The 165,707-nt window shown below is 67.5% G+C and carries 149 protein-coding genes and 1 tRNA gene (1 of these 150 only partly in view); 75 read left to right on the top strand and 75 right to left on the bottom strand.

Annotated features, from left to right (window positions below; translation table 11 throughout):
• Positions 1-113: 113 nt before the first annotated feature.
• Genes ASD05_RS20935 through ASD05_RS20915 form a run of 5 tightly spaced genes read right to left on the bottom strand, consistent with a single transcriptional unit; the run spans position 114 to position 3,838 of the window.
• Entirely contained in the window at positions 114-944 is an 831-nt protein-coding gene (locus ASD05_RS20935; RefSeq protein ID WP_056596541.1) for a LytR/AlgR family response regulator transcription factor, read from the bottom strand.
• Positions 945-971: 27 nt separating this feature from the next.
• Positions 972-1,985: a sensor histidine kinase gene (locus tag ASD05_RS20930; RefSeq protein WP_056596538.1), complete on the bottom strand. Its 1,014-nt coding sequence runs from the start codon at positions 1,983-1,985 to the stop codon at positions 972-974.
• A gap of 53 nt (positions 1,986-2,038) precedes the next feature.
• Complete coding sequence (locus ASD05_RS20925) at positions 2,039-2,332, bottom strand: 2TM domain-containing protein (protein WP_056596535.1); 294 nt, start codon at positions 2,330-2,332, stop codon at positions 2,039-2,041.
• Positions 2,329-3,282: a sterol desaturase family protein gene (locus tag ASD05_RS20920; RefSeq protein WP_056596532.1), complete on the bottom strand. Its 954-nt coding sequence runs from the start codon at positions 3,280-3,282 to the stop codon at positions 2,329-2,331. Before ASD05_RS20920 ends, ASD05_RS20925 begins: the two co-directional genes overlap by 4 nt.
• A 34-nt stretch (positions 3,283-3,316) precedes the next feature.
• Positions 3,317-3,838 carry a DUF6622 family protein gene (locus ASD05_RS20915; RefSeq protein ID WP_056596529.1) on the bottom strand — a complete coding sequence of 174 codons (522 nt, stop codon included), beginning with the start codon at positions 3,836-3,838 and terminating at the stop codon, positions 3,317-3,319.
• 258 nt (positions 3,839-4,096) lie between these two features.
• On the opposite strand from ASD05_RS20915, the gene ASD05_RS20910 reads away from it, so the two are divergent.
• The 4 genes from ASD05_RS20910 (at position 4,097) to ASD05_RS20895 (ending at position 14,064) form a co-directional block, all read left to right on the top strand.
• Positions 4,097-5,731 (top strand): efflux RND transporter periplasmic adaptor subunit, encoded by a 1,635-nt coding sequence (locus tag ASD05_RS20910; RefSeq protein ID WP_056596526.1) that lies wholly within the window; start codon positions 4,097-4,099, stop codon positions 5,729-5,731.
• 34 nt (positions 5,732-5,765) lie between these two features.
• Positions 5,766-8,882, top strand: a complete 3,117-nt coding sequence (locus ASD05_RS20905; protein ID WP_056596523.1) for an efflux RND transporter permease subunit — start codon at positions 5,766-5,768, stop codon at positions 8,880-8,882.
• Between the two features lie 414 nt (positions 8,883-9,296).
• Positions 9,297-12,569 carry an efflux RND transporter permease subunit gene (locus ASD05_RS20900; protein ID WP_056596520.1) on the top strand — a complete coding sequence of 1,091 codons (3,273 nt, stop codon included), beginning with the start codon at positions 9,297-9,299 and terminating at the stop codon, positions 12,567-12,569.
• A 13-nt stretch (positions 12,570-12,582) separates the two neighbouring features.
• A complete protein-coding gene (locus ASD05_RS20895; RefSeq protein ID WP_056596517.1) occupies positions 12,583-14,064 on the top strand; it encodes an efflux transporter outer membrane subunit in 1,482 nt (493 codons plus the stop codon).
• Positions 14,065-14,164: 100 nt separating this feature from the next.
• Here the strand turns inward: ASD05_RS20895 and ASD05_RS20890 are convergent, their stop codons facing one another.
• Positions 14,165-14,530: an SPW repeat protein gene (locus ASD05_RS20890; protein ID WP_007833805.1), complete on the bottom strand. Its 366-nt coding sequence runs from the start codon at positions 14,528-14,530 to the stop codon at positions 14,165-14,167.
• A gap of 78 nt (positions 14,531-14,608) precedes the next feature.
• A complete protein-coding gene (locus ASD05_RS20885) occupies positions 14,609-15,475 on the bottom strand; it encodes a MurR/RpiR family transcriptional regulator (RefSeq protein ID WP_056596514.1) in 867 nt (288 codons plus the stop codon).
• 137 nt (positions 15,476-15,612) lie between these two features.
• Here ASD05_RS20885 and ASD05_RS20880 point away from each other — a divergent pair, with 137 nt between their 5' ends.
• From ASD05_RS20880 to ASD05_RS20870, 3 genes are read left to right on the top strand one after another with little or no spacing between them, the layout of a single operon-like run.
• A complete protein-coding gene (locus ASD05_RS20880) occupies positions 15,613-16,956 on the top strand; it encodes an aspartate aminotransferase family protein (RefSeq protein WP_056596511.1) in 1,344 nt (447 codons plus the stop codon).
• A 54-nt stretch (positions 16,957-17,010) separates the two neighbouring features.
• Complete coding sequence (locus ASD05_RS20875; RefSeq protein ID WP_056596508.1) at positions 17,011-17,913, top strand: transporter substrate-binding domain-containing protein; 903 nt, start codon at positions 17,011-17,013, stop codon at positions 17,911-17,913.
• A 13-nt stretch (positions 17,914-17,926) separates the two neighbouring features.
• Positions 17,927-18,583 (top strand): aspartate/glutamate racemase family protein, encoded by a 657-nt coding sequence (locus ASD05_RS20870; RefSeq protein ID WP_056596506.1) that lies wholly within the window; start codon positions 17,927-17,929, stop codon positions 18,581-18,583.
• Here ASD05_RS20870 and ASD05_RS20865 read toward each other — a convergent pair.
• Positions 18,575-19,456 carry a hypothetical protein gene (locus ASD05_RS20865; protein WP_056596504.1) on the bottom strand — a complete coding sequence of 294 codons (882 nt, stop codon included), beginning with the start codon at positions 19,454-19,456 and terminating at the stop codon, positions 18,575-18,577. The genes ASD05_RS20870 and ASD05_RS20865 overlap by 9 nt on opposite strands.
• A gap of 147 nt (positions 19,457-19,603) precedes the next feature.
• Here ASD05_RS20865 and ASD05_RS20860 point away from each other — a divergent pair, with 147 nt between their 5' ends.
• Positions 19,604-20,428, top strand: a complete 825-nt coding sequence (locus ASD05_RS20860) for an undecaprenyl-diphosphate phosphatase (RefSeq protein WP_007833779.1) — start codon at positions 19,604-19,606, stop codon at positions 20,426-20,428.
• Positions 20,429-20,441: 13 nt separating this feature from the next.
• Here the strand turns inward: ASD05_RS20860 and ASD05_RS20855 are convergent, their stop codons facing one another.
• The gene (locus tag ASD05_RS20855) at positions 20,442-22,328 is read right to left on the bottom strand and encodes an ATP-binding protein (RefSeq protein WP_056596503.1); all 1,887 of its coding nucleotides are present in this window, start codon (positions 22,326-22,328) and stop codon (positions 20,442-20,444) included.
• Positions 22,329-22,432: 104 nt separating this feature from the next.
• Here ASD05_RS20855 and ASD05_RS20850 point away from each other — a divergent pair, with 104 nt between their 5' ends.
• On the top strand, positions 22,433-24,406 hold the full coding sequence (locus tag ASD05_RS20850) for a YadA family autotransporter adhesin (RefSeq protein ID WP_056596501.1): 1,974 nt from the start codon (positions 22,433-22,435) through the stop codon (positions 24,404-24,406).
• 33 nt (positions 24,407-24,439) lie between these two features.
• Here the strand turns inward: ASD05_RS20850 and ASD05_RS20845 are convergent, their stop codons facing one another.
• From ASD05_RS20845 to ASD05_RS20825, 5 genes are all read right to left on the bottom strand, one after another.
• On the bottom strand, positions 24,440-25,144 hold the full coding sequence (locus tag ASD05_RS20845; protein ID WP_056596499.1) for a response regulator transcription factor: 705 nt from the start codon (positions 25,142-25,144) through the stop codon (positions 24,440-24,442).
• Between the two features lie 44 nt (positions 25,145-25,188).
• Complete coding sequence (locus tag ASD05_RS20840) at positions 25,189-25,812, bottom strand: GNAT family N-acetyltransferase (RefSeq protein WP_056596497.1); 624 nt, start codon at positions 25,810-25,812, stop codon at positions 25,189-25,191.
• A gap of 61 nt (positions 25,813-25,873) precedes the next feature.
• Positions 25,874-26,677, bottom strand: coding sequence for an SDR family NAD(P)-dependent oxidoreductase (locus tag ASD05_RS20835; protein WP_056596493.1), 804 nt, complete (start codon positions 26,675-26,677; stop codon positions 25,874-25,876).
• Positions 26,678-26,770: 93 nt separating this feature from the next.
• The gene (locus ASD05_RS20830; RefSeq protein WP_056596490.1) at positions 26,771-27,151 is read right to left on the bottom strand and encodes a YciI family protein; all 381 of its coding nucleotides are present in this window, start codon (positions 27,149-27,151) and stop codon (positions 26,771-26,773) included.
• A 44-nt stretch (positions 27,152-27,195) separates the two neighbouring features.
• Positions 27,196-28,449, bottom strand: a complete 1,254-nt coding sequence (locus tag ASD05_RS20825; protein WP_056596488.1) for an RNA polymerase sigma factor — start codon at positions 28,447-28,449, stop codon at positions 27,196-27,198.
• Positions 28,450-28,583: 134 nt separating this feature from the next.
• Here ASD05_RS20825 and ASD05_RS20820 point away from each other — a divergent pair, with 134 nt between their 5' ends.
• On the top strand, positions 28,584-30,056 hold the full coding sequence (locus ASD05_RS20820) for an amidase (protein WP_056596591.1): 1,473 nt from the start codon (positions 28,584-28,586) through the stop codon (positions 30,054-30,056).
• A 15-nt stretch (positions 30,057-30,071) separates the two neighbouring features.
• On the opposite strand, the gene ASD05_RS20815 is transcribed toward ASD05_RS20820, so the two are convergent.
• The 3 genes from ASD05_RS20815 to mutS are packed head-to-tail and all read right to left on the bottom strand — an operon-like array spanning position 30,072 to position 34,358.
• Complete coding sequence (locus ASD05_RS20815) at positions 30,072-30,872, bottom strand: alpha/beta fold hydrolase (protein WP_056596485.1); 801 nt, start codon at positions 30,870-30,872, stop codon at positions 30,072-30,074.
• A gap of 20 nt (positions 30,873-30,892) precedes the next feature.
• Positions 30,893-31,732: a proteasome-type protease gene (locus tag ASD05_RS20810; protein ID WP_042673444.1), complete on the bottom strand. Its 840-nt coding sequence runs from the start codon at positions 31,730-31,732 to the stop codon at positions 30,893-30,895.
• A gap of 28 nt (positions 31,733-31,760) precedes the next feature.
• Complete coding sequence (mutS, locus tag ASD05_RS20805) at positions 31,761-34,358, bottom strand: DNA mismatch repair protein MutS (RefSeq protein WP_235508047.1); 2,598 nt, start codon at positions 34,356-34,358, stop codon at positions 31,761-31,763.
• A gap of 211 nt (positions 34,359-34,569) precedes the next feature.
• Here mutS and ASD05_RS20800 point away from each other — a divergent pair, with 211 nt between their 5' ends.
• Positions 34,570-35,184, top strand: a complete 615-nt coding sequence (locus tag ASD05_RS20800) for a hypothetical protein (RefSeq protein ID WP_056596588.1) — start codon at positions 34,570-34,572, stop codon at positions 35,182-35,184.
• 16 nt (positions 35,185-35,200) lie between these two features.
• Entirely contained in the window at positions 35,201-36,178 is a 978-nt protein-coding gene (locus ASD05_RS20795; protein ID WP_056596481.1) for a magnesium and cobalt transport protein CorA, read from the top strand.
• Between the two features lie 145 nt (positions 36,179-36,323).
• On the opposite strand, the gene ASD05_RS20790 is transcribed toward ASD05_RS20795, so the two are convergent.
• The 6 genes from ASD05_RS20790 to ASD05_RS20765 all read right to left on the bottom strand — a co-directional run bounded on the left by ASD05_RS20790 (position 36,324) and on the right by ASD05_RS20765 (position 43,173).
• Positions 36,324-37,157 (bottom strand): siderophore-interacting protein, encoded by an 834-nt coding sequence (locus ASD05_RS20790; protein ID WP_056596478.1) that lies wholly within the window; start codon positions 37,155-37,157, stop codon positions 36,324-36,326.
• Positions 37,158-37,211: 54 nt separating this feature from the next.
• Entirely contained in the window at positions 37,212-37,787 is a 576-nt protein-coding gene (locus tag ASD05_RS20785) for a PadR family transcriptional regulator (protein ID WP_056596585.1), read from the bottom strand.
• A 107-nt stretch (positions 37,788-37,894) separates the two neighbouring features.
• Positions 37,895-38,785, bottom strand: coding sequence for a 2OG-Fe(II) oxygenase (locus tag ASD05_RS20780; protein WP_056596475.1), 891 nt, complete (start codon positions 38,783-38,785; stop codon positions 37,895-37,897).
• A gap of 4 nt (positions 38,786-38,789) precedes the next feature.
• Positions 38,790-39,413, bottom strand: a complete 624-nt coding sequence (locus tag ASD05_RS20775) for a hypothetical protein (protein ID WP_056596472.1) — start codon at positions 39,411-39,413, stop codon at positions 38,790-38,792.
• Positions 39,414-39,424: 11 nt separating this feature from the next.
• The gene (locus ASD05_RS20770; protein WP_056596469.1) at positions 39,425-40,861 is read right to left on the bottom strand and encodes a cytochrome-c peroxidase; all 1,437 of its coding nucleotides are present in this window, start codon (positions 40,859-40,861) and stop codon (positions 39,425-39,427) included.
• Positions 40,858-43,173: a phosphoesterase gene (locus tag ASD05_RS20765; RefSeq protein ID WP_056596467.1), complete on the bottom strand. Its 2,316-nt coding sequence runs from the start codon at positions 43,171-43,173 to the stop codon at positions 40,858-40,860. The genes ASD05_RS20770 and ASD05_RS20765 overlap by 4 nt, the downstream gene beginning before the upstream one ends.
• Before the next feature lie 270 nt (positions 43,174-43,443).
• On the opposite strand from ASD05_RS20765, the gene ASD05_RS20760 reads away from it, so the two are divergent.
• Entirely contained in the window at positions 43,444-43,818 is a 375-nt protein-coding gene (locus ASD05_RS20760; protein WP_056596464.1) for an iron chaperone, read from the top strand.
• Positions 43,819-43,827: 9 nt separating this feature from the next.
• Here ASD05_RS20760 and ASD05_RS20755 read toward each other — a convergent pair whose 3' ends face one another.
• The 3 genes from ASD05_RS20755 to ASD05_RS20745 are packed head-to-tail and all read right to left on the bottom strand — an operon-like array spanning position 43,828 to position 45,985.
• Positions 43,828-44,244, bottom strand: a complete 417-nt coding sequence (locus tag ASD05_RS20755; RefSeq protein ID WP_056596462.1) for a DUF1801 domain-containing protein — start codon at positions 44,242-44,244, stop codon at positions 43,828-43,830.
• Positions 44,241-45,428: a PrsW family intramembrane metalloprotease gene (locus ASD05_RS20750; protein ID WP_056596459.1), complete on the bottom strand. Its 1,188-nt coding sequence runs from the start codon at positions 45,426-45,428 to the stop codon at positions 44,241-44,243. Before ASD05_RS20750 ends, ASD05_RS20755 begins: the two co-directional genes overlap by 4 nt.
• Positions 45,425-45,985 carry a hypothetical protein gene (locus tag ASD05_RS20745; RefSeq protein ID WP_007833740.1) on the bottom strand — a complete coding sequence of 187 codons (561 nt, stop codon included), beginning with the start codon at positions 45,983-45,985 and terminating at the stop codon, positions 45,425-45,427. Before ASD05_RS20745 ends, ASD05_RS20750 begins: the two co-directional genes overlap by 4 nt.
• Positions 45,986-46,080: 95 nt before the next feature.
• On the opposite strand from ASD05_RS20745, the gene ASD05_RS20740 reads away from it, so the two are divergent.
• From ASD05_RS20740 to ASD05_RS20720, 5 genes are all read left to right on the top strand, one after another.
• Positions 46,081-47,007, top strand: a complete 927-nt coding sequence (locus ASD05_RS20740) for a protein NO VEIN domain-containing protein (RefSeq protein WP_056596457.1) — start codon at positions 46,081-46,083, stop codon at positions 47,005-47,007.
• Positions 47,008-47,058: 51 nt separating this feature from the next.
• Entirely contained in the window at positions 47,059-47,481 is a 423-nt protein-coding gene (locus tag ASD05_RS20735) for a hypothetical protein (protein WP_056596454.1), read from the top strand.
• Positions 47,482-47,827: 346 nt separating this feature from the next.
• Positions 47,828-48,106, top strand: coding sequence for a hypothetical protein (locus ASD05_RS20730; RefSeq protein ID WP_082572202.1), 279 nt, complete (start codon positions 47,828-47,830; stop codon positions 48,104-48,106).
• Between the two features lie 114 nt (positions 48,107-48,220).
• Complete coding sequence (locus ASD05_RS20725; protein WP_056596452.1) at positions 48,221-48,958, top strand: type IV toxin-antitoxin system AbiEi family antitoxin domain-containing protein; 738 nt, start codon at positions 48,221-48,223, stop codon at positions 48,956-48,958.
• Positions 48,955-49,875, top strand: coding sequence for a nucleotidyl transferase AbiEii/AbiGii toxin family protein (locus ASD05_RS20720; RefSeq protein WP_056596449.1), 921 nt, complete (start codon positions 48,955-48,957; stop codon positions 49,873-49,875). The genes ASD05_RS20725 and ASD05_RS20720 overlap by 4 nt, the downstream gene beginning before the upstream one ends.
• Positions 49,876-49,900: 25 nt before the next feature.
• On the opposite strand, the gene ASD05_RS20715 is transcribed toward ASD05_RS20720, so the two are convergent.
• Together ASD05_RS20715 and ASD05_RS20710 are read right to left on the bottom strand one after the other, a co-directional pair.
• Positions 49,901-51,217 carry a sulfatase gene (locus ASD05_RS20715; protein ID WP_056596446.1) on the bottom strand — a complete coding sequence of 439 codons (1,317 nt, stop codon included), beginning with the start codon at positions 51,215-51,217 and terminating at the stop codon, positions 49,901-49,903.
• 22 nt (positions 51,218-51,239) lie between these two features.
• Positions 51,240-52,265, bottom strand: a complete 1,026-nt coding sequence (locus ASD05_RS20710; RefSeq protein ID WP_157610187.1) for a Bug family tripartite tricarboxylate transporter substrate binding protein — start codon at positions 52,263-52,265, stop codon at positions 51,240-51,242.
• A gap of 230 nt (positions 52,266-52,495) precedes the next feature.
• Between ASD05_RS20710 and ASD05_RS20705 the strand changes: the two genes are divergently transcribed.
• Entirely contained in the window at positions 52,496-53,713 is a 1,218-nt protein-coding gene (locus tag ASD05_RS20705; protein WP_056596576.1) for a DUF418 domain-containing protein, read from the top strand.
• A gap of 16 nt (positions 53,714-53,729) precedes the next feature.
• Here ASD05_RS20705 and ASD05_RS20700 read toward each other — a convergent pair whose 3' ends face one another.
• From ASD05_RS20700 to ASD05_RS20685, 4 genes are read right to left on the bottom strand one after another with little or no spacing between them, the layout of a single operon-like run.
• Positions 53,730-54,152 carry a YbaN family protein gene (locus tag ASD05_RS20700; RefSeq protein WP_056596442.1) on the bottom strand — a complete coding sequence of 141 codons (423 nt, stop codon included), beginning with the start codon at positions 54,150-54,152 and terminating at the stop codon, positions 53,730-53,732.
• Positions 54,153-54,159: 7 nt separating this feature from the next.
• Positions 54,160-55,239, bottom strand: coding sequence for a mechanosensitive ion channel family protein (locus ASD05_RS20695; protein WP_056596440.1), 1,080 nt, complete (start codon positions 55,237-55,239; stop codon positions 54,160-54,162).
• Positions 55,239-57,500, bottom strand: a complete 2,262-nt coding sequence (locus ASD05_RS20690) for an FUSC family protein (protein ID WP_056596438.1) — start codon at positions 57,498-57,500, stop codon at positions 55,239-55,241. The genes ASD05_RS20695 and ASD05_RS20690 overlap by 1 nt, the downstream gene beginning before the upstream one ends.
• A 2-nt stretch (positions 57,501-57,502) precedes the next feature.
• Positions 57,503-58,558 (bottom strand): inositol monophosphatase family protein, encoded by a 1,056-nt coding sequence (locus ASD05_RS20685; protein WP_056596436.1) that lies wholly within the window; start codon positions 58,556-58,558, stop codon positions 57,503-57,505.
• Between the two features lie 109 nt (positions 58,559-58,667).
• Between ASD05_RS20685 and ASD05_RS20680 the strand changes: the two genes are divergently transcribed.
• Together ASD05_RS20680 and cysE are read left to right on the top strand one after the other, a co-directional pair.
• On the top strand, positions 58,668-59,411 hold the full coding sequence (locus tag ASD05_RS20680) for an RNA methyltransferase (RefSeq protein ID WP_056596433.1): 744 nt from the start codon (positions 58,668-58,670) through the stop codon (positions 59,409-59,411).
• 86 nt (positions 59,412-59,497) lie between these two features.
• Positions 59,498-60,268 (top strand): serine O-acetyltransferase, encoded by a 771-nt coding sequence (gene cysE, locus ASD05_RS20675; RefSeq protein ID WP_056596431.1) that lies wholly within the window; start codon positions 59,498-59,500, stop codon positions 60,266-60,268.
• Positions 60,269-60,287: 19 nt separating this feature from the next.
• Here the strand turns inward: cysE and cadR are convergent, their stop codons facing one another.
• Positions 60,288-60,758 (bottom strand): Cd(II)/Pb(II)-responsive transcriptional regulator, encoded by a 471-nt coding sequence (cadR, locus tag ASD05_RS20670; RefSeq protein WP_056596428.1) that lies wholly within the window; start codon positions 60,756-60,758, stop codon positions 60,288-60,290.
• Between the two features lie 70 nt (positions 60,759-60,828).
• Here cadR and ASD05_RS20665 point away from each other — a divergent pair, with 70 nt between their 5' ends.
• The gene (locus ASD05_RS20665; RefSeq protein WP_056596424.1) at positions 60,829-63,117 is read left to right on the top strand and encodes a heavy metal translocating P-type ATPase; all 2,289 of its coding nucleotides are present in this window, start codon (positions 60,829-60,831) and stop codon (positions 63,115-63,117) included.
• A 16-nt stretch (positions 63,118-63,133) separates the two neighbouring features.
• On the opposite strand, the gene ASD05_RS20660 is transcribed toward ASD05_RS20665, so the two are convergent.
• Positions 63,134-63,706 (bottom strand): carboxymuconolactone decarboxylase family protein, encoded by a 573-nt coding sequence (locus ASD05_RS20660; RefSeq protein WP_056596420.1) that lies wholly within the window; start codon positions 63,704-63,706, stop codon positions 63,134-63,136.
• Between the two features lie 131 nt (positions 63,707-63,837).
• On the opposite strand from ASD05_RS20660, the gene ASD05_RS20655 reads away from it, so the two are divergent.
• Entirely contained in the window at positions 63,838-64,155 is a 318-nt protein-coding gene (locus ASD05_RS20655; RefSeq protein WP_056596417.1) for a winged helix-turn-helix transcriptional regulator, read from the top strand.
• Between the two features lie 36 nt (positions 64,156-64,191).
• Complete coding sequence (locus ASD05_RS20650) at positions 64,192-65,445, top strand: cation:proton antiporter (protein ID WP_056596414.1); 1,254 nt, start codon at positions 64,192-64,194, stop codon at positions 65,443-65,445.
• 7 nt (positions 65,446-65,452) lie between these two features.
• Here the strand turns inward: ASD05_RS20650 and ASD05_RS20645 are convergent, their stop codons facing one another.
• Positions 65,453-66,781, bottom strand: coding sequence for a heavy metal sensor histidine kinase (locus ASD05_RS20645; RefSeq protein ID WP_056596411.1), 1,329 nt, complete (start codon positions 66,779-66,781; stop codon positions 65,453-65,455).
• A 46-nt stretch (positions 66,782-66,827) separates the two neighbouring features.
• Entirely contained in the window at positions 66,828-67,505 is a 678-nt protein-coding gene (locus ASD05_RS20640; protein ID WP_056596408.1) for a heavy metal response regulator transcription factor, read from the bottom strand.
• Between the two features lie 6 nt (positions 67,506-67,511).
• Between ASD05_RS20640 and czcI the strand changes: the two genes are divergently transcribed.
• The 5 genes from czcI to ASD05_RS20615 all read left to right on the top strand — a co-directional run bounded on the left by czcI (position 67,512) and on the right by ASD05_RS20615 (position 74,936).
• Positions 67,512-68,039 carry a cation efflux protein, CzcI family gene (gene czcI, locus ASD05_RS20635; RefSeq protein ID WP_321165883.1) on the top strand — a complete coding sequence of 176 codons (528 nt, stop codon included), beginning with the start codon at positions 67,512-67,514 and terminating at the stop codon, positions 68,037-68,039.
• A 95-nt stretch (positions 68,040-68,134) separates the two neighbouring features.
• Positions 68,135-69,472, top strand: a complete 1,338-nt coding sequence (locus ASD05_RS20630) for a TolC family protein (RefSeq protein ID WP_056596403.1) — start codon at positions 68,135-68,137, stop codon at positions 69,470-69,472.
• A 22-nt stretch (positions 69,473-69,494) separates the two neighbouring features.
• Positions 69,495-70,850, top strand: coding sequence for an efflux RND transporter periplasmic adaptor subunit (locus ASD05_RS20625; RefSeq protein WP_056596401.1), 1,356 nt, complete (start codon positions 69,495-69,497; stop codon positions 70,848-70,850).
• 10 nt (positions 70,851-70,860) lie between these two features.
• Complete coding sequence (locus ASD05_RS20620) at positions 70,861-74,052, top strand: CusA/CzcA family heavy metal efflux RND transporter (protein WP_056596397.1); 3,192 nt, start codon at positions 70,861-70,863, stop codon at positions 74,050-74,052.
• A 131-nt stretch (positions 74,053-74,183) separates the two neighbouring features.
• The gene (locus ASD05_RS20615) at positions 74,184-74,936 is read left to right on the top strand and encodes an SDR family oxidoreductase (protein WP_056596573.1); all 753 of its coding nucleotides are present in this window, start codon (positions 74,184-74,186) and stop codon (positions 74,934-74,936) included.
• 27 nt (positions 74,937-74,963) lie between these two features.
• Here ASD05_RS20615 and mog read toward each other — a convergent pair whose 3' ends face one another.
• Entirely contained in the window at positions 74,964-75,551 is a 588-nt protein-coding gene (gene mog, locus ASD05_RS20610; protein WP_056596395.1) for a molybdopterin adenylyltransferase, read from the bottom strand.
• Between the two features lie 121 nt (positions 75,552-75,672).
• The gene (gene yjgA, locus ASD05_RS20605; protein WP_056596392.1) at positions 75,673-76,329 is read right to left on the bottom strand and encodes a ribosome biogenesis factor YjgA; all 657 of its coding nucleotides are present in this window, start codon (positions 76,327-76,329) and stop codon (positions 75,673-75,675) included.
• A 105-nt stretch (positions 76,330-76,434) separates the two neighbouring features.
• Between yjgA and pmbA the strand changes: the two genes are divergently transcribed.
• Positions 76,435-77,805 carry a metalloprotease PmbA gene (gene pmbA, locus ASD05_RS20600; RefSeq protein WP_056596389.1) on the top strand — a complete coding sequence of 457 codons (1,371 nt, stop codon included), beginning with the start codon at positions 76,435-76,437 and terminating at the stop codon, positions 77,803-77,805.
• 26 nt (positions 77,806-77,831) lie between these two features.
• Here the strand turns inward: pmbA and ASD05_RS20595 are convergent, their stop codons facing one another.
• Positions 77,832-78,737 carry a LysR family transcriptional regulator gene (locus tag ASD05_RS20595; RefSeq protein ID WP_056596386.1) on the bottom strand — a complete coding sequence of 302 codons (906 nt, stop codon included), beginning with the start codon at positions 78,735-78,737 and terminating at the stop codon, positions 77,832-77,834.
• Between the two features lie 101 nt (positions 78,738-78,838).
• Between ASD05_RS20595 and ASD05_RS20590 the strand changes: the two genes are divergently transcribed.
• The gene (locus ASD05_RS20590; protein ID WP_056596383.1) at positions 78,839-79,594 is read left to right on the top strand and encodes a sulfite exporter TauE/SafE family protein; all 756 of its coding nucleotides are present in this window, start codon (positions 78,839-78,841) and stop codon (positions 79,592-79,594) included.
• A 6-nt stretch (positions 79,595-79,600) separates the two neighbouring features.
• Here the strand turns inward: ASD05_RS20590 and ASD05_RS20585 are convergent, their stop codons facing one another.
• The 16 genes from ASD05_RS20585 to nirB all read right to left on the bottom strand — a co-directional run bounded on the left by ASD05_RS20585 (position 79,601) and on the right by nirB (position 97,167).
• On the bottom strand, positions 79,601-80,071 hold the full coding sequence (locus ASD05_RS20585) for an NUDIX domain-containing protein (RefSeq protein WP_056596380.1): 471 nt from the start codon (positions 80,069-80,071) through the stop codon (positions 79,601-79,603).
• A complete protein-coding gene (locus ASD05_RS20580) occupies positions 80,071-80,520 on the bottom strand; it encodes a GatB/YqeY domain-containing protein (protein WP_007833692.1) in 450 nt (149 codons plus the stop codon). The genes ASD05_RS20585 and ASD05_RS20580 overlap by 1 nt, the downstream gene beginning before the upstream one ends.
• Before the next feature lie 110 nt (positions 80,521-80,630).
• The gene (gene rpsU / locus ASD05_RS20575; RefSeq protein ID WP_007833691.1) at positions 80,631-80,843 is read right to left on the bottom strand and encodes a 30S ribosomal protein S21; all 213 of its coding nucleotides are present in this window, start codon (positions 80,841-80,843) and stop codon (positions 80,631-80,633) included.
• Between the two features lie 110 nt (positions 80,844-80,953).
• Positions 80,954-82,171 carry an NAD(P)/FAD-dependent oxidoreductase gene (locus ASD05_RS20570; RefSeq protein WP_056596377.1) on the bottom strand — a complete coding sequence of 406 codons (1,218 nt, stop codon included), beginning with the start codon at positions 82,169-82,171 and terminating at the stop codon, positions 80,954-80,956.
• Positions 82,168-82,956 carry a YaeF family permuted papain-like enzyme gene (locus tag ASD05_RS20565; protein ID WP_056596374.1) on the bottom strand — a complete coding sequence of 263 codons (789 nt, stop codon included), beginning with the start codon at positions 82,954-82,956 and terminating at the stop codon, positions 82,168-82,170. The genes ASD05_RS20570 and ASD05_RS20565 overlap by 4 nt, the downstream gene beginning before the upstream one ends.
• On the bottom strand, positions 82,956-84,080 hold the full coding sequence (locus tag ASD05_RS20560) for a sterol desaturase family protein (RefSeq protein WP_056596371.1): 1,125 nt from the start codon (positions 84,078-84,080) through the stop codon (positions 82,956-82,958). Before ASD05_RS20560 ends, ASD05_RS20565 begins: the two co-directional genes overlap by 1 nt.
• A gap of 63 nt (positions 84,081-84,143) precedes the next feature.
• Positions 84,144-85,034, bottom strand: a complete 891-nt coding sequence (locus tag ASD05_RS20555; RefSeq protein ID WP_056596368.1) for an ABC transporter permease — start codon at positions 85,032-85,034, stop codon at positions 84,144-84,146.
• Positions 85,035-85,316: 282 nt separating this feature from the next.
• A complete protein-coding gene (locus ASD05_RS20550) occupies positions 85,317-86,234 on the bottom strand; it encodes an ABC transporter permease (RefSeq protein ID WP_056596366.1) in 918 nt (305 codons plus the stop codon).
• A gap of 4 nt (positions 86,235-86,238) precedes the next feature.
• On the bottom strand, positions 86,239-87,507 hold the full coding sequence (locus tag ASD05_RS20545) for an ABC transporter substrate-binding protein (protein WP_056596363.1): 1,269 nt from the start codon (positions 87,505-87,507) through the stop codon (positions 86,239-86,241).
• Between the two features lie 70 nt (positions 87,508-87,577).
• Positions 87,578-88,693: an ABC transporter ATP-binding protein gene (locus ASD05_RS20540; RefSeq protein WP_056596361.1), complete on the bottom strand. Its 1,116-nt coding sequence runs from the start codon at positions 88,691-88,693 to the stop codon at positions 87,578-87,580.
• Positions 88,694-88,779: 86 nt separating this feature from the next.
• Positions 88,780-89,583, bottom strand: coding sequence for a uroporphyrinogen-III C-methyltransferase (gene cobA, locus ASD05_RS20535; protein WP_056596358.1), 804 nt, complete (start codon positions 89,581-89,583; stop codon positions 88,780-88,782).
• Positions 89,580-90,485, bottom strand: a complete 906-nt coding sequence (gene ybiB, locus ASD05_RS20530) for a DNA-binding protein YbiB (protein WP_056596355.1) — start codon at positions 90,483-90,485, stop codon at positions 89,580-89,582. The genes cobA and ybiB overlap by 4 nt, the downstream gene beginning before the upstream one ends.
• A gap of 176 nt (positions 90,486-90,661) precedes the next feature.
• Positions 90,662-93,457: a nitrate reductase gene (locus ASD05_RS20525; RefSeq protein WP_056596352.1), complete on the bottom strand. Its 2,796-nt coding sequence runs from the start codon at positions 93,455-93,457 to the stop codon at positions 90,662-90,664.
• Positions 93,458-93,532: 75 nt separating this feature from the next.
• On the bottom strand, positions 93,533-93,928 hold the full coding sequence (nirD, locus tag ASD05_RS20520) for a nitrite reductase small subunit NirD (RefSeq protein ID WP_056596349.1): 396 nt from the start codon (positions 93,926-93,928) through the stop codon (positions 93,533-93,535).
• Positions 93,929-93,946: 18 nt separating this feature from the next.
• Positions 93,947-94,738, bottom strand: a complete 792-nt coding sequence (locus ASD05_RS20515) for a type IV pili methyl-accepting chemotaxis transducer N-terminal domain-containing protein (RefSeq protein ID WP_056596346.1) — start codon at positions 94,736-94,738, stop codon at positions 93,947-93,949.
• Entirely contained in the window at positions 94,735-97,167 is a 2,433-nt protein-coding gene (nirB, locus tag ASD05_RS20510) for a nitrite reductase large subunit NirB (protein WP_056596343.1), read from the bottom strand. Before nirB ends, ASD05_RS20515 begins: the two co-directional genes overlap by 4 nt.
• A gap of 63 nt (positions 97,168-97,230) precedes the next feature.
• On the opposite strand from nirB, the gene ASD05_RS20505 reads away from it, so the two are divergent.
• Positions 97,231-98,943, top strand: a complete 1,713-nt coding sequence (locus ASD05_RS20505) for a bifunctional protein-serine/threonine kinase/phosphatase (protein WP_056596570.1) — start codon at positions 97,231-97,233, stop codon at positions 98,941-98,943.
• A 20-nt stretch (positions 98,944-98,963) separates the two neighbouring features.
• Here the strand turns inward: ASD05_RS20505 and ASD05_RS20500 are convergent, their stop codons facing one another.
• Positions 98,964-100,229, bottom strand: coding sequence for an MFS transporter (locus ASD05_RS20500; RefSeq protein ID WP_056596340.1), 1,266 nt, complete (start codon positions 100,227-100,229; stop codon positions 98,964-98,966).
• A 263-nt stretch (positions 100,230-100,492) separates the two neighbouring features.
• Between ASD05_RS20500 and ASD05_RS20495 the strand changes: the two genes are divergently transcribed.
• Positions 100,493-101,770 carry an ANTAR domain-containing protein gene (locus ASD05_RS20495; RefSeq protein ID WP_056596337.1) on the top strand — a complete coding sequence of 426 codons (1,278 nt, stop codon included), beginning with the start codon at positions 100,493-100,495 and terminating at the stop codon, positions 101,768-101,770.
• 148 nt (positions 101,771-101,918) lie between these two features.
• Here the strand turns inward: ASD05_RS20495 and ASD05_RS20490 are convergent, their stop codons facing one another.
• From ASD05_RS20490 to ASD05_RS20475, 4 genes are all read right to left on the bottom strand, one after another.
• Positions 101,919-102,728, bottom strand: coding sequence for an ABC transporter ATP-binding protein (locus tag ASD05_RS20490; protein ID WP_056596334.1), 810 nt, complete (start codon positions 102,726-102,728; stop codon positions 101,919-101,921).
• Positions 102,725-103,663 (bottom strand): nitrate ABC transporter permease, encoded by a 939-nt coding sequence (gene ntrB, locus ASD05_RS20485; protein WP_082572200.1) that lies wholly within the window; start codon positions 103,661-103,663, stop codon positions 102,725-102,727. The genes ASD05_RS20490 and ntrB overlap by 4 nt, the downstream gene beginning before the upstream one ends.
• 10 nt (positions 103,664-103,673) lie before the next feature.
• The gene (locus tag ASD05_RS20480) at positions 103,674-104,918 is read right to left on the bottom strand and encodes a CmpA/NrtA family ABC transporter substrate-binding protein (RefSeq protein ID WP_056596327.1); all 1,245 of its coding nucleotides are present in this window, start codon (positions 104,916-104,918) and stop codon (positions 103,674-103,676) included.
• A gap of 337 nt (positions 104,919-105,255) precedes the next feature.
• Positions 105,256-106,518 carry a nitrate regulatory protein gene (locus ASD05_RS20475; RefSeq protein ID WP_056596323.1) on the bottom strand — a complete coding sequence of 421 codons (1,263 nt, stop codon included), beginning with the start codon at positions 106,516-106,518 and terminating at the stop codon, positions 105,256-105,258.
• Positions 106,519-106,620: 102 nt separating this feature from the next.
• Here ASD05_RS20475 and tsaD point away from each other — a divergent pair, with 102 nt between their 5' ends.
• Positions 106,621-107,682, top strand: a complete 1,062-nt coding sequence (tsaD, locus tag ASD05_RS20470; protein WP_056596320.1) for a tRNA (adenosine(37)-N6)-threonylcarbamoyltransferase complex transferase subunit TsaD — start codon at positions 106,621-106,623, stop codon at positions 107,680-107,682.
• On the opposite strand, the gene ASD05_RS20465 is transcribed toward tsaD, so the two are convergent.
• Together ASD05_RS20465 and ASD05_RS20460 are read right to left on the bottom strand one after the other, a co-directional pair.
• Positions 107,618-108,373, bottom strand: a complete 756-nt coding sequence (locus ASD05_RS20465) for an alpha/beta hydrolase-fold protein (protein ID WP_056596317.1) — start codon at positions 108,371-108,373, stop codon at positions 107,618-107,620. The genes tsaD and ASD05_RS20465 overlap by 65 nt on opposite strands.
• A 188-nt stretch (positions 108,374-108,561) precedes the next feature.
• Positions 108,562-108,933, bottom strand: coding sequence for an Hsp20/alpha crystallin family protein (locus ASD05_RS20460; RefSeq protein WP_056596568.1), 372 nt, complete (start codon positions 108,931-108,933; stop codon positions 108,562-108,564).
• Between the two features lie 124 nt (positions 108,934-109,057).
• Here ASD05_RS20460 and ASD05_RS20455 point away from each other — a divergent pair, with 124 nt between their 5' ends.
• From ASD05_RS20455 to ASD05_RS20330, 26 genes are all read left to right on the top strand, one after another.
• Positions 109,058-110,356 carry a branched-chain amino acid ABC transporter substrate-binding protein gene (locus ASD05_RS20455; RefSeq protein WP_056596314.1) on the top strand — a complete coding sequence of 433 codons (1,299 nt, stop codon included), beginning with the start codon at positions 109,058-109,060 and terminating at the stop codon, positions 110,354-110,356.
• Between the two features lie 18 nt (positions 110,357-110,374).
• Entirely contained in the window at positions 110,375-111,547 is a 1,173-nt protein-coding gene (locus ASD05_RS20450; protein ID WP_056596312.1) for a pyridoxal phosphate-dependent aminotransferase, read from the top strand.
• An 82-nt stretch (positions 111,548-111,629) separates the two neighbouring features.
• Positions 111,630-112,553, top strand: a complete 924-nt coding sequence (locus ASD05_RS20445) for a DMT family transporter (protein WP_056596309.1) — start codon at positions 111,630-111,632, stop codon at positions 112,551-112,553.
• A gap of 186 nt (positions 112,554-112,739) precedes the next feature.
• The gene (rpsO, locus tag ASD05_RS20440) at positions 112,740-113,006 is read left to right on the top strand and encodes a 30S ribosomal protein S15 (protein WP_007837783.1); all 267 of its coding nucleotides are present in this window, start codon (positions 112,740-112,742) and stop codon (positions 113,004-113,006) included.
• A gap of 205 nt (positions 113,007-113,211) precedes the next feature.
• On the top strand, positions 113,212-115,512 hold the full coding sequence (pnp, locus tag ASD05_RS20435) for a polyribonucleotide nucleotidyltransferase (RefSeq protein WP_056596306.1): 2,301 nt from the start codon (positions 113,212-113,214) through the stop codon (positions 115,510-115,512).
• 89 nt (positions 115,513-115,601) lie between these two features.
• Positions 115,602-116,600 (top strand): NAD(P)H-quinone oxidoreductase, encoded by a 999-nt coding sequence (locus ASD05_RS20430; RefSeq protein WP_056596303.1) that lies wholly within the window; start codon positions 115,602-115,604, stop codon positions 116,598-116,600.
• A 13-nt stretch (positions 116,601-116,613) separates the two neighbouring features.
• A complete protein-coding gene (gene tpiA, locus ASD05_RS20425) occupies positions 116,614-117,378 on the top strand; it encodes a triose-phosphate isomerase (RefSeq protein WP_056596300.1) in 765 nt (254 codons plus the stop codon).
• A 36-nt stretch (positions 117,379-117,414) separates the two neighbouring features.
• Positions 117,415-117,816 carry a preprotein translocase subunit SecG gene (gene secG, locus ASD05_RS20420; protein ID WP_056596297.1) on the top strand — a complete coding sequence of 134 codons (402 nt, stop codon included), beginning with the start codon at positions 117,415-117,417 and terminating at the stop codon, positions 117,814-117,816.
• A gap of 119 nt (positions 117,817-117,935) precedes the next feature.
• Positions 117,936-118,020 (top strand) — tRNA-Leu (locus tag ASD05_RS20415).
• 67 nt (positions 118,021-118,087) lie between these two features.
• Entirely contained in the window at positions 118,088-118,447 is a 360-nt protein-coding gene (locus tag ASD05_RS20410; protein ID WP_042674206.1) for an NADH-quinone oxidoreductase subunit A, read from the top strand.
• Positions 118,448-118,462: 15 nt separating this feature from the next.
• Positions 118,463-118,942: a NuoB/complex I 20 kDa subunit family protein gene (locus ASD05_RS20405; RefSeq protein WP_007837763.1), complete on the top strand. Its 480-nt coding sequence runs from the start codon at positions 118,463-118,465 to the stop codon at positions 118,940-118,942.
• Positions 118,943-118,955: 13 nt separating this feature from the next.
• Positions 118,956-119,567: an NADH-quinone oxidoreductase subunit C gene (locus ASD05_RS20400; RefSeq protein WP_056596294.1), complete on the top strand. Its 612-nt coding sequence runs from the start codon at positions 118,956-118,958 to the stop codon at positions 119,565-119,567.
• A gap of 1 nt (position 119,568) precedes the next feature.
• Positions 119,569-120,822, top strand: a complete 1,254-nt coding sequence (locus ASD05_RS20395) for an NADH-quinone oxidoreductase subunit D (RefSeq protein WP_056596291.1) — start codon at positions 119,569-119,571, stop codon at positions 120,820-120,822.
• A 10-nt stretch (positions 120,823-120,832) separates the two neighbouring features.
• Positions 120,833-121,375 (top strand): NADH-quinone oxidoreductase subunit NuoE, encoded by a 543-nt coding sequence (gene nuoE, locus ASD05_RS20390; protein WP_082572198.1) that lies wholly within the window; start codon positions 120,833-120,835, stop codon positions 121,373-121,375.
• Entirely contained in the window at positions 121,375-122,715 is a 1,341-nt protein-coding gene (gene nuoF / locus ASD05_RS20385; protein ID WP_056596285.1) for an NADH-quinone oxidoreductase subunit NuoF, read from the top strand. The genes nuoE and nuoF overlap by 1 nt, the downstream gene beginning before the upstream one ends.
• 76 nt (positions 122,716-122,791) lie before the next feature.
• On the top strand, positions 122,792-124,954 hold the full coding sequence (gene nuoG / locus ASD05_RS20380) for an NADH-quinone oxidoreductase subunit NuoG (protein ID WP_056596282.1): 2,163 nt from the start codon (positions 122,792-122,794) through the stop codon (positions 124,952-124,954).
• Positions 124,951-126,027 carry an NADH-quinone oxidoreductase subunit NuoH gene (gene nuoH / locus ASD05_RS20375; protein ID WP_056596280.1) on the top strand — a complete coding sequence of 359 codons (1,077 nt, stop codon included), beginning with the start codon at positions 124,951-124,953 and terminating at the stop codon, positions 126,025-126,027. The genes nuoG and nuoH overlap by 4 nt, the downstream gene beginning before the upstream one ends.
• Positions 126,028-126,044: 17 nt before the next feature.
• Positions 126,045-126,590 carry an NADH-quinone oxidoreductase subunit NuoI gene (gene nuoI, locus ASD05_RS20370; RefSeq protein ID WP_007837743.1) on the top strand — a complete coding sequence of 182 codons (546 nt, stop codon included), beginning with the start codon at positions 126,045-126,047 and terminating at the stop codon, positions 126,588-126,590.
• Between the two features lie 29 nt (positions 126,591-126,619).
• Positions 126,620-127,273: an NADH-quinone oxidoreductase subunit J gene (locus ASD05_RS20365; protein ID WP_007837742.1), complete on the top strand. Its 654-nt coding sequence runs from the start codon at positions 126,620-126,622 to the stop codon at positions 127,271-127,273.
• The gene (gene nuoK, locus ASD05_RS20360) at positions 127,270-127,578 is read left to right on the top strand and encodes an NADH-quinone oxidoreductase subunit NuoK (RefSeq protein ID WP_007837741.1); all 309 of its coding nucleotides are present in this window, start codon (positions 127,270-127,272) and stop codon (positions 127,576-127,578) included. Before ASD05_RS20365 ends, nuoK begins: the two co-directional genes overlap by 4 nt.
• 7 nt (positions 127,579-127,585) lie before the next feature.
• On the top strand, positions 127,586-129,616 hold the full coding sequence (gene nuoL, locus ASD05_RS20355; RefSeq protein WP_056596277.1) for an NADH-quinone oxidoreductase subunit L: 2,031 nt from the start codon (positions 127,586-127,588) through the stop codon (positions 129,614-129,616).
• Between the two features lie 24 nt (positions 129,617-129,640).
• Complete coding sequence (locus ASD05_RS20350; protein ID WP_056596274.1) at positions 129,641-131,119, top strand: NADH-quinone oxidoreductase subunit M; 1,479 nt, start codon at positions 129,641-129,643, stop codon at positions 131,117-131,119.
• 24 nt (positions 131,120-131,143) lie between these two features.
• Positions 131,144-132,631 carry an NADH-quinone oxidoreductase subunit NuoN gene (gene nuoN / locus ASD05_RS20345; protein ID WP_056596270.1) on the top strand — a complete coding sequence of 496 codons (1,488 nt, stop codon included), beginning with the start codon at positions 131,144-131,146 and terminating at the stop codon, positions 132,629-132,631.
• 15 nt (positions 132,632-132,646) lie between these two features.
• Positions 132,647-132,952, top strand: coding sequence for a DUF2818 family protein (locus tag ASD05_RS20340; RefSeq protein WP_056511131.1), 306 nt, complete (start codon positions 132,647-132,649; stop codon positions 132,950-132,952).
• Positions 132,953-132,956: 4 nt separating this feature from the next.
• Entirely contained in the window at positions 132,957-133,571 is a 615-nt protein-coding gene (locus ASD05_RS20335; RefSeq protein WP_056596267.1) for an NUDIX domain-containing protein, read from the top strand.
• 7 nt (positions 133,572-133,578) lie between these two features.
• Positions 133,579-134,031: a DUF1178 family protein gene (locus ASD05_RS20330; protein WP_056596264.1), complete on the top strand. Its 453-nt coding sequence runs from the start codon at positions 133,579-133,581 to the stop codon at positions 134,029-134,031.
• A gap of 21 nt (positions 134,032-134,052) precedes the next feature.
• On the opposite strand, the gene ASD05_RS20325 is transcribed toward ASD05_RS20330, so the two are convergent.
• Positions 134,053-135,837 carry an ABC transporter transmembrane domain-containing protein gene (locus ASD05_RS20325; RefSeq protein WP_056596261.1) on the bottom strand — a complete coding sequence of 595 codons (1,785 nt, stop codon included), beginning with the start codon at positions 135,835-135,837 and terminating at the stop codon, positions 134,053-134,055.
• A 76-nt stretch (positions 135,838-135,913) separates the two neighbouring features.
• On the opposite strand from ASD05_RS20325, the gene ASD05_RS20320 reads away from it, so the two are divergent.
• The 10 genes from ASD05_RS20320 (at position 135,914) to ASD05_RS20275 (ending at position 146,986) form a co-directional block, all read left to right on the top strand.
• The gene (locus ASD05_RS20320) at positions 135,914-136,453 is read left to right on the top strand and encodes a MarR family winged helix-turn-helix transcriptional regulator (protein WP_042674198.1); all 540 of its coding nucleotides are present in this window, start codon (positions 135,914-135,916) and stop codon (positions 136,451-136,453) included.
• Positions 136,446-137,921, top strand: coding sequence for an efflux transporter outer membrane subunit (locus tag ASD05_RS20315; RefSeq protein WP_056596258.1), 1,476 nt, complete (start codon positions 136,446-136,448; stop codon positions 137,919-137,921). The genes ASD05_RS20320 and ASD05_RS20315 overlap by 8 nt, the downstream gene beginning before the upstream one ends.
• A gap of 48 nt (positions 137,922-137,969) precedes the next feature.
• Positions 137,970-139,292, top strand: coding sequence for an efflux RND transporter periplasmic adaptor subunit (locus ASD05_RS20310; protein ID WP_056596255.1), 1,323 nt, complete (start codon positions 137,970-137,972; stop codon positions 139,290-139,292).
• A 38-nt stretch (positions 139,293-139,330) separates the two neighbouring features.
• Positions 139,331-140,893, top strand: coding sequence for a DHA2 family efflux MFS transporter permease subunit (locus ASD05_RS20305; RefSeq protein WP_056596252.1), 1,563 nt, complete (start codon positions 139,331-139,333; stop codon positions 140,891-140,893).
• Positions 140,894-141,139: 246 nt separating this feature from the next.
• A complete protein-coding gene (locus tag ASD05_RS20300) occupies positions 141,140-141,910 on the top strand; it encodes an ABC transporter ATP-binding protein (protein WP_007837720.1) in 771 nt (256 codons plus the stop codon).
• Positions 141,910-142,617: an ABC transporter ATP-binding protein gene (locus ASD05_RS20295; RefSeq protein WP_056596250.1), complete on the top strand. Its 708-nt coding sequence runs from the start codon at positions 141,910-141,912 to the stop codon at positions 142,615-142,617. Before ASD05_RS20300 ends, ASD05_RS20295 begins: the two co-directional genes overlap by 1 nt.
• A 34-nt stretch (positions 142,618-142,651) precedes the next feature.
• Positions 142,652-143,851, top strand: coding sequence for an ABC transporter substrate-binding protein (locus tag ASD05_RS20290; RefSeq protein ID WP_056596248.1), 1,200 nt, complete (start codon positions 142,652-142,654; stop codon positions 143,849-143,851).
• A 28-nt stretch (positions 143,852-143,879) separates the two neighbouring features.
• Positions 143,880-145,073: an ABC transporter substrate-binding protein gene (locus ASD05_RS20285; RefSeq protein ID WP_056596245.1), complete on the top strand. Its 1,194-nt coding sequence runs from the start codon at positions 143,880-143,882 to the stop codon at positions 145,071-145,073.
• Positions 145,074-145,115: 42 nt separating this feature from the next.
• Positions 145,116-145,991 carry a branched-chain amino acid ABC transporter permease gene (locus ASD05_RS20280; protein WP_056596243.1) on the top strand — a complete coding sequence of 292 codons (876 nt, stop codon included), beginning with the start codon at positions 145,116-145,118 and terminating at the stop codon, positions 145,989-145,991.
• A gap of 8 nt (positions 145,992-145,999) precedes the next feature.
• Positions 146,000-146,986, top strand: coding sequence for a branched-chain amino acid ABC transporter permease (locus ASD05_RS20275; protein ID WP_056596240.1), 987 nt, complete (start codon positions 146,000-146,002; stop codon positions 146,984-146,986).
• A 48-nt stretch (positions 146,987-147,034) separates the two neighbouring features.
• Here the strand turns inward: ASD05_RS20275 and ASD05_RS20270 are convergent, their stop codons facing one another.
• The 3 genes from ASD05_RS20270 to ASD05_RS20260 all read right to left on the bottom strand — a co-directional run bounded on the left by ASD05_RS20270 (position 147,035) and on the right by ASD05_RS20260 (position 149,737).
• Complete coding sequence (locus ASD05_RS20270) at positions 147,035-147,493, bottom strand: YXWGXW repeat-containing protein (protein ID WP_056596237.1); 459 nt, start codon at positions 147,491-147,493, stop codon at positions 147,035-147,037.
• A gap of 91 nt (positions 147,494-147,584) precedes the next feature.
• Entirely contained in the window at positions 147,585-148,664 is a 1,080-nt protein-coding gene (locus ASD05_RS20265; protein ID WP_056596234.1) for a lipocalin-like domain-containing protein, read from the bottom strand.
• A complete protein-coding gene (locus ASD05_RS20260; RefSeq protein ID WP_056596230.1) occupies positions 148,661-149,737 on the bottom strand; it encodes a PLP-dependent cysteine synthase family protein in 1,077 nt (358 codons plus the stop codon). Before ASD05_RS20260 ends, ASD05_RS20265 begins: the two co-directional genes overlap by 4 nt.
• 208 nt (positions 149,738-149,945) lie before the next feature.
• On the opposite strand from ASD05_RS20260, the gene ASD05_RS20255 reads away from it, so the two are divergent.
• The gene (locus ASD05_RS20255; protein WP_056596228.1) at positions 149,946-151,604 is read left to right on the top strand and encodes a carboxypeptidase regulatory-like domain-containing protein; all 1,659 of its coding nucleotides are present in this window, start codon (positions 149,946-149,948) and stop codon (positions 151,602-151,604) included.
• 58 nt (positions 151,605-151,662) lie between these two features.
• Here ASD05_RS20255 and ASD05_RS20250 read toward each other — a convergent pair whose 3' ends face one another.
• The 6 genes from ASD05_RS20250 to ASD05_RS20225 form a co-directional block, all read right to left on the bottom strand.
• A complete protein-coding gene (locus ASD05_RS20250) occupies positions 151,663-154,269 on the bottom strand; it encodes an FtsX-like permease family protein (protein WP_056596225.1) in 2,607 nt (868 codons plus the stop codon).
• A 104-nt stretch (positions 154,270-154,373) separates the two neighbouring features.
• The gene (locus ASD05_RS20245; protein WP_056596222.1) at positions 154,374-155,606 is read right to left on the bottom strand and encodes an RNA polymerase sigma factor; all 1,233 of its coding nucleotides are present in this window, start codon (positions 155,604-155,606) and stop codon (positions 154,374-154,376) included.
• The gene (locus tag ASD05_RS20240; RefSeq protein ID WP_056596219.1) at positions 155,603-155,968 is read right to left on the bottom strand and encodes a YciI family protein; all 366 of its coding nucleotides are present in this window, start codon (positions 155,966-155,968) and stop codon (positions 155,603-155,605) included. The genes ASD05_RS20245 and ASD05_RS20240 overlap by 4 nt, the downstream gene beginning before the upstream one ends.
• A 105-nt stretch (positions 155,969-156,073) precedes the next feature.
• The gene (locus ASD05_RS20235) at positions 156,074-157,447 is read right to left on the bottom strand and encodes an NAD(P)H-dependent oxidoreductase (RefSeq protein WP_056596216.1); all 1,374 of its coding nucleotides are present in this window, start codon (positions 157,445-157,447) and stop codon (positions 156,074-156,076) included.
• 5 nt (positions 157,448-157,452) lie between these two features.
• Positions 157,453-158,328: a phytanoyl-CoA dioxygenase family protein gene (locus ASD05_RS20230; RefSeq protein ID WP_056596213.1), complete on the bottom strand. Its 876-nt coding sequence runs from the start codon at positions 158,326-158,328 to the stop codon at positions 157,453-157,455.
• Positions 158,325-159,029, bottom strand: a complete 705-nt coding sequence (locus ASD05_RS20225) for a GntR family transcriptional regulator (RefSeq protein ID WP_056596210.1) — start codon at positions 159,027-159,029, stop codon at positions 158,325-158,327. Before ASD05_RS20225 ends, ASD05_RS20230 begins: the two co-directional genes overlap by 4 nt.
• A 112-nt stretch (positions 159,030-159,141) precedes the next feature.
• Between ASD05_RS20225 and ASD05_RS20220 the strand changes: the two genes are divergently transcribed.
• The gene (locus ASD05_RS20220) at positions 159,142-160,104 is read left to right on the top strand and encodes a threo-3-hydroxy-L-aspartate ammonia-lyase (protein ID WP_056596207.1); all 963 of its coding nucleotides are present in this window, start codon (positions 159,142-159,144) and stop codon (positions 160,102-160,104) included.
• A gap of 1 nt (position 160,105) precedes the next feature.
• Here ASD05_RS20220 and ASD05_RS20215 read toward each other — a convergent pair whose 3' ends face one another.
• From ASD05_RS20215 to ASD05_RS20205, 3 genes are all read right to left on the bottom strand, one after another.
• Complete coding sequence (locus ASD05_RS20215) at positions 160,106-160,759, bottom strand: ABC transporter ATP-binding protein (protein WP_056596204.1); 654 nt, start codon at positions 160,757-160,759, stop codon at positions 160,106-160,108.
• The gene (miaA, locus tag ASD05_RS20210; protein WP_056596200.1) at positions 160,756-161,781 is read right to left on the bottom strand and encodes a tRNA (adenosine(37)-N6)-dimethylallyltransferase MiaA; all 1,026 of its coding nucleotides are present in this window, start codon (positions 161,779-161,781) and stop codon (positions 160,756-160,758) included. Before miaA ends, ASD05_RS20215 begins: the two co-directional genes overlap by 4 nt.
• Before the next feature lie 66 nt (positions 161,782-161,847).
• Positions 161,848-162,774 (bottom strand): AraC family transcriptional regulator, encoded by a 927-nt coding sequence (locus tag ASD05_RS20205; RefSeq protein ID WP_056596197.1) that lies wholly within the window; start codon positions 162,772-162,774, stop codon positions 161,848-161,850.
• Positions 162,775-163,012: 238 nt separating this feature from the next.
• On the opposite strand from ASD05_RS20205, the gene ASD05_RS20200 reads away from it, so the two are divergent.
• The 3 genes in view from ASD05_RS20200 to ASD05_RS20190 are tightly spaced (at most 34 nt apart) and all read left to right on the top strand, a layout consistent with a single transcriptional unit that may run on beyond the window.
• A complete protein-coding gene (locus ASD05_RS20200) occupies positions 163,013-163,381 on the top strand; it encodes a c-type cytochrome (RefSeq protein WP_157610184.1) in 369 nt (122 codons plus the stop codon).
• Positions 163,382-163,415: 34 nt separating this feature from the next.
• A complete protein-coding gene (locus ASD05_RS20195; protein ID WP_056511219.1) occupies positions 163,416-163,889 on the top strand; it encodes a (2Fe-2S)-binding protein in 474 nt (157 codons plus the stop codon).
• A 10-nt stretch (positions 163,890-163,899) separates the two neighbouring features.
• Positions 163,900-165,707, top strand: partial view of a xanthine dehydrogenase family protein molybdopterin-binding subunit gene (locus ASD05_RS20190; protein ID WP_056596561.1) — the 5' portion only. 439 nt of this gene lie beyond the right edge of the window; 1,808 of the gene's 2,247 nt are visible here — the first part of the coding sequence; it begins with the start codon at positions 163,900-163,902; its stop codon lies off the right edge, out of view.

The following is a 165,707-nucleotide window of genomic DNA, read 5'->3' as shown; positions in this document are numbered from 1 at the left end:
GAAAACGCCCGATGAAGTCCATCGGGCGTCCGTGGCCGGCTTGAACAAGCCCGCTCTGTGTCCCTTATAGGTGTCAACCTATGGCAGGACGGGTCAGCGTGTGCCAGCCGATTTCACATGGCGCGAAAAAGATGGGCGTACAGGCGGCTGACCGGGATCTTCTCGGCCCTGCCACGCAGCATCAGGTGCAGCTTGCCGGCCTCGTCGCGGTGCACCGATTCGATGGCCGAACTGCGCACCACCACCGCCCGGTGCACCTGCCAGAAGGTGTCGGCGTCGAGCTGGGTCAGCAATTGCTTGAGCGGCGTGCGGATCAGGTATTCGTGCGAGGCGGTCAGCACGCGCAGGTATTTGTCGGCGGCTTCGAAGTACAGCACTTCGTCGATGGGCACCATGCGCACGGTGCTGCCGCCGGCGTCGCTGGCGGCGATCATGCGCAGCGGGGCGGGGGGCGTTGTTGCCGCGCCGGCTCCGGCGGCCGTCAGTACCTGGCGCCACTGGGCTAGCGTTCGTTCGAGCGCTTCGTCGGCCACGGCGGATGTGGGCGCAGGTTGCCGCGCGGCCAGTGCCTGCTGCAGCCGGCCCACGGTCTTGCGCAGGCGCCCGGGCTGCACGGGCTTGAGCACGTAGTCGATGGCTTGGGCCTCGAAGGCGCGGGTGGCGTATTCGTCGTAGGCCGTCACGAACACCAGTTGGGGCATCGGCGCCTCGTCGATGGGCCAGCTGTCGGCCAGTTCGGCGGCGGCGCCCAGGCCGTCGAGGCCGGGCATGCGGATGTCGAAGAACAGCACCTGCGGCTGCAGGCGCAACGCCTCGCGCACGGCGCTGCGGCCGTCACCTGCTGTGGCGACGATCTGCAGTTCGGGCCATGCGGCGGCCAGTTCGGCCTTGAGGGCCTGAGCGAGCAGGGGCTCGTCTTCGGCAATGAGGGCGGTCGGGGTCATCTGTTTGTTGTTGTGGGGTGAGGTCGTTCAGACGGGCGTGGGAAAGCTCAGCGTGGCGCAGGTGCCGCCGGCGCGCGAGGGCGCGAGGCTTATGTGGCCTTGGGCGCCGTACACCGTGGCCAGCCGCTCGCGCACCTGCTCGAGCCCGAAGCCGCTGCCTTCAGAAGGCGGTGCGGCATCGAGGCCCACGCCGGTGTCGCTCACCTCGATCTCCAGCAGGCCGGCCTGCCGGCGGGCGCGCACGACGATCTCGCCGCCTTCCACCTTCGGCTCCAGCCCGTGGCGAATGCTGTTTTCCACCAGCGGCTGCAGCAGCAGCGGCGGTACGGGCGCGTCGCGCAGGTCGTCCGGCAGGTCGAGCGTGTAGCGCAGGCGCTCGCCCATGCGCACCGACATCAGTTCGAGGTAGTCGCCCAGCCGCTCGAACTCGGCCGACAGCGGATGCGACAGCGCGCGCGAGCCGCTCAAGGTCATGCGCAGGTAGCTGTTGAGCCGGTCGAGCATGGCCACGGCGCGCGGCGGGTCGACGGTGATCAGCACGCGCAGGTTGGCCAGCGTGTTGAACAGCATGTGCGGCTCGAGCTGCGTCTCGAGCAGCTTCAGCCGTGCCTCCGTGGCGTTGCGCTGCGCCAGCTCGATCTGGCTGCGCATGTGCTTGCTTTTGCCAAGGCTGTAGAAGAAGAAGCACATGCCGACCGTTGCGATGATGGTGATCGTGGCGGCGGTGGCCAGCTTGTGGTCCTTGAATTCGAGGAAGTCGAATCGAGGCGCGCCGAACCAGGCGTCGCCGATGAGATTGCCGACGAAGAAGCCGACGACCATGCCCATGGCGATCAGGAGAAAGCCCGCCGGCCATCCTGGCCAGAGGGTTTCACGGTGTCCGCTGATCAGCAGCCGGCCGATGTCGATGAAGAGCCAGCTCACGGTGCCGATCGCCAGCGAATAGACCAGGTGGCCGGCCCAGTTGCCGCCGCCGGTGAGGGTCATCGCGGTGGCGATGAGGCAGCAGAAGACGGCGGTGATCAGGCCATGCCGCAGCATGCTCCTCAGGTTCTCGGGCGCGAACCTGTTGCTTGCAGCAGGCAGGCCTGCGCTCACCCGTGGTCCCCGGCGCCCAGTGCGCGGCGCTCGCGCTCCACCAGCCTCTCGTAGAAGCCGCCGCCGGCCACGAACCAGACCACGGCGCCATGGATCAGCAGGCCCAGGCCCCAGCCCATGAGCGGGTACATCGCCCAGCTGCGGCCATGGGCGGCAGAGAGCGTCACGAGGCCGAGGTTGACCAGCACGTAGACAAAAGCGTGGATGTACCAGCCCATCTTGGCGCCGGCGCGGCGGCGGGCGCGGCGTTCGATGTCGGAGCGGGCGGGGTTCGATGCAATGTGGTTCATGACAACTCCTTGTATTGGACAGGAATGAAATCCGAGGCGGCCAGCGATGGCGGCGATGTCGCCTGCAAGGCCGCGCGCCGCCGCAGCTCCTCGGTCGTCTCGCCCGGCCCGTCGGGCTTCCAGCCCGGCGGCTTCACAAGGTAGCCGACGAAGGCGCGCACCGAGCGGGCCGAGGCCAGGTCGCGGAACAGCGCGCGCCAGTGCGTGAACTCGATCTCGAAGAGGTTGTACGAGGTGACCGGGTTCACCAGCCCGTAGCGGCAGGGAATGTCGGCGCGCTCGGGAATGTAGGTGCCGAACAGGCGGTCGAACACGATCAGCACGCCGCCGTAGTTGCCGTCCAGGTATTCCAGGTTGGAGGCGTGGTGCACGCGGTGGGCCGATGGGGTGTTCAGCACCCATTCGAGCGGCCCGAGGCGCGGGATCCAGGTTGCGTGGATCCAGAACTGGTACAGCAGGTTCAGCGTGAGCATCAGCAGGATCACCCGCGGCGGCATGCCCAGCAGCGGCGCCAGCATGAAGAAGGCCAGCGTGCCGGTGAGGCGGCCGGTCCAGCCGAAGCGGTAGGCGGCCGACAGGTTCAGCTGGTTCGGCGAATGGTGGATGGCGTGGGTGCACCAGAACCAGCGCACCCGGTGCGCCGCGCGGTGGTACCAGTAGTAGCAGAACTCCTGGCCGATGAAGCAGGCGGCCCAGCCGGTCCAGTGGTCCATCGGCAGGGTGAAGAGGCGGTGGGCGTAGAACCAGTCCATCGCGCCGCTCCAGAAGGCCAGCGGCAGCAGCCAGCGCAGCGGGTATTCGCGCACCAGGAAGTCGACCACCGAGATGCCGGACGCCTTCCAGTCGTAGCTGCGCCAGCCGTTGCGCCAGGACAGCACGAGCGCCTCGGCGATGGAGGCGGCGAGCACCACCGTGACGGAGATCTTGAGGATCAGCAGGAGTACGTTCATGGCGGTGATTTCCTGGGGGCTGCAGCTCGGAATCTTAGGCGGCGCGGACCGTGGCCGTCATGGCGTCAGTACGGATGGCCAGCTTCCACAGGCGCACCGCACGGGCCGCGAAGACACCGCTGAAGGCACCGTACAGCACCGGGATCACGAGACCGAAGGCTGCCTGCTGGCGCAGTTCGGGGTGCATGGCCAGGGCCGCACCCACCACGTACTTGGTCAGGAAGATGCCCATCATGAGCATCAGCGGCACCGGGCTGCCGGCCACGTGAAAGCTGCGCGCTGCCGCGTCGTAGCGGGTGGTGGCGGGCAGCGGGCGCTGCAGCACCAGCGCCAGCATCGCCACCGCCGCGGCGGCCCAGCCGAGCAGGGCGCCGAAGGAATCGCCGAAGACGGAAACCACGCCATAGACCGACAGCGCGCCCATGGCCACGGGCATCAGCGTGACGCGCGTCAGGCTCACATTGTTGGCGAGCAGCTGCCTGGCGCCGAGCCACAGCAGCAGGAAGAACACCGCGAAGACCCACTTGGGCGTGTGAAGGATGATTTGCATCAGCATGGTTGCGCTCCGTTGAAAGTGGAAGGTTGAATCGATGGGGCGGACTGTGCCGACGCCCGCCCGTTCCCGCCACGGGCGTGCGACGGAATGCACACAGGCGGCGCGAACTGCAGCCCGAAGGCGTGGATTGCGCGGGATCGCGGAGGCCAGCGGGCAGCTTTACCGTCGCTTTACGGCGCAGCAAACAGCCGGACTACCATTCGGCGCTGTACTACGCTGGTCCGCACTCCTGCCCTGCATTTCCTGCACGCACCGTCCATGGAACAAGAAAAACCATCCGAGCCCCTGCCTCCCACCGTCTCGCCCACACATCCGACGGTGCGCAGGCGCCGGTGGGTCGGCGGGCTGCTGACGCTGCTGCTGCTCGTGGCACTGGGCGGGGGCGCCTGGTATCTGATCCAGCGGTCGAAGACGCCCGTGCCCGGTCCCGGTGGCGGCCCTGGTGCCGGCCGGCAGGGCGGGCCTGGTGGTCCGGGCGGCCCGGGTGGGCGCGGCGGCGGTGGCGGGGCTTCCAGCACGGTCGGCATCGCCACGGCCCGGCAGGCCGACATTCCGGTGCAGCTCGAAGCGCTGGGCACCGTCACGCCGCTGGCCAACGTGATCGTCCAGCCGCAGGTGTCGGGCGTGCTCACCGCCGTGCTCTTCCAGGAAGGGCAGATGGTCAAGAAGGGCGACGTGCTCGCCACCATCGATCCGCAGCCGTTCCAGAACGCGCTGGCGCAGGCCTCCGGGGCGCGCCAGCGCGACGAGGCGCAGCTGGCGGCGGCGCGCGTCACGCTGCAGCGCTATCAGACCCTGCTGGGGCAGGACTCCATCGCCCGCCAGGACGTGGACACGCAGGCCGCGCTGGTCAAGCAGCTCGAAGGCACCGTGGCCATCGACCGCGCCAACGAGAACACGGCCAAGCTCAACCTCGCCTGGAGCCGCATCACCGCGCCGGCGAGCGGGCGCATCGGCCTGCGGCCGGTGGACGCGGGCAACTACATCTCGACCGGCAGCACCAACGGCGTGGCGACCATCACGCAGATCGCGCCCATCGACGTCGAGTTCGCCATTCCCCAAGACCGCGTGCCCGAAGTGCAGGAGCGCCTCGCGCAGGGCGCCAAGCTCGACGCCACCGCCTTCGACCGCACGCGCACGCGCCGGCTCGCGAGCGGTACCTTCGCCACCCTCGACAACCTGGTCGACACCGCGACCGGCACCGTCAAGGCCAAGGCCCGTTTCTCCAATGCCGACGAGGCGCTGTTCCCGAACCAGTTCGTCAACCTGCGGCTGCTGCTGCGCACCGTGAGCAGCGCGGTGGTGGTGCCGGTCACGGCGCTGCGCCACGGCCCCAACGGCGACTATGTGTATGTGCTGAACGACGACAGCACGGTGTCGCAGCGGCCGGTGACGCGCGGTGAATCGAGCGTGGACAACGTGGCGGTCATGTCGGGCCTGAAGGCCGGCGAGCAGGTCGTGACCGAAGGTGGCGACCGGCTGAAGGATGGCGCGCGGGTGCAGACCCAGGCCGAGCGGCCGGCCGGTGCGGCATCGGCGCCTGCGGGCGGCACGCATCGCGGCCGCCGCCAAGGCGGCCAGGGTGGTGGCGCCGGTGGCGCGGGCGCGCCCAAGGCCGGTGAAGCTGGCACGGGTGCTGCTCCTGCCTCTCCGGCAACCCCCGCGGCTCCCGCGGCATCCCCGGCCCCTGCCGCTCCCGCGACCCCCGCCAAGCTCCCGACCGCCGAGCAGCGCCAGCGCATGCTCGATTCCGCCAAGGACAACCCCGAGCAGCTCGAACGCCGCAAGCGTTTCCTCGAAGCTCTGGACCGCGGCGATCCGGCGGCGCTGGAGCGCTGGCAGCGCATGTCCGAAGGCCGCGGCGAGGGCGGACAGGGCAGGCGCGGCCCATGACCGGCAATAGCCGCTGCAGCGCGGAGGCCTCCCGGTGAGCCCGTCACGTCCGTTCATCCTCCGGCCGGTGGCGACCTCGCTGCTGATGGTCGCCATCGTGCTGGCCGGCCTGGTTGCGTTCCGCTTCCTGCCGCTGTCGGCACTGCCGCAGGTCGACTACCCGACCATCCAGGTGCAGACGCTCTACCCGGGGGGCAGCCCCGAGGTGATGAGCAACACCGTCACCGCGCCGCTGGAGCGCCAGTTCGGCCAGATGTCGGGGCTCGACCGCATGAGCTCGACCAGCGCCGCGGGCGTGTCGATCATCACGCTGCAGTTCTCGCTCGGCCAGACGCTCGACGTCGCCGAGCAGGAAGTGCAGGCCGCCATCAACGCCGGCGGCTCGCTGCTGCCGGCCGACCTGCCCGCGCCGCCGGTGTATGCCAAGGTCAATCCGGCCGATGCGCCGGTGCTCACGCTATCCATCACCTCCGACACGCTGCCGCTCACCGACGTGCAGAACCTCGTCAACACGCGGCTCGCACAGAAGATCAGCCAGGTCTCGGGCGTCGGGCTGGTGTCGCTCAGCGGCGGGCAGCGCCCGGCCGTGCGCATCCAGGCCAATACGCAGGCGCTGGCGGCCAACGGCATCGGTCTGGACACGCTGCGCACCGCCATCTCGGCAGCCAACTCCAACGGCGCCAAGGGCAGCTTCGACGGACCGAAGCGCGCCTACACGATCAATTCGAACGACCAGCTGCTGACGGTCGACGACTACAAGAACCTGATCGTCTCGTACAAGAACGGCGCGCCGATCCGCATGGTCGACGTGGCGCAGGTGGTCAACAGCGCCGAGAACAACCAGCTCGCCGCCTGGGCCGGCAACAAGGCCGACGGCACCAGCAAGCTGTCGCCCGCGATCATCATGAACGTGCAGCGCCAGCCCGGCGCCAACGTGATCGCCACCGTCGACGCCATCAAGAAGCTGCTGCCCGAGCTGCAGGCCGGCTTTCCGGCGGGCCTGAAGATCGAAGTGCTCAGCGACCGCACTGCGGGCATCCGCGCTTCGGTGCAGCACGTGGAGATGGAACTGGTGCTGGCCGTGGTGCTGGTGGTGCTGGTGATCTTCGCCTTTCTCGGCAGCCTGCGCGCCACCGTCATTGCCAGTGTCGCGGTGCCCATCTCGCTCATCGGCACCTTCGGGCTGATGTACATGCTGGGCTACAGCCTGAACAACCTGAGCCTGATGGCGCTGACCATCGCCACCGGCTTCGTGGTGGACGACGCGATCGTGATGATCGAGAACATCGCGCGCTACATCGAGGAGGGCGAGAAGCCTCTGCAGGCCGCCTTCAAGGGCGCGACGCAGATCGGCTTCACCATCATCTCGCTGACGGTGTCGCTCATTGCCGTGCTGATTCCGCTGCTCTTCATGGGCGACGTGGTGGGGCGGCTGTTCCGCGAGTTCGCGGTGACGCTGGCCATCACCATCCTGATATCGGCCGTGGTCTCGCTCACGCTCGTGCCGATGATGTCGGCGCGCTGGCTCAAGCACCAGCCGAAGAAAGAAGGCGGCACGGGCTTCGGCGCGCGCGCCCAGCGCTTCTTCGAAGGCGTGATGCTGCGCTACGACCGCTCGCTGCATTGGGTAATCGATCACCAGCCGCTCACGCTGCTGGTCGCCTTGCTCACCATGGTGCTGACCGTGGTGCTGTACCTCACCATTCCAAAGGGCCTGTTTCCCACGCAGGACACCGGCCAGCTGCAAGGCCGCATCCAGGCGGCGCAGGACGTGTCGTTCGACCGCATGTCGCAGCTGCAGCAGCAGGCGGCCCGCGCGATTCTGGACGACCCCGACGTGGAGAACCTCAGCTCCTTTGTCGGCGTGGACGCCGCCAACAACACCATGCTGCACACGGGCAGCATGCTCATCAACCTGAAGTCCGGCCACGACAACCAGCAGAAAGTGATGGACCGGCTGCGCGAACGCGCGCGGCAGGTGGCCGGCGTCACGCTGTACCTGCAGCCCACGCAAGACCTGACCATCGACGCCGAGACCGGGCCGACCGAATACCGCGTGTCGCTCGAGGGCGTGGACAGCGCGACGATCACCGGGTGGATGAAGAAGCTCGTGGCGAAGCTGCAGGACTCCGACAAGGTGCGCAACGTGGGCAGCGATGCCGGGGCGCAAGGGCTGGCCGCCTTCGTGAACGTGAACCGCGATACGGCCGCCCGGCTGTCGATCACGGCGAGCACGGTGGACGATGCGCTCTACAGCGCCTTCGGCCAGCGCATCGTGTCGACGATCTTCACCGAGACGAACCAGTACCGCGTGATCCTCGAGGCGCAGCCCGGGATGGTGAACACGCCGCAGACGCTCGGGCAGCTGAGCCTGATCGCGGGCTCCGGCACCGCGACGCCGCTGTCCGCCATCGCCGACATCACCGAGCAGCAGGCACCGCTGCAGATCACGCACGTGGCGCAGTACCCGGCGAGCACGCTGAACTTCGATACCGCGCCTGGGGTTTCGCTTGGCGCTTCGGTCGATGCGATTCGCGCAGCCGCCAAGGAGATCGGGCTGCCGAGCAGCGTGACGATGACTTTCCTGGGCGCTTCAGGGGCCTACGAGAGGTCGCTGTCGAACCAGCTGTGGCTGATTCTTGCCGCCGTCGTCTGCGTGTACATCGTGCTGGGGGTGCTGTACGAGAGCTACGTGCATCCGCTGACGATCCTGTCCACGCTGCCTTCTGCCGGGGTCGGTGCTTTGCTCGCGCTGATGATCACCGGCAATGACCTGGGGGTGATCGGGATCATCGGGATCATCCTGCTGATCGGCATCGTGAAGAAGAACGCGATCATGATGATCGACTTCGCTATCGATGCGGAGCGTACCCAGGGCAAGTCTGCGCGCGAAGCCATTCATCAGGCTGCCTTGCTGCGCTTTAGGCCCATCCTGATGACGACGCTGGCTGCCTTGTTTGCTGCCATTCCTTTGATGTTGAGTTTTGGGGAAGGCGCCGAGTTGCGCAGGCCTCTGGGCCTGGCGATCTTCGGCGGGCTGATCGTCAGCCAGTTGCTGACGCTGTTCACTACGCCTGTGATCTATCTGGCGTTCGACCGGCTGGGTGGGGGGAGCTCTCGACGGGGCGTGATCGAGGAGGAGGCGGTTTGAACCGTTTTGCTTCCTGCGGCTTGTTTGTTTCCCGAGGCCGGGAGTTCCGCCCGGCGGCGGACTTACTTTCTTTTGCTTCGCCAAAAGAAAGTAAGCAAAGAAAAGGCGACCCCACTGTCTGCGACCCCTTCGCTGCGCTACGGGGCAACCTGCGGTGCTCGCGCCTGCTGTGGGGTATGTCTGGCTGCGCCGAGGAGCGCAGCGTTTCGCGGATCAGGGCTCGCAGCTGTTTGAGCGAAGCGAGTTCTGCGAGACCCCGCGAAACGCGAGCACCGCAGGTTGCCCGCAGCGAAGCGGAGGGACGCAGACAGTAGGGTCGCCTTTCTTTTGCCTACTTTTCTTTGGCGAAGCAAAGAAAAGTAGGTCGGCCGCCGGGCCGAGACCCGGCCTCCGCCCCGAGCAGGGGAAAGAGCGATGAATCTCTCGCTGCCTTTCGTCCGCCGCCCCATAGGCACAGTCCTGCTGACCATCGGCGTCGCCCTCGCAGGCATAGCTGCGTTCTTCGTCCTCCCGGTCTCTCCGCTCCCCCAGGTCGACTACCCGGTCATCTCGGTAAGAGCATCCATCCCGGGAGCAAGCCCCGAGACGATGGCAACCAGCGTGGCAACCCCGCTGGAGCGCCACCTGGGCACCATCGCTGGCGTCAACGAAATGACGTCCACCAGCTCGGTAGGCTCCTCAAGAGTCACCCTGCAGTTCGACCTGAGCCGCAACATCGACGGCGCGGCCCGCGAAGTGCAGGCCGCCATCAACGCCAGCCGCGTCGACCTTCCCGCCACGCTGCGCAGCAACCCGACCTATCGCAAGGCCAACCCGGCGGCCTCGCCGGTCATCATCCTGGCCCTCACGTCCAAGACCAAGACCCCGGGCCAGATCTACGACGCCGTCTCGAACATCGTGAGCCAGCGCCTGTCGCAGGTGGATGGTGTGGGCGACGTGGAGATCGGCGGCGGTTCGCTTCCCGCGGTGCGCGTGGAACTGCTGCCGTTCGCGCTCAACCGCTACGGCATCAGCACCGAGGACGTGCGCGCCGCCATCCAAGCCTCCAACGCCAACCGCCCCAAGGGCATCGTGCAGGGCGAAGGCCGCAAGCTCCAGATCTACACGCAGACGCCGGCCCTGCGCGCCAGCGACTACGCCTCGATGGTGGTGGCCTGGCGCAACGGCGCGGCGGTGCGGCTGCAGGACGTGGCCGAGGTGCTCGACGGGGTGGAGGACACGCGCACGCTGGGCCTCTTCAACGGCCAGCCGGCGATCGTCATCCTCATCACGCGGCAGCCCTCGGCCAACATCATCGAAACCGTGGACAGCGTGCGCGCGCTGCTGCCCGAACTGCAGGCGCAACTGCCGCCCGACGTCACGCTGCAGGTGGCGTCGGACAGCACCAACTCCATCCGCGCCTCGCTGCGCGAGGTCGAGTTCACGCTGATCGCCGCGGTGCTGCTCGTGGTGTTGGTGGTCAGCCTGTTCCTGCGCAGCGCGCGCGCCACCATCGTGCCGGCGGTGGCCACGGTGGCGGCCCTGCTCGGCACCTTCGGGGTGATGTATCTGCTGGGCTTCAGCCTCAACAACCTGAGCCTGATGGCGCTCACGGTGGCGACGGGCTTCGTGGTGGACGACGCGATCGTGGTGCTCGAGAACACCAGCCGGCACATCGAGTCCGGCATGACGCGCATGAAGGCGGCGCTGCTGGGCGCGAAGGAGGTGGGTTTTACCGTGCTGTCGATCAGCGTGTCGCTGGTGGCGGTGTTCATCCCGCTGCTGTTCATGGGCGGGCAGGTGGGGCGGCTGTTCCGCGAGTTCGCGATCACGCTGTCGGCGGCGGTGATGATCTCGCTGGTCATCTCGCTCACAACCACGCCGATGATGTGCGCATGGCTCCTGAAGCCCGGCGGCGAGCACGACAAGAACAAGCCGCAGGGACGCCTCGGCCGCATGGCGGCGCGCAGCTACGACTGGGTGCTCAAGCGCTACGAGAACAGCCTCGACTGGGCGCTCGACAGCAAGGCACTCGTCATGCTCATTCTGGTGGCGGTGGTCGGGCTCAACGTCTACCTGTTCAGCGCCGCGCCCAAGGGCTTCTTTCCGCAGCAGGACAGCGGCCAGCTCAACGGCGGGCTGCGCGCCGACCAGAGCATTTCGTCGCAGGCGCTGGCCGACAAGCTGCGGCAAGTGATCGATATCGTCCGCAAGGACCCGGCGGTCGACACGGTGATCGGCTTCACCGGCGGATCGCGTGCGGGCGGCGGCTTCATGTTCGTCAACCTGAAGCCGGCCAACCAGCGCACGGAAAGCGGCCTGGCCGTGATCGCGCGGTTGCGGCCGCAGCTCAACGAGGTGACCGGCCTGCGCGTTTTCCTCGGCCCCGTGCAGGACGTGCGCTCGGGCGGCCGCGCCAGCAATTCCACCTATCAGTATTCGCTCAAGAGCGACAGTCTGACCGATCTGCGCACCTGGGCCGTCAAGCTGTCCGACGAACTGAAGCTGCAGCCGGTGCTGACCGACATCGACACCGACCAGGACCAGAACGGCGTGGAGACGGTGGCCAAGGTCGACCCCGACAGCGCGCGCCGGCTCGGCCTGACTTCGACAGCCATCGACAACGCGCTCTACAACGCCTTCGGCCAGCGGCAGGTGGCAACCATCTACACCGAGCTCAACCAGTACCACGTGGTGATGGAGTGGGCGCCGCGCTACACGCGCAGCCCCAATTCGCTGAGCGATGTGTACGTGCCGGCGACCAAGACCTCGGTGATCGGCGGGCAGACGGTGACCACCCAGGTGGCGGCGACGACGGGCACCACGTCGTCCTCCGGCAGTTCGGCGGCATCGGCCACGGCCGCGAGCGCGACGGTGCCGGTCTCGGCCAACGCGGGCCTGCGCGGTGCGTCGACCGGCAACGTGCTCAGCAACACGGCCACTGCCCTGGTGCCGCTGTCGGCGGTGGCGAAGTTCGAGGAGCAATCGGTCGCAACCTCGGTGAGCCATGAAGACGGCGAGTTGGCGACCACGATCTCGTTCAATCTTGCCGAGGGCGCGAACCTCGGCGACGCGCGCGAGGCCATCGCGAAGGCCGAGGCCAACATCGCCATGCCCACCAACGTGCGCGGCGCATTCGCCGGCACGGCAGCCAGTGCGCAGCAGTCGCAGGGCCAGCAGTTGATGCTGATCCTGGCGGCGCTGGTCGTGATCTACATCGTGCTGGGCATCCTCTACGAAAGTCTGGTGCATCCGATCACCGTGCTGTCGACGCTGCCGTCGGCCGGCGTGGGCGCGGTGCTCGCGCTGCTGATGTTCCGCATGGAGTTCTCGATCATTGCGCTGATCGGCGTGTTCCTGCTGATCGGCATCGTGAAGAAGAACGCCATCCTGATCATCGACTTTGCGCTGGAGGCCGAGCGCTCGCGCGGGCTCACGCCGCTCGAGGCGGTGCGCGAGGCCTGCCTGCTGCGCTTCCGACCGATCCTGATGACCACGCTGGCAGCCGCGCTGGGCGCGCTGCCGCTGGCCATCGGCTTCGGGGAGGGCGCCGAGCTGCGCCGGCCGTTGGGCGTGGCCATCATCGGCGGGCTGATCGCGAGCCAGCTGTTGACCCTGTTGACGACGCCAGTGGTCTACCTGTTGCTGGACAAGCTGCGCCGCCGCAGCAAACATGAACACGAATTGAGCCGTGCCACGCCCGTCTGAGAACAACACCGCCATGAACGCACTGCTTTCCACTTCGCGCTTTTCGCTCTCGTCGCTCGCGCTCGCCGCGGCCCTCGCCGGCTGCGCCGTCGGCCCGCGCTACGTGCAGCCCACCACCGCCGCGTCCATCGACTGGAAAGAGCAGAAAACCGCCGAAGGCTGGCTCCCTGCGGCGCCCGCCGATGCGCTCGACCGCGGCGAGTGGTGGAAGCTGTTCGCCGACCCCACGCTCGACGAACTGGCCGGCCGCGTGCAGGTGTCGAACCAGAACATCGCCGCGGCGGTGGCCAACTACACGCAGGCCCAGGCGCTGGTGCGCGGCGAGCGCGCGGCGCTGTTCCCGTCGGTGTCGCTCGACGGTTCGGCCAAGCGCTCCGGCACGGTGGGCGGCAGCAGCACGTCGAGCCCGGCGAACACTTTCTCGGCCACGCTCGGCGCGAGCTGGACGCCCGACGTGTGGGGCCGCCTGCGCGAAGCCGTGAGCAGCGCGCAGGCCAACGCGCAGGCGAGCGAGGCCGATCTTGCGGCCGCGCGGCTCTCGGCCATTGGCAGCCTCGCGACCAACTACTTCTCGCTGCGTGAGGCCGATGCCGAGATCGTGCTGCTCGACGAAACCATCCAGGGCTACCAGCGCGCCTTCGAGATCACGAGCAACCGCTATGCGGCCGGCATCGCCGCACAGACCGACGTGCTGCAGGCGCAGACGCAACTCGTCAACGCCAAGGCCGAGCGCGTGGGCCTGCAGCGCACGCGCTCCACCTACGAGCATGCCATTGCGATGCTGCTGGGCGTGGCGCCGGCCGACTTCAGCCTGCCGGCGGCGCAATGGACGCCCATGGTGCCCGGCGTGCCGCTCGGCGTGCCTTCCACGCTGCTGCAGCGCCGGCCCGACATCGCGGCGGCCGAGCGCTCGGTGGCGGCGGCCAATTCGCAGATCGGCATTGCGCGCGCGGCGTACTTCCCGAACATCGGCCTCACGGCCTCGGTGGGCAGCAACGCAAGCCGCGTGAAGGATCTGTTCGGTTCGGCCAACACCCTGTGGGGGCTCGGACTGTCGGTGGCGCAGGTGATATTCGACGCGGGCGCGATTGCGGCCAATGTCGATTCCGCCAAGGCCGGCTACGAGTCCAGCGTGGCGCGCTATCGCCAGACCGTGCTCACCGCCTTCCAGGCCGTGGAAGACCAGCTCACCGCCAGCGCAACGCTCGCGCAGCAAGAGGGCCTGCGCCGCGAGGCATCCGCGGCGGCCGACAAGACCGAGCAGCAGCTGCTCAACCGCTACCGCGCCGCACAGGTGAGCTACACCGACGTGGTCACGGCACAGGCTGCCGCGCTCAGCGCGCGGCGCACGCTGGTGCAACTGCAGGTCAATCGCCAGAACACCGCCGTCGCGCTGATCCAGGCGATGGGCGGCGGATGGCAGGCCGGGTGGATGGAAGGCAACGCCAAGGCGGATGCGGCAGCACCGCACCCCGCCGCTTCCCGCACGCAGTAAAGCGGCGATGCCGGGGATGGGCGCGAGGCCCATCCGCAAGCCCGAAGGTCAGCGCAGGCGCTTCGCCGGGCCTGATCGCAATGTCACGACGTCCGGGCGGTCAATGCGCCGTACGGTCGATGGTGTGGCCCAGGTAGTCCTTGTCGGTCACCAGCACCCACAGCGCCAGCACCAGGATCACCGCGGCCACGAGCACCGCGTTGACCATGGCCATCTCGATGCCGCGGAAGCCGAGCACCCAGGGCGAAACCGCGAGCCAGGCCGCCAGGCCCACCTCGGTCCATTCTTCCCACTGCCGGGGCACGAAGGTCGCACCGAGCGCCACCGCGCCGAGCAGGATGCCGGTCGCAACCATCGTCCACATGGCGGCCGTCGTGCCCGAAAAGCCCAGAACCCAGGGCGAGACGATCAGCCAGGCGCCGGCGACGGCGTTGACAGGGTCTTGCCAATGCTTCACTTGCTTCATGGTCATTACCTCCTGTCGCGACAAGGCGCCGCGACAACGGTTGGATACACCGTTGCGGGCAGGGTTCCGCTGGACGAGCTAGCTGCCCCGGGCCGCCGGGGCCGTGAGGTAGGCCCCCGATTCGAACAGTTGCGCCTCCGCCTGGTCGATGCGCCGGATCACGGGCTTGCCGGCGCGGCTGGCCAGCAGCTCGACCAGCGCTTCCGTCACCGCCACCCCGGCCGCGACCGAGGGGAAGAACGAGGGGCTGTTGATCGTGAAGAGCAGCGTCTCGTCCGCCAGCAGCGACAGCGGCGAGGCCGCGCTGTCGGTGATGGCAACGATGCGGCAGCCCGCCGCCCGGGCCGCCTGCGCCACCTGCAGTGCCTCGCGCGAGTAGGGCGCAAAGCTCGCCACCACCAGCGCGTCGCCCTTGGCGAAGGCGCGCTGCTGCATCTCCAGCGAGCCGCCCTGGCCGTCGACCAGGTGCACGCTGGCGCGGAAGAGCCGGTACACGTAGACGAATGAAAAGGCGATCGGAAAGCACGCCCTGAAACCCGCGGCGTGCACGGCCGGCGCCTTCTCGATCAGCGCGCAGGCCTTTTGCAGCGCCTGCTCGCTCTGCTGGTGGGTGGCCTCGAGGTTGCGGCGCTGCACCTCGAACATTTCTCCGGTCAACGTCTGGTCCTTCGCGCGGCCGACGAGCTGCTTGGCGCGCCCGCCGTAGGTTTCGGAGCCCAGGCCCATGTCGGCGGCAAAGGCCTCCTTGAGCTGCGGCCAGCCCCCGAAACCCAGATGCTGCGCGAACCGCACGAGCGTGGCGGGCGTGCTCTGCGAACGCGTGCCGACGTTGCGCATCGAGCCCGTGACCACCTCGTTCGGATGGTCGAGCACGTAGCGCGCCACCTGCTGCAGTGCGGGGCTCAGTTCGTTGAAACGCTGGCGGATCTGCTCTCTGGCGCCCATGGCGGTGTCCCTCTTCGGCTGTTGCTGGAACAAATGTACCGGAGGTGGAATGTGCGAACAGTTGACGGAACAAATGTTCCAAACAATAATCCATCGGAAACGTTGGTTCCAACCCCGAGTCCAGCTTCCAGCCCGCCATGACGCACGTCTTCCACCGCCACCTTCGCCAGACCCCGCCCGTAGCCGCCGGCTCCCACGGCATGTTCATCCGTGACGCCGAGGGCCGCGAATACCTCGACGCCTCGGGCGGCGCCGCGGTGTCATCGCTGGGCCATGCGCACCCCGAGGTGCTGGCCGCCATGCACGCCCAGCTCGACAAGCTGGCCTATGCGCACACCAGCTTCTTCACGAGCGAGGTGGCCGAACAGCTGGCCGACGAGATGATCAGCTCCGCCCCCGAGGGCATGAGCCACGTCTACTTGGTGAGCGGCGGTTCGGAGGCGGTGGAGTCGGCGCTGAAGATGGCGCGGCAGTACTTCGTCGAAATCGGCCAGCCGCAGCGCACGCACTTCATCGCGCGCCGCCAGAGCTACCACGGCAACACGCTGGGCGCGCTGGCGGTGGGCGGCAACGCGTGGCGGCGCGAACCCTTCGCGCCGATCCTCGTGCCGGCCACGCATGTGGCGCCGTGCTATCCATACCGCGAGCAGCGCGCCGACGAAAGCGCCGAACAGTACGGCCTGCGCCTCGCGGCCGAACTCGAGGCGGCCATCCTCGCGCAGGGTGCCGACCGGGTGATCGCCTTCGTGGCCGAGACCGTCGGCGGCGCCACGGCCGGCGTGCTCACGCCCGTGCCGGGCTACTTCAAGGCGGTGCGCGCGGTGTGCGACAAGTACGGCGTGCTGCTGATCCTCGACGAGGTGATGTGCGGCATGGGCCGCACCGGCTCGCTGCATGCCTGCGAGCAGGAGGGCGTGGTGCCCGACCTGATGACCGTCGCCAAGGGCCTGGGCGGCGGCTACCAGCCCATCGGCGCGGTGCTGGCGCAGCGCCGCATCGTCGACGCGATGTCGAAAGGCAGCGGCTTCTTCCAGCACGGCCACACCTACCTCGGCCATCCGATGGCTTGTGCCGCTGCGCTCGCGGTGCAGCAGGTGATCCGGCGCGACGGGCTGGTGGCCAAGGTGCGCGAAGACGGCATTGCGTTCGGCGCGATGCTGGCCGAGGCGCTGGGCGCGCACCCGCATGTGGGCGACATCCGCGGCCGCGGCTTCTTCTGGGGCATCGAGTTGGTGGCCGACCGCGCGAGCAAGGCACCCTTCGATCCGGCGCTGAAGCTCAACGCCACCGTCAAGAAGGACGCCATGGCGCGCGGCCTGCTGTGCTACCCCTTCGGCGGCACGGTCGACGGCCGGCAGGGCGACCACGTGCTGCTGGCGCCGCCCTTCATCGCCACGCGGCAGGACCTGCAGGAGATCGCCGCGCGGCTCGCGGCCTCCATCGACGCTGTCACGCGGGCCGCAGCTGCAACGGCGCGCTGAGCGCTCCCCCTTTCCCGTTCGTTTTCCCTCAACCATCGTTCCGAGGAGCGTTCCATGCCCAAGCTTCGTCCGCTGTTTCCCTTCGCCGCCGTGCTTGCGGCTGTGCTCATGCCCTTCGCCGCCGCACAGGCCCAGGACAACGACACGCTCGCCAAGATCAAGGCCAGCGGCGCCATCACCTTCGGCTACCGCGAGTCGTCGTTCGGCTTCTCGTATCTCGACGGCAACCTCAAGCCCGTGGGCTACAGCATCGAGATCTGCAACCGCATTGTCGAGGCGGTGAAGACCGAGCTGAAGATGCCCGCCATCGAGATCAAGTACCAGGCCGTCACCTCGGCCAACCGCATGCCGCTGGTGCAGAACGGCACGGTCGACATCGAGTGCGGCTCCACCACCAACCTGGTCGAGCGCCAGAAGCAGGTGGCGTTCTCGCCGGACATCTTCCGCTACAACGTGCGCATGTTGGTGAAGGCAGATTCGGGCATCAAGGGCATCGCCGACCTGCAGGGCAAGACAGTGGCCACCACCACCGGCACCACCTCGTTCCGCCTGCTGCGCGAGGCTGACCGAGGCCGCAGCCTCGATGTGACCAACCTCGCGGGCAAGGACCACAGCGACTCCTTCCTGCTGGTGGAAAGCGGCCGCGCCCAGGCCTTCGTGCTCGACGACATCCTGCTGGCCGGGCAGATCGCGAATGCGCGCAACCCGAAGGACTTCATCATCACCGGCGAGAGCCTTCGCACCGAGAACCAGTCGCTCATGTTTCGCAAGGACGACCCGGCCTTCAAGGCGCTGGTCGACCGCGTGGTGTCGGGCATGATGAAGTCGGGCGAGATGGAAAAGCTCTATGCCAAGTGGTTCATGTCGCCGATTCCGCCGAAGGGCATCAACATCAACTACCCGCTCAACGCCGAGACGAAGGACGCGTTCGCGAACCCCTCGTCGAAAGGCATCTGAACCCCGTGACCCCATGACTCGCATTGCCCTGATCCACGCCCTGTCGCACTCGGTCGCGCCCATCAACGACGCCTTCGCGCGCGACTGGCCCGAGGCTCGGCGCATGAACCTGCTCGACGACAGCCTGTCGGCCGACCTCGCACGCAACGGCAGCAAGGGGCTCGACGGCGCCATGCACGAGCGCTTCCAGCGGCTCGCGCAGTACGCGGTCGACACGGGCGCGCAGGGCATCCTCTTCACCTGCTCGGCCTTCGGGCCGTGCATCGAGGCGGTGGCGCGGCGGCATGCGGGCATTCCGGTGCTCAAGCCCAACGAGGCCATGATCGACGAGGTGGCGCAAGGGCAGGGGCGGCTCGGGCTGATCGCCACCTTCGCGCCGACGCTGGCTTCGATGCCGTCCGAGTTTCCGCAGGGCACGGCAATCGAATCCGCGCTGGCCGAAGGCGCGCTCGACGCATTGAATGCCGGCGAGACGCAGCGGCACGACGCCCTGATCGCCGCGCAGGCCGCGGCCCTGAGCAAGCGCGGCTGCACGCGCATTGCCTTGGCCCAGTTCAGCATGGCGCGGGCGCGCGCGGCCTGCGAAACGGCCAGCGGCCTGCCGGTGCTGACCACGGTCGACAGCGCAGTGCGCGCACTGCGCCGTCGCATCGGGCCCGGGTCAGCGTGAGCGCGAGCCTTCGATGACCGAGAACAGCGCCGTCATCGCGATCTGCGCCGCGTCGCTGCGCCCCAGGTAGCGGGGGATGCCGGTTTCGCGGTCGGTCGCGTCCAGGCCTTGCGACAGCCGCCGGTAGATGTCCGCCGAGGGCATGCACGCCGAGGTGCCCAGCGCATCGCAATAGGTGTCGATGAGCACGCCCGCGAGCTGCTCGCTCTGCGCGTTCGACAGCTTCATCGAGGTGCCCGCGAACACGGCGGCGATGCAGTGCATCAGGTAGGCCTGCGTTTCGAGCGAGAACGACTGCTGCCGCACATAGCACTCGACGGCTGCCCAGAACAGCGGCTCGGAGGTGCGGCGCCAGCTTTCCAGCACCTTGCGCGCCTTGGCCACCAGGTCGGCGTGCGCATCGCCGGGCTCGGTGGGGCGCAGCGCCAGGCCCTGCAGCGTGAGCGCGGCCTCGGGGCCGGCCGTACCGAGGATGAAGCTCCAGAACTTCCAGCGGGCGTACCACTTCTTGTCGTGCGCCGGGTCCAGCGTTTCGAGCAGCCAGAAATCGATGCTCTGCATGGCGTCGACCTGCTGTTCGGCCATGTTGCCGCCGCCGAGGTCCAGCACCGGCATGCCCGACTGCATGCGGTCGGCCGCGATGTGGCCCTGCGCCACGATGCAGGCGCTCGTGCCCGTGCGGTCGATGTCGAGCAGCCGCTGCATCAGCTGCTGCAGCTCGCCGGCCGATGCGCCGGTGGCCTCGGCCACCCGCCGCATCGAGGCGCGCTGCTCGCGCTCGAGATCCTGCGCGTTCTTCCGGCGGTCTTCGCCGTGGTCGTCGGCGGTAGAGGCGTGTTCTTCGAGCCCGTCGCTGGGCGTGAACGTTCGCATTGATCAAAGCTCCTTCGGGCGCCACACATGCCCGAACATGCCCGACTGTGTGCCAACGCACCGGGTCTGAACATCACCCGAACAGGGGAGCCTGAATGGCGCCTGACTGCTCCCTCGCGATAATGGCCGCTCTTCAAAGGAGTGCGCGTGGACATTGTTTTGCTGGTCAAGGCCGCCGTGATGGGCATCGTCGAAGGGCTGACCGAATTCCTGCCGATCTCGTCGACCGGCCACCTGATTCTTGCGGGCTCGCTGCTCGGTTTCGACGACGACAAGGCCAAGGTCTTCGACATCGCCATCCAGACCGGCGCGATCTTCGCGGTGATCCTGGTCTATTGGCACAAGATCAAGTCGACCGTCGTCGCGCTGCCCCGGCAGCCGAAGGCGCAGCGCCTGGCGCTGAACATCTTCATCGGCTTCCTGCCGGCGGTGGTGCTGGGCCTGCTGTTCGGCAAGGCCATCAAGGCCCACCTGTTCATTCCGACCGTGGTGGCGAGCACCTTCATCATCGGTGGCTTCATCATCCTGTGGGCCGAGAAGCGGCCGCCGGGTTCGGTACGCGTGGAGCATGTCGACGACATGTCGCCATGGGATGCGCTCAAGGTGGGCCTGGTGCAGTGCTTCGCGATGATCCCGGGCACCAGCCGCAGCGGCTCGACCATCATCGGCGGCATGCTGCTGGGGTTGTCACGACAGGCAGCGACCGATTTCTCGTTCTTCCTCGCAATCCCGACGCTGATCGGCGCCGGCGTGTACAGCCTCTACAAGGAGCGCGCGCTGCTGTCGGTGGCCGACCTCCCGCTGTTCGCGGTGGGGCTGGTGTTCTCGTTCATCAGCGCATGGTTGTGCGTGCGCTGGCTGCTGAAGTACATCAGCACCCACAACTTCATTCCGTTCGCGTGGTACCGCATCGCCTTCGGCATCGTGGTGCTGGCCACCGCGTGGAGCGGGGCGGTGGTCTGGGCGGAGTAACTTTGCGCGGCGCTCAGCTTGCCTTTGCCGCCAGCGGCACCTGAAGCGTCAGCCGCGTCTCGCCCGGGCGCGACTGCAGCCGCAGTTCGGCCCCGAGGCGCCGCGCCCGGGCGCGCAGGCTGCGCAGTCCGGCACCCGCGCCCTTGTCGGCTCCATCGACCACGAAGCCGCGACCGTCGTCGCGCACGCTGAGCTGCAGACCCGCGCCGGTGCGCGTCACGGCCACGTCCACGCGCCGGCCTGCGCTGTGCTTGAGCGCGTTCGTCAGCGCCTCCTGCAGGAAGCGCAGCAGGTCGAGGCTCTGTGACGGCGGCAGCTCGAGCGTCTCGATGTTCGATACCTGCCAGCGGCAGTCGATGCCGTTCGCATCGAGCAGCTGCGAGGTGCGGTGGCGCAAGGGCGCGAGCAGCTCGCCGAACGCACGCGCACCGTCGTGCTGGCCCGTGGCCTCGATGATCAGCCGCAGGTCGTCGCGCAGGCTCTTGAGCATCGCGAGCAGTGCGGGCGCGGAAAGCTCTTCGGGCCTGCGTTCGAGTGTCGCGATGCTGCCGACCAGCATGCCGCCCAACCCGTCGTGCAGGTCGCTCGCGAGGTTCACGCGCTCGCCGATGCGCGCATGTGCCAGTTCCAGCGCATGCTGCTGCGCGAGCGTGGCGGCCAGCTCGGCCTTGGCGGTGTTCACCTCTTCGATGAGCTCGGTGTTGAAGTTTTCGATGCGCTTCAGGCTGCTCACGAAGCGCCCGGCCTGCGTCAGCGCCATGCCCAGCAACAGCACGTACGACGACATGGTCGTGTAGTAGATGTTGCTGTGGATCACCTGCGTGAACACCAGCAGGTCGTGCATTGCCGTTGCCGCCGACACGGCCATGAAGGGCGCGAGCGAACGCATCGGGCTCGCGCGGTGTCGCAGGGCATGCATGATCGATGCGCTGTTCACCGCAATGACCGTGAGGCCGCCCACCAGCGTCCAGATGGCGCGGTGAACCGGCAGGTCCAGGCCGCTCGCCAGCCACAGATCGAGCACGCCGGCCAGCGCGACCAACAGTGCCGCCGCTTCAAGGCGCGGCATGCGCGATGCGCAGAAGCGCAGCGCAAAGACGATGTAGGACACGCCAAAAACCAAGAGCAGCGAAGTGTTGAGCGCCTGCCACCCGTGGTTGGAGGCAAACGGCCAGGGGCTGGTCGCGATCTGGTTGTAGCCGAACAGCAGCCACAGCACCGACATCAGCGCGAACCATCCGTAGGCCGCCTCGCGCCGCCGCAGCAGCCACAGCGCGGCGAAGAACGCCGAGACCGCCGCGCTCACCGCGAGGCCCAGCACCTGCAGGTCGCGGCGCACGAACCGCTCCCGCTCGTAGGTCGCCTGCACGGCGGCGGGCCTGCCGAGACTGACCGGGCCCAGGCCGGCCTGGTAGGCAGACAGGCCCGAGACGCGGACCGTCAGCATGTTGGTGGCGCCCGGCTTCAGCAGCGGCGGCGCCAGCAGCCAGTAGCGCGGCATGTTCCAGGCGCGGGTCAGCGGTTCGACCAGGTTTTGGTCGCGCGAGATCGGCGTGCCGTTCAGCGAAACCTCGCCGGCCATGTTGAGGTAGTGCAGCAGCAGGCCCGTTTCATTGGTCTGCGCGGGCTGGACCCAGGTCAGCCGGTACCAGACCACGCCGTCGAAGCCGGGCCAGCGTTCGGCCCAGCTGTCGGGCAGCGTGACGCGCGTCCAGCCGTCGGTCGGCGGGCTGGTCTCGGTCCAGCCCGTGCCTCGCACCGCTTCGACGCGGAGTTCGGGAGGAGGAGGCTGCTGCGCCAGCGTCCTCGCGGGGATGAAAACAAGGAGGAAGAAAAGAAAGGCGCCCATCAACGCGGCAAGCAATGCCTGTGCGGGCGACCCGGGCTGCCGGCTCCTCATCGATCCAGATCCTTCATTTACCAGTTCTCGGGGATGGCCTCGATGAAAACGAAAAGACACACTTTGCCATGTTTTGTCTTAGTTGTTCACAGGGGGAGAAGTCCATGTCCATCCGGATCCACGCGCAACTGCTGGCGATTGCCTTGTCTTTCGCGGGAAGCGCATATGCCGCCGGCTATGCCGCCGGTGGTGCGGGCAACGCAGGCGCCCAGCCCGGGTGGTCGTCCAGCGCCGGCGGCGGCGCGGCTACGGTCTCAGGAGACGGTTCCACCGCGATCGGTGCGGGTGGCGATGGCAGCAACGGAACTGCTGGCGGAACCGGTGGAACGGGCGGCGTTGGCGCCAGTGCGACCGCGAATGGTTCGACGGCCATCGGGGGCGGCGGAACCGCGGGGCAAGGTACCGCGGGCGGCACGGGCGGGGCAGGGGGAAGCGGCGCTCAGGCCACGTCCTCCGGCGCCATTGCCGTCGGCGCTGGCGGCACCGGCCTTGACGGTTGCTGCGGCTTCGGCGGCCGGGCCGGCGGCAGCGGCGCGCAGGCGACGGGCAACTCGGCGGTCGCCATCGGAAGCGCCTCGGGCACCAGCCAGGGCGCATTGGCGTCCGGCAACGGCAGCACGGCGATCGGCGGCGCAAACGGCGGTGCTTCGGGCGCGGCGGCGCTTGCGACAGGCGGTGTGGCCATAGGCTCGGGCAGTCGGGTCGAAAGCGGTGCGAGCGGCAGCGCGGCCATTGGCGCGAACTCCGTTGCCACGGCGGCGAATACGGTCTCCTTCGGGTCCACCGGCCAAACGCGTGGCCTGGTCAACGTCAGTGCGGGATCGGTGACCGCCACGAGCACCGACGCCGTCAACGGCAGCCAGCTGTACTCGGTGCGAGAGACCGCCGACACGGCTATGGCAACCGCCAGCGGCGCAACGGCCGTGGCTGCTTTTGCCCAGGGCGCTGCGGCGTCAGCCGAGGGCACGGCGAACACTGCGCTTGCCAATGCAGGCACGGCACAGGCCATGGCGAGCGGAGCCCAGACAGCGGCTGCTGCTGCCCAAGGCACGGCGAACACCGCGCTCGCCAATGCGGGCACGGCCCAGACCACGGCCAACGGTGCCCAAGCTGCGGCAACGGCTGCCCAGGGCACGGCGAACACCGCCCTGGGCGTGGCGAACAACTCGGTCCAGTACGGCCCGGGTGGCGCGACCGTCAGCCTGAATGCCAACGGCGGCGCGGGAACCACGCTCAGCAACGTTCGCGCCGGCACGGCCATGACGGATGCCGCCAACGTCGGGCAGGTCCAGCAGGCCGAGCAAGGCGCCGTGGCGACCTCCAACAGCTTCACGGTGCAGCAGGTGGCCGCATTGCAGAGCGTCATGAATCAGGCCCTTGCCAATGGCCTGTGCAGCTTCAGCGGAGGCAGCGTGACCTGCGGCACGGGCAGCAAGGCCACCGGTGCGGGCGCCACGGCGATGGGCACCAATGCGACGGCCAATGGCGACAGCACCACCGCCGTCGGCAGCGGCGCCGAGGCCCGTTATGCCGGCTCGGTCGCCATCGGTGCAGGCGCCAGGGCGCTGGCCGATCCCACCACCGCCGTAGGCAACAACGCGGTGGCCACCGGCAACAACGCCGTGGCGCTCGGGGCCAACACGCTGGCCTCGGGCAGCAATGCGGTTGCGCTGGGCCAGGGCTCGGTGGCGGATCGCGACAACACCGTGTCGGTGGGCAACGCGGCCACCGGGCAGTTGCGCGGCATTGCGAATGTCGCGCCCGGCATGCTGGGCACCGACGCCGTCAACGTCAACCAGCTGCAGCAGGCGGTGAGCAGCGCGACCAGCCAGGCGAATGCCTTTGCCGCAAAGGGCATTGCAGCGGCGCTCGCCATGCCCTCCATGCCGACGCTCGCAGCAGGCAAGAAGTGGATGGGGGCCGCCGCGGGCAACTACGCCGGCGCATCCGCCATCGGCTTCGCTTTCGGCTACCAGGTCAACGACAACCTGAACCTGGGACTGGGTGTCTCCACCGCCACCAGCAGCGGCAGCAGCAACCGCGTTGCCGCCCGCGTTCAGGCGGGCTACGCATGGTGAAGGCCAGGGGGAAGAAGGCCGCGGCGCGTCAGGTCAGCGCAGCAAGCCGTGTCGCCGGCCCTCGAAGACGGCCTCGGTGCGCGAGCTGACGGCCAGCTTGCGGTAGATGTTCTTGGTGTGGCATTCCACGGTCAGCCTGGAGATCGAGAGTGATTCGGCCATATCGCGGTTGCTCAGGCCTTGCGAGACGAGTTCCAGTATCTCGCGCTCCCGGCGCGTGAGCGCGGCCGGTGCTTCTGTGGATGCCTGCACTGCCGCTTCGGCCGGCGGCGGCTGGTGCGTTGCCAGCCAGGCGAGGATGTGGCGCGCGATGCTCGGGTCGATGGGCGCGCCGCCCTGTTCGATGCTGCGCAGCGCGATGCCCAGCTCGATGTCGTCGCGCTCCTTGAGCAGGTAGCCGATGGCGCCTGCGCGCAGGGCTGCGAAGATGATTTCCTCCGTGCGCCAGGCCGAGATCACCACCGCCGGAACGCCCGGGTGGTGCGTTTGCAGCCAGCCGATGAGCTCGACCCCGCTGCCGTCGGGCAGGCCGATGTCCACCAGCACCAAGCCGTAGCCCTGTTCGCCCAGAAGCTGCCGGGCACCGGCGACGCTGTCGGTCACCGAAATGCGGCTCTCGTCGCAGCCGAGGGTGGACAGCACGTAGCGCAGGCGCTCCTGCATGGCCGGCTCGTCCTCGACGATCAGCGTGGGGCTCAGCGAAACGGGTTCGGCGTGTTCTGTCGGAAGGGGAGACATGCGGCGGATTCTTCGGCCAGGCCGGTGAGCCGGGCGCAAGGTATTTACTTATTTTCCAGACTTGTTGCCAACGATTGCCGGGCAGGCCTGCACATGATCAGGTAAGTCGAGTTCGTGATCGGCTCCAGGTGCTCCGCTTCGCCACGGAAGCCCAGCCGCTCGTAGAAGGCTACGCTGCGCGGCGTGAAGGTTTCCAGGAAGCAGGGCACGCCCGCCGCGTCGGCCTCGGCCAGCGTAGGCGCCAGCAGCTGCGCGCCCAGCCCGCGCCCCTGTGCATCGGGCGAGATGCCGAGGATCGACAGGTACCAGGCATGCGCCGGCACCACGGCCGGCGAGCGCGCGGCCATGAAATCGACGATGCGGCGGTAGTTGCCGTGGCCCCGCGGGCCCAGTGCGTCGGCGAGGTAATCGCTCTTCGCCGCCGACTCGGCCGCGTCGATCGCATCGGCGCGAGGCAGCAGCCAGGCCGCCGCCCCGAGCCGGGCGTCTTCGGCGGCGAGGTAGCGGCCTGTGCGCACGGCCTCGCCCAGCGAGTAGGCGAAGTAGTTGGCGAGCACCGCCTTGCGCCGCGGCATGTCGTGCTCGAAATCGACGGAGATCGCGAGATAGAACGGGTCGACGATCAGTGCGTCGGCCAGCGCAGGCGCTGACGGAAATTCGGGCTGCATGCGGAATCGGCAAGGTTCGGGAATGACCCGGGCGATTCTAGGGAGCCATGGCGGCCGCGCCTCAATCCAGCGTGACACCCCCGCTCAGGTTCAGCACCGCGCCGGTCATCGCGCCCGCGCCATCGGAGGCCGCGAACAGCGCGGCGGCCGCCATCTGGTCGAGCGAGGGCAGACGCTGCACCAGCAGGCCGGGCGGCTTGGCCGCGAGCATCTGCTCGACCGTGAGCCCCATGCTCTCGGCGGCCGGGCGGAACACCTCGCGGGCGTGCGACCCGGCCGTCACCGCCTCGGGAATGGCGTGCGAGCGGATGCACACGGTGCGGATGTTGAAGGCCGCCAGCTCGCCCGCCATGTGGCGCGAAAGCGCCTCCACACCCGCGCAGGCCACCGCGTGGCCCAGGTAGCCCGGCCCCGGCAGGCGCGAGGCTGGCGTGGACACCGAAAGAATCACGCCCCCGCCGCGCTTCGCCATGTGCGGCGCCACGGCCCTGGCCGTGAGAAAGCAGCTGCGGGTGTAGGCCTGCACGGGCAGGAAGAAGTCTTCCAGCGGCAGCGCCGCGAGCGGCGTGCCCTGCACGTGCATCACGCCGATGGCGTTGAGCGCGATGTCGATGCCGCCGGCGCATTCGGCCACTTCGGCGGCGTGGCGGATCATGGCCTGCTCATCGAGCGCATCGACCACGGCCGCCTCGGCGCGCGCGCCCTCGGTTTCGATGGCCCGCACTGCCGCATCGAGCCTGGCGCGGTCGCGCCCCGTGATGAACACCCTGGCGCCTTCACGCGCGAAGGCGCGGGCCGCCGCGCCGCCGATGGCACCGCTGCCACCGTGAACCACCACGCACTTGTTCCTGAACGTCTGCGACATCGTTTCTCCTCGGGTTGCCGCCCGCGACATGCGGGCGTTCCATCCAAGGACGCGGGGCGGTGGTCCGATCCGACATCGCCGGCAGATCTTTTTTCAAACCTGCGGAATTCGCGCCGGAATCACGCCCGGGTCGTACCAGGTGATCGGCCTGATCTCGAAAACCCCGCCCTCGAAGGCCAGCCGGTGCGCCGCGTGGGTCGCTTCCTCGACCGACTCGCACTCCACGATGTAGATGCCCATGAGCTGCTCCTTCGTCTCGGCGAAGGGCCCGTCGGTGACCAGCGGGTGCATGTCGCCCGCCTGGCGCACCGTGGTCGCCACGTTCGGCATCAGCCGCAGCACGGTGCCGAGCTTGCCCTGCGTCTGGAGGTCCTCGCGCAGGTCGGTGTGGCGTTCGAGCATTTCCTCTTCGACGCCCGGTTCCCAGGCGGCCACCGTGGATTCGGAGCCGTAGATGAGGATGGAATAGAGCATGGTCTTCCTTTTCTTTCCGTGGTTCGTGGCGGGGTGAGTCGGTATCAGCCGGGCGTGCCGATGCGGTCGAGCATTGCCCGGATGTGCGCTGCCTCGGCGGCGGTGCGGGCCATGCCGAGTGCGCGCGCGAAGGCGGCGCGGGCCTCGTCGGCGCGCTTCAGCTGCATCAGCAGCGCGCCCTGCAGGCCGTGAAAGTGGAAGTAGCCGTCCAACGCGCCGGCCAGCGGTTCGGTCAGCGCCAGCGCGGTCTGCGGCCCGTGCAGCTTGTGCACCGCCACCGCGCGGTTCAGCGTGACGACCGGCGAGGGCTGCAGGGTTTCGAGCGCGGCGTAGAGGCGGTCGATCTCGGCCCAGTCCGAGTCCCCGGCGTGCGCGGCCTGCGCGTGGGTGGCGGCGATGGCGGCCTGCAGCTGGTAGGGGCCGGGCCTGCGCTGCCGCAGCGCGCCTTCGACCAGCGCCAGCCCCTCGGCGATGAGCGCGCAGTTCCAGCGCGTGCGGTCCTGGTCTTCGAGCAGCACGACCATGCCGCCGTCATCGAGCCGCACATCGGCGCGCGCATGCTGCAGCAGGAGCAGGGCGACCAGGCCCATCAGCTCGGGCTCGCCGGGGAACAGCTCGAGCAGCAGCCGCGCGAGGCGTATGGCTTCCTCGCACAGCGCGGCGCGCACGTGCTCCTCGCCGCCGCTGGCCGAATAGCCTTCGTTGAAAAGCAGATAGACGGTGGTGCACACGGCAGCCAGCCGCTCGTCGCGCTCGCGCCGGCCCGGCGTGTCGAAGGGAATGCCGGCCGAGGCCACGCGCTTCTTGGCGCGGGTGATGCGCTGCTCCATCGCGCTTTCGCCGACCAGGAAGGCGCGTGCGATCTCCCGCACCGACAGGCCCGAGACGATGCGCAGCGCCAGCGCGATCTGCTGCGTCAGCGGCAGCTCGGGGTGGCAGCAGACGAAGAGCAGGCGCAGCACGTCGTCGCGGTAGTGCGTCTGGTCGAGCTGCTCGACCAGGGCGGCTTCGGTGTCGTCGAGGTCGGAAATGAGCGCGTCGTCCTCCGGTAGCGCCTCGTGCTGGTTGCGCCGGCGCACCTCGTCGAGCGCCGCGTTGCGCCCGACGAAGATCAGCCAGGCCAGCGGATCGCGCGGCGGGCCGCTCGCGGGCCAGTGCCGCAGGGCGCGCAGGCTGGCTTCCTGGAAGGCTTCCTCGGCCATGTCGAGCTCGCGGAAGTAGCGCAGCAGCGCGGCCACCGCGCGCGGGCGCGAGGCGGTCAGCGTGGTGGCGATCCAGGCGGTGTCGTCGTCGGTCATGCGGCGCGCTTGCTTGTCTGCTTGCTTGTCCTTCGTTCCTGCTCACCCAAGGACGCATCAGTATGCGTCGCGCCGACACGCTCGGCAAAATCGGACGCACTTTCCTCGACGAACAAGAAATGGAGCACCGCGAAATGACGCTGGCAATGAGCTGGAGCGAATGGGCCGATCACGACGGCATCGGTTTGGCCGAACGAGTCCGCAAGGGTGATGTGACGGCGGCGGAACTGGCTGCGCAGGCGGCGGCCGGCATCGCGAAGGTCAACCCGCAGCTCGACGCGGTCGTCGAAGTGTTCGACGACGTGGTGGCCGACCCGCTGAAGGACGGCATGAACCCCGACGGCGTGTTCGCGGGCCTGCCCTACCTCATGAAGGACCTCGGCCCGACGCTGAAGGGCCGGCTGCAGGAATTCGGCTCGATGATGATGCAGGGCCATCGCCCGGCGGCCGACAGCTTCCTCACGCAGCAGCTGCGCAAGGCGGGGCTCAACATCGTGGGCCGCAGCACCACGCCGGAGTTCGGCGTGTGCAGCTCGGCGGAGAACGCCTTCCACGTCACGCGCAACCCCTGGGACCTCGAATACACCACCTGCGGCTCGTCGGCCGGCACGGCGGCGATCGTGGCGGCCGGCGTGCTGCCGCTGTCGCATGCCACCGACGGCGGCGGCTCCATCCGCATTCCGGCGGGCGTGAACGGCAACATCGGCCTGAAGGTGTCGCGCGGCGTGTTCTCGCTGGCGCCGGGGCTGTCGGATCTTTCCGGGCTGGTGTCGATCCAGGGCTGCCACAGCCGCACCGTGCGCGACACGGCCGCCTTCGTCGACCATTGCCGCGGCGGCGCCCCCGGCGAGTTCATGCCCTTCTGGTCGCCGGCCGAGCCGTACAGCGAACTCATCCGGCGCGACCCGGGCCGCCTGCGCATCGCGCTGTCGCATGAGTGGGGCGACTTCCGCGCCACGCCGCATTTCGTGGCCGAGCTGGAGCGCGTGGGCAGGTTCCTCGAGGGGCTGGGCCATCACGTCGAATGGGTGCTGCCGGCGGTCGACTTCAAGGCCGCCTTCGACGCACAGACCACCTGCTACATCAGCAACTTCGCGCAGGTCATCGACGGCCACCTACACCGGCTGGGGCTGGAGCGCCCGCCGGCCGAGCTGCTGGAGCCGATCAACATCAAGATCTGGGAAGCCGGGCTGCACACCTCATACACCGAGCGCTCGAAGATGCAGGCGGTGTTCAACACCACCTCGCGCGCCTTCGGCGACTTCTTCCAGCGCTGGGACATCATCCTCACACCCATCACCGCGCTGCCCACGCCGAAGGTGGGCACCAGCGAGTACCTCACGACCAGCACGAACCCGTCGGTCTACGACTGGTTCGCCAACCTCTGGCAGAACTTCGCCTACACGCCGCTGGCCAACCTGTGCGGCATGCCGGGCATCTCGCTGCCGATGGCTGCGCAGGAAAACGGGCTGCCGCTGGGCATCCAGGCCCAGGCTGCGCAGGCGAACGACGGGCTGCTGCTGCAACTGGCGGCGCAGATCGAGCGGGCGCTCGGGGGCCAATGGAATTCGGGCAAGCGGCCCGGGGTGCACGTTACCCAAGAGTGAGGGCGCGGCGGCCGCTCAGAGCAGGTTGCGCAGCGCCGCCTCGATGGCAGCGGCGGTGGCCAGCGGCTTTTCCATGGGAAACAGATGGCCGCCGTCGAGCATCGCGATGCGTCCCTTGGTGACTTGCTCGGTCATCGCCATGCCCACCTGCTTCATCTCCACCGACTGGCGCCCGCCGATGAAGGCCACCTTGCACTTGGGCGGGTGGCGGCGCAGCAGGGCGCCGAGGTTGTGGGGCAAGGTGTTGTAGATGGCCGTTTCCACGTTGCGGTCGAAGCTCAGCTCGCGCGTGTCTTCCCCCTCGAAGGTGCCGTGGTCGATGTAGTCGTGCAGCACCTGCTCGTCCCACTTCGCGAAAGCCTTTTTGCTGCGGAAGTGCTCGAACACCGCCTCCCGGTGCGCCCAGCTGTTCCTGCGCCGGTGGCTGATGGCGCCGGGCGAAATGCTCTTCATGAGCGGTGTGCGCTTGACGACATTGAGCGTGTTCGCGCGCCAGCCGCTGAGGATCGGCGAATCGAGCAGCACCACGCCGCAGGCGAGCTCCGGGTGCAGCGCCGCGCACATCAGGCTCAGGATTCCGCCAAGCGAATGGCCGACCAGGAACACCGGTCTGCCGGCGCGGCCCGCGTGCTGCTGCGCAAAGTCGGCCAGCTGCTGCACGAGGTGCGGCCAGTTGTCGGTGACGGGGTACTTCGGGTCGTGCCCGAACTTCTCGATGGCGTCGACCTCGAAGCCGCGGCTGCGCAGGCTGTCGAGAACGACGCGGTAGGTGCTCGCGGGAAAGCTGTTGCCGTGCGAGAAGACGACGGGAGGCATCACCACAGCCGCACCGGGCTTCAGATGAGTTTTTCGTCGGGCGTGGAGATCTTGCGCAGTGCGCTGTGCCGCGTGGCGGGCATCTTCAGCGGATGCTCGGTATGGCTGTCGTCCCACACCGGGTCTTCGATGCTGTCGAACACCTCGCGCAGCTTCTGGCCCCAGCTGTTGTGCATCATGCGGTAGTAGGGGTTGTCGGCGTCGATGCAGATCACGCGATCGGTCTCGAGCTTGTTGGCCTCGTACACCACGAGGTCGAGCGGCAGGCCGACCGACAGGTTCGACTTCATGGTCGAGTCCATCGACACCAGCGCGCACTTGGCGGCCTCGTCGAGTGGGGTCTCTGGCGTGAGCACGCGGTCGAGCACGGGCTTGCCGTATTTCGATTCACCGACCTGGAAGTAGGGCGTCTCGGTGGTCGCTTCGATGAAGTTGCCCGCCGCGTAGACCAGGAACAGGCGCATGCCTTCGCCCTTGACCTGCCCACCGAAGATGAACGACACGTTGAAGTCCAGCCCCGCATGCTTGAGCGCTTCGGCATCGCGGTCGTATACGTGGCGCACCGCCGAGCCCAACACGCGCGCGGCATCGAACATGCTCTTGGCGTTCCAGATGGTGATCGGGTCGCCCTGCGTGCCGTCTTCGCGGGTTTCGCGCAGCTCCTCGATCTGGAGGATTTCGCGCACCGACTGCGAGATGCTCAGGTTGCCCGCCGACAGCAGCACCATGACGCGGTCGCCCGGCTGCTCGTAGACGATCATCTTGCGGAAGGTGCTGATGTGGTCCACGCCCGCATTGGTGCGCGAGTCGGAGAGAAACACCAGGCCGGCGTTGAGTTTGATGCCTACGCAGTAAGTCATGAGTTCATCTTGCATGAACGGTGCCCGGTCATGCGGCGCCGAGTTCACGTTTATTCAGTTTTTGAAGGGCATACAGGGCGTCGAGCGCCTCGCGCGGGCTCATGGTGTCGGGGTCGAGCGCAGCCAGCGCGGATTCTACGGCGCTGGCCAGCGGCGTTTCGGCTACCGGGGGCGGTGCGAACAGGTCGACCTGTGCACGAGTTTGCGCATGCTGCGATTCGAGTGCTTCCAGCGCCTGCCGCGCATGGTTGACCACCGCCGCGGGCATGCCCGCGAGCCGCGCCACCTGGATGCCGTAGCTCTTGCTGGCCGGGCCGGGCTGCATTTCATGCAGGAACACGATGTCGCGGCCCGCCTCGGTGGCGCTCACGTGCATGTTCACCGCACCGTGGTGCGTGGCCGGGAATTCGGTGAGTTCGAAATAGTGCGTGGCGAACAGCGTGAAGGCCTTGCTGCGGTCGTGCAACTGGGCCGCGATGCCCGCGGCCAGCGCCAGCCCGTCGAAGGTGCTGGTGCCGCGGCCAATCTCGTCCATCAGCACCAGCGACTGCGCCGTGGCGCTGTGCAGGATCTGCGCGGCCTCGGTCATCTCGAGCATGAAGGTCGACTGCGCATTGGCAAGGTCGTCGGCCGCGCCGATGCGGGTGTGGATCGCGTCGATCGGCCCGAGCCGGCAGGCGGCCGCCGGTACGTGCGAGCCGATGGAAGCCAGCAGCACGATGATCGCCACCTGCCGCATGTACGTCGACTTGCCGCCCATGTTGGGGCCGGTGATGACCTGCATGCGCTGCTGCGGCCCGAGCTGCGTGTCGTTGGCGATGAAGCCGCCCGACGACTTCTCGGCCAGCCGCGCCTCCACCACCGGGTGGCGGCCCTGCTGGATCTCGATGCACGGGTGCGCCACGAAGCTGGGCGCGCGCCAGTGCAGCGTGTGCGAGCGCTCGGCCAGTGCGCACAGCGCGTCGAGCGTGGCGATGCCGCCGGCCAGCTGCGTGAGCGCAGGCACCGAGGGCTGCAGCGCGTCGAGCAGCTGTTCGTACAACCACTTCTCGCGGGCCAGCGCGCGGTCTTGCGCGCTCAGGGCCTTGTCCTCGAAGGCCTTCAGCTCGGGCGTGATGAAGCGCTCGGCGTTCTTCAGCGTCTGGCGGCGGCGGTAGTTGTCGGGCACCTTCGAGAGCGCACTTTGCGTCACCTCGATGTAGAAGCCGTGCACGCGATTGAACTGCACCCGCAGGTTACTGATGCCGGTGCGCTCGCGCTCGCTGATTTCGAGCTTCAGCAGGAAGTCGTCGCAGTTCTCGCTGATGGCGCGCAGCTCGTCGAGCTCGGCGTCGTGGCCGGTGGCGATCACGCCGCCGTCGCGCACCAGCGCGGAAGGGTCGGGCTTGATCGCACTCGCCAGCAGGTCGGCGCAGCCCGGTGGCGGGGCGAGGCGTTCGGCGATCCGGGCCAGCAGCGCGGCGGCGCCGGGCAGCAGCGGCGCCAGCTGTTCCGCCTTCGACAGCGCCAGGCGCAGCGCCAGCAGTTCGCGCGGGCGCACCTGGCGCAGCGCGATGCGCGCGGCGATGCGTTCCACGTCGCTCGTGTTCTTGAGCTGCTCGCGCAGCGTGCGCCACGGCGCGGCCGTGCCGTCGAGCACGGTGGACTGCAGCGCGCCGATGGCTTCGAGCCGGGCCTGCGCTTCGGAACGGTCGCGGCGGGGCGACAGCAGCCAGCGCTTGAGCAGGCGGCTGCCCATGCCCGTCATGCAGGTGTCGAGCAGCGAGAACATGGTGGGCGAGTCTTCGCCGCGCAGCGTCTGCACCAGTTCGAGGTTGCGGCGCGTGGTGGGCGGCAACTCGATCAGGTCACCATCGCGCTCCACCGACAGGCGCTGGACGTGCGAGAGCGCGCGGCCTTGCGTGTGCTCGGCATAGCCCAGCAGCGCGGCGGCGGCGGCGTGCGCGTTGGTCAGCGATTCGGCGTTCCACGCGGCCAGGCTGTTGCTGCCCATCTGCTCGCTGAGCTTGCGTTCGCCCAGGCCACCGTCGAACTGCCACGCCGGTCGCAGCGACAACGTGAACGGCGTGGTGGCGCGCGCAGCCTTCAAGCGCTGCTCGAAGGCGGGCGTCACTTCGGCGCTGTAGAGCAGCTCGCTCGGCGCGATGCGCGCGATCCAGGCTTCGAGCGCGTCGGCCGGGCATTCGGCCAGCCGCAGTTCGGCACCTGTCACGCTGAGCCAGGCCAGTCCGCAGAAATTGCGCGAGCCCGCATGCACCGCGAGCAGCAGCGATTCGCTCTTGTCGTTGAGCAGTTCGGAGTCGGTCAGCGTGCCGGGCGTGACTACCCGCACCACCTTGCGTTCCACCGGACCCTTGCTGGCCCCGACTTCGCCCACCTGCTCGCAGATGGCAACCGATTCACCCAGCTTGATGAGCCGGCCCAGGTAGGTGTCGACCGCATGGAAGGGCACGCCGCACATCACCACTGGCTGGCCGGCCGACTGGCCGCGCTGAGTGAGCGTGATGTCGAGCAAGCGCGCCGCTTTTTCGGCGTCGGCCCAGAAGAGTTCGTAGAAATCGCCCATCCGGTAGAACAGCAGGGTGTCCGGATGGTTGGCCTTGAGGCCCAGGTACTGGGCCATCATCGGCGTGTGCCCAGAGAGATCGCTGGTCGAGGGGGTGGGGTGGGCAGTCGTCGTTTTCACTCGGGCAATTATCGGGGACAGGCGAAAGTCTCAGCCGAGGGCCAGCTCTCTGGCATTCCGGTCGAGGACATCGGCGACTACGGGATGCTTCGGCCCGCATCCCCCACTCTAAAATCCCCCGGCGCAACCCCGCGTGAAGAACAAGGCGCCCATGGCCCAGCTGGATGAATTCAAAGGCGCTGAAGCGGATGCGCTGCCAGATACCGCCACCTTGCCCGCCGAACTCGCGGCGCTGTACCTCTGCATGTCGCCGGCCCAGCTCGCGGACCTGCGCAAGTCGAAACGGCCCGAAGGGCGCGGAGGCAACGGCCTGTCCGTCATCAGGCCGGTGGAAGGCGGTTCAGCCGGGTCCAAAGACCCGGTGCTCTACACACTCGGTACGCTGCGCGAATTTGCCAAGGCGCACCCCGCCCCTTCGGCCTTCGACACCGCGCTGAACAGCGGCCTGTTGGGTTGGGTGTCCGCCAAGCTGCCTTTCTTCGCCGAGTGCGAACCCCGCATCAAGCGCGGCAAGCGCGTGCTCATCGGCGGTGCCTGGGACCGCTCGGACCCCCTGCGCGAGCAGCGCTTCGTGGCGCTCGCGAAGGGCCGCATCCGCTTCACATCGCTCACATGCGCCGAAGCCGCCGCGAGCCTGTGGGCCGACGTTGCAAGCCACGCTGCTTTTGCCGAGAAGGGGCTCGCCCTGCTCAAGGGCGAGACGCAGGCCATCGAGGCATCGCTGGCTGCCACGGGCCAACTGGCTGCGGCCAGCCCCCAGGACTGAACACGGACGCATACCGATGCTTATCAACTGCGTGGCCTATGAAAACGGCGCCAAGCTCGCCGACATTCCGGTCGAGGACATCAGCGAATACATCACCCGGCCGGGGTGCTTCGTCTGGGTGGCACTGAGCGACGCCACGCCGGAAGAGCTGGCCGAGATGCAGCAGGAATTCGGCCTGCATCCGCTCGCGGTGGAAGACGCGCAGCATGGCCACCAGCGCCCCAAGGTGGAGGAATACGGCGATTCGCTCTTCGTCGTCATGCACCTCGTGGAGCCTTCGCCGGAGGGTGAGCACTGCACGAACGTGGGCGAGGTCGACGTGTTCGTCGGCGCCAACTATGTGCTGTCGGTGCGCAACCGCAGCAAGCAGGGCTTTCTGGGCGTGCGCGAGCGCTGCGAGCGCGAGCCCGAGCTGCTGCGCAACGGTGCGGGCTTCGTGCTGTATGCGCTGATGGACGCAGTGGTCGACCGCTACTTCCCGGTGATCGACGCGCTGGAGGTGGAGCTCGAGGCCATCGAGCAGCAGATCTTCGGCCAGGGCGGCGTGGCGCGCGACAAGATCAAGCAGCTGTACGACCTGAAGCGGCGCAGCATGATCCTGAAGCGCGCGGTGGCGCCGCTGCTGGAGGCGGCCAGCAAGCTGCACGGCGGGCGGGTGCCCCAGATCTGCATGAGTTCACAAGAGTACTTCCGCGACGTGGGCGACCACCTGGGACGCATCAACGGCTCGATCGACGCCATGCGCGACACCATCGGCACGGCGGTCCAGGTGAACCTGTCGATGGTCACCATCGAGGAGAGCGAAGTCACCAAGCGCCTTGCATCCTGGGCCAGCATCTTCGCGGTGTGCACCGCCTACGCCGGCATTTGGGGCATGAACTTCGAGAACATGCCGGAGCTGAAATTCCGCTACGGCTATGCGGTGGCGCTGGGGCTGATCGCCGGCACCTGCGGCTATCTCTACTACCGCTTCAAGCGCGCTGGCTGGCTGTGAGGGCGGGGCTGCCCCGGTTTTTCTCCCTCCCCCGCTGGGGGGAGGGCAGGGGTGGGGGTAAGCGGCGCATCCGCAGCCAGCGGCCTTTCGAGCGCCGCTTGCCCCCATCCCGACCTTCCCCCAGAGGGGGAAGGAGCAAGGCAATTCACTCGTCGTGCGAATCGTGCGTGGCCACCGCGCCGCGGCGCCAGTAGCCCGAGGCCCGCGTCCATTTCGGGTTCGCGCCGCGCTCGCCCACGAGGTGCGCGCGCAGCGCCTTGGCGATGGCCGACTCGCAGCCTACCCATGCATGGAAGTCGCCGGCCGGTAGCTGCATCGCTTTCAGCGCGTCGAGCAGCACAGGGCTCAGGCCCGGCTCGGTGCCGCGGCGGTGCACCCACTTCAGCGTGAGCTCGGCCTGCGTGTCGAACGGAATCTCGTCGGCTTCGCTATCGACTTCAGCCAGCACCACCGCGCGCGCACCGGCCGGCAGTTCGGCCAGGCGCCGGGAGATCGCGGGCAGGGCGGTGTCGTCGCCGATCAGCAGGTGCCAGTCGAATTCGGTCGGCACGATGAACGAGCCGCGCGGGCCGCCTACACCGACGACGTCGCCGGGCCTGGCCTGCTCGGCCCACTGCGTGGCGGGGCCGGCCTCATGCAGCGCAAAGTCGATTTCGAGCGTACCGGCCGCGGCGTCATGGCGGCGCGGCGTGTAGTCGCGCATGGTCGGGCGGCCTTCGGGCCAGATCGGGCCCTCGGGGCCGGCCGTGGGCAGCGTGAGCTTGCCGGTGGCATCGGGAAAGAAGATCTTCGCGTGGTCGTCGAAGCCGGGGCTGGTGAAGCCCGCGAGGTCGTCGCCCGCGAGGGTGATGCGGATCAGGTGCGGCGTCACGCGCTGCGCGGTCTTCACCGTGAGCCGGCGAAAGCGCAGGTCGTGGCGCACCCGGCGCGGCATGCGGTCGGGTGCGGCGAAGGCAGATGAAGTACTGGAGTCGGTCATTGAAGGAATCCTGTGGTGAACAGGATGGGTTGAGATTCGGAGGAGGGCGCGGGTTCAGATCTTTTCGATCTGCTGGGCCGCGGCGTCGAGCACCGCGGCGAATTCATGCGCCTGCTGATCGGTCATCGCGGCGCCCGACAGGCGCATGCGCATTGCGAGCTTGAGGTTCTCGATGGCGCGTGTGACCTGCGGTGGCCGTCCGCCGCGCGGGCCGGCGCCGTCCACGCCGCCGCTCATGCGGGCCATCATGGCGTCGGCCATCTCGCGGTTCGCGGCGAGGAATTCCTGGCCGCTGGCCGTGATGCTGTAGCGCTTGCGGCCGCTGCCGTCGCCGGCTTCCACGCTGAGGTAGCCCATTTCCTCGAGCAGCGTGAGCGTGGGGTAGACCACGCCGGGGCTCGGCGCGTAACTGCCGCCGAGGCGGTCTTCGATGGCCTTGATCAGTTCGTAGCCGTGGGCCGGCTTGTCGGCAATGAGCTGCAGCAGCACGAAGCGCAGGCCGCCGTGGCCGAACACGCGTGCGCCGCCACGGCCACCACCGCGGTGTTGTCCGCGCCCGCCGGAAAGGCCGTCTTCATGTTCGCCGCGGGCGGTGCGGCAGTGGTGATGGCTGGAATGGAAATGTCTCATGGCGAGCATCCTTCATGATGTGTATCGGTATTATTTTAGATATATCTAAAATAAAGTCAAACCGATACCCTAGACCGCACGGGAGGCGGCTCGCCCATCGCCACGAGTCAGCCGTCCGAAGCCTCTCCAGCGGCCACGAAGCGCCGCTGCCGCATCCACTTGGTCGCCACCCATTTCTCGCCGCGCAGCACGGGTCCGCCCGCATGCAGCGATGCATGGTCCACCTGCCCAAGGCTGTTGCAGTACTCGAAATACACCGCACTGCCGCGTCGTGGCGACACCGACCAGCCGCATTCGGGAAATACGGTCTCGCCGCCTTCCTCCACCTCGTTGAGGTAGCTCACGAGCGTGCTCACGCGCTGGCCGCTGCGTGCCAGCGAGGCCTTGTTGGCCGCGTTCGACGGCACCAGGAAATCGAAGTGGGGCATGCTCTGCGCGCCGGCCGGGTAGTACAGCACCTGTATCCCTTCGCCGTTTTCCACCGGCAGGTTCATGAGCTCCGACACGCGCTGATCGAGCCTGGCGATGAACGCGTTTTCGCGCAGCCGGAAGAACATGCCCAGGCTGCTGCGCTGCTCACCGACAAGGTCGCGCCCGGACAGCGGATCGACGGTGGTCGATGGCGCCAGCCGGGGCCTCGCGAGCGCGATCAGCTCTTCGCATTCCTGCGCGTTGAACACGTCGTCGAGCACAGCCATGGCCGGCTGCGCCGCGCGCGCGGCCACGCGCACGAGCCGGTCCGTGGTGCGGATCGACGTGCCCGGCGGCAGCCGCGGCGGCTCGTACTGGTAGAGGGGCGCTACCGTCACCGAATCGACAGGCACCGGGCTTCCGGTGCGCAGCGCGAACACGAAGGCATCGACGATGGCCTTGGCGGCCTCGGGCGGCATGTCTTGCGCGCGCATGGCCTCGATCACGTTCGCGGGGGCGCAGCCCTGGTGCAGGTTGTGCAATACCCAGTCGCTCAGCGCGGGCGAGAAACGCAGCACCGCATCCATCGGCTCAGACTTCCGCCGGAACCCAGCCGTTGTCGGTGCGTTTGAAGTTCTGCTTCAGCTGCATGGTGCCGGCGCCGCGCACCACGCGGTCGACCATCGGAAAGGCCTTTTGCACGTCGGCATTGCCCGTCCAGGGTGCGGCATCGATCCTGTAGGTGTAGGTGACGACGACATCGGCCGAGTCCTTGGCGTCCTTGCGCGCTTCCCAGCCGACGATCTTGTCGAGCGTCAGGTGAGCGGCGCAGAAGTCGCCCTGGCCGCTCTGGCCGCTTTGGTTCTTGCGCACCAGGAAGTACTTCTTTCCTTCGTCGGTCAGCGCGTAGCGGGTGACCTCGATCTCGCCGGCCTCCTTGCCGTCCTCGACCTTCGCCGTGGACGCACTCACCAGCCCGACATGCTCCAGCACCGGCATCTGCACCGCGTTGCGCGCGCGCGTGCCTGCCTCGCGCTGCGGCACGTCGATGGGCCATTGGGTCTTGCCCAGGCACAGGTCGCCTTTCTTCGCAAGGTAGGCGTTCATCGCGGCCGTGAGGTTCGGCAGGTCGGCTTCGGGCTGCTGCGGGCCGCAGCCCGTGAGTGCGGCCAGGGCGGCGGCGGCGATTGCCGCGCAAAGGATCTTGTTGTTCATGTGTAGGCAAATCAATTGACGCACGCCCCCGGCTTCGCGGGCGTGGCCGGTGCCGTGTCCGCATCGCTCAGGGTGTTCAGGAAGCAGAGCAGGTCCGCGATGTCCTGCTCGGACATGGGAGGCGCGGAGCCCGCGGCGCGGCCGTCCATCGGTAGTTGCGTGTCGATGTTGGCTGCGTAGGCAGCCGGCAGGTCGTCGTACTTCTGCACCTTGCCGCCCGTGTACTGCGTCGTGATGAGGCCGTACGCCGGAAAGCCGGGATCGTTCTTCGCCTTGGGCGTTCCGCCGACGGTGGGGTACCACAGCTCGGGCTGCGTGTCGCGCGTGTTGTAGAAGCGCACGACCTGCTCCAGCGAATGCATCACGCCGTTGTGGAAGAAGGCCTGCCGCGTCGCCACGTTGCGCATGGTCGGCGCCTTGAACATGCCGCAGAAGCCGTTCGCGGCATTCGGTGCGGCCGGCGCGTGGTCGGTGCGCAGCGGGCCGCACACGCCCATGTCGAAATACTTCAGGTCGCCGTTGGCCGGGATGCCCGCGTTGCGCGGCACGCTGATCGCCTCGTACGAGAAGTCGGTGAACAGCGCCGAACTGCCGTTCAGGCCCGCGCCCTGGTAGTGGCACGAGGCGCAGTTGCCGGTGGCCGGGTTGGTGAACACCTTCAGCCCGCGCGTTTCCGCGGGCGTGAGCGTGCCGCCGATCTTGTTGGCCGCGTACAGGTCGAACTTGCTGCTGTACGGATGAAAGCTCTTGTCCTCCAGCTGATAGGCCTGCAGGGCCTGCAGCGCGCTGGCGAAGGCGGCGTCGCTGTCGTCGAACACCTTCGCGCCGAAGGCCTTGGCGACCAGCGGCGCGTAGTCGGCCGCTTGCAGTTTCTTCACCACGTCGGCGCTGCTCGCGTTGGCCATCTCCAGCGGATCGAGCAGCGGAAGGCGGGCCTGCGCGGCCAGCGTGCCGGCGCGGCCGTCCCAGGCGAAGCCGCCGCCGGGGCCGGGCACGCTGATGCCGTCGGGGTTGTCTAGCAGGTCGGCGTAAGGCGGCGTGATGTCCTTGTAGCGCAGCGAGGGCACCGCGCGCAGGCCGGCCTTGTCCATGTGCTCGCCGCCGAGCTGCACGGAGAGGGCGTTGGCCGGCGCGTACGCGTGGGCCGGGTCGTGGCAGCTCGCGCACGACATGGCGCCGGAGCCCGAGAGGTTCTTGTCGAAGAACATCTTCTGGCCCACCTGCGCCGCGAGGCTCAGCGTGCTAGCGGCAGCGGGCGCCGCCGCGGGCGAGCTCGCCGCCGTGGTGGGCGCGGAGGCGGCCGGCAGGGCGGCGACCGATCCGCCACCGCCGCCGCAGGAGACGAGCACGACTCCCGCCACGCCTGCCGCAGCCAGCACCGCCAGCCCGATCCAGCCGGCGCGCGTCACCGCCGGCCCTTTCGGGCCCGAACGGCGTTCTTCGCTCATTGCTTCAGCGACCAGACGTTGAACTGGTTGGCATCCGGCCCGACCTGCGCGGCGGTCGACACGTCGCCCGACTGCTTCTGCGTGTAGCCGGCGGGGATCACGAAGGCGTGGTTGATCGGCCGCACGCTGTCGAAGTGCGTGTCCGCGCTGCCCGCGTACTCCGGCAGGTTCATGATGTTCTGGGCGATGAAGGCCTCGGTGTACTTCGAGCGGTTCATGTACGAGCCGTCGACCGCCGGGTCGGCCAGCTGGAACATGTCCTGCAGCGTGCGCACGAACGAGAAGTGGCTGTAGGCATCGCTGTCCGACACGCCCTTGGGCGCGTCGGGCTGGTTGGTCAGGATGCCGAAGATGCTCTCGCCGTGGCCGCGGTTGCCCTTGGTGTAGTTGTTGATCGTGGTATCGACCGACCAGGTGCCATCCGCGTTCTGCTTGATCGGATTGGCGACGGTGCTGTTGGCCACGTTCCAGCCGCAGCAGGAGTTGAAGCCGCTGGTGGCGCTGCCTTCGTCGAACATCAGCACGATCGCCACGCGCTTGTGCGTGTTCTTCCACAGCGGCGAAGCCTGGATGCGCTTGACCGTGAAGTCCACGTAGTTGTCGCCGCGCGTGATGATCGGCGAGACGGCCGTGGTCGACACGTTGTTCGCCACGCTGCTGCAGTCGCTCGCGGTGCCGGTGCCGCCGACGCCCTTCACGCTGATGCCGTGCATGTCGTCGCACTGGTCGGGCACCAGGAAGTTCAGGTTGCCGACGTTGCCGCTGGCCAGGTCGGTGCCGAGCTGATCGTAGTCGTAGCTTGCGGGAATGGCGTAGTCGGTGCTGTTCTTCAGCGCCGCATCCCACTGGCCGCCGCCCATGGTGCGGTTGCTGTACTTCCATTCGGGCGCGCTGCGCACGTTCTGGTAGGCCATGCCCGGGTGGTGCTTGGTCTTGTACAGGCCACCGGGCAGCGGCAGCGTGAGCGTGGCGTCGCCGATGGCCGTGGTGTTGCCGCCGAGCGTGCCGGGCGGGTAGACGTTGTCCTTCGCGGTGACGGCGGTGTCGGCCACGCTGTCGGTGCGGAAGTCCTGGCCCGGGTTCATCGACTCGCTGTAGGTGCGCCAGGTGAGGCCGGCGCTCGTGATCGCGTTGAAGAGGTTCGGCTTGCCGACGATGTTGTGGTTCACCGCGGCGGCCTGCGTGCAGGTGGCCGCGAATGGCGACTTGGCCAGGCCCGGCTGCGTGTTGTCGGGCACGGGCGTGTCCTGCACCGCATTGGCGCCGGTCGCGTCGCAGTTCCATTGGCTGTCGTCGGTGATGCCCCAGTCGTCCGCGCCGCCCAGCGCCGTGTAGTTGGGCTCGCTCGGGTTGCCGGTGGCGTAGTAGCTCACGAGCTGGTTGCCGGCCTTCAGGTAGCCGTTGATCTTGGGTGCGTAGGCCGAGTTCAGGATCGACATCGTGGCCTTGTTCTCCAGCATCACGATGAAGATGTTGTCGTAGCGCGGAATGCCCTCGACGTTGAATGCGGCCTGCTGCGACTGCAGGAAGGTGATGGGCTTGCGGTTGTCCGCGACGCCTGCCGTCGCCACCGTCACGCCCGCCATGCCGCTCAGGCGCGGGTCGCCGCCGGGGTTGGCCAGCGCGTCGGGGTACAGGTCGCCGCGGTCAAGCTTGGTGGTCGCGTAGGCGAAGCGGTTGTTGAGCGCATTGGCCTCGCCGAGCAAGGCGGTCTGCACATTGGCGGCCGCGGCATTGAAGTCGGCGAGCAGGGCGTCGGCCGGCACGCCCAAGCGCGTGGCCAGGTTCTGCTTCTCGGCTGCGTAGCTCGTGCCGTTGGCTTCGATCAGGCGCGCGACTTCGGACGACAGCGGGCTCACCACCACGGCCGTGCCTTGCTCCTTCACCTGGTCGAGCGCCACGCGCAGCACTTCGCGCCTGGGCACGCTGGCGTTGGTGGCGGTGTTCTTCGCGCTGGTGCCGATGTCGGCGATGAGCGCGGACGCGCCCGGCAGCGACAGGCTGAACTTGCCGTTGGCATCGGTCACGGTGGCGGGCTCGCCGCTGTCGCAGCGGCCGTTGTTGTTGCTGTCGACGCAGACGGTGGCGCCTGCGTAGTAGCCGGCGGTGATCACCGGATCGGTGCTGCTGCCGGCCTTGAAGGCGGTGGCGGCGAGCACGCCGCTGAAGGTGGTGTTGCCGGAGCCCGCGGGCTGGCTCGCGGGTTGGTTCGCGGGCGGCGGGAGGAATGCAACCGGCCCCGAGCCGCCGCCTCCGCCTCCGCACGCAGCCAGCAGCGAAGCTGCGAGCACGGTCAGGGTGGGACACAGCAAGCCGGATCTGATTTTTTGAATGGCTTTCAATTTCTTCTTTCGAGCGTGGAGGGGAGCGTGAAGCAGCAGCGCAGCCGATGGCTGCGCCTGCACTGCGGACTGCGGATGAATCTAGAAGCCCTCTGTGTCAGTCAAAAGGCGAATGACTTAGCGCTGAATTAGCAACGTCCGCGACCGAACTTGTGCGACAGCCACCGACGACCCCCTTGCAACATCGGCCGGTTCGCGGCATCGTGCGCACGCACCAGAAGCCGAAGCAGGAGAGATGGCATGGCAAGCAACCCCCCGACCACCATTGCCGAGTACATCCAGGCTGCCCCGGCCGAGGGCCAACCGCATCTGCGCCGAGTGCACGCCATCCTCAAGAGCGTCGCGCCGCAGGCCCGGGAGGCGATCAAGTGGGGCACTCCCTTCTTCGTGGAGCCCCGGTTCCTGTTCGCCTTCTCGGCGCACAAGGCGCACCTGAGTTTCGTGCCGATAGCGGGAGCGTTCGAGTCTTTCCGCAAGGAGCTGGAAAAGCACAAGACCACCAAGGGCACCCTGCGAATTCCCTACGACGACCCCATGCCCGAAGAACTCATTCGCAAGATCGCCGAGCACTGCCTGCGGACCGTGAGTGCCCGCAAGAGCGACGCCTTCTGGTGACGTGGCCTCTCAGGCCTTCGTCTTCTTCGGCTTGCCCGAAGCGTTGAGCGCCACCGCCTCGAGCACGAGCGCCTTGAACGCGGCCGCGTGGACTTCTTCACCTTCATGAATGTCGATGGCGCGGCGCACGTTGCCGTCGAGGCTCGAATTGAAGAGTCGGGCCGGGTCCTTCAGCGACGCGCCCTTGGCGAAGGTCAGCTTCACCACGCTCTTGTACGACTCGCCCGTGCAGATGATGCCGTCGTGCGACCAGACCGGCGTGCCCATCCACTTCCACTCCTCGATCACCTGCGGGTCTGCCTCGGTGATGAGCTTGCGCATCCTGGCGAGTGTTGCGCCGCGCCAGTCGCCGAGTCCGGCGATTTTTTCGGAGATGAGTTCCGAGGCTGGCTGGCCCTGGTCTGCTTTCGTGTCCGACTGCTTCATGTTCGTACCTCGATGAGTGGATCCAGTTCGGCGCGAAGGCGTTTTACCGCCACTTCGTGCCGCAGCGTCTGCGCGCCGCGCCCGTAGGTCGCGGCCTTGCGAATCAGCCGCAACTGCTCGCGCTGCAGCCGTGTCTTCAGGCGCCTTGCGCGCCAGCCGTAGGTCCAGCCCGTTTCCCTGCGGACCTTGTACCGCTGCATGGGCGCGCCCAGCCGCACCCATTCGTCGTCGCGGATCAGCTCGCGCTCCGGCACGAACCAGGCTGCCAGTGCGTGCAGGTACGTGCCGTTCTCGCGCGCGGCAACCTGCCAGAAGAGCCCCGCCACGATGACCGCGGGAAGCCCCTTGATCACCAGCATGATGGCCATTTCACCGTATCCGCCGTCGAAGAGATCCTCGAGGAAAGGTGAGTTCCAAATGAAGTGCATCGCCCACGCGAGCAAGAAGCACAGCAGCGCGCATGCGATGCGCACCGCCATCGGCCGATGCGGATGCAGCAGGAACCACGCCACGCCGAAAGACGCAATCGCCGTGTAGGCCGCGTGGCTCCACAGTCCGCTCAGCAGCCCGCGCGTCAGCAGGTTCAGCAGCACCGGATACACCTGGTTTTCCAGCGGAAAGTGCATGGAGGCGTTGACCGTGTAGCTCAGGTTCTCGACCACCTGAAAACCCAGCCCCGCCATCGCGCCGACGATCAGCACCGAAAGGTAGGTCTGGAACTGGTTGCGCGCCACCAGCACCAGCAGGACGACCCCGGCAAGCTTCAGGAATTCTTCCGTGATCGGCCCCGCAACGGCCGGCCCCCACACCGCGACGAACTCCGGCGACACCAGCTTGGCGCACAGACTCTGAATGGCAATGTTGGCCGGCGCCGCGAAATACACCGCGCCCATGCCGCCCCATGCGAAGGCCAGCACGTAAGCCTCCGGCGGGTGCTGCTCGAGCAGGTCCAGCGTGCGAAAGGCCAGCACGAAAAGCAGTGTGTAGACCCCCCACACCACCAGCCCCAGGAATGCGGTGATGGGCACCACGCGAAACCCCATCGAGAACATCTGGACCGTGTAGAACAGCCCGTTGACGATCAGCGCCGTCAGCAGCCAGAAAGCGGCGCGCCGCGGCTGGAAGAACGAATCGGTGCCGACCGGCCATTGGGCCCGGTCCTGGTCGAAGACGGGCGGTCTCACTGCGCGGCCTCCAGGTCCATCGAGTCCAGCATGCCGCGGGCTTCGGTCAGCGCGTCGTCCATGCCTTCGTTGGCGCCGTAGAAATCGATCTGCACGAGCGATTTGCGCTGCAGGTCGACCACCTGCCAGAACCGGCCCGCCAGCTTCGAGCCGTAGTAGGCGAAGGTCTTGCCCTGCAGCCCCCACGACGTGACGAAGTCGGACACGTCGCCATCGATGCGCAGGCGCTGGCCGCGCTCCATCAGCCGCTGCTGCCGCACCAGCGAGCCATCCGGCCCGCCGGCCCAGGGCTGCGTCGTTACCAGGAACTTGTGGCTGCCCTTGAACAGCATCAGCGACTGGCCTGCCTTCGAGCGGGAAACGTCCATCTCCCATCCCTCGGCGGGGACGAACCTGGCCTGGCCGGCGTCCACCGTCTGCCCCACGGGCAACGGCCGGTTGCCCGGCGTGTGACGGTTCCAGAACGTGAGGCCGCCCACATAGGCGGCAATGGCGAGGAGCACCGCCAGCGCGCCTGGCCAGGTGCGATACGGTATGCGGCGTGACGGCTCATGCATCCTTTGATCGTGCCATACGATCGCATGCGCCTAGCGGCCCCCGCAACCGATGCGGCATACTGCCAGCCCCTAAAAAACTCCCAGAAGCCCGCCGAATGGAAAACGAAGTCGACCCCCAGGTACTCGCAGTCATCAATGAAAAGCGACTGTCCGGACCACGGCTCACGCCGGTCGAAATCGTTGCCAAGATGGGCGTGTTCGACGCGCGCGAGAAGCCGTTCGACCACGCCTGGCTCGCAACCGGCGACAACGTCATCGCCACCATCTGGGCCGAATGGGTGAACGTGGGGAGCGGCGGACGCTGGTTCTGCCTGGAGTCGCTCGACATCCACCACCGCGCGGGCGGCGGCGAGCGCAACGCGCAACAAGTCCAGCGCGGCAAAGACCGCCTGGCCTTGCTCAAGCGCACCTTCGACGCCGGCCAGGGCTTTCGTGCCGTGGTGCAGACCAACCGCCTCGCCATCGTCGAAGTGGAAAGCAACAAGGACGCCAAGGTGTCCACCCGCGTGCGCGACGACGACGAATGGCACGTCGCCAGCTGGGAGCCCGAGCAGAAGCTGGCCGTGCTGGTGCGCGGCCCGCGCGGCTGGGTGCCGACCGAGGCCGAAGTGCAAGCCGCCAGGGCGCGCAGCAACGTGCCGCAGCAGCTGGCCGCAGGCGCCGGTGCAGCCGATGGCGCCGCAAGCAAGGCCTCGCCCGAAGAAGTGCGGGCCGCCGCCATCGCGTACGTCGTCAAGCATTTCACCGGCTACGGCTACAAGGCCGAGAACCTCGCCGACAAGAACATCGGCTACGACCTCGAAGTGTCGAACGCCAAGGGCCAGACGCTGCTGCGCGTCGTGGTCAAGGGCACCGCACCGGGCGTGCCGAGCTTCAAGCTCAGCGCGGAAGAAAGCGCATGCTCCGTGCGCGAGCCGCTCTGGCGTTTGCTGGTGGTGACCGACGCGGGCAGCTCGACCGCGCAGCACAAGATCTACAAGCCCACCGAGATCAGCTCGGCCCCGGGCCACGACCCGTCGTAAGCAGCGCGCCAGGGCCGGCGCATCTCAGGCCCACCGCATGGAGGAATCCAGATGCCTGTCGCCATGTTTGCCGCCCTGGGCTTTACCGTGGCGCTCCTCGTCACGACGGCCTACTTCATCATGGGTTCGATCCCGCTTCTGGTGCTGAAGCACGACACGCCGCTCGACGCCCGCTTTGTGCGCGGCTTCTTCAACATCTACTACAACGCCGCGTTCATTACCGCGACTGCAACAGCCATCAGCTTTGCGCTTGCGGGGCGCGCGGGGCTCGCCGCGGGTGCCGTGGTGCTGGCGCTGATTGCCGTCGCCCTGCGCAGGAAGATCATCCCCAAGATGGACTCGCTCGGAGCGCAGATCCAGGCGAACTACATGGACGCCATTCCGGGATTCCGCCGAACCCACGTCATCGCGATCCTGATCAACATCGCCCAGCTCGTGGCCATCGTGTGGAGCCTCATTTCGCTGGGCCGATAGTTCGGGCCGGGAGCCCAACTGTCAGGGCTCTGTGTCTTGCCGCTGCGCCGCGGCAGATATCTCTTCGATTCGAGAAATCTTCGACGAAATCTTTTTCCTTGTGCGGCTTCGCTTCTCTACAGTGAATGCCCCTGCGACAAGGCGCCCCTCCCTGTGGGCGACGAACACCGTGAAAGGAACGCGCACTCCAGTTGACGAATTAATGAACCGCCTCGCCTCACGGCGGGTGGCCGGTGCCCTCGTGCACTGGCACGAACGTGAGGCACAAAAGGCGACGGCCAGGGTGCATGAACACCCTGACCGTCTGACCACATGACGTGCCAATCTTCTACAAGGAGCACACCACATGGCTGAGCGAATTATGGCCGGGCGTTCCACGCCCCAATCTCCCCGCCGCACACGCGGCTCCACCAAGCCCACTGCGGCTACCCCGATGCCCGACGAGGCAAGGGAACTGCTCGAAATCAAACTGGCGCAGCTGAACTCGCTGCTGTGGTGCTGCTACGGCGACGGCAACGGGTGGTTCGAGGAAGCAGGGGAGAAGCACCGAGATCACATGCTCTGGATTGCAGCGGATCTGGCGCGGGAGGCGGAGATGTTGTTGCAGGTGAGTGGGTGTGGGTAGGCCCCGTTCAAAGGTTCAAGAGTTTCGTATTGTTCGACTTGTCGTAGTTAAATTGCGACAAGTCGATTAAATCGAAGGCTTGCGAGTACTTGAAATTGTCTAAATAATCGTAGTATGGCTACGATAAATCGTTCAAAACTAAATGCATTGCTGGCGCGGGTGCCAAGCGGAACGCCCATAGCCAGTGAAGATCTGGCGCTCGAGGGCATCTCCGCCGACCTGGCCGTCCACTACGTACGCGCGGGGTGGCTCAGGCGCTTGGCGCGAGGCGTGTATTGCCGCCCGGACGCGCCCTTGCAGCGCGACCCCAGCTTGCTGCTGCTCCAGCGCCAGATCCCCGCGCTGCATGTGGGGGGCAAGTCCGCACTGGAATGGCACGGTATCCGCCACTATGTTTCCCAACTGCCCAAGCTCCATCTCTATGGTCTCAAGTCGGCCAAGTTGCCGGAGTGGTTCACCGACGCCTTTCCGTCCGAGTACCACCGCAAGCGGCTCTTCAGCAGCGATGCGACCGGGATGCAGCACACGGGCCCTTTCGAGGGCCGTGCGAATGGGCCAAATGTTTCGGCCCCTGAGCGCGCGTTTCTTGAAATGCTGAGCGAAGTGGGCGTGCGTCAGCCGTTGGCGGAGGCGCGCGAACTGGCGGAGAGCATGTACGGCTTGCGATCCTCGGTCCTCAACGAATTGCTGCGCCAGTGCACCAGCGTGAAAACGGTTCGCCTGTGCCTTCATTTCGGGCGGGAGTTGTCTTTGCCATGGGTGAAGAAACTGGACCCGTCAAACCTGCCCACCGGCGGCGACCGCCCGTGGGTCTCCCGAACCCATGACGGGCTGCTGGTCCTGAAATCGTGAACGACATCTACCTCAAGACTGCGCGCCTGCTGACGCAGGTCGCGCCTTTCGTCTTTGCCGACGAAACCTTCGCGCTCAAGGGCGGCACGGCCATCAACCTTTTCGTGCGGGACATGCCGCGGCTGTCGGTCGATCTGGACCTCGTGCTGCCGGACCACACGCTGTCCCGCGATGCCGCGCTCGACAAGATCAAGGCATCGCTCGGCAGGGCCTCCGACGCGCTCAGGGCAAAGGGGTTTCAGACTCGTCTCTCAGGCGTGCCCGCCGCTGACGAAACCAAACTCTTCGTGAGGCGCGATGACGCCGAGGTCAAGGTAGAAGTTAACTATGTGATGCGCGGCACCGTAAGGCCCGTCACGATAGTGGGACTCGCGCCCAAAGCCGAGGAAGTGCTTCAGGCGGAGTTGGATATTCCGGTGGTGTCGGTCGACGACGTCTACGGCGGGAAACTTGTAGCAGCCATGGACCGGCAGCACCCGCGGGATCTGTTCGACGTGATGCAGTTGCTGGCAAACGAAGGCATCACGAGCGGTATTCGGCGTGCGTTTGTGGTCTACCTCGCAAGCCACAACAGGCCGATCCACGAGGTCTTGTTTCCACCGCTGCGTGATGTGGCCGCCGAGTTCGCGGCCAACTTCCAGGGCATGACTGCCGAGCCTGTCGAGTTGGGCGCGCTGCTCGCAGCGCGAGACCGGATGATTGCCACGCTCCACAAGGAACTTGACATGGACGAGCGCGCATTTCTCGTGACGCTCGCCAACGGCGCTCCAGAGTGGAGCCGCATGGGGCTCGCGCATCTCAGCACGATGCCCGCGATTCAATGGAAGCTGAAGAACCTGGCCAAACTGAAGGAAATGAATCCGGCCAAGTTCGGGGAGCAGTCACGAGTACTGGCCGAAAAACTTTCAGGCTCGTGAAGGAGCCCTCGATCCAGCGCGGAGATCAACGCTGCGGCATGTCCTTGACCGAATACCCCAAGCTCACAGTCGCATCCTCCGGAATAGCCGGCATCGTCGCATTCCAAGCCTGCCAATCCGCCCGCATCGCAGCCAGCCTTTCCGGCTCCTTCTTCGCCAGATTGGCCCGCTCGCGCTCATCGCCAGGAATGTTGAACAGGTACTCGTTCCCGTCCACCTTCAGGTACTTCCAGTCCCCATCGCGCATGGCTTCCTGCCCGCGGTGGTTCATGCGCCAGTGCAGCGGCCTGCGGAAGCTGTGCTTCGCGTCCTTCAGCACGGGCATCAGCGACACGCCGTCCAGCGGATAGTCCGCATGCGCCGCCACGCCGGCCGCGTCGAGCATGGTGGCCGACCAGTCCATCGTCATGCACAACTGCGTGCTCTCGCCGCCCTTGCCGATCACCGCAGGCCAGTGCGCGATCCATGGCACGCGGATGCCGCCTTCGGTCAAATCCATCTTGCCGCCCACCAGCGGCCAGTTGTCCGAGAAGCGCTCGCCGCCGTTGTCGCTGGTGAACACCACGAGTGTGTTGTCGGCCATGCCGTGCTTCTGCAGCGCGGCCATGATCCAGCCGATGCCTTCGTCCATGTGATGGATCATGCGGCGGTACACGTGGATGTTGCCGCCGGCCAGGTCGAACAGGTTGTCCTTCACGGCGGGTGCCTTGGCGGCGTCGTCGCGCGTTTCCCATGGCCAGTGCGGGGCGGTGTAGTGCAGGCTCAGGAAGAAGGGCGCTTCCTGCTTTGCCATGCGGTCCACGTACTCGACCGCGCGCTTCGAGAGGATGTCGGTGAGGTAGCCCTCTTCCTGCTTGTCTTCCTCGCCGAACCACAGGTCGTGGCGGCCGCTGGAGTCGCAGTGGGTGAAGTAGTCGACCCCGCCCGACATCGGGCCGAAGAATTCGTCGTACCCCGAGCGCAGCGGCCCGAAGCTGGGCGGGTAGCCCAGGTGCCACTTGCCGATCAGCGCCGTGCTGTAGCCGCTGGCCTTCAGCAATGAAGGCAGCGTGGGGTGGTCGGTCGGCAGGCCCAGGGTAGTGCTGCCGCGGCTCCTGCTGTTGATGGGCTCCTCGGCCGCGCCGCGCAGGCGGTACTGGTAGCGCCCGGTGATCATGCCGAAGCGGGTAGGCGAGCACACGGGCGAGTTGGCATAGCCCTGCGTGAGCTTCAGGCCGTTGGCGGCCAGTCCGTCGAGCACGGGCGACACGGGGCCGAACACGGCGTCGCGGCCGCCGTAGCAGCCGAGGTCGGCATAGCCGAGGTCGTCGGCGACGATGAAGATGATGTTGGGGCTGGTCATGTCTCTTTGGCGTCGTCGGGGCTCAGGGCTGGTAGCCCGACTTCTGCACCACCGGGGCCCACTGCGCGCGGTAGGACTTCAGCATCGCGGCGGTCTGCGCCTGCGTGCTCACTACCGGGGTCATGCCGGAGTCCTTGAACTTGCGCTGCGTGTCCGGGTCCTGCATCACTTCGCGAATGATGTTGGACAGGCGCTCGACCTTGTCCTTGGGCATGCTGGCCGGCGCGAAGAAGGTGTTCCAGCCGGTGGCGGACAGGTCGAGGCCGGCTTCCTTGAAGGTGGGCACGTTCGGCGCAAAGGGCGAGCGCTTGGCGCCCGACAGCGCCAGGATGCGCAGCTTGCCGGCCGCATGCTGCGGGATCACCACATCTTCGGTGTCGACGGCAATGGGCACCTGCCCGCCGATCAGGTCGTTCAGCAGCGGCGCGGAGCCGCGGTAGCCGATCACCTGGGTCTGCACCTTGGCCTTCTCGCCCACCATGAGGCCGAAGAAGTGCGGCAGGCTGCCCGTGGCCGGCACGCCGACGTTGGCCTGGTTGGGGTTGGCGCGCATCCAGGCGAGCAGGTGGTTGAGCTCGCGTACGGGCAGGGTGGGCGACACGGCCAGCGCGAAGTTGTAGTCATTGACGTAAGACACGGGCACGAAGTCGCGCTCGGGGTCGTAGTTGTTGTCCTTGAAGACCAGCGGCGCCACCACCATCACGGCGGGGTTGGCGAGCATCAGCACGTTCTGGCTGGCTGGCGTGGTCTTCACCTGCTGCGCCGCGAGGCGGCCGCCCGCACCGGGCTTGTTGTCGACCACCACGGGCACGCCGAGGCGCGAGGAGAGCTTGTCGCCCACGATGCGCGCCACGCGGTCGGTGGCACCGCCGGGTGCGTAGCCGACCACGATGTGCACGGGAGTGTCGATCTTCGCCTGCTGCTGTTGCTGGGCAGCCGCGCCGGTGGTGAACGCGGTTGCAAGGCCGGCGACGGCCAGCAGGCCGGCGAGGCGGCGGCGGGTGAGGGTGGGAGTGCGGGAGGCGGGATTGGAAAGGGGCGGCAGCATGATGGGAGAGTCCTTGTCTTCATCGTTCAGGCGATGGCGAGTCAGTATGGCCGCGGTATGCGCAGTTGCAGACGATTCTGAAGACGGCGCGCTCGATTGTTCAAATCAACCATCAGGGGGGGCTTACCCTCGAGCCTTCCGCTGGCCAGCCGACCTTCGGCGAGCCGGGCGGGGGGCGCGGCATCGACAGCAGTTTGACCACCACCTGGCGCACCATGCAGAAGGAGTCCATGTCACCGAGCAATCTTCCGGCGCAGCCAGAGGGCGCGCCTGGCCGTGAACGCCAGCCGCTGGTCGACGCCCTGCGCGGCTTCGCACTGCTGGGCATCCTGGTGGTCAACATCGCGAGCTTCTCCTCGACCTACTACGGTGTGGGCGTGCCCGACCCTATGGCTGTGTCGCTGGCCGAGCGCTGCGCGCTCTTCGTGCGGACCTTCATGTTCGAGACCAAGTTCTACCTGCTGTTCTCGTTCCTGTTCGGCTACAGCTTCACGCTGCAGATGCAGTCGGCCGAGCGCGACGGCAAGCCCTTCGCGCCGCGCATGCTGCGGCGGCTCGCGGGGCTGTGGATGCTGGGGCTGCTGCATGCGGTGCTGCTCTACCACGGCGACATCCTCACCACCTACGCGGTGCTGGGCGCGGTGCTGCTGATGTTGCGGCGGCGCGGCGACGTCCTTCTCGCGCGCTGCGCGGTCGGGCTGGTGCTGGCGACCTCGCTGCTGTGGGCCGGCATCGGCTACTTGCTGACGTTGGCCGGCACGCTGCCGGAGACGATACGCAACGCGTATGCGGAGGCTGCCGTGGCGCTGGCTGCGTATCGCGGAACGCCCGTCACCGTGGTCGTCCAGCATCTGCGCGAGCTGTCGCAGATCTGGTGGATCACGGGGCTGGTGCAGGCGCCCACGGCGCTGGCGATGTTCTTCGCGGGCTTCGTTGCCGGGCGGCGCGGGCTCTTCGAGAACGCCGGGGCGCACCGCGCGCTGTTCCGGCGGACGCTGTACTGGGGGCTGGCGGTCGGGCTGCCGGGGGCCGCGGTGTATGCCTTTCCTTCGATGCGGCTGGACAACGTGGTGCGGGAGTTCTACGGCCTCGCGGCCACGCTGCTGACGGCGCCTTTCCTCGCTGCGGCCTATGCGGTCGGCCTGGTGCTGCTGATGCAGTCGCCGCGCGGCCATGTGCTGGAAAGCGTGTTGGCGCCGGCGGGGCGCATGGCGCTGACCAACTACCTGATGCAGTCGCTGGTCTGCGCATGGCTTTTCCTGGCCTACGGGTTGCGCTGGATCGGCACGGTCGGCCCGCTCGCGGCCACGGCCATCGCCTTCGCGATCTTCGCAGCCCAGCTGATGCTGAGCCGCTGGTGGATGAGCCGCTTCGTCTACGGGCCGGTGGAGTGGTTGCTGCGCGCGTTCACGAATCTCGCGCTGCCGCCGATGCGCCGCAGGCGCTGAGGCTTGGCCCTGGCGCTCAGGGCGGCGGCGGGTCGGCCGCAGGTGGCAAGGGCAGCGGCCGCGACCACAGCCACGCCAGCACCACGGCCATGCATGCGATGGCCAGCATGGCGAGCCATGCGCGGTGCGCCGTGAACGACACGATCACGGCACACACGGCCATCGTGACTGTCGCGCTCCACTTGGCGCGTCGGCTCACGGTGCGGCCGTTGGCCCAGTTGTGCAGCAGCGGTCCGAACAGCCGATGGTTCAGCAGCCAGGCATGCAACCGCGGCGAGCTGCGGGCCGCGGCCCATGCAGCCATCAGGATGAACACCGTCGTTGGCATGCCGGGCACGACGACGCCGATGAGCCCGAGCACCAGGCACAGCACGGCAAAGCCGTACAGCAGGCCCCGCACGAGCGCGGAACGCTGTTCGGGGGCGGGCTCGGGCTTCAACGCCGTATCAGGCCACGGCCCGTTGCTGCTGTTGTCCGTATTCCTGGTCGCCGTCGCTCGCGATACGCATCTTCGGCAGGAACTGCGGGTGCTCGCGCTGCATGAAGTCGATCAGCCCTTCGCGCACACTGCAGCGCAGGTCGAACGCAAGGCCCGATGTTGCCGCGGTGCACAGCACGCGGATCTGCATGGTGCGCTCGGTCGCATCGGTCACTCGCAGGTTGAAGAAGCGGCCGTCCCATTCGGGCGCGGCCTTCACGATGCGCTCGACCTCCGCGCGCAGCGGCGCGAGCGGCATGCCGTAGTCGACGTAGATGAACACGGCGCCCAGCAGCTGCGCCGAGTGCCGCGTCCAGTTCTGGAACGGCTTCTCGATGAAGTAGGTGAGCGGCAGGATCAGCCGGCGCTCGTCCCAGATCTTGAGGACGACGAAGGTGCCGGTGATCTCCTCGACGCGGCCCCATTCGCCCTCGACCACAAGCACGTCGTCGATGCGGATGGGCTGCGCCAGCGCGATCTGCAGGCCTGCAATGAGGTTGCTGAACACCGGCTTGGCCGCGAGGCCGGCCACGATGCCGATGACGCCCGCCGAAGCCAGCAGGCTCGCGCCCACCTGGCGCGCACCCGGAAAGGTCATGAGCATCATCGCGCCGCCGGCCACCAGCACCACCGTCATGGCGGTGCGCGCCAGCACCCGCGTCTGCGTGAGCACGCGGCGCGCCTGCAGGTTGTCGGCAACGTCGTAGGGGTTCTGGGCCAGCACGCCCTCCGCGAACCCGCTGATGGCCTTCACCGCGAGCCAGGTGGTCGCCGCGATCAGCAGCAGGCCCGTGAGATGGCGCACGTTGCCGATGAAGCGAAGGTCGTCGGGCGCGCCCTGCCACACCATGGTGAGGGCCGCCAGCGGAAGGACCAGCCGCGCCGCTGCGTTGCAATTGAGCACCATCGCGTGGATCGCCGGCGCGGGGCGTGTCACCCGCTTCAGGACAAGACCACCGATGCGGTGAGCAAGAAGAGAGAGGGGAACTGCGACGAGGGCGGCAATCCATGGGCCTAGCCAGGGGTGGGCGAGTATCTCTTTGGTCATCAGGCAGTGGTCGTCTTTGCTTGCGTTGCTGCTGTTGTCTCGTTCAGGGGTTGAAGAATGCGCGCCGCGTCGTCGCGCAGCTGCGTGGCGAGTGCCGTGGCCAGGTCGAGCCGGCGCAGCAGCCAGGGGCTGATGTCGTTGTCGAACGGGTCGGGCAGGGGGATCGGGCCGCCCACGGTGGTCGAGCCGGCGCTCTCGGGTTGAGAGGGGCCGGTGGTAGGGATGGTTCCGATGGCCGCTTCGATGCGCTGCGCGGTGCGGCTGATCGGGCCTTCGACCTCTGCGGGCGTAAGGCGGTCGCGCCGCAGCACGAGCATTGACTTCACGGCGCTCAACTGCGCAAGCAACTGGTAGCTGTGGGCCTGCAGGTGCTCGAGCGGCTCCAGCGGCGGCTGCACCGCGCGCGGCTCCGAGAGCGAGCGCTGCGTGGCCTGCACCAGCGCCGAGAGGCTGTCGTAGGCCTCGCGGCGCGCGAGGCGCCATTCGAGCTCGGGGCTGCTGTCGATGGCTTTGAGCTGGCCCAGGCCGAGCGCGAGCCGCGCATGCCGCGCCTGCGCGGTGAGCACACGCGATACCAGCGCCGGAATCTGCGTGCGCTCCCACGAGGGCAGCACGTAGCAGAAGCCCCAGGCCAGCGCGGCGCCGATGAGCGTGTCGGCGATGCGCTCGAACAGCGCGAAGATGGGCGCGATGCCCACGTTGAGCATGTGGGCCTGCACTAGGCCGAGCACAGTGGCGGCCACGGCGGTAATGAGGTAGCGCCGCACCGCGAAGCTGTGCGCAATGGCCTGCGCCACGGTGACGATCACCAGCAGCATCAGCGCCGACGGGTGCGCCGACAGCAGCCCCACCGCGAGCACGCAGCCCAGCAGCGTGCCGGCCACGCGCGCGTTGCGGCGCTCCAGCGTCTGCGACAGGCTGCCGCGCAGCACGACCACGATGGTCAGCAGGATCCAGTAGTCGTGCGAGCCCCAGGGCATCGACACGGCGATGGCGTAGCCCGCGGCAATGGCCAGCGCGGCGCGGATGGCATGGCGCAGCGGCGGCTGGTCCCAGCTCCAGAGCGTGAGGAAGGGGCGCAGCGACCAAGCGGTCGGGCTCACGAAGAGCTGCCAGTTGGCGCGCACCACGGCGAGGTTGGGCTCGGCATCGCCACGCGCCATGGCCGACAGGCGCAGCACCTCGTCGTTGATGTGGCCGATGCGGCTGGCCAGCCCGCGCGCGAGCATGGCCGCCGTGGGGCCGATGTGGCCGCCGCTGCCGCCGTGCATGTCGGCGCTGTCGTCGGCCGAGACGTGGATGGCCGCCAGGCGCGGGCGGCGGTCGGCTACGGCCTCGGGGTGGCGGCCCATCATGAGGGCGTCGGCCAGCGCGATGGTCTCGTCGGCCAGCTCCTCGAGCACGCGGCGCATCTCGATCAGCGCCTCGGCGTGCGCGGGGTGGGCGCGCAGGGTGTCGAGGTCGAGCTCGCTGGCCAGCAGCTGGTCGCGCATCTCGAGCACGATCACCAGCATGGCGGCCAGGCGCTGGCGGCGCGGAGTGCGCGGCGATTCGAGCACGATGTCGCGCGTGGCCTGCAACTGGTCGGCCAGCGCGGCCTGTTCGCGCAGCAGCTGGCCCAGCAAGGGCGCGGGGGTGTCGCGCACGTCGCGGGTCTCGTCCTGCGGCAGGAACTGGCTGGCCTCGGTGCGCATCAGCGCGGCCAGCGAATACAGCACGTCGGCCACCGACTGGGTGCGAAAGCGCCCGTTGAGCGCGAGGTTGGCAAGCGTGGCCCAGATCACGTACAGGCCCGCGCCCAGGCCGAAGTGCCAGGTGCGCTGAAGCACGTCGGCCAGGTCGGCGGGGGGCGGCGTGGCCATGGAGAAGACCATCGAGAACATCACCGCAATGGCGATCGGGATGCCCCGTTTGCCCCACGCCATGGCGAGGAAGGCCATGAAGGTGGCGGGCACCAGCAGCAGCCCGAGCCGGATGGGGGCGCTGTGCAGCATCTGCACCGCGAAGAAGAGCGGCAGCCCGATGAGCGGCGCCGGCAGCATCTGCAGGAACTTGCCGCGGCGCGGGCCCGGCAAGTCGGGCGGCGCGGTGACGATCACGCCGGTGGCGGCCGCAGAGGCCGCGATGGTGCCGAGCCAGAAGTGGATGCCGCCCGAGATGAACAGCAGGCCCAGCGCGACGGTGAGCCCGCTCGCGACGTAGTGGCTCAGCGCGATGCGCAGAGCGGCACGAACGCGGGGCGCGGCGTGGGGCCCCAGCATCGTCACTTGGCGGGCGTGTCGCCCTCGGAGGGGCCACCGGCGGCGGGTGCGTCGCGGCGGATGCGCGTGAGCTTGCGGGGCGCGGGTGCGGCGGCGGGGGCCGGGGCGGCGCCCTCGGCAGCTTCATCCGCGAAGTCGACCACGGTGCTGCGGGCGTACAGGTCGACCGAGGCGTCGGCGGCATTCGACTTGGTCGAGGCGGACACGGCGCGCACGCGGTCGCTGGCGCGCAGCTTGTCGTCCACGTTGGCGAACTTGGAGTACTTGGCGAGCAGCGGCACCAGCTGGCCGTAGATGCGCGGGGCGCCGGCCAGGCATTCGCGCTGCTCGAGGAACTCGGGCTCGCCCGTGAAGTTGCCGATCAGGCCGCCGGCCTCGGTGACCAGCAGCGAGCCCGCGGCCACGTCCCAGGGGTTCAGGCCGGTCTCGAAGAAGGCATCGGTGAAGCCGGCCGCCACGTAGGCGAGGTCGAGCGCGGCGGCGCCGGGGCGGCGCAGGCCGGCGGCGCGGGGCATCATGTCCGCCATGATGGCCAGGTACTGCTTGAAGTTGTCGCCGGTGCGGAACGGGAAGCCGGTGGAGATCAGGCACTCGTTGAGGCGGGTGCGCTTGGAGACGCGGATGCGCCGCTCGTTCATGTAGGCGCCGCGGCCCTTGGTGGCGGTGAACAGGTCGTTGCGGGTGGGGTCGTACACCACGGCCTGCTCGATCTTGCCGCGCACCGACAGCGCGATGGACACGCAGTACACCGGGAAGCCGTGGATGAAATTGGTGGTGCCGTCGAGCGGATCGATGATCCAGACGTAGTCGGAGTCCTTGGCGCCGTGTTCGGTGCCCGATTCTTCGGCCAGGATGCCGTGCCCCGGGTACGCGCCAAGCAGCGTCTCGATGATCGCTTTTTCGCTGGCGTGATCGACTTCGGTGACGAAGTCGTTGACCTGCTTCTGGGAGATGCGCACGGCCTCGACGTCGAGGGCGGCGCGGTTGATGATCGCGCCGGCGGCGCGTGCGGCCTTGACGGCCACGTTGAGCATGGGATGCAGGTTGGGGGACGACATTGGATTGTGGGAAGAACGGTGGGGAGGCCCCCGGAGGCGGCCCGGCGATGCGGGCGGCGAGAATCGGGGGATTTTACCGGCTTCGCCGTTTCGTGTCTCCAAATCCGCCATGCGCACCCGTTTCATCCTGATCCAGACCAGCCACGCCGGCAATGTGGGCGCCGCCGCCCGCGCCATGAAAACCATGGGTTTTTCCGACCTCGTGCTGGTGGCGCCGCGCTGGGCCAACGTGCTGCGGCGCGAGGAAACCATCCAGCGCGCGAGCGGCGCGCTCGACGTGCTGACCAACGCCCGCATCGTCGAAACGCTGGACGAAGCCCTGGACGGCGTCACCCACCTGTGCGCCACGGCCATGATCCCGCGCGACTTCGGCCCGCCCACGCGCACGCCCCGGGAGCACCTGGAACCGCTGGCCAAACAGGGCGACCAGCACGTGGCCTTCCTGTTCGGCTCTGAGCGATTCGGCATGCGCAACGAGGACGTCTACCGCTGCAACGTGGCCCTGAGCATCCCGACCGATCCGAAGTTCGGCTCGCTCAACCTGGGCGCGGCGATCCAGGTGGTGGCCTACGAGTGGCGGCTCGCGCTCGGCGGCTACGAGGTGCGCGAAGCCATCAACCCCGTGCAGGCGGCCGATGCGCAGGCGGTGGCCGGCATGCTCGACCACTGGGAGCGCTCGCTCGTGGAGATCGGTTTTCTCGACCCCGAGGCGCCCAAGAAGCTGATGCCGCGGCTGCAGCAGCTCTTCAACCGCGCCCAGCCCACGCCGGAGGAAATCCACATCCTGCGTGGCATCGCCAAGGCCATGGCCGACGCCGCCAAGGCACCAAGGCAGGCAAAGGCTCCTGAATAAATAAACCCCATCGGCCCTACGCCAAGACCCCCGGCCTTAGACTGCCTCGCCCCTATCGATATAACGACAACAGACAGAAGGCAGCGATGTTCTCTCGACTGCGCGCCGACATCCGGTGCATCCTCGAACGCGACCCGGCCGCCCGCAGCGCCTGGGAAGTGATCACGGTCTACCCCGGTTTCCATGCCGTGGTGCTGCATCGCTGGGCGCACGCCTGTTGGACGCATGGCTTCAAGTGGCCCGCGCGCTTCATCGCGCACTGGGCGCGCTGGCTCACCGGCATCGAGATTCACCCGGCCGCCAAGCTCGGCGACCGTGTGTTCTTCGACCACGCCATGGGCGTGGTGGTCGGCGAGACGGCCGAGATCGGCGACGGCTGCACCATCTACCAGGGCGTGACACTCGGGGGCACCTCGCTCTACAAGGGCGCCAAGCGGCACCCGACGCTGGGGCGTGATGTGGTGGTGAGCGCGGGGGCCAAGGTGCTGGGCGGCTTCGTCGTGGGCGATGGCGCCAAGATCGGCAGCAACGCGGTGGTCATCAAGCCGGTGCCGGCGGGGGCGACCGCGGTCGGCATTCCCGCACGAATCATTCCGTCGAAGACCGGCGAAAGCGCGGATGTGGCCGCACCGCAGAAGTTTTCCGCCTACGGCATCACGCAGGAAGACGACCCGCTGAGCCAGGCGCTGCGCGGGCTGATCGACAGCGCGTCGAGCCAGGAGCACCAGATCGCGCTGCTGTGGCAGGCCATCGAGAAGCTGTCGGCGCAGCCGGGCACCAAGGATTGCGTGCCGGGCGATGCGGCGCGCGACGAGAACTTCGAGGCGGAGAAGCTCACGCAGCTGGTGGGCAAGTAAGAAGACGCCCGACGCCCGATCAGCCGCCGCGCTTGGCCGGCGCGTGCAGCGCCCCGTGCACATGGCCTGCGTGCTGGCCGAAGGTCTCGGGCGCGAGGGCGGCGGTGTCCAGTTCCTGCAGGATGCCGCAGGCGTTGGCCGATTCGGGGCCGCAGCATTGCTGGCGCAGCGCCTTCAGTTGCTTCTCCAGCATCTTGAGTTCGGCGATGCGCGTGGCCACGTGGCCGATGTGGTCGTCCAGCAACTGGTTGACCTCGCCGCAGTCGTCCTGCGGCGCGTCGCGGAATTTCAGCAGGCTGCGGATCTCGTCGAGCGTCATGTCGAGCGAGCGGCAGCGGCGGATGAAGCCCAGGCGCTGGGCATGGTCTTCGTCGTAGATGCGGTAGTTGCCATCGGTGCGCGCGGGCTCGGGCAGCAGTTGCTCGCGCTCGTAGTACCGGATGGTTTCGACCGGCGTGTTCGCGACCTTGGCCAGTTCTCCGATTTTCATGATGCGGCAAATGAACGAGTGGGAATGAGCGTTTGACTCTACACCTGCTTCAGGGTTTCCAATCGATGCCATGACGAACCAGAACGCCCTGAAGCCTGTGACGCCGGCCCTTCATCCGCACGACCACGATCATGGTCACGACCACGCGCCCGGGCATGCGCATTCCCCTGCCGCAACAACATCCTGCTGCGGCAATCCGGTCTGCGGCTCGTCGCCCGCCATCGATGTGGCCGATATTCCCAAGGGCGCCTTGCTCTTTCGCATTCCCACGATGGATTGCGCTGTCGAGGAATCCGAGATCCGCCGCGCGCTCGAACCGGTCGCGGGGGTCAAGGGCCTGCGCTTCCGGCTTGGCGAACGCACCCTGGCCATCACCACCGACGACGGCGTGCTGCCCCAGGCGCTCGCCGCTATCCGCAAGGCCGGCTTCAAGCCCGAGCCGCTGAACGCAGAGGGTGCCGTTGCAGCCGCGCCCGCGAAGATCGCCGGCATGAGCATCGGGCTTGCACGCCTGGTGGCTGCACTGCTGCTGGCCATCGCGGCCGAATCGATCTCGTTCATGGGGCTCGAAAGCAAGGGCTTCGTGGCGGCCGAGATGGTGCTGGCGTTGAGCGCCATCGGCCTCGCCGGCCTCGACACCTACAGGAAGGGCTTTGCCGCATTGGTGCGCGGGCGCCTGAACATCAACGCGCTGATGGCCGTGGCCGTCACCGGCGCTTTCATCATCGGCCAGTGGCCCGAAGCCGCGATGGTGATGGCGCTCTATGCCATTGCAGAACTGATCGAAGCGCGCGCCGTGGACCGCGCGCGCAACGCCATCCAGAGCCTGCTGGCGCTTGCCCCCGAGCAGGCCGAGGTGAAGCAGGCCGACGGCAGCTGGCGCACCGTGATGGCCAGCGAGGTGGCGCTGGATGCCATCGCGCGCATCCGCCCCGGCGAGCGCGTGCCGCTGGACGGTGTCGTCACCGAAGGCACGAGCGCCATCGACCAGGCGCCGGTCACGGGGGAGAGCATTCCGGTCGACAAGACCGTCGGCGACCAGGTGTTCGCCGGCACCATCAACCAGACCGCCGGGCTGGAGTTCCGCGTGACGGCGGTGGCGGCCAACACCACCTTGGCGCGCATCATCCACGCGGTCGAGGAGGCGCAGGGTTCGCGCGCGCCGACGCAGCGCTTCGTCGACAGGTTCGCCGCTATCTACACGCCCACCGTCTTCGTGCTGGCGCTGGCCGTCGCGGTGCTCACGCCGCTGTTCATGGACTGGACGTGGCTACAGGCCATCTACAAGGCGCTGGTGCTGCTGGTCATCGCCTGCCCATGCGCATTGGTGATCTCGACGCCCGTCACCGTGGTGAGCGCGCTGGCCGCGGCCGCGCGGCGCGGCATTCTCATCAAGGGCGGCACGTACCTCGAAGAGGCGCGCAAGCTCAAGGCGGTTGCGCTCGACAAGACCGGCACCGTCACCGAAGGCAAGCCGAAGCTGGTCGACGCGATGCTGGTCGACACCTCGGGCAACGAGGCCACGGTGTTCGCCATTGCCGCCAGCATCGCGGGCCGTTCGGACCACCCGGTGTCGAAGGCCATCGCCGAAGGCCTGAAGAGGCCGCGGGACGAAGTCGGCGACTTCACCGCGCTGCCCGGCCGCGGCGTGCAGGCCACGCACGCGGGGCAGGCCTACGTGCTCGGCAACCACCGCCTGATCGAGGAGCAAGGCCTGTGCACGCCGTCGCTCGAAGCCGAATTGAAGCGCCATGAAGAGGCGGGCCGCACCGTCACGCTGCTGGCATCGGACAAGGCCGTGCTCGCGCTGTTCGCCGTGGCCGACACCATCAAGGAATCGTCGCAGGCTGCGGTGGCGGAACTGCGTGCGCTCGGCGTCGTGCCCGTGATGCTCACCGGCGACAACGCAGCCACCGCGAAGGCCATCGGCGCCCATGCCGGCATCGAGGACGTGCGCGGCAACCTGCTGCCCGAGGAGAAGCTCGACGCCGTCAAGGCCATGCAGCAGCGCTATGGCGCCGCCGCGATGACCGGCGACGGCATCAACGACGCCCCCGCGCTCGCGCAGGCCGACATCGGCTTCGCGATGGGCGGGGCCGGCACCGACACCGCGATGGAAGCGGCCGACGTGGTCATCATGAACGACGACCTGCGCCGCATCCCCGAGACCATCCGCCTGTCGCGCCGTGCGCACTCAGTGCTGTGGCAGAACATCACGCTGGCGCTGGGCATCAAGGCCGTGTTCTTCGTGCTCGCGGTGTTCGGCAGCGCGACCATGTGGATGGCGGTATTTGCCGACATGGGGGCGAGCCTGCTGGTGGTGGCGAACGGGCTGCGTCTGATGCGCGCGAAAAAGTAGAAGCCACGGCTGCACTTCACCAGCGCGCAGCCCACGCCTCCAGCGGCACCCGCGCCGCATTGCACACATAGCTCACGGAGTGATACCACCCCGCGAGCATCATCAGCTCGATCAGCTGCGCATGGCTCCAGTGCGCACCCAGGGCCTCCCACAGTGCATCGTCCACATTGCTCGTGTCGTGCAACTGATCGACCATCGACACCAGAAGCCGGTCGCGCGGTGCGAGCAATGAAAGGTCGCCATCGGCCGATGCCATCACGCGCCGGTCGGTTTCGCTGAAGCCGGTCGCGTCTGCGAAACCGGCCCAGTGCACGCCCCATTCGTATTCGGCACCGCAGCGGGCGCAGACCCGCAGGATGACGATCTCGCGTTCGCGCAAGCCGATGGCCGCCTTGCGACCCAGCAGGTAGCGGCCCAGGTCGAGCGTGCGTTCGGCCAGCGCAGGGTTCACGGCCATCACGCGGAACAGCGCGAGGATTTCGGGCGCCTGTGGCGGCGTCATGCGAGTGAGCAGTTCGCCGATGGGTTCGGGGTAGGGCGCTTCGAGCGGGGGAATCCTCGGCGTGGGGTTCGCGGCTGTGTCGGCCATGGACGGGTTCCTTCAATGCAATGGTGGAAATCGCTACGAAAAGCGTAGCGATTCGCCGCAGTCTATCGCTACGAAATGCGTAGCGCAAGCGCGTACACTCGACGAACGACCGATCAACCGAAGGACCCGGCATGGAAGACGCACAACCCACGGCATCGCGCCGGCCCATCATGCGGCTGCTGGAGCAGCTCGGCCGCAAGGGCACGCTGCGCATCCTGTGGGAGCTGCGCGACGGCCTGCCGCAGAGCTTCAGGGCGCTGCGCACCAGCACGGACGACATGTCGCCCTCGGTGCTGAACGACCGGCTCAAGGAGCTGCGCGCAGTCCGCGTGGTCGAGCTTGCCGACGCGGGCTATGTGCTCACCGAGTCGGGCGGCGAACTCGTCAAGCGCCTCACGCCGCTGAACCAATGGGCCAACCGCTGGCTCGACGACATGGCTTCGAACTAACATCCGCCGCATTGCCTTCCGTATTCCTGTTTCCCGATGTCCGTCACTTCGCTCCTGCTGCAACTCATCGTCATCCTGATCACCGCGCGCCTGTGCGGATGGATTCTTCGCCACGTGGGCCAGCCGGGCGTCGTCGGAGAGATGGCGGCGGGGCTGATGCTCGGGCCGGTCGTGATGGGGGCGCTGTTTCCCTCGCTGCATGCGCAGCTGTTCTCCAAGGAGTCGCTGCAGGGGCTCTCGTCGCTCTCGACGCTGGGGCTGGTGCTGTTCATGTTCGTGGTCGGCCTGGAGCTGCGGGCGTCGCAGGGCGTGCGTGAGCAGCTGCGCTCGGCGGGCTACGTGGGCGTGCTGAGCGTGGCCGTGCCGATGGCGCTGGGCCTTGCGATCGCGCCGGCGTTGCATCCGGCGCTCGCGCCGGCCGGGGTCGGGTTCTGGCCGTTTGCGCTGTTCATCGCGGCGGCGCTGTCGATCACCGCCTTTCCCGTGATGGCGCGCATCCTGAAAGACCGCGGCATGACGCGCACGCCCTTCGGCCAGCTGTCGCTGGGTGCGGCGGCCGTGGTCGACGTGTTCGCCTGGATCCTGCTGGCCGTCGTGGTCGCGCTGGTCGGCGCGGGCGAGGGCTACCGGGGCCTGCTCAAGACCACGCTGGGCATGGCGGTGGTGTTGCTGGCGCTGTTCTTCGGGCTCAAACCGGCCTTCGCACAGCTGCTGCGCGCCAAGGCGCCCGAGGGCGAGCCCTCGACCACGGTGATGGCGGCGCTGATGATCGGCCTGCTCGCGACGGCGCTGGTCACCGAGTGGCTGCACCTGCATGCGGTGTTCGGCGCCTTCCTGTTCGGCGCCTGCCTGCCGCGCGACGACAGGCTGCTGAAATCGCTCACCGAGCGCATCGAGCCGATCTCAATCGTCGTGCTGATGCCGCTGTTCTTCGCGCTGGCGGGGCTGGGCACCACGGCCAATGCCTTCTCGGGCGCGAGCCTTGGCGCAATGCTGCTGATCGTGGGCGTGGCCACCGTGGGCAAGATCGCAGGCGGCGCGGCCGGCGCACGCATGGCGGGCTACGGCTGGCGCGACAGCCTGGCCACGGGCTCGCTGATGAATGCGCGCGGCCTGATGGAACTCATCGTGATGAAGATCGGCCTCGACGCGGGGCTCATTGGCCCCGAGCTGTTCACGATGCTGCTGGTGATGGCGCTCGTGACCACGGCAATGACGGGGCCGCTGATCAACCTGTTCATCGGCCGCAAGGCGGCAGTCGCGTCGGACGGCGCTCACGCCAAGTCCTGACGGCGGCTCAGCCGTCGCGGCGCACCGTGAAGCCGATGCGCGTCTCGCCGCCCTGGCTCGCCGCGAACACGCGCCCGCCGTGCATGCGCGCGATGGCTTCCACAATGGACAGGCCCAGGCCGTGGTGCCGAGGCGAGCCGTCGCGGGCCGGTGCTGCGCGATAGAAGCGCTCGAACAGGCGAGGCAACGCGGCGGGGTCGATCGGCTCGCCCCGATTGACCACCGTCAAGGTGAACTCGCCGTGGTTCTTCTCGCTTCCGATCTCGATGCGGATCGTCGAAGCAGGCGCCGCAAAACGGATGGCATTGCCCAGCAGGTTGAAGAGGGCGCGCCGGACCAGCGCGGCGTCCACGTCGGCCATGGCGTCGCCCTTCACCTCGGCGCGCAGGCCGGCTTCTTCCAGCATGGCGTCGTAGAAGTCGATCACGTCGCCCGCCTGCGCCGCCAGGCTGGCCACCGCCCGTGTGCGCATCGGCGTGCCGCGTTCGGCCTGCGAGAGAAACAGCATGTCGGTGACGATGCCCGAGAGCCGCCCGATCTCTTCGAGGTTGGACGCGAGCACGGCCTGCAGCTCCTCGTTGCCGCGCGGACGCGTGAGCGCGAGTTCGGTGGTGCCGATCAGGTTGGCGAGCGGCGTGCGCAACTCGTGCGCCACGTCGGCATTGAAGGATTCGAGCTGCACGTAGGCGCGCTGCACCCGCAGCAGCAGCGCGTTGAACTGGGTGATCCAGGGCCGCAGTTCTTCCGCGAAATCTGCTGCGTCGATGGGCTGGTTGGCCTTGTCGGGCGCCATCGCGGCGGTGCGCTGGGTCAGCGCCTCGAGTGGGCGCAGGCCGCGCCGCACCAGCCACATGCCGGTGAGCGAGACCAGCGCCGTGCCCAGCACCACGGCGCCCAGCAGCGTCCACGCCAGGCGCCGCAGCAGTTGCGCTTCCTGCGCCGTGTTCACGCCGATGCGCGCCGACAGCTGCGTGGTGGCGCCGCCTTGTGTCCAGGGCACTTCCACGTCGCGCAGCATCCAGCGGCCTCCGGCCAGGGGCCTGGACTGATAGAGCGGCTTGCCCTCGTGCGAGATCGACAGCGTCACGTCGTCATGCATCGAGAAGAAGTCGTCGAGCTTGTGTTGCAGGAAGGCGAGATCGCCGCCTTTGTCGGCTTCCTGCATCAGGTGCTGCACCAGCACGGCCTTGTGTTCGAGTTCTTCTTCCTGCTTCTGCCTGAAGTTCCAGGCCGTGACGAGGTAGATGGCGAAGCAGATCCCGCTCAGCCCCAGCAGCGTCTGTGCCGCGAACCAGAGCGACAGCCGGCTCTGCAGCGATTGCGGCCGGGGACTCATCGGGAAAATGCCGCCCCGCGAAGCGGGCAAGCCCCTGGGGGAGGGCTCATGCCCAGGACCGGTCTTCCAGCACGTAGCCCATGCCGCGCACCGTGTGCAGCAGCTTCGCTTCGAACGGATCGTCGAGCTTGCTGCGCAGGCGCCGGATGGCCACTTCCACCACGTTGGTGTCGCTGTCGAAGTTCATGTCCCACACCTGCTCGGCGAGCGCGGTGCGCGACAGGATCTGGCCGCGTCGGCGCAGCAGCACCAGCAGAAGCGTGAACTCCTTGGCCGTGAGGTCGAGCCGCGTGCGGTTGCGCGTGCACTTGCGGCTGACGAGATCGACCTCCAGGTCGGCCAGCCGCAGCACGGTGGATTCCTGCTGCTTGCCGCGGCGCAGCAGCGCCTGCACGCGCGCCAGCAGTTCGGAGAAGGAGAAGGGCTTGACGAGGTAGTCGTCCGCGCCCTGCTGCAGCCCCTGCACGCGGTCCTCGACCTTGTCGCGCGCCGTCAGCACCAGTACGGGCACGTTCTTCGTGCGGCGGATGGCCTGCAGCACGGCAAAGCCGTCGATGCCGGGCAGCATCACGTCGAGCAGGATGAGGGCGTAGTCGCCCTCGGTGGCGAGGTACCTCCCCTCGATGCCGTCGCGAGCGATATCCACGACGTAGCCGTTCTCCTCGAGTCCCTTTTTCAGGTAGTCGCCCAGTTTGGGTTCGTCTTCTATGACAAGGATTCGCATTCACGCATGGTATCGAAGCGCTTTCGATACGGGGATTACGATTTGGTAATCCTATCGACGGATAAAGCCTTCACCCGGCGTCATACATTGCGCCGGGCCCGCAGGCCGCAAGGCCTTTGCCAGAGCCTGCCGCGCGCCGCCGATATACTTTTTGCTCCCATGCGCCGCTGGCTTCTCATCTTCCTGCTCGTCCTGTTGCCGTTCCAGTTCAGCTGGGCGTCGGCATCGGCGTACTGCCAGCATGAGCGCGACACGCAGCCCGAGCACTGGGGCCATCACGAAAGCGAAACCCGCGGCACCGACCGCAGCCACAGCGGGGAGGGCGCGCAGAAGAATTCCAGCACCCAGCCGAATGCCGTGGTCGGCGACTGCGCGGTCTGCCATTCCGGCAGCGTGCAGCATGCAGAAGCTTCGGCGGAGCCGGTGAAGGCCGTGGCGCGCGTGGCCCCGGCCCTGCGCGCGACGTCCGCCGAGCGCTTCGCCTCGCACATCTCCGACGTTCCGGTCCGTCCCGACCGGTCTCTCGCCCTTTGATTCGGCGAGAGAACACCCCCCTTTTCTGATTTCCACCATCAGCTGAGCTCTCGCCGAATTCGTCCGTCCGTTGTTTCGCAACCCAGGAGAATTCGATGCGCACGCTCTTCGTGCCGCTGGCCGCGTTGGCCATGGCGGCGCCCCCGGCTTTTTCACAGGTCACAACGACCGCTGCCGGCTCCCCGTATTCACAGCAATCCGGCGCGGCGGCCCGTACGCTGGAGCCCTCAGGCCCGCTGACGCTGGGCAACGCCGTTGCGATGGCGTTGCAGGCCAACCCCGGCCTGTCTGCGGCATCCCGCGAGCAGGACGCCACCGAGGCCGCCGTCGTCCAGGCCGGCGCCTGGCCCAATCCCACGCTCGACGCGCAGGTGGAAGACCTGCGCCGCGACAACCGCACCACCACGCTGCAGCTGAGCCAGTCGCTCGAACTGGGCGGCAAGCGCGCCGCCCGCGTGACGGCGGCCGAGCGCGCGAGAGACCAGGCCGTCTCGGCGCTGGCCGGCCGTCGCGCCGAGATCCGCGCGGCGACGGTCACCGCCTTCTTCGACGTGCTGACCTCGCAGGAGCGCCTGCGGCTTGCGCAGGATTCCGCCGGACTCGCGCAGACGGTCACCCGCGCGGCGGCCAACCGCGTGGCAGCCGGCAAGGTCTCGCCGCTGGAAGAAACCAGGGCGCGCGTGGCCGAGGCCGGCATCCGCGTCGAGCTGCTGCAGGCAGAGGGCGCGCTGCGCTCGGCGCGCCAGCAGCTGGCCGCGCTGTGGGGCAATCCGAGCCCGCGCTTCACGCAGGTGGAGGGCGCGATCGACCAACTGCCGGCGATGGTGCCGGCGCAGGAAGTGGAAAGCCGCCTGGGTGCCGCGCCCGTGGTGCGGCAGGCGCGGCTCGAAGTCGAGCGGCGCAAGGCGCTGTCCGAGTTGGAGCAGGCCAGGCGCATTCCCGACCTGACTGTGTCGCTCGGCGCCAAGCGCGTGCCGTCCTCCGAGGGCGAGACCGGCGGCAGCCGCCGCAACCAGGTGGTCGTGGGCCTGTCGGTTCCGTTGCCGATCTTCGACACCAACCGCGGCAACGTCGCCGAGGCCCTGAGCCGCGAAGAGAAGGCCCGCGACGACCTCGCCGCCGCCGAGCTGCAGCTGGGCACAGACGTCACACAGGCTTCGGAGCGGCTGCGCTCCGCGCGCGCCACCGCGCAGACGCTGAAGCGCGATGCGCTGCCCGGCGCCGAAGCCGCCTACAGGGCCGCGACCAAGGGCTTCGAGCTCGGCAAGTTCAGCTTTCTTGAAGCGCTCGATGCGCAGCGCACGCTGTTCCAGGTGCGTGCGCAGTACCTGCTCGCACTGGCCGACGCGCACCGCGCGGCCGGCGACCTCGACCGGCTGCTCGGCAACGAAGCCAGCGACTTCTCTCCCGCGACGGCGCCCATTGCGCGCTGACAGGCAAGGAATTCCAAAGATCATGAACACCGAAGAACGCAAACCTTTCGCTGAAAAAAGCGGGGGCAGGAAGCAGTGGATCGCCATCGCGGTCGTCGTGGTGCTGGGCCTTGGCGCGGGCGCGATGATTCTGCGCACCGCACCCACCAAGCCCGAAGCAGCGGGCCATTCGGAGGCCGCGGGGCACGGCGACGGCGAGCACCATGAAGAAGAAGGCCACAAGGAAGCCGAGGCGCAGGGCAAGGACCACGATCACAGCCATGGCGAAGCCTCGGGCCATACCGACAAGGAGCACCACGAAGAGGGCAAGCGGGAAGCCAGCCACGAGCCCGCCGGCCACAAGGAAGACGAAGAGAAGATCGCCTTCACGGACGAGCAGATCAAGGCGGCCGACGTGAGCATCGAGAGCGCCGGCCCCGCGCGCATCAAGACGTCGCTGCAGCTGCCCGGCGAGATCAAGTTCAACGAGGACCGCACTGCCCACGTGGTGCCGCGCGTGGCGGGCGTGGTCGACAGTGTGTCGGCCAACCTGGGGCAGGAAGTGAAGCGTGGCCAGGTGCTCGCGGTGCTGTCGAGCCCGGGGCTTTCGGAGCAGCGCAGCGAACTGCAGTCGGCGCAGCGCCGGCTGCAGCTGGCCCGCACCACCTACGAGCGCGAGAAGAAGCTGTGGGAAGAAAAGATCTCGCCGCAGCAGGACTACCTGCAAGCTCAGCAGGCGATGCAGGAGGCGCAGATCGCAGTGGCCAACGCCAACCAGAAGCTGCTGGCGCTCGGCGCCACGCCCGGCTCGTCGGCGCTGGGCCGCTACGAACTGCGCGCGCCCTTCGACGGCATGGTGGTCGAGAAGCACATCTCGCTCGGCGAATCGGTGGGAGAAGCCGTCAACGTCTTCACCATCTCCGACCTGTCGACCGTGTGGGCCGAGATCAGCGTGGCCGCCAACAACCTGAACCTGGTGCGCATCGGCGAGCGTGTGACCATCCGCTCGACCTCGTTCGACCAGACGGCCAGTGGCACGGTCTCGTACGTGGGCTCGCTGATCGGCGCGCAGACGCGCACGGCCACCGCGCGCGTCACGCTCACCAATCCGCAGCACATCTGGCGCCCGGGCCTGTTCGTGAATGTCGAGCTCGTGGCCTCCGAGACGAATGCGCCCGTGACCGTCTCGGCCGAGGCAGTGCAGACGGTGGAGGACAAGCCGACCGTGTTCCTCAGGGTGCCCGGCGGCTTCGTGCCGCAGCACGTGCAGATTGGGCGCAGCGATGGCAAGCGTATCGAGATCGCGAGCGGACTGAAGCCCGGTGCGGCCTATGCCGCCAGCGGCAGCTTCGTCGTGAAGTCGCAGCAGGGCAAGAGCTCGGCCACGCACACCCACTGAGGACGCCTGCATGTTCGAACGCATCATTCGCTTTTCCATCGAACAACGCTGGCTGATCCTGCTCGCCGTGCTCGGTATGGCCGCACTCGGCATCTTCAGCTACCAGAAGCTGCCCATCGATGCGGTGCCCGACATCACCAACGTGCAGGTGCAGATCAACACCGCCGCACCCGGCTATTCGCCGCTGGAGACCGAGCAGCGTGTGACCTACCCGATCGAGACGGTCATGGCCGGGCTGCCGGGCTTGCAGCAGACCCGTTCGCTGTCGCGCTACGGCCTGTCGCAGGTGACGGTGATCTTCAAGGACGGCATCGACATCTACTTCGCGCGGCAGCTCGTCAACGAGCGCATCCAGTCTGCGCGGGAAAGCATGCCGAGCGGCATTTCGCCGGTGATCGGGCCGATCTCGACCGGCCTCGGCGAGATCTACCTCTGGACCGTCGAGGCACAGGAGGGCGCGAAGAAAGCCGACGGCAAGCCGTACTCGCCCACCGACCTGCGCGAGATCCAGGACTGGATCATCAAGCCGCAGTTGCGCAACGTGGCGGGCGTGACCGAGATCAACTCCATCGGCGGCTACGCCAAGGAGTTCGACATCGCGCCCGACCCCGCCAAGCTGCTGGCGCACGGCCTGACGATGACCGACGTCGTCACCGCGCTGGAGCGCAACAACGCCAACGTGGGCGCGGGCTACATCGAGAAGCGCGGCGAGCAGTACCTCATTCGCGCGCCGGGACAGGTGAAGTCGGTGGAAGACATCGGCAACGTGATCCTCGGCAACGCGGGCGGCATTCCGCTGCGCGTGCGGGACGTGGCCGAGGTCGGCATCGGCAAGGAACTGCGCACGGGTGCCGCCACCGACAACGGCCGCGAAGTGGTGCTCGGCACCGTGTTCATGCTGATCGGCGAGAACAGCCGCACCGTGTCGCAGGCCGTCGATAAAAAGATGCGGGAGATCAACCGCACGCTGCCCGCCGGCGTGAAGGCGGTGACGGTGTACGACCGCACGGTGCTGGTCGACAAGGCCATCGCCACGGTGAAGAAGAACCTGTTCGAGGGCGCGGTGCTGGTCATCGCGATCCTGTTCCTGTTCCTCGGCAACATCCGCGCGGCGCTGATCACTGCGCTGGTGATTCCGCTGTCGATGCTTTTCACCTTCACCGGCATGGTGAACCAGAAGGTCAGCGCCAACCTCATGAGCCTGGGCGCGCTGGACTTCGGCATCATCATCGACGGCGCGGTGGTGATCGTGGAGAACTGCGTGCGGCGGCTGGCCCATGCACAGGCGCACAAGGGGCGGCCGCTGACGCGCAGCGAGCGCTTTCATGAAGTGTTCGCGGCCTCGCAGGAGGCGAGGCGGCCGCTGCTGTTCGGCCAGCTGATCATCATGATCGTGTACCTGCCGATCTTTGCGCTCACGGGGGTCGAGGGAAAGCTGTTCCACCCGATGGCCTTCACCGTGGTGATTGCGCTGCTGGGCGCGATGATCCTGTCGATCACCTTCATCCCCGCGGCCGTGGCGCTGTTCATCGGCAACAAGGTCAGCGAGAAGGAGAACCGCCTGATGGTGTGGGCCAAGCGCGGCTACGAGCCGCTGCTTGCGCGCGTCATGTCGGCCAAGCCGCTGGTCATCACGCTGGCCGCGGTGGCGGTGGTGCTGTCGGGCCTGCTGGCGACGCGCCTGGGCACCGAGTTCGTGCCGAGCCTGAGCGAGGGAGATTTCGCGATCCAGGCGCTGCGCATTCCGGGCACGAGCCTCACGCAGTCGGTCGAGATGCAGAAGCAGCTCGAACGCACGCTGAAGGCGAAGTTTCCGGAGATCGAGCGCGTGTTCGCGCGCACGGGCACGGCCGAGATTGCATCGGACCCGATGCCACCGAACATCTCCGACGGCTACATCATGCTCAAGCCCGAGAGCGAGTGGCCCAAGCCGAAGCGCACGCGGGAAGAACTGCTGGCCGCCGTGCAGGAAGAGGTGGAGAAGCTGCCGGGCAACAACTACGAGTTTTCGCAGCCGATCCAGCTGCGCTTCAACGAGCTGATCTCAGGCGTGCGCAGCGACGTGGCCGTGAAGATCTTCGGCGACGACATGGACGTGCTGAACAAGACGGCGGCCGAGGTGTCGGGCACGTTGGGCAAGATCGCCGGCGCGGCCGAAGTGAAGGTCGAGCAGACCACCGGCCTGCCGATGCTCACGGTGAACATCGACCGCAACAAGACCGCGCGCTACGGCCTCAATGTGGGCGACGTGCAGGACGCGATCTCGGCCGCGGTCGGCGGGCGCGAGGCGGGCACGCTGTTCGACGGCGACCGACGCTTCGACATCATCGTGCGGCTGCCCGAGAACCTGCGCACCGACCTCGAGGCCATCAAGCGCCTGCCCGTTGCCTTGCCGAAGGGAGCAGGCGCGGGCGCCGAAGGCATGCGCACCAGCTTCATCCCGCTGGGCGAGGTGGCCACGCTCGACATTGCACCCGGCCCCAACCAGGTGAGCCGCGAGGACGGCAAGCGCCGCATCGTGGTGAGTGCCAACGTGCGCGGCCGCGACCTCGGCTCCTTCGTGGCCGAAGCCGAGGAGGCGATGGGCAAGGTGAAGATCCCTGCCGGCTACTGGACCGTGTGGGGCGGTCAGTACGAGAACCTCGCCTCGGCCACCGAACGGCTGCAGGTGGTGGTGCCGGTGTCGCTGCTGCTGGTGTTCACGCTGCTGTTCGCGATGTTCGGCAACCTGAAGGACGGCCTGCTGGTGTTCACCGGCATTCCGTTCGCGCTCACGGGCGGCATCGTGGCGCTGTGGTTGCGCGGCATTCCGCTGTCGATTTCGGCGGCAGTGGGCTTCATCGCGCTGTCGGGCGTGGCGGTGCTCAACGGGCTGGTGATGATCTCGTTCATCCGCAATCTGCGTGAAGGCGGGCTGCCGCTGGACGCCGCGATCCGCGAGGGCGCGCTCACGCGGCTGCGGCCGGTGCTGATGACGGCGCTGGTCGCCTCGCTGGGTTTCGTGCCGATGGCCATCGCCACCGGCACCGGCGCCGAGGTGCAGCGGCCGCTGGCGACGGTGGTGATCGGCGGCATCCTGTCGTCGACCGCGCTGACGCTGCTGGTGCTTCCGCTGCTCTACCGCATCGCGCACCGGCGCGACGAGGAGGAACAGGAAGAGGAAGCGCAGGATCAGCGACGCGGCGCACCGCTCGGTGCCTAGCCGGAGCCGCACGGGCCGATTTTTCGGGGAGGAGGCGGTCCGGCTGTCACAAACACACGCAGCCGGACGTCTTGCAGGTGGGAGCATCCACGGGGATGCTCTTTTCGTACTCTTCGACCAAGGAATCGACCATGAAGATCGTCATCATCGGAGGCTCCGGCCTCATCGGCTCGAAACTCGCCGCGCGGCTGCGACAGGCCGGCCACGAGGTCGTCGCCGCGTCACCCTCCACCGGCGTCAATGCCCTCACCGGCGAAGGCCTGAAGGAGGCGCTCGCGGGCGCCCGCGTGGTCGTGGACGTCGCGAACTCGCCTTCGTTCGAGGACGAGGCCGTGCGCCACTTCTTCGAGACCTCCGGACGCAACCTGCTCGCGGCCGAGGCGGAGGCCGGCGTGGCGCATCACATCGCGCTGTCGGTGGTCGGCACCAGGCACTTGCTGGACAGCGGCTACTTCCGCGCCAAGCAGCTCCAGGAAGAGCTGATCGAGGCGTCGCCCGTGCCGTACACCATCGTGCAGGCCACGCAGTTCTTCGAGTTCGTGGGCAGCATCGCGGCATCGAGCGTCCAGGACGGCGCGGTGCGGTTGTCGAACGCGCGCATCCAGCCGATGGCGGCGGAGGACGTGGCGGCGGCGCTGGCCGAGGTCGTGACCGAGCCGCCGGCGCAGGGCCGTATCGAGATCGCCGGGCCCGAGGCCATGCCGCTCGACGAACTGGTGCGCCGCTTTTTCGCGGCGAACGGCGATGCCCGGCCGGTCGTGACCGATCCCGGATCGCGCTACTTCGGCGTGCGGCTCGACGACGGTTCGCTGACGCCCGGCGCCAACCCGCGCCTGGGGGCGACCCGCTTCGAAGACTGGCTCGCGCAGCACGCGAAGGCCTGAGAAGGGGCGGGCGCTTTCAAGGGCGGGTCAGCGTGCGCGAACGGCCGACTTCGGCCTGAACGCCTTGCAGACCGAATCGTCCGTCTCGAGGTACGGCCCGCCGATCAGGTCGATGCAGTAGGGCACCGCTGCAAAGATGCCGGGTACGACCTGCACGCCTTCGGTGTCCTTGAGCCCTTCGAGCGTCTCCGCGATCGACTTCGGCTGCCCCGGCAGGTTGATGATCAGGCTCTTGCCACGGATCACCGCCACCTGGCGCGACAGGATCGCGGTCGGCACGAAGCGCAGGCTGATCTGGCGCATCTGCTCGCCGAAGCCGGGCATTTCCTTGTGGGCCACGGCCAGCGTGGCCTCTGGGGTCACGTCGCGCAGGGCGGGGCCGGTGCCGCCGGTGGTCAGCACCAGCGAGCAGCCGGCGTCGACCAGTTCGATCAGCGTCGCGCTGATGCGGTCGGCCTCGTCGGGAATCAGTCGTGGCTCGAATTCGATGGGGTTCTTCAATGCCCGGCCGAGCCACTCCTTCAGCGCAGGCAGGCCCTTGTCTTCGTAGGTGCCGCTGGAGGCGCGGTCGCTGACCGAGACGATGCCGATGCGAACAGAGTCAGGTGCGCTCATGGTGTTGCTCCTTCCCCTTCCGGGGGAAGGTTGGGATGGGGGCAGGCAGAGCGCTCGATGGATACGCCGCTTGCCCCCACCCCGGCCCTCCCCCGGGAGGGGAGGGAGAAAAGCAAGGGGCTCATGCGTCGTCTTCCCGGTCTTGCGCGGCGGCAGCCGCCGCATAGTCCGCGCCTCCGTGCACTGCCAGTTGCGCGCGCACGAGCTGAAAGATTTCGCGATACGCCTTGCCCTGGCGCGGCGCTTCACCGGCCGGGCCGGACTTCATGTCCTTGCGGGCCTGGCGCACCAGGGCGCGCAGCTGTTGCGAGTCGGTGGCGGGATGGGTTTCGATCCAGCCACCCAGGGCGTCGTCGTCGGCAATCAGCCGGTCGCGCCACCGTTCGGCCTCGTGCAGGGCGGCGGTTTCGGCGGCCGGCACGCTGTTCTGTTCGCTCAGGGCGAGCTTCACGGCCTCGAGCACTTCGGGCTCCAGCTTGCGCATGAGCTTGCCGATGAACTGCATCTGGCGGCGCTTGCCCTCGAAATTGGTGATGCGCCTGGCCTCGGCGATGGCGTCGACCAGTTTCTCGTCGAGCTGGAGTGCGTCGAACAGGCCGGCGCGCAGTGTGAGCAGCTCGGCGCCGAGCTTCTGCAGTTCGTCGCTTTCGCGCTTGAGATCGGTGCGGCTGCCTTCGTCGGAGCCCTTGAGCTCGCGCTTGAGCTCAAGGTCGAGTTCGCTGCCCTCGGCGACGAACTGGCCACGGACGAAATAGCCTTTTTTGGGTTTGCGGGACATGAGGTGGATTCTGGGCCGCACCGTGCGGCGTTGCAACGCGTGCAATGCGCAGTGGGAAGCTGGGGGAAAACGGGAAATGGGGGGCGCAAGTATCATAGCCACCACATGACGACATCCTCCTCGCGCGCCGATTCCGGCTTCGCCTACAGCCGCTCCTTCTTCGAAAACCTGGTCGACTCGGCCCTGGCCCACGCCAAGAAGCTCGGCGCCACCGACGCCGGGGCCGAGGCCTCCGAGGGCTGTGGCCTGAGCGTCTCGGTACGCAAGGGCGAGCTGGAAAACGTCGAGCGCAACCGCGACAAGTCGCTGGGCATCACGGTCTACGTGGGCCACCGCCGCGGCAACGCCAGCACCTCCGACTTCTCCGACGCCGCCATCAAGCAGACCGTGCAGGCGGCCTACGACATCGCCCGCTTCACGGCCGAAGACCCCGTCAGCGGCCTGCCGGACGAAGAGGACATCGCCAAGGTGCACCCCGAACTCGACCTGTTCCATCCCTGGGACGTGACGAGCGAGCAGGCCGCCAGGCTGGCGCTGGAATGCGAAGAGGCGGCCCTGACGACCGACAAGCGCATCACCAACAGCGAAGGCGCGGGCGTCTCGGCGCAGCAGAGCCACTTCTTCAGCGCCCACACGCACGGCTTTCGCGGCGGCTATGCCAGCTCGCGGCACTCGATCTCGGTGGCGCCCATCGCCGGCAAGGGCGACGACATGCAGCGCGACGCCTGGTACAGCTCCATGCGCTCGGCCGGCGAACTGGCCAGCCCGCAGGCCGTGGGCCGCTACGCCGCCGAACGGGCGCTGAGCCGCCTGAAGTCGCGCAAGATCAAGACCACCGAATGCCCGGTGCTGTTCGAGTCGCCGCTGGCCGTGGGCCTGCTGGGCGGGCTGGTGCAGGCCGTGAGCGGCGGTGCGCTGTACCGCAAGAGCAGCTTCCTGCTCGACTCGCTAGGCAAGCCGGTGCTGCCGAAGCACGTGGACGTGGCCGAAGACCCGCACGTGATGCGCGGCAAGGGCAGCGCGCCCTTCGACGACGAAGGCGTGACCACGCGGGCGCGCAAGGTGGTCGATGCCGGCCGCCTCGAAGGCTACTTCCTGTCGACCTATTCGGCCCGCAAGCTGGGCATGAAGACCACCGGCAACGCCGGCGGTTCGCACAACCTGACGCTGAGCTCGCGCCTCACGAAGCACGGCGACGACCTCGACGCCATGCTCGCCAAGCTCGGCACCGGCCTGTTCGTGATCGAGCTGATGGGGCAGGGCGTGAACTACGTGACCGGCGATTACTCGCGCGGCGCCAGCGGCTTCTGGGTCGAGAAGGGCCGCATCGCCTTCCCGGTGCAGGAGATCACCATCGCCGGCAACCTGAAGGACATGCTCATGGGCATCGAGGCCATCGGGGCCGATGCCTATACCTTCGGCGCCAAGACCACGGGGTCGGTCCTGGTGAACCGGATGAAGATCGCGGGCAGCTGAGCCCGGGGCGGGCGCCCGCCCGCCGATCACCTCTTCGCCGCGTCTCCCGGTGGCGCGACCAGGTGCTCGAGCATGCGCCGCGCATTGAGCGGCAGGTCTTCCGACGAACGCACGCAGGCCATCAGCGTGCGTTCCGCCCAGGCGTCGGAGAGCGAGGCGCGTGCAATCTTCATCGAACGCGCGCAGCGTTCGGCCGCGGTCTGCGGCACGATGCCGACGCCGATGCCGTACTCCACCATGCGGCACACGGCCTCGAAGTTGCGCACGCGCACCCGGTAGGCCAAGTGCTTGCCGAGTGCGCGCACGTGCTGGGTGATCAGCTGCTGCAGCGCACTGTTCGCGGGCAGGCCCACGAATTCGCTGTCGACCGCGTCGGCCAGCCGCAGGCGCCGGCGTCCGGCCAACGCATGGCCGCGAGGCATCACGAGCACGAGATCGTCGCGGCGAAAGGGATGGCATTCCAGGCCTTCGCTGTCGATGGCGTCCGAGACGATGCCGATGTCGCACAGGCCGCCGCGCAGCGCTTCCACCGTGTCCGGGCTGGCGCGCTCCTCGAGGTCGACCGAGATGCGCGGATGTTCGGCGAGAAAACGGCTCAGCACCTCGGGAAGGTGCTCGGTCAGCGCCGAGGTGCCGCACATGAAGCGCACGTGCCCCTTGAGGCCCTGGCCGTATTCGCCGAGCTCGCCGCGCAGGCGTTCCATCTGCTGCAGAACGACGCGCGCATGGTGCAGCAGCGTGCGGCCGGCCTCGGTGGCGCGCACGCCCTGCGCGTGGCGCGTGAGCAGTGGGCTGCCGAGGGCGTCTTCCATGCCGCGCACGCGCTGGCTCGCGGAGGCCAGCGTCATGTGCGAGCGCCCGGCGCCACCGGTGAGGCTGCCGGCTTCGACGACGTTGAGAAAAAGCCGAAGGTCGGTGAGATCGAATCGCATGGTTCGGCGGAGTGTGCATCAAGAGCCTCAGCCGCAGCCTGAGGCTGGCTCTGCGAACACCGCATTTCCCAGTGCGGCATTGCCCGGCAGACTCGGCCGCGATGATGCATTCGAACAACTTGACGAGCTTCTGGGTTGCCGCAGCGGCCGTGTTCCTGCTGGCCGGGGTGATCAAGGGCGTGATCGGGCTGGGGCTGCCCACGGTGTCTATGGCGCTGCTCGCGCTGTGGATGCCGCCGGTGCAGGCGGCGGCGCTGCTGATCGTGCCGTCGCTGGTCACCAACGTCTGGCAGACCGGGCCGCGCGCGAGCTTCGTGCCGGTGCTCGAGCGCATCGGCGGCATGCAGGCGGGGATCGTCGCCGGCACGCTGGGCGGTGCGTTGTGGCTGGGCGTGCCGTCGGGGGCGTGGGCGACGGTGGCGCTCGGCGTGGCGCTGGTGCTCTATGCGGGCTGGGGGCTGACGGGGCGGCAGCTGCACGTGGCCGAGGGGCAGGCGCGCTGGCTGGGGCCTGTGGCGGGCATCGCCACGGGGGTGGTGACGGCCGTGACCGGCGTGTTCGTGGTGCCGGCCGTGCCGTACCTGCAGGCGCTGGGGTTCCAGCGCGACTCATTGATCCAGGCGATGGGCATTTCGTTCACCACCTCGACCGTGGTTCTAGCCATCGGGCTGGCCGGGAACGGAAGCTATCCGATGTCGGCGGTAGGCGGCTCGATCGCGATGCTGGTGCCGGCCATCGGCGGCATGGTGCTCGGGACCTGGCTGCGGCGGCGGCTTTCGGTGACCGTGTTCCGGCGCTGCTTCCTGGTCGGACTGGCGCTGCTGGGCGTGTACATGGTCACGCGCGCCGCGGGCTGAAAAGCCTCAGGCCGCGAGCAGCAGGGCCGTGCGCACGCGCTCGATTGTCTGGCGGTAGGGCAGGGCGAAGTCGTCGATGGCATCGCCGGGTTCGAGCCAGCTGAACAGGAAGATGAGGCCTTCTTCTTCAGGACTGCCGGTGGCGGTGTGCATGAAGGTCTCGGGCAGCCTGCCCTCGGCGCGCATCAGGAACAGGTGCCACAGCTGCGGATGGCGGTGCGTGTTGCCCTCGACGCCGGCTTCGCATTCGCGGTCGAGCGTGCCGAGCGACTGCAGCGGGCCGGCGTAGTCGATGCCCGATTCTTCGAGCAGCTCGCGGCGCACCGCGATCTCGGGCGACTCGCCGGGCTCGATGGTGCCCTTGGGGAGCTGCATGTTGCCATCCTCGGGATGGCGGAATACCAGCAGCCGGCCCTGCGCGTCGACCAGGCAGGCACAGGCCTTGAGGATCGGGGCGCTGGGGCTGCCGGTGCTCATCAGGCGCCTGTCAGGGCCGCTTTGACGGCGGCGCTGACCTGGCCCATGTCGGCCTTGCCGGCGAGGCGGGTCTTGACCACGCCCATCACCTTGCCCATGTCGCCGGGGCCGCTGGCGCCCAGTTCGGCCACGATGGCCTTCACTGCGGCCACCGTTTCATCGGCGCTCATGCGCTGGGGCAGGTAGACCTCGAGCACCTTGATCTCGGCAGCCTCCTTGTCGGCCAGGTCGATGCGGCCGCCGGTGGTGAAGGCGGCGATCGAGTCCTTGCGCTGCTTGACCATCTTGTCGACGATGGCGACGACCATGGCGTCGTCGAGCTCCACGCGCTCGTCGACTTCCTTCTGCTTCAAGGCTGCGAGCAGCAGGCGGATGGTGGCGAGGCGCTCGGAGTCCTTGGCGCGCATCGCCGTCTTCATGTCTTCGGTGATCTGTTCTTTGAGTGTCATTCGGCAACCTTTCGGAAAAAACAAAAGCCGCGGCAGGTTTCCCTGGCGCGGCTGAGGCAACGGGGCAGTAGCGCCGACTTTCGTCGAGAGCGAACCGCCCGGGGCGTTGCTTAGTACAGCTTCTTGGGCAGCTGCATGCTGCGCACGCGCTTGTAGTGGCGCTTGACCGCGGCGGCCTTCTTGCGCTTGCGCTCGGCGGTCGGCTTTTCGTAGAACTCGCGGGCGCGCAGGTCGGTCAGCAGGCCGAGCTTTTCGATGGTGCGCTTGAAACGGCGCAGTGCGACGTCGAAGGGCTCGTTTTCTTTAACGCGGATGGTGGTCATTGATGAATCGTTGAACTGAAGTTGGCTCGGGGAGATCGAGGCCCAAAGCCGGGGTTCCTCAACTGAAATCTTTGGTGGCCGTTGAGGGGAGGCCAGAAGTTAGCCCGAGATTATAGCGCGCTTGCGCAGGCGTGCGCGCTCGCCCAGGCCCATTGGAAGTTGTATCCGCCCAACCAACCCGTCACATCGACCACTTCGCCGATGAAATACAGGCCCGGCTGCTTCGATTCCATGGTCTGGGACGACAGGTCGCGGGTGTCGACGCCGCCGGCCGTCACCTCGGCCTTCTTGTAGCCTTCGGTGCCGCTGGGGGTGATCTGCCAGCGGGCGATGCGCTCCGACAGGGCGGCCAGCGCCTTGTCGGCGGCCTCGTTGACGGGGCGCTGCAGGGCCGGGTCCTGTCCGACCCAGGCGTCGGCCAGCCGGGAGGGCACCAGCGTGGCCAGTTCGTTGGCGATGCGCTTCTTCGAGCGCAGCTTGGCTTCGCCGAGCGCCTCGGCCACGTTCGTGCCCGGCGCGAAATCGAGCGTCAGCGGGGTGCCGGGCTTCCAGTAGCTCGAAATCTGCAGCACCGCCGGGCCCGACAGGCCCCGATGGGTGAACAGCAGGTCTTCGAGGAATGCCGTCTTTTCCTTCCTGGCACCGGTTTCGATGCGCACCGGCAGCGCGAGCCCGGCCAGTTCGGCATACGGCGCCCAGGCCTCGCCGCCGAAGGTCAGCGGCACCAGCGCCGGCCGGGGCGTGACGAGGCGCAGGCCGAACTGCTCGGCGATGCGGTAGCCGAAGTCGCTGGCGCCGATCTGGGGGATCGACAGGCCGCCGGTGGCAACCACGATCTTCGGCGTTTCGATGGCACCGCGGCTGCTCTCGATTCGATAGCTGCCAGAGCCTGCCAGCGTGATGTTTTCGGCCTTGCACGGCTGCCACCGCTCGACCCCGCCCACCGCGCATTCCGCCAGCAGCAGGTCGACGATCTGCTGCGAGGAGCCGTCGCAGAACAGCTGCCCCTTGTGCTTCTCGTGGAAGGCGATGCCGTGCTTCTGCACCAGTTCGATGAACTGTTGCGGCGCATAGCGCGACAGCGCCGAGCGGCAGAAATTGGGGTTGTCGCCGATGAAGTGGCGCTGCGGCGCGCGCACGTCGAGGTCGCGGTTGGTGAAATTGGCGCGGCCGCCGCCCGAGATGCGGATCTTCTCGCCCACCTTCTCGCTGTGGTCCACCACCAGCACCTTGAGCCCGCGCTGACCTGCGACGCCGGCGCAGAACAGCCCGGCGGCCCCGGCGCCGATCACGACGACGTCGAAGCGGGAAGACTCGGGCGCGCTCAAGGGCCGTCTGCCGCGAGCAGAGGCGGCGGGTTGTATTTCAGGTGGCCCACGTAGCGCAGCGGCTGCGTGGCGGCGATGGAGGGCACGTCGCCCTCGCGCATGTGCAGCAGGTCGGCCGGACTCACCCAGCGCGGATCGGCGCTGGTGATCGGCAGGCCGGCCTGCCTGTAGGCCTCGAGCACGAACTGCGAGCAGAAGAACTGGTCGTCGCGGCTCGCGCCCAACTGCACCATCGCCATGCCGCTCATGCAGTAGTGGCTGACCGCGCCCGGCACCAGCGGCAGCTCGCACAGGCGCCGGTTCAGCACGAAAGGCGCGTTCAGCAGCACGCCCACGGTGTTGTAGCGCGCGCCGACCTGAGACAGCGCCCATTCGCGCATGCGCCCGGCGCCGGCTTCGTCCACGCCCGGCACTCGGAAGGCCACCACCATCTGCTCTTCATCGACCACCTCGGCCAGCGGCCGTGCGCGCACGCCGGTGCCCACGGCTTCGGCGATCTGGCCGTCGCCGAGGTAAAGCACCGCATGGCTCACCGGCGAGAAGGTGCCCAGCCGGATGCCGAAGGAGTTCAACGTGGCGATGGAGGTCAGCAGGATGTCGCCCGGCGCCAGCGCGTCGGCGACGATGAGTTCGCCGCCGTTGCCCGGCGCGATGACCGAGCTCTGCACCCGCACGCGCAGGCCGGCGTCCTTGGTCGGCAGGTCGACGCGGGTGGCGCAGGCAGTGAGCAGCAGGGCGGCGCCCGCGGCAGCGAGGGCCGCGAAAGTCCGGAAGCGGGAGCGCATCAGCCTTTCCAGACGAACGGGAACTTCAGCTGCTTGAAGAAGCCATTGGGCACGTAGTCGCCCAGCACGCCGTATTTCTCGGGCCAGAGCTTGGTGCTCTTCACCGCGGTGCCGAAGAGGTAGTCGAGGAAGGCGTAGTGCGCCGCGTAGTTCTTGTCGAGCGCCTCGATGTCCTGGCTGTGGTGCCAGTGGTGGAAGTTGGGCGTCACGATCAGGTAGCGCAGCGGGCCGAGCCGCACGCTCACGTTGCAGTGGTTGAACACCGCCTGGAAGCCCACCACCACGATGTAGGCGTCGATCACTTCCTTGCTGAAGCCCAGCACGTAGATCGGCGCGAGCACCAGCGTGCGCGTGATCAGCAGTTCGAGGATGTGCTGGCGCGAGCCCGCCATCCAGTCCATGCTCTTCACGCTGTGGTGCACCGCGTGCAGGCGCCACAACACCGGCACCTCGTGGTACGCGCGGTGCGTCCAGTACTGCACGAGATCGGCCACCAGGATGATCTGCAGGATGCCGGCCCAGAACGGCAGGTTGCCCACCCAGCCGCGGATGCCGTCGTTGGCGGCCCAGCCGAAGAACTTGTGCACCATCAGGTTGGTGGCCAGCAGCACGAAGCCCACGATCATGTGGTTCACCACGAAGTGGTGGAAGTCGGTCTGCCACTCCTCGCGGAACACGGGTTGGTCTTTGCGCAGCGCAAAGAGCTTCTCGATGAAGATGAAGATCAGCGACGAGCCCAGCAGGTCGAGGATGAACCAGTCCAGCCCGATGTACGGCGTGTTGTCCGCGAAGTCGTGCACCGGCACCTTGTGCCCGCCCAGCAGCGCCGAGGCCGCCACCAGCAGGAACGCGGCCGACGACAGCCAGCGCGAGCGATTGAAGATGATGTTGACCAGCGACAGCCCGCCCGAGATCACCATGGCCGCCAGCAGGATGAAGCGCATCACGTCGACGTTGTAGCTCTTGCGCAGCTCGGGCGTGGTGAGGTACTGCGGAAAGTGGAAGGCCAGCACGCCGAGGAAGCACAGGATGCCGAGGCTCAGTGCGATGGTTCCTGTGACCAGGCCTCGGCCGCGGCGCAATTCGCCGTGGCTTTCCGTGAATTCATTGAGTTTCTCGAGCATTTCCGCCTCTTTCCTGCTTGCGCTTTTGTTGGGGCGCGATTTTAGGCGGCTGTAGGAAAACGCTCACGCCTTCCGCACAGAGCGCCGGCGCAGCAGCGCAGCCGCTCCCAGCGCCACCGCCATCACCAGCAGCGACACCACCGTCGTCACCGTCCCCAGGGCATAGATCGAGGGCGTGGTGACGGTCGAGGTCAGCCCCTGCAGTTCGAGCGGCAGCGTGTTGACGTCGCCGATGGCCTGCGAGGTGCGGGCAATCTCGTCCCACGACAGCGTGAAGCCGAACATGCCGATGCCCACGATCGATGGGCCGATCAGCGGCAGCACCACGAAGCGGAAGGTCTGCCACGGCGTTGCGCCGAGGTCGCGCGCGGCTTCCTCGTAGGCCGGGTTGAAGCGGTTGAACACCGCGAACATGATGAGCAGCCCGAACGGCAGCGTCCACGTCAGGTGCGCGCCGAGGGCGGAGCTGAACAGGCCGAGCGCGGTGCCGTAGCCCTCGAGCAGGGTGGTTGCGTCCACGGCCGTGAGCAGGCTCTTGATGCCCGTGTCGAGCAGCCGGAACTGCAGGCCGATGCCCAGCGAAATGATGATCGACGGCATGATGAGGCTGGCGACCGTGACGAAGAACAGGGCGTTGCTGCCCGCGAGCTTCTTGCGGAACGCGAGCCCGGCGAGCACCGACAGCACGACGGTGAAAGCCATCACCACCGCACCCAGCGCCAGCGAGCGCCGGAAGGCCGCGCCGATGTCGACGGTGCCCAGGCCTTCGGCCAGCTTGTAGAACCAGTGCAGCGAGAGGCCGCGCAGCGGAAAGGTCAGGCCGCCCTCGGGGCCCTGGAAGCTCAGCACGAAGATGGTGATCATCGGGCCGTAGAGGAACAGCACGAATAGAGCGAAGACTGTCGCCAGGGGCCAGAAGCCGGGAGGGCGTTGTTCTCTGATGTGTTGGGTCATAAGGGCAGGCCACCGGGTACTCCCCTCCGCGAATGTCCCCCGCCTTCGGCTCCTCCTTTATTTCGCTGCGGGGAGCACCCGGTGCCCTGTGCACGATGGGCGCGGCGCTTATGCGAGCCGATCAACCGGTGCTCTGAACGATCGCGCCGATGGGGTGCCTTGCGCAGCGAAATAAAGGAGGAGCCCGAAGGGCGGGGGACATTCGCGGAGCAAGGTACCCCGTCGGCGTGATCGCACCCCGAACGTTGCCGCACGATTCGAACGTCAGAGCTCCGGCTCACTTCAGAGCTCCTTGCGAATATCGACCAGCCGGGTGAGCCCCCAGATGATCATCAGCACCACCGCCAGCAGGATCATCGCGTTGGCCGCAGCCAGCGGAAACTGCAGGTACGAGGTCTGCACCTGGATGATCTTGCCGATCGACGCGATCTGCTGGCCGCCCATCACGCCGATGGTGACGAAGTCGCCCATGACGATGGTGATGACGAAGATCGATCCGATCAGGATGCCGGTGCGCGACAGCGGCACCACCACGTTCCACAGCGTCTGCCAGCCCGAGGCGCCCGCGTCGCTGGCCGCTTCGAGCAGCGAGCGGTCGATGCGCATCATGCTGTTGAAGATCGGCACGATCATGAACATCGTGTACAGGTGCACGAAGGCCAGCACCACCGAGAAATCGGAGAACAGCAGCCACTCGACCGGCTGGTTCACGAGCCCCATGCCCATCAGCGCCTGGTTGACCAGCCCGTTGCGCCCCAGCAGCGGCACCCACGAGATCATGCGGATCACGTTGGAAGTCCAGAAGGGCACGGTGCACAGCACGAACAGCACCGTCTGCATGGTCGACGAGCGCACGTGGAACGCCAGGAAATAGGCCACCGAAAAGCCGACGAGCAGCGTGATGCCCCACACCAGCACGCAGAACTTGAAGGTGCTCAGGTAGGTGTTGAGCGTGACGCAGAGGTCGCCGTTGTCGGTGAGGCTCGCGCAACCCTCGAACAGGCTCAGGTAGTTGCGCAGCGTGACGGCCGGGATCAGCTCGTACTCGTTGAAATTCCACAGGCTGACCATCGCGACCAGCGCCAGCGGAATCAGGAAGAACAGCAGGAACACCAGCGCGAACGGCGCCGCCTGCCACCACGCCTTGACGGCGTGGACGGGGGCAGCGGCGACGGACGCGCGGGTGGCGGGAGCGCTCACAGGCTCAGGCCGCAACGAACTCGTTCCACTTGCGGACCATGTATTCGTTCTCGTCCATCACCGCGTTCCAGCACGCGATGCCGCCCATGCGCTGCTCGTAGCTGCCACCGTCGCGCACTGCGCCGGCCTTGGCGATCACGTCGCCCTGGGGGCTCTTGATGTCCTGGGCTGCAGGCTTGCCTTCCATCCAGTAGGCCCATTCGTAGGCTTCCATCTTGGCCTTGGCGGTGTCGAGCACGGCGCTGTAGTAGCCTTGGCGGTTGAGGTACGCACCGGCCCAGCCGTCGAGGAACCAGTTGATGAACTCATAGGCGCCATCGAGCTTCTTGCCCGAGAGCGTGGCCGGCAGGCCGAAGCCCGATGCCCAGGCGCGGTAGCCTTCCTTGAGCGGCTGGAAGGTGCAGTCGATGCCCTTGCTGCGCACGGCCGTCACGGCGGGCGACCACATCGACTGGATCACCACTTCGCCGGAGGCCATCAGGTTCACCGACTCGTTGAAGTCCTTCCACAGCGCGCGGAACTGGCCGGCCTTCTTGGCTTCGATCAGGGTCTTGATCGTCAGGTCGATCTCGGCCTTGGTCATGTTGCCCTTGTCGGCGTACTTGTGGATGCCCTTGGCTTCCACCACCATCGCGGCGTCCATGATGCCGATCGACGGAATGTTCAGGATCGCCGCCTTGCCCTTGAACTCCGGGTTCAGCAGCTCGGCCCACGAGCCGATGGGGCGCTTGATCAGGTCGGGGCGAATGCCCAGCGTGTCGGCGTTGTAGGTGGTCGGGATCAGCGACATGAACTGCGTGGCCGACTTGGCGAAGGCCTTGCTCTTCTCGCCTTCGAGATAAATCACCTTGACCGGCGCCGTGCCCTGGCTGCCGACCTTCTTGCCTGCCACTTCACCCTTGGTGAAGAGCGAGGTGATCTTGTCGGCGTTCTTCACGCGCTTGGTGTCGATGCCCTTGAGGTTGCCGGTCGGCACGATCTTCTTGAGCGAGAAGAACTCGGTGTCGATCAGGTCGAAGCTGTTCGGCGCGGTGACTGCACGCTTGGTCACGTCGTCGGTGGTCACGGCCACGTACTGGATCTCGATGCCGGTGTCGGCCTTGAACTTCTCGGCGATGGCCTTGTCCTGGTTCACCGCGGTGCCGAGGTAGCGCAGCACGACCTTCTCCTGCGCATGCACGAAGGGCGCGACGCCCGCAGCCAGGATGCCGGCCGTGCCTTGCAGCAGGGTGCGACGCTTGACGCCGGTGGACGAGTCGATGGGGTCGGTCATGGCTAGGTCTCCAGAAAAAAAGTGGAAGGGGACGAACGCGGGAAAAAGAGAAAGCGGGTCGCGGGAGCGCTCACAGGGTCAGGGCGAGCGCGGCCGTGTCGTCGCGCAGGGCGCTTGCGTTGGCGGGCGCCGGCACCCGCTCGCCCGGCGGCTTGGCACCGGGGCCGAGCACGCGCGCGTCGGCCTCGGCCCACGAAAGGCGCACTGCCTCGCCTTGCGCATAGGGGCGCGAGAGAAAGGCGGCCTCGCCCAGCAGCACTGAAACGTTCTGGCGTCCCGGCGCGACGGCGTCGAGCGCCAGGCCGAGCAGCACGTAGGTGCCCTGGTACTCGACGTCGGTGACGGTGGCGGGCAAGCCGGCCGCCGTGGTGGCATCCGTTGCCGCGGCGATCCGCATGTGGTCGTTGCGCACCGCGATCGGGCCGGCCGGCGTATCGAACACGTTGTGGCCGCCCATGAAGCGCGCCACGAATTCGCTCGCCGGATGGTTGTAGACCGCGTGCGGCGAGCCGACCTGCTCGATCACGCCGTGGTTCATGACCACCATGGTGTCGGCCAGCGCCATCGCTTCCTCCTGCGAGTGCGTGACGTGCACGAAGGTCAGGCCCAGTTCCTTCTGCCAGCGCCGCAGCTCGGCGCGCATCTGGATGCGCAGGAAGGGGTCGAGTGCCGAGAGCGGCTCGTCGAGCAGCAGCACGCGCGGTTCGGTGATGAGCGCCCGCGCCAGCGCCACGCGCTGCTGCTGGCCGCCCGAGAGTTCACCGGGCTTGCGCGCGGCCAGGTGGCCCATGGCGACGCGCGCGAGCAGGTCGTTGGCGCGCCGGTGGCGCTCGGCCTTGCCGACGCCTTTCATCTTGAGGCTGAAGGCCACGTTGTCGGTGGCCGACAGGTGGGGGAACAGCGCGAAGCTCTGGAACATCATCGCCGTGCCGCGCGCGGCGGCGGGCAGGTTCGTGATGTTGCGGTTGTCCAGCAGGATGTCGCCGCTGGTGACCGACTCGTGGCCGGCAACCATGCGCAGCGTGGTGCTCTTGCCGCAACCCGAAGGGCCCAGCAGACAGCAGTAGCTCCCGCTGGCGATGCGCAGGTCGATCTGGTCCACGGCGGCCGGCGTACCGGGGGCGTAGCGCTTGGTGAGCGCGACGATTTCGACTGCGGCGGGGACGGGCGTGGCAACGGCATTCATTGCCGGGAGCGCAGCAGGAACCATGCCACGCCGCGGCCTGCGGCACCTGCGGCATCCGCGCCGCCGTCGCCCTGGTCAGGTGCTGCTCAGGTACCGAATTTGTCCACGCTCGACGGCAGCGCCGCTGCCGCCAGCCCGCGCAGCACGTCGCCCACGACGATCACCGCCGGGCTCGCCAGCCCGGCTTCGGCGATGCCGCTCTGCAGCTTGTCGAGCGTGGTCGCGATGTGGCGCTGGTGCGGCAAGCTTGCATGCTGGATGACCGCCACCGGCGTGTCGCCCGGCAGGCCTTGCAGCAGCTCGCGCTCGATGTGCGCGGCACCCGACACGCCCATGTAGATCACCAGCGTCAGGCGTGCGTTGTAGGCCGTCGCGGCCAGCGCGCGCCAGTCGGTCGGGTCTTCGCCCGCGCCTGCGCCGGTCTTGGCATGGCCGGTGACGAACACCACGCCCTGCGCATGGTCGCGGTGCGTGAGCGGCACGCCCAGCGAGCTCACGGCCGCGAGGCCCGCGGTGATGCCGTTGACCACGTCGCATTCGATGCCGGCTTCGCGCAGGTGCTGCACCTCTTCGCCGCCGCGGCCGAAGATGAAGGGGTCGCCGCCCTTGAGCCGGACCACGGTCTCGCCTTCGCGCACCGCGGTGATCATCAGCCGCTCGATGAATGCCTGCGGCGTGCTCTTGCAGCCGCCGCGCTTGCCCACGTGCACGATGCGCGCGCCGGGGCGGGCGTAGGCCTGCACGATCTGGTCGTTCACGAGGTCGTCGACCAGCAGCACCGTCGCGGCCTGGATCGCCTTCACGGCCTTGACGGTCAGCAGTTCCGGGTCGCCCGGGCCGGCGCCGACCAGGGTGCAGCGGCCGGTGATGAGAGTGGATGCGTTGTTCATGCGTGGGATGCCAGTTGCGTGATGTGCCTGACTTGCGTTGCGATGGCCTCGGGCACGGGAAGCTCGCCGGCCAGCACGCGGCGCGTGTAGTCGGCGGTGGTCGCGACGTCGATTTCCTTCGGCAGGCCCGGTATGTCGGTGGCGGTGCCGGCCTGCTGCGCCTGCAGCTCGGTGCGCACGCCGCGCACGAAGCCGTCGATCTGCGCGGTGCGGCGCGGGTCTGACACCACTTCGCCTTCGAGGCCGCGCGAGAGCAGGGCGGTCATGCCCGTGAGCTCGAAGGTCTCGCCCATGGTGCGCGCGTATTCGGGGTGCGTGTAGCTTGCGATCACCACGCAGGGGCCGGCGGTGGGCTGCATCAGCTTGACCACGCTGTGGCCGGGGTTGCGCAGGCCGACCACGCGGCGCACGTCGAGCAGGCGCTTGAGTGCGGGGTTCAGCAGTTCGGTGGGCACAAAGGCCGCTTCGCCGTTGGCGATGGGGCGGATTTCGGTCATCGGCGGCAGGTCGAGTGCCGAGAGCACGTTCGATGCGAGCACGCGCGAGGTTTCGCTTGCGCTGCCATGCACCAGCACCGGCAGGCCTTCGCGGGCCAGCAGCAGCGCCAGCAGCGGCGTGAGCACCGGCAGCTTGCGCGCGCCGTTGTAGCTCGGCAGCACGACCAGCGGGCGGTCGCCGGCCGGAATGCGGTTCAGCCGCGCATGGGTCGCATCGAGGAAGCCGGCCATCTCTTCGGGCGTTTCGCCCTTGATGCGCATGGCCAGGCAGAAGCCGCCGATCTCGAGGTCGGTGACGGTGCCGTCCAGCACCTGGCCGAACAGGTCGGTGGCCTGTTCGCGCGTGAGCGGCTTGGCGCCTCGCGCGCCGCGGCCGATTTCCTTGATGTATTGGCTGATTCCCATGGGTGGGTGGATTGTCCTGCAAGGCTTATGCCGGAATGCGAGGTGGCTTATGCCTTGAATTGGCTCCTTCCCCCTTTGGGGGAAGGTTGGGATGGGGGCGGGCAGAGCGTCCCGTAGGAGCGCCGCTTGCCCCCACCCCAGCCCTCCCCCAGCGGGGGAGGGAGCAAGACGGGGAGTCATGGGGTGAGCGCCTCGGCCTCGACCGGCGTCGCCCTCACCATCCGCTTGAGTTCCGGAATGCACGATCCGCAGTTCGTGCCGCACTTCAGCGCCCCCTGCAGCTTGGCCAGCCGCTCGTCGGCCGTGCCACCGCAGCGGCCCAGCTCGGTCTGGATCGCCACGTCGGCCACGTTGAAGCAGGTGCACACTAGCTTGCCGCGCGACTGCACCGCCACCGGCGCCTTCGAACCTGGCGACAGCAGCAGCCGGCCGTAGCTCTGCGCCGGCAGCTCTTCTCGCAGCAGCGTGGCGATCCAGGCTTCCGCGCTGGTGTCGCCGCCCAGCAGGAAGGCTTCCAGACCGGCGCTGCCGTCGGCACGGCGCACCAGCCGCGCGGAGCGTCGCTGGCCGCGGCGGCGGTCGGCGTAGCGCAGGGTGTCGGCGGTCTGGAGGCCGAGCGAGGCTTCGATCTTCTCGACCAGCGCCTCGTCGGGCGCGTCGTGCGCGGCGGCGCGGAACAGGATGCCGCTGCGCTCCTGGCCCTGGGTGTTGCCCGCGAACGGCACGCAGGTCGCAAAAGGAAACAACGCCATCAGCGGCTGCAGCGCGCGGTGCGCGGTCAATGCCGCGTCGGCGGGCAGCCAGGCCATGGCCAGCAGCGACCACGGCAGCTCGGCCTTGAGGATCTTCACCGGCGTGTGCTTCAGCTCGGGCTGCTTCGAGGTCGGGCAATAGGCCGGCGTGGTGAGCGCGTTGATGCCCGCCAGCCGCACGCCGGTCGACGAGCATCCGCTCAGGTATTCCTCGCCCCAGTGCATGGCGACGAAGGCCTGGCTCAGGCCGATCTCGGCGCTGGCGCGCGCGGGCAGCATGATGGAGCCCCGCTTCGAGGTCAGGTGCACGAGTTCGCCTTCGCCGATCTGGCGACGTGCCATGTCCTGCGCGTTCATCTGCACGACAGGCTCCGACACGTGCCCGAACAGCCGGCCGGCCGTGCCGGTGCGGCTCATGCCGTGCCACTGGTCGCGCAGGCGGCCGGTATTCAGCGAGAAGGGGTAGCGCGCCTCGCGGGCCTCGGCCACCGGCTTGTAGACGGTGTCGACAAAACGGGCGCGGCCGTCGGGCGTGGGGAACACGCCGTCTTCGTACAGGCGAACGCGGCCGGTGCTTTCGCCTTCCTTCAGCGGCCATTGCTGCGGGCCGGCGGTTTCCAGCATCGCGTAGTTCAGGCCGGTGATGTCCAGGTCGCGCCCGCGCGTCGATTCGCGGTGCTCGTTCCAGACCGACTCGGCCGTCTCGTACGGGAACAGCGTGGACGCGCGGCCCAGCTGCCGTTCGAGCCGGTGCGCGAAGGCCACCGCGATCGACCAGTCGTTGCGCGCCTCGCCGGGTGCGACAACGGCCGGGCGCACGCGCGAGATGCGGCGCTCGCTGTTGGTCACGGTGCCTTCCTTCTCGCCCCAGGTGGTGGCGGGCAGCAGGAGGTCGGCGAAGGCGCAGGTGGCGGTGGTGGCGAAGGCTTCCTGCACCACCACGAACTCGGCGCGCTCCAGCGCGCGGCGCACCGTGGCCTGGTCGGGCATCGACTGGGCGGGGTTGGTGCAAGCGATCCACAGTGCGCGAATCTCGCCGTCGGCCGCGGCCTGGAACATCTCGACCGCCGTCTTGCCCGGCTTCTCGGGCACCGAGGGCACGCCCCACAGCGCGGCCACTTCGGCGCGGTGGTCGGGGTTCGCCAGGTCGCGGTGCGCGCTCAGCAGGTTGGCGAGGCCGCCGACTTCGCGCCCGCCCATTGCGTTGGGCTGGCCGGTCAGCGAGAACGGGCCCGCGCCAGGCCGGCCGATCTGCGCGGTCGCCAGGTGCAGGTTGATGAGCGCCGCGTTCTTCGCCGTGCCGCTCGACGACTGGTTCAGGCCCTGGCAGTACAGGCTCAGCGTGGCAGGCGATGTGGCGAACAGCCGCGCGGCCGCGAGCAGGTCGTCCTTCGAGATGCCGCAGACCTGCGCCACCTTGTCGGGCGTGCATTCGCGCACCGTGGCCTTCAGCGCGTCGAAGCCGTTGGTGTGGGCGGCGATGTACTTCGCATCGATCCAGCCTTCCCACAGCATCAGGTGCAGCATGCCGTTGAACAGCATCACGTCGGTGCCGGGCTGGATCGGCAGGAACAGGTCGGCGATCTCGACCGTGTCGGTGCGGCGCGGATCGGCCACGATGATCTTGAGCGCCGGGTTCGCGGCCTTCGCGTCCTCGATGCGGCGGAAAAGAATGGGGTGTGCCCACGCCGTGTTGCTGCCCACGATGAACAGGCAGTCGGCGTGCTTCAGGTCGTCGTAGCAGGCCGGCGGCGCATCGGCGCCCAGCGTCTGCTTGTAGCCGGCGACCGCGCTGCTCATGCACAGGCGCGAATTGGTGTCGACGTTGTTGGTGCCGACCAGGCCCTTGGCGAGCTTGTTGAAGACGTAGTAGTCCTCGGTGAGCAGCTGGCCCGACACGTAGAAGCCGACCGCGTCGGGGCCGTGGTCGCGGATCACCTGCGCGAACTTGCCGGCGGCGTTGTCGAGCGCGGTGTCCCACGCCACCGCCATGGGCGCTTCTCCGCGCACGAGGCGCTGCATGGGCTGCAGCAGCCGCGTCTGCCGCGTGACCGTGGCGCTGGCCGTGAGGTGCAGCGTCGAGCCCTTGGTGCACAGGCGGCCGAAGTTCGCCGGGTGGTCGGGGTCACCGCGCACGCCGGTGATTTCATCGCCACTCGATTCGATGATGACGCCACAGCCGACGCCGCAGTAGGGGCAGGTGGAGCGGGTTTCCCGCATGGCTCCCTCTACCTCCGCAAGAGCGCGGGGGCGAGAGTTGACGGCGCTCACGAAGGTCACGCTGCTGCCCTCACCCTAGCCCTCTCCCAGAGGGAGAGGGGACAACACCTTGGGGCCGGCAACGGGGCGTGGCAAGTCGATGGCGTGCGTGGCCAGTTCGCCCGCGTCGAGATGCACCACGCCGTCTTCCACCTTCACGGCGAACTTCGGCGTGCAGCCTTCGTCGGGCGACTTGGCGCAGCCGTCGTCCAGCCCGATGGCCCAGTTGTGCAGCGGGCAGGCCACGCTGGTGCCGAACACGATGCCCTGGCTGAGCGGGCCGCCCTTGTGCGGGCAGCGGTCGAGCAGCGCGAACACCTGGTCCTCGGCATTGCGGAACACGGCGACGTCCACGCCGGCAGGCCGCGCCACGCGGCGGGCGCCGAGCACGGGGATGTCGTCGATGCGGCAGATGACTTTCCAATCGCTCATGGTGGGCTCTCTTTTCGTCTACGTCTTGATTTCTGAATACAGGCCGGTGACACGGTCCATGATCGCCAGCAGGTTCTCGCTGCTGATGAACACGTCGGACATCAGGGCGGGCGACGCACCGGCGCCTTCGAGGCGCTGCAGGCCCCGGTTGAAGAACATCCACTGCGCATCGGCCAGCACCAGCTCCTGCCTGATCTGCGCAGTGGCCTCGGGCGCATTGCGCAGCACTTCGAGCGCGGCCAGGAATTCGGTGCGCGACTTGCCGATCTCGGCCGTGCTGCCCGCCGGGTCGATCTGCATTGCCGTGGCCAGGTAGAACTTGGCCATACGCTGCGACAGCATGCGCTGGCGGCCCGCGATGTTCACGAGCTTGCCCACCGGCTTGCCGGACGCGGCCTCGTACTGCGCAGTGCCCTGGTTGGCCAGCGCGAGCACCGCGGCGTCGAGCTTCACGACTCGGGCGGCTTCCTCCTTGCCGGGCGTCATGCCCGTGAGTTCGCGCTTGAACTCGTTCCAGGCGTTGTCGAGCGACTCGTAGGTGCCGCGAATGGCCAGGCTGGGCGCGAAGGCCTTGAGCTCGCCGAGCTGGCGCTCGAACAGCGCGATCGACTTGTCGAGCACCTGCTGCGCGTTGCGCGATTCGACGTTCTGCACCAGTGCCAGATACGCCTTGCTCGCGCGCTGCGACAGCATGCGCTGGCGGCCCGCCTTGTTGATCGCATCGTTCAGATCGGCGACCTGGGCACCCGCGCCCAGCCCGGCACCCATGCCGGCGGCGGCCGCGGATGCGAGGAAAGCCCGGCGCTTCATGCGGTCAGCGGCGTGAACTGCCGCACGTCCACCGAGGCCTGCGCCGATTCGAACCACGGATCGGGCTCGCCGTCGAGCGCGAACTGCAGGCGCTCCCACAGTGTCTTGCGGGCCTCCGCGTCTTCGAGGATTCGCTTCTTCACGTAGTCCAGGCCCACGCGGCCGATGTAGTGCACCGTGCGTTCCAGGTACCAGCCCTCTTCGCGGTACAGCTGCAGGAACGCGCCGGCGTACTCCATCACCTCTTCGCTGGTCTTCACCTTGACGAGGAATTCGGCCACCTCGGTCTTGATGCCGCCGTTGCCGCCGACGTAGATTTCCCAGCCCGAGTCGACGCCGATCACGCCCACGTCCTTGATGCCGGCCTCCGCGCAGTTGCGCGGGCAGCCCGACACGGCCAGCTTGACCTTGTGCGGCGAGTACATGGCCCACAGCGCGCGCTCGAGGTCCTTGCCCATCTGCGTGGAGTCTTGCGTGCCGAAGCGGCACCACTCGCTGCCCACGCAGGTCTTCACCGTGCGCAGCGACTTGGCATACGCAAAGCCGCTGGGCATGCCGATGTCCTTCCAGACGTTCTCCAGGTCTTCCTTCTTCACGCCCAGCAGGTCGATGCGTTGGCCGCCGGTGACCTTGACGGTCGGAATCTTGTACTTGTCGGCCGCGTCGGCAATGCGGCGTAGTTCGTCGGGCGTGGTGTGGCCGCCCCACATGCGCGGAATGACGGAGTAGGTGCCGTCTTTCTGGATGTTGGCGTGGCTGCGTTCGTTGATGAAGCGGCTCTGCGGATCGTCCTTCGCTTCTTTCGGCCAGGTGCTGATCAGGTAGTAGTTGACGGCCGGGCGGCAGGTGGCGCAGCCGTTGGGCGTGCGCCAGCCGAGGTTGCGGTACACCTCGTCGTGCGTGAGGTAGTGCTGCTTGCGGATCGCGTCGCGCACGTCCTGGTGGCTCACGTCGGTGCAGCCGCACACGGCCTTCTTCTTCGGCGTGGCCGAGTAGTCGCCACCGGCGGTGAACATCAGGATCTGCTCGACCAGCCCGGTGCACGAGCCGCAGCTGGCGCTGGCCTTGGTGTGCTTCTTCACCTCGTCGAGGGTGAACAGGCCCTTGTCCTTGATGGCCTTGCAGATGGTGCCCTTGCTCACGCCGTTGCAGCCGCACACCTCGGCGTCGTCGGGCATGCTCGCGGCCTTGCTGTGGCCCTCGTGGCCGGTGTCGCCGATGTTCGATTCGCCGAACATCAGCTTGTCGCGGATGTCGTGCACGCTGCGGCCGTCGCGCAGCAGCTTGAAGTACCAGCTGCCGTCCACCGTGTCGCCGTACAGGCAGGCGCCGACCAGCTTGTCGTCCTTGAGCACCAGCTTCTTGTAGACGCCGCCGAAGGGATCGCTCATGACGATTTCTTCGGTGCCTTCACCGCCCATGAACTCGCCGGCCGAGAACAGGTCGATGCCCGTCACCTTGAGCTTGGTGGAGGTGAGCGAACCCAGGTAGCGGCCGATGCCGAACTGGGCGAGATGGTTCGCCGCCACCTTGGCCTGCTCGAACAGCGGCGCGACCAGGCCGTAGGCGATGCCGCGGTGCGCCGCGCATTCGCCGACCGAATAGATGCGCGCATCGGTCACGGTCTGCATGGTGTCGGTGACGACGATGCCGCGGTTGCAGTGCAGGCGCATCTTCTCGGCCAGCTCCACGTTGGGGCGGATGCCGACCGCCATCACCACCAGGTCGGCCGCGACCTCGGTGCCGTCCTTGAAGCGGATGGCTTTGACGCGGCCCTCTTCATTGCCGACCATGTCCTGCGTCTGCGCGCCCATCATGAATTTCAGGCCGCGGTCTTCCAGCGACTTCTGCAGCAGCTTGCCCGCCACGTCATCGAGCTGGCGCTCCATCAGCCAGGGCATGACGTGCACCACCGTCACGTTCATGCCGCGCAGCATCAGGCCGTTGGCGGCTTCCAGGCCCAGCAGGCCGCCGCCGATGACCACCGCGTTCTTGTGCGTGCGCGCGGTCTCGATCATGTAGTCGGTGTCGGCGATGTCGCGGTAGGCGATCACGCCCTTCAGGTCCTTGCCGGGCACGGGCAGCATGAAGGGGTTGGAGCCGGTGCACATCAGCAGGCGGTCGTAGGCGGCTTCGGTGCCGTCCTCGGCGCGCACGATGCGCTTGACGCGGTCGACCTCCACCACCTTCTTGCCGGCGTGCAGGGTGATGTTGTTCTCGGAGTACCACTCCCAGCTGTTGAGCACGATCTCGTCGACCGTCTGCTCGCCGGCCAGCACGGGCGACAGCAGGATGCGGTTGTAGTTGGGATGCGGCTCCGCGCCGAAGACGGTGATGTCGTACAGGTCGGGCGCGATCTTCAGCAGCTCTTCGAGCGTGCGCACGCCGGCCATGCCGTTGCCGACCATCACGAGTTTCATTTTCTTCATGGGGCCCTACCTTTCGTCGAATCAAGCAAGCGAGTGCCCGCGGCGCGCGTGGAGAATCGCGCCATGAGCTTTGAAGTGGACATCGGCTACAGCAGCCAGCGCGGACCGCGCGAGCTGAATGAAGACTTCGCCGGCGCGGTGCATGCGCCGCGGGGTGACGAGGCGCGCGGCCTGATCGCGGCCATTGCCGATGGCGTGTCCAGCGGCGGGCACGGCCGCGAGGCGGCGCAGACCACGGTGATGGGGCTGCTGGCCGACTACTTCGCCACGCCCGACACCTGGGAGCCGACCGCCGCGCTCGACCGCCTGATCGGCGCGCAGAACGGCTGGCTGGCCGACCACAACCGCCGGCGCCAGGGCAAGGAGGGCGGTGGCACGGCACTCACCACGCTCACCGCACTGGTGCTGCACGGCCAGGGCTACACGCTGGCGCACGTGGGCGACACGCGCGCCTGGCGCGTGCGCGCGGGCGGCGAGCCGGCCGTGCCGCTCACGCAGGACCATGCCTTCGACCATCCCGACATGCGCAGCCGCCTGACGCGCGCCATCGGCCTGGACGACCAGGTGCGCGTCGACTACGTGCAGGGCGACGTGCGCGTGGGCGACTGCTTCGTGCTGAGCTCCGACGGCGTGCATGGCGTGCTCAGGCCGCAGCAGGTGGCCGCGCTCGCCTTGCAGGGCGATGCCGAGGCGGCCAGCGAGGCGCTGGTGCATGCGGCGCTGGAGGCCGGCACGCGCGACAACGCGACTGCGCTGGTCATTCGCGTGGTCGGGCTCGACGCGCGGCAGCTCGACGACGAACTCGGCGACGGCCGCCGGCTCGCACCGCCGCCCGCGCTGAAGGTGGGCGACGTGCTCGACGGCTACGCCATCACCGCGCTGGTGGCCGACACCGGCGTGCACCTGCTGTACCAGGCGCGGCATCCGGTCACGCGCGAGCTGGTCGCGCTGAAGACGCTGCATCCCTCGCGCGCCGGCGACCCGCAGGAGCGCGCGATGCTCGCGCACGAGGCGTGGCTCGGTTTGCGCGTCGGCGGCAATGGCTTCGTGCGCGTGCACGAGCGCGCCGCGGATGCGAGCGCGCTGTACATCGTGTTCGACTGGCACGGCGGCCGCACGCTGGAGCAGCTGCGCAAGGCGAACGCGCGGGGCGCGGTGGGCGAGGTCGTTGCCGCCGCCATCGCACTGAGCCGTGCGCTCGGCCGGCTGCACCGCCAGGGCGTGGTGCACCGCGACATCAAGCCGGGCAACCTGCACCTGGGCGAGGACGGCCGCTGGCGCATCATCGACCTCGGCGTGGCGCTGTCCGGCCGCGAAGGCGCGGCGCAGCGCGAACTGCATGCCGGCACGCCGAGCTACATCAACCCCGAGCAATGGGAGGAGGGCGGCGTCGCCGATGCGGGCAGCGACCTGTTCGCGCTCGGCGTCACGCTGTACCAGTGGCTCACCGGCCACCTGCCTTACGGCGAGATCGAGCCCTACCAGGTGGCGCGCTACCGGCGAGACCCGGTCGCGCTCTCGCGCCTGCGGCCCGACGTGCCGATCTGGCTCGACCACCTGGTGCGCAAGGCCGTCGCCCGCGATCCGCGCGAGCGCTTCGAAACCGCCGAGGAGCTGCTGCTCGCATTGGAGCGCGGCGCCTCCCGCCCGGTGAACGCGCCCGCCGCCACGCCGCTGATCCGCCGCGACCCGCTTGCGCTCTACCAGCTGGCGCTTGGTGTGTCGGTGCTGTTCAACGTGCTGCTCATCGTGTGGCTGCTGTTCTTGCCACGCTGAACGGAGGCGGGCGGGGCGTTTCATGACCGAGCGGCTTTTCGGTTGTTGCTGACCGTGGGCGCCGGGTGTGCCGTCGTGACACGCGCGCGCCCACCCTTCTCGGCCCAGGTGCGGGTCCAGCGGATCTGCATCACGCGCATCACGCCCAGCATCGCCAGCGACAGCATCGCGAAGAACACGAAGCCCCACAGGTAGCTGCCCAGGTACTGCTTCGACAGGCCCATGGCGTTGGGCACGAGGCCGCCGCCCAGCGCGCCGATCTCGCCGATCATCGAGCCGGCCACGGCCGTGCTCGCGGGCCAGCGCAGCGGCACCAGTTGGAACAGCGCACCGTTGCCTGCGCCCAGCGCGGCGAAGCATGCGATCAGCACCAGCGTGGTGACGGCCAGCGAGCCCGACGAGACGCCCACCAGCACGAGGCTCACGGCCACCACCAGCAGCACCACGGTCAGCGTGTTCACGCCGCCCCAGCGGTCGGAGATCCAGCCGCCCACGATGCGCACCGCCGCGCCCATGAAGGCCGCGAGCATGGTCAGCTGGCCGGCCTGCACCTTGCTCACGCCGAACTGGTCGTAGTAGTAGGAGGGCAGGAAGGTCGTCAGGCCGATGAAGCCGCCGAAGGTCACGCCGTAGATCAGGCTGAAGACCCAGCCGTCCTTCTCGAACAGGCAGGCGATGTGCTCGCGGAAGCTCGAATGGGCGTTCACGTCCGGCGGTTCCTTGGCGAACACCACCATCACCACCATGGGAACCAGGATGGCGACCGCGGCCACGCCGTACACCGCCTGCCAGCCCAGCCACAGCGCGAGCGGCGGCGCCACCAGCACCGACACCGCGGTGCCCACGTTGCCCGCGCCCACCAGGCCCATGGCCAGGCCCTTGTGCTGCGGCGGGAACCAGCCCGAGCCCAGCGACAGCGCCACGCCGAAGCTCGCGCCCGCGATGCCCAGCAGCACGCCCATGGCGAGCAGGTTGTTGAAGCTCTTGACGAAGAAGAAACCGAACAGCATCGCCACCGCGATCAGGCCCATCTCGACCAGCGTGGCCTTCTTGCGGCCGATGTACTGCGAGAGGATGCCGAGCGGAAAGCGCATCAGCGCGCCCGCGATGATCGGCACCGACAGCATCAGGCCCTTCTGCGCCGGCGAGAGGTTGAAGGTTTCGCCGATGAAGGGCGCCATGGCGCCGTTGAGCACCCAGATGCAGCAGGAGAACGAGAAGTACAGGAAGGCCGCGAACAGCGTCGGACTGTGGCCTGACTGCAAGAAGTTCTTGAAACTGGACATGGCGTTCAAAGGTGCAAAAAGCCGCGGCCCGACCCTGGAGGGGCCGTGTCGACGGACGGGGTTGGAGACGGAGTGTCGGCAGCGGACGCTGTCGGCGTGGGGGTGCGCTCGGCATGTGCGTTGCCGAGCCGGATGCAGGAGCCTGCAGCCTCACCAAAGCGGTGCTTCGTTACACCGCGGTCCGTTCCATGCAAGAGGCATGCCTGCGAATTCGCGCGGGCTTGGCCTATGCTCGCGGTGCGCTCCCACACCGCTTTTCCAAGATGTCCCTTCTCGTTGTCCTGCCCGATGAAACTGCCGGCCTTGTGCTGCCTGAGGCGCTTGCACGGGCGCTGTCGGACGCCAGTCTCGAGGTGGTTGGCTGCGCGGATGCGGGCACCTTCGCGCGGCAGGTCGAGGCGCTGGCCCCGTCCCAGGCCTTGATCTGCCTGCCTTTGCCCACGCCCGCATTGCTCGACGCGCTGCGCGCGTGGTCCGGTGTGCCGCCGTGTGCGCTGAGCTTCGTCGGCGAGCCGTTGAGCGGTGCGCAGCACGAAGAGCTGGTGCAGCTCGGCGTGCAGGCGTGGCTGCAGAACGATGCCGTCGATGCCGCGTCGCTCGCCGCGCTCACCGCCCGCGCCCAGGCGCGCTGGCAGCGCGAGAGCGCCTTGCGCACCGAACTGGAGAGCCTGCGCACCCGCATGGACGAGCGCAAGTGGGTCGATCGCGCCAAGGGCCTGCTGATGTCCGCGCGCGGCATCGGCGAGGACGAGGCCTTCGGCCTGCTGCGCGGCGCCGCGATGCACGCCAACCTGCGTCTGGGCGAGGTGTCGCGCTCGGTCATCGAGGCGGCGCAATGGGCCGATGCGATCAACCGCGCCGGGCAGCTGCGCATGCTCTCGCAGCGGCTGGTGCGCGTGGCGGCGCAGTTGCTGGGCGGCATCGATGCGCAGCGGGCACGGCTGCTGCGCACGCAGTCTTCCGAGCGGGTGCAGCAGAACCTGGATCATCTGGCGGCCCTCGGGCTCGGTGCGGCCGGCGCGCAGGCGCTCGTACAGGCGCAAGCCGCATGGAGCGGGCTGGCTCCGGCCTTGACGGCGCGACCTACGGCGACGGGGCTGGCCGACATCGACCAGCGCGCCGAAGTGCTGCTCTCGGCCGCGGAGGCGCTGACCGAGGCGCTCGAAGCCTCGGGCGCGCGGCGCGCACTGCGCATCGTCAACATCTGTGGACGGCAGCGCATGCGTGCGCAGCGGCTGGCGAAAGACGCGCTGCTCGCTGCCACGCTGAAAGAGAAAGCCGCGAACGCGCGGCTGGTGCCCACCATGGCCGAGTTCGAGGCCGCCTTGCTCGAACTCGAGCGCGCCCCGCTCAGCACCGCCGAGATCCGCACCGCGCTGGCCAGCGCCCGCGACGAATGGCTGCGGCTGGTCGGCGGCGTGCACGCGCTCGACAGCGCCGACGGCCGCGCCACGCTGGTGCGCTCCAGCGACGCGCTGGTCGACACCTTCGAGCGCCTCACGGCGTCGTACGAGCACAGCCTCCAGGTGATCATGTCGTGAACCTGGCACACCCCCAGGCTTCGCGTACTGCGTGTCGCTACGCCAAGCCCCTTGCAGGGGGCAACACCTGCGGCCCGGCAAAGCCGGTTCCGCGGTGTTTGCTGGAAGGAAGGCATGGCTCGACGCGCCTGGGCGCTGTGTCGATCTGTCAGGCCGCGGCCTTCTCCACGTGCGCCTGGCGCGTGTAGAGGAAGTCGATCACGGCCTTGCGCGCGTGCACGTAGGCCGGGTCTTCGGCCAGCTCGACGCGGTTGCGCGGGCGCGGAATGTCCACCGCCAACACGTCGCCGATGGTGGCGGCCGGGCCGTTGGTCAGCATCACGATGCGGTCGCTCAGCAGCACCGCTTCGTCCACGTCGTGCGTGACCATGACCACGGTGCTGTGCGTCTTCTGCACGATGGCCAGAAGCTCGTCCTGCAGCTTGGCGCGCGTGAGGGCGTCGAGCGCGCCGAAGGGCTCGTCCATCAGCAGCACCTTGGGCTCCATCGACAGCGCGCGCGCAATGCCCACGCGCTGCTTCATGCCGCCGGAGATCTCGCCGGGGCGCTTCTGCGCGGCGAGCGTGAGACCGACCAGCGCCAGCGCCGCGTCGGTGCGCGCGCGCAGCTGCACCTTGTTCTCGGTGGCCGCGAACACTCGCTCCACCGCGAGGTACACGTTCTCGAAGCAGGTGAGCCAGGGCAGCAGCGAGTGGTTCTGGAACACCACGGCGCGCTCGGGGCCGGGGCCCTTGATCTCCTTGTTGGCGCACAGCAGCGAACCTTCGGTGGGCGTGGTGAGCCCGGCGATGAGGTTCAGCAGCGTCGACTTGCCGCAGCCCGAGTGGCCGATGAGCGTGATGAACTCGCCCTTGGCCACGTTCAGGTTCACGTCGCGCAGCGCGACGAAGCGGCCCTTGGGCGTCTTGAACGCCTGCTCGACGCCGTGGATCTCGATGTACTTCGAATCATCGATCATGACTTCACCTCTTCGAACGTGAATGCAGTGGCGAGCTTGATGAGCGCGAACTCCAGCACGAGGCCGACGATGCCGATCACGAAGATCGCGATGATGATGTTGGCGACGTTGAGGTTGTTCCACTCGTCCCACACCCAGAAGCCGATGCCGACGCCGCCCGTGAGCATCTCGGCTGCCACGATCACCAGCCATGCGGTGCCCACGGCCAGCCGCACGCCGGTGAGCATGTAGGGCAGCACGGCGGGGAACAGGATCTTCGTGAGGATCTTCCATTCGCTGAGGTTCAGCACCTTGGCCACGTTCATGTAGTCGCTGGGCACGCGCTGCACGCCCACGGCGGTGTTGATGACCATCGGCCAGATCGAGCAGATGAAGATGGTCCAGATGGCGGCCGGGTTGGCGCCCTTGAACACCAGCAGGCCGATGGGCAGCCAGGCCAGCGGCGAGACCGGACGCAGCAGGCTGATCAGCGGGTTGAACATGCGCGAGAGGAACTCGAAGCGCCCGATCGCGAAGCCGGCCGGAATGCCGACCAGCGCCGCGAGGCCGAAGCCCAATGCCACGCGCTGCAGTGACGAGAGCACGTTCCAGCCCACGCCCTGGTCGTTCGGGCCCTTGCTGTAGAACGGGTCGCTGAACACGGTCACGGCCTGCTGCCAGGTGGCTGCGGGTGTCGGGAAGCCGGTGGTGCTCTTCATGGCCACGATTTCCCAGATCAGCAGCAGCAGGCCGAAGCCTGCGAGCGGCGGCAGCACGCGCATCCAGAAGGCGCGCAGGTCGAGTGGTGTTCTCGGCTTCTGCTCCTTCTCCCCTCTGGGGAGAGGGGCGGGGTGAGGGGCAGCTTCGGTGCGGGGCTTGCCCTCACCCCGGCCCTCTCCCGCGCGCGGGAGAGGGAGGGAGGCTTCGAGCGGCGAATGAAAGACGGCGCTGACCATGGTGTTCTCCCTATGCGTGGATCTTGAACGAATCGGCGTACTTCCTCGGGTCCTTGCCGTCCCAGACCGAGCCGTCCATCAGCTTGCTGGTGCGCATGGGGTCCTTGGGCACGCTGACTTTCATGGCGCCAGCCACGTCCTTGTACATGTCGATCTGGTTGATCTGCTTGGCGACCGCCAGGTAGTCGGGGTGCTCTTTCAGGATGCCCCAGCGCTTGTGCTGCGTAAGGAACCACATGCCGTCGGACAGGTACGGGAAGTTGACCGCGCCGTCGTCGAAGAACTTCATGTGGTTGGGGTCGTCCCAGGTCTTGCCCATGCCGTTCTCGTAGCGGCCCAGGATGCGCTGGTTGATGGCATCGGCGCTGGTGTTGATGTAGCTCTTCTCGGCGACCGTGTCGGCCATCTTCGCCTTGTTCTGCAGGTTGGCGTCGATCCACTTGCTGGCCTCCAGCACGGCCATCATCACGGCGCGGCAGGTGTTGGGGTTCTGCTTGACGAAGTCGGCGCGGGTGCCGAGCACCTTCTCGGGGTGGTCCTTCCAGATGTCCTGCGTGGTGATGGCGGTGACGCCGATCTTGTCGATGATGGCGCGCTGGCCCCAGGGCTCGCCCACGCAGAAGCCGTCCATGTTGCCCACGCGCATGTTGGCCACCATCTGCGGCGGCGGCACCACGATCACCTTGGCGTCGGCCACCGGGCTGATGCCGGCCGAGGCCAGCCAGTAGTTGAGCCACATGGTGTGGGTGCTGGTGGGGAAGGTGCCGGCGAAGGTGTACTCGCGCTTTTCCCTGGCCATGAGCTTGGCGAGCGAGGGCGCGTCCACCGCGCCCTTGTCCGCAAGCGCCTTCGACAGCGTGATGGCCTGGCCGTTGCGGTTCAGGCCCATCAGCACCGCCATGTCCTTCTTCGGGCCGCTGGCGCCGACGTGCACGCCGTAGACGAGGCCGTACAGCACGTGGGCCATGTCCAGTTCGCCGTTGACCAGCTTGTCGCGCACGCCGGCCCAGCTGGCTTCCTTGCTGGGGACGATCTTCACGCCGTACTTCTTGTCGAAGCCCAGTACCGAGGCCATCACCACGCTGGCGCAATCGGTCAGCGGGATGAAGCCGATCTTCACTTCCTGCTTCTCGGGCTTGTCCGAGCCCTGAGCCCAGACGGCGGCGCGCAGCGCGGGGTCGATGCCGACGGCACCGATGGCTGCGGCTTGCAGGACGCGGCGTCGGCTGAGGCGGGTTGTGAGCAGGTCGGTCATGGGCGGGGCTCCGGTTGAAGGCGAACAAACAAAAGACAAAAACAAAAAAGGCGTCCGCACCGCGCAGGGGCTGCTCGAAAACGAGCCCTTGCGGGATGGGGACGCCTTTGTCCGGTTCGGTGGAGGCACCCGCCGTTGGGTGCCGCTGCCTGAAGGCCCATTGGGGGCCTGTGAACGAAATGCTTGCAAGTGGTGTGCCAGCCTTCAGGACCTGCACGCTGCTATCAGGAAAGTAGCTCGATGCAGCGGTGCAGCATGGGCGAGCGCCCGATCGGAACCGCGCAGCGCCGATCGCACGGTTGTTGTGCACTGCACCAAGTTGAACGGCCGGGCCGCTTCAGCGCGGGGGCGCGCGGTCGAGCATGGGCAGGTAGTCGGCCATTGCCAGCATCGACTCGGCCACGTCGACCAGCCGCCGCTTCTGGTTCATGGCGGTCTGGCGCAGCATCTTGTGCGCCTCATCCTCGCTGAGTCGGCGGTGCGCCATCAGCAGGCCCTTGGCGCGCTCGACGATCTTGCGTTCATTGAGCGAGGCGCGCACGGTTTCGAGCTCGTCGCTCATGGCCTGCAGGCGGTGCGACTGCTCCTGGACCATGTCGAGCACCGAGCGTTCGAGGTGGCGGCCGAACTGGGCGGGCGTGGCGGCCTGCGCGTCGGCGTCGTCGAAGAACAGGGCGCCGGCCTGCGGGGCCAGCGTGTCCAGCAGCTGCCGGTAGTCCTGCAACTCGCTGCGCGCCTGCGCGGTCTTGCGCTCGCACAGTGCGCGCAAGACTGCGGCCAGGCGCTCTTCCACGGTCTTCATGGCGTCGATGCGGCGGGTGCAGCAGTCGAACCAGGCCTGGCTCAGCGGCACGTCGGCCGGGGCGGAGGTGGCGCCGCGCCGGCGGATGCGTTCGAGCTCCGCCACTTCGGCGTCGGGCTGGCTGTTGCGCCAGAGCGCGAGCACGGCCTCGCCGGAGAAATCGGTGAACACCTGGAAGCAGCGCTCCTGCGACTCGATCAGGTGCAGCCACTGCAGGCGCTGTGCCTCGTCGCTGCGGCCCAGCGCCAGCGCGGCGGCACCGAAGGCGCGCTCCTGGCCGGCAAATTCCTTGCCCTGCATGAAGTTGAACATCGCGACCAGCAGGCGCGAGATCTCGGGGTCGGTGGCGCCGTCGGCGGCTTCGAACACCACCGACAGCAGGCCGGCAACGAGCTTGGCGAAGGCGGCGGTGGACTGCGCCGGTTTCAGCTCGAGCGCATCGATGCGGCGGCGCAGGGCAGGCAGGGCGTCCAGGCCCGGGAGCACCCAGGCGATGCGGCTGAACAGGCGCGCGCTGTTACCGGCTCCTGCGCTGCGGTGGTCGTCGGCTTCGAGCTGGTCGAAGCCGGCGCGCACCTCCTGCTCGAGCGCCGTGCATTCGGCGATCTGCGGGCCGCGCTGGTCGGCGAAGCGGCCGCCGTGCGAGGCGAGGAACATGTTCGACATGCCCCGCTCGCGCTGCAGCGCATGGACGAGGCGGCCGATCACGCCCACCAGCTCGCTGGTGCGGGCGAGCCGGTCCAGCTCGTCGATCTCGCAACGGCGGGCGGCGATCAGAAAACTCAGTCCGGATTTCATGGTGGGAGGGGCGCTGACCCTCCCACTGCAACATCCGTGCCTTGCTGGCGCCGTTTGCCCCTTCGCGGGCGGCCGCACGGGGCGCCGCCTACACTCGGCGCCATGCTCTTGTTGGGAATCGAATCATCCTGCGATGAAACCGGCGTGGCGCTGGTCGAGTCGCACGGCAGCGCGCTGCCGATGCTGCGTTCGCACGCGCTGCACAGCCAGATCGCCATGCACCAGGCCTATGGCGGCGTGGTGCCCGAGCTGGCCAGCCGCGACCATATCCGTCGCGTGCTGCCGCTGACCGAGACGGTCATGGCCGAAGCCGGCCGCTCGTTGGCCGAGATCGACGTGGTGGCCTACACGCGCGGGCCGGGCCTGGCGGGCGCACTGCTGGTGGGCGCGGGCGTGGCCTGCGCGCTCGGCGTGGCGCTGGGCAAGCCGGTACTGGGGGTGCATCACCTCGAAGGGCATCTGCTGTCGCCGTTCCTGAGCGCCGATCCGCCGGAGTTTCCGTTCGTCGCGCTGCTGGTATCAGGCGGCCACACGCAGCTGATGCGGGTGGACGGCGTGGGGCGCTACGAGCTGCTCGGCGAGACCATCGACGACGCGGCCGGCGAGGCGTTCGACAAGAGCGCCAAGCTCATGGGCTTGCCGTACCCCGGCGGACCGTGGCTCGCGAAGCTGGCCGAAGGCGGCAACGCAACGGCCTTCAAGCTGCCGCGGCCGCTGCTGCACAGCGGCGATCTCGATTTCTCCTTTGCCGGCCTGAAGACGGCCGTGCTCACGCAGGCCAAGAAGCTCGGCGACCAGCTCGAAGCGAACAGGGCCGACCTGGCGGCGTCCACGCAGGCGGCCATCGTCGAGGTGCTGCTGAAGAAGTCGCTCGCGGCACTCGACCAGACCGGGCTCAAGCGGCTCGTGGTGGCGGGCGGGGTGGGGGCCAACAGGAATCTGCGCGAACAGCTGAATGCCGCGTGCGCAAAGCGCAAGGTGCGTGTGCACTACCCCGAACTGCACCTGTGCACCGACAACGGCGCCATGATCGCCATGGCCGCGGCAATGCGCCTGCAGTCGGGGCTGTCGCAGGCGAGCGAGCGCTATGCCTTCGACGTCAAGCCGCGATGGCCCATGGCGTCGCTCTCGTCGGCTGAGGCGCCGCTGCCGGAGACTGCGTAGCCGGCTGCCGCGAGCGGCCGATCGCCGGCAGCGGCAGCACGTCCAGCACATTGCGCCACAGCTGGCGCCACTGCGGCCAGTCGTGGCCGCCCTCGATCGTGAAGACGCGCCCCGGCGGCAGGGCGTCGGCCAGCAGCTTGTGGTTGCTGGCAAAGCGGTCGTCCAGCCCGAAGCCCAGGTACAGCGGCGGCAGATTCTTCGACGGCTTGGCGTCCAGGTACTGCTGGAAGAAGGGCCAGAGCTTGCGATCGGGCTCCTCGTCGGCCTGCGGTCCGGTGGGCGCCTGCCAGGCGCGCAGGCCGCCGGCCTTCCTGATCTCCGCGCCGAGCACCCGGCGCCCGAGGTAGGGCGCAAGCGCCACGATGCCGTCCACCGAGCCCGGTCGCGCCAGTTCGTGGATCAGCGCGCCGAAGCCGCCGATGGAAATGCCCACGAGCCAGATCGACTTGTAGCCCCTGGCACGCTGCGGCTCGATGACCTCGGTGTGCAGGCGCTCGCTCAGCGTCTGCTCGTAGTAGTAGGAAACATCCGCGTCCACCAGAAGCGCATCGGCCGCCAGATGGCGCTCGCGCACCGCGGCGATGAACCCTTCGCGCTCGAACTCGTCGGGCTTCAGGTAGGCCCCGGGCAGGAACACCAGGAGCGTGTCGGATTGTTCGTTGGGATTGGCAGGTTGAAGGTGCGTTTTCATGGTGCCTTTTGGGGCACCCGAACCGCACCGGCAGGGAATTCGGTGCGCTACGAGACGCCCACGAAGAAGAAAGTTCTAAGAAAACGTCACATCATGTGACGTTATTCAGCGCTATTGTGAATAAGGTGCTCGTTTAAAGTCAAAACGAGGCTGTTACCAACATTTTCTTCTTGTGGGCATAGGCCAAACTAGTTGATTTGCAACTGTGCGGCCTGGCTCGCGGGCACCAATTTGCCGAGCTTCAGCGTGAGCACGCCGTTCTCGAGCTTGGCCTCGCTGGTGGCCACGTCGATGTCCTGCGGCAACTCGTAGGCGGCCTTGAACTGGCGCTTGGCTTCGGCCTTGCTGTCGATGCGCAGTACGGCGCCTTCGATGCTGATCGCGAGGTCTTCGCGCGCAAAGCCCGGCACGTCCAGCGAGAGGGTCCAGCTCTTGTCGTCCTGTTCCACCAGCGGGGAGCGGCGGGGGGCGGCGAAGGCATCGTTCACGAAGCGCTCGAAGGCGCGGTCATAGGCGCGGGGAGCGAAGCGGGCGGTGCGAAGGGTGGGGGCGAAAAGCATGGTGAAGAACTCCTGAGTGAACACAATGGGGACAAGGAATGTGTGTCCCTTACACTGCGCGGCCGTTCCATCGTGAGTGCCGCTTGAGACCTCATCTAGGCGCATCGGCACGCGTTTCAAGACAATGAATCCCCCCTTTATTTGGCGTCGCGAGGCCTTGAAATTCGCGGCGCTGGCGCTATGCGCGAGGCCGTTCGCCGCGCTGGCGCAGGCCAACGTGTCGACCCCGTCCGCACCCATTCGCCTGGCGCTGATCGAAAGCATGAGCGGCCCGTTCGCCAACACCGGCGAGGCCGTGTTCCGCAACCTGCTGTGGGCGGTGGAACGCGTGAATGCGCGCGGCGGCGTGAAGCTGCCCGGTGGCGCGCGGCCATTGCAGCTCGATCGCTACGACAGCAAGGGGCAGAACGAAGAAGCGCTCTCCGCGTTGCGCGCCGCGATGGACGACGGCGCGCGCATCGTGCTGCAGGGCAATTCGTCGGCCACGGCCGCGGCGCTGGTCGATGCCATCGACAAGAACAACGAGCGCGACCCCGCGCGGCGCGTAGTTTTCCTCAACTACGCGGCGGTCGACCCGGCGCTCACGAACGAGCGTTGCAGCTTCTGGCACTTCCGCTTCGACGCGCACGCCGACATGCGCGTGGCCGCGCTGATGGACGTGGTGAAGGACGATGCCGCGCTCAAGCGCGTCTACCTGATCGGCCAGGACTACAGCTTCGGGCAGGCCGTGCTGCGCGAGGCGCGCCGGCAGCTCGGTGCGCAGCGCCCCGACGTGGAGATCGTGGGCGACGAGCTGCATCCGATGGGCAAGGTGAAGGACTTCGCGCCCTATGCCACCAAGATCATCGCGAGCGGCGCGCAGGCCGTGGTCACGGGCAACTGGGGCAACGACCTCACGCTGCTCGTGAAGGCGGCGCGCGAGGCGGGCTTCAACGGCACTTTCTATACCTTCTACGGCAATGCGCTGGGCGCACCGGCTGCCATCGGCGATGCGGGCATCGGCCGCGTGATCGCCGTGGCCGACTGGCTGCCCAACGTGCAGACGGCGCAGTCCGAAACCTTCTACCGCGCCTTCCGCGCGCGCTTTCCGAAGCCGGCCGACGACTATGTGCACATGCGGCTGCAGCTGATGATCGAAGCGCTCGTGCAGGCCGTCGAGCGTGCGGGCAGTGCCGACGCGGTGCCGGTGGCGCGCGCGCTGGAGCAGGCCGACGTGAGCCTGTACGGGCAGCGCGGGCGCATGCGCGCGACGGACCATCAGTTCCAGCAGCAGCTCGTCGTCGGCGTGATGGACCGGCAGGGCAAGCCGGGCGTGCAGTTCGACGTCGAGGGCTCGGGCTACGGCTTTCGCGTGGTCAAGACGATCCCCGCCGAGCGCGCCGAACTGCCGACCTCGTGCAAGATGAAGAAACCTCAATCATGAAGAGCAGGACGACCAGACATGCGTGAAGCCATCCACAACCTCGAAGCCTCGAAGATCCGCGAAGTCGCCAACGCCGGCATGGGCCGCGACGACGTGCTGGCCTTCTGGTTCGGCGAAAGCGACGAAGTCACGCCCGAGGTGATCCGCCAGGCGGCCATCGATTCGCTGCAGCGGGGCGAGACCTTCTACGCCCACAACCTTGGCCTGCCCGAGCTGCGCGAAGCCATCGCGCGCTACACGAGCGGGCTGCATCCGGCGGTCGATGCCTCGCGCATCGCCGTCACCTCGGGCGGCGTGAGCGCGCTGATGCTCGCGGTGCAGGCGCTGGTCGACGCGGGCGACGAAGTGGTCGCCGTGACGCCGGTGTGGCCCAACCTGACGGCGCAGCCCGCCATCATGGGCGCGCGCGTTCATACCTTGCCGCTGGTGCCGGTGAACGGGCAGTGGACGCTCGACCTGCCCGCGCTGCGCGCGGCGGTCACTTCGAAGACGAAGCTGCTGATCGTCAACGCGCCGAACAATCCCACGGGCTGGACCATGACGCGCGACGAGCAGCAGGCCGTGCTCGACCACTGCCGCCAGACCGGCACGTGGATCCTCGCCGACGAGGTGTACGAGCGCCTGTACTACGAGCCGACGCCCAATGCCTGCGCGCCGAGCTTCCTCGACATCTCGAAGCCCGACGACCGGCTCGTGGTGACGCACAGCTTCTCGAAGAGCTTCCTGATGACGGGCTGGCGCCTGGGCTGGCTGGTGCTGCCGCCGTCGATGGTGGACGGCATCGGCAAGCTGATCGAGTTCAACACCTCGTGCGCCAGCGTGTTCACGCAGCGCGCCGCCATCACTGCCATCGAACACACGAGCGAGATCACGCCGCGCGTGGTGGCGCACCTGAAGCACTGCCGCGACACGCTGGTGCCGCTGCTGGCCGCTCTGCCGGGCGTGCAGGTGGCTTCGGCCAAGGGCGGCATGTATGCCTTCTTCCGGCTCGAAGGCTTCGGCGATTCGCTCGAAGTGGCCAAGCGGCTGGTCGCCGAGGCGGGCCTGGGACTCGCGCCGGGCAATGCCTTCGCGCCCGAGGCGCAGGGATGGCTGCGCTGGTGCTTTGCCTCGAAAGACCCGCAGCGGCTGGTGAAGGGCGTGGAGCGCCTGCGCAACTGGCTGGCGGAGCAGCCGCAGCGCAAGGGCTGATCCGGCCGCCTGCAATTTCGTTCAATACGCGACGCGACCGGGCCGCGAAGCTCGGACTTTTCTCGAAAGCGAAAGGTCTGGCATGTCGGAACGGTTGAAGGGCATGGCGCTGTGCGCGCTGGCGATGGTCACGGTGGGCAGCACGGTGGTGGCCAGCAAGGTCATCGCAGGCGGACTCCCGCCGTTCACCGCGACCGCGCTGCGGTTTGCGATGGCGCTGCCGGTGTTTCTCCTGCTGCTGCGGCTGACGCGCACGCCTTGGCCTCGCCCCGACCGGCGCGACCTCGTGCTGCTCTTGTGCCAGGCAGGGCTGGGCAGCGTGGGCTATACGGTGCTGCTGATCCTGGGCGTGAGGTGGGCGCCGGCCGCCAGCGCAGGCGTGGTGGCCGGGACGCTGCCGGCCGTTGCGGCGCTGGTGGCGGTGCTGGCTTTGCGCGAGCGGCCGGGGCGCTATCTGGTGGGCAGCATCGTCTTGGCGACGGCGGGGGTGCTGGCAATCAGCTGGCCGGGCGAAGGCTCCGCAGGGGGCTCCAAATCGGCCGCGGCGTTCGCCGGCAACCTGCTGATACTGGGTGCGGTCGTCTGCGAGGCGATGTTCATCCTGCTCAACAAGCGGCTTCGGGTGCCGGTGCGGCCGTTGGCGCTGTCGACGCTGATGACGGCCTTCGGGCTCCTGCTGTCGCTGGTTCCGGCGCTGTTCGAGCGGGCCTGGGAGCATCCGTTGCCGAACGATGCGCTGATCGGCGTGGCCTACTACGCGCTGGTGCCGACGGTGCTGGGCTTCGTCCTCTGGTTTGCCGGATCGGCCAGGCTGAAAGGGGCCGAAGCGGCGCTCTTCACTGCGCTCCTGCCGGTTTCTGCGCTGATACTGGCGGCCTTCTGGCTGGGGGAAAGTATCAGCCTGGCGCAGATCGGCGGGGCCGCCTGCGTGCTCGGCGCGGTAGGCCTGGCTTCGCTCGATAGCAGAAGTGGCAAGGGGCTCGACCCGGCAGCGGCCCCTTCGTGAAACACCGAGGAACCGGCTTTGCCGGGCCTCAGGTGTTGCCCCCGGCAGGGGGTAGGCGAAGCGACACGAAGTGCGCGCAGCCTGGGGGCGAGCTATAATCCCGAGGCTTTGCATGCCGCAAGGCGCACGGTGAGGGCAGTTCCAGCGCTCACCGCAAGTCAAACATCCAGGAACCAAGGAATCATCATGATCGCAGCCTCCATCAAGGCCGAAGTCGTCAAAGACAATGCCCGCGCCGCCAACGACACCGGCAGCCCGGAAGTGCAAGTCGCACTGCTGACCGCTCGCATCAACGAGCTCACCCCCCACTTCAAGACGCACGCCAAGGACCACCACGGTCGTCGCGGCCTGCTGCGCATGGTGAGCCGCCGCCGCAAGCTCCTCGACTACCTCAAGTCCAAGGACGCCGACCGCTACACCGCGCTGATCGCCAAGCTGGGTCTGCGCAAGTAAATCGAATCGCATGAAAAAACGCCTGGGTTAGTCCGCTAGCTCAGGCGTTTTTTACTTCGCGATCCACTTTCGGAGTGCCAAACAGAGCGAAGCTGTGTCATTCCAATGAAGTTCCCTCCGAGCTTCGCTGGAATGGCATCGTGTTCTGAGACAGCCTCCGCCTCTTGCGAACCCTGAGTGGTTCGCTACTAAAACAGGAGCAAACATGAGCCTCTTCAACAAAGTCACCAAGTCCTTCCAATGGGGCGACAAGACCGTCGTCATGGAAACGGGCGAAGTCGCCCGCCAGGCCAATGGCGCCGTGCTGGTCGACATCGACGGCACCGTGATCCTGGCGACCGTGGTCGCCTCCAAATCGGCCAAGCCGGGCCAGGATTTCTTCCCGCTGACCGTCGACTACATCGAGAAGACCTACGCCGCCGGCAAGATCCCCGGCAGCTTCTTCAAGCGCGAAGCCAAGCCCAGCGAGCATGAAACGCTGACCAGCCGCCTGATCGACCGTCCGATCCGCCCGCTGTTCCCCGAAGGCTTCCTGAACGAAGTGCACGTGGTCATCCACACCGTGTCGCTCAACCCCGAAGTCGATGCCGACATCGCTGCCATGATCGGCGTGAGCGCAGCGCTCGCCATCTCCGGCATCCCGTTCAGCGGCCCGATCGGTGCCGCCCGCGTGGGCTACATCAACGGCCAGTACGTGCTGAATCCGGGCCAGACGGCCCGCAAGGATTCGCAGATGGACCTCGTCGTCGCCGGCACGCAAGCCGCCGTGCTCATGGTCGAGTCCGAAGCGCAGCAGCTCAGCGAAGAAGTCATGCTGGGTGGCGTGGTGTTCGGCCATGAACAAGCCAACATCGCCATCAACGCGATCCATGACCTCGTGCGCGACGCCGGCAAGCCGGTGTGGGACTGGCAGGCGCCCGCCGAAGACGAAGCCTTCGTTGCCAAGGTCAAGGGCCTGGCCGAAGAAAAGCTGCGCGCCGTCTATCAGATTCGCAGCAAGCAAGCCCGCACGCAAGCCCTGCGCGAAGCCAATGCCAGCGTGATGAACACGCTCAAGGAAAGCGGCGAGCCCTTCGACGCCGGCAAGGTCAACGACCTGCTGTTCGCCATCGAATCGAAGATCGTGCGCAGCCAGATCCTGTCGGGCGAGCCCCGCATCGACGGCCGCGACACGCGCACCGTGCGCCCCATCGAGATCCGCAACTCCGTGCTGCCGCGCACCCACGGTTCGGCCCTGTTCACGCGCGGTGAAACCCAGGCGCTGGTCATCACCACGCTCGGCACCGAACGCGACGCACAGCGCATCGACGCGCTGGCCGGCGAGTACGAAGACCGCTTCCTGTTCCACTACAACATGCCTCCCTTTGCCACCGGCGAAGTGGGCCGCATGGGCTCGACCAAGCGCCGCGAAATCGGCCACGGCCGCCTCGCCAAGCGCGCGCTCGTCGCCGTGCTGCCGACCAAGGAAGAATTCCCGTACACGGTTCGCGTGGTGTCGGAAATCACCGAGTCGAACGGCTCCTCGTCGATGGCTTCGGTCTGCGGCGGCTGCCTGTCGATGATGGACGCCGGCGTGCCCATGAAGGCGCACGTGGCCGGCATCGCCATGGGCCTGATCAAGGAAGACAACCGCTTCGCGGTGCTGACCGACATCCTGGGCGACGAGGACCACCTGGGCGACATGGACTTCAAGGTTGCAGGCACCACCAACGGCATCACCGCGCTGCAGATGGACATCAAGATCCAGGGCATCACCAAGGAAATCATGCAGGTCGCACTGGCGCAAGCCAAGGAAGCGCGCATGCACATCCTGGGCAAAATGCAGGAAGCCATGGGCGAGGCCAAGGCCGAAGTCTCCAGCTTCGCACCGCGCCTGACCACGCTGAAGATCAACCCCGAGAAGATCCGCGACGTGATCGGCAAGGGCGGTTCGGTCATCCGCGGCCTGCAGGAAGAAACCGGCACGACGATCAACATCGACGAAGACGGCACCATCACCATCGCCTCGACCGATCCGGAAAAGGCCGAGCTGGCCAAGAAGCGCATCGAGCAGATCACGGCCGAAGTCGAAATCGGCAAGGTCTATGAAGGCCCGGTCACCAAGATCCTGGACTTCGGTGCGCTGATCAATCTGCTGCCCGGCAAGGACGGTCTGCTGCACATCAGCCAGATCGCACACGAACGCGTCGAGAAGGTGACCGACTATCTGAGCGAAGGCCAGATCGTGAAAGTCAAGGTGCTGGAAACCGACGAAAAGGGTCGCGTCAAGCTGTCCATGAAGGCCCTGACCGAGCGTCCGGCCGGCATGGAATACAGCGAGCGCCCGGCGCGTGAAGACCGTGGCGATCGCGGCGACCGTGGCGGCGACCGCCGCGAGCGTTCGGACCGTGGCGACCGTGGTGGTGACCGCGGCGGCGATCGTGGTGAGCGCGCACCACGCTTCAACGACCAGCAGCAGGCCCCGGCCGGCGAGCAGTCGCAGGCCCCGCGCGAGCCTCAGGAGTAAGAAGGGCGCAGCGGCGGTTCATTGCCGCCGTCGCAATCTTTTGAACGTCAAGCTTCGCCCCATCTGCGGGCGTTGGAGGCCGAAAGACCATGAAAGCCATTGAAATCACTTCGTACGGCGCCCCTGAGGTGCTGCGCGTGGCCGATCGTCCCGATCCGGTGGCGGGTGAGGGCGAGCTGCTGATTCGCGTCGCGGCCAGTGGCGTCAACCGGCCCGACGTGCTGCAGCGGATGGGCCACTATCCGGTGCCGCCGGGTGCATCCGATCTGCCGGGCCTCGAAGTGGCCGGCGAGATCGTGTCTGGCGATGCCGCGGCGCTGGCAGAGGCGGGGTTCAAGGTTGGTGATCGTGTCTGTGCGTTGATCGCTGGCGGTGGCTATGCCCAGCTGTGCGTGGCGCCCGTGGCGCAATGCCTGCCGGTGCCGAAGGGTTGGAGCGATGTCGATGCGGCGTCGCTGCCCGAAACCTTCTTCACCGTGTGGAGCAACGTGTTCGAGCGCGGCCGCCTGCAGAAGGGCGAGACGCTGCTGATCCAGGGCGGCTCGAGCGGCATCGGCGTCACGGCGATCCAGATCGCCAAGGCGCTGGGCGCGACGGTGATCGTCACAGCTGGCAGCGACGACAAGTGCGACGCCTGCAAGAAGCTGGGGGCCGACCACGCCATCAACTACCGCACGAGCGATTTCGTCGAAGAGGCGAAGAAGCTCACCGGCGGCAAGGGCGTGGACGTGATCCTCGACATGGTCGCGGGCGACTACGTGGCGCGCGAGATCGAATGCCTGGCCGAGGACGGCAGGCTCGTGATCATCGCAGTGCAGGGCGGCGTGAAGAGCCAGATCAATGCGGGCCTCGTGCTGCGCAGGCGCCTCACGATCACCGGCTCGACGCTGCGGCCTCGGCCGGTGGCCTTCAAGGGCGCCATTGCCAAGGCCCTGCGCGAGAAGGTGTGGCCGCTGCTGGAAAGCGGCGCCATCAAGCCCGTGATCCACAGCACCTTTGCGGCAGCAGGTGAGCCTAGCGGCGCAGCCCAGGCTCATACGCTGATGGAATCGAACCAGCACATCGGCAAGATCGTGCTGACATGGTGACGGGAAGAACGCGATGACAACCAAGAAGAAACTGATCGCCGGCAACTGGAAGATGAACGGCAGCCTCGCTGCCAACGAGGCGCTGGTGAAGGCCTTGCAGCAAGGCCTGGCCGCAAGCCCGGCCGCGTGCGACGTGGCGCTGTGCGCGCCCGCGCCGTACTTTGCGCAGTTGCAGTCGCTGCTGGCGGGTACGCCGTCGCTGGCGCTCGGTGCGCAGGACATCTCGGCGCATCCGCAAGGTGCATTCACCGGCGAGCAATCGGCGGCGATGCTGAAGGATTTCGGTGTGCGCTATGCGATCGTCGGTCACTCGGAGCGTCGGCAATACCACGGCGAGACCGATGAGGCCGTCGCGGCGAAAACCGCTGCGGCATTGGCCAATGGCATCACGCCGATCGTCTGTGTCGGCGAAACGCTGGCGCAGCGCGAAGCAGGGCAGACCGAAGAGGTCGTCAAGCGTCAGCTGGCTGCGGTGATTCACGTGAACGGCCATTGCATCAGCGAGATCGTCGTGGCGTATGAGCCTGTCTGGGCCATCGGCACGGGCAAGACTGCCACGCCGGAGCAGGCGCAAGCGGTGCATGCCGTGCTGCGCGCGCAACTGCATCACGCGGCAAGCGAGCATGCCGCGGGCATCCAGATCCTTTATGGCGGCAGCATGAACGCGGCCAATGCCGCCGAACTGCTGGCGCAGGCCGACATCGACGGCGGCCTTATCGGTGGCGCGTCGCTCAAGGCGCCCGATTTTCTGCAGATCATTTCTGCCGCTGCGCGCTGAATGCGCAACGGCTGTATCAATTAGGAGTAAGAACGAATGAACGTGGTCCTCAACCTTCTGGTCGGCGTGCAGATGCTGGCAGCCCTCGCAATGATCGGCCTGATCCTGGTCCAGCACGGCAAGGGCGCCGACATGGGCGCAGCCTTCGGCAGCGGCAGCGCCGGCAGCCTGTTCGGCGCCAGCGGCAGTGCCAACTTTCTCTCGCGCACAACGGCCGTGCTCGCTGCAGTGTTCTTCGCCTGCACGCTGCTGCTGGCCTATTTCAGCCATGCACGTCCCGCAGGCGGCGGTAGTCTTCTGGAGCGCGCCGCGGTGGGTGCACCTGCTGCGCCGGCTTCCGGTAAGGCTGGTGAAATTCCTGGCGCGGCAGCTCCCGGCGCCCCCGCATCGGCTCCTGCAGCCCCGGTTTCGGGTGCGGGCCAGATCCCCAGCAAGTAATCAACTCGTTTTCATGAGTTGCCCGTGAGAAATGGCTTCATTTCAGGGTAAACTCTAAATCTGTTCGGAAAGCCAAATGCCTCTTGCAGGTACCTCATGCCATCCGAACAGCAAAAACCGCGGTCGTGGTGAAATTGGTAGACACGCTATCTTGAGGGGGTAGTGGCGAAAGCTGTGCGAGTTCGAGTCTCGCCGACCGCACCAAATCTCATCGGCAGAAAACCTCATCCAGGGGTTCTTCTTGCTGGTGGCAAGCGGTGAAAAACTCTCGATGAATCTCGACTCCTACCTCCCCGTCCTTTTGTTCATTCTGGTCGGAGTCGGCGTAGGCGTCGCCCCTCAGGTCATCGGATACATTCTCGGCCCCAATCGGCCCGACGCCGCGAAGAACGCTCCCTACGAGTGTGGCTTTGAAGCCTTCGAGGACGCGCGCATGAAGTTCGACGTGCGCTACTACCTCGTCGCGATTCTCTTCATCCTGTTCGATCTCGAAATTGCCTTTCTCTTCCCCTGGGCCATCGCGCTCAAGGAGATTGGTGCTATCGGCTTCTGGGCCATGATGATCTTTCTCGCCATCCTCGTCGTGGGCTTTGCCTACGAGTGGAAAAAGGGCGCGCTCGACTGGGAATGACAAGGAAAGCACACGATGGCCATTGAAGGCGTTCTCAAAGAAGGTTTCGTCACCACCACCTACGACTCGGTGGTGAACTGGGCGAAGACCGGATCTCTCTGGCCGATGACCTTCGGCCTCGCATGCTGTGCGGTCGAGATGATGCACGCGGGTGCTGCCCGCTACGACATCGATCGTTTCGGCATGCTGTTTCGTCCGAGCCCGCGCCAGTCCGATCTGATGATCGTGGCTGGCACGCTGTGCAACAAGATGGCGCCGGCCCTGCGCAAGGTCTACGACCAGATGCCCGAGCCGCGCTGGGTGCTGTCGATGGGTTCGTGCGCGAATGGCGGTGGCTACTACCACTACAGCTATTCGGTCGTGCGCGGCTGCGACCGCATCGTGCCCGTCGACGTGTACGTTCCGGGTTGCCCGCCCACCGCCGAAGCATTGCTCTACGGCGTGATCCAGTTGCAGCAGAAGATTCGCCGCACCAACACCATTGCCCGCGCCTGAGAGATTGCCGACGATGACTGACTTTGCAATTTCGCCGGAGGTGCTGCGCGCCACCATTGCCGAGACGCTTGGTGCCAAGGCCAGGAGCGTGACGCTTGCCCTGGACGAGGTGACCGTGGTGGTCGGTGCCGCCGACTACATCGAAGCCGCCTTGCTGCTGCGCGACGCGCCCGGCTGCCGCTTCGAGCAATTGATCGACCTCTGCGGCATGGACTATTCCGACTACCGCGAAGGCGAGTGGCAGGGCGAGCGCTATGGCGTCGTCACGCATCTGCTGTCGGTGAGTCTCAACCAGCGCGTGCGCCTCAAGGTGTTTGCGCCGAGCGAAGACCTGCCCGTGGTCGATTCGCTCCAGCCCGTCTGGAACGCCGCTACCTGGTTCGAGCGCGAAGCTTTCGACCTGTACGGCATCGTGTTCGATGGCCACGACGACCTGCGCCGCATCCTGACCGACTACGGCTTCATCGGCCACCCGTTCCGCAAGGACTTCCCGGTGTCGGGTCACGTCGAGATGCGTTACGACGAAGAACAGAAGCGCGTGGTTTATCAGCCGGTATCGATCGAGCCGCGGGAAATCACGCCGCGCGTGATCCGCGAAGACAACTACGGCGGCGGTTTGCACTGATATGGCCGAAATCAAGAACTACACCCTCAACTTCGGCCCCCAGCATCCGGCCGCACACGGCGTGCTGCGCCTGGTGCTCGAGCTCGACGGCGAAGTGATCCAGCGCGCCGATCCCCACATCGGCCTGCTGCACCGCGCCACCGAGAAGCTCGCCGAGTCGCGCACCTTCATTCAGTCGTTGCCTTACATGGACCGTCTCGACTACGTGTCGATGATGTCCAACGAGCACGCCTACTGCCTCGCCATCGAGCGGATGATGGGCCTCGATGTGCCGATCCGCGCGCAGTACATCCGCGTGATGTTCGCCGAGATCACCCGCCTGCTGAACCACCTGCTGTGGCTCGGCGCGCACGGTCTCGACTGCGGCGCGATGAACATGCTCATCTACTGCTTCCGCGAGCGTGAAGACCTGTTCGACATGTACGAGGCCGTGTCCGGCGCGCGCATGCACGCGGCGTACTTCCGTCCGGGCGGTGTCTATCGCGACCTGCCGGACGCGATGCCACAGTACAAGGTCAGCAAGATCAAGAACGCGAAGGCCATCGAGCGCTTGAACGAAGATCGCCAAGGGTCACTGCTCGACTTCGTCGACGCCTTCTGCAAGCGCTTCCCGAAGATGGTCGACGAGTACGAGACGCTGCTCACCGACAACCGCATCTGGAAGCAGCGCACCGTGGGCATCGGCGTGGTCACGCCGGAGCGCGCGCTGAACCTCGGCTTCACCGGCCCGATGCTGCGTGGCTCGGGCGTCGAATGGGACCTGCGCAAGAAGCAGCCTTACGACGTCTACGGCCAGATGCAGTTCGACGTGCCCGTGGGCAAGACTGGCGACTGCTACGACCGTTACCTCGTGCGCGTGGAAGAAATGCGCCAGGCCAACAAGATCATCCAGCAGTGCTCGGCATGGCTGCGCGCCAACCCCGGCCCGGTGATCACCGACAACCACAAGGTTGCCGCGCCCGCGCGCGAATCGATGAAGGCGAACATGGAGGAGCTGATCCACCATTTCAAGCTCTTCACCGAAGGCTTCCATGTGCCCGAAGGCGAAGCGTATGCCGCCGTCGAGCATCCGAAGGGCGAGTTCGGCATCTATCTCGTGAGCGACGGCGCCAACAAGCCGTACCGCCTGAAGATCCGCGCCCCTGGTTTCCCGCACCTCGCCGCCCTCGACGAAATGTCGCGCGGCCACATGATCGCCGACGCTGTCGCGGTGATCGGCACGATGGACATCGTGTTCGGTGAAATCGACAGGTGAGAAAGAGCGAATGACGACTTCCTCAACCCATCACCATGACGCGGCCCCTTCGGCCCCGTTGAAGGCCGAGATCCTCGAGCGCTTTGCGCGCGAGGTCGCCAAGTACCCCGAAGCGGGCAAGCAATCCGCCGTGATGGCCTGCCTCGCCATCGTCCAGCAGGACGAGGGCTACGTCAGCCTGCAGCGCGAGCGCGAGATTGCCGAGTACCTCGGCATGGCGCCCATCGCCGTGCATGAAGTGACGACCTTCTACAACATGTACAACCAGCATCCGGTGGGCAAGTTCAAGCTCAACGTGTGCACCAACCTGCCTTGCCAGCTGCGTGACGGCGTCACGGCCCTCGTGCACCTCGAGAAGAAGCTCGGCATCAAGATGGGCGAGACCACGGCCGACGGCGTGTTCACGCTGCAGCAGAGCGAATGCCTGGGCGCTTGTGCCGACTCGCCCGTGATGCTGGTCAACGACCGCACCATGTGCAGCTTCATGAGCAACGACAAGCTCGACCAGCTCATCGAGGGCCTGCGTGGCTCCGTGAAAGGGGAGGCTGCCTGATGTCGCCCGAGCAAGTACTCCAGCAGTTCCAGGCCACGGGCGTCCAGACCTGTTTCCATGACCGCCACATCGAGCCGCAGATCTATGCCGGCCTGAATGGCACCAACTGGCGCCTGGCCGACTACGAGGCGCGCGGCGGCTACAAGGCGCTGCGCAAGATCCTCACCGAGGGCCTCACGCCCGACCAGGTGATCGCCGAGGTGAAGGCCTCGGGCCTGCGCGGCCGTGGCGGCGCGGGTTTCCCGACCGGCCTGAAGTGGAGCTTCATGCCCCGCCAGTTTCCGGGGCAGAAGTACCTCGTCTGCAATTCGGACGAAGGCGAGCCCGGCACCTGCAAGGACCGCGACATCCTGCAGTTCAACCCGCACATCGTGATCGAAGGCATGGCCATCGCCGCGTATGCGATGGGCATCAGCGTGGGCTACAACTACATCCACGGCGAGATCTTCCAGAGCTACGACCGCTTCGAGGAAGCCCTCGAAGAAGCGCGTGCCGCGGGCTACCTCGGCGACAAGATCATGGGCAGCACGTACAACTTCCAGTTGCACGCCGCCCACGGTTTCGGCGCCTACATCTGCGGCGAGGAAACCGCGCTGCTCGAATCGCTCGAAGGCAAGAAGGGCCAGCCGCGCTTCAAGCCGCCGTTCCCGGCGAGCTTTGGCCTGTACGGCAAGCCGACCACCATCAACAACACCGAGACCTTCGCGGCGGTGCCCTGGATCATCAACAACGGCGGTCCGGCCTACCTCGAATGCGGCAAGCCGAACAATGGCGGCACCAAGATCTATTCGGTCAGCGGCGACGTCGAGCTGCCCGGCAACTACGAAGTGCCCATGGGCACGCCGTTCTCCAAGCTGCTCGAACTGGCCGGCGGCGTGCGCAAGGGCCGCACGCTCAAGGCGGTGATCCCCGGTGGCTCGTCGTCGCCGGTGCTGCCGGCCGACATTATGATGGCCTGCACCATGGACTACGACTCCATCGCCAAGGCCGGCTCCATGCTGGGCTCGGGCGCAGTGATCGTCATGGACGACAGCCGCTCGATGGTCGAGTCGCTCAAGCGCCTCTCGTACTTCTACATGCACGAGTCCTGTGGCCAGTGCACGCCGTGCCGTGAAGGCACCGGCTGGCTCTACCGCGTGGTAGACCGCATCCATAACGGTCAGGGCAAGCCCAGCGACATGCAACTGCTGGACTCCGTTGCCGGCGACATCATGGGCCGCACCATCTGTGCGCTCGGCGATGCGGCGGCCATGCCCGTGCGTGCCATGATCAAGCACTTCCGCCATGAGTTCGAGGCCCTGATTCCGGGCCACGTCCCGACGGAGCCCGTCAAGGCATGAACCGCCGGGCCGCTCCCAAGGTGAATACCGCAGCCGAAGGCGGAGGCTGTCTGTTGGCGCGAGAAGAAACATACTCATGATCGAAATCGAACTCGACGGCAAGAAGGTCGAAGTGACCGAAGGCAGCATGGTGATGCATGCGGCCGACAAGGCGGGCACGTACATCCCGCACTTCTGCTATCACAAGAAACTCAGCATCGCGGCCAACTGCCGCATGTGCCTGGTCGACGTGGAAAAGGCGCCCAAGCCGATGCCGGCCTGCGCCACGCCCGTCACGCAGGGCATGATCGTTCGCACCAAGAGCGAAAAGGCCATCAAGGCGCAGCAGTCGGTCATGGAGTTCCTCCTGATCAACCACCCGCTGGATTGCCCGATCTGCGACCAGGGCGGCGAATGCCAGCTGCAGGATTTGGCAGTGGGCTACGGCGGTTCTTCCTCGCGCTACGAGGAAGAAAAGCGCGTCGTGTTCCACAAGGACGTCGGCCCGCTGATCAGCATGGAAGAAATGAGCCGCTGCATCCACTGCACGCGCTGCGTCCGTTTCGGCCAGGAAGTGGCCGGCGTGATGGAGCTCGGCATGTCGCACCGCGGCGAGCACTCCGAAATCGAAACCTTCCTCGGTGACTCGGTCGACTCCGAACTGTCGGGCAACATGATCGACATCTGCCCGGTCGGCGCGCTCACGAGCAAGCCGTTCCGCTACAGCGCCCGCACCTGGGAGCTGTCGCGCCGCAAGTCGGTGAGCCCGCACGACTCCACCGGTGCGAACCTGATCGTCCAGGTCAAGAACAACCGCGTGATGCGCGTGGTGCCGCTCGAGAACGAAGACGTCAACGAATGCTGGATCGCCGACCGCGACCGCTTTTCGTACGAAGCGCTCAACGGCCCCGAGCGCCTGACGCAGCCCATGCTGAAGCAGGGCGGCCAATGGCAGCAGGTCGACTGGCAGACGGCACTCGAATATGTGGCCAACGGCCTCAAGCAGATCAAGGCCGACCACGGCGCGCAAAGCATCGGCACGCTGGTCAGCCCGCACAGCACGCTCGAAGAGCTGCAGCTCGCCGCCATGCTCACACGTGAACTGGGCAGCGACAACATCGACTACCGCCTGCGCAACGCCGAATTCACGGCGTTCGAGGGCGTGCGCTGGCTCGGCACCTCGATCGCATCGCTCACGCAAGTGCAGCGCGCTCTGGTCGTCGGTTCGAACCTGCGCAAGGAACATCCGCTGTTCGCGCAACGCATCCGCCAGGCCGTGCGCAAGGGCGCCGCGCTGTCGGTGATCACCTCGCCGAGCCTGATGGCCACCCGCGACGCCTGGGCCATCGACGTGGCGCAATCGTCCATCGTCGAAGCCGACCAGTGGGTCGAAGCGCTGGCCGCCGTGGCCGCTGCGGTCGGTGAAACCAACGGCGCAGCCGCGCCACTGGCACCGAAGAACGCACCCGATGCCGCCGCCAAGGCCATCGCAGCCTCGCTGCTGAGTGGCGAACGCAAGGCCATCCTGCTCGGCAACGCCGCCGCTCATCACGCCCAAGCCAGCAGCCTGCTGGCGCTGGCGAACTGGATCGGCGCGCAAACCGGCGCTACCGTCGGCTACCTGACCGAAGCCGCCAACACCGTGGGCGCGCAGATCGTCGGCGCGTTCCCGAAGAACGGCGGCCTCGATGCAGGCCGCATGCTCGCCGCCGGCTCCGGCCTGAAGGCTGTGATGCTGCTGAACACCGAGCCGGTGTTCGATTCGGCCGCTGGCGCCGCCGCTGCCGATGTCATCGGCAATGCGCAGATGGTTGTCACGCTGAGCCCCTTCAAGGCCAACCTCGAGTTCAGCGACGTGCTGCTTCCGATCGCCCCGTTCACCGAAACGCCCGGCACCTTCGTGAATGCCGAAGGCCGCCTGCAGGGCTTCCACGCCGTCGTGAAGCCGCTGGGCGAAACGCGTCCGGCCTGGAAAGTGCTGCGCGTGCTTGCCAACCTGCTGGGCCTGCCCGGTTTCGCGTTCGAATCAACCGCCGAGGTGCTTGCCACTGTGGGTGACAAGGGCGCCGTGCCCGCGAATGCGTTGAGCAACGCCACGTCCGCCAGTGCGGTCGCTTCCAACGGTGCAGCTGCCGCGCCCGTGGTCGCGAGCATCTACCAACTGGATTCGATCGTGCGCCGCGCACCATCGCTGCAACTGACCGCCGATGCGCGCAATGCATCGGCCGCACCGGCACGTGCCGAGGAGGCACTGGCATGATCGACGCAATTCATGGCTTCGGCCAGGGGCTGGTCGCCGCAGGCTGGTGGACCGCCGTGGTCTGGCCCGTGATCTGGACGCTGATCAAGATCATCGTGGTCGTCCTCCCGCTGATGGGTGCCGTGGCGTACCTCACGCTGTGGGAACGCAAGGCCATCGGCTTCACGCAGATCCGCATCGGCCCGAACCGCATCGGACCGCTGGGCCTGCTCCAGCCGATCGCCGACGCGCTCAAGCTGATGACCAAGGAAATCATTCTTCCGACGGTCGCCAACAAGGGCCTGTTCCTGCTGGGCCCGATCATGACCATCATGCCGGCGCTGGCCGCATGGGCGGTGATTCCCTTCGGTCCCGACGTGGCGCTGGCCAACATCAACGCCGGCCTGCTGTTCGTGATGGCCATCACCTCGCTCGAGGTCTACGGCGTGATCATCGCCGGCTGGGCTTCGAACTCGAAGTACGCCTTCCTGGGCGCGCTGCGCGCCTCGGCACAGATGGTGAGCTACGAAATCGCGATGGGCTTCTGCTTCGTCGTGGTGCTGATGGTCACGGGCAGCCTGAACATGAGCGAGATCGTGAACGTTCAGGGCAAGGGCATGTTCGCCAACATGGGCGTGGGCTTGCTGTCGTGGAACTGGCTGCCGCTGCTGCCGATCTTCGTCGTCTACTTCATCTCGGGCCTCGCCGAAACCAACCGCCACCCGTTCGACGTGGTGGAAGGCGAGTCCGAAATCGTGGCCGGCCACATGATCGAGTACTCGGGCATGAGCTTCGCGATGTTCTTCCTGGCCGAGTACGCCAACATGTGGCTCGTCTCGATCCTGACCGTGGTGCTGTTCCTCGGCGGATGGCTGCCACCGTTCGAGTTCCTGAGCTTCATCCCGGGCTGGATCTGGCTCGGCGCCAAGACCTTCTGCGTGGTCACCATGTTCCTGTGGGTGCGTTCGACGTTCCCGCGCTTCCGCTATGACCAGATCATGCGTCTGGGCTGGAAGATCTTCATTCCCGTCACTCTCGTGTGGCTGGTCGTGGTCGGTGGCTGGATGCAGACGCCGTTCAACATCTGGAAATAACAGGAAGCGCCAACATCATGACTGCTTCGCACACCGCCGGCGCGCTGGCGCGCCCGTCCAAACTCGCGTCTGCGCCTTTTTCGCTCAAGGACTTTCTGAGCAGCTTCATGCTGTTCGAATTGTTCAAGGGCCTGGCCATCACCGGCAAGTACGCCTTCGCCCGCAAGATCACGGTGCAGTTCCCCGAGGAGAAGACGCCGCTGTCGCCGCGTTTCCGCGGCCTGCACGCGCTGCGCCGCTATGAGAACGGCGAAGAGCGCTGCATTGCCTGCAAGCTCTGCGAAGCCGTCTGCCCGGCGCTGGCCATCACCATCGAATCGGATGTGCGCGACGACGGCTCGCGCCGCACCACGCGCTACGACATCGACCTGACCAAGTGCATCTTCTGCGGCTTCTGCGAAGAGAGCTGCCCGGTCGATTCGATCGTCGAGACGCACATCTTCGAATACCACGGCGAAAAGCGCGGCGACCTGTACTTCACCAAGGACATGCTGCTGGCCGTGGGCGACCGCTACGAAAAAGAAATTGCAGCGAACAAGGCGGCCGACGCCAAGTACCGCTGATCCGACCAGCCCGAACCCATTCGAATTCCATGGACGTCAAGACCGGTCTGTTCTATCTGTTTGCCGTGGTGCTGCTGTTCGCAGCGTTCCGCGTCATCACCGCCCGCAATCCCGTGTATGCCGCGCTGTACCTGGTGCTGGCCTTCTTCCAGGCATCGGCCATCTGGCTGCTGCTGCGCGCCGAGTTCCTCGCGATCTCTCTGGTGCTGGTGTATGTCGGCGCCGTGATGGTGCTGTTCCTGTTCGTCGTGATGATGCTGGACATCAACGTCGACAGCTTGCGGGAGGGCTTCTGGAAGCACTTCCCGCTGGCCGCCGGTGTCGGCGCACTCATCGCGCTCGAAATGGCGGCCGTGCTCATGGGCGGTTTCCGCCTGGGCGAGGCACCGCGCGCCGCTGCCGGTGCGATGGGGGCCAACACTTCCAATACGCTCGAACTCGGCAAGCTGCTTTACTCCGAATACCTCTACCCGCTGGAGATCGCCGCGGTCATCCTGCTCGTGGCCATCGTGGCGGCCATCGCACTGACGCTGCGCACCCGCAAGGACAGCAAGTACGTGAACCCGGCCGACCAGGTCCGCGTGAAGGCGCGTGACCGCGTGCGCATCGTGCAGATGCCGGCAACGCGTGCTGCGGAGCCTGTGGTCGAAGTTGCGGACGCTGCAAAGGAAAACAAGGCATGACGCTCACGCTCGGACACTTTCTCTCGCTCGGCGCGATGCTCTTCGCGCTGTCCGTGATCGGCATCTTCCTGAACCGCAAGAACCTCATCGTGCTGCTGATGGCCATCGAGCTGATGCTGCTCGCGGTCAACATGAACTTCGTGGCGTTCTCGCACTATCTGGGCGACATGCACGGCCAGATCTTCGTGTTCTTCATCCTGACGGTGGCCGCGGCCGAGTCGGCCATCGGCCTGGCGCTGCTGGTCCTGCTGTTCCGCAACAAGTCGAACATCAACGTCGACGAACTCAACTCACTCAAGGGTTGAACGCAACATGAGCGCAACCCTTTCCGCATCCACCCTGCTGGCCGTGCCGCTGGCACCCCTGGTCGGCGCCGTCGTCGCCGGCCTGTTCGGCACCAAGTTCGGCGGCGATCACATCGGCCGCAAGGTCACGCATTCGCTGACCATCCTGGGCGTGCTGGTCGCCTTCATCATTTCGGCCATGACGCTCAAGAGCGTGGTGGCCGATGGCGCCCGCTTCAACGAAACCATCTACGAATGGATGACCGTTGGCGGCCTGAAGATGGAAGTCGGCTTCCTGATCGACGGCCTCACCGCCATGATGATGTGCGTGGTGACTTTCGTGTCGCTGATGGTGCACATCTACACCATCGGCTACATGGAGGAAGACGACGGCTACAACCGCTTCTTCGCGTACATCTCGCTGTTCACCTTCTCGATGCTGATGCTCGTTATGAGCAACAACATGCTCCAGCTGTTCTTCGGCTGGGAGGCGGTGGGCCTGGTGTCGTACCTGCTGATCGGTTTCTGGTTCAACCGGCCGACCGCGATCTTCGCGAACATGAAGGCCTTCCTGGTCAACCGCGTGGGCGACTTCGGCTTCATCCTCGGCATCGGCCTGATCGCGGCCTATGCCGGTACGCTGAACTACGGCGAAGCCTTCGCCAAGGCCAACACGCTGGCCGGCATCACCTTCCCGGGCACCGAATGGATGCTGATCACCGTGATCTGCATCTGCCTGTTCATCGGCGCCATGGGCAAGAGCGCGCAGTTTCCGCTGCACGTATGGCTGCCCGACTCGATGGAAGGCCCGACGCCCATCTCCGCGCTGATCCACGCCGCGACCATGGTGACGGCCGGCATCTTCATGGTGGCGCGCATGTCGCCGCTGTTCGAACTGAGTGACACGGCACTGAGCTTCATCCTCGTGATCGGCGCCATCACCGCGCTGTTCATGGGCTTCCTGGGCATCATCCAGAACGACATCAAGCGCGTGGTTGCGTACTCGACGCTCTCGCAGCTCGGCTACATGACGGTGGCGCTCGGTGCCTCGGCCTACTCGGTCGCGGTGTTCCACCTGATGACGCACGCCTTCTTCAAGGCGCTGCTGTTCCTCGGTGCGGGCTCGGTGATCATCGGCATGCACCACAACCAGGACATCCGCTGGATGGGCGGCGTGCGTAAGTACATGCCGATCACCTGGATCACCTCGCTGCTGGGTTCGCTCGCGCTGATCGGCACGCCTTTCTTCGCCGGTTTCTACTCGAAGGACAGCATCATCGAAGCGGTGCACGAAAGCCACCTGTGGGGCGCGAACTTCGCGTACTACGCGGTGCTGGCCGGCGTGTTCATCACGGCGTTCTATTCGTTCCGCATGTACTTCCTGGTCTTCCACGGCGAGGAACGCTACGACCAGAACCCCGACGCGCACCATGACGACCATGGCCACGACGACCACGGCCATGGCCACCACGACCACAAGCCGCACGAATCGCCAATGGTGGTCTGGCTGCCGCTGGTGCTGCTGGCCATTCCCTCGGTGGTGATCGGCTTCATGACGATCGAGCCGATGCTGTTCGGCGAGTTCTTCAAGAACGCGATCGCCGTGGACGGCACCCGCCACCACGCCATGAAGGAGCTGGAAGAAGCCTTCCACGGTCCTGTGGCCATGGCCATCCACGGCCTGACGGCGCCGCCGTTCTGGCTGGCGCTGGCCGGCGTGGTCCTGTCCTGGTACATGTACATGATCAACCCGGCGCTGCCGGCCGCGATCAAGCGCGCCTTCGGCCCGATCTACCGCCTGCTCGAGAACAAGTACTACATGGACTGGTTCAACGAGAACGTCATCGCCCGCGCCACGCGCGCGCTCGGTACCGGCCTGTGGAAGGGGGGCGACCAGGCCCTGATCGACGGTGCCGTCGTGAATGGCTCGTGGAAGTTGGTCGGCCGGGTTTCAGGCGTGGTTCGTTGGATGCAGTCCGGCTACATCTATCACTATGCCTTCGCGATGCTGCTCGGCATCTTCATCCTGATGACGTACTTCGTCTGGTTCAAACGCTGAGCCTAGCGCTGGAGAAAAAGAAAAATGGGTTTGTTGAGCCTTGCCATCTGGGTGCCGATCGCATTCGGCGCCGTGCTGCTGGCGTTTGGCCGTGACGAGCACGCCAGAGGCGTACGCTGGGTCGCGCTCGTCGGTTCCATCGTGAGCTTTCTGGTCACGGTGCCGCTGGTCACGCGTTTCCAGAACAGCAGCGCCGCGATGCAGTTCGTCGAGAAGACGGGCTGGATCTCGCGCTTCAACGTCAACTACCACCTCGGGATCGACGGCATGTCGCTCTGGCTGGTGCTGCTGACGTCGTTCATCACGGTCGTCGTCGTGATCTCGGCCTGGGAAGTGATCACCGAGCGCGTGAACCAGTACATGGGCGCGTTCCTGATCCTGTCGGGCTTCATGATCGGCGTGTTCGCGGCACTCGACGGCGTGCTGTTCTACGTGTTCTTCGAAGCCACGCTGATCCCGATGTACCTGATCATCGGCATCTGGGGCGGCCCGAACAAGATCTACGCAGCTTTCAAGTTCTTCATCTACACCTTGCTCGGCTCGCTGCTGATGCTGGTGGCGCTGATCTACCTGTACAACAAGTCGGGCGGCAGCTTCGACATCCTGAGCTGGCACAAGCTGCCGCTGGGTGCGAGCGCACAGACCTTCCTGTTCTTCGCGTTCTTCGCGGCCTTCGCGGTGAAGGTGCCGATGTGGCCGGTGCACACGTGGCTGCCCGACGTGCACGTCGAGGCGCCCACCGGCGGCTCCGCCGTGCTGGCCGCGATCATGCTGAAGCTGGGCGCCTACGGTTTCCTGCGCTTCTCGATGCCCATCGCGCCCGACGCCTCGCACGAATGGGCCTGGCTCATGATCGCGCTGTCGCTGATCGCGGTGATCTACGTGGGCCTGGTCGCGCTGGTGCAGCAGGACATGAAGAAGCTGGTGGCTTACTCGTCGGTGGCCCACATGGGCTTCGTGACGCTCGGCTTCTTCATCTTCAACGAGCTCGGCGTATCCGGCGGCATCGTGCAGATGATTGCGCACGGCTTCGTGTCGGGCGCCATGTTCCTGGGCATCGGCGTGCTGTACGACCGCGTGCACTCGCGCCAGATCGCCGACTACGGCGGCGTGGTCAACACCATGCCCAAGTTCGCCGCGTTCGCGCTGCTGTTCGCCATGGCCAATTGCGGCCTGCCGGGCACCGCCGGTTTCGTGGGCGAGTGGATGGTGATCCTGGGTGCCGTGAAGGCCAACTTCTGGATCGGCATGGCGGCAGCCACCGCGCTGATCTTCGGTGCCGCCTACACCCTGTGGATGTACAAGCGCGTGTACCTCGGCCCGGTCGGCAACGACCACGTCAAGGAAGTCAGCGACATCAACGCCCGCGAGTTCCTGATGCTGGCGCTGCTGGCGATCGCCGTGCTGTGGATGGGCCTCTATCCGAAGCCTTTCACCGACTCGATGAACGCTTCGGTGTCCGAGCTCCTGCGCCACGTGGCGATTTCCAAGTTGCCCTCCTGATGCCACGCTGAAGAAGAGAACGAGATGATTGACAAACTCAGCTGGGTCACGATCTACCCCGAAATCGTGTTGCTGGTCATGGCCTGCATCATTGCGCTGGTCGACCTGTCGGACGCGAGCCCGCGCCGTACCCGCACTTATGTACTGACGCTGGCCACGCTCGCCGTGGTCGCGGTGTTGTCGGGCCTCGCCGCCCTCGGTGGCAAGACTGCCTACGGCTTCGGCGGCATGGTCGTCAGCGATCCGATGGGCAATTGGCTCAAATGCTTTGCCACCGTCGCCCTGATGGTCACGCTGGTCTACGGTCGTCCCTACGCGGCCGACCGCGAGATGCTGCGCGGCGGCGAACTGTTCACCATCAGCATGTTCGCGCTGCTGGGCATGTTCGTGATGATCTCGGGTAGCAACTTCCTGCTGATCTACCTGGGCCTGGAACTGCTCACGCTGTCGAGCTATGCGCTGGTGGCGCTGCGCCGCGACAACGCGGTGGCCAGCGAAGCCGCCATGAAGTACTTCGTGCTCGGCGCCATGGCCAGCGGTTTCCTGCTGTACGGCCTGTCGATGATGTACGGCGCGACCGGTTCGCTCGACGTCAACGAAGTGTTCAAGTCCATCGCGAGCGGCAAGGTGAACCACCAGGTGCTGGTGTTCGGCCTGGTGTTCATCGTGGCCGGCCTGGCCTTCAAGGTGGGCGCTGCGCCGTTCCACATGTGGGTGCCCGACGTCTACCAGGGCGCACCGACGGCGGTCACGCTGCTGATCGGCGCCGCGCCCGAACTGGCCGCCTTCGCCATCATCATCCGCCTGCTGGTCGACGCGCTGCAGCCGCTGGCCATCGACTGGCAGCAGATGCTCTCCGTGCTCGCCATTGCCTCGCTGCTGGTCGGCAACCTGGCCGCCATTGCGCAGAGCAACCTGAAGCGGATGCTGGCGTACTCGACGATCTCGCAGATGGGCTTCATGCTCCTCGGCCTGGTGGCGGGTTCGGACCAGCAGGGCACGTACAACGCCCAGTTCGCCTACAGCGCCTCGATGTTCTACATCGTGACCTACGTGCTGACCACGCTCGCGAGCTTCGGCATCATCCTGCTGCTGGCGCGCGAAGGCTTCGAAAGCGAAGAGATCACCGACCTCGCAGGCCTGAACCAGCGCAGCCCGCTGTATGCCGGCGTGATGGCCATCGCGATGTTCTCGCTGGCCGGCCTGCCGCCGCTGGTCGGCTTCTACGCCAAGCTGGCCGTGCTGCAGGCGCTGATCGCCTCGGGCCAGGCGATCTACATCGGACTGGCCGTGTTCGCGGTGATGATGTCGCTGATCGGCGCCTTCTACTACCTGCGCGTGGTCAAGGTCATGTACTTCGATGAGCCCGTCACGGCCACCACGGTGTCGGCACCGCGCGACGTGCGCACCGTGCTCACGATCAACGGCGCGCTGATCCTGATCCTGGGCATCGTGCCCGGCGGCCTGATGACGCTTTGCTACGACGCGATCGTGGCCACGCTGGCCCACTGACGCGGCCGACCTCGGGTGTCGCAAACCGCGTCGGTCTGGGTCGTTCTGCTGGTGGCCCTCGTGGCCGCCAACCTGCCGTTCTTTAACGACCGCCTGTTCGGCGTCGTGCCTCTGGCGACAACACCCAAGTCGCTCGCGGTGCGGCTCGCCGAGCTGGTGGTCTTGTACTTTCTGGCGGGCGGCGTCGGGCTGCTGTTCGAGCGCAGGGCAGGGCAGATCGCCTCGCAGGGCTGGGAGTTCTATGCGGTGACCGGTGCGCTGTTCATCGTGCTGGCCTTTCCCGGGTTCACCTGGCGCTACCTGATGAAGCACAGGCACTGACGACATGACTTCGACAACCAACACGACCACCGATTCGCACCTGAAGGAAGAACTCACGCAGAGCGTGGAGCTCTTCAAGGGCAACTTCCTGCACGCCAAGCGCGACACTGTGCGCCTGCCCGACGGCCACACCGCCACGCGCGAGTACGTGGTGCACCCGGGTGCCGTGGTGGTCATTCCGCTGCTGGACGATGGCCGCGTGGTGCTGGAGCGCCAGTTCCGCTACCCGGTGGGCCACGTGATGATCGAATTCCCCGCGGGCAAGCTCGACGCGGGTGAAGACCCGTTCGTCTGCGGCCGGCGCGAGCTGCTCGAGGAAACCGGCTATACCGCGCGCGAATGGGCGCATGCGGGTGCGATGCACCTGGCGGTGGCCTACTCGACCGAGATCATCCACATCTACTTCGCGCGCGGTCTTTCGCTGGGCGAGCGGCAGCTCGACCATGGCGAGTTCCTCGACGTGTTCACGGCCACGCCCGAAGAGCTGGCCGGCTGGTGCCGCGACGGCACCGTGACCGATGCCAAGACGCTGACCTGCACGCTCTGGCTGCAGAACGTCCTTTCGGGCGCATGGGCTCTGGACTGGCAGGCCGTGCCGGCAGAAGGCAGCGCGGGATAATCCGCGCATGAAGGTTCTCAATCTCCGCTGCGCACACGGCCACGGCTTCGAGGGCTGGTTTGCGTCCAACGAGGCCTTCGACAGCCAGTTGGCGAGCGGACTGGTCGAGTGCCCGGTCTGCGGCGACACCGCGATCGTCAAGTTGCTGAGCGCGCCGCGCCTGAACCTCGGCAATGCCAAGGCGCCGCAGGAAGCCGCTGCAACTGCCGCTTCAAACGTTGTTCCCGCCGAACTCTCGCCCGAGGCCCGCTGGATGCGAGCCGTGCGCGAGGTGCTGGCGAAGACCGAAGACGTCGGCGAGCGCTTTGCCGACGAAGCCCGGAAGATGCACTACGGCGAGGCCCAGGAACGGGGCATTCGCGGACAGGCCACGCCCGAGCAGGCCGAGGCGCTGCTCGACGAGGGCATTGCGGTGATGGCTCTGCCGATACCGGCTGCGCTCAAGGAAACCCTGCAGTAGCTGACCGGGCCGCGGCCGTTCTCATGCCGTGAACTGGAGCGCAGCGAGGCGCGCATAGACGCCGCCCTGCGCCACCAGCGTCGCGTGCGTTCCCTGCTCGACGATCCCGCCGTGGTCCAGCACCACGATGCGGTCGGCCTTCTGTACCGTCGCCAGGCGGTGGGCGATCACGACCGTCGTGCGGTTTTCCATCGCCGATTCCAGTGCCGCCTGCACCATGCGTTCGCTCTCCGCGTCCAGTGCACTCGTGGCCTCGTCGAGCAGCAGCAGCGGCGGGTTCTTGAGAATTGCGCGCGCGATCGCGATGCGCTGGCGCTGTCCGCCCGACAGGCGCACGCCGCGCTCGCCGAGGAAGGTGTCGTAGCCCTCGGGCAGCGCCTGCAGGAAGTCGTGGGCGAAGGCGGCGCGGGCGGCGGCATGCACCTCTTCGGCCGTTGCCTCGGGCCGGCCGTAGCGGATGTTCTCGAACGCGCTGGCCGAGAAGATCACCGCATCCTGTGGCACCAGGCCGATGCGGGTGCGCAGGTCGGGCAGGGCGAGCGAAGCCAGCGGCGTGCCGTCGAGCAGCAGGCGGCCCGATTGCGGGTCGTAGTAGCGCAGCAGCAGCTGGAACACCGTGCTCTTGCCCGCGCCGCTCGACCCCACCAGCGCCACGGTCTCGCCGGGCGCGACGTCGAGGCTGAAGCCGCGCAATGCCGGCGTGTCCGGCCGGGACGGGTAATGGAAGGTCACCGCATCGAACCTGATCGCGCTGCCCGCCACGGGAACGGGCGCGACCGTCGGATTCGACGGTGAAAAGATGGCCGCGGGTGCATGCAGCAGTTCCATCAGCCGCTCGGTTGCGCCGGCTGCGCGGAGCAAGTCGCCGTACACCTCGCCGAGCACGGCGGTCGCGCTGGCCAGGATGGCGACGTAGACGACGGTCTGACCCAGGTGGCCGGCCGTGATGTCGCCGCGCAGCACGGCCTGCGTGCCCTGGTACAGGCCCCAGAGCAGCGCCGCGGAGGTCGCGATGATGATGAACGCCACCAGCACCGAGCGGGCCTTGGTTCGGCGCACGGCGGTGCGGAAGGCGGTCTCCGTCGAACCGCTGAAGCGCGCGGCCTCGCGGCCTTCGGCCGTGTAGCTTTGCACCACCGGAATCGCATTCAGCACCTCGGCGGCGATGGCGCTCGAATCGGCCACGCGGTCCTGGCTGGCGCGCGACAGCTTGCGCACGCGGCGGCCGAACCACATGCTCGGCAGCACCACCAGCACGAGGATGCCCAGCACTTGCACCATCACATAGGGGTTGGTCCACACCAGCACGGCCAGCGCGCCCACGCCCATCACCGCGTTGCGCAGGCCCATGCTCAGCGAGGAGCCGACGACCGTCTGCACCAGCGTGGTGTCGGCTGTCAGGCGCGAGAGCACCTCGCCGGTCTGCGTGGTTTCGAAGAAGGCGGGGCTCTGCTTCAGTACGTGGCCATAGACCGCGTTGCGGATGTCGGCCGTCACGCGCTCGCCCAGCCAGCTCACCGTATAGAAGCGCGCCGCCGAGAAAAGACCGAGCGCCACTGCCACCGCGAAGAGGGCGCCGAAGTGCTCGCGCAGCGCCATCGTCTGGGCGCCCTTGTCGGCGCTGATCAAGCCGCCGTCAATCAGGCTGCGCAATGCGATAGGGAAAACCAGTGTGGTGAGCGCCGCCATCACCAGAAAGATGCCTGCCAGGACGATCTGCACCCGGTAGGGACGAAGAAAAGGGCTCAGGCCCGAGAGCGATCGGGGCGAGCCCTTGGCCATGGAAGACGGTGGGGGAGAAGCCATGGAAGGATTCTACAGAAACATTGCTACTACAAAGGCAGCCTTGACAATAACTGCCTCGGCAACTAATATTCGGCCCATGAGCGATGCAACTACCCCCCAAGCCCCGTCGGCGCCCGCCGACGCCGAGCGTCGCGCGCCTGCAGCCTTCTACAGCCCGGAAACCTACCGTACCGAAGAAAGCATCGGCTACCTGATGCGCCGCATCGTCACGGCGGTCGGCCAGTCGGTCGAGAACCGCATGTGCGAGCCAGGCAGCCCGACCTATCCGCAGTGGGTGCCTCTCTATAAATTGCATGTAGGGGCCGCCACCACCGTGGCCGAACTGGCCCGTGCCTGCGAGCTCGACACCGGCGCCATGACGCGCCTGCTCGACCGCCTCGAGGCCAAGGGCCTGTGCCGCCGCGTGCGGTCGCTCGAAGACCGCCGCGTGGTCAACATCGAGCTCACCGACGAAGGCCGTGCCGCCGCCAAGGAAGTGCCCTACGTGCTGAGCCGTGTGCAGAACGAACACCTAGCTGGCTTCAGCACCGAAGAATGGGAGCAGCTCAAGGGGTACTTGCGCCGCATCCTCGACAACGCCCAGGCCCTCGCGGCCCGTGGAGATAAAAATGACTGAGTCCCTCGCCGTGCGCGCCGTGCGTCGCACCCCCATCGTGGCCGCCGCACTGCTGGTGGTGGCATTGGCCGGCTGTGCCGACATGTCAGGCATCGGCTCGCAGGCCAAACTGCGCGACGCCTCGTCGCTGGGCATCGCGCCCGACAGCGCCGCGGCGCCGGCGTCCCGGCTCGACAGCCAATGGTGGATGGCCTTCGGCGACACGCAGCTCGATTCGCTGATCGAGCAGGCCGTGGCCGGCAACCCGAACCTGCAGGTCGCGCAGGCCCGCCTTGCACGTGCGCAGGCCTCGGCGGACATTGCCGGCGCGGCGCTCAAGCCGCAGGTCAAGGGCGACCTCGACCTGAAACGCCAGAAGTTCAACAGCAACTACATCTACCCCGCACCGCTGGGCGGCTCGACGCAGAACATCGGTCTGCTGCAACTCAGCGCCAGCTGGGAGCTCGACTTCTTCGGCAAGAACCGCAGCGCGCTCGACACCGCCATCGGCGCGGCGAATGCCGCGGCCGCCGATGCGGATGCCGCACGCGTGCTGCTCGCGAGCAACGTGGCGCGCAGCTACTTCCAGTGGGCGCGCCTGAACGACCAGCTTACCGTTGCCGGGCGCACGCTGGCGCAGCGCGACGAAACGCTCAAGCTCGTGCGTGACCGCGTGTCCGCCGGCCTCGACACCCGTCTCGAACTGCGCCAGAGCGAAGGCGGCCTGCCCGAGGCACGCCAGCAGATCGAATCGCTCAACGAACAGATCGCGCTGCAGCAGCACGCACTCGATGCGCTGGTCGGCCAGCCGAACGTGTCGGCATCGCTCAAGCCGCCGGTGCTGGCGAACGTCAAGCCGATGGCGCTGCAGGCGAACATTCCGGCCGACCTGCTGGGCCGCCGCGCCGACATCGCCGCCGCGCGCTGGCGCGTCGAGGCCGCCACGAGCGACGTGGCCAATGCCAAGACCCTGTTCTATCCCAACGTGAACCTCACGGCCTTCGCCGGCTTCCAGAGCCTGGGCTTCGGCAAGCTGCTGAAGTCGGGCAGCGAGCAATGGGGCGTGGGCCCGGCCATTACGCTGCCGATCTTCGAAGGCGGCAAGCTGCGGGCCAACCTGCGTGGCAAGTCGGCTGACCTCGACGTGGCCATCGAAAGCTACAACGCCACCGTGCTCGACGCGGTGCGCGACGCGGCCGACCAGGCCACCAGCGCGCAATCGATCGCGCGCCAGCAAGCCGAACAACGCGCCGCGCAGACCGCTGCCGAGGGCGCCTACGACATCGCCGTGCAGCGCTACCGCGCGGGCCTCGGCAACTACCTCAACGTGCTGACGGCGGAAACCTCCGTGCTGGCGCAGCGCCGGCTGGCGGTCGATCTGGCCGCCCGCGCGCTCGACACGCAGGTGGGCCTGGCGCGCGCGCTGGGCGGCGGCTGGCAGCCCCCGGCCACCGCCACGGCAGCGGCGCCATCAGCCGCAATGAACTGATACCACCCGAACCAGTCCGATTTTTTCGTCTTCGGAAAGAACTTCATCATGAGCGACAACAACACTCCGACGCCCGCTGCAGCCGCAGCTTCCGCAGCCCCCGAGGCGCCCGCCGGCAACGGCAAGCGCCGCCGCGCGCTCACCGCGCTCGCCGCGGTGGTGATCGTCGCCGGCGGCGGCTGGGGTGTCTACGAATGGCTGGTCGCCAGCCACTACGAGGACACCGACAACGCCTACGTGCAGGGCAATGTGATCCAGATCACGCCGCAGATCGGCGGCACCGTGATGGCCATCAACGCCGACGACACCGATTTCGTGAAGGCCGGCCAGCCGCTGGTGCAGCTCGACCCGGCCGACGCCAAGGTGTCGCTCGAACAGGCCGAAGCCGCGCTCGCGCAGGCCGTGCGCCAGGTGCGCACGCTGTACGCCAACAACGGCTCGCTGGCCGCGCAGGTCACGCTGCGCCAGGCCGACATCGTCAAGGCGCAGAGCGACATCGCCAAGGCGCAGGACGACCTGCAGCGCCGCCGCGCGCTGTCGGGCAACGGCGCCGTGTCGAAGGAAGAACTCAACCATGCCGAAACGCAGCTCGACACGGCCAAGAGCCAGCTCGCCGCGGCGCAGGCCGGCGTGGTCGCAGCGAAGGAAGCGCTGGTCAGCAACCAGTCGCTGACCGAAGGCACCAGCGTGGCCCAGCACCCGAGCGTGCTGGCCGCCGCCGCCAAGGTGCGCGAGGCCTACCTCGCCACGCAGCGCGTGGCCATGCCCGCGCCGGTCGACGGCTACGTCGCCAAGCGCACGGTGCAGCTCGGCCAGCGCGTGGCCGCCGGCACGCCGATGATGTCGATCGTGCCGCTCAACCAGCTGTGGGTCGACGCCAACTTCAAGGAAGTGCAGCTGCGCAACATCCGCATCGACCAGCCCGTGAAGCTCACGGCCGACGTCTACGGCAAGAAGATCGAATACAGCGGCAAGGTCGCGGGCCTCGGCGTGGGTACGGGCAGTGCGTTTGCGCTGCTGCCTGCGCAGAACGCCACCGGCAACTGGATCAAGGTGGTGCAGCGCGTGCCCGTGCGCATCGCGCTCGATCCCGAGCAGCTCAAGGCCAACCCGCTGCGCATCGGCCTGTCGATGGATGCCGAGATCGACATCTCCTCGAAGAGCGGCAAGATGCTCGCCGACGCGCCGCGCGCCGCTGCGCTGACGCAGACGCAGGTCTACAGCCAGCTCGACCGCGGTGCCGACGCCGAAGTGGAGCGCATCGTCGCGGCCAACCTCGGCCGCAGCGCATCGGCCACGGCCGCCGCCGCACCGGCGAAGAGCCCGGCAGCGCCTGCCACATCGGTGGCCGTGCAGGGGCACCCGGGCTGATCGCCCGGACCTTCTTCTTCAGGTAAACAGTTCGCCCCATGGCCACCGCTGCTCCTGCTTACGTCGCGCATCCGCCGCTCGAGGGCGCAGCCCGCCTCTGGGGCACGGTCGCGCTGTCTGCGGCAACCTTCATGAACGTGCTCGACTCGTCGATCGCGAACGTGTCGCTGCCTGCCATCTCCGGTGACCTGGGCGTGAGCACCACACAGGGCACCTGGGTCATCACCAGCTTCGCGGTGGCCAACGCCATCGCGGTGCCGCTCACCGGTTTCATGACGCAGCGCTTCGGACAGGTGCGCCTGTTCATGGCCAGCGTGATCCTGTTCATGATCACCTCGCTGATGTGCGGCCTGGCGCCGAACATGACGACGCTGATCGCCTTTCGCGCGCTGCAGGGCTTCGTTGCGGGCCCGATGATCCCGCTGTCGCAGACGCTGCTGCTGTCGAGCTATCCGCGCGCCAAGGCGGGACTCGCGATGGCGATGTGGTCGATGACCACGCTGGTCGCGCCGGTGATGGGGCCGCTGCTCGGCGGCTGGATCACCGACAACATCTCGTGGCCGTGGATCTTCTACATCAACATCCCGGTGGGCATCGTCGCCGCGGCCATCACCTGGGCGCTGTACCGCCACCGCGAGAGCGCCACGCACAAGGTGCCGATCGACGCCATCGGCCTCGCGCTGCTGGTGCTGTGGGTGGGCTCGCTGCAGCTGATGCTCGACAAGGGCAAGGAGCTCGACTGGTTCCACTCGGCGCAGATCATCACGCTGGCGGTGGTGGCCGTGGTCGGCTTCGCGTTCTTCCTGGTGTGGGAGCTGACCGACAAGCACCCGGTGGTCGACCTGTCGCTGTTCAAGCGCCGCAATTTCTGGTCGGGCGCCGTGGCAACGGCCGTGGCCTATGGCCTGTTCTTCGGCAACGTGGTGCTGCTGCCGCTGTGGCTGCAGCAGTGGATGGGCTACACCGCGACGCAGGCCGGCATGATCATGGCGCCCGTGGGGCTGCTGGCGATCTTCTTCTCCCCGGTGGTGGGGCTCACGGTGGCCAAGATCGATCCGCGCCGCTATGCGACCTTCTCGTTCCTGGTGTTCGCGCTGGTGCTGTGGATGCGCTCGAACTTCAACACGCAGGCCGACTTCGTGACGATCATCATTCCGACGATCATCCAGGGCATCGCGATGGCGTTCTTCTTCATTCCGCTCGTGACCATCACGTTGTCGGGCCTCACGCCCGACCGCATCCCGGCCGCGTCGGGGCTGTCGAACTTCCTGCGGATCACCGCGGGCGCGATGGGCACCTCGATCACCACCACGCTGTGGGAGAACCGCGCGGCGCTGCATCACTCGCAATTGGCGGAGACGGTGAACCAGGGCAACAACGCAGCGACCAGCGCGATGTCGGGCCTCGCGGGCAGCGGCTTCAGCAGCGAGCAGGTGCTGGGGCAGCTGAACCGCATCGTCGACCAGCAGTCGTTCATGCTGGCGACCAACGACATCTTCTATGCGTCGGCGATCCTGTTCCTGCTGCTGATCCCGCTGGTGTGGCTGGCGCGGCCGCAGCGCGGCGGTGCCGGCGGCGACGCAGCAGCCGGCGCGCACTGAGCGCACGCACCATCGCCTCATCGACCCCCAGCCTCCGCAAGGAGCCTGGGGGTTTTCTTTGTCGCTGTGACGACAGTCCCGATTCGCATGCCGCACGGGTCCGTGCAGGTTGCACTGCAGCATAGGCATTTGCCCCAGTATCCAAGCGAGTTGCACGCACGAACAATCGGTCCGCGCTCAATGGTGGCGCATTGGGATGGACCGCATGACCGACTTTATTTTTCCGAATCCGGGCGACCTCGCGAGATGAGCGACGTCATCCTCGAAACACGCGAGCTCACCAAGGAATTCAAGGGGTTCACTGCCGTCAGCAAGGTCAATCTCTCGGTGGTGCGCGGCTCGATCCACGCGCTGATCGGCCCGAACGGCGCCGGCAAGACGACCTGCTTCAACCTGCTCACCAAGTTCCTCGAGCCGACCACCGGCACGATCCTCTTCAACGGACAGGACATCACCGGCGAGCGGCCTGCGCAGATCGCGCGGCGCGGCATCATCCGCTCGTTCCAGATTTCCGCCGTGTTCCCGCACCTCACGCTGCTCGAGAACGTGCGCCTGGGCCTGCAGCGCCGGCTGGGCACTTCGTACCACTTCTGGAAGAGCGAGAAGTCGCTCAAGCCGCTCGACGCGCGCGCCCGCGAACTGCTCGCCGAGGTGGGCCTTGAGGCACTCGCCGACGAGCAGACCGTGAACCTGCCCTACGGCCGCAAGCGCGCGCTCGAGATCGCGACCACGCTGGCCATGGAGCCCGAGCTGATGCTGCTCGACGAGCCCACGCAGGGCATGGGCCATGAAGACGTGCATCGCGTAGCCGAGCTCATCAAGCGCGTGTCGGCGGGGCGCACCATCCTGATGGTGGAGCACAACATGAGCGTGGTCTCCACCATCGCCGACACCATCACCGTGCTTCAGCGTGGCGCCGTGCTGGCCGAAGGACCTTACGCCGAAGTCTCCGCGAATCCCCAGGTCATGGAGGCCTACATGGGCACCACCGACGGCCAGCTGCAGGGGGCTCACTGATGACCGCGGCACTTCAGATCAAGGGCCTGCAAGCCTGGTACGGCGAATCGCACGTGCTGCACGGCGTCGACATGGTCGTGCAGCCGGGCGAAGTCGTCACGCTGCTGGGCCGCAACGGCGCGGGCCGCACCACCACGCTGCGCGCCATCATGGGGCTCACCGGCGCGCGCAAGGGCAGCATCGAGGTCAACGGCAAAGAGACCATCGGCATGCCGACGCACCGCATCGCGCACCTCGGCATCGGCTATTGCCCGGAGGAGCGCGGCATCTTCGCGAGCCTTTCGTGCGAAGAAAACCTCATGCTGCCGCCCGAGCTGAAAGGCGCGGGGCAGGGCATGTCGGTCGAAGAGATCTACGCCATGTTCCCCAACCTCGCCGAGCGCCGCCACAGCCAGGGCACGCGCCTGTCGGGCGGCGAGCAGCAGATGCTGGCCGTGGCGCGCATCCTGCGCACCGGCGCCAAGCTGCTGCTGCTCGACGAAATCTCCGAAGGCCTCGCGCCGGTCATCGTGCAGGCGTTGGCCCGAATGATCACCATGCTGCGCGCCAAGGGCTACACCATCGTCATGGTGGAGCAGAACTTCCGCTTCGCGGCGCCGTTGGCGGACCGCTTCTATGTGATGGAGCACGGCCGCATCGTCGAAAAATTCGGCGCGGCCGAACTCGAAGCCAAGATGCCGGTGCTCACCGAATTGCTCGGTGTCTAGGTTCTTTCACCCGTTGCTACTGCTGGAGACAAACATGAAAAATAGGCTTACCGCATTCGCCCTGGCTCTTGGCGCACTGGCGCTCGCCGCGTCAGCCCAGGCGCAAGGGCAGGACAAGATCAAGATCGGCTTCATCACCGACATGTCGAGCCTGTATGCCGACCTCGAAGGCAAGAACGGCGCGCTGGCGATTCAGATGGCCATCGACGACTTCGGCGGCAAGGCGGCCGGCAAGCCCGTCGAGCTCCTGACGGTGGACCACCAGAACAAGCCCGACATCGCAGCTTCCAAGGCGCGCGAGTGGATCGACACGCAGGGGCTGAGCATGGTGTTCGGCGGCACCAACTCCGGTGTGGGCCTGGCACTGGCCAAGGTAGCGGCCGAGAAGAAGCGGGTGTACTTCAACAACGGTGCTGCGTCGTCTGTGCTGACCAACGAACAGTGCTCGCCCTATACCGTGCACTACGCCTACGACACGGTGGCGCTCGCCAAGGGCACCGGCGCGGCCGTGGTCGACGGCGGCGGCAAGACCTGGTTCTTCCTGACCGCCGACTACGCCTTCGGCCATGCGCTCGAAGCCGACACCTCCACCGTCGTGAAGGCCAAGGGCGGCACGATCGTGGGCTCGGTGCGCCATCCGCTCAATGCCTCCGATTTCTCGTCGTTCCTGCTGCAGGCGCAGAACTCCAAGGCCCAGATCCTCGGCCTCGCCAATGCGGGCGGCGACACCGTCAACAGCATCAAGGCCGCCAAGGAATTCGGTATCGGCAAGACCATGAAGCTCGCCGGCCTGCTGATCTTCCTGAGCGACGTGCACAGCCTGGGCCTGAAGAACACCGAGGGCCTGCAGTTCACCACCAGCTGGTACTGGGACCTGAACGACGAGACGCGCAAGTTCTCCAAGCGCTTCTTCGAGAAGGCCAAGCGTATGCCCACGGAGATCCAGGCGGCGGACTATTCCGCCACCATGACCTACCTCAAGGCGGTGGATGCGGCCAAGTCGGACGACGCCGACAAGGTCATGGCCGAGCTCAAGAAGATGAAGCTCAACGACTTCTTCGGTTCCGGCCAGATCCGTCCCGACGGCCGCTACGTGCACGACATGTACCTGATGCAGGTCAAGTCGCCGGCCGAATCGAAGACGCCCTGGGACTACTACAAGCTCGTGAAGAAGCTGCCCGGCGACACGGTCTTCACGACGAAGGCCGAGTCAAAGTGCGCGCTCTGGAAATAACCCCTCGACACCTTTCTCAGGAGCTCCCATGAAAAAAGCATTCGCCTATACCGCCGTCTTCGCCGCCGCAGCGCTGGCCGCGGGCGCCGCCCAGGCCCAGGACAAGGTCAAGATCGGCTTCATCACCGACATGTCGAGCCTCTACGCGGACGTGGAGGGCAAGAACGGCGCCCTCGCGATCCAGATGGCCATCGACGACTTCGGCGGCAAGGTCAACGGCATGCCCATCGAGCTGCTGCAGGCCGACCACCAGAACAAGGCCGACATCGCGGCTTCCAAGGCGCGCGAATGGATCGACACGCAGGGCCTGACGATGCTGTTCGGCGGCACCAGTTCGGGCACCGCGCTGGCCATGGCCAAGGTGGCGCAGGAGAAGAAGCGCGTGTTCGTCGTGAACGGTGCCGGCAGCTCGGCGCTCACCAATGAGCAGTGCAGCCCCTACACCGTGCACTACGCCTACGACACCGTGGCACTGGCCAAAGGCACGGGCAGCGCCGTGATCGCACGCGGCGACAAGAGCTGGTACTTCCTGACGGCCGACTATGCCTTCGGCCAGGCACTGGAAGCCGACGCATCCAAGGTCGTGAAGGAGAAGGGCGGCACCGTGGTGGGCAGCGTGAAGCATCCGCTCAACACCTCCGACTTCTCGTCGTTCCTGCTGCAGGCGCAGAACTCCAAGGCCCAGGTGCTGGCGCTGGCCAACGCGGGCGGCGACACCATCAACTCGATCAAGGCCGCCAAGGAATTCGGCATCACCAAGACCATGAAGATGGTCGGCCTGCTGGTGTTCGTGACCGATGTGCACAGCCTGGGCCTGAAGAACACCGAAGGCCTGCTGCTCACCACCAGCTGGGACTGGAACCTCGACGACAAGACGCGCGCCTTCGGCAAGCGCTTCTTCGAGAAGACCAAGCGCATGCCTACTGATATCCAAGCCGCCGACTATTCGGCCACCATGACCTACCTGAAGGCCGTGCAGGCCGCCAAGACGGTCGATGCCGACAAGGTGATGGAGACGCTCAAGAAGACCCCGGTCGACGACTTCTATGCCAAGGGCAGCATCCGCGCCGACGGCCGCTTCGTGCACGACATGTACCTTGTGCAGGTCAAGTCACCGGCCGAATCCAAGCAGCCGTGGGACTACTACAAGGTGGTCCAGAAGCTGAACGGCGAAGACGTCTTCACCACCAAGGCCGAAAGCAAATGCGCCCTCTGGAAGTGATCTCCCGCGGGCGCGCAGGCGCCCGGGTTCGTTGAAACGTTTATGACCATTTCCCTTCCTGCGTTGTTGAGCCAGCTCCTCCTGGGGCTGGTCAACGGCTCCTTCTACGCCATCCTGAGCCTCGGGCTGGCGGTGATCTTCGGCCTGCTCAATGTCATCAACTTCGCGCATGGCGCGCTGTTCATGCTGGGCGCCGTCCTGACATGGATGGCGATGGAGTATCTCGGCGTCAACTACTGGGTGATGCTGATCGCGGCGCCCATCGTCATCGGCATCTTCGGCGTGCTCATCGAGCGCCTGCTGCTGCGCTGGATCTACAAGCTCGACCACCTCTACGGCCTCTTGCTCACGCTGGGCCTCACGCTGCTGATCGAGGGCGTGTTCCGCTCGGTCTACGGCGTGTCGGGGCTGCCCTACGACGCGCCCGATGCGCTGTCGAGCTCCACCGACCTGGGCTTCATGGTGCTGCCGAACTATCGCGCCTGGGTGGTCGTTGCATCGCTGGTGATCTGCTTCGCGACCTGGTTCGTGATCGAGAAGACCCGCCTGGGCGCCTACCTGCGCGCCGGCACCGAGAACCCCCGGCTGGTGGAGGCCTTCGGCGTCAACGTGCCGCTGATGATCACACTGACCTATGCCTTCGGCTGCGCGCTCGCGGCCTTCGCCGGCGTCCTCGCCGCACCGGTGATGCAGGTGTCGCCGCTGATGGGGCAGAACCTCATCATCGTGGTGTTCGCGGTGGTCGTGATCGGCGGCATGGGCTCGATCATGGGGGCCATCCTCACCGGGCTGGGGCTCGGCGTGATCGAAGGGTTCACCAAGGTTTTCTATCCCGAGGCATCGTCTACGGTTGTGTTCGTGATCATGGTCATCGTGCTGCTCATCCGCCCCGCCGGCCTGTTCGGCAAAGAAAAATAAGGCGCGGCATGAACACGAAAAAAATCTCCCTCGTCGTCTACGCGCTTCTGCTGGTCGCGCTCGTCGCGGCGCCGTTCTTCGGCGCCTACCCGGTGTTCGTGATGAAGCTCATGTGCTTCGCGCTGTTCGCCGCGGCCTTCAACCTGCTGCTGGGCTTCACGGGCCTGCTGTCCTTCGGGCACGCGGCCTTCCTCGGCGGTTCCGCCTATGTGGCGGGCCATGCCATCAAGGTCTGGGGGCTCACGCCCGAACTGGGCCTGATCGCGGGCACGCTCAGCGGCGCTTTCCTCGGATGGATCTTCGGCGTGCTGGCCATTCGCCGCCAGGGCATCTACTTCGCGATGATCACGCTGGCGCTCGCGCAGATGATGTTCTTCGTCGCGCTGCAGGCCAAGTTCACGGGCGGAGAGGACGGTCTGCAGGGCGTGCCGCGCGGCAAGCTGTTCGGCATCGTCGACCTGTCCAACGACCTCACGATGTACTACGTGGCACTGGTCATCGTGGTCGCGGCCTTCCTGCTGATCGTGCGCACCATCCACTCGCCTTTCGGGCAGGTGCTCAAGGGCATCAAGGAGAACGAGCCGCGCGCGCTGTCGCTGGGCTACGACGTGAGCCGCTTCAAGCTGCTGGCCTTCGTGATCTCGGCGGCGCTGTCGGGGCTGGCCGGTTCGCTCAAGACGCTGGTGCTGGGCTTCGCCACGCTGTCGGACGTGCACTGGACCGCTTCGGGCCAGGTCATCCTGATGACGCTGGTGGGCGGCCTGGGCACGCTCTCGGGTCCGCTGGTGGGCTCGGCCGTGGTGGTGCTGCTCGAAAACAAGATCGGCGAACTTGGCAACCTGCTTGCACGCATCACGACGGTGGACTGGTTCAACACGCTGGGCGAGTCGGTGACCATGGTCACGGGCCTGATCTTCGTGATCTGCGTGCTGGCCTTCCGCAAGGGGATCATGGGCGAGATCATCGCGTTCATCGACAGGCGGCGGGCGAAGTAGCGCGCGGCCAACAAAAAAGGGAGCCTCGGCTCCCTTCTTGTTTCTGGATCAGCAGTTGCCTTTTTTCGCCTGGCCGGGCGGGCAGAAGTCGCGGTCGCGGTCATGGCCGTGCCGATGGCCGCCATCGTGGCGGCGGTGGTCGTCTTCCCATTCGCGCTCGCGACGGGCTTCACGGCGGGCTTCTTGCCGGCGCCAGTCGCCTTCGGTCCAGCGCCAGCCGCCGCGGTCTTCGACCCAGCGGCCTGGGGCATAGGCGTATCCCGCGCGCTCAGGCTGCCAGCCGCCCGGGCGCCATCCGTAGGCGCGGCCGTCCCAGGCCCAGCGGCCCGGCACCCAGACGAAGCCGCCGCGTGGCGGGGGCAGGGGCTCGTAGCGCGGCGGCGGCGGTGCTGTCATCACGAGTCCGGGCACGTTGATGTTGACCGAGACCTGCGCGTTGGCGGCGATGGGGCTTGCAAGGATGGAAAGGGCGCCGGCCGCGGCCAGCACTGCGATTCGAATCTTCATGGGTGATCCTCCGTTTTTAAATGGGTGGGGCACGATTCCCAACGCAGGCGGCAAGGAATCGGTTGTCAGGTCTTGTGCGCGGCTACAACAGTTACAGCTTCAGCGGCGCGGCATAGCCGGTCATTTCCAGATAGCCGCGGCCCACGCGGCGGCCTTGGGCATCGAGCAGCTCGCTCACGCCTTCCCAGTACACGCCGCCGGTCGAACCGCGGCTGTCGAGTTCCTGGTCGTCGAGCAGTGCGCGCACCTCGAAGCTGCCGGCGGGCGTCTGCACGCGCCATTGCGTCGGGTACTTCGCCTGCGTGCGCGGGCTGTCCCAGGTCTTGAGGGCTTCGAAGCGCACTTCGTCGTTCCTGAAGGTTCGTGCCGCGCCATCGCGCTGGCGGAACGAGCCGCCGGTCCACAGCGCGCTACCGTCGCTGCGCCGCAGGCGGAAGGCGGTTAGGGCGCTGCCGTCGTCGAGGTTCATGCCGATCCAGTCCCAGCCCACGGCCTCGGGGTGCATCAGCGCTTCGCTCCATTCGTGGTCGAGCCACGCGGCGCCGGCGACGTCGAAGGCTTGTCCCTTGAGCGTGAGCCTGCCCTGCGCCTTGAGCTGTGGCTCGCTGTAGTAGTAGCTCGCCTGCGATTCCTCGGGGCCCTTGCGCGAGAGGCCGGCGTTGCCTTGCAGAAGCACCGGCTGCGTCGGCGTGAAGCGCAGGTCGAGCGTGAATTCGCCGGCCGGAATGCGCGCAACGTAGAGCCCGTTCTCCCGCACCAGCGACCAGTCGCGGATGCGCACGTCGGTGTCGTTGGTGCCGGCTTCCGCCACGCCGAAGCCCGCGCGTGCAATGCGCTGGTCGTGCAGCAGCACGCGGCCTTCGAGGTCGGTGACGGCCGCGTGCGCGAACACGAGATGCTTCGCGGCGAACGCCGAGCGCATGCCCTGCGTGGCCTCGACGCGCGAGCGGAAGAAGGTCACCTGGAAGCCGAACTCGCGTCCGCCTGCAGTCTTCGCGTGGCCGGTGACGTACCACCATTCGGTGTGCAGGTCGGGGTGGCTGCCGAAGTCGCGCGGGAACTCCATCCGGCGCTCGGTCAGTGCCCATGCCGCCAGCGGCCCGGCCGCGAGCGCGGCCAGCAGCAGGCCGCGCCGCGAGAGGCCGAACAGCGACGAAGGAGGAGGCCTCATGTCGCCACCAGCGCATCGATGCGCCGCTGCGCCGGCGCGATGTCGCCGAAGGCATTCCGCACCCAGGCCGCATCGTGGTAGCTCGGCAGATAGCGCTCGCCCGCATCGCACAGCAGAGAAAGAATGGAGCCCTGCTGTCCCGCCGCGCGCATCTCGTGCGCCACGGCCAGCATGCCGATGAAGTTGGTGCCCGTCGACGGCCCGACCTTGCGGCCCAGCAGTGCCGACAGTGCATGCATCGCCGCCACCGAGTCGAGGTTCGGCACTTCGATCATCCGGTCGACCAGCGTGCGGATGAAGCTGGGCTCCACGCGCGGTCGGCCGATGCCTTCGATGCGCGAGCCTGCGTCCGTCAGCGAGGCATCGCCCGTGCGGTGGTAGGCCGAGAACACCGAGCCCTCGGGGTCGGGCACGCACACCTGCGTGTCGTGGCAGCGATAGCGCAGGTAGCGCCCAATGGTCGCGCTGGTGCCGCCCGTGCCCGCGCCGACCACGATCCACTTCGGCACCGGATGCCGCTCGCGCGCCATCTGCTGGAACATGCTCTCGGCGATGTTGTTGTTGCCGCGCCAGTCGGTCGCGCGCTCCGCATAGGTGAACTGGTCCATGTAGTGGCCGCCGGTGCGCTCGGCCAGCGCGCGCGCCTCTTCGTACACCTGGGCGGCATGGTCCACGAAGTGGCAGCTCGCGCCGTAGAAGGCGATCTGCGCGACCTTCTCGGGCGAGGTAGTGCGCGGCATCACCGCGATGAAGGGCAGGCCCAGCAGCCGAGCGAAGTAGGCCTCGCTCACGGCCGTGGAGCCGCTCGAGGCCTCGACGATGGTGGTGCCCTCGCGCACCCATCCGTTGCACAGCGCGTAGAGAAAGAGCGAACGCGCGAGCCGGTGCTTGAGGCTGCCGGTCGGGTGCGTCGATTCGTCCTTCAGGTACAGGTCGATGCCGTGCGCCGCGAGCGAGGGCAGGGGCAGCGGGATCAGGTGCGTGTCGGCGCTGCGCTGGTAGTCGGCCTCGATGCGGCGGATGGCGCTGTCGAGCCAGTCGCCGCAGCCGGTGGTGCTGAGTGGTTGTGACATGGCGGGCAGTCTACAAGCCGCCCCGGAAACGGCCTCGCGGCACGGTCTCCGGATGTCGCCGAAAAGCCGGAAACCCTACTGAACAGCGGCCTCTTTGGCCTGCGAGTGCTTGGGTTCTCATCGTTTCAACGCGTGACTTTCGGCACTGTTCGCGTCGCGCCGCGCTCCTTACGCTCGCCCGTCATTCAACAAATCAGGGAGTCGAGTCATGAATTTCAAGCCTGTGGTGGCGGCCATTGCGGTCGCATTGGCCGTCGTCGCGTGCGGCGGCGGGGGTGGCGGTGGTTCGCCGGGCTTCTTCCTTCCGCCGCCCGACCAGGGCGGGCCGGGCGGCAACGACCCGGGCACCAACCCTCCTGGCACCAACCCTCCCGGCACGAATCCACCGAGCACCAACCCGCCCGCGCAGGCCAATGCCAAGGTCTCGGGCCGGGTGACCAATGCCGCCGACGGCGCGGGCGTGGGCCAGGTCACCGTGTCGACCGGCGGCGTCAGCGCGACGACCGCCGCCGACGGCACCTACACGCTCGAAGGCGTCACCAACGCAAGCTCGGTGCTGCTGAGCTACAGCAAGACCGGCTTCGCGCCGCAGAGCCGCGCCACGGCAGCGCTCGAGGCCTCGGGCGCTACCACGGTCGTCAACGTGCCGATGCTGCCGGTGGCCTTCACCGACACCTTCGACCCCACGGCGCCGCGCGACCTTGCCGTGCCGGGCTCGACCGCGATGGTCAAGCTGCCGGCCAACGCGCTGCGCCGCGCCGACGGCGGCGCGCCCACCGGCATGGTGACCGGCCGACTCACGCCGATCGCACCGGCCATGAACGTCAACTTCATGCCCGGCAACTACCTCGCGGCGAGCGGCGGCGGCACGGCGGCGATGGAGAGCTTCGGCGCGCTCGACGCCAGCTTCGTCGATGCCGACGGCGCACCGCTGAACCTGGCCTCGGGCGTGAACGCCACGGTGCGCATCGCGCCGTCGTCGCGCACCGACACGCTGCCGACGAGCGTGCCACTCTTCTTCTACAACACCGCCACGGGCCTGTGGGTGGAAGAGGGCGTCGCGACCTTGCAGGGCACGGCGCCCAACCAGTACTACGAAGGCACGGTCACGCACTTCACGACCTGGAATGCCGATCAGGTCTACAACACGGTGCAGATCAAGGGCTGCGTGCAGGACGCCGAAGGCCAGCGCATCGCGGGTGCACTGGTGTCGTCGGAAGGCAAGTCGTACAGCGGCTCGGGCTCGGCGCTGACCAACGGCAATGGCGAGTTCTCGGTGCCGGCCAAGCGCGGCGGTGCGGCCTTCGTGCTGGCGAGCCGGGGGGCGGAGCTGTCGAACGCGGTCAGTGCCAACCCGTCCGACCAGGACACGATGATCGACGGGTGCCTGACGCTGACGCGCGCGGCTGTGTCGATCAAGCTGACCTGGGGCGAGAAGCCCTACGACATCGACGCCCACACGCTGGGCGCGAACGTGGGCGAGCACATCTACTTCGCCGGGAAGGGCTCGCTGGCCGTGGCACCGTTCGTGAACCTCGACGTGGACGACATATCCAGCTTCGGACCCGAGTACACGACCTTCGCGAAGCTCGCGCGCAACCGCACCTACCGCTTCTATGTCGTCAACTACTCGGACACCTACAACCCGGGCCAGACCGGTTCGCCGGTGCGCGTGGAACTGAGCAACCGTGGCGCGCAGGCTGTGTTCTCGCCGCCTGCTGGCGAAACCACGGACACCCGCTACTGGCATGTGTTCGACCTGCGCACCGACGAGAACTGCAATGGCACGGTGGTGCCGGTGCAGCAGTTCCGAGCCGATGCACCGCCGCAGGTCAACACCGACGCGAACGCGCAGTACTGCAGTTGATGCGGCAATGAGCGACCCCGGGGCCGGCCATCGCGGTCGGCCTAGGGTTCGCCGGTCTCTACCAGTCTTCCTTCACTGCCAGCACGACATCCTTGCCGGCGGCGGCGCGCCCGGCCATCCACGCCGTGAACGTGCCGGCCGCCACCACGGCGGCGCACAGCGCCAGCAGCCGAACCCACGGCACCAGCAGGTCCATGCTCCAGTGGAAGCTCTGCGGGTTCACCACCTTCACCAGCACCACCGACACGGCCAGCCCGAGCAGCAGCCCCGCGACCGCGCCGATGGCCGTCCAGGCCGCGCCTTCGCCGGCCACGATGGCCAGCACCTGCCGCCGCGTGAAGCCCAGGTGCGCGAGCAGGCCGAACTCCTTGCGCCGTGCCAGCACCTGCGCACTGAAGCTCGCGGCGATGCCGAACAAACCGATGGCGATAGCCACGGCCTGCAACCAGTAGGTCACGGCAAAGCTGCGGTCGAAGATGCGCAGCGAGGTCGCACGGATCTGGCCGACCGAGGCGATCTCGACGGACTCCGCGGAGCCGCCTTCCTGGCGCGCCGCCAGTGCGCGCACCTGTGTCTGCACCGCGCCTTCCGACGTGCCGGGCGCGAGCCACAGCGCCACGTCGCTCACGTTGCGTTCGCCGGTGATGCGTTCGAAATCGCGCGCGTCCATCGTGACCGCGCCGAACTGCCTCGCATAGTCGCGCCACACGCCCGCCACGAAGAACACCGGCGGCTTCTTCGTGCCGGCTGCCACGCCCATCGCGGCCGACAGCGGCGCGAACGCGGTGCCCGGCTTCGCGCCGTACAGCTCGACCATCGGCTCGCTCACGTAGATGCCGACCTGCCCCTCGGGCACCGGCAGCGCGGCGCCCACCAGCGGCAGCGACTGCGTGGCGCCGCCTTCGAGGCTGCGCGCGATCAGCGTGACGGCGGGCCGCGTCGCGTCGAGCTGCAGTGTCTTCGTGCGCAGCGTGCCCGTGCGCGCCACGCCGGGCAACTGCGCCAGCGCCTGCACGAAGGCGGGCGGGAAGGTCGCGGTGTCGGTGCTGCTGCTGTTGCCGGCGTTGCTGCCGCGCCCACCCGCAGTGGCGCGCAGGTACAGGTCGGCCGGCAGCACCACGTCGAGCCAGTGCGTGACCGAATCGCGAAAGCTGGCGACCATCACCGTGAGCGCGACCGCCAGGCTCAGGCTCGCGACCACGCCGCTCACCGCTACCGCCGCCGTGCCCCGCATGCGGCGCGCGCGCTCGATGGCCAGCATCGGCAGCACGCGTTGCGCGAACACGGGTGCGATGCGGTCGTACAGCAACGCGATGAGCCAGGGCAAGGCGGTGATGCCGCCCACCAGCAGGCAGGCCACCGACAAATACGCGGCCACCGGAATGCCGCCGATGGCCGGCACGTTGGCCAGTACCGCGCCGAGCGCGATCAGCCCCAGCGCCAGCCAGTGGCTGTTGCCCTGGGCAGGCGCCGCGCCCAGCCCCTTGAGTGTTTGCGCTTCGGGCAGCGCCTGCGCCGCGCGCGCGGGCCACCAGCCGCCCACCAAGGCGGCCACCACGCCGAGCCCGCCGTAGAGCGCTGCCGCGCCGCTGCTCCAGTGCAGCTTGGGCGCGACGCCTTCGAAATACCCGCCACCTAGGTCGCCGCCGAGCACCTGCAGCGCAAAGACCGCGAGCGCGGTGCCGAGCACGAGCCCGGCCGTGCTGCCGATCAGACCCAGCACCAGCGATTCGGCCAGCACCAGCCGCAGCCGTTCACGCGGCGTCAGGCCCAACACGCCGAGCAGCGCGAACTGCTGCGCGCGCTTGGCCACGCTGAGCGCCAGCACCGAGAACACCAGGAAAGCGCCCGTGAACAGCGCCACCAGCGCCAGCACCGTCAGGTTGACGCGGTAGGCGCGCGACAGGTTGCTCACGCGCTCGGCCGCATCGCCGGGCTCGGCGAACTGCACGCCCGCGGGCCAGCCCGGCGACTGCTGCAGCGAGGCCATGAAGGCGGCCCTGTCGGTACCGGGTGCCAGCCGAAGGTCGATGCGGCTGAGCCGGCCGACCTGGCCGAACAGCTCCTGCGCGGCCGCGACGTCCATCACCGCGAGCGCCGAGCCGCTGGCGGCGACGTGGCCGGACACTTCGAGCCGCTGCCAGGCATCGCCGCTTCGCAGCTGCATCGTCTCCACGACGCCGCCGCCGGGCGCTTGCGCGGGCAGGCCCAGCGCGGTGCGCGCCGCGGTGTTGAGAAACACATGGCCCGGTGCGAACAGCGCGAAGCGATCGGCACCGGCTGCGGCCTGTGGCATCAGCGCCGGAGCGATGGCCGGCAGCACCAGCGCATCGACGCCGATCACGCGCATCGGAACCTGGCGTTCGCCCGCCAGCGCCAGGCCCTGGAACTCGACCACGGGGCTCGCCAGCGTCACCTGCGGATGCCGGGCCAGCCGCGCGAACACGGCCTCGTCGAAACCGCCCTGCACGGCGCGCACTTCCAGGTCGGGCTGGCCGTTGACCGAGCGTACCGCGCTCGCGAACTCGTCGAGGGCCGACGCATTGATCAGCTGCACCGAGAAGGCCAGCGCCACGCCCAGCATCACCGCCAGCACGGCCGCTGCATTGCGCCAGGGGTGATGGCGGAGTTCCTGCCAGGAGAAGGTGGTGAGCAATGCGCGCATGGGCCGATTGTCGCGATGTGCGCGGATCGAAGCTGCTGATGCGCGAGACTGAGCCGGTGGCCGCGCCGCAGGAGTGACGGCGGCGTTGATGAAGGGCCGGCCGTTCAGAGCCGGTCCGACATCGCATGCAGATACGCGCGCACCGCCGCGCTGGCGCTGAGCCCGATGGCCCGGTCGTAGGCCTGCCGCGCCGCCGCCCGTGCACCACCGGTCGCGAGCAGATGGGCTCGCGCCGCCCAGAAGGGCTGGTAGTTCGTCACCTCGTTGGCCGCAATGGCATCGAGTGCCCGCAGGCCGGTTTCCGGTCCGCGTGCGTTGGCCAGCGCGCAGGCGCGGCTGACCTGCGCACCGACGCTCGGCCGCAGCGCCAGCAGACCCTCGTACAGGGCCACCAGTGTTTCGGGTGGCACCGGTGCGCCGGCGCGGCGCTCGCAGTGTGCCGACTGGATCGCTGCTTCCAGCTGGTAGGCGCCGAGTGACTGCATGGCGCTGGCCCGCCGCAGATGGTGTTCAGCTTGCGCGAGCAGTTCATGGTCCCAGCGCGTGATGTCCTGCTGGTCGAGCGGCACATACGCGCCGGCATCGCTGCGTCGCGCCGCCGTGCGGGCCTCGCAGAACAGCATCAGCGCGAGCAGGCCGAGCGGCTCGGGCTCGTTCGGCATCAGGCCGCAGAGGATGCGGCAGAGGTCGACGGCCTCGACCGTGAGGCCGCGGGGCAGGGCGTCGGCGCCGTCCACGTCGTCCCAGCCGGTGCCGTAGGCGGCGTAGATGCCGTCGAGCACATCCTGCAGTCGCTGCGGCAGGTCGCGTGCTTGCGGATATTCGAAGGGAATGCCGGCCGCGCGGATGCGGGCCTTGGCGCGCACCAGCCGCTGGCCGAGCGTGGCCGGCGCGGTGAGGAAGGCGCCGGCCATGCGCGCGGCGTCGAGCCCGAGCACGGTCTGCAGCATCAGCGGTGCGCGCGCGGCCGCGTCGATGGCCGGATGCGCACACACGAAGAGCAGGCGCAGCCGCTCGTCGGGCACGGCCGCGCCGTCGGCGGTGCCTTCGTCGACCTCGCCGGCCAGCAGCATCAGGCTTTGCGTGGCCGCGTCCTGTACGCGGGTGTGGCGCCAGGCGTCGAGCTTGCGGTGCCGCGCCACGCTCAGCAGCCACGCATCGGGCTGTGAGGGAATGCCATCGGCCGGCCAGCGCTCGAGTGCTCGCGCGAAGGCGTCGGCCAATGCGTCTTCCGATGCGGCGATGTCGTGCGTGCGCGCCGACAGGATGGCCAGCAGCCGCCCGTACGAATCGCGCGCCGCACGCTCGGCGGCCTGGTGCGCCGCCGGGTCGGTCATGCGGCGGCGACAGCCGTGGCCGTGAAGACGGGCCGGACCTCCACCCCGCCGCTGGTGGCGCAGGGCGCGCGCGCCGCCCACTCGAGTGCCACGTCGAGGTTGGGCACATCGACCACGAAGTAGCCGCCGAGCTGCTCCTTGGTGTCGGCGAAGGGGCCGTCCTGCACCTGGCGCTTGTCGCCGCGCACGCGCAGCGTGGTGCCGGTCATGGGCGGGAAAAGGCCGTGGCCGCCGAGCGAAATGCCGGCCTGGCGCACGGCGTCGGCATACGCGACCCAGCTGGCCCGGTAGGCCTGCGAGGACGCATCGTCGCGCTGTTCGAATTCGGCCGCGGGCTGATAGAACATCAACATGTACTGCATGGTGTCTCTCCGTCATGGAAAAGGCTGTCGAGCAGGATCGCTCACCACAATGACGGCCCGCCGGCGGTCATTTCGACACGCGGGGCGTGCCGAGCAGAAGATTTTTTACGCGATTGCCGTCGGGTGCAATGCCCGCACCGAAGGCGCGAACATCGCCTCCATCTCGCTGCGCAGCTTGTAGGCCGCGGTCGTCGTGTCGATCGCCACGTCGGCCCAGCTCAGGCTCTGGCCCTTCTTCACCGGGCGCACCAGCTTGACGTTGTGCGCCAGCCCGAGCGGCAGGCCGCCCAGGCGCAGAGAGCGCTCGGCCGGCAGCAGCTTGCCCCACACCGTGTAGCCGCCTTCGCCGTCGAGCATTTCGCCCGCCGCGAGGTCGCGCTTGGCGGTGGCGACCACGTCGGCGTTCCAGCAGGTGGCGACGCCAGTGGGTTCGCCGCGCAGCGCCACGCTGGCCACCGACATGCCCACTTCGAGACCGATCAGGTGCCAGCGCTTGTAGAGCGTGAAGTAGCGCCCGCTGGGGTCGGTGTGGGCGTTGTATTCCTCGAAGCAGTTCCGGATGTAGTCGGTCTCGGCCTCGACCGTGACCCACACGCCCATGCGGATGTCGTACGGAATCTTGCGGCCATCGGCTTCGAGCGAGGACACCACCTCGACCATGCCCTTGCGCTCCAGCACGCCGCCCTCGCTCTTCGGCCGAGTGACGAAGGGAATGTCCTCCAGGCTCGCGGGAGGGTAGAGCAGGCCGTCCGACGGCACGGTGAGGCCGGTGGCGTTGGCGACCGCCGAGCTTTCGATGGAAGGCTTGGAGCCGTCGAGGAAGCTGTTGAACATCTTCGGGTTGAGCCCGCCGCGCCTGGCCTGCTCGGGCGTGAGGCCGTAGTTGCCCCACACCGTCTCGGGCGTCGATTCGGTGAAGTGCGGCAGCCACTTGTGGCCGCGCCCGGCCGCCACCACCGGAAAGCCGCAGGTGCGCGCCCAGTCGACCAGGTCGCAGATCAGTGCGGGCTGGTCGCCGAAGGCCAGCGAATAGAGCACGCCGGCCTGCCGTGCCCTGTGCGCAAGCAGCGGACCGCAGAAGGCGTCGGCCTCGACCGTCACGTTGACCACATGCTTGCCGTGCGCGAAGGCGTCGAGGCAGTGGTCCACCGCCGCGATGGGGTTGCCCGTGCATTCGACCACGATGTCGATGCTCGGCTCGCGCGTCAAGGCCTGCCAGTCGTCGGTGATCCAGGTGGTACCTTGCTTCAGCGCCTCCTGCACCGAGGCTGCGGCGGCACGCTCGGCCTTCCAGCCCACGCGTTGGAGATTGACGCGGGCCGCGTCGGGCGAGAGGTCGGCGATGGCGACCAGTTGCACGCCCGGCGTGCGCGGAATCTGCGCGAGGTACATCGCGCCGAACTTGCCGGCGCCGATCAGGCCGATGCGGATAGGGCGGCCTTCGGCGGCGCGCTGCTGCAGGCGGGTGTGCAGACTCATGTCGTTCAGGCCTCCGCGGTGTCGAGCACGTCGAGCGAGGTGCGCAATGCGCTCTCGGGCAGGCCGCTCTTCCACGGCACCTCGACGGGATAGGGCTTCAGCAGGCAGTCGTCGGGCAGCATCTCGATGGGCGTGAAGTTTCGGTGCGCGATGTACTCGGGTCGCTTGTGGCGCCGGATGTGGTTGCTGACCGCGCACAGGCTCAGGTACACCGCCACGCGGTTGAAGGGCGAGAGATTGCTGCCCGAGGCATGCACCAGGCAGCTGTGAAAGAGGATCATCGAGCCGGCCGGGCCTTTGGGCGAGACGATGCCGCCATGCTTGCCGCCCGCGCGGTCGACCAGTTGGCGGATCAGGTCGTTGTCCACGGTCCACAGCGGGTAGCTGGTGGTCGTGAGGTCGTGCTTCGCATCGACCACGCCCTTGCGGTGGCTGCCCGGAATGAACATCAGCGGGCCGTTGTGCTCGTTCACCTCGTCGAGAAAGATCGCGACGTTCATCGCGCGCTCGGTGGGCATCAGGTCGTCGTTGAGCCAGGTGCCGTAGTCCTGATGCCACTGCCACACGTCGCCCTCGAAGGCCATCTTGCCGTTGATCTTGAACTGGTGCATGTAGACCTCTTCGTCGAAAAGATTCGTCACCGGGCCGACCATGCGCGGATGGCGCGCCAAGCGGGCGAAAGGCTCGCTGACGAGGTGCGCGGCGAAGTTCGTGCGCACGGCGTCGGAGCCTTTCTCGCGCACGTTGAAGGCTTCGCGCTTGCTGTAGAGCTCGGGCACTGCGTCGGTCAGCACCTTCGTCTCCTCAGCCGAGAAATGGCCGGGGAAGAACAGATAGCCGTCGCGCTCGAATTGCGCGCGTTGCTCGGGGGTCAGCTTCATGCCTTGTCTCCTTTTTTCTGCGTGGTGGTGGATGCGGCGCGCGCGAGTTGCTGCGCGAGCCGTTCGCTCAATGCCTCGCTGGCCCGCGAGACGTGTTCTTCGCTCAGGCGTGCGGCACGGTCTGCATTGCCGGCGGCAATGGCCGTGGCGATCGCCTCGTGCTCGTCCCACAGCGATTCGCGCTGCGGCTCGGCCTGCAGCACCGCACCCATCGCGCGGCGCAGGTGACGCCAGTGCGGGTCGGCGCTCTGGCCGATCAGCGGGTTGCCCGAAGCTTCATAGATGGACTGGTGAAAGGCCACGTCCGCATCGATCATGGCTTCGACATTGCGTCCGCGCGCGGCACGCCGACCGCGTTCGATGAGCTTCGGGTCGATGCGAAAACGCTGGCGCGCCGCGAGCCGTGTGGCCAGCACGTCGAGCGCGCCACGCACCTGGTAGACCTGACGCATCGCCTCGGCTTCCAGCGGCGCCACCAGCACGCCGCGGCCGGGCGCGTCGAGCACGAAGCCGTCTTTCTTGAGCAGCCGCAGCGCCTGGAGCACGGGCTGGCGAGACACCGAGAGGCGCTGCGCGATGTCTTCCTGCGTGATGCGTTCGCCCGGCGCGAGCGTGCCGCTGCTGATGGCGCCGAGCAGGGCGCGGTAGACCTGGTCGACGAGATCGGGGGCGACTTCGATGCTGAGGAGCTGGGCGGGCATGGCGGCTTTCTTTGAACTCTGTATACAGAGTACTGAAATTGCGCGAGCGCGCATCCCGGGTTTTTACCCATCGGGGCTGCAAAAAAACGCGAGCCCCCGCTAAGCTCGGCCCATGCAACTACCTACCTACGACGACGTCATTGCCGCGGCCGCGCGGCTCGAAGGCCATGCCCACCGCACGCCGGTGCTGCGCTCGACCACCGCCAACGAACGCTGGGGTGCCGAGTTCTTCTTCAAGTGCGAGAACTTCCAGCGCATGGGCGCATTCAAGTTCCGCGGCGCGTTCAACGCGCTGTCGAAGTTCGATGCCACGCAGCGCAAGGGCGGCGTGATCGCGTTCTCGTCGGGCAACCATGCGCAGGCCATCGCGCTGTCGGCGCGCCTGCTGTCGATGCCGGCGGTGATCGTGATGCCCAAGGACGCGCCCGCCGCCAAGGTCGCAGCCACCAAGGGCTATGGCGCCGAAGTGGTGATGTACGACCGCTTCACTGAAGACCGCGAGGCGCTGACCAAGCGGCTCGCGCAGGAGCGCGGCATGACGATGATCCCGCCCTACGACCATCCCGACGTGCTCACGGGCCAGGGCACGGCGGTGAAGGAACTGATCGAGGAAACGGGGCCGCTCGACCACCTGTTCGTGTGCCTGGGCGGCGGCGGGCTGCTGTCGGGTTCAGCGCTGTCGGCGCGCGCGCTGGCGCCGAACTGCAAGGTCTATGGCGTCGAGCCCGAGGCGGGCAACGACGGCCAGCAATCGTTCCGCGCGGGGAAAATCGTGCACATCGAAACGCCGAAGACCATTGCCGACGGTGCACAGACGCAGCACCTGGGCGAGTACACCTTCGGCATCATCCGCCGCGACGTGGACGACATCTTCACCGTCACCGACGAGCAGCTCGTCGATGCGATGCGCTTCTTCGCCGAGCGCATGAAGATGGTGGTGGAGCCGACCGGCTGCCTCGCCTTTGCAGGCGCCATTGCGACCGGCAAGGCCGTCGCCGGACAGCGCGTCGGCATCGTGATCAGCGGCGGCAACGTCGACCTGTCGCGCTACGCTGCACTGATCGCGCCGCGGTAGTTCAGGCGCGGATTCCGCCGGCCGTCAGGTGCAGCAGACGGTCGGCCCGGGCCGCCGCGCTCTCGGAGTGCGTCACCAGCACCAGCGATGCACCATGCTCGCGGGTCTGGCCGATCAGAAGTTCCATCACCTTCGCGGCGGTGGACGGATCGAGGTTGCCCGTGGGCTCGTCAGCCAGCAGCAGGGCGGGGCGATGCACCAGCGCGCGCGCAATCGCCACGCGCTGCAGTTGTCCGCCCGACAGCGTCTGCGGCAGCCGAGCGCCCATGCCGGGCAGGCCCACCGATTCGAGCATGTGCGCGACGCGGGCGTCGTCCTTCTGCTGCGCGCCCAGCAGCATCAGCGGCAGAGACACGTTCTGTGCCACATCGAGGTGCGGCAGCACGTGGAAGGCCTGGAACACGAAGCCGACGTGCCGCCGCCGCCAGAGCGCGCAGGCCTCGCCGTCGAGGGCGCCGATGTCGGTGCCTTCGTGCGTGACCGTGCCCTGGTCCCAGCTGTCGAGGCCGGCCATGCAATTGAGCAACGTCGACTTGCCGACGCCCGATTCGCCCACGACGGCGACGAACTCGCCGGGCCGGACCTCCAGCGTCACGTTCTCGAAGACAGGCGCATCGCCGTAGTGCTTGCCGAGGTTGGAAATGCGCAGCGTCATCCGGGGCTTGTGGTCTTTGCAATCAGTTGAACGGCGGCCTGCACCGCGCCGGGGGCATCACAGGCGATCACGGTGCGCTGCGGCATGCTGCGCAGCCAGGTGATCTGCCGCTTGGCAAGCTGGCGCGTGGCGGCGATGCCGCGTTCGCGCAGCTCGGCCAAGGCCTTGGTGGAGGGCGCCGCGTTGCCGCAGGCATCCAGCGTTTCCCATGCCTGCCGGTAGCCGACGCAGCGCATCGAGGGCAGCTCGGTCGACAGGTCGCCGCGCGCGCGCAACGCGCGCACTTCGTCGAGGAAGCCGGCCGCAAGCATCGCGTCGAAGCGCTCGGCGATGCGCGTGTGCAGCCAGGCGCGGTCGGCCGGTTCGAGCGAGAACAGCACGCCGTCTTCGACGGCCTTGGCGGTCTTGTTGTCGCTCGCATGAAAGCTCGACAGCGGCTGGCCGCTGCTCTCCCACACTTCGAGCGCGCGCTGGATGCGCTGGCTGTCCTGCGGCGCGAGCCGCGCGGCCGTGACCGGGTCGACCTGCGCGAGCCGCGCGTGCATGGCCGGCCAGCCGAGTGTGGCGGCTTCCGCATCGATGCGCGCGCGCACTGCGGCATCGGCCGCGGGCATGGCGTCGATGCCGTCGAACAGCGCCTTGAAATAAAGCATGGTGCCGCCCACCAGCAGCGGCAGCGCGCCGCGCGCGCGGATCTCGCCGATGAGCCGCGTGGCGTCGGCCACGAACGCGGCGGCGCTGTAGCTCTCGCGCGGATCGAGGATGTCGATCAGGTGATGCGGCACGGCGGCCTGTTCGGCGGGCGTGGGCTTGGCGGTGCCGATGTTCATGCCGCGGTAGACGAGTGCCGAATCGACCGAGACGATCTCCACCGGCTGGATGCGCGCCAGCGCCAGCGCGGCGGCCGTCTTGCCCGAAGCGGTGGGGCCGGCGAGTGCGACGTAGCGCGGCGGACCCGGGGGCGCCGCGGTGGGCGCGGCCGGGGGGGCGGCCTCGGCGGCCGGTGCGAAGCTGGGAGACATGATGCGCCGAGGGTAGCAAATGGCGCGCGCCGGTCAGCGCGTGCGCGGCGGATGCCCCCGGGCGGCTCAGGTCGCTTCGCGCATCCGCCGGATGTCGCGCAGCGGCGGCGCGCCGAACAGGCGCGCGTACTCGCGGCTGAACTGCGAGGCGCTCTCGTAGCCCACGCGCACGCCTGCGGTGCCGGCGTCGATGCCCTGGTTCAGCATCAGCTGTCGCGCTTCCTGCAGGCGCAGCTGCTTCAGGTACTGCATCGGGCTCATGCCCGCCATGGCCCGGAAGTGCTGGCGGAAGGTCGAGGGGCTCATGTTCGCGGAAGCGGCCAGCGCGTCGGCCAGCACGGGCCGCGTGAAATTCATCTTGAGCCATGCCATGCTCTGGGCCACCTGCTGGCTCGGCGAGCCGAACGCCACCAGGCGCTGCAGCTGCGGGCCGTGGCGCCCCGCCAGCAACCGCACGAGGATCTCCTGCTGCAACAGCGGCGCGAGCTGCGGCATCAGCCGGGGCTCGGCGAGCAGCTGGACGAGCCGCGTGACCGCGCCGAGCAGCGTCGGGTCGAGTTCGCCGAGAGACATGGCGCGCTGGGTGCCGTCCCTGGCGGGCGGGGGCAAGGCCATCTCGGCGGCAGCCTGCACGACGGCGCGCGGGTCGAGCCGCAGCATCAGGCCCATGAAGGGCTGCGCGGCGCTGGCCCGGGTGATGTGCGTCACCACAGGCAGGTCGGCGGTGGTCAGCAGCGATTGGCCCGCCGAATAGTCGAACACCTCGTCGCCGAGCGCCACCCGCTTCTGCCCGCGGATGGTGATGCCCACGCCGAAGCCGTAGATGCAATGGAGCGGCTCGGTCGTGGTGCTGCGACGGTGCAGCGAAAGCTCGGGAATGGCCGTCACGTAGTCGCCGTCGCTGTGGGCGATGTGTGCGACCGCCCGGGCCAGATCGTCCAATGCACCCGGTTCGCCCGATTCGCCGTGCTGCGCCGGCTGTGCCGCTTCCATCTGAATCCTTTCGAGTGACGCGAACGAAAAAGTCTAGCCCGCGCGCCTGGCAGGGCCTGCGTTTCCGATGCAGTTTCGGTGTTTCAGGCAAGAACGAGAGCGAATCAGGCAAGTGGCTGGCCGGTCTTCGTCCGACACTCGCGGGCAGCGCTCCTCGGTGCACCGGCGTTGCATCCGATGCGGTCCGCGGGGGAGTGTCCGTCGAATCAGACAACCCGCTTTTTTCCACGGTGCCACGATGAAAACAGAAACGACTTCTCTCTACCGGAACCTGCCGCGCGGTACGGGCCGTATCGCCTCCGTTGCCTTGGCCGCGGCCTTGGGCGCGAGCGCGCTGTGGCCGCTGCACGCCGCTGCGAGCCAGGCGCTGGCGCAAAAGTATTCATGCGTCGCATGCCATCAGCCCGCGACCAAGGTGGTGGGCCCATCCTGGAAAGACATCGGCGCCAAATACGGCGACGGCAAGGGCACGGCCGCACAGCTGGCTGCAAGCATCAAGGCCGGCAGCTCGGGCAAATGGGGCGCGATGCCGATGCCGCCGCAGGCCCAGGTGCCCGATGCCGACCTGCAGTTGCTCGCCCAGTGGCTGCTCGACGGCGCCAAGTGAATCCGACCCCCAACCACCCACGGAGAAAAAGAACATGAGTGCGCTCCACGTCAATGGCCGTGAACACACGGTCGATGCCGATCCCGGCACCCCCATCCTCTGGGCCCTGCGCGACACGCTGGGCATGACCGGCACCAAGTTCGGCTGCGGCGCCGCGCTGTGCGGTGCCTGCACTGTGCACATGGACGGCCAGGCCATCCGCTCGTGCATCACGCCCATCGCCGCGGCCGAAGGCAAGAAGATCACCACCATCGAGGCCGCCACCGACGGCAGCGACAAGGTCGGCGCCGCGGTGCATGCCGCCTGGGTGCGGCACGACGTCGCGCAGTGCGGTTACTGCCAGAGCGGCCAGATCATGAGCGCGACCGCGTTCCTGAAGTCGCTCCCCGCGGGCAAGCAGCCCAGTGCCGACGAGATCGACTCGGCCATGGCCGGCAACATCTGCCGCTGCGGCACCTATGCGCGCATCCGCGCCGCCGTGGCCGATGCGGCCCGAACCCTCGCCTGAAGGAGTCCTCATGCTGCCCTCCATCGACTACCACGACCTGCCGCGCGCCTTGCAGCGCCTGATGGCCCAGGCTTCGGCCGAAGAGCCCGCCACGCTGCCCCGCCGCAGCTTCATCAAGATGGCCGGCGCCGGCGGCCTCGCGCTCGGCGCCTTTCCCCACCTGGCCATGGCGCAGGCCGATGGTGCAAAGCCTGCGGCCGGCGGCCTCAAGCCGACGCAGCAACCCTCGGCCTTCGTGCAGATCGCGCCCAGCGGCGAAGTGACGGTGACCATCAACCGGCTCGAATTCGGCCAGGGCGTGCAGACCGGCCTGCCGATGATCCTGGCCGAGGAACTGGACGCCGACTGGGCGCTGGTGCGCAGCCGCAACGGCACGAACGATGCGGCATACGCAGACCCGCTGTTCGGCATGCACCTGACCGGCGGCTCCAATTCGATCAAGAACAGCTTCACGCAGTACCGCGAACTCGGCGCCCGTGCCCGGGCCATGCTGCTGTCGGCTGCGGCGGCGCGCTGGAAGGTCGACCCGGCCACGCTGCGCACGCAGGCCGGCACGGTGCTGGGCCCGGGCGGCCGCAAACTGGGCTACGGCGAACTGGCCGAGGCGGCCATGGCGCTGCCGGTGCCCGAGAAGGTCACGCTGAAGAACCCCAAGGACTTCCGGATCATCGGCCACGCAACAACGCGCCTGGACGCGCGCGCCAAGAGCAGCGGCAAGCAGGACTTCGGCATCGACGTGCGGCAGCCGGGCCAGCTCACGGCCGTGGTGGCGCATCCGCCCGTGTTCGGCGCCCGCCTGGCCTCGGTGGACGACAGCGCCGCGCGCGCCGTCAAGGGCGTGAAGGCGGTGGTGCGCATCCCGCTGGACCGCGGCGCTGAAGGAGTGGCCGTGGTGGCCGACGGCTACTGGCCGGCCAAGCTGGGCCGCGACGCGCTGAAGCTGCAATGGGACACGGCCGCTGTGGAAAAGGTGGACAGCGACAAGCAGCTGGTCCAATACCGCGAGCTCGCCGGCCGGCCCGGCAATCGCAAGTTCGACGCCGACATGGCACCGCTGGCCACCGCGCCGCGCAAGCTCGAGGCCGAGTTCGTGTTTCCGTACCTCGCGCACGCGCCGATGGAGCCGCTGAACTGCACCGTGAAGCTGTCGGGCGGACGCGCCGAACTGTGGGTCGGCACCCAGAGCGCCGACCTCGACGGCCAGGCTGCGGCACGCACGCTGAAGCTCGATTCCGCGCAGGTGAAGGTGAACGTGCAGATGGCGGGCGGCGGCTTCGGCCGGCGCTTCGTGGGCTCGAGCGACTTCGTGGTCGAGGCCTGCGAGATCGCCAAGGCCACGCGCGCGGCGGGCCTCGACGCGCCCGTGCGCCTGCTGTGGAGCCGCGAGGACGACATCAAGGGCGGCTACTACCGCCCCATGCACCTGCACCGCGCGCGCATCGGTTTCGACGAGCGCGGCAAGATCCTGGCGTGGGACCACGTCATCGTGGGCCAGTCCATCACCTCGGGCACGGTGTTCGCCGGGATGATGGTGAAGGATGGCATCGACGCCACGGCCGTCGAGGGCATGCGCGATCCGTACCCGGTGCCGATGCGCCTCACGGTGCACCATCCGCAGGTCAACGTGCCGGTGCTGTGGTGGCGCAGCGTGGGTTCCACCCACACCGCCTTCGTGATGGAGACGCTGATCGACGAGATCGCCCGCAGCACCAAGCAGGACCCGGTGGCCTACCGCATGCAGCTGTTCGGCGACAAGCACCCGCGCCATCGCGCCGCGCTGCAGCTGGCGGTGGACAAGAGCGGCTACGGCAAGAAGAA

Origin of the sequence: Variovorax sp. Root434 (assembly GCF_001426595.1) — a bacterium.
In the GTDB taxonomy this organism is placed as follows: Bacteria; Pseudomonadota; Gammaproteobacteria; order Burkholderiales; family Burkholderiaceae_C; genus Variovorax.
This window is presented reverse-complemented; position numbering and strand designations above follow the sequence as displayed.

Coding starts and splice junctions, on each gene's coding strand:
- ASD05_RS20645 (WP_056596411.1), bottom strand. CDS start 66,781: ATGAGTCCCCGGCCGCAATCGCTGCAGAGCCGGCTGTCGCTCTGGTTC.
- ASD05_RS20815 (WP_056596485.1), bottom strand. CDS start 30,872: ATGCCTCCCGTCGTCTTCTCGCACGGCAACAGCTTTCCCGCGAGCACC.
- ASD05_RS20875 (WP_056596508.1), top strand. CDS start 17,011: ATGCCCAAGCTTCGTCCGCTGTTTCCCTTCGCCGCCGTGCTTGCGGCT.
- ASD05_RS20515 (WP_056596346.1), bottom strand. CDS start 94,738: ATGAAGCGCCGGGCTTTCCTCGCATCCGCGGCCGCCGCCGGCATGGGT.
- ASD05_RS20450 (WP_056596312.1), top strand. CDS start 110,375: ATGCGTGAAGCCATCCACAACCTCGAAGCCTCGAAGATCCGCGAAGTC.
- ASD05_RS20275 (WP_056596240.1), top strand. CDS start 146,000: ATGAACACGAAAAAAATCTCCCTCGTCGTCTACGCGCTTCTGCTGGTC.
- ASD05_RS20580 (WP_007833692.1), bottom strand. CDS start 80,520: ATGACACTCAAAGAACAGATCACCGAAGACATGAAGACGGCGATGCGC.
- ASD05_RS20740 (WP_056596457.1), top strand. CDS start 46,081: ATGGAAAACGAAGTCGACCCCCAGGTACTCGCAGTCATCAATGAAAAG.
- ASD05_RS20260 (WP_056596230.1), bottom strand. CDS start 149,737: ATGTCACAACCACTCAGCACCACCGGCTGCGGCGACTGGCTCGACAGC.
- ASD05_RS20715 (WP_056596446.1), bottom strand. CDS start 51,217: ATGACCAGCCCCAACATCATCTTCATCGTCGCCGACGACCTCGGCTAT.
- ASD05_RS20770 (WP_056596469.1), bottom strand. CDS start 40,861: ATGAGCGAAGAACGCCGTTCGGGCCCGAAAGGGCCGGCGGTGACGCGC.
- nuoL (WP_056596277.1), top strand. CDS start 127,586: ATGAGCGCAACCCTTTCCGCATCCACCCTGCTGGCCGTGCCGCTGGCA.
- ASD05_RS20895 (WP_056596517.1), top strand. CDS start 12,583: ATGAACGCACTGCTTTCCACTTCGCGCTTTTCGCTCTCGTCGCTCGCG.
- ASD05_RS20835 (WP_056596493.1), bottom strand. CDS start 26,677: ATGTCGCAGACGTTCAGGAACAAGTGCGTGGTGGTTCACGGTGGCAGC.
- ASD05_RS20885 (WP_056596514.1), bottom strand. CDS start 15,475: ATGGGCGCCAGAGAGCAGATCCGCCAGCGTTTCAACGAACTGAGCCCC.
- ASD05_RS20755 (WP_056596462.1), bottom strand. CDS start 44,244: ATGAAGCAGTCGGACACGAAAGCAGACCAGGGCCAGCCAGCCTCGGAA.
- ASD05_RS20400 (WP_056596294.1), top strand. CDS start 118,956: ATGACTGACTTTGCAATTTCGCCGGAGGTGCTGCGCGCCACCATTGCC.
- ASD05_RS20325 (WP_056596261.1), bottom strand. CDS start 135,837: ATGGCTTCTCCCCCACCGTCTTCCATGGCCAAGGGCTCGCCCCGATCG.
- miaA (WP_056596200.1), bottom strand. CDS start 161,781: ATGTCTCCCAGCTTCGCACCGGCCGCCGAGGCCGCCCCCCCGGCCGCG.
- ASD05_RS20730 (WP_082572202.1), top strand. CDS start 47,828: ATGGCTGAGCGAATTATGGCCGGGCGTTCCACGCCCCAATCTCCCCGC.
- ASD05_RS20500 (WP_056596340.1), bottom strand. CDS start 100,229: ATGTCCAGTTTCAAGAACTTCTTGCAGTCAGGCCACAGTCCGACGCTG.
- ybiB (WP_056596355.1), bottom strand. CDS start 90,485: ATGGGAATCAGCCAATACATCAAGGAAATCGGCCGCGGCGCGCGAGGC.
- ASD05_RS20280 (WP_056596243.1), top strand. CDS start 145,116: ATGACCATTTCCCTTCCTGCGTTGTTGAGCCAGCTCCTCCTGGGGCTG.
- ASD05_RS20790 (WP_056596478.1), bottom strand. CDS start 37,157: ATGACCGACTCCAGTACTTCATCTGCCTTCGCCGCACCCGACCGCATG.
- ASD05_RS20305 (WP_056596252.1), top strand. CDS start 139,331: ATGGCCACCGCTGCTCCTGCTTACGTCGCGCATCCGCCGCTCGAGGGC.
- pmbA (WP_056596389.1), top strand. CDS start 76,435: ATGACGACATCCTCCTCGCGCGCCGATTCCGGCTTCGCCTACAGCCGC.
- ASD05_RS20595 (WP_056596386.1), bottom strand. CDS start 78,737: ATGCGATTCGATCTCACCGACCTTCGGCTTTTTCTCAACGTCGTCGAA.
- ASD05_RS20245 (WP_056596222.1), bottom strand. CDS start 155,606: ATGACCGACCCGGCGGCGCACCAGGCCGCCGAGCGTGCGGCGCGCGAT.
- ASD05_RS20660 (WP_056596420.1), bottom strand. CDS start 63,706: ATGGCCGACACAGCCGCGAACCCCACGCCGAGGATTCCCCCGCTCGAA.
- ASD05_RS20745 (WP_007833740.1), bottom strand. CDS start 45,985: ATGCATGAGCCGTCACGCCGCATACCGTATCGCACCTGGCCAGGCGCG.
- ASD05_RS20930 (WP_056596538.1), bottom strand. CDS start 1,985: ATGCTGCGGCATGGCCTGATCACCGCCGTCTTCTGCTGCCTCATCGCC.
- ASD05_RS20935 (WP_056596541.1), bottom strand. CDS start 944: ATGACCCCGACCGCCCTCATTGCCGAAGACGAGCCCCTGCTCGCTCAG.
- ASD05_RS20705 (WP_056596576.1), top strand. CDS start 52,496: ATGTCACCGAGCAATCTTCCGGCGCAGCCAGAGGGCGCGCCTGGCCGT.
- ASD05_RS20850 (WP_056596501.1), top strand. CDS start 22,433: ATGTCCATCCGGATCCACGCGCAACTGCTGGCGATTGCCTTGTCTTTC.
- ASD05_RS20890 (WP_007833805.1), bottom strand. CDS start 14,530: ATGAAGCAAGTGAAGCATTGGCAAGACCCTGTCAACGCCGTCGCCGGC.
- czcI (WP_321165883.1), top strand. CDS start 67,512: ATGGTATCGAAGCGCTTTCGATACGGGGATTACGATTTGGTAATCCTA.
- ASD05_RS20910 (WP_056596526.1), top strand. CDS start 4,097: ATGGAACAAGAAAAACCATCCGAGCCCCTGCCTCCCACCGTCTCGCCC.
- nuoG (WP_056596282.1), top strand. CDS start 122,792: ATGATCGAAATCGAACTCGACGGCAAGAAGGTCGAAGTGACCGAAGGC.
- ASD05_RS20320 (WP_042674198.1), top strand. CDS start 135,914: ATGAGCGATGCAACTACCCCCCAAGCCCCGTCGGCGCCCGCCGACGCC.
- nuoI (WP_007837743.1), top strand. CDS start 126,045: ATGACTGCTTCGCACACCGCCGGCGCGCTGGCGCGCCCGTCCAAACTC.
- ASD05_RS20230 (WP_056596213.1), bottom strand. CDS start 158,328: ATGAAGCTGACCCCCGAGCAACGCGCGCAATTCGAGCGCGACGGCTAT.
- ASD05_RS20855 (WP_056596503.1), bottom strand. CDS start 22,328: ATGAGGAGCCGGCAGCCCGGGTCGCCCGCACAGGCATTGCTTGCCGCG.
- cysE (WP_056596431.1), top strand. CDS start 59,498: ATGTTCTCTCGACTGCGCGCCGACATCCGGTGCATCCTCGAACGCGAC.
- ASD05_RS20215 (WP_056596204.1), bottom strand. CDS start 160,759: ATGACGCTGCGCATTTCCAACCTCGGCAAGCACTACGGCGATGCGCCT.
- ASD05_RS20810 (WP_042673444.1), bottom strand. CDS start 31,732: ATGACTTACTGCGTAGGCATCAAACTCAACGCCGGCCTGGTGTTTCTC.
- ASD05_RS20710 (WP_157610187.1), bottom strand. CDS start 52,265: ATGCTGCCGCCCCTTTCCAATCCCGCCTCCCGCACTCCCACCCTCACC.
- yjgA (WP_056596392.1), bottom strand. CDS start 76,329: ATGTCCCGCAAACCCAAAAAAGGCTATTTCGTCCGTGGCCAGTTCGTC.
- ASD05_RS20410 (WP_042674206.1), top strand. CDS start 118,088: ATGAATCTCGACTCCTACCTCCCCGTCCTTTTGTTCATTCTGGTCGGA.
- ASD05_RS20365 (WP_007837742.1), top strand. CDS start 126,620: ATGGACGTCAAGACCGGTCTGTTCTATCTGTTTGCCGTGGTGCTGCTG.
- ASD05_RS20195 (WP_056511219.1), top strand. CDS start 163,416: ATGAGTGCGCTCCACGTCAATGGCCGTGAACACACGGTCGATGCCGAT.
- ASD05_RS20870 (WP_056596506.1), top strand. CDS start 17,927: ATGACTCGCATTGCCCTGATCCACGCCCTGTCGCACTCGGTCGCGCCC.
- ASD05_RS20220 (WP_056596207.1), top strand. CDS start 159,142: ATGCAACTACCTACCTACGACGACGTCATTGCCGCGGCCGCGCGGCTC.
- ASD05_RS20465 (WP_056596317.1), bottom strand. CDS start 108,373: ATGAAAACGCACCTTCAACCTGCCAATCCCAACGAACAATCCGACACG.
- ASD05_RS20265 (WP_056596234.1), bottom strand. CDS start 148,664: ATGAGGCCTCCTCCTTCGTCGCTGTTCGGCCTCTCGCGGCGCGGCCTG.
- ASD05_RS20555 (WP_056596368.1), bottom strand. CDS start 85,034: ATGACCCAACACATCAGAGAACAACGCCCTCCCGGCTTCTGGCCCCTG.
- cadR (WP_056596428.1), bottom strand. CDS start 60,758: ATGAAAATCGGAGAACTGGCCAAGGTCGCGAACACGCCGGTCGAAACC.
- ASD05_RS20920 (WP_056596532.1), bottom strand. CDS start 3,282: ATGAACGTACTCCTGCTGATCCTCAAGATCTCCGTCACGGTGGTGCTC.
- ASD05_RS20225 (WP_056596210.1), bottom strand. CDS start 159,029: ATGCCCGCCCAGCTCCTCAGCATCGAAGTCGCCCCCGATCTCGTCGAC.
- ASD05_RS20235 (WP_056596216.1), bottom strand. CDS start 157,447: ATGAGTCTGCACACCCGCCTGCAGCAGCGCGCCGCCGAAGGCCGCCCT.
- ASD05_RS20820 (WP_056596591.1), top strand. CDS start 28,584: ATGACGCTGGCAATGAGCTGGAGCGAATGGGCCGATCACGACGGCATC.
- ASD05_RS20205 (WP_056596197.1), bottom strand. CDS start 162,774: ATGGAAGCGGCACAGCCGGCGCAGCACGGCGAATCGGGCGAACCGGGT.
- ASD05_RS20490 (WP_056596334.1), bottom strand. CDS start 102,728: ATGATCGATGATTCGAAGTACATCGAGATCCACGGCGTCGAGCAGGCG.
- cobA (WP_056596358.1), bottom strand. CDS start 89,583: ATGAACAACGCATCCACTCTCATCACCGGCCGCTGCACCCTGGTCGGC.
- ASD05_RS20405 (WP_007837763.1), top strand. CDS start 118,463: ATGGCCATTGAAGGCGTTCTCAAAGAAGGTTTCGTCACCACCACCTAC.
- ASD05_RS20395 (WP_056596291.1), top strand. CDS start 119,569: ATGGCCGAAATCAAGAACTACACCCTCAACTTCGGCCCCCAGCATCCG.
- ASD05_RS20335 (WP_056596267.1), top strand. CDS start 132,957: ATGACTTCGACAACCAACACGACCACCGATTCGCACCTGAAGGAAGAA.
- ASD05_RS20825 (WP_056596488.1), bottom strand. CDS start 28,449: ATGACCGACGACGACACCGCCTGGATCGCCACCACGCTGACCGCCTCG.
- ASD05_RS20650 (WP_056596414.1), top strand. CDS start 64,192: ATGTCCGTCACTTCGCTCCTGCTGCAACTCATCGTCATCCTGATCACC.
- ASD05_RS20475 (WP_056596323.1), bottom strand. CDS start 106,518: ATGAAATCCGGACTGAGTTTTCTGATCGCCGCCCGCCGTTGCGAGATC.
- ASD05_RS20270 (WP_056596237.1), bottom strand. CDS start 147,493: ATGAAGATTCGAATCGCAGTGCTGGCCGCGGCCGGCGCCCTTTCCATC.
- ASD05_RS20665 (WP_056596424.1), top strand. CDS start 60,829: ATGACGAACCAGAACGCCCTGAAGCCTGTGACGCCGGCCCTTCATCCG.
- mutS (WP_235508047.1), bottom strand. CDS start 34,358: ATGATGGCCCAGTACCTGGGCCTCAAGGCCAACCATCCGGACACCCTG.
- pnp (WP_056596306.1), top strand. CDS start 113,212: ATGAGCCTCTTCAACAAAGTCACCAAGTCCTTCCAATGGGGCGACAAG.
- ASD05_RS20585 (WP_056596380.1), bottom strand. CDS start 80,071: ATGAGCACCGGCAGCCCCAGCGCCCCGATCCTCAAGGCCTGTGCCTGC.
- ASD05_RS20880 (WP_056596511.1), top strand. CDS start 15,613: ATGACGCACGTCTTCCACCGCCACCTTCGCCAGACCCCGCCCGTAGCC.
- ntrB (WP_082572200.1), bottom strand. CDS start 103,663: ATGGTCAGCGCCGTCTTTCATTCGCCGCTCGAAGCCTCCCTCCCTCTC.
- ASD05_RS20840 (WP_056596497.1), bottom strand. CDS start 25,812: ATGCAGCCCGAATTTCCGTCAGCGCCTGCGCTGGCCGACGCACTGATC.
- mog (WP_056596395.1), bottom strand. CDS start 75,551: ATGAGCGCACCTGACTCTGTTCGCATCGGCATCGTCTCGGTCAGCGAC.
- ASD05_RS20540 (WP_056596361.1), bottom strand. CDS start 88,693: ATGAATGCCGTTGCCACGCCCGTCCCCGCCGCAGTCGAAATCGTCGCG.
- ASD05_RS20915 (WP_056596529.1), bottom strand. CDS start 3,838: ATGCTGATGCAAATCATCCTTCACACGCCCAAGTGGGTCTTCGCGGTG.
- ASD05_RS20735 (WP_056596454.1), top strand. CDS start 47,059: ATGCCTGTCGCCATGTTTGCCGCCCTGGGCTTTACCGTGGCGCTCCTC.
- ASD05_RS20725 (WP_056596452.1), top strand. CDS start 48,221: ATGGCTACGATAAATCGTTCAAAACTAAATGCATTGCTGGCGCGGGTG.
- ASD05_RS20350 (WP_056596274.1), top strand. CDS start 129,641: ATGGGTTTGTTGAGCCTTGCCATCTGGGTGCCGATCGCATTCGGCGCC.
- ASD05_RS20785 (WP_056596585.1), bottom strand. CDS start 37,787: ATGAGACATTTCCATTCCAGCCATCACCACTGCCGCACCGCCCGCGGC.
- ASD05_RS20695 (WP_056596440.1), bottom strand. CDS start 55,239: ATGACCAAAGAGATACTCGCCCACCCCTGGCTAGGCCCATGGATTGCC.
- ASD05_RS20460 (WP_056596568.1), bottom strand. CDS start 108,933: ATGCTTTTCGCCCCCACCCTTCGCACCGCCCGCTTCGCTCCCCGCGCC.
- secG (WP_056596297.1), top strand. CDS start 117,415: ATGAACGTGGTCCTCAACCTTCTGGTCGGCGTGCAGATGCTGGCAGCC.
- ASD05_RS20640 (WP_056596408.1), bottom strand. CDS start 67,505: ATGCGAATCCTTGTCATAGAAGACGAACCCAAACTGGGCGACTACCTG.
- tsaD (WP_056596320.1), top strand. CDS start 106,621: ATGCTCTTGTTGGGAATCGAATCATCCTGCGATGAAACCGGCGTGGCG.
- ASD05_RS20445 (WP_056596309.1), top strand. CDS start 111,630: ATGTCGGAACGGTTGAAGGGCATGGCGCTGTGCGCGCTGGCGATGGTC.
- nuoK (WP_007837741.1), top strand. CDS start 127,270: ATGACGCTCACGCTCGGACACTTTCTCTCGCTCGGCGCGATGCTCTTC.
- ASD05_RS20590 (WP_056596383.1), top strand. CDS start 78,839: ATGATGCATTCGAACAACTTGACGAGCTTCTGGGTTGCCGCAGCGGCC.
- ASD05_RS20315 (WP_056596258.1), top strand. CDS start 136,446: ATGACTGAGTCCCTCGCCGTGCGCGCCGTGCGTCGCACCCCCATCGTG.
- ASD05_RS20795 (WP_056596481.1), top strand. CDS start 35,201: ATGCTTATCAACTGCGTGGCCTATGAAAACGGCGCCAAGCTCGCCGAC.
- ASD05_RS20295 (WP_056596250.1), top strand. CDS start 141,910: ATGACCGCGGCACTTCAGATCAAGGGCCTGCAAGCCTGGTACGGCGAA.
- ASD05_RS20240 (WP_056596219.1), bottom strand. CDS start 155,968: ATGCAGTACATGTTGATGTTCTATCAGCCCGCGGCCGAATTCGAACAG.
- tpiA (WP_056596300.1), top strand. CDS start 116,614: ATGACAACCAAGAAGAAACTGATCGCCGGCAACTGGAAGATGAACGGC.
- nirD (WP_056596349.1), bottom strand. CDS start 93,928: ATGAGCGATTGGAAAGTCATCTGCCGCATCGACGACATCCCCGTGCTC.
- rpsO (WP_007837783.1), top strand. CDS start 112,740: ATGATCGCAGCCTCCATCAAGGCCGAAGTCGTCAAAGACAATGCCCGC.
- ASD05_RS20865 (WP_056596504.1), bottom strand. CDS start 19,456: ATGCGAACGTTCACGCCCAGCGACGGGCTCGAAGAACACGCCTCTACC.
- ASD05_RS20300 (WP_007837720.1), top strand. CDS start 141,140: ATGAGCGACGTCATCCTCGAAACACGCGAGCTCACCAAGGAATTCAAG.
- ASD05_RS20900 (WP_056596520.1), top strand. CDS start 9,297: ATGAATCTCTCGCTGCCTTTCGTCCGCCGCCCCATAGGCACAGTCCTG.
- ASD05_RS20625 (WP_056596401.1), top strand. CDS start 69,495: ATGAACACCGAAGAACGCAAACCTTTCGCTGAAAAAAGCGGGGGCAGG.
- ASD05_RS20505 (WP_056596570.1), top strand. CDS start 97,231: ATGAGCTTTGAAGTGGACATCGGCTACAGCAGCCAGCGCGGACCGCGC.
- ASD05_RS20495 (WP_056596337.1), top strand. CDS start 100,493: ATGTCCCTTCTCGTTGTCCTGCCCGATGAAACTGCCGGCCTTGTGCTG.
- ASD05_RS20480 (WP_056596327.1), bottom strand. CDS start 104,918: ATGACCGACCTGCTCACAACCCGCCTCAGCCGACGCCGCGTCCTGCAA.
- nuoE (WP_082572198.1), top strand. CDS start 120,833: ATGACGACTTCCTCAACCCATCACCATGACGCGGCCCCTTCGGCCCCG.
- nuoN (WP_056596270.1), top strand. CDS start 131,144: ATGATTGACAAACTCAGCTGGGTCACGATCTACCCCGAAATCGTGTTG.
- ASD05_RS20455 (WP_056596314.1), top strand. CDS start 109,058: ATGAATCCCCCCTTTATTTGGCGTCGCGAGGCCTTGAAATTCGCGGCG.
- ASD05_RS20630 (WP_056596403.1), top strand. CDS start 68,135: ATGCGCACGCTCTTCGTGCCGCTGGCCGCGTTGGCCATGGCGGCGCCC.
- ASD05_RS20545 (WP_056596363.1), bottom strand. CDS start 87,507: ATGACCGACCCCATCGACTCGTCCACCGGCGTCAAGCGTCGCACCCTG.
- ASD05_RS20780 (WP_056596475.1), bottom strand. CDS start 38,785: ATGGATGCGGTGCTGCGTTTCTCGCCCGCGCTGAGCGACTGGGTATTG.
- ASD05_RS20800 (WP_056596588.1), top strand. CDS start 34,570: ATGGCCCAGCTGGATGAATTCAAAGGCGCTGAAGCGGATGCGCTGCCA.
- nirB (WP_056596343.1), bottom strand. CDS start 97,167: ATGAAGAAAATGAAACTCGTGATGGTCGGCAACGGCATGGCCGGCGTG.
- ASD05_RS20760 (WP_056596464.1), top strand. CDS start 43,444: ATGGCAAGCAACCCCCCGACCACCATTGCCGAGTACATCCAGGCTGCC.
- ASD05_RS20655 (WP_056596417.1), top strand. CDS start 63,838: ATGGAAGACGCACAACCCACGGCATCGCGCCGGCCCATCATGCGGCTG.
- ASD05_RS20310 (WP_056596255.1), top strand. CDS start 137,970: ATGAGCGACAACAACACTCCGACGCCCGCTGCAGCCGCAGCTTCCGCA.
- ASD05_RS20290 (WP_056596248.1), top strand. CDS start 142,652: ATGAAAAATAGGCTTACCGCATTCGCCCTGGCTCTTGGCGCACTGGCG.
- ASD05_RS20430 (WP_056596303.1), top strand. CDS start 115,602: ATGAAAGCCATTGAAATCACTTCGTACGGCGCCCCTGAGGTGCTGCGC.
- rpsU (WP_007833691.1), bottom strand. CDS start 80,843: ATGACCACCATCCGCGTTAAAGAAAACGAGCCCTTCGACGTCGCACTG.
- ASD05_RS20255 (WP_056596228.1), top strand. CDS start 149,946: ATGAATTTCAAGCCTGTGGTGGCGGCCATTGCGGTCGCATTGGCCGTC.
- ASD05_RS20830 (WP_056596490.1), bottom strand. CDS start 27,151: ATGCTCTATTCCATCCTCATCTACGGCTCCGAATCCACGGTGGCCGCC.
- ASD05_RS20775 (WP_056596472.1), bottom strand. CDS start 39,413: ATGAACAACAAGATCCTTTGCGCGGCAATCGCCGCCGCCGCCCTGGCC.
- ASD05_RS20285 (WP_056596245.1), top strand. CDS start 143,880: ATGAAAAAAGCATTCGCCTATACCGCCGTCTTCGCCGCCGCAGCGCTG.
- ASD05_RS20685 (WP_056596436.1), bottom strand. CDS start 58,558: ATGTCGTCCCCCAACCTGCATCCCATGCTCAACGTGGCCGTCAAGGCC.
- nuoH (WP_056596280.1), top strand. CDS start 124,951: ATGATCGACGCAATTCATGGCTTCGGCCAGGGGCTGGTCGCCGCAGGC.
- ASD05_RS20925 (WP_056596535.1), bottom strand. CDS start 2,332: ATGAACCACATTGCATCGAACCCCGCCCGCTCCGACATCGAACGCCGC.
- ASD05_RS20615 (WP_056596573.1), top strand. CDS start 74,184: ATGAAGATCGTCATCATCGGAGGCTCCGGCCTCATCGGCTCGAAACTC.
- ASD05_RS20200 (WP_157610184.1), top strand. CDS start 163,013: ATGAAAACAGAAACGACTTCTCTCTACCGGAACCTGCCGCGCGGTACG.
- ASD05_RS20525 (WP_056596352.1), bottom strand. CDS start 93,457: ATGCGGGAAACCCGCTCCACCTGCCCCTACTGCGGCGTCGGCTGTGGC.
- ASD05_RS20680 (WP_056596433.1), top strand. CDS start 58,668: ATGCGCACCCGTTTCATCCTGATCCAGACCAGCCACGCCGGCAATGTG.
- ASD05_RS20560 (WP_056596371.1), bottom strand. CDS start 84,080: ATGCTCGAGAAACTCAATGAATTCACGGAAAGCCACGGCGAATTGCGC.
- ASD05_RS20250 (WP_056596225.1), bottom strand. CDS start 154,269: ATGCGCGCATTGCTCACCACCTTCTCCTGGCAGGAACTCCGCCATCAC.
- ASD05_RS20565 (WP_056596374.1), bottom strand. CDS start 82,956: ATGCGCTCCCGCTTCCGGACTTTCGCGGCCCTCGCTGCCGCGGGCGCC.
- ASD05_RS20690 (WP_056596438.1), bottom strand. CDS start 57,500: ATGCTGGGGCCCCACGCCGCGCCCCGCGTTCGTGCCGCTCTGCGCATC.
- nuoF (WP_056596285.1), top strand. CDS start 121,375: ATGTCGCCCGAGCAAGTACTCCAGCAGTTCCAGGCCACGGGCGTCCAG.
- ASD05_RS20620 (WP_056596397.1), top strand. CDS start 70,861: ATGTTCGAACGCATCATTCGCTTTTCCATCGAACAACGCTGGCTGATC.
- ASD05_RS20845 (WP_056596499.1), bottom strand. CDS start 25,144: ATGTCTCCCCTTCCGACAGAACACGCCGAACCCGTTTCGCTGAGCCCC.
- ASD05_RS20330 (WP_056596264.1), top strand. CDS start 133,579: ATGAAGGTTCTCAATCTCCGCTGCGCACACGGCCACGGCTTCGAGGGC.